Source organism: Flavobacterium granuli, assembly GCF_031456055.1.
Taxonomy (GTDB): Bacteria; Bacteroidota; Bacteroidia; order Flavobacteriales; family Flavobacteriaceae; genus Flavobacterium; species Flavobacterium granuli_A.
The window spans coordinates 115,343-346,028 of the sequence record NZ_JAVDTX010000004.1 but is presented as its reverse complement, the minus strand read 5'-3'; the positions used below and the strand labels follow the sequence as shown (position 1 = coordinate 346,028).

At 35.3% G+C, this 230,686-nt stretch carries 170 protein-coding genes, 2 tRNA genes and 1 pseudogene (1 of these 173 only partly in view); 94 read left to right on the top strand and 79 right to left on the bottom strand.

Annotated features, from left to right (window positions below; genetic code table 11):
* On the bottom strand, positions 1 to 2,249 hold the 5' portion of the coding sequence (gene leuS / locus J2W95_RS10400; RefSeq protein WP_310006660.1) for a leucine--tRNA ligase. Its footprint begins 616 nt before the window's first position; the window shows 2,249 of its 2,865 coding nt (coding positions 1-2,249); the start codon lies at positions 2,247 to 2,249; its stop codon lies beyond the left edge, outside the window.
* A gap of 469 nt (positions 2,250 to 2,718) precedes the next feature.
* On the opposite strand from leuS, the gene modA reads away from it, so the two are divergent.
* From modA to truB, 8 genes are all read left to right on the top strand, one after another.
* The gene (gene modA, locus J2W95_RS10395) at positions 2,719 to 3,447 is read left to right on the top strand and encodes a molybdate ABC transporter substrate-binding protein (protein WP_310006658.1); all 729 of its coding nucleotides are present in this window, start codon (positions 2,719 to 2,721) and stop codon (positions 3,445 to 3,447) included.
* The gene (locus J2W95_RS10390) at positions 3,447 to 3,851 is read left to right on the top strand and encodes a TOBE domain-containing protein (RefSeq protein ID WP_310006656.1); all 405 of its coding nucleotides are present in this window, start codon (positions 3,447 to 3,449) and stop codon (positions 3,849 to 3,851) included. The genes modA and J2W95_RS10390 overlap by 1 nt, the downstream gene beginning before the upstream one ends.
* Complete coding sequence (gene modB / locus J2W95_RS10385) at positions 3,844 to 4,518, top strand: molybdate ABC transporter permease subunit (protein ID WP_310006654.1); 675 nt, start codon at positions 3,844 to 3,846, stop codon at positions 4,516 to 4,518. Before J2W95_RS10390 ends, modB begins: the two co-directional genes overlap by 8 nt.
* 23 nt (positions 4,519 to 4,541) lie before the next feature.
* Positions 4,542 to 5,393: an ABC transporter ATP-binding protein gene (locus tag J2W95_RS10380; RefSeq protein WP_310006652.1), complete on the top strand. Its 852-nt coding sequence runs from the start codon at positions 4,542 to 4,544 to the stop codon at positions 5,391 to 5,393.
* Between the two features lie 139 nt (positions 5,394 to 5,532).
* Entirely contained in the window at positions 5,533 to 6,408 is an 876-nt protein-coding gene (locus J2W95_RS10375) for a cell division protein FtsX (RefSeq protein ID WP_310006649.1), read from the top strand.
* Positions 6,409 to 6,484: 76 nt separating this feature from the next.
* Positions 6,485 to 6,724 (top strand): DUF3098 domain-containing protein, encoded by a 240-nt coding sequence (locus tag J2W95_RS10370; RefSeq protein ID WP_310006647.1) that lies wholly within the window; start codon positions 6,485 to 6,487, stop codon positions 6,722 to 6,724.
* Between the two features lie 62 nt (positions 6,725 to 6,786).
* Positions 6,787 to 7,584 (top strand): undecaprenyl-diphosphate phosphatase, encoded by a 798-nt coding sequence (locus J2W95_RS10365; RefSeq protein WP_310006645.1) that lies wholly within the window; start codon positions 6,787 to 6,789, stop codon positions 7,582 to 7,584.
* Positions 7,584 to 8,276 carry a tRNA pseudouridine(55) synthase TruB gene (gene truB / locus J2W95_RS10360; RefSeq protein ID WP_310006643.1) on the top strand — a complete coding sequence of 231 codons (693 nt, stop codon included), beginning with the start codon at positions 7,584 to 7,586 and terminating at the stop codon, positions 8,274 to 8,276. Before J2W95_RS10365 ends, truB begins: the two co-directional genes overlap by 1 nt.
* A gap of 312 nt (positions 8,277 to 8,588) precedes the next feature.
* Here truB and J2W95_RS10355 read toward each other — a convergent pair whose 3' ends face one another.
* Positions 8,589 to 9,212 (bottom strand): thioredoxin family protein, encoded by a 624-nt coding sequence (locus tag J2W95_RS10355; protein ID WP_310006640.1) that lies wholly within the window; start codon positions 9,210 to 9,212, stop codon positions 8,589 to 8,591.
* A gap of 392 nt (positions 9,213 to 9,604) precedes the next feature.
* Between J2W95_RS10355 and pyrH the strand changes: the two genes are divergently transcribed.
* The 4 genes from pyrH (at position 9,605) to J2W95_RS10335 (ending at position 18,349) form a co-directional block, all read left to right on the top strand.
* Positions 9,605 to 10,312: a UMP kinase gene (pyrH, locus tag J2W95_RS10350; RefSeq protein WP_310006638.1), complete on the top strand. Its 708-nt coding sequence runs from the start codon at positions 9,605 to 9,607 to the stop codon at positions 10,310 to 10,312.
* 75 nt (positions 10,313 to 10,387) lie between these two features.
* The gene (frr, locus tag J2W95_RS10345) at positions 10,388 to 10,951 is read left to right on the top strand and encodes a ribosome recycling factor (protein WP_310006636.1); all 564 of its coding nucleotides are present in this window, start codon (positions 10,388 to 10,390) and stop codon (positions 10,949 to 10,951) included.
* Between the two features lie 589 nt (positions 10,952 to 11,540).
* Positions 11,541 to 17,867 (top strand): PAS domain S-box protein, encoded by a 6,327-nt coding sequence (locus J2W95_RS10340; protein ID WP_310006634.1) that lies wholly within the window; start codon positions 11,541 to 11,543, stop codon positions 17,865 to 17,867.
* Between the two features lie 26 nt (positions 17,868 to 17,893).
* On the top strand, positions 17,894 to 18,349 hold the full coding sequence (locus J2W95_RS10335; RefSeq protein ID WP_310006632.1) for a response regulator: 456 nt from the start codon (positions 17,894 to 17,896) through the stop codon (positions 18,347 to 18,349).
* Between the two features lie 63 nt (positions 18,350 to 18,412).
* Here J2W95_RS10335 and J2W95_RS10330 read toward each other — a convergent pair whose 3' ends face one another.
* From J2W95_RS10330 to J2W95_RS10310, 5 genes are all read right to left on the bottom strand, one after another.
* Positions 18,413 to 20,683 carry a cation:proton antiporter gene (locus tag J2W95_RS10330; protein WP_310006631.1) on the bottom strand — a complete coding sequence of 757 codons (2,271 nt, stop codon included), beginning with the start codon at positions 20,681 to 20,683 and terminating at the stop codon, positions 18,413 to 18,415.
* Positions 20,684 to 20,805: 122 nt separating this feature from the next.
* Complete coding sequence (locus J2W95_RS10325; protein WP_310006629.1) at positions 20,806 to 21,525, bottom strand: LytR/AlgR family response regulator transcription factor; 720 nt, start codon at positions 21,523 to 21,525, stop codon at positions 20,806 to 20,808.
* Positions 21,494 to 22,258: a sensor histidine kinase gene (locus tag J2W95_RS10320; protein ID WP_310006627.1), complete on the bottom strand. Its 765-nt coding sequence runs from the start codon at positions 22,256 to 22,258 to the stop codon at positions 21,494 to 21,496. Before J2W95_RS10320 ends, J2W95_RS10325 begins: the two co-directional genes overlap by 32 nt.
* A gap of 40 nt (positions 22,259 to 22,298) precedes the next feature.
* Complete coding sequence (locus J2W95_RS10315; protein WP_310006626.1) at positions 22,299 to 22,628, bottom strand: DMT family transporter; 330 nt, start codon at positions 22,626 to 22,628, stop codon at positions 22,299 to 22,301.
* 3 nt (positions 22,629 to 22,631) lie between these two features.
* Positions 22,632 to 24,902 carry a cation:proton antiporter gene (locus tag J2W95_RS10310; RefSeq protein WP_310006624.1) on the bottom strand — a complete coding sequence of 757 codons (2,271 nt, stop codon included), beginning with the start codon at positions 24,900 to 24,902 and terminating at the stop codon, positions 22,632 to 22,634.
* 197 nt (positions 24,903 to 25,099) lie between these two features.
* Between J2W95_RS10310 and J2W95_RS10305 the strand changes: the two genes are divergently transcribed.
* The 4 genes from J2W95_RS10305 to J2W95_RS10290 all read left to right on the top strand — a co-directional run bounded on the left by J2W95_RS10305 (position 25,100) and on the right by J2W95_RS10290 (position 31,478).
* Entirely contained in the window at positions 25,100 to 27,520 is a 2,421-nt protein-coding gene (locus J2W95_RS10305) for an efflux RND transporter permease subunit (RefSeq protein ID WP_310006622.1), read from the top strand.
* Between the two features lie 312 nt (positions 27,521 to 27,832).
* Positions 27,833 to 29,266: an asparagine--tRNA ligase gene (asnS, locus tag J2W95_RS10300; RefSeq protein WP_310006620.1), complete on the top strand. Its 1,434-nt coding sequence runs from the start codon at positions 27,833 to 27,835 to the stop codon at positions 29,264 to 29,266.
* A 99-nt stretch (positions 29,267 to 29,365) separates the two neighbouring features.
* Positions 29,366 to 30,829 (top strand): RNA polymerase factor sigma-54, encoded by a 1,464-nt coding sequence (gene rpoN / locus J2W95_RS10295; protein ID WP_310006618.1) that lies wholly within the window; start codon positions 29,366 to 29,368, stop codon positions 30,827 to 30,829.
* 43 nt (positions 30,830 to 30,872) lie between these two features.
* Entirely contained in the window at positions 30,873 to 31,478 is a 606-nt protein-coding gene (locus tag J2W95_RS10290; RefSeq protein ID WP_310006616.1) for a hypothetical protein, read from the top strand.
* Here the strand turns inward: J2W95_RS10290 and J2W95_RS10285 are convergent.
* Complete coding sequence (locus J2W95_RS10285; protein ID WP_310006614.1) at positions 31,473 to 32,180, bottom strand: porin family protein; 708 nt, start codon at positions 32,178 to 32,180, stop codon at positions 31,473 to 31,475. The genes J2W95_RS10290 and J2W95_RS10285 overlap by 6 nt on opposite strands.
* 261 nt (positions 32,181 to 32,441) lie before the next feature.
* On the opposite strand from J2W95_RS10285, the gene gnd reads away from it, so the two are divergent.
* Genes gnd through J2W95_RS10270 form a run of 3 tightly spaced genes read left to right on the top strand, consistent with a single transcriptional unit; the run spans position 32,442 to position 36,131 of the window.
* Positions 32,442 to 33,341, top strand: a complete 900-nt coding sequence (gnd, locus tag J2W95_RS10280; RefSeq protein ID WP_310006612.1) for a phosphogluconate dehydrogenase (NAD(+)-dependent, decarboxylating) — start codon at positions 32,442 to 32,444, stop codon at positions 33,339 to 33,341.
* Positions 33,342 to 33,386: 45 nt separating this feature from the next.
* A complete protein-coding gene (locus J2W95_RS10275) occupies positions 33,387 to 34,709 on the top strand; it encodes a gluconate:H+ symporter (RefSeq protein ID WP_310006610.1) in 1,323 nt (440 codons plus the stop codon).
* Between the two features lie 3 nt (positions 34,710 to 34,712).
* Positions 34,713 to 36,131 carry a gluconokinase gene (locus tag J2W95_RS10270; RefSeq protein ID WP_310006608.1) on the top strand — a complete coding sequence of 473 codons (1,419 nt, stop codon included), beginning with the start codon at positions 34,713 to 34,715 and terminating at the stop codon, positions 36,129 to 36,131.
* 69 nt (positions 36,132 to 36,200) lie between these two features.
* On the opposite strand, the gene J2W95_RS10265 is transcribed toward J2W95_RS10270, so the two are convergent.
* Both J2W95_RS10265 and J2W95_RS10260 read right to left on the bottom strand, forming a co-directional pair.
* Entirely contained in the window at positions 36,201 to 37,211 is a 1,011-nt protein-coding gene (locus J2W95_RS10265) for a LamG domain-containing protein (protein WP_310006606.1), read from the bottom strand.
* A 232-nt stretch (positions 37,212 to 37,443) separates the two neighbouring features.
* Positions 37,444 to 38,541, bottom strand: coding sequence for a helix-turn-helix domain-containing protein (locus tag J2W95_RS10260; protein ID WP_310006604.1), 1,098 nt, complete (start codon positions 38,539 to 38,541; stop codon positions 37,444 to 37,446).
* 1,109 nt (positions 38,542 to 39,650) lie between these two features.
* Between J2W95_RS10260 and J2W95_RS10255 the strand changes: the two genes are divergently transcribed.
* The 4 genes from J2W95_RS10255 to J2W95_RS10240 are packed head-to-tail and all read left to right on the top strand — an operon-like array spanning position 39,651 to position 41,280.
* Positions 39,651 to 40,406 (top strand): hypothetical protein, encoded by a 756-nt coding sequence (locus J2W95_RS10255; protein WP_310006602.1) that lies wholly within the window; start codon positions 39,651 to 39,653, stop codon positions 40,404 to 40,406.
* A 1-nt stretch (position 40,407) separates the two neighbouring features.
* Positions 40,408 to 40,857 carry a DUF5675 family protein gene (locus tag J2W95_RS10250; protein ID WP_310006600.1) on the top strand — a complete coding sequence of 150 codons (450 nt, stop codon included), beginning with the start codon at positions 40,408 to 40,410 and terminating at the stop codon, positions 40,855 to 40,857.
* The gene (locus J2W95_RS10245; protein ID WP_310006597.1) at positions 40,854 to 41,114 is read left to right on the top strand and encodes a hypothetical protein; all 261 of its coding nucleotides are present in this window, start codon (positions 40,854 to 40,856) and stop codon (positions 41,112 to 41,114) included. Before J2W95_RS10250 ends, J2W95_RS10245 begins: the two co-directional genes overlap by 4 nt.
* Positions 41,104 to 41,280 (top strand): hypothetical protein, encoded by a 177-nt coding sequence (locus tag J2W95_RS10240; RefSeq protein WP_310006595.1) that lies wholly within the window; start codon positions 41,104 to 41,106, stop codon positions 41,278 to 41,280. The genes J2W95_RS10245 and J2W95_RS10240 overlap by 11 nt, the downstream gene beginning before the upstream one ends.
* A gap of 214 nt (positions 41,281 to 41,494) precedes the next feature.
* Here the strand turns inward: J2W95_RS10240 and J2W95_RS10235 are convergent, their stop codons facing one another.
* Complete coding sequence (locus J2W95_RS10235; protein ID WP_310006594.1) at positions 41,495 to 43,627, bottom strand: magnesium transporter CorA family protein; 2,133 nt, start codon at positions 43,625 to 43,627, stop codon at positions 41,495 to 41,497.
* Between the two features lie 314 nt (positions 43,628 to 43,941).
* Positions 43,942 to 44,361, bottom strand: coding sequence for a DUF6943 family protein (locus tag J2W95_RS10230; protein ID WP_310006592.1), 420 nt, complete (start codon positions 44,359 to 44,361; stop codon positions 43,942 to 43,944).
* 190 nt (positions 44,362 to 44,551) lie between these two features.
* Between J2W95_RS10230 and J2W95_RS10225 the strand changes: the two genes are divergently transcribed.
* The gene (locus tag J2W95_RS10225; protein ID WP_310006590.1) at positions 44,552 to 44,833 is read left to right on the top strand and encodes a hypothetical protein; all 282 of its coding nucleotides are present in this window, start codon (positions 44,552 to 44,554) and stop codon (positions 44,831 to 44,833) included.
* A gap of 704 nt (positions 44,834 to 45,537) precedes the next feature.
* On the opposite strand, the gene J2W95_RS10220 is transcribed toward J2W95_RS10225, so the two are convergent.
* The 21 genes and pseudogenes from J2W95_RS10220 to J2W95_RS10120 all read right to left on the bottom strand — a co-directional run bounded on the left by J2W95_RS10220 (position 45,538) and on the right by J2W95_RS10120 (position 70,394).
* Positions 45,538 to 46,782, bottom strand: a complete 1,245-nt coding sequence (locus tag J2W95_RS10220; RefSeq protein WP_310006589.1) for a hypothetical protein — start codon at positions 46,780 to 46,782, stop codon at positions 45,538 to 45,540.
* Between the two features lie 25 nt (positions 46,783 to 46,807).
* Positions 46,808 to 49,345, bottom strand: coding sequence for a heavy metal translocating P-type ATPase (locus J2W95_RS10215; protein ID WP_310006587.1), 2,538 nt, complete (start codon positions 49,343 to 49,345; stop codon positions 46,808 to 46,810).
* Positions 49,346 to 49,464: 119 nt separating this feature from the next.
* On the bottom strand, positions 49,465 to 49,887 hold the full coding sequence (locus tag J2W95_RS10210) for a hypothetical protein (RefSeq protein WP_310006586.1): 423 nt from the start codon (positions 49,885 to 49,887) through the stop codon (positions 49,465 to 49,467).
* A gap of 77 nt (positions 49,888 to 49,964) precedes the next feature.
* Entirely contained in the window at positions 49,965 to 51,296 is a 1,332-nt protein-coding gene (locus J2W95_RS10205) for an efflux RND transporter periplasmic adaptor subunit (RefSeq protein WP_310006584.1), read from the bottom strand.
* A gap of 2 nt (positions 51,297 to 51,298) precedes the next feature.
* Complete coding sequence (locus tag J2W95_RS10200) at positions 51,299 to 52,546, bottom strand: heavy metal-binding domain-containing protein (protein ID WP_310006583.1); 1,248 nt, start codon at positions 52,544 to 52,546, stop codon at positions 51,299 to 51,301.
* 2 nt (positions 52,547 to 52,548) lie between these two features.
* The gene (locus J2W95_RS10195) at positions 52,549 to 53,802 is read right to left on the bottom strand and encodes a TolC family protein (protein ID WP_310006581.1); all 1,254 of its coding nucleotides are present in this window, start codon (positions 53,800 to 53,802) and stop codon (positions 52,549 to 52,551) included.
* Positions 53,789 to 55,726, bottom strand: coding sequence for an efflux RND transporter permease subunit (locus J2W95_RS10190; RefSeq protein ID WP_310006579.1), 1,938 nt, complete (start codon positions 55,724 to 55,726; stop codon positions 53,789 to 53,791). Before J2W95_RS10190 ends, J2W95_RS10195 begins: the two co-directional genes overlap by 14 nt.
* Position 55,727: 1 nt before the next feature.
* Positions 55,728 to 57,017 carry an efflux RND transporter permease subunit gene (locus J2W95_RS10185; protein ID WP_310006577.1) on the bottom strand — a complete coding sequence of 430 codons (1,290 nt, stop codon included), beginning with the start codon at positions 57,015 to 57,017 and terminating at the stop codon, positions 55,728 to 55,730.
* A gap of 12 nt (positions 57,018 to 57,029) precedes the next feature.
* Positions 57,030 to 57,230: a GDCCVxC domain-containing (seleno)protein gene (locus J2W95_RS10180; protein WP_310006866.1), complete on the bottom strand. Its 201-nt coding sequence runs from the start codon at positions 57,228 to 57,230 to the stop codon at positions 57,030 to 57,032.
* Positions 57,231 to 57,299: 69 nt separating this feature from the next.
* Positions 57,300 to 57,629: pseudogene (locus tag J2W95_RS10175) on the bottom strand (MerC domain-containing protein); the annotation flags it as partial.
* A 2-nt stretch (positions 57,630 to 57,631) separates the two neighbouring features.
* Entirely contained in the window at positions 57,632 to 58,120 is a 489-nt protein-coding gene (locus J2W95_RS10170) for a heme-binding domain-containing protein (RefSeq protein ID WP_310006575.1), read from the bottom strand.
* Position 58,121: 1 nt separating this feature from the next.
* Complete coding sequence (locus J2W95_RS10165) at positions 58,122 to 58,685, bottom strand: DUF3347 domain-containing protein (protein WP_310006574.1); 564 nt, start codon at positions 58,683 to 58,685, stop codon at positions 58,122 to 58,124.
* Positions 58,686 to 58,723: 38 nt separating this feature from the next.
* Positions 58,724 to 59,332 carry a heavy metal-binding domain-containing protein gene (locus tag J2W95_RS10160; RefSeq protein ID WP_310006572.1) on the bottom strand — a complete coding sequence of 203 codons (609 nt, stop codon included), beginning with the start codon at positions 59,330 to 59,332 and terminating at the stop codon, positions 58,724 to 58,726.
* 229 nt (positions 59,333 to 59,561) lie between these two features.
* Positions 59,562 to 59,942: a hypothetical protein gene (locus J2W95_RS10155; RefSeq protein ID WP_310006570.1), complete on the bottom strand. Its 381-nt coding sequence runs from the start codon at positions 59,940 to 59,942 to the stop codon at positions 59,562 to 59,564.
* A gap of 132 nt (positions 59,943 to 60,074) precedes the next feature.
* On the bottom strand, positions 60,075 to 62,096 hold the full coding sequence (locus J2W95_RS10150) for a heavy metal translocating P-type ATPase (protein WP_310006568.1): 2,022 nt from the start codon (positions 62,094 to 62,096) through the stop codon (positions 60,075 to 60,077).
* Positions 62,097 to 62,109: 13 nt separating this feature from the next.
* The gene (locus J2W95_RS10145) at positions 62,110 to 63,363 is read right to left on the bottom strand and encodes an efflux RND transporter periplasmic adaptor subunit (protein ID WP_310006566.1); all 1,254 of its coding nucleotides are present in this window, start codon (positions 63,361 to 63,363) and stop codon (positions 62,110 to 62,112) included.
* 11 nt (positions 63,364 to 63,374) lie between these two features.
* Positions 63,375 to 67,694 (bottom strand): CusA/CzcA family heavy metal efflux RND transporter, encoded by a 4,320-nt coding sequence (locus J2W95_RS10140; protein ID WP_310006564.1) that lies wholly within the window; start codon positions 67,692 to 67,694, stop codon positions 63,375 to 63,377.
* Positions 67,695 to 67,803: 109 nt separating this feature from the next.
* Positions 67,804 to 68,133, bottom strand: a complete 330-nt coding sequence (locus J2W95_RS10135; protein ID WP_310006562.1) for a DUF6660 family protein — start codon at positions 68,131 to 68,133, stop codon at positions 67,804 to 67,806.
* A gap of 406 nt (positions 68,134 to 68,539) precedes the next feature.
* Positions 68,540 to 69,196, bottom strand: a complete 657-nt coding sequence (locus J2W95_RS10130; RefSeq protein WP_310006560.1) for a P-loop NTPase family protein — start codon at positions 69,194 to 69,196, stop codon at positions 68,540 to 68,542.
* Complete coding sequence (locus J2W95_RS10125; protein WP_310006558.1) at positions 69,183 to 70,082, bottom strand: transcriptional regulator; 900 nt, start codon at positions 70,080 to 70,082, stop codon at positions 69,183 to 69,185. Before J2W95_RS10125 ends, J2W95_RS10130 begins: the two co-directional genes overlap by 14 nt.
* Before the next feature lie 24 nt (positions 70,083 to 70,106).
* A complete protein-coding gene (locus J2W95_RS10120) occupies positions 70,107 to 70,394 on the bottom strand; it encodes a helix-turn-helix domain-containing protein (RefSeq protein ID WP_310006556.1) in 288 nt (95 codons plus the stop codon).
* Positions 70,395 to 70,795: 401 nt separating this feature from the next.
* On the opposite strand from J2W95_RS10120, the gene J2W95_RS10115 reads away from it, so the two are divergent.
* Positions 70,796 to 70,966: a DNA-directed RNA polymerase subunit alpha C-terminal domain-containing protein gene (locus J2W95_RS10115; protein ID WP_310006553.1), complete on the top strand. Its 171-nt coding sequence runs from the start codon at positions 70,796 to 70,798 to the stop codon at positions 70,964 to 70,966.
* On the opposite strand, the gene J2W95_RS10110 is transcribed toward J2W95_RS10115, so the two are convergent.
* The 6 genes from J2W95_RS10110 to J2W95_RS10085 form a co-directional block, all read right to left on the bottom strand.
* Positions 70,946 to 72,439 carry a hypothetical protein gene (locus tag J2W95_RS10110; RefSeq protein ID WP_310006551.1) on the bottom strand — a complete coding sequence of 498 codons (1,494 nt, stop codon included), beginning with the start codon at positions 72,437 to 72,439 and terminating at the stop codon, positions 70,946 to 70,948. The two genes, J2W95_RS10115 and J2W95_RS10110, sit on opposite strands and share 21 nt — an antisense overlap.
* A gap of 177 nt (positions 72,440 to 72,616) precedes the next feature.
* Entirely contained in the window at positions 72,617 to 73,864 is a 1,248-nt protein-coding gene (locus J2W95_RS10105) for a site-specific integrase (RefSeq protein ID WP_310006549.1), read from the bottom strand.
* A 284-nt stretch (positions 73,865 to 74,148) separates the two neighbouring features.
* A tRNA-Ser gene (locus J2W95_RS10100) sits at positions 74,149 to 74,235 on the bottom strand.
* A 60-nt stretch (positions 74,236 to 74,295) separates the two neighbouring features.
* Positions 74,296 to 75,324, bottom strand: a complete 1,029-nt coding sequence (locus tag J2W95_RS10095) for an asparaginase (protein WP_310006547.1) — start codon at positions 75,322 to 75,324, stop codon at positions 74,296 to 74,298.
* A complete protein-coding gene (locus tag J2W95_RS10090) occupies positions 75,314 to 76,450 on the bottom strand; it encodes a 1-acyl-sn-glycerol-3-phosphate acyltransferase (RefSeq protein WP_310006545.1) in 1,137 nt (378 codons plus the stop codon). The genes J2W95_RS10095 and J2W95_RS10090 overlap by 11 nt, the downstream gene beginning before the upstream one ends.
* A 64-nt stretch (positions 76,451 to 76,514) precedes the next feature.
* On the bottom strand, positions 76,515 to 77,294 hold the full coding sequence (locus tag J2W95_RS10085) for a TatD family hydrolase (RefSeq protein WP_310006543.1): 780 nt from the start codon (positions 77,292 to 77,294) through the stop codon (positions 76,515 to 76,517).
* Between the two features lie 149 nt (positions 77,295 to 77,443).
* Between J2W95_RS10085 and J2W95_RS10080 the strand changes: the two genes are divergently transcribed.
* Complete coding sequence (locus J2W95_RS10080) at positions 77,444 to 77,881, top strand: retropepsin-like aspartic protease (protein ID WP_310006542.1); 438 nt, start codon at positions 77,444 to 77,446, stop codon at positions 77,879 to 77,881.
* Here J2W95_RS10080 and J2W95_RS10075 read toward each other — a convergent pair.
* The 3 genes from J2W95_RS10075 to J2W95_RS10065 all read right to left on the bottom strand — a co-directional run bounded on the left by J2W95_RS10075 (position 77,856) and on the right by J2W95_RS10065 (position 83,338).
* On the bottom strand, positions 77,856 to 79,091 hold the full coding sequence (locus tag J2W95_RS10075) for a TCR/Tet family MFS transporter (protein WP_310006540.1): 1,236 nt from the start codon (positions 79,089 to 79,091) through the stop codon (positions 77,856 to 77,858). The genes J2W95_RS10080 and J2W95_RS10075 overlap by 26 nt on opposite strands.
* Positions 79,092 to 79,177: 86 nt before the next feature.
* On the bottom strand, positions 79,178 to 80,407 hold the full coding sequence (gene odhB, locus J2W95_RS10070; protein WP_310006538.1) for a 2-oxoglutarate dehydrogenase complex dihydrolipoyllysine-residue succinyltransferase: 1,230 nt from the start codon (positions 80,405 to 80,407) through the stop codon (positions 79,178 to 79,180).
* A 159-nt stretch (positions 80,408 to 80,566) separates the two neighbouring features.
* On the bottom strand, positions 80,567 to 83,338 hold the full coding sequence (locus J2W95_RS10065) for a 2-oxoglutarate dehydrogenase E1 component (RefSeq protein ID WP_310006536.1): 2,772 nt from the start codon (positions 83,336 to 83,338) through the stop codon (positions 80,567 to 80,569).
* A 117-nt stretch (positions 83,339 to 83,455) separates the two neighbouring features.
* On the opposite strand from J2W95_RS10065, the gene J2W95_RS10060 reads away from it, so the two are divergent.
* On the top strand, positions 83,456 to 84,007 hold the full coding sequence (locus tag J2W95_RS10060; protein WP_310006534.1) for a hypothetical protein: 552 nt from the start codon (positions 83,456 to 83,458) through the stop codon (positions 84,005 to 84,007).
* Positions 84,008 to 84,101: 94 nt separating this feature from the next.
* On the opposite strand, the gene J2W95_RS10055 is transcribed toward J2W95_RS10060, so the two are convergent.
* A complete protein-coding gene (locus J2W95_RS10055) occupies positions 84,102 to 84,455 on the bottom strand; it encodes a hypothetical protein (RefSeq protein WP_310006532.1) in 354 nt (117 codons plus the stop codon).
* Between the two features lie 30 nt (positions 84,456 to 84,485).
* Entirely contained in the window at positions 84,486 to 85,460 is a 975-nt protein-coding gene (locus tag J2W95_RS10050; RefSeq protein WP_310006530.1) for a polyprenyl synthetase family protein, read from the bottom strand.
* 273 nt (positions 85,461 to 85,733) lie between these two features.
* Here J2W95_RS10050 and J2W95_RS10045 point away from each other — a divergent pair, with 273 nt between their 5' ends.
* From J2W95_RS10045 to J2W95_RS10025, 5 genes are all read left to right on the top strand, one after another.
* Complete coding sequence (locus J2W95_RS10045; protein WP_310006528.1) at positions 85,734 to 86,255, top strand: YceI family protein; 522 nt, start codon at positions 85,734 to 85,736, stop codon at positions 86,253 to 86,255.
* A gap of 102 nt (positions 86,256 to 86,357) precedes the next feature.
* The gene (locus J2W95_RS10040) at positions 86,358 to 86,954 is read left to right on the top strand and encodes a TetR/AcrR family transcriptional regulator (RefSeq protein WP_310006526.1); all 597 of its coding nucleotides are present in this window, start codon (positions 86,358 to 86,360) and stop codon (positions 86,952 to 86,954) included.
* Positions 86,955 to 86,961: 7 nt separating this feature from the next.
* Positions 86,962 to 88,296 (top strand): TolC family protein, encoded by a 1,335-nt coding sequence (locus J2W95_RS10035; RefSeq protein ID WP_310006524.1) that lies wholly within the window; start codon positions 86,962 to 86,964, stop codon positions 88,294 to 88,296.
* Between the two features lie 6 nt (positions 88,297 to 88,302).
* On the top strand, positions 88,303 to 89,367 hold the full coding sequence (locus J2W95_RS10030; RefSeq protein ID WP_310006522.1) for an efflux RND transporter periplasmic adaptor subunit: 1,065 nt from the start codon (positions 88,303 to 88,305) through the stop codon (positions 89,365 to 89,367).
* Positions 89,368 to 89,431: 64 nt separating this feature from the next.
* Positions 89,432 to 92,608 carry an efflux RND transporter permease subunit gene (locus J2W95_RS10025; RefSeq protein ID WP_310006520.1) on the top strand — a complete coding sequence of 1,059 codons (3,177 nt, stop codon included), beginning with the start codon at positions 89,432 to 89,434 and terminating at the stop codon, positions 92,606 to 92,608.
* Between the two features lie 126 nt (positions 92,609 to 92,734).
* Here the strand turns inward: J2W95_RS10025 and J2W95_RS10020 are convergent, their stop codons facing one another.
* The 6 genes from J2W95_RS10020 to J2W95_RS09995 form a co-directional block, all read right to left on the bottom strand.
* Positions 92,735 to 93,688 (bottom strand): CorA family divalent cation transporter, encoded by a 954-nt coding sequence (locus tag J2W95_RS10020; protein WP_310006518.1) that lies wholly within the window; start codon positions 93,686 to 93,688, stop codon positions 92,735 to 92,737.
* Between the two features lie 201 nt (positions 93,689 to 93,889).
* Positions 93,890 to 94,219: a putative quinol monooxygenase gene (locus J2W95_RS10015; RefSeq protein ID WP_310006516.1), complete on the bottom strand. Its 330-nt coding sequence runs from the start codon at positions 94,217 to 94,219 to the stop codon at positions 93,890 to 93,892.
* 63 nt (positions 94,220 to 94,282) lie between these two features.
* Positions 94,283 to 94,708, bottom strand: a complete 426-nt coding sequence (locus tag J2W95_RS10010; protein WP_310006514.1) for a VOC family protein — start codon at positions 94,706 to 94,708, stop codon at positions 94,283 to 94,285.
* A gap of 19 nt (positions 94,709 to 94,727) precedes the next feature.
* Complete coding sequence (locus J2W95_RS10005) at positions 94,728 to 95,207, bottom strand: DinB family protein (RefSeq protein WP_310006513.1); 480 nt, start codon at positions 95,205 to 95,207, stop codon at positions 94,728 to 94,730.
* A gap of 57 nt (positions 95,208 to 95,264) precedes the next feature.
* On the bottom strand, positions 95,265 to 95,861 hold the full coding sequence (locus J2W95_RS10000) for a dihydrofolate reductase family protein (RefSeq protein WP_310006511.1): 597 nt from the start codon (positions 95,859 to 95,861) through the stop codon (positions 95,265 to 95,267).
* Positions 95,862 to 96,016: 155 nt separating this feature from the next.
* A complete protein-coding gene (locus J2W95_RS09995) occupies positions 96,017 to 96,568 on the bottom strand; it encodes a dihydrofolate reductase family protein (RefSeq protein WP_310006509.1) in 552 nt (183 codons plus the stop codon).
* 306 nt (positions 96,569 to 96,874) lie between these two features.
* Here J2W95_RS09995 and J2W95_RS09990 point away from each other — a divergent pair, with 306 nt between their 5' ends.
* From J2W95_RS09990 to J2W95_RS09945, 10 genes are all read left to right on the top strand, one after another.
* Positions 96,875 to 97,384 (top strand): YceI family protein, encoded by a 510-nt coding sequence (locus J2W95_RS09990; protein WP_310006507.1) that lies wholly within the window; start codon positions 96,875 to 96,877, stop codon positions 97,382 to 97,384.
* A gap of 69 nt (positions 97,385 to 97,453) precedes the next feature.
* Positions 97,454 to 98,050 (top strand): TetR/AcrR family transcriptional regulator, encoded by a 597-nt coding sequence (locus J2W95_RS09985; protein WP_310006505.1) that lies wholly within the window; start codon positions 97,454 to 97,456, stop codon positions 98,048 to 98,050.
* Positions 98,050 to 99,387: a TolC family protein gene (locus J2W95_RS09980; protein WP_310006503.1), complete on the top strand. Its 1,338-nt coding sequence runs from the start codon at positions 98,050 to 98,052 to the stop codon at positions 99,385 to 99,387. Before J2W95_RS09985 ends, J2W95_RS09980 begins: the two co-directional genes overlap by 1 nt.
* Positions 99,388 to 99,411: 24 nt before the next feature.
* A complete protein-coding gene (locus J2W95_RS09975; protein WP_310006501.1) occupies positions 99,412 to 100,554 on the top strand; it encodes an efflux RND transporter periplasmic adaptor subunit in 1,143 nt (380 codons plus the stop codon).
* Positions 100,555 to 100,648: 94 nt separating this feature from the next.
* Positions 100,649 to 104,116 (top strand): efflux RND transporter permease subunit, encoded by a 3,468-nt coding sequence (locus J2W95_RS09970; RefSeq protein WP_310006499.1) that lies wholly within the window; start codon positions 100,649 to 100,651, stop codon positions 104,114 to 104,116.
* A gap of 320 nt (positions 104,117 to 104,436) precedes the next feature.
* The gene (locus J2W95_RS09965) at positions 104,437 to 105,531 is read left to right on the top strand and encodes a helix-turn-helix domain-containing protein (RefSeq protein WP_310006497.1); all 1,095 of its coding nucleotides are present in this window, start codon (positions 104,437 to 104,439) and stop codon (positions 105,529 to 105,531) included.
* Between the two features lie 394 nt (positions 105,532 to 105,925).
* On the top strand, positions 105,926 to 106,426 hold the full coding sequence (locus J2W95_RS09960; protein ID WP_310006495.1) for a T9SS type A sorting domain-containing protein: 501 nt from the start codon (positions 105,926 to 105,928) through the stop codon (positions 106,424 to 106,426).
* The gene (locus J2W95_RS09955) at positions 106,423 to 107,535 is read left to right on the top strand and encodes an OmpA family protein (protein WP_310006493.1); all 1,113 of its coding nucleotides are present in this window, start codon (positions 106,423 to 106,425) and stop codon (positions 107,533 to 107,535) included. The genes J2W95_RS09960 and J2W95_RS09955 overlap by 4 nt, the downstream gene beginning before the upstream one ends.
* Positions 107,536 to 107,670: 135 nt before the next feature.
* Complete coding sequence (locus J2W95_RS09950) at positions 107,671 to 114,054, top strand: tail fiber domain-containing protein (RefSeq protein ID WP_310006491.1); 6,384 nt, start codon at positions 107,671 to 107,673, stop codon at positions 114,052 to 114,054.
* 877 nt (positions 114,055 to 114,931) lie between these two features.
* Positions 114,932 to 116,170 (top strand): TMEM143 family protein, encoded by a 1,239-nt coding sequence (locus J2W95_RS09945; protein ID WP_310006489.1) that lies wholly within the window; start codon positions 114,932 to 114,934, stop codon positions 116,168 to 116,170.
* A 74-nt stretch (positions 116,171 to 116,244) separates the two neighbouring features.
* Here J2W95_RS09945 and J2W95_RS09940 read toward each other — a convergent pair whose 3' ends face one another.
* Together J2W95_RS09940 and J2W95_RS09935 are read right to left on the bottom strand one after the other, a co-directional pair.
* Positions 116,245 to 116,517 carry a DUF4242 domain-containing protein gene (locus tag J2W95_RS09940; protein ID WP_310006487.1) on the bottom strand — a complete coding sequence of 91 codons (273 nt, stop codon included), beginning with the start codon at positions 116,515 to 116,517 and terminating at the stop codon, positions 116,245 to 116,247.
* 410 nt (positions 116,518 to 116,927) lie between these two features.
* Positions 116,928 to 117,290, bottom strand: coding sequence for a toxin-antitoxin system YwqK family antitoxin (locus J2W95_RS09935; protein WP_310006485.1), 363 nt, complete (start codon positions 117,288 to 117,290; stop codon positions 116,928 to 116,930).
* A gap of 297 nt (positions 117,291 to 117,587) precedes the next feature.
* Between J2W95_RS09935 and aspS the strand changes: the two genes are divergently transcribed.
* The 16 genes from aspS (at position 117,588) to J2W95_RS09855 (ending at position 133,124) form a co-directional block, all read left to right on the top strand.
* Positions 117,588 to 119,342, top strand: a complete 1,755-nt coding sequence (gene aspS, locus J2W95_RS09930; protein ID WP_310006483.1) for an aspartate--tRNA ligase — start codon at positions 117,588 to 117,590, stop codon at positions 119,340 to 119,342.
* 109 nt (positions 119,343 to 119,451) lie between these two features.
* On the top strand, positions 119,452 to 119,646 hold the full coding sequence (locus tag J2W95_RS09925) for a cold-shock protein (protein WP_077378011.1): 195 nt from the start codon (positions 119,452 to 119,454) through the stop codon (positions 119,644 to 119,646).
* A gap of 235 nt (positions 119,647 to 119,881) precedes the next feature.
* Positions 119,882 to 120,247 carry an NADH-quinone oxidoreductase subunit A gene (locus J2W95_RS09920; RefSeq protein ID WP_310006476.1) on the top strand — a complete coding sequence of 122 codons (366 nt, stop codon included), beginning with the start codon at positions 119,882 to 119,884 and terminating at the stop codon, positions 120,245 to 120,247.
* A 164-nt stretch (positions 120,248 to 120,411) separates the two neighbouring features.
* Positions 120,412 to 120,960: an NADH-quinone oxidoreductase subunit B gene (locus J2W95_RS09915; RefSeq protein ID WP_310006474.1), complete on the top strand. Its 549-nt coding sequence runs from the start codon at positions 120,412 to 120,414 to the stop codon at positions 120,958 to 120,960.
* 5 nt (positions 120,961 to 120,965) lie between these two features.
* Complete coding sequence (locus J2W95_RS09910) at positions 120,966 to 121,487, top strand: NADH-quinone oxidoreductase subunit C (RefSeq protein ID WP_310006472.1); 522 nt, start codon at positions 120,966 to 120,968, stop codon at positions 121,485 to 121,487.
* A 32-nt stretch (positions 121,488 to 121,519) separates the two neighbouring features.
* Positions 121,520 to 122,758 carry an NADH-quinone oxidoreductase subunit D gene (locus J2W95_RS09905; RefSeq protein WP_310006470.1) on the top strand — a complete coding sequence of 413 codons (1,239 nt, stop codon included), beginning with the start codon at positions 121,520 to 121,522 and terminating at the stop codon, positions 122,756 to 122,758.
* A gap of 76 nt (positions 122,759 to 122,834) precedes the next feature.
* On the top strand, positions 122,835 to 123,365 hold the full coding sequence (locus J2W95_RS09900) for a complex I 24 kDa subunit family protein (protein ID WP_310006468.1): 531 nt from the start codon (positions 122,835 to 122,837) through the stop codon (positions 123,363 to 123,365).
* 1 nt (position 123,366) lies between these two features.
* Positions 123,367 to 124,734, top strand: coding sequence for an NADH-quinone oxidoreductase subunit NuoF (gene nuoF, locus J2W95_RS09895; protein ID WP_310006466.1), 1,368 nt, complete (start codon positions 123,367 to 123,369; stop codon positions 124,732 to 124,734).
* A gap of 72 nt (positions 124,735 to 124,806) precedes the next feature.
* Positions 124,807 to 125,838 carry an NADH-quinone oxidoreductase subunit G gene (locus J2W95_RS09890; RefSeq protein WP_310006464.1) on the top strand — a complete coding sequence of 344 codons (1,032 nt, stop codon included), beginning with the start codon at positions 124,807 to 124,809 and terminating at the stop codon, positions 125,836 to 125,838.
* Between the two features lie 3 nt (positions 125,839 to 125,841).
* Entirely contained in the window at positions 125,842 to 126,894 is a 1,053-nt protein-coding gene (gene nuoH / locus J2W95_RS09885; protein WP_310006462.1) for an NADH-quinone oxidoreductase subunit NuoH, read from the top strand.
* A gap of 124 nt (positions 126,895 to 127,018) precedes the next feature.
* Entirely contained in the window at positions 127,019 to 127,564 is a 546-nt protein-coding gene (locus J2W95_RS09880; RefSeq protein WP_310006460.1) for a NuoI/complex I 23 kDa subunit family protein, read from the top strand.
* A complete protein-coding gene (locus J2W95_RS09875; RefSeq protein ID WP_310006458.1) occupies positions 127,564 to 128,073 on the top strand; it encodes an NADH-quinone oxidoreductase subunit J family protein in 510 nt (169 codons plus the stop codon). Before J2W95_RS09880 ends, J2W95_RS09875 begins: the two co-directional genes overlap by 1 nt.
* A complete protein-coding gene (nuoK, locus tag J2W95_RS09870) occupies positions 128,073 to 128,393 on the top strand; it encodes an NADH-quinone oxidoreductase subunit NuoK (RefSeq protein ID WP_310006456.1) in 321 nt (106 codons plus the stop codon). The genes J2W95_RS09875 and nuoK overlap by 1 nt, the downstream gene beginning before the upstream one ends.
* Before the next feature lie 6 nt (positions 128,394 to 128,399).
* Positions 128,400 to 130,283, top strand: a complete 1,884-nt coding sequence (nuoL, locus tag J2W95_RS09865) for an NADH-quinone oxidoreductase subunit L (RefSeq protein WP_310006455.1) — start codon at positions 128,400 to 128,402, stop codon at positions 130,281 to 130,283.
* 9 nt (positions 130,284 to 130,292) lie between these two features.
* Positions 130,293 to 131,735, top strand: coding sequence for a complex I subunit 4 family protein (locus J2W95_RS09860; protein WP_310006452.1), 1,443 nt, complete (start codon positions 130,293 to 130,295; stop codon positions 131,733 to 131,735).
* An 18-nt stretch (positions 131,736 to 131,753) separates the two neighbouring features.
* Positions 131,754 to 133,124, top strand: a complete 1,371-nt coding sequence (locus J2W95_RS09855) for an NADH-quinone oxidoreductase subunit N (RefSeq protein WP_310006451.1) — start codon at positions 131,754 to 131,756, stop codon at positions 133,122 to 133,124.
* Positions 133,125 to 133,340: 216 nt separating this feature from the next.
* On the opposite strand, the gene J2W95_RS09850 is transcribed toward J2W95_RS09855, so the two are convergent.
* Positions 133,341 to 134,612 carry a tetratricopeptide repeat protein gene (locus J2W95_RS09850; RefSeq protein WP_310006449.1) on the bottom strand — a complete coding sequence of 424 codons (1,272 nt, stop codon included), beginning with the start codon at positions 134,610 to 134,612 and terminating at the stop codon, positions 133,341 to 133,343.
* A 304-nt stretch (positions 134,613 to 134,916) separates the two neighbouring features.
* Here J2W95_RS09850 and J2W95_RS09845 point away from each other — a divergent pair, with 304 nt between their 5' ends.
* The 3 genes from J2W95_RS09845 to J2W95_RS09835 all read left to right on the top strand — a co-directional run bounded on the left by J2W95_RS09845 (position 134,917) and on the right by J2W95_RS09835 (position 137,170).
* Complete coding sequence (locus tag J2W95_RS09845) at positions 134,917 to 135,360, top strand: ArsR/SmtB family transcription factor (protein ID WP_310006446.1); 444 nt, start codon at positions 134,917 to 134,919, stop codon at positions 135,358 to 135,360.
* Positions 135,361 to 135,456: 96 nt separating this feature from the next.
* Entirely contained in the window at positions 135,457 to 136,173 is a 717-nt protein-coding gene (locus J2W95_RS09840; protein ID WP_310006444.1) for a DsbA family oxidoreductase, read from the top strand.
* Positions 136,174 to 136,183: 10 nt separating this feature from the next.
* Positions 136,184 to 137,170 (top strand): Gfo/Idh/MocA family protein, encoded by a 987-nt coding sequence (locus J2W95_RS09835; protein ID WP_310006442.1) that lies wholly within the window; start codon positions 136,184 to 136,186, stop codon positions 137,168 to 137,170.
* 55 nt (positions 137,171 to 137,225) lie between these two features.
* Here the strand turns inward: J2W95_RS09835 and J2W95_RS09830 are convergent, their stop codons facing one another.
* The 10 genes from J2W95_RS09830 to J2W95_RS09785 form a co-directional block, all read right to left on the bottom strand.
* A complete protein-coding gene (locus J2W95_RS09830) occupies positions 137,226 to 139,634 on the bottom strand; it encodes a glycoside hydrolase family 95 protein (protein ID WP_310006440.1) in 2,409 nt (802 codons plus the stop codon).
* Positions 139,635 to 139,811: 177 nt separating this feature from the next.
* Positions 139,812 to 141,761, bottom strand: coding sequence for a sialate O-acetylesterase (locus tag J2W95_RS09825; RefSeq protein ID WP_310006437.1), 1,950 nt, complete (start codon positions 141,759 to 141,761; stop codon positions 139,812 to 139,814).
* A 93-nt stretch (positions 141,762 to 141,854) separates the two neighbouring features.
* On the bottom strand, positions 141,855 to 143,363 hold the full coding sequence (locus J2W95_RS09820) for a cellulase family glycosylhydrolase (RefSeq protein WP_310006435.1): 1,509 nt from the start codon (positions 143,361 to 143,363) through the stop codon (positions 141,855 to 141,857).
* Positions 143,364 to 143,460: 97 nt separating this feature from the next.
* Entirely contained in the window at positions 143,461 to 145,689 is a 2,229-nt protein-coding gene (locus tag J2W95_RS09815; protein WP_310006434.1) for a glycoside hydrolase family 3 C-terminal domain-containing protein, read from the bottom strand.
* Positions 145,690 to 145,734: 45 nt separating this feature from the next.
* Positions 145,735 to 147,324, bottom strand: coding sequence for a GH39 family glycosyl hydrolase (locus J2W95_RS09810; protein WP_310006432.1), 1,590 nt, complete (start codon positions 147,322 to 147,324; stop codon positions 145,735 to 145,737).
* A gap of 83 nt (positions 147,325 to 147,407) precedes the next feature.
* Positions 147,408 to 149,414, bottom strand: coding sequence for a glycoside hydrolase family 97 protein (locus J2W95_RS09805; protein ID WP_310006864.1), 2,007 nt, complete (start codon positions 149,412 to 149,414; stop codon positions 147,408 to 147,410).
* Positions 149,415 to 149,512: 98 nt separating this feature from the next.
* Entirely contained in the window at positions 149,513 to 151,912 is a 2,400-nt protein-coding gene (locus J2W95_RS09800) for a glycoside hydrolase family 31 protein (protein ID WP_310006430.1), read from the bottom strand.
* 30 nt (positions 151,913 to 151,942) lie between these two features.
* A complete protein-coding gene (locus J2W95_RS09795) occupies positions 151,943 to 154,426 on the bottom strand; it encodes a glycoside hydrolase family 2 TIM barrel-domain containing protein (RefSeq protein ID WP_310006428.1) in 2,484 nt (827 codons plus the stop codon).
* A gap of 196 nt (positions 154,427 to 154,622) precedes the next feature.
* On the bottom strand, positions 154,623 to 155,945 hold the full coding sequence (gene xylA / locus J2W95_RS09790; protein ID WP_310006426.1) for a xylose isomerase: 1,323 nt from the start codon (positions 155,943 to 155,945) through the stop codon (positions 154,623 to 154,625).
* A 2-nt stretch (positions 155,946 to 155,947) separates the two neighbouring features.
* Positions 155,948 to 157,441, bottom strand: coding sequence for a xylulokinase (locus J2W95_RS09785; protein ID WP_310006424.1), 1,494 nt, complete (start codon positions 157,439 to 157,441; stop codon positions 155,948 to 155,950).
* 331 nt (positions 157,442 to 157,772) lie between these two features.
* On the opposite strand from J2W95_RS09785, the gene J2W95_RS09780 reads away from it, so the two are divergent.
* The 4 genes from J2W95_RS09780 (at position 157,773) to J2W95_RS09765 (ending at position 161,337) form a co-directional block, all read left to right on the top strand.
* Positions 157,773 to 158,492 carry an NUDIX hydrolase gene (locus J2W95_RS09780; protein ID WP_310006422.1) on the top strand — a complete coding sequence of 240 codons (720 nt, stop codon included), beginning with the start codon at positions 157,773 to 157,775 and terminating at the stop codon, positions 158,490 to 158,492.
* Between the two features lie 151 nt (positions 158,493 to 158,643).
* A complete protein-coding gene (locus J2W95_RS09775) occupies positions 158,644 to 159,918 on the top strand; it encodes a Y-family DNA polymerase (RefSeq protein ID WP_310006420.1) in 1,275 nt (424 codons plus the stop codon).
* Positions 159,909 to 160,349: a LexA family protein gene (locus J2W95_RS09770; RefSeq protein ID WP_310006418.1), complete on the top strand. Its 441-nt coding sequence runs from the start codon at positions 159,909 to 159,911 to the stop codon at positions 160,347 to 160,349. The genes J2W95_RS09775 and J2W95_RS09770 overlap by 10 nt, the downstream gene beginning before the upstream one ends.
* 202 nt (positions 160,350 to 160,551) lie before the next feature.
* Positions 160,552 to 161,337 (top strand): polysaccharide deacetylase family protein, encoded by a 786-nt coding sequence (locus tag J2W95_RS09765; protein ID WP_310006415.1) that lies wholly within the window; start codon positions 160,552 to 160,554, stop codon positions 161,335 to 161,337.
* Between the two features lie 97 nt (positions 161,338 to 161,434).
* On the opposite strand, the gene J2W95_RS09760 is transcribed toward J2W95_RS09765, so the two are convergent.
* From J2W95_RS09760 to J2W95_RS09710, 11 genes are all read right to left on the bottom strand, one after another.
* Positions 161,435 to 163,120, bottom strand: a complete 1,686-nt coding sequence (locus J2W95_RS09760; protein ID WP_310006413.1) for a sodium/sugar symporter — start codon at positions 163,118 to 163,120, stop codon at positions 161,435 to 161,437.
* A 309-nt stretch (positions 163,121 to 163,429) separates the two neighbouring features.
* Positions 163,430 to 164,467 (bottom strand): UDP-glucose 4-epimerase GalE, encoded by a 1,038-nt coding sequence (galE, locus tag J2W95_RS09755; RefSeq protein ID WP_310006411.1) that lies wholly within the window; start codon positions 164,465 to 164,467, stop codon positions 163,430 to 163,432.
* Positions 164,460 to 165,518, bottom strand: coding sequence for a UDP-glucose--hexose-1-phosphate uridylyltransferase (locus J2W95_RS09750; protein WP_310006409.1), 1,059 nt, complete (start codon positions 165,516 to 165,518; stop codon positions 164,460 to 164,462). The genes galE and J2W95_RS09750 overlap by 8 nt, the downstream gene beginning before the upstream one ends.
* A gap of 1 nt (position 165,519) precedes the next feature.
* The gene (galK, locus tag J2W95_RS09745) at positions 165,520 to 166,689 is read right to left on the bottom strand and encodes a galactokinase (RefSeq protein ID WP_310006407.1); all 1,170 of its coding nucleotides are present in this window, start codon (positions 166,687 to 166,689) and stop codon (positions 165,520 to 165,522) included.
* Positions 166,690 to 166,776: 87 nt separating this feature from the next.
* Complete coding sequence (locus tag J2W95_RS09740; protein ID WP_310006405.1) at positions 166,777 to 169,203, bottom strand: DUF4982 domain-containing protein; 2,427 nt, start codon at positions 169,201 to 169,203, stop codon at positions 166,777 to 166,779.
* A 46-nt stretch (positions 169,204 to 169,249) separates the two neighbouring features.
* Positions 169,250 to 170,284 carry a glycoside hydrolase family 53 protein gene (locus tag J2W95_RS09735; RefSeq protein ID WP_310006403.1) on the bottom strand — a complete coding sequence of 345 codons (1,035 nt, stop codon included), beginning with the start codon at positions 170,282 to 170,284 and terminating at the stop codon, positions 169,250 to 169,252.
* 12 nt (positions 170,285 to 170,296) lie between these two features.
* A complete protein-coding gene (locus J2W95_RS09730) occupies positions 170,297 to 171,307 on the bottom strand; it encodes an aldose epimerase family protein (RefSeq protein ID WP_310006401.1) in 1,011 nt (336 codons plus the stop codon).
* 198 nt (positions 171,308 to 171,505) lie between these two features.
* On the bottom strand, positions 171,506 to 173,728 hold the full coding sequence (locus J2W95_RS09725) for an alpha-galactosidase (protein WP_310006400.1): 2,223 nt from the start codon (positions 173,726 to 173,728) through the stop codon (positions 171,506 to 171,508).
* An 89-nt stretch (positions 173,729 to 173,817) separates the two neighbouring features.
* Positions 173,818 to 176,952, bottom strand: a complete 3,135-nt coding sequence (gene lacZ / locus J2W95_RS09720) for a beta-galactosidase, LacZ type (RefSeq protein WP_310006398.1) — start codon at positions 176,950 to 176,952, stop codon at positions 173,818 to 173,820.
* A gap of 259 nt (positions 176,953 to 177,211) precedes the next feature.
* Entirely contained in the window at positions 177,212 to 178,729 is a 1,518-nt protein-coding gene (locus tag J2W95_RS09715) for a RagB/SusD family nutrient uptake outer membrane protein (RefSeq protein WP_310006396.1), read from the bottom strand.
* Between the two features lie 10 nt (positions 178,730 to 178,739).
* On the bottom strand, positions 178,740 to 181,814 hold the full coding sequence (locus J2W95_RS09710) for a SusC/RagA family TonB-linked outer membrane protein (protein WP_310006394.1): 3,075 nt from the start codon (positions 181,812 to 181,814) through the stop codon (positions 178,740 to 178,742).
* Positions 181,815 to 182,059: 245 nt separating this feature from the next.
* Here J2W95_RS09710 and J2W95_RS09705 point away from each other — a divergent pair, with 245 nt between their 5' ends.
* The 3 genes from J2W95_RS09705 (at position 182,060) to fsa (ending at position 186,719) form a co-directional block, all read left to right on the top strand.
* Positions 182,060 to 183,058, top strand: coding sequence for a GntR family transcriptional regulator (locus J2W95_RS09705; RefSeq protein ID WP_310006392.1), 999 nt, complete (start codon positions 182,060 to 182,062; stop codon positions 183,056 to 183,058).
* 862 nt (positions 183,059 to 183,920) lie between these two features.
* Entirely contained in the window at positions 183,921 to 185,984 is a 2,064-nt protein-coding gene (locus tag J2W95_RS09700; protein ID WP_310006390.1) for a transketolase family protein, read from the top strand.
* Between the two features lie 78 nt (positions 185,985 to 186,062).
* Positions 186,063 to 186,719, top strand: coding sequence for a fructose-6-phosphate aldolase (gene fsa / locus J2W95_RS09695; protein WP_310006388.1), 657 nt, complete (start codon positions 186,063 to 186,065; stop codon positions 186,717 to 186,719).
* 93 nt (positions 186,720 to 186,812) lie between these two features.
* Here the strand turns inward: fsa and J2W95_RS09690 are convergent, their stop codons facing one another.
* Positions 186,813 to 187,502, bottom strand: coding sequence for an NUDIX hydrolase (locus J2W95_RS09690; RefSeq protein ID WP_310006386.1), 690 nt, complete (start codon positions 187,500 to 187,502; stop codon positions 186,813 to 186,815).
* A gap of 629 nt (positions 187,503 to 188,131) precedes the next feature.
* On the opposite strand from J2W95_RS09690, the gene J2W95_RS09685 reads away from it, so the two are divergent.
* The 17 genes from J2W95_RS09685 to J2W95_RS09605 all read left to right on the top strand — a co-directional run bounded on the left by J2W95_RS09685 (position 188,132) and on the right by J2W95_RS09605 (position 214,682).
* On the top strand, positions 188,132 to 191,182 hold the full coding sequence (locus J2W95_RS09685; protein ID WP_310006384.1) for a SusC/RagA family TonB-linked outer membrane protein: 3,051 nt from the start codon (positions 188,132 to 188,134) through the stop codon (positions 191,180 to 191,182).
* Between the two features lie 30 nt (positions 191,183 to 191,212).
* A complete protein-coding gene (locus tag J2W95_RS09680; protein ID WP_310006382.1) occupies positions 191,213 to 192,775 on the top strand; it encodes a RagB/SusD family nutrient uptake outer membrane protein in 1,563 nt (520 codons plus the stop codon).
* Positions 192,776 to 193,089: 314 nt separating this feature from the next.
* A complete protein-coding gene (locus J2W95_RS09675; RefSeq protein WP_310006381.1) occupies positions 193,090 to 194,637 on the top strand; it encodes an alpha-N-arabinofuranosidase in 1,548 nt (515 codons plus the stop codon).
* A gap of 67 nt (positions 194,638 to 194,704) precedes the next feature.
* Positions 194,705 to 196,342 carry an arabinan endo-1,5-alpha-L-arabinosidase gene (locus J2W95_RS09670; RefSeq protein WP_310006379.1) on the top strand — a complete coding sequence of 546 codons (1,638 nt, stop codon included), beginning with the start codon at positions 194,705 to 194,707 and terminating at the stop codon, positions 196,340 to 196,342.
* Between the two features lie 78 nt (positions 196,343 to 196,420).
* Positions 196,421 to 197,404, top strand: coding sequence for a glycoside hydrolase family 43 protein (locus J2W95_RS09665; RefSeq protein WP_310006377.1), 984 nt, complete (start codon positions 196,421 to 196,423; stop codon positions 197,402 to 197,404).
* A gap of 114 nt (positions 197,405 to 197,518) precedes the next feature.
* The gene (locus J2W95_RS09660) at positions 197,519 to 198,499 is read left to right on the top strand and encodes an arabinan endo-1,5-alpha-L-arabinosidase (protein WP_310006375.1); all 981 of its coding nucleotides are present in this window, start codon (positions 197,519 to 197,521) and stop codon (positions 198,497 to 198,499) included.
* Positions 198,500 to 198,573: 74 nt separating this feature from the next.
* Positions 198,574 to 200,538 carry a glycoside hydrolase family 127 protein gene (locus J2W95_RS09655; RefSeq protein WP_310006372.1) on the top strand — a complete coding sequence of 655 codons (1,965 nt, stop codon included), beginning with the start codon at positions 198,574 to 198,576 and terminating at the stop codon, positions 200,536 to 200,538.
* 80 nt (positions 200,539 to 200,618) lie between these two features.
* Positions 200,619 to 201,737, top strand: coding sequence for a family 43 glycosylhydrolase (locus tag J2W95_RS09650; RefSeq protein WP_310006370.1), 1,119 nt, complete (start codon positions 200,619 to 200,621; stop codon positions 201,735 to 201,737).
* 197 nt (positions 201,738 to 201,934) lie between these two features.
* On the top strand, positions 201,935 to 203,626 hold the full coding sequence (locus J2W95_RS09645) for a ribulokinase (RefSeq protein ID WP_310006368.1): 1,692 nt from the start codon (positions 201,935 to 201,937) through the stop codon (positions 203,624 to 203,626).
* Complete coding sequence (locus J2W95_RS09640) at positions 203,610 to 204,311, top strand: L-ribulose-5-phosphate 4-epimerase (protein WP_310006366.1); 702 nt, start codon at positions 203,610 to 203,612, stop codon at positions 204,309 to 204,311. Before J2W95_RS09645 ends, J2W95_RS09640 begins: the two co-directional genes overlap by 17 nt.
* A gap of 93 nt (positions 204,312 to 204,404) precedes the next feature.
* Complete coding sequence (araA, locus tag J2W95_RS09635; RefSeq protein ID WP_310006364.1) at positions 204,405 to 205,913, top strand: L-arabinose isomerase; 1,509 nt, start codon at positions 204,405 to 204,407, stop codon at positions 205,911 to 205,913.
* Positions 205,914 to 206,030: 117 nt separating this feature from the next.
* Positions 206,031 to 207,218 carry an aldose epimerase family protein gene (locus tag J2W95_RS09630; RefSeq protein WP_310006363.1) on the top strand — a complete coding sequence of 396 codons (1,188 nt, stop codon included), beginning with the start codon at positions 206,031 to 206,033 and terminating at the stop codon, positions 207,216 to 207,218.
* A gap of 670 nt (positions 207,219 to 207,888) precedes the next feature.
* Entirely contained in the window at positions 207,889 to 210,639 is a 2,751-nt protein-coding gene (locus tag J2W95_RS09625) for a TonB-dependent receptor (protein ID WP_310006361.1), read from the top strand.
* A 25-nt stretch (positions 210,640 to 210,664) separates the two neighbouring features.
* Positions 210,665 to 211,942, top strand: coding sequence for a parallel beta-helix domain-containing protein (locus J2W95_RS09620; protein WP_310006359.1), 1,278 nt, complete (start codon positions 210,665 to 210,667; stop codon positions 211,940 to 211,942).
* A 6-nt stretch (positions 211,943 to 211,948) separates the two neighbouring features.
* Positions 211,949 to 213,016, top strand: coding sequence for an SO2930 family diheme c-type cytochrome (locus tag J2W95_RS09615; RefSeq protein WP_310006358.1), 1,068 nt, complete (start codon positions 211,949 to 211,951; stop codon positions 213,014 to 213,016).
* A gap of 245 nt (positions 213,017 to 213,261) precedes the next feature.
* Positions 213,262 to 214,140 carry an alpha/beta fold hydrolase gene (locus J2W95_RS09610; RefSeq protein ID WP_310006356.1) on the top strand — a complete coding sequence of 293 codons (879 nt, stop codon included), beginning with the start codon at positions 213,262 to 213,264 and terminating at the stop codon, positions 214,138 to 214,140.
* A 77-nt stretch (positions 214,141 to 214,217) separates the two neighbouring features.
* Positions 214,218 to 214,682, top strand: a complete 465-nt coding sequence (locus J2W95_RS09605) for an OsmC family protein (protein ID WP_310006354.1) — start codon at positions 214,218 to 214,220, stop codon at positions 214,680 to 214,682.
* Positions 214,683 to 214,738: 56 nt separating this feature from the next.
* Here J2W95_RS09605 and J2W95_RS09600 read toward each other — a convergent pair whose 3' ends face one another.
* Positions 214,739 to 216,658, bottom strand: coding sequence for a glycoside hydrolase family 97 protein (locus J2W95_RS09600; RefSeq protein WP_310006352.1), 1,920 nt, complete (start codon positions 216,656 to 216,658; stop codon positions 214,739 to 214,741).
* A gap of 356 nt (positions 216,659 to 217,014) precedes the next feature.
* Here J2W95_RS09600 and J2W95_RS09595 point away from each other — a divergent pair, with 356 nt between their 5' ends.
* The 3 genes from J2W95_RS09595 to J2W95_RS09585 all read left to right on the top strand — a co-directional run bounded on the left by J2W95_RS09595 (position 217,015) and on the right by J2W95_RS09585 (position 219,333).
* Positions 217,015 to 218,265, top strand: a complete 1,251-nt coding sequence (locus tag J2W95_RS09595) for a uracil-xanthine permease family protein (RefSeq protein WP_310006350.1) — start codon at positions 217,015 to 217,017, stop codon at positions 218,263 to 218,265.
* 392 nt (positions 218,266 to 218,657) lie between these two features.
* Complete coding sequence (locus J2W95_RS09590; RefSeq protein WP_310006346.1) at positions 218,658 to 219,113, top strand: hypothetical protein; 456 nt, start codon at positions 218,658 to 218,660, stop codon at positions 219,111 to 219,113.
* Between the two features lie 52 nt (positions 219,114 to 219,165).
* The gene (locus J2W95_RS09585; RefSeq protein ID WP_310006345.1) at positions 219,166 to 219,333 is read left to right on the top strand and encodes a hypothetical protein; all 168 of its coding nucleotides are present in this window, start codon (positions 219,166 to 219,168) and stop codon (positions 219,331 to 219,333) included.
* 415 nt (positions 219,334 to 219,748) lie between these two features.
* On the opposite strand, the gene J2W95_RS09580 is transcribed toward J2W95_RS09585, so the two are convergent.
* The gene (locus tag J2W95_RS09580) at positions 219,749 to 220,366 is read right to left on the bottom strand and encodes a recombinase family protein (RefSeq protein WP_310006343.1); all 618 of its coding nucleotides are present in this window, start codon (positions 220,364 to 220,366) and stop codon (positions 219,749 to 219,751) included.
* A gap of 313 nt (positions 220,367 to 220,679) precedes the next feature.
* Between J2W95_RS09580 and J2W95_RS09575 the strand changes: the two genes are divergently transcribed.
* Both J2W95_RS09575 and J2W95_RS17415 read left to right on the top strand, forming a co-directional pair.
* Positions 220,680 to 221,408 carry a hypothetical protein gene (locus J2W95_RS09575; RefSeq protein WP_310006341.1) on the top strand — a complete coding sequence of 243 codons (729 nt, stop codon included), beginning with the start codon at positions 220,680 to 220,682 and terminating at the stop codon, positions 221,406 to 221,408.
* Positions 221,409 to 222,065: 657 nt separating this feature from the next.
* Positions 222,066 to 223,628, top strand: a complete 1,563-nt coding sequence (locus tag J2W95_RS17415; protein ID WP_409025125.1) for a recombinase family protein — start codon at positions 222,066 to 222,068, stop codon at positions 223,626 to 223,628.
* Here the strand turns inward: J2W95_RS17415 and J2W95_RS09570 are convergent.
* Positions 223,582 to 223,661 (bottom strand) — tRNA-Leu (locus tag J2W95_RS09570). The two genes, J2W95_RS17415 and J2W95_RS09570, sit on opposite strands and share 47 nt — an antisense overlap.
* A gap of 218 nt (positions 223,662 to 223,879) precedes the next feature.
* On the opposite strand from J2W95_RS09570, the gene J2W95_RS09565 reads away from it, so the two are divergent.
* The 3 genes from J2W95_RS09565 (at position 223,880) to pth (ending at position 226,459) form a co-directional block, all read left to right on the top strand.
* Positions 223,880 to 224,821 carry a ribose-phosphate pyrophosphokinase gene (locus tag J2W95_RS09565; protein ID WP_111411609.1) on the top strand — a complete coding sequence of 314 codons (942 nt, stop codon included), beginning with the start codon at positions 223,880 to 223,882 and terminating at the stop codon, positions 224,819 to 224,821.
* A 67-nt stretch (positions 224,822 to 224,888) separates the two neighbouring features.
* Positions 224,889 to 225,497, top strand: a complete 609-nt coding sequence (locus tag J2W95_RS09560; protein ID WP_310006338.1) for a 50S ribosomal protein L25/general stress protein Ctc — start codon at positions 224,889 to 224,891, stop codon at positions 225,495 to 225,497.
* 335 nt (positions 225,498 to 225,832) lie between these two features.
* Positions 225,833 to 226,459, top strand: a complete 627-nt coding sequence (pth, locus tag J2W95_RS09555) for an aminoacyl-tRNA hydrolase (RefSeq protein WP_310006336.1) — start codon at positions 225,833 to 225,835, stop codon at positions 226,457 to 226,459.
* Positions 226,460 to 226,511: 52 nt separating this feature from the next.
* On the opposite strand, the gene J2W95_RS09550 is transcribed toward pth, so the two are convergent.
* A complete protein-coding gene (locus J2W95_RS09550) occupies positions 226,512 to 229,247 on the bottom strand; it encodes a zinc-dependent metalloprotease (RefSeq protein WP_310006334.1) in 2,736 nt (911 codons plus the stop codon).
* A 441-nt stretch (positions 229,248 to 229,688) separates the two neighbouring features.
* Between J2W95_RS09550 and J2W95_RS09545 the strand changes: the two genes are divergently transcribed.
* Positions 229,689 to 230,633 (top strand): bifunctional riboflavin kinase/FAD synthetase, encoded by a 945-nt coding sequence (locus J2W95_RS09545; protein WP_310006332.1) that lies wholly within the window; start codon positions 229,689 to 229,691, stop codon positions 230,631 to 230,633.
* Positions 230,634 to 230,686 lie beyond the last annotated feature (53 nt).

Sequence of the window (230,686 nt, the reverse complement as noted above, 5' to 3'; positions counted from 1 at the left end):
TCAGCTCCGTATTCGTTACAAATATCATCTGGAGTTACTACATTATATTTGGATTTCGACATCTTTTCGATTTCACGACCTACTATATATTTTCCGTTGTCTTCACAAATGAATTCAGCATCTTTATAATCTTCTCTAAACTGCTTGAATTTCTCAATATCCAATTCTTCCGAAGCGTTTACAAATGAAACATCAGTATGAATTGGCTGAACAGCTTGTCCGTTAATTTTATTTTTTGAAACAAAAGTATTTGTCCCTTCCAATCGATATACAAACGCACTCATTCCCAAAATCATTCCCTGATTAATCAGTTTCTTGAATGGTTCTTCCGTTGGCGCAAAACCTTTGTCTTTTAAGAATTTGTTCCAAAAACGGGAATACAACAGGTGACCAGTAGCATGTTCGCTCCCCCCAATGTATAAATCCACGCTTTCCCAATACGCCAAAGCTTCTTTGCTCGCAAATTCTCCCTCATTTTTAGCATCCATATAACGCATCCAATACCAAGAACTTCCCGCCCAACCCGGCATAGTATTTAATTCTAGAGGAAATATTTCGAAATTATCAACCAAATCAGTATTGACAACTTCATTGTTTTTTGTATCCCAAGCCCAGATTGTTGCATTTCCTAGAGGAGGCAATCCGTCTTCGGTTGGCAAATATTTCTCTACTTCTGGTAAGATGATAGGCAAATGCTGCGCATCGATCATTTGCGGTAAGCCATTCACATAATACACAGGGAAAGGCTCTCCCCAATAACGCTGACGGGAGAAAACTGCATCACGCAAACGGTAATTGATTTTCCCTTTTCCTTGACCTATTTTTTCTAACTCCTCAATTATCTTTTTGGTCGCTTCTTTGTAATTCAATCCATTTAGGAAATCCGAATTGGCAATCTCCACATTGTCTTTAGAACCAAAAGCTTCTTTGGAAATATCCACATTTGCAAAAATGTTTTTGATTTCCTGCATTCCTTTTTGACCTTTGAAGAAATTCGCAAAAGCATAATCCCTTTCGTCACCACAAGGAACCGCCATTACAGCACCAGTTCCATATCCAGCCAAAACATAATCCCCAATCCAAACCGGAATCGGCTCTTTGGTAAACGGATGCTCAGCAAAAGCTCCCGTGAATACTCCCGAAATAGTTTTCACATCTGCCATACGCTCTCTTTCGGAACGTTTGGCTGTTTTTTCGATATAAGTTTCTACTTCTGCTTTTTGCTCTGGAGTCGTGATTTGTGCAACCAATTCGTGTTCCGGCGCCAAAGTCATAAATGTAACTCCAAAAATAGTATCAGGTCTTGTAGTAAATACTGAAATACTGCTTTCTGAATTCTGTAATCTGAAATCTACCATCGCTCCAACCGATTTCCCAATCCAGTTTCTCTGACTTTCCTTAATGCTTTCACTCCAATCAATATCATTCAAACCTTGAAGTAAACGCTCAGCATAAGCCGAAATACGCATGCTCCATTGTGTCATTTTTTTACGAATCACAGGATAACCACCACGCTCCGAAACACCGTTCACGATTTCATCATTCGCCAAAACCGTTCCCAATCCTGGACACCAGTTCACTTCAGTCTCCGCCAAATACGTCAATCGGTATTGCAACAAAATTTTCTCCTGCTGTTCTTTTGCGAAAGCGTTCCATTCATCTTCCGAAAATAATTCAATATTATCGTCGCAAACAGCATTTACATTCCCATTTCCTTCCGCAGAAAAAACCGAAGTCAAAGTCGAAATATCTTCTGCTTTGTCTGTATTTTTATTGTACCACGAATTAAACAATTGGATAAAAATCCACTGTGTATGCTTGTAATAATCAGGATTCGAAGTACGAACTTCACGATCCCAATCAAATGAAAATCCTATTTTATCCAATTGCTTTCTGTATCCTGCAATCACTTTCCCTTCTTTGTCCACACCACCGTCAATATTCACCGAAGTCGTATCCTCAGGACGTTGCCCAGTCTGAATCGCATATTGCTCCGCCGGTAACCCAAAACTGTCATACCCCATTGGGTGCAAAACGTTAAAACCTTGATGCCTTTTGTATCTCGAATACACATCCGAAGCGATGTACCCTAGCGGATGCCCCACGTGCAATCCCGCTCCAGAAGGATAAGGAAACATATCCAATACATAATGTTTTGGTTTGTCTGAATCGTTTTTGGCTGCAAAAGTTTTATGCTCTGCCCAGTATTTTTGCCATTTGGCTTCTATTTCGTTCGGATTGTATTTCATTTTATCAAGTTGCTGAGTTACTTAGAAACTAAGTTGCTAAGATATATTCTCCTAATTTTCAGTTGGCAAATTTACGGTTATTGTCGCTTGTTACCAAAGCTATTTTTTATTTAAAAAAGGGTGCTCAATTAATTGATTTTGGAGCAGAAAGATTTGGCATTTTTAGGAGGCATTAGTCCCGCTATCCGTTGCAATCTTGCGAGCCGAACACCGGCTCACAAGGATTTCCACTGCTATCGGGGCTAAAGAGAATATTTTGTATTTTTGAATCCTCAGTTCTTTGCGCCTCTGCGCCTTTGCAAGCCCTATTTCACGCAAAGGCGCAGAGCCGCAAAGTATAACGCCAGTCATAAAAAATAAATCAAAAACGAATTACCCTAAGTAAGAATACTTACATTTGTTAATCAAAACAAGAAAGTGGCCAACAATGAACATTAGAAAATTGCTCTTCAATATAACAGTCCTGATAATGTTATCAGTATTTAGCGTTGCCAGAGCCCAACAAAAAATCACCATTGTCGCCGCAGCCAATCTAAAAGTCGCCTTAGATTCCATAACTACCGTTTTTAAAATCCAAAACCCAAATATTGATGCACAGGTAACCTATGGCGCTTCAGGGAAATTATTTGAGCAAATTTCAAATGGAGCTCCTTTCGACTTATTCTTTTCCGCCGATATGGATTATCCCAACAAACTCAAAGAAAAAAAACTGACAGCATCGGAGATTAAAATGTATGCCACCGGAAAACTGGCACTTTGGAGCAAAAAAACAGATCCCAACATCAAAAAAATGAACACTCTTTTGAATGTCAATATCGTTAAAATAGCAATAGCCAACCCCACAACAGCGCCTTATGGCGAAAAAGCCATAGAAAGTTTGAAGTTCTACAAAGTGTACGATAAGGTAAAAAGCAAATTGGTTTTTGGAGAAAACATTACGCAGACCGCCCAATTTGCCACAACCGGTGCCGCAGATATTGGAATCGTGGCTTTATCACTCGTTCTCACTCCAAACATGCAGAAAGAAGGCGGCAAATATTACATCATCCCCGAAAAAAGCCACGCTCCTCTGGAACAAGGTTGCGTAATCCTTAAGCACGGACAAGGAAATGCAGCTGCGACTAAATTTTACAATTTCATTTCTTCAAAAAAAGCGGCGGCTATTTTAAAATATTACGGTTATTCAACTAAGAAATAATGAACACACTAGACGGAAATATAACAGCAATCCAATCGTACGAAGGAATCTCATTGGTGAAAGTAAAATCAAATGACACTATTTTCACTTCAATTGTTCTGGACACACCCGAAACGGCCTCTTATCTCGAAATAGATCATTCCGTAAAAATCATTTTTAAGGAAACCGAAGTCATTATTTCCAAAGATTCCAATCCAAATATCAGCATTCAAAACCGATTGCAATGCACGATTGAATCGATAAAAAAAGGCGTTCTCCTCAGTCAAGTTAACCTAAACTTTGAAAAAACAATTATAGAATCCATTATAACGACAAATGCTTGCGAGCAACTGCAATTAGAAAAAAACGACACGGTAATTGCATTAATAAAAACGAACGAAATAAGCTTATCTCCCAATGATTGATTTTGACCCATTATGGCTCACCGCAAAATTGGCGTTTGTAACAACGCTTATTCTTTTGCTTTTGGCAATTCCACTATGTTATTGGCTAGCATATAGCCGTTTCCGATTCAAAGCGGTAATCGAAGCCATCATCAGTTTACCTTTAGTCCTGCCTCCGTCTGTTTTGGGATTTTATCTTCTAGTCGCTTTCAGTCCACAAAATGCTTTTGGCAAATTCCTATCCGATTACTTTGATTTACGATTGGTTTTTACTTTTCAAGGATTAATTCTAGCATCAGTTTTATACAGTTTGCCTTTCATGGTGAATCCAATTCTTTCGGGCTTAAAAAATCTTCCGGTTTCTTTACAGGAAGCTTCTTTTACGTTGGGAAAATCAAGGTTCTCAACCATCCTAAAAATCATCCTCCCGAATATTCGTCCTTCATTGCTCACCGGAATCATAATGACCTTTGCGCATACAGTAGGAGAATTTGGCGTTGTCTTAATGGTTGGAGGAAGTATTCCAAAAGAAACCAAGGTAGTTTCTATTGCCATTTACGAAGAAGTCGAATCGATGAATTACGATAATGCCAATGTTTATGCAGGAATATTGTTTGTGTTTTCATTTTCCATTTTGCTGACCGTACATTTAATTAATAACAAGTCCCGAAAAACAACTCTTTATTAATGATACAGTTTAATGCCTATAAAATGCTGCAAACAGCAGACGGAGAATTGCCTCTTAATGCTTCTTTCACTATCGAAGAAGGACAGTTTCTGGCTATTTATGGAAATTCGGGAGCTGGAAAAACAACGCTACTCAGAATATTGGCAGGGCTTACCCAAGCCGACAAAACACACATTGAAGTAGCGAATGAAATCTGGGATGACTCTCAAAACAAATTTCATTTGTCAGTCCAAAATCGTTCAATCGGATTTGTTTTTCAGGATTATGCATTGTTCCCGAATTTGACCGTAAAAGAAAATTTAGAATTTGCTTTGCAAAAAAACGACAACAGTAAAATCGTTTCCGAATTGATCGAACTTATGGAACTGCAGTCTTTGCAAAACTGCAAACCTCAAAATTTATCTGGCGGGCAAAAACAGCGTGTGGCTTTGGCAAGGGCGATTGTCCGTAAACCAAAAATCCTTTTGCTCGACGAACCGCTCTCAGCACTTGATGACGAAATGCGTTTTAAACTTCAGGATTATATCCTGAAAATCCATCAAAAGTATAAATTGACCACTTTAATGATAAGTCATTCAATTCCCGAAATATTCAAACTTTCGGACAAAGTCATTATTCTGGATAAAGGAAAAATCATCAAAGAAGAAACGCCCGGAAATGTGTTTTCGGAAGAAAAAATAAGCAGTAAATTCAAACTGACTGGAGAAATAATTAGCATCACCAAAAGCGATATTATTTATGTTGTCCAAGTACTTTCCGGAAACAACATCGTAAAAGTAATAGCCACCGAGGACGAAATACAAAACTTTAGAGTTGGGCAAAAAGTATTGGTTGCCTCAAAAGCGTTTAATCCAATCATTCAGGTTATTTCATGAATTGGCGGTAAAAACCAATCAACCTTCATTTATTCTACATCTAAAGCGAGTTATTTACACGAAAGTTAAAACTTTGGGACTTATTAACTTCAAATTAATGAATATGTTTATTATTTTTACCCCATAATTTAGACATACTATGAGTTCATCCTTTGAAAAGTTTCAAAAGCGCAGGTTAATTTCCTCTTATTTTTCGGTAGTGCTAAGTATATTCTTAGTGTTGTTTCTACTAGGCATACTGGGATTTTTTATTATTAATTCCAAAAAACTGGCCGATGACTTCAAAGAAAAAATAGCAATGACTGTTTTTTTCAAAAAAGAAGCCAATGACTCTATTCTTAAGGCTTTTGGCCAGGAACTAAAAACCACCAAGTTTTCTAAAACTTTTGTCTATGTTTCCAAAGAACAGGCAGCAAAAGAGCACACCGATATTATTGGCGAAGATTTCGTAACCTTCTTGGGCGAAAATCCTTTGCAAAACTCATATGACATCCACTTGAAAGCAGATTATGTTGAAAGAGACAGCATCAATAAAATAGAAGCACGTTTGCGCAAAAACGCTATGGTTTCGGATATTGTTTACGACAAGCAATTGGTTAACTTAGTAAATGACAATATTAAAAAAGTCAGTATGTGGATTTTGATTATTAGTGCTTTCTTAACTTTTATCGCGGTACTTTTAATCAATAGCTCATTACGACTGTCGATATATTCCAATCGTTTTATCATCAAAACTATGCAAATGGTAGGCGCAACAAAATCCTTTATCAGAAAACCATTTGTTATGCGCAGCATAAAATTGGGAATGATTGGAGCTGGCCTTGCAGTTCTAGCTTTAATAGGCCTTTTAATCTACTTGGAGAACAATTTCCCAGACCTTGGAATCCTGGACGACAAACTAATGATTGGAATTGTATTGGTTGCTGTATTTGGAATTGGAATTTTAATCACTTGGTTGAGTACTTATTTTGCAACACAACGTTTCTTGAATTTAAGAACAGACGACCTTTATTAATTTTAGATTGCAGTTTTAAGTTTGCAGACACGAGCCTGAAGAAGAACTCGCTAAGCATTAAAAAAATAAACAGATAATGAAAAACGAAGAACACAAACACGAATTTCTTTTTGAGAAAGTAAACTATAAAATTCTATTAATTGGAATTGGAGTAATTGCATTAGGTTTTATACTAATGTCCGGCGGAGGAAGCGATGACCCAAATGTTTTTAATGACGCAGTATTTGATTTCCGAAGAATTCGTTTGGCTCCAACTACCGTTTTAATTGGATTTGGAATTACCATTTATGCCATTCTTAAAAACCCCAAAAAATAGTTTGTAGCATTTGGCTTTCAGTTATCACTAGACTGAAATCTGCACACTAAATCTGAAATTAAATGAATACATTACAAGCTATCGTTCTTGCCATTATTGAAGGGATTACAGAGTTTTTACCTGTTTCTTCAACTGGACACATGATTATCGCCTCTTCTTTTTTTGGAATCGCTCACGATGATTTTACCAAACTTTTTACCATTGTGATTCAATTGGGAGCCATTTTATCTGTGGTTGTTTTGTATTTCAGACGCTTTTTTCAATCTTTTGATTTTTATTTCAAATTATTGGTAGCCTTTATTCCTGCAGTTGTTTTCGGATTGCTTTTCAGTAAAAAAATTGACGCTTTACTTGAAAATCCAGTAACCGTTGCCGTTTCTTTATTGATCGGTGGAATTATTTTATTGAAAGTAGATCAATGGTTCAACAACCCTGATGTATCCGAAAATGCAAAAGACATCACTTATCTACAAGCATTAAAAATAGGATTATTCCAATGTCTTGCCATGATTCCTGGAGTTTCCAGAAGTGGCGCTTCGATTGTTGGTGGAATGTCACAAAAACTATCTCGTACATCTGCTGCTGAGTTTTCATTTTTTCTTGCGGTTCCTACAATGTTAGGTGCAACAGTAAAAAAATGTTACGATTATTATAAAGATGGATTTGTATTGTCTGACGATCAAATCAATTTATTAGTTATAGGTAATGTAGTTGCTTTTATTGTTGCTCTTTTGGCAATTAAAAGCTTCATCGGATTTTTGACAAAAAACGGATTTAAAGTTTTTGGTTACTACCGAATTATTGCCGGAATCATATTATTGGCAATACATTTTTTCATTCATCCTTTGACCGTAATCTAATGACAACCGAAGATTTTTTAAACGGCCAGATTCTCTTAATTGACAAGCCTTTGCATTTTACTTCCTTTCAGGCGGTAAACAAACTTAAATATGCCTTAATCAATAAAGCAGGATTACCCAAAAAATTCAAGATTGGACATGCAGGCACTTTGGATCCTTTAGCTTCTGGGTTACTATTGGTTTGCACAGGAAAATTTACCAAAAGAATCACCGAATTACAAGGTCAGCTCAAAGAATATACCGGGACATTCTACATTGGAGCCACAACTCCATCCTATGATTTGGAAACCGAAATTGATCAAACTTTCCCAACAGATCATATCGATGAATCTCTTATACACGAAACCGTAAAACAGTTTTTGGGTGAAATTGACCAAAAACCACCCATTTTTTCAGCCATAAAAAAAGATGGTGTACGTTTATACGAACATGCCCGTGCTGGAGAAACAGTTGAAATTGCTTCGAGAAAAACTACAATCCACGAATTTGAAATTACAAGAATTGCACTTCCCGAAGTAGATTTTAGAGTGGTTTGCAGCAAAGGAACTTATATTCGTTCCTTGGCTTATGATTTTGGAAAAGCAATGAATTCAGGATCACATTTAACGGTTTTGCGTCGCACGAAAATTGGCGATTACAATGTGAATGATTCAATTGATGTAAATGATTTTGAACAAACTCTTAACCCCTAGAGTGTAAACAAAAAAAACACATAACCAAATCCAAAATTGAATTTGAGATGTGTTTTTTTGATAAATAAAGCACTTAATAAATACTTTATTTTTTAAACCTACCTATATCTATTCGCTAATAATGAGTAGCACTTTCGTCTCCAAATAGCAAATGAGATAAATAATCATAAAACTTTTCAAATAGCTTTTTCATAACGATGTTTTTTTAATTATTAAACAATATTTAAACACACCAATAAAAAAGTAAATCAGAATAATAGACCTGGTTAGCTGTCACTAATTTACAATTTTTTTGACATAAAAAAAAGAAAATTATAATTCCATACAAACACACTCTTTTATAGAACCCATTATCTCTAAAACTTCATTTTGCACAGACAATCCTTTATCGTGCAAATACCACAATTGCAATTGTCTTTTAGCCTCTTCATCTACAATGCTATACTCTTCCTTGTAGTTTTTAATTAAATCCGAAGCCCCTTTTGGTCTTGGCCCCCAATGGTTGCAAACTTCGCCCGATTCTTTATCAATAATAATTAGCTTTGGAATAGCTCTACTTCCATTAGTCAAAAATTGATTCATCAAATCATCATTCGAATCACGGAAAACAATTTTAAAATCAATATCCACTGATTCGGCAGCCATTTTATTTAGAATCGGCAAAATCTGTGCAGCATCGCCACACCAACCTTCTGCGATAACCAACCAAATGTATTCTTTATCTAGTGTTTTTAATTGATTACTAATTCCCTCAGGAACACTTATCGTTTTATCCAAACGTTTTAAACGAATTTCATTCAAAGTACTGTATTGCAATAAATCTTCGGATTGTTCATTTCCAGTTGACTTTCCTTCAGACAATAAATCAGATACAATTTTTTTATATTCTAAATACGTGTAACTATTAAACAACGCTTTTGTTACTGAACTTTCCATAAATAAATCTATTTCTCTATTGCTTTATGAAACAGCACACATCATTGGTTTATACGCCCAATGACGACATGCTTATTTCACAATATACAAGTTTGTTGCATACAAAATTATATATATATATTCTTTAAAAACGTGATAAAAATCATCTTTAAAGCAAACAAGATTAAAATTGATACAAAATGATTTCTAAAACGAATAATAAATGAAAAGCAATGAATGAACATTGAACCCTAAATTCTTTTTAAAAAACTTAATTTAAATATTTAAGGAGCACTATTTTCAAAAAAAACAGAATATGTCTATATTTGCACAAATTTGGCAACATTGAACCCAATCAATGATCCGATTTACTTTCGATAAACGAAGGGAGACCTTAAAACAAAAACTGACTAATGAAATACAAAAGAATCCTTCTGAAATTAAGTGGTGAAGCTTTAATGGGTGATTTACAATACGGAATTGACCCAAAACGATTGGCTGAATATGCAGATGAAATTAAGCAAATTCATGAGAAAGGAGTAGAAATCGCTATAGTAATTGGTGGAGGAAACATTTTTAGAGGTGTTGCAGGAGCCAGTTCTGGAATGGATAGAGTCCAGGGAGATTACATGGGAATGTTGGCAACAGTTATCAACGGAATGGCATTACAAGGTGCTCTTGAAGACAAAGGAATGAAAACCCGTTTGCAAACTGCCCTAAAAATGGAATCAATCGCAGAACCTTATATCAAACGAAGAGCGGATCGTCACTTAGAAAAAGGAAGAATCGTTATTTTTGGAGCAGGGACTGGAAATCCATATTTCACAACAGATACAGCAGCCGTTTTACGTGGTATTGAAATCAATGCCGATGTGATTCTAAAAGGAACTCGTGTAGATGGTGTTTATGACTGTGATCCAGAGAAAAATGCAGCTGCGGTAAAATTTGATTTCATATCTTTTGAAGATGTATTGAAAAAAGGATTAAATGTAATGGATACCACTGCATTTACTTTAAGCCAAGAAAATAAATTACCAATAGTAGTATTCGACATGAACAAAATAGGAAATCTATTGAAAATTTGTGAAGGAAAAAATATAGGAACCATAGTAAATATATAAAAAGCAGTAGGCAGTTTTCAGATGACAGTAAACAATCTGAAATCTGAAGTCTAAAACTCTGAAATCTTAAAAAAAATGACAGAAGAAATTGAATTTATATTAGATAGTACAGAAGAATCAATGACGGGTTCTATCGAGCACTTAGAAAAAGCATTTTTAAATATTCGTGCCGGAAAAGCATCACCAGCGATGTTGGGGAGTGTTTTTGTTGATTATTATGGATCGGCTTCTCCGTTATCTCAAGTATCAAAAATCAGTGTACCCGATGCTAGAACCATAACACTTCAACCTTTTGAAAAAAACATGTTGCATCCTATAGAAAAAGCAATTATGGTTGCCAACCTTGGATTCAACCCAATGAATAACGGTGATATGATCATCATTAGCGTCCCACCTCTTACTGAAGACCGTAGACGCGACTTGGCAAAACAAGCCAAAGTCGAAGCGGAAGACGCTAAAATTGGTGTTAGAAATGCTCGTAAAGATGCCAATACGGATATCAAAAAATTAGAAAAAGAAGGAACATCTGAAGACATTTGCAAAAGTGCTGAAGAAGAAGTTCAAAACTTAACTAATTCATTTATCAAAAAAATAGATGAACTTCTAGCGGTAAAAGAAGCCGAAATTATGAAAGTTTAATCTTTCGAATCATATAGTTTAAATCCGTCTTGTTCCAATAAACAAGACGGATTTTTTATTGCTTATCATTTTCTTAAAAAAAGACAAAACACATTCTGTTAGCTTTAACATCTGAAGCCAACAAAAGACAATATCTTCGTATAACTGAGTTTATTCTTGATTTGAGAATTTAACCCGGAACCTCCTCTTAATTCCTTTCAAACAAAGTAGAAACTCAATATTCAATTATTTTTTTTGAATATAAACCCATGTCTCATTATTACACCCAATACATAATAAACAAATCACTTATATAGCACAATATCAAATCCGTAACAATAATGCAGTTCGTAAAACAAAAGCTACTTAATTGTTAAAAAGCACATGATTTTGGACTAAAAAGAGACAAAACTATCAATTATTAAAAGTTAGGTATTAAATTTGTATCGTTAAAATGCTTTTTATATCGACAAAAAACATATTTACATTTAAAAAATAGTCTTTAAGCTACATATTTTACGTGTTTAAATTAAAACTAAAATCAAGGCCTAATAAAGCTACCGTATTCAACACTAGATTCCCATAATAGGAAATCTTCAAAATAAATAAAATGGACGAAAATAAAAATATCGGAGATTTCTATATTCCTGCATTTCTAAATTCGACGACCAGAATTATCATTGGTACGGCAATTATGTATTTTATATTTGCTCAATTATCCCTTTTGATAATTGTTCCTGAAACCAATATTCCGCCTTTTTTTCCTGCGATAGGCTTTGGGGTTGCGTTCGCATTGATTTTTGGACGCAAAGCAATTATAGGAGTAGCTATTGGCAGTTTTGCATACTCCATTAAATTATATCTTTCCAATTTTGATTATGGAACTACTATTGGAGAATTTGCAAATCCCCTAATGGTTTGTTTTATCAGGCCATTAATTGCCAGTGTAATTGTACTTATAGTTTCTTATTTAACACAATTGTGGTGCAAAAACAAATATCCATTTTCGAAAAAGACTGATGTTGTTTATTTCACTTTAGCCGCTTTAATTGGAAGTATTGTAAGTCTCGCGTTAGGTCTTTTTCCAGCCCTTCTTAACTCATCTAGCACTATTGACAAAATTTTATTGGTTTGGACCAATTGGTCACAATCAAATTTACTGGGTATTATTCTTGTTACTCCATTAGTACTTTCTTGGTTTTACAAAACAGAAGAAGTTTTCAGATGGACACCTTCAAAAAAAATAGAAAGCATTTTACTGATAATCGTAACATTAGGCATTACACTGTATGTTTTTAAGACACAAGAAAATAACGAATCTATTATCTTTTTTTTGCTAATATGGGCAGCTTCACGATTCGAAATGAGAATCATTACGTTAGTAACCTTTATTGTAACAGTCATTGCAGTAAAGTGTACGATACACGGTTTAGGAGGATTTGGTTGGAATGGTAACTTTTTAATGCTACAGTTGTTCCTATTTGTAAATATAACTTCTGTCTTGTTTTTAAAAGCAATCCTGAGAGAAAAAGAAAACGAAGAGAGCAAATTAAGAATAAGTGAAAAATCGTTCAATCTAAAGAACAATATCCTTCAGGCAACCATTGAAAACCCGAACGGAATAAGTATTTTCTCACTGGACACCAATTTAAACTATATAAGTTTCAATTCGGTTCATGCGCGTTATATGAAAGACGTAAAAGGAATCGAAATAAAAATTGGTGACAATCATCCTGAATTATTTTCAAACACTGTCCAAAAAGAAGAAACCACCTTAAGACTTCTAGAAGTGTTAAAAGGAAAAACGCTCTCTCTTGAGGAAAAACATTCAGAAGAAGAATATCTAAACATTTCAAAATCACCAATCAAAGACAATGAAGGCCAAATCATTGGAATTACCACCATTATCACCGATATTTCCGAATTAAAATTAAAAGAAATACAGCTAGAAAAAAACAACATTACACTTAATGAACGTATTAAAGAACTGTGTTGCCTTTATGACATTTCAGAAATCATCAACAACAAAGCACTTTCCATATCTGAAAAACTAGAAACCTGCGTTCAAATTATCCCAAAGGCGATGCAATTTCCCGAAATGGCCAATTGCCGAATCCAAATGGGCAAGGAAAACTTCATTTCTGTCAATTCCCAGGAAAACGATTGGTACCTCAAACAAAAGATAGCCGTAAATGGAGAGGAATGCGGTTACATAGAAATTGGATATTTTAATTCAAACGAACTTGAAAAGAAAGCCCTTCTTTTAGACGAAGAAGTTCAATTATTGGAAGCATTGGCTGGAATTTTTTCAAGATCTTTAGAAAGAAAACTCAGCGAAGAAAAACTCCTAAATAGTGAAGAGAAATTCCGTGCCATTTACGAAAATTCCTTAGATATCTATTTTAGAAAAGATTTAGACGGTATTCTTTTAGAAATAGGGCCTTCGGTAGAAAAACATTTGCATCGCACTCAGGAATTCATGATTGGTAAAAATGTCAAAGACTTCTATTGTAATCCTGCCGATGGAGATCTTTTTTATGAAATCATTTTAAAAGAACAACAAATCTACGATTACGAGGAACTGTTTCTTACACCTACAGGAGAATCAGTCTATTTCTCTGTGAATGCAAAACTCGTTTATGACTCCGATGGTAAACCTCAATTTGTGGAAGGAACCAAACGTAATATCAGCGAAAGAATCTACAATGAAAAACAATTACTGGAAGCTAATGAAAAAGTAAAAGAAAGCGAGGAGAAATTCCGCTCTATTTATGAATCATTAGAAGACATCTATTTTAAGAGAGATTTAGAGGGTGTACTGTTTGAGGTAAGTCCGTCGGTAGAGAAACATTTCAATATAAAGAGGGAAGCTATAATAGGACAAAATGCTTATGACTTTTTTGTAAATCGTGCCGAAGGAGATCGTTTCAACGAAACCATCCTTCAAAACAAACAAGTCAATGATTATGAAGAACGTTTTGTAACTGCCAATGGAGAAATTATCTATTTCTCTGTCAATGCAAAAGTAATTTACAATACCAATGGTGAACCTGTCTACTTTGAAGGAACCATGCGTAACGTAAACGAAAGAATCCAAAATAGAAAAAAATTACTTGAAGCAACTGAAAAAATAAAGGAAAGTGAAGAAAAATTCCGTTCCATTTATGAAAATTCCCTGGATATATATTTTAAGAAAGATTTAGTCGGTACAATTCTCGAAATTGGTCCATCCGTAGATAAGCACTTACATCAAAAACGGGAATCGATGATTGGCAAAAATATCAGAGATTACTATTATGACATTACCGATGTAGATCGTTTTTACGAAATCATATTAAAAGAAGAGCAAATCATTGACTATCAAGAAAGATTTATCACCGCTACGGGAGAATCTGTCTATTTATCGGTCAATGCAAAACTTGTTTATGACGCCAATGGCAAACCAATTTTTGTGGAGGGAACAAGACGTAATATAAGTGAAAGAATCCTCAATGAAAAGCATTTGCTGGAAGCTAACGACAAAATAAAGGATAGTGAAGAGAAATTCCGATCTATTTTTGAGAACATGCAAGACGTTTATTATCTGCATACTATTGATGGCATATTAGTAAATACAAGCCCATCTGTCGAAAAATATTTCGACGCAAAAAGGGAAGATCTTATTGGAGAGAATGTCCAAAAGTTATTCGTGAATCCTCTTTATTATGATGAACTCACCGAAATAACTCTACGCGAAGGTTTCATAAATGACCGAGAAGTAGAATTCGTGACGGCAGCAGGAGAAACAATGTATTTTTCGGTCAATTCAAAATTAATAAATGACAGTAATGACAACCCCACTCTAGTGGAAGGAACAATGCGTAATATCAGCGAAAGGATTAACAATCAAAAACAATTATTGGATGCCGCTGAAAAAACCAAGGAAAGTGAGGAGAAATTCAGATCCATTTTTGAGAATACTCAGGATGTCTATTATATGCATAATCTTGATGGAAGAATATTTGAAGTGAGCCCTTCTGTCGAAAAACATTTCAAGTACACGAGAGAAGAAATGATTGGCAAATATACCCGTGATCTTTATTACGACCAATCAAAGCAAAATAATTTTAGAGAAAAAATTACTAAAAATGGCTTTATAAACGATGAATATGTACAATTTGTTACAGGAACCGGAGAGCCAGTATATTTTTCAGTCACTTGCAAAATAATTTTTGATAAAGATGGTGAGCCTTCTCATATTGAGGGATCGATGCGAAATATCAATGATAGAATCATCAATCAAAACCAATTGATTGAAGCCGCCGAAAAAATCAAGGAGAGCGAGGAAAAATTCCGTTCTATATATGAGAACATGCAGGACATTTATTATTTGCTTAATATGGAAGGCGAAATAATAGACATAAGCCCTGCTGTCGAAAAACACTTTCAGGTGAAAAGAGAAAACGTATTTGGCATTAACGTAAAAAACTTCTATTATAATCCTATTAGATATGATGAGATCAACGAAATACTCCTAAAAGATGGTTTTACAAATGACCAGGAAGTACAATTCCTTACCACTTATGGAGAAACTATGTATTTTTCTATCAATTCAAAATTAATCAATAACGCCGATGGAAAACCTGCTTTCATAGAGGGAACGATGCGTAATATCAGCGAAAGGATTTCCAACCAAAAACAATTATTGGAGGCTTCCGGAAAAATAAAGGAGAGTGAAGAGAAATTCCGATCTATTTATGAAAACATGCAAGACGTGTATTATTTGCATGATCTAAATGGCACACTTTTAGACATCAGCCCATCAGTCGAAAAACAGTTAAAGTACAAAAGAGAAGAAATGATTGGCCGTAATACATCGGATTTCCATTATGACCTATCAAAACAAGCTAAATTTAGAGAAAAAATTTCCCGATACGGCTATATTTCCGATGAAAATATACAGTTTGTGACTGCAACTGGAGAACCCATATTTTTCTCGGTCAACTGCAAAATAATTTATGATGAAAATGGCACACCTTCGCATGTAGAAGGATCGATGCGTAACATCAACGAAAGAATTATTGATCAACAAAAATTGGTAGAAGCCACTGAGAAAATAAAAAAAAGCGAAGAAGAATTCCGTGCAATTTTTGAATCCTTTGAAGATTTATATTTCCGAGTTTCTTTGGATGGCACTATACAAAATGTGAGTCCATCTGTTGAAAAGATATTAAAATTTAAAAGAGACGAAATTATCAACACCAATACATCAAATTTATATTTATACTCTGAAGACCGTAACAAGGTACTCGAAGCCATAAGTAAAAATGGGCAAATCAATGATTTTGAGACTGTTTTTAAAGACAAAGACAACAATCCTGTTCATTTGTCTGTTAGCTCTCATATGATACATGATGCCGAAGGAAATGCAATATGTATTGAAGGTACAATGCGAGATATTAGTGAAAGAAAGAAAAATGAGCTCGAAATAGAAACGGCAAATGAGACAATCAGGGAAAGCGAGAAAAAATACCGAACCATTTTTGAGAGTGTTCGTGATGTGTTTTTTAGAGCCTCAGCCATAGACCATACCATTTTGGACATTAGTCCGTCTTGTGCTTATTTTAATGTGTCACCTGAGGATATAATAGGAAAACCAATAGAAGGGTTTTATCAAAATCCCAATGACAGACAAGCCGTTTTACATGAGCTACAACTAAATGGCGAGATAAAAGAGTATGATGCCAAATTTTTAATAAAAAATAAAACGTACACAGTTTCTATTAATTCTAAAATTGCATTTGATCAAAACAATGAACCGGAATTCATAATTGGATCTTTCAGGGATATCTCAGCCCGTATTCAAGCAGAAGAAAATCTAAAACTAAGCGAAGCAAAATTCCGATCCATCTATGAAAATTTCGAAGACGTCTATTATAAAACAGAACTAAACGGAACCGTAATCGACTTAAGCCCATCATTTGAAAAAAATTTCAAAATGAAACGCTCTGACGTCATCGGAAATGCAACTTCATTTAGATATGAAAATGCAGATGACCGCATAAGGTTACTTGATTTGCTGAATAAAAATGAACACGTTACCGATTTTGACACCCGATATATTGATGGCGAAGGCAACATAGTATCTTTCTCTATAAATGCTCGCATTTTGAAGGATTCTAATGGAACTCCAATTTATGTAGAGGGGACATTGAGAAACATTAATGAACGAAGCTTCATGCAGGAAGAAATGCTGAGAAAAAATCGAACACTAGAATTTCAAAACACCGAGTTGGAGCAGTTTGCCTATATCGCGTCTCATGATTTACAGGAACCTTTAATCACCGTAATTCATTGTATAGAGCTACTTCAGGAAGGATTATACGAGAATCTGGATGAAGACCAAAAACAGTATTTGCAATTCATTAACAGCTCCACATCCCGAATGCAATTATTAGTAAAAGGACTATTGGATTACTCCAGAATTGGTAAGGAAAGAAAGACCAGCAGCATTGACTGTAATGAAATTGTTGCCAATGTTATTGCAGATATGAATGTTAGTCTAAAAGAGAGCAATGCTGTTATTGAATACGAGAACCTGCCTGTTATAGAAGGTTATACTACCGAAATCAGACAACTTTTTCAAAATATAATAAGCAATGCCAATAAATATCGAAAAAAAGACCAGATGCCAAAAATAAAAATAGCGGCTGTAAAAGAGGAAAATAACTGGATTTTTTCAATTGAAGACAATGGAATCGGTATTAAAGAAGAAGACATGGACAAAGTATTTGTGATTTTTAAACGACTACACAATCGTAGTGAATACCAAGGAACTGGTATTGGATTATCACATTGCAAAAAAATAATAGAACATCACAATGGAGAGATTTGGGTCGAATCCAAATACGATGAAGGAAGCATATTCAAATGGACTTTCCCTATAGAACTAAACTAATAATACAAAATATTAAAAGTCACACAATGCAAGAAATGAACAAAAAACTAAATTGCGTCTTATTGATTGACGATGATTTTGCCACTAATTTCATTAACAAAAAAATCATACAAAAGACCAACATTACAGAACATATCCAAATAGCTTTAAATGGTAAAGAGGGCATTGACTATCTTTGTAAAAGAGGAAAGTTTGAATCCGTGGGTAATGAATTTCCACAGCCTCAATTGATTTTATTGGATATCAATATGCCCGTTATGGATGGCTGGGAATTTATCGAAGCCTATAAAAACTTGGATTTGGAAAACAAAGACGATATCGTTGTTGTGATGCTCAGCAGCTCTTTCAACCCTGCCGATAAATCTAAAGCCGAATCCATAGCTGAAATAGTCGCTTTTAAACAAAAGCCTATGAGCAGAGATGCTTTGTTTGAAATTATCGAAAAAGTTTTTCCAAACCTAATTGCTCAAAATGCACTCTAAAATAGTGTTACTTATTATATTATTAACCGCAAAGCACATAGAAACTTTGCGGTTAATTAATTTTTAGGGTTTAATAATTAGCACAGATGGCGTATTATTTAGCCAAGTGCTGTGGGAATCTATTAGTTTTTTCCAACTTTCAAGGCTAATAATCATTAAATCCTGTTGCTCCAGAAATTCTTTTTTGATTGTTCTTTCCTGCATCATCATGATATGATTCGGTGCTATTTGTTCTATCGAACGAACAGATTCTTGAATTTCCCTACTATTTCTGATTTGTCCATCAGCATCGAGAATCGTAATTTGGGAACCATTATTATGTATCAATTTTTGTGCATACTCCATCAAGAATCCATCTTCCTTTGTGAAAATTGGCATAAACACACGATTTATTTCTTCCAGCTCTTTATCTACAAGAATTCCAACGGGCATTTTGCTATTGGCTATAATTTGCCTTGTTCTTTCATCAAAAGGGGAGTTTTCAAATAATCCTTCTTTTCCAGTGATTTTATCAATCAAACGGTCGGGATTGATAATTCTCGTTGTAAAACCGAGTACTTTTCCAAGTAATGTTCCTTCAAAAATCGAGTGTCCCAAGCCAACTAATAACAAATCATATTCACCATGATTGGCAGTCTCTGCTATTTCAGAATCTATGTCATTGGACACTTTAAAAAGAGTGACAATTTTTTGATTCAGATTTTCCGATTCTGAAAGAACAGGCAAAAAGGTTTCCTTTTCATAATCCTTGACATCAAAGGAATGCAACTCGGAACTCAATGACAAATGCATTGCGGTAACAATCGTGTTTCCTCCTTGTTTCTTAACTAAACTGTTGGCTACTTTCAATAATGTTCTTCCTTTGTCGGGTGCCGCAAAAGAAATAAGAATTTTGTACTTGCCTTTGCTACTAATTTCTTCAGGGATAATCGTAGGTTTATCGCTAAAAATATACTTTATAAAATCCAAAGCCGGCCCTGTCATAAACGTTGTCACCAAAGCCATAATCACCATCATCGTAAAAATTTGTGTTGACAAAACACCCAAATCATACCCAATATTCAGTACGACTAATTCCATCAAACCTCTTGTATTCATTAATGTTCCTATAGACAAGCTATCCTTCCAACTATGACCTACAAACTTCGCGGCAAGTGCACTTCCAAAGAATTTACCCACGACAGCAACCAAAATAATAACTCCTGTAACTTTCCATAAATAAGGATCATCAATCAATCCAATTTGAGTTCTTAAACCTGTAAAAACAAAGAACAAAGGAAGTAAGACAACCACCGAAACATCTTCAATTTTTTCGATAAAAATAGAACGGAATTTATTGTTTTCCGGCATGATTGCCCCGGCCAAGAAGGCGCCAAACAAAGCATGAATCCCTATCAATTCAGAAACATAAGCAGAAAGCAATAAAGTCAAAAAGAAGATTGCTACAACTGGCTTACTTAGACTTTCTCTTGTTGAACTCAAATCACCAACTTTTTTCAGAAAAGGTCGAACCACTTTCAGCATCAGCAGTACATAGAATATAGCCAATACGATAACATATAAAGAACTAGTAAACGAACCAGCCTTTACAATAGCAATTACTGCCGCCAAAATGCACCATGCAGTAATATCATCTGCTGCTGCACAGGTAATAACAATTGCTCCCAATTTTGTCTTGTGAATTCCGCGTTCACGAACGATCCCTGCCAAAACAGGAAACGCAGTAATACTCATGGCAATTCCCAAAAACAATCCAAAAGAAATAAATTCAATTCCTTGGGGAGCAAAAGAATGATAAATAAAATATGCCAAGCTCACACCTAACGCAAAAGGAATAATAATACTAGCGTGGCTGATGACTACTGCATCATGAGCTTTGTTTCTAAGGGCTTTCAAATCGAGCTCCATACCAATGACATACATGAAAAGGATTAATCCGATTTGACTTAAAAACTGGAGATTTCCCAACGAATCCTTTGGAAACAGCGCCGCCGAAAATTCAGGAAAATACATCCCGATCAAAGAGGGGCCTAAAACAATACCAGCAATCATTTCACCCACTACAGTTGGCTGTCCAATTTTTCTGGAAACCCATCCAAAAAAACGAGCAACCAAAAGAATTGTTATAATTTGTGCCAAAAGAATAGCCAATGGATGTTGCAAATTGTGAATCATCGACGTTTTAAAATCATTCCAATATCCATTTTCTATATGATGAGGAACAATATTTCGTCCAGCTTCCAGCATTTTCCCTTTAAGAATAATCCAATAGATTAATCCGGAAAAACCACCTATAATAGTCAAATAAAAAAAAGAATTTTTGATACTCTTCATATAGCACTCTTTTAAATTAAGTTAAATTTTCATGCAAATATGAGAACTGATTTTTGAGGGATAAAACTTATTCGAGTCAAATTTTAAGCGAATGTAACAAGACAGCAAAACTTTGTAATAAGTTAGATTTTCACTTTTGCCAAAAAATCTTGACGGTAGATATCACTCAAAACCAACACGGTTTGTTTGCCGTTTTTTTCATGAAAAGAGAGTGTAATCTCATTGTGATTGAAATACTGCACCGCCTTTAATGCAATAATTTCTTTTTTATTAATTCTGCAAAAATCGGATTTACGAAGCTGATTTAATAACGATCCAAAATTGATGTTTTTAAGAATTAAAAGACTGCCGTCAGCCAAAAACACTTCCTTATCCCGGCTATCAACAGCTGCTGTTTTGATATATTGAATCTGGTCAAAATAAAGCAGTGCCTTTCCTTTATCGGTATTTAAATGAATGAATTTCTTAGAGTTGTCAAGCTTTTGAAATCGCTCCAAAGCTTTGGAAACAGCTTTTTCCAAACGCTCTTTGGTAACGGGTTTGGTGACATAATCCACAGCATTTATATCGAATGCTTCGGCGGCGTAATTTTTGTAGGCAGTGGTAAAAATCACTAATTTATCTTTTAACAAATTAGCTAAAGTCAACCCGTCGATCCCCGGCATTTCGATATCTGAAATACACAAATCAAAATCGAGATTGGGAACATCCTCTAGTAATTTCTGGGGATCATTAAATGCTTTTACGATTTCTAATTCTGGAATTTGCTCACAAAGCATTTTCAGGTAAGTCAAACCCGGCAATTCATCGTCAAGTAGTAAACATTTGATTTTTGTATTCAAGCAGATTGATTTTTAAATGCGCAACATAAATATCATTTTCGACAAATTTATCCAATTTGAACTGATTTTTGTATATAATTTTCAGTCGTTGTTCCAATGTAGATGCTCCAATTCCACTTCTTTCTTTTTTTAAGGCTTTTTTCTCCGAAATTTTATTGGAAACCGTCAAATAGAAACAATTGTCCTTAAATTCAAATAGTATAGAAATAAAGGCATCGGCACTTTGCAAATCGGCATGCTTAAAAGCATTTTCAATTAAATCAATCGAAATCAACGGTGCCAAAAGATTCTGTTCATATAGTTTTTCACCCTCTTTAATCTTCGTTTTTACTTTCAATTCAAAAAGAGGACTCACTTTAATTTTGTTAATTTCAACCAGATTTAATGCAAACTGAATTTCTTCTTTTGGGGAAACAAACTTTTTTTGGCTTTCATACAAAATATAATCCAAAACATTCGCCAATTTATCCAAAGCAAAATAGGTTTGGTACGCATGCGATTGAATCGAATTGAGAATATTCTTGAAAAGATGAGGATTTAGTTTGGATTCCAATGTTTCCAACTGCAGATTATTCACTTTCATTTCAAGTAAATCAAATTTCTCTTCAACACTTTTTTTGGCTTTCCCGGATTGAATCAATCGGTAAACAAGATAACTAAGCACCACGATAAATGCCAGAATAATTACCAGCAACGCATATATAATGCTATTGTTTTCTTGTGTATTACCCATTTTATATTTGATTTGAAATAATTTAAAAGCCTATTTACTTTTAATGAGCCGATACAAATTTCAACCCGATTATAGACGATATCAAAGTAAACAAGAAGAAGAGTCTCCAGAAAGTAGCAGGCTCTTTGAATACAAAAATACCAACCAAAACAGTTCCAACGGCTCCAACTCCTGTCCATACTGCATAAGCCGTACCAATTGGCAAGGTTTGGGTCGCTTTGTATAATAAAGCCATGCTAATTGAAAGAGCTACAAAAAAACCAACCATCCATAAAGTCGAGGTCATTCCCGAAGTCTCTTTGGCTTTGCCCAAACATGTTGCAAAACCTACTTCAAAAAAACCGGCTATAATAAGTAAAATCCAATTCATAATTTAAGGTTTAATAATTAATACCGATGGCACTCCGCTTAACCAAACTGGACGAGTATCCAATAAGTCTTTCCAGCTCTCCAAACTTACAATCATTAAATCCTGTTCGATTAAAAACTCGTTTTCAAGAAGAGATTCAGTATCCAGAATAACATTGTTTGGAAACTTTTGTTTTAAAGAACCGAGAGCACTTGCAATTACGAAATTCGATTGCATATGACCATTAATGTCCAAAAAGGAGACAATAGCATTATTATTAAAAATTATTTTTTGGGCATAATCAATCAAAAAAGAATCTTCGGATCCGTATATCGGAACAAAAACCTGATTCACTTCTTTCAAATCTTTGTCAATCAAAACCCCTAAAGGCATTTTGACTCTCAAAACAATTTGTCGTGTTCTTTCATCAAATGGTGAATTCACGAACAAGCCTTCTTTACCCGTAAATTTATCCAACAACCTTTCAGGATTAATGATTCGGGAAGTAAATCCAATTACTTTACCTAGTAAAGTACCTTCAAATATGGATTTCCCCAATCCAACCAATAACAAATCGTACTCTCCTTGATTGGCAATATCAATTATTTCTGTATCAATATCAATTGTCGCTTTGAAAATAGTAGTGATTTCTTGTTTCAAAACAACTGCTTCTTTCATTATCGGATTAAAGCTGCTTTTCTCTTTATCTTCCATGTTGAAAGTATGCATTTCATCACTCAAGGACAAATGCAATGCCGTAATAGAAGAGGTTTCTTTTTGTTTTTTTACCAAGCTATTTGCCAATCGCAACAACGATTTTCCTTTTTCATTATTCCCAAAAGAAATCAAAACTCTGTACTTGTTGTGATTTACTTCTTCATCATGATCAACAATATCACTGGTTTTAAAAATGTAATTGATTAAATCCAATGCTGGTCCTGTCATGAAAGTCGTCACCAAAGCCATGATTACCATCATCGTAAATACTTCGGAAGTAAGAACGCCAAGAGCGAGTCCAATATTCAGTACAATCAATTCCATCAAACCCCTTGTATTCATCAAAGCTCCAATGACAAGACTATTTCTCCAGCTTTGCCCAACGAATTTTGCTGCCAAAGCGCTTCCAAAAAACTTACCCACTACGGCTACAAGAATGATAAAACCTGTTACTTTCCATAAATAAGGCTCGTTTAACAAACCTATTTCGGTACGCAAACCTGTGAATACAAAGAACAAAGGCAATAACAATATTACGGATACATCTTCGACTTTTGAAATAAAAACAGTTCTGAATTTAGGGACATCAGGCATAATGGCACCCATCATAAAAGCGCCAAACAAAGCGTGAATCCCAACTAATTCTGTTGCATAGGAAGATATAATCAATATCAAAAAGAAAATAGCGACAACGGGTTTACTCAAACTGTCTTTGGATCCATACAAATCTCCGATTCGTTTCAAGAAGGGCTTTACCAGATAGATCATCACTACCACATAAAGTGCCGCCAATAAAATAATATACATCGAACTTTCAAAAGTTCCGGCTTTTACAATTGCAATTACTACAGCCAATAAACACCAAGCCGTAATATCATCGGCAGCGGCACAGGTGATTGCAATAGCACCTAATTTAGTTTTATGCATGCCTCTTTCCTGGACAATTCGTGCCAAAACCGGAAAGGCAGTTATACTCATTGCAATTCCCATAAACAAACTAAAGGAAAGAAATTTAACTCCCTCTGGAGCAAAACGATCGTAAACAAAATAGGCTAGTCCAATTCCTAATGCAAACGGAATAACAATACTCGCATGACTGATAACGATAGCTTCTTTAGCCCTGTTTTTTAACACCTTGATATCGAGTTCCATTCCAATTACGAACATAAAAAGTATCAACCCTATTTGACTCAAAAACTTTAAGTTTTCTAAGGAATTGGCAGGGAAAAGTGCATGGAAAAATTCAGGGAAATACAAACCTAATAAGGAGGGACCTAATGCAATTCCGGCAATAATCTCTCCAATTACAGAAGGTTGTCCAATTTTTTTGAAAAACCAACCAAAAAGGCGGGCAACAAGGATAATCATTATAATTTGTGCCAACAAAATCGCCAAAGGATCTTGCACGTTATGAATCATTGAAGTAAGAAAATCGTCCCAGGAACTGACACTTGACTCTTTATGAATTATAGTTTTATTCCCCTCAAGATGCTTGCCTTCTTTTATAATCCAATACATTAAAGCGGTAAAACCTCCTGTAACTCCTAAATAAAATATAGTATTCTTGTACTTTTTCATACCAATATCAATGCGCAAATTAATTTTATAAAACAAAGATGAGAAAAACTAACCTATTAATTATAAAACATAGAAAAATAGTAACTAAAATTTAATTCTGCCGATAACCTGCGCTCAAAAAAGAAAAAATAACTTTACCAATAAGGAAGGCTTTATTTCTAAAGGTTTACTAAATTTGCACCTTTAAAAATTTGAAGATGAAAAAATGGTTAAGCTTAGGATTTTGGGAATTAATTGCCAGAGTTGTAATCAGAAACAAGACACTAATGCTATCGTTAATTGCGTTAGTCACAGTGCTTTTGGCAATGCAATGGAAAAACATCCATTTCACCCATACAGAAGCTAATCTACTACCTGCCGACAATATTGTCAATATCGAATACAATGCTTTTTTGAATAAATTTGGTGAGGAAGGCAACTTGATTGTCATTGGCGTAAAAAACAACGCTATTTTCACTCCAAAAGTTTATGCGTCATGGGTAAAATTGATGAATACCATAAAATCAAACAAAGATGTTGATTTGGTTATTTCATTGAATGACATGAAAAAACTGCAAAAAAATGAAACCGAGGAAAAATTCGAATTGGTTCCGTTTATTGACCAAAGCAAAACCCAAGATAAAGAATATCTACAAAAAATTAAACACGACCTTTTTAACAACTTGCCTTTTTACGAAGGATTACTTTTCAATAAAAAATCTGGAAGCATCCGCTCTGCAATTTATCTCGACAAAAAAATTGTAAACACCATTGAGCGAAAAGATTATGTGCTATACAAACTGATTCCGGCAATAAAAGTATTCGAAAAAGAAACCAACATTAAACTTCGTGTTTCTGGAATGCCCTACATACGAACGCTGAATGCGCAAACCATCCTAAATGAAATTGGACTTTTCATTGGAGCTGCTTTATTCATAACCTCACTATTGTTCTTTTACTTTTTTAGAAGTTTTAGAGCCACGATGATTTCGCTTTTCATTGTAATCATTAGTGTAATGTGGTCTTTTGGGATTTTGGGATTATTAAATTATGAGATTACGGTACTAACCGCAATGGTACCAACGTTGATGATTGTAATTGGAATTCCAAACTGCATTTTCCTGACCAACAAATACCATCAAGAATACAAAATTCACGGAAACAAAGCCAAAGCCATACAGCGTGTAACCACCAAAGTAGGAATGGCGATGTTGATGACCAATGTCACAACTGCGATTGGATTTTTCACTTTCATCACTTCCAATAACAAACTGCTCATCGAGTTCGGGAATGTAACTTCCATCAACATTTTGATGCTGTTCATACTCTGCATTATTGCTATTCCAATTTTACACAGTTATATACCAGCTCCAAAAGAAAGACATTTAGAGCATTTGGATCGTAATTCCATCAAGCTTTTTATGGATTGGATTCTGAGAAACGTAAAATATAACCGTTTCTCTATTTATGCAGTAGCTATCAGTCTTTTGGTCATCAGCATCATAGGAATCTATAAACTGCGTATTTCTGGAAGTTTAATCGAAGACATGCCCAAGAAAGAAGAATTCTTCAAGGATATTATTTTTTTCGAAAAAGAGTTTGACGGAGTGATGCCATTAGAAATAATGATTGACACCAAACGCAAAAAAGGAATCATGAAATTATCTACTTTGAAGAAAATGGATGAACTTCAAAAAACAATTGAAGAAATTCCAGAACTTTCAAAACCGATTTCTATTGTCAATCTGGTTAAATATTCCAAACAGGCTTATTACAACGGTAATCCTGATTATTATGAGTTGCCTACTTCACAGGAGCAAGCCTTTATTTTGTCCTACGCCAAAAACGCTACAAAGAATTCCAAAGAGAATTTGATGAAGAGTTATGTTGACAATGAGGGACAAGTGGCTAGAATTACCACGTTTATGCGTGATGAAAGTGGTGGTAGAATCCCAATAATTGAAGCCGAAATACGCAGAAAAGCAGACATACTTTTTCCACCTGACAAATACAATGTCATTATTACGGGAAAAGCCTTAGTTTTCCAAAAAGGAACTGGATATTTACTTGACAATTTACTTTCTTCTTTGGTGTTTGCCTTTTTCTTGACAGCGCTTTTGATTGCATTTATGTTTCGCTCTTTCAAAATGGTGTTGGTTTCGATAATTCCAAACCTCTTGCCTTTGCTACTTACTGCAGGAATCATGGGCTTTCTGGACATTCCATTAAAACCATCAACAATTTTGGTTTTCGGTATCGCATTTGGTCTTTCGGTCGATGACACGGTTCGGTTCTTGGCTCAATACCGGGAAGAGTTAAAGAAAAACGACTGGAAAATAAAGAAATCCGTATATGCAACCTTCAGCGAATCAGGGCTGAGTATGTTTTACACTTCGATTGTTTTGTTCTTCGGATTCTCTGTATTTATGCTTTCAAGTTTTGGGGGAACTATTGCCCTTGGAGGATTGATTTCATTAACTTTATTATTCGGAATGTTATCCAATTTGATGTTACTTCCAGCATTGGTATTGACATTAAACAAAACAATTGCCAACGAACAGGAATTTATCGAACCTAAAATTGAAGTTCTTGAATTCACCGACGAAGAAATTGATAATTTTGAAAAAAAATCAGAGTAAACATATAGCTATAGAGCAATGTTCTTAAACTATCAAAGCTACATCCGTAAAAAGATGTAGCTTTTTATTTTAAACCAACTTTAATTCGCCAAATTCCTAAATCATCCCGAAATTCTAGTCCTGATAACCCAATTGCTCACGCAATTATCTTTTCCTTTTTTCTTCAAAAAGTAAAAGATATAGAGGATAGCAGGAAATTGCTCCTTAATACACTATATCTCACAATGACAATTTCAAACAAATCCTTTATATTTGCATCTAGATTAAAACACTGATTTTTGTTTTGATCTAAATTTAAAATCTAAAATTAAAATGAGACACACAAAAGTTAAAGACTTACTAAACAGTACAACGACGTTACAGGAAATTAATGCAAAAGGTTGGGTTAGAACTTTTAGGAATAATCAGTTTATTGCTTTAAATGATGGTTCTACCATTAATAATATACAATGTGTTGTCGATTTTGAGAACACTCCGGACGAAACTTTGAAGAGAATTACAACTGGAGCCGCAGTATCGGTAACCGGAAGTTTAGTGGAGAGCAAAGGTGCAGGACAAAAATATGAGATTCAGGTAAACAAACTGGAAATCCTTGGCGACTCGGATGCCGAGAAATTCCCAATGCAACCAAAGAAACATTCCTTGGAATTCTTGCGTGAAAATGCACATTTGCGTGTACGTACGAATGCTTTTGGAGCAATTATGCGTGTGCGTTCGGTTTTGTCATTTGCGGTACACAGCTATTTTCAACAAAAAGGTTTTGTTTACGTAAATACACCAATCATAACAGGAGCTGATGCAGAAGGTGCCGGTGAAATGTTCCAAGTGACTTCATTGCCATTGGACAATTTACCAAAAACAGAAGAAGGCAATATTGACTATAAAAAAGATTTCTTCGGGAAACATACGAACTTAACGGTTTCCGGACAATTGGAAGGAGAAACTTTCGCAATGGCTTTGGGACAGATTTATACTTTTGGACCAACATTTAGAGCTGAAAACTCCAATACTTCACGCCATTTGGCTGAATTTTGGATGATTGAACCAGAGGTGGCTTTCAATGATTTGAATGACAATATGGATCTTGCCGAAGATTTTATTAAATATGTAGTGAAATACGCGGTTGACAATTGCGGTGATGATTTAAAATTCTTGGAAGGTCGTTTGATCGAAGAAGAAAAATCAAAACCACAGGCTGACAGAAGCGAAATGCCTTTATTGGAAAAATTAGGTTTTGTTATGAATAACGATTTCAAACGTGTTTCATATACTGAAGCAGTTGATATCCTAAGAGATTCCACTCCAAACAAAAAGAAAAAATTTCAATATATCATTAACGAATGGGGAGCTGATTTACAATCAGAACACGAGCGTTATTTGGTGGAGAAACACTTTAAATGTCCGGTAATCTTGTTTGATTACCCAGCAAATATCAAAGCATTTTATATGCGTTTGAACGAAGATGGAAAAACAGTTCGCGCGATGGATATCCTTTTCCCTGGAATTGGAGAAATCGTGGGAGGTTCTCAAAGAGAAGAGCGTTTTGATGTTTTGGTAGAAAAAATGAAAGCCTTAGGAATTGACGAAGAAGAATTATGGTGGTACTTGGATACTAGAAGATTCGGTTCTGCAGTTCACTCTGGTTTTGGACTTGGATTCGAAAGATTGGTACTTTTTGTAACAGGAATGACAAACATACGTGACGTAATTCCCTTTCCAAGAACACCACAGAATGCTGAATTTTAAAAATTTGTTTCAAGTTTTAAGTTTCAGGTTTCAAGTTGATAGACGTTGTCAACTTGAAACCTGAAACCTGAAACCTTAAACTTTTTAAACAATAAATAAATGCTAAAGCAATTTTTAAATTTAAAAATATCACAGAAATTATCTCCACAACAAATCCAGTTGATGAAGTTAATTCAGTTGCCGACGCAAGCATTTGAGCAAAGATTGTTGGAAGAAATGAATGAGAATCCTGCTCTTGAATCTGGAAAAGAGGAGGACAATTATGAAAAAGACGAATACGACAACGAAGAATATGACGACTACGACGATTCGGAAGCAGACAGAGTAGAAGCCGAAGATATCAACATAGACGAATACCTAAACGACGAAACCCCCGATTACAAAACGCAGGCCAACAATTACAGCGATGACGATGAAACCAAAGAAACGCCATTTGCTGCAACGATAAGTTTTCATCAAGACCTCATCAATCAATTGAACACTTTCATTCTGAATGATGAAGAACGTGATATTGCAGAATTTTTGGTAGGGAGCATTGACGACATGGGATATATCCGAAGAAGCGTTGCTGACTTAGTCGACGACATGGCATTCACCCAAGGACTTTACACTACCGAAAAACAAGTTGAATCCATTTTGCATATCATTCACGAACTCGAGCCAACAGGCGTTGGAGCCAGAGATTTACAGGAATGTTTATTGTTACAGCTAAAGCATAAAACCCCAACTGAATCGGTTGAATTGGCAACAAACATCATCGAACAACAATTTGATTCTTTCGTGAGAAAGCATTATGACAAATTGATTCAGAAATTTAGCATTTCCAATGAACAGCTTAGAAATGCCATCCACGAAATTGAAAGACTAAATCCAAAACCTGGAGGGTCTTTTTCCGGAAACAACAAAATCACCGAAAACGTAGTTCCAGATTTCACCATTCGAATTGTTGATGGAGATTTAGAACTTACATTGAATGGCAGAAATGCCCCTTCCCTGCACGTTTCCAAAGATTATCAGGAAATGATGCAGACCTACAAAGAATCGAAGGACAAATCGCATTCGCAAAAAGATGCAGTACAGTTTATCAAACAAAAACTGGATTCGGCCAAATGGTTTATAGATGCAATCAAGCAGCGCCAAGACACTTTGTACGTGACGATGAACGCCATAATGCATTATCAAAAAGATTATCTGCTTGAGGGTGATGAAACGCGATTGAAACCGATGATCCTAAAAGACATTGCCGATATGGTCGGACTTGACATATCAACAGTTTCCAGAGTCGCAAACAGTAAATATGTAGAAACTCCTTATGGCACAAAGCTGATAAAAGAATTCTTTTCGGAAGCGATGAAAAATGATCAAGGAGAAGAAGTCTCAACAATTGAAATCAAAAGAATCCTGCAAAATACCATCGAAGAAGAAGATAAAAAAAATCCACTTCCCGATGATCTTTTGGCTGAAATTCTCAAAGAAAAAGGATATCCAATCGCACGAAGAACGATTGCAAAATACCGCGAACAATTGGAAATTCCTGTTGCCCGTATGAGAAAAAAATTATAAACACCGTTTTGATCTTTAACACCCCTCAAATCTCTTTTTGAAATTGAAAAAGATACTCTCCATATTTTCCTATATATTCCACCCGCTTTTCACACCGATACAAGCTTGTTTTTTCTATTTTTTATTCCATATTGCAGATTACACAGTAGAACAGATTAGCACGTTTTTTTTGCAAATTTCAATCATAACCATTGCTACTCCAATGGCGCTGTATTATTTATTACGTTATACAGGCAAAGTAGATTCCATAATGATTTCAGACATGGAACAACGCAAAATACCTTTAATCTTTCAAAGCTTTTTAATCATATTATTGCTAAGAAAAACCATCTCATTAGAATATTACCCTGAATTGCATTTTTTCTTCTTAGGCGCTCTATTTAGCACTTTGTTTGCACTTGGATTATTATACACTAAAACCAAAGCAAGTTTACACATGCTCGCAATTTCAGCATTGACGGTATTTGTTTTCGGATTGAATATTCATTTACAAATGGGTAATATATACATCGTCCCTTTTTTATTGCTAATGAATGGATTTGTAGCTTCTTCGCGTTTGGTAATGCAGGCGCATACTCCAAAGGAATTGATCATAGGATTATTGCTGGGCAGTATTCCACAGTTAGCTTTCCTTTTTCTCTGGTTATAAAATATAAAAGACAAGCCCTATACTCAACGCGTTCATTTTAATAGGCGAAGAATCGATTTGAGCAGACGATTTAAAAAAAGAATTTATGTTATAATATACTTGCAGATTAAAAGCACTGTAGCCAATTGAAAGGTATGCTCCGTAAAGAAAGTCTTCAAAATCTTTATTGTTTTTAATGACAATTTTTTCATTTCCATCCTCAAAAACCGATTTATCAAGCAACAAATAACTGACTTTAAAACCGCCATAAATCCTAAAAAACTGAAACTCCACAGGAGTTGAATTACGCCATCTAAACTCAATTGGAAGTTCAACTCGGAATTGTTCGAATCTACTTTTATCATATTTTACATTAGATGGTACCACTCCATAAATTGGATTTTGGCTAGTTCCTGTAATAGCCATATTTTGTAAATAGTTATTGAACGAAAGTCCAATTCCAGGCGCTATTGCAAAAGTCCTTTTTTCGTTTATTGGCATATCCCTAAGAAATCCCGCGGAAAAACCAAAAGATATTTTTTCCTGAGACACCCCTGATGGCTTTTCTATAAGCAAATTGTAGTTAATACCAGCATAAAACTGATCCTCTCTGTAAAGACTGTCAATTTTGACATGCAAAGTATCAATTGAAAACGTATCCTCTTGAGAATATCCTCTGAAAAATGATAAAAAAAGAAAAAAGCCAAGAAATAATCGCATCATTTTTTTGTGAGTTAAATTGAGAGTTACAGCACTTATAACTTGCTAAAACCTATTACTTACCAATTATTGTTACAAATATAAGATTTTGGTAGTTTGATAATACTTTAAATATAAATTAAACTTCGAAGCAGGCAATCAAATAAAAATCATTCAAAATATCAGAAAAAAGTATTACTTATTAATTAAAACATATATTTTTACTATTTACATACATAAACAATCCAAAACAAACATTTACAGTACTTTAAAAAATAGATAAAAATGCAAATAGGAATTATAGGACTTGGGAAAATGGGATTTAATTTGGCTTTAAATCTAAACCGAAATCAATACGAAGTTATTGCTCACGATGTGAATTCTTCTTTCGTCCAGAATATCGCAAAAGAAGGAATAAAAACAGCAACGACTGTCGAAGGATTATGCCAAAAGCTACAAAATCGAAAAGTAATCTGGCTAATGGTTCCCGCAGGAGAAATTGTCGATCAAGTAATAACTTCCCTACTTCCTTTTTTAAATAAAAATGACATTATCATTGATGGCGGAAACTCTAATTATAAAGATTCAAAAAGAAGATATATCCAACTAAAAGAACTTGGTTTTGACTTTCTGGATTGTGGTACTTCTGGCGGTACTTCTGGAGCTTTAAATGGCGCTTGCACAATGATTGGTGGAGATGCTCCTGTTTTTGAATATGTTTCGAATGTTTTTCAAGCAATTTCAGTTCCAAATGGTTGGCTCTATACTGGAGAGGCTGGTAGCGGTCATTTTACAAAAATGGTTCATAACGGAATAGAATACGGAATGATGCAATCCATAGCCGAAGGATTTGAAGTATTTGAACATTCCGAGTACGACATAAATTTCGAAAAAACAGCTAAACTTTTCAATCACGGTTCTGTGGTTCGCAGTTGGCTTATGGAACTTACCGAAAATGCTTTTTCTAAAGATCCTAAACTAGACAGTATAAAAGGCATTATGCATTCTTCTGGCGAAGGAAAATGGACATTAGAAACTGCATTGGACCTTGGCGTACCTACTCCGGTAATTGCTCTTTCGATAATGATGCGATACCGTTCTCAAATGCAAGATACTTTTTCCGGAAAAGTGGTGGCTGCACTTCGTAACGAGTTCGGAGGTCATGCTGTAGAGAAAAACGAGTAAATTGTATCGAATTATTCCATTTGAATTTTAATCTAAAAGAAACATATGTCAATATTGATTTTAATTATAAGCATTGTATTGTTACTGGTTCTAATTTCCGTAATCAAACTCAATGCTTTTATTGCATTAATCATTACCGCTCTTTTTGTTGGAATTACAAAAGGAATGCCTTTTCCCGAAATCATAAACTCATTGCAACAAGGCATTGGCAGCACACTCGGTTCTTTAATTTTAATTCTGGCCTTTGGAGTAATTCTGGGTAATTTATTATCAACTAGTGGAGCGGCACAGCGAATAAGTTCCGTAATGACTAAGTTATTTGGTGCAAAACACATTAAATGGGCGATGGCTATAACTGGTTTTGCCGTTGGTATTTCCATGTTTTACAATGCGGGTTTTATCATCTTGATTCCAATGGTGTTTGCTGTCAGCACTAATACTAAACAACCGCTTATCTATTTGGGTATTGCTATGGCATCGGCACTGTCGATTACACATGGATTTTTGCCTCCGCATCCTGGACCAACTGCCATTGCGGTAATTTTTAAAGCCAATATTGGTAAAACCTTACTTTATGGATTAATAGTAGCGATTCCTGCCTTACTCATTGCCGGAATCCTATTCCCAGAGTTTATTAAAAAAATCAGCGCAAATCCACCTAAGGGTTTATTCGAAAGTAAAACATTTCAAGAATCCGAACTTCCTTCTTTTACCATAAGTATCGTTTCCGCTTTGATTCCTATTTTGCTAATGGCTTTGGCAACCATAACCGAATTAACATTAGCCGAAAATAATTCTATCCGAATCATTCTTGGATATATCGGAAATCCAACAATAGCTCTGCTAATTGCCGTCCTGTTTGTCTTTGTGTTTTTAGGAATAAAGAGAGGTCAAAAAATGCAGGACATCATGGACAAATCAAGCACTGCACTTGCATCGGTAACTATGATTATTTTAATTATTGCGTCAGGAGGTGCTTTCAAACAAGTACTGATTGACAGTGGCATTGGAACTGATTTAGCTGTATTCTTCGAAAAATCTACACTTTCGCCTTTAGTATTAGGATGGCTAATTGCTACAATTATTCGAATAGCAATAGGCTCGGCAACAGTAGCAGGACTAACAGCTGCAGGAATAGTTCAACCTTTGGTAGCAAGTTCAGGCATCAGTCCAGAATTGATGGTGCTTTCTATCGGAGCAGGAAGTTTGATGTGTTCTCATGTAAACGACACAGGGTTTTGGATGTTCAAAGAATATTTTGGCATTAGCCTAAAAGATACTTTCAAAACATGGACAGTGATGGAAACAATAATAGGAATTATGGGATTGATTGGCGTTTTAATTCTAAATCAATTTGTAACTGCATAAAAGATGGAAAAAACACACATAGGAATCGATATTGGCACAACGGCTACAAAAGCAATTTGTTTCGACGCAAACGGAAACGTATTGCATCAAATCACCAAAGAATACCCAATGTACCATTCTGAAGAAAATTGGAGCACTCAAAAACCGAATGAAATTTTAGATTCTGTTTTAGCCTGTATTAAGGAAATAACAAAAGACACACAACCCGAATTCATTAGTTTTAGTGCTGCTATGCAAAGTATTCTTATCATAAATGAAGATGGTTTCCCCATAAGCGATGCATTACTTTGGGCTGACAACAGAGCTACTTCAATTGCCTCAGCGTTAAAAAATTCTGATTTTGGATCTATTTTTTATCAAAAAACAGGTATTCCTATTCATCCTTTTTCTCCAATGACGAAATTGATTTGGTTAAAAGAAAACGAACCTAGTTTATTCAACAATGCCTTTAAATTTATTAGCCTCAAAGAATATATTTGGCATAAACTCACTGGAGAATATGCCACAGATACCTCGATGGCATCTGGTACTGGAATAATGAACATCCACACTTTGAAATGGGACGAAACTATTCTTAATTATTTAAATATAAAGGAGAATCAACTTTCGAAAATTGTACCATCAACACATAAATCCAAAGGAATTAATGATGAATTCTTATACATACTTGGAGGCGGAGATGGTCCATTGGCTAATCTAGGAACTGGCTCAATGGAAAAAAATCGAATTGCTTTATCTATAGGAACTAGTGGAGCTGTTCGAATCCCCATAAACGAGCCTTACATTGATTCTGAAATGCGAACGCAATGTTATCATTTAATAGACAATCAATACTTAAAACTAGGTGCGGTAAATAATGGAGCTATTATTTTGCAATGGCTAAAAGAATCTCTTTTAAAAACAAATGAATCGTATGAAAGCCTTTTAGAACAAGCAAAAGAAATTCCAGCAGGTTCGGATGGTTTGCTTTTTGTTCCGTATTTACTTGGAGAGAGAGCTCCAATTTGGGACGCTGAGGCACAAGGAACCTTACTGGGAATTAAAATTACCCATCATAAAGCTCATTTTATCAGAGCGACTCTTGAAGGCATTCTTTTTGGATTGTTCAGTGTTGTCGAAATTTTACTTCCAGATCCCAAAATAAGAAAAGAAACTACTGTGATGGTTAGTGGTGGTTTTGGAAAAAGTGAATTATGGCTGCAAATGGTAGCCGACATTTTCCAAATGAAGGTAGTTGTTTCCGAAACCATTGAAGGAGCTGCTTGGGGAGCAGTTTTAATAGGTTTTAAAGCTATTGGAAATACAAATTCTTTCGAAAATAAAACAGAGGCAAGTTTTTACCCAAATCCAAATCACAGATTGATTTATGAAAAAGCCTTTGAGAAATTCAAAAAGGTCTATCCTTTATTAAAAGACATCTAAATATAATAGATCATTAACTAAAAAAGGTAAAATTTTAAGTTCTATCCACTTTTATTTTAAATCAAATAATTATTTAAGCGTTATCATATTTTCATTTGCACCCTGATCAGTTTTTTTTATTTTCAATAAATAGGTGCCTTCCTTAATCTCAGTAATATCAATATTATTTTTAGTTCCTGAAAAGACTTTTAGCCCCTGAGTAGAATAGATTTCTGAAGATTTAATTACAGTTGTCTCAACTGACTCAGACAATACCATTTTCTGTTTAACAGAATTATCTGTGTTAGCAGACTGTAGCGTTTTATTATCAACTGTCTTTTTAACTTTAGTCCCTACAAAAGCCCGATTATTAACTAAAGTAGTTTCCTTTTTAGCGACCTTTTTAATGGCTGAATCAGTAAAAACCAAATCATTTACCTTACCTAAATTTCTATTATACAATCCTGTAATCTCGACTTCTGACAAAGCAACATCATATATTTGCAAATCATCAATATCAGCATTAATACTAACAAACTTTCCCATTTTTCCTATTGAAAAAACGATTCCAGAAGTCAATTTTCTTGGGCTTTCTACTGATTTAATTAACAAACCATCTCTATAAATCTTTGAAATGAGCCCGTCATAAGTAACTATATAATTATACCATATATTCGGCGCAATTGTAGTAGTTGCAATGAGATCATTATTAGCCCCATACCCAGCAAGATTTATATCCGAATTTGCAGTTGTTGTACTTTGCTGCAACAAACCATAATATCGAGCATTATAAGAAGAACCATAGCCCCAAATATAATTTGTAGCAGTAACATCATTGTATTTAACCCAAATAGAAACTGTTCTTGACGAATTGCCTACAGGCAAATTAAGCGCAGTCATTTCAAAGGTGCTATTAACCACACGTATTGCACCATTTACAACACCTTTCCTATCATTTACAAATTTAGCATCTCCTGTAAATGAAATATCATTCTTAGTGTTTCTAAATGTTCCGTCAAAATTAAATTCCAAAATTGGTGCTTGAGCATTAGCTAAAAAAGAAAGCAACAAGACAACTGTAAAAAGTAATATTTTTTTCATAATAATTAATAATTCGACTGCAAAACTAAATGTTAAAAAACAAACTAAATAGCCCATTCGGACATATTGATTATTATTTATATACAATTATATTTGAGCGAATTAATCATAAACATCAGCCAATTGTGAAAAAAAATCAAATTGAAATTTGAGAAAATTGTAAAAACGAATGACTAAAAGTGCAGTGATAGCAATAGGATTTTTTACTTTTGTCTAGTACAATTGTCTAATACTATTCGAGTGTATTTGCAAACTCTGAATGTAGAATTCTAAATTCTGAAGGCATGATTTTGAAACGTTTTTTAAAACTGGCTGTAAACTTACTGGGACTTTCATAACCCGTTACCGCGGCAATGTCTTGTATTTGGATATCCGCCTTTTTAAGCAATTGGATGGCCAACATCAGATTTTTCTCTTTATGATATTGCAGCAGTGAAAACCCGAATACGCTTTTGAAATTTGATTTCAGCTTTGTCGGCGACATACTCACGTCTGCAGCAATGCTTTCAAGCCCTACAAAAGGAAGATGCAAATTATTCAAAATCATTTTCTCCGCTTTGGCTATCTTGCAATAATCGAAATTGGATAAACTGCTATTTCTTTTAAGCTGATTCTTATCAAAAGAATGTTTAAAAAAAGTAGTAATCAATTTCAAACTATGCTTTTTTACATCTGCCGTATTAAAAACACCACTGTTTTCCTTATCTATAATTTGAGAAATCTCCTTAGCCAAATCATGAGCTTTGGGCGCGATGTCAAGCCATGTAAAAAAACCTGTCTCTTTATTCAAAAAATCATCTATGATTCCTTTTTTCAACCCTTTGCCAGAGAATATGTTCTCATCAGCCCATTTTTTATTAAAAACAAAATTGTAAAATTTACCGGTAGTTCTTTTGTAAAAATAAGTAGCCACCTCGGTATTGGGTTTGTAAAAAGTCCAACAGGTGCTCAACAAAACCACATTTTTTTTTGAGTTGGGATTTTTAAAAGGGAATTCGTATTCAAAAACAGAGAATGTCAAAAAATAATAATCACTTGATAAATCCTCGTTATAAATTGCTTTGGCTACAACATTTCTCTCAATATTTATTTGGGTTGCCAAAAGCCAAAAACCTTCATCAAGCTGGCGGTAACGCATTATTCCACTGCAAAACCTATTATTAGTAGCAACCGCGTTCTGCAAAACCTTGTACTCGTTTACAGGAATATTCTTCAGACTTTCGACCATTGCCATGGGAGAGTTTGAGATATAAGGCAACTCAAAAAAACCGTCCGTGTATAAAAACAAATACTTCTGAACTAACTCTTTCCATTTTGAAGTTGATGGCATAAAAAAACAAATAAATTATTATTGTCTAACAGAAATAAAAAGTGATTTTAATATCAACTTTTATTTACGGAACGATTATTTAATCTAAATAATTCATTGTTGGACAATACGGGATAATAACTAAATTGATTGAAATTTGACTCACAAAACTAAACGTTAAAAGACAAACAAAATAGACTATTTTAACATATTTTATATTTATTTCTAAGTCGCTATTTCTAAACGATTTGGAACTGAATCACATTCTTTTTTAAAAAAATTTCACCCCTTGAGATAACGATTTACAAAAAAGTCGTTATCTCAAGGGGTGAAATTTTGGGTTTTACCTCATCTTATTTTGTAGCAATACCTATTTGAGTTTTTAATTTCAGAAGTCAATAAAACACAAAACCTCGAAAATACAATGATTTTCGAGGTTTTAATACCTTTTGACATTTAAATCAGCAGAGAGGAAGGGATTTGTTTCACTCTCATGAAGCCTATATTTAGTAGGGATTTAGCAAAATAACATTCTAGGGTCTCGATTTTGAACCTCAAAAAAGCACTCCTTTTTTGACAAATCTTATTATACAAATATATGAAGTTTAATTGATTAACTAGTTCAAAAAATGAATTAGTTATGTTAGCTTACCCAATAATTAAAGGCTCTACTAGTTCATATTTTAAACTAGTAAATTGACAAAACTCGTCTATACTTACTAACTCATTTTCTTGCTTGTTAAGGTCAGTTCTGATTTTCTGAAGTATTCTGATACTTTGGCGATAACTTTTGCCTGTTATGCGCTGGATGTCTTTTGGGTAGATACACACTCTCTTTGGTTCGATTTTCATACACTATCTATGCTTTTGATTAGGCTTTGAGTAACTGATGATAGTAACCTTCTACTTGTGTAAAAATAGTGAATATTCTTATTGTTTTTACACTGATATATCCGTGACAATCAAGTCTATTTCTGCCATTTATACCATTGCCTGACATGCGGAACTCCCTCACCTTTTTTATCTAGTTTAATTGGCTAAAATTTGTTTCATAATCAATCGAAAGTGTTGCAACAGGATGATGATTGAAAGAGTTTTAAGTGAAAAAATAATCTAAAATTTTAGAAATTATGGCAAGACAGAAAGGCATAATTAAATTGAAAGGGACTATCGGAGATATTACCTTTTACAAAACAAAGGACGGTCATTTGGCCAGGGAAAAAGGAGGTATCGACGCGAGCCGAATTGCGAGCGATCCGGCGTTTCAGAGAACGCGAGAGAACGGCTCCGAATTCGGCAGAGCGGGAAAAGCCGGAAAAATGTTGAGAACGGCATTAAGAACTTTGCTTGTCAATTCCGCGGATGGCAGAATGGTCAGCCGATTGACTCAGGCTATGATTAAAGTTATCCAAGCGGATGCGACCAACGACAGGGGATTGCGTAACGTGATTGACGGGGAAGCGGAATTGCTTGCCGGTTTTGAATTCAATATTGGCGGGAAATTAGGGACTACCTTGTTTGCCCCGTTTGTTGGAGGTATTGAACGAGTTTCGGGTGACATCACAGTAGACATCGCTCCATTTGTTCCGTTGAACATGATTTCCGCTCCGAGGGGAACCACGCATTTTAAGATTATTTCGGCCGGTGCCGAGATTGATTTTGAGGCGGAAACCTTTACGGTTGCCAATTCGGAAACGGCGATTCTTCCTTGGGATGCGACCCCGACGGTCGCCATCAATCAAGTGAATGCGGTAACGCCAAACAGCACAAAACCATTGTTTTTGGCTTTGGGAGTGGAGTTTTACCAAGAGGTAAACGGAAAAATGTATTCGTTGAAGAACGGAGCATACAACCCCTTGTCATTGGTTCAGGTTAGCGGAGCGTAGGATGGTTTTGGTGTTGAACAGAACTTATTTTCCCGAAGGGACACAGGGAATTTTAGAATGGAACGGCACTTTAGTTTGTCATGCCATCGAGTTGCCCTGGTTGGATAACCAGCAACGATTTTCCTGCATCCCCGAGGGAGAATATGTTTTACGGAGGCGGTTTAGCCCAAAGTTTCAATGGCATTTGCATTTGAGAAATGTTCCAGGAAGAGATTTGATTTTAATCCATCCCGCCAATGACGCCAAAAGGGAATTATTGGGTTGCATCGCTCCCGTAACAAAACATACTGGAATTGGCAAGGGAAGTCTTTCCCGAAAAGCGATGGAAAAGCTGAAAGCTTTGGTTTATCAAGCTTTGGATCGCAATGAAGAAGTAAAATTAATTGTCCAATCAAATCCTTTGACTCCGCTCAGGACGACAAAGGCACAAAAACAAGTAGAAAAATTATGAATATAGTTCAAAGAGCAAAAGCGCCCACCCCGAAGTTTTTTAGGGTTTTGAGAAGTATTGGATTGGCTATGTTGGCCGTAAGCGGAAGTGTTATTGCAACTCCCGTCGCTTTGCCACTTGCGATTGTTACTGTTGCAGGATATGTTGCGGTAGCGGGTGGAGTTATTTCGGCGGTTAGCCAAATCACCGTTGACAATTCGTCAAGCTCGGTGCAGGCCAATAAAGAAATCCAAAATAAGGCACGAGATGGAGACTAATATATCCCTCCGAATTGGAACCGCATCAGGGACTTTGTTGAGTATTGTACCCAACATCCTTTCTGAAGATATTCTAAAAACGATTATCTTAGCGGTTGTAGGAGCAACAGTGAGTTTTACGGTTTCGCTTCTTTTAAAGTGGTTAACGAAAATTAAAAATAAATAATCCGGTTTTGATTGGTAACCTTTTCCGGAATATTAAGTAAGCCTGGTCGCGAGACCAGGCTTTTTTTTTGTATTTAATGTATTGGCGCTTGGCGAGGTTGGGGAATAAAGAAGCGAGATTTTTCGGTTAAGCACAAATTTTCAAAATACAAAACCATCTTTAAATACAGCCTAAAACCCCAATCTTGCCAAACGGTCGTTAGCTGATCGCCCTTTTATCCTTGGTTAATGTCAGTTTTTGATAGTCCCAATTTATCAATAAATATTTTATTTCTTAATTTGGCTCTTTGTAAAAGAGTAGTAAACTTTATAACTTCGGTATATATGTTACCATCTTTTCTGTTATCATCATATGCTACAACAATTTCAGAGGGTCTAAACCAATATCCTAAATGATAAGAATGTTCAAAACGAGTTACTCTTCCTCTTACGTCTCTATCTTCTATTGATTCGCCGATAAGATAACCATAAAACGAGGTGATTTGTAGCTCGTCAATGGTGTAATTTCTAATTAAATTTGCATAAAAATCAATTTGAGTTAAATGTTCCGAAGCATTAACATCAGGTGCTTTAAATTCGATTATTATACATTTTCCTTCCTCTGGAAATAATAAAATATCAGGCCTTTTTGTTAACCTATCTTCTCCTAAAGATTTCAGATATCGTTCTTCTTCTTCTGTAAATTTATCTTTAAATATTTTTTTCCCGTTTAGTTTAATATTTTTTAATTTACTCTCGGAGAAACCTTTGAAATAAATAGATTCCTCTGCTATAAGCCACAAGTCACTATTTTCTGAATCAGTAGAACTCTGTTGAAATATGAGATTATGCATTATATCCTCATCAATTCGCCCTCCATTTTTTACCTTATCAAGTTCTTTGTCAAGTATTTTTTGAAAAAGTTCAAGTACCAATTTTCTTCTAGCAACATAATGCGAGAGTGCATTTTTATTCTGTAAAGGAATTTTTTTTATAAGTTCTTTAACTTGGTTATTTAATTTCTCTGAATAATCTGGAGAATTAGTGTTCAAGGAATTTAAATCATCAATTTTCTCTTTTATCGAAGCATCTAATTTTGCAGATTTTTTTGCTTCAGCTTCATAAAATTTTTCTAAAATTCTACTTTCATTATCATTTATGGAAATACTAATACTTTTGGCAGTTTCGTCATCAAGTAAAAACATTTCCTTTAGTTTTTCAAATTCTTCTTGATGCTTTTCTTTAACTTTTTCAATTTCAGGATAAAGTTCTTTTATTTTACCATTTACCTTTTCTTGAATGTCCTCTAAAAAAATTACTTCGTTATTTGAAAATATGTTTTTTGAAAAAGATTCTTTACTAGGAATATTCAATATTCCCCTAACGTGAGTATCATTAGAATCTATATAATTACTTGAAACTAGAAATAAGTATTTATTCCCTTTAATATTATCATTTTTGGAAAGGTTTTCAAGACTTAAATATGATTCCTCTACAACTTCTCCTTTAGATACTAATTTAAGTTCGTTTTGCTTTAATATATTTTTAGGAATCTTAAAAGCATCTATAAAGAAAATCTCATTTTTATCAGCTAGTTCCAATGTTCCTTTGCTTGATTTCTTAAAATAATCTAGATTAATTGAATCTTTCTTATCTGTATTCGGAATGTCAAGTTTAGAAATAGTTTCATTACCAATTAATGTTGATTGCACATAAAATTCTATTTTAATTTTAGGTAATTTATTTCTATTGTAACATAAGTAATGGAAATATCGCTCAATTAATTTTTCTTTTAAAATTTTTTCGTTTAGTTCATTATATACTGCTATATTCTCAAGTAATGTACTAAAAAGAACAGTTGTTCCTGATTTTTTAATTTTACTTTCTGTACAAACTATATGTTTTACAATTGCATTATTTTTAATAAAAGGTTCTTTTTTTGAAATAATAAATTCCCTTTCATAGAAATTATCATTTTCTTCAAAAATACTTTTTACTATTGTTGAATCGAAATAATGAACATATTGTATCCTGCCTGAACCAAGATTTTTATAACCCTTCCTAATATCTCTATAATTATTAAATCTATTAAATTGTTCGTCATTAAATCCAATTCCATTATCGATCACTGATAAACTAGAAAAAATGTATTGGTCGGCAATTGTACTTTCTGTCGAATTGATTTTTATTGTAATTTCTCCTAGATTTTTAGGATTTACCTTTTGAGCGTCTTTAATTGCTTCAAGTGAATTTGTAAATGCTTCATAAATTGGTTGCAATGGTTTACCTGATTTTGTAATATCTCTACGCAAAATATCTTCCCAAAAAAGAGATTCAGAATTAATAAACTGGTTTTCTGTGTATTTCATATTATCTTAAACCAAAGTATTTTATAAATATAATTTTTAAGTGCTAATGTACAAAAAAATGTTAGTTGTGATTTTTCTTAAGATTCATTTGAATAATCAACAACTTGGTTTTGTTGATTTTTATTACGCATTCGCAGGGTGTCGGCTAACTTATTTATATATGTGACAAATCACAGAAAGCCACCGCAACCGGGACAGATTTATCTGACTCCAATCAGGATTGGTTAATATATGTAAATTAAGAAGAAATCTACATTAAAATAGGAAATTGGAATATGATAAAGCCTGGTTATGATTATTAGGATTTTATGTTTTTACCTCAACTGATTTTGTAGTAATGCCCATTTCAGTTTTTCAATCTGTTCTATCGTTTTTGAATAGTGGTTTTGAAGCGCTTCCAGTTGCTGGATTCGTTTGACAAAATCCAGGTGTTTTTGATGTTGCTTATAAGCTTTGTGAACCTCATCACGAAAACAGCTTTTAAAAGTGGTAATTCGAATAAAGGGAATTACGGAACCTATTTGAAATTGATGCCAAAAGTTAGCTTTCCAAAGGAAATAAGCGATCCAATATAGGTTTTCAGTTTCTTCTTCGGTTTTTACGGTGATCAGAAAGCAATTTGGACAGCTTTCTTTTAGGGGTTTACCTGCGTTTTTTCCTTTGCTTAAAATAAAAAAGTGTGGTTGAGTAATTGGTCTTTGAGACTGGTGTGTCAATACATTGTGAAAAGTCATAATTATGGATTTAAAATTATGCTTTTACTCGCTTTTCAAGCTTCGCCTATACATTTGAAAAGAAAAAAAGAAAAAAAAGAAAGTCGAATATCTAGTGGAGGTTTCAAAAGAAGTCAAGTTTTTTTGAAAAAATACTACCCGACTCGAGTATGCAGTATTTCCTTTTTAGTGATCAATCACAATGAAGGTCTTGAGAAATACAAAACGAGGGTGGAGATTTTATCAAAAACCCGCAGGGCTTGAACTTTACTTTTTGAAACCGGAACTTAGCTTTACTTTCTTTTTATTATTTTTTTTTAGCAGAATAGTTCTTAGAATGGTTGCAAAAGTTCTTATGAAATCGGCAATTAACACCCCCAAGCACCGCAAGGAGCAAGAAAAAGTGGTCTCGCCTTTTGGGGGCGAGAAGGAACTTTTTCTTGCGGATGAGGAGCGCAGTGGCGGGGTTGCGGTAATCGAACTGCCACCATAGACGCGGGAGTACAGCGGAGGCACGGAGCGAAACGAAGCGGATATGAGCGTGAAACGGCGGGGTAACTAAAAAATCAGCCCCGCTTTTTCTGCGGGGCGTTCCTTAATTCAGGGCAAAGCGAGCTACGACTGCAAACGAAAACGGGATTGTATCCGAATCGGTTTTGTTTTTGCAATAATGTTCTGATGAATGAAAAAAGCAGTCGTAGGGAGTGGTGCCAACCCCGATGGCTGTGCGAAGGAGCAACCGCCGAAAAAACTAGGGGCGACAGACATGATACTGCTGAAGGAATGAAGCTGAATGGAGTGTGACTGCGTAGTTTACGAAGCGGGCACGCGAAGTGAAGCGCAATGAATGAAGCTGTATTGTGGATGTAATAGCCCCGCCGAACGCAGGAAGAGAGTGTGTGGAGATGAGGGCGAGGAAGCTTAGTGGTGGCCTGCCCTTTTTCGGGGCTGGCCAACGCTATGCTGACGAGTGGACTGTGGAATGGAGGAAGGAGGCTTTTTCTGCCGACGACCGACTGGAACAGCCGAACGGAACAAAGCGAACGACCGGAGAGAGACCTATTGTTTGCCCGTGATGTTTAACGAAAAATTGTTTTTATAGTAGAAAATGCAATAAGCAGAAGATAGCAAGATTAGAATAGTGTTATCAAAAACATGTTCTTTCTAAATTTGCCTAGGTTCTTTGCTAATTTCATTTTAAATTGATTTTGCTATTTTTTCCATTATTGAATAATCTGCCCCAAATTTGCAAATCGCATCACATTGGCTTCTTAACTCAGAAAATAATATGTATTTAATATTCATTTTTGAATTCTTTATAACTGGTCTGTTTAGTTGAAGTATGACATCTTTTTCCCGGCTATCTGGAATGATGATATAAAAGACTTCTTCTCCATTAGAAATACTAAAATATAAATCGGATAAACGCAAAATACCAGAATAAATACTGGTGCTTTTCTCTACTTCAAAGGCTCCAACAATCCTGTTTGTCCCCTTTTGAAACCAAAGAACATCGATTAATTTTATTGTATTTTGCGTGTCTTTGTCCGTTGGCAGTTCAGGAAATTTATTAATTGAAATAAAAGAGAATTTCTGTCCATCGAACTCTTTGCTTTTATCATTGCTTGCTGGCGTTACATCATACCCCAATGATGCTCCTATTTTTAATAAATGATATTGCATTTCGTTATGAAGATTCTCGGCTAATTTTTCTTCCTGGATCTCTTTTTGACGTTTTAGTATATTTTTTTCAAATTTTGTTCGCTCTTCTTCGCTCAAATATTCATCGTTGCCAATTAACATTTTTTGCGTTCCAATTTCAAAACACAATCCCGCAATAGCTCCTAAATCATTTGATAATTCTGCTTTGTACTTGGTATTAGTCTCGATTAAAGTTTCTCGAATTTTAAGATATTCAGTCCAGCTTCCCAATTTCTTTTTGTCTTTGAACAAAAAATTAAATCCATTGAGAATGGCAGTATTGAATGGAGGAAACCAAGTGGGATGCAAAAAATATAAAATACTTGCTACGGCAGGGCCTAGTCCCTTTATTTTTAATTCATCCAATTTTACGACTTCCTTCAAAACCTGTTCGCTACTTTTGGCATTGATACAATTTTCAAGAAACTGTCCAAAAGCAATTTTGTTATTCTGGTTTTCATAAATATCAGGAATACGCAATTTTGGCTTCCAATAAAAAGGATGTGCGACACCTACAAAAATTTGTTTCTGTTCTGCAATGCAACTTAAAACAAATTCCAAACTGCTTTCTTTGAAATCATTTGGGAAAGTTTTGTTTTTAATGTCTTCAATGACTTGCAAAACACCACGGCGAATAGTTCGGAATGCTTTTAATCTTTGATCATTATCAACAAACCACGTATTGTAAACACTTTCTGAATCGCTTTTGTATTGTTGTATGATTTGGGTAAGGTTGTTCATTTTAATTCAGCTATAATTTATTTTTTTACAATTTCAAACTTCTTAATCGCAACGCATTTACAATTACCGAAACCGAGCTAAAACTCATTGCTAAAGCTCCAATCATTGGCGATAATAAAATTCCAAAAAATGGATATAAAACTCCCGATGCAATTGGAACACCTAAAACATTATAGAAGAAAGCAAAGAACAAGTTTTGTTTGATGTTTCGCATTACAGCGTGGCTCAAATTCTTGGCTTTTACAATGCCTTGCAAATCACCTTTAACTAATGTTATTTTAGCAGATTCTATAGCTACATCAGTTCCGGTTCCCATAGCAATTCCAATGTCGGCTTGTGCTAGTGCGGGTGCATCATTGATACCATCGCCTGCCATTGCAACAATTTTTCCTTCGGATTGTAAACGTTTTATTTCGTTTAATTTGTCTTCGGGTAAACAACTTGCTTTGTAGGATGATAAGTTTAATTCATCGGCAACTGCTTTGGCTGTGTTTACATTGTCGCCAGTAAGCATAATGACTTCAACTCCTTGACGCATTAATTCTTTTATGGCTTCTTTACTGGATACTTTAATTGCATCAGTGATGGATACAAAACCAACTGCAACACCATCAACCGCAATATAGGAGACTGTTTTTCCTAGTTTCTGTTCGGCAATAATTTTATTTTCTAAATCATTAGAAACAGTGGCCTTGACTTGTTCCATTAATTTTTTATTGCCTAATGCTACTTTTTTATTGGTAACCGTTCCTGTAACTCCTTTTCCTGCAACGGCTTCAAAATCTTTCACTTCTGTTAATGAAATATTTTTTGTTTTTGCATAATTTACAACCGCTTGGGCTAATGGATGTTCGCTGTATTGATTTAAAGAAGCAATTCTTTGTAGCAAATCATTCTCATTATTGTTTGAAGCAAAAATCTTTTCTACCGATGGTTTCCCTTCTGTTATTGTTCCTGTTTTATCGGTTATTAAAACATTTACTTTGTTCATATTTTCTAATGCTTCGGCATTTTTTATCAAAACTCCCGATTGTGCGCCTTTGCCAACACCTACCATTACTGACATTGGTGTAGCCAATCCTAATGCACAAGGACAAGCGATAATTAAAACAGCAATAGCATTTACAAAACCATAAACCAAGGCAGGTTCTGGGCCAAATTTGGCCCAAACAAAAAATGTTATTACCGAAATAATGACTACAATTGGCACAAAATATTTAGCAATACTGTCGGCTAATTTCTGAATTGGCGCTCTTGAACGACTGGCATCATTTACCATTTGCACAATTTGTGAAAGCAAGGTTTCTGAACCCACTTTTTCAGCAATCATAACAAAGGATTTATTCCCGTTGATTGTTCCGGCAATTACATTGTCATCTTTCTTTTTGTCAACCGGAATAGGTTCGCCAGTAATCATTGCTTCATCAATACTACTCTCGCCATCGCTTATTTTTCCATCTACAGGAATTTTGTCTCCGGGTTTTACCCGCAATAGATCACCTTTTTTGATGTCGTGGATTGAAATTACTTTATCACTTCCATCAATTACCAAAGTTGCTTCTGTAGGAGCAAGCTTTAATAATTCTTTAATTGCACCGCTAGTTTGACTGTGCGCCCTTGCTTCTAATAATTGTCCCAACAAAACCAAAGTTAGAATAACTGTTGTAGCTTCAAAATAGAGTAATACTGTTCCGTGTTCGGTTTTAAATTCATTTGGGAAAACATCAGGAAAAAACATTCCAACTAAACTGAACAAAAAGGCAACTCCCGTTCCAATGCCAATAAGGGTAAACATATTCAAATTCCAAGTAATAATGGATTTAAAAGCACGAACAAAGAACATCCAACACGCATAAAAAACCACAGGGAGCGAAAGCAACAATTGCACCCAATTCCATTTTGAGGCATCCATTAGTTTTAATAAAGGATTGTCGTGTGCCATCTCTATCATTGCAATGGCGAAAATGGGAACTGTAAATACTACAGCTATTTTCATTTTCCTGACCAAATCCTTGTACGTCTTTTGGTCTTCGCTGTCACTGGGTTCCATAGGTACTAAGTCCATCCCGCAAATTGGACACGAGCCTGGAGCTTCTTGAATAACTTCAGGATGCATCGGACACGTGTATAACGTTTTGCTAACTGCTAACTCTGGTGCTTTGACTAAATCCATCCCACATACAGGACAGTCGCCTGCTTTGTCGTAGACTTTTTCGCCTTCACAATGCATTGGACAATAGTATTTGCCATTAGCATTAACAGGAACTTTAATTTCTTTTTTATCACTGTGGGAATGCGTGGAGGAATGGGATTTTGAAGTAGCTTCATTTGTTGAAGAATGCTCCTCGATTTTATCAGTACTCATTTCAATAGTGTATTTTCCAACAGTTGTCAAAGCGTCTTGCAATACAGATGTTGGAACGTGTTTATCCATAGTGATGGTTGCTATTGATGGAGTTAATGAAACTTTTGCTTCAATACCATCAATTGTATTCAATGTTTTTTCGACTTTAGAGCGACAACCATCGCAACTCATTCCGGTAACAGTATATGTATGTATCATAATTTTTACATTTTCATTCTTCCATTGGGTCACTCCCTTTTCGGAATTTATATTCGCTGTTTATAGTGCATCGTTTCTCCTTAATATGTTGAGAAAATTGATACTCTTTTCTGAATTTTTCATTTGTGAAATCGATAAAGCATTAATGCAATTAACCAAGGAAGCGTAAAAACCAACAATATCCATTTGAAATCTGAATTAATAATAAAATTTACAATGGTCATAAAACCAATTGAACTCATTCCTGCTATAGCGACTATGGGAAAAGCTCCTGGTGTGCGCTTTCGAAAGGATGTGAGTGCTATAAAAATTGTAAGCAATCCAGTTGTTAAAATGTAACTGCCCATTACCCAAAATACTTTTTGAAGCCAAACCGCTAAACCCGTTGCGGAATTATTAATAACCATTGAAGTTGTTTGCATATAGCGTAAATCTTCTGGCAATAAAGGTGGTCGGATAAAAACAAAATAGAGTCCCATTACAATAAGAATAAATCCTCCCAATGCAAGTATTAATGCTGAATATGGTTTTAGTTTTTCCATTTATTTAGAGAGTATTTTTTCAAGATTCAATTTTGATTTTTAAAGGGCTTGGTTATGTAGGATACCCAATACTATTTTTACATTTTCATTCCCTCCATTGGGTCGCTTCCTTTTCTAAATTTATATTCGCTGTTTATGGCATAAGCACCTGTAATTACCACTTTTTTTGAGGGATCAATTTCAGATTTGATTTCAATCATCCCATTTATTTCTGCTCCCGTTTTGACCATAACATTTTCAAACACGCCTGGGCTTTTTTCGATCCAGATATAGGTTGCATTTTGTTCCCAGATTACGGCATCAATCGGTATAAACAATCCTTTCGCATTCGATTGGGATATTTTTGCAATAGCCTGCATTCCGGGTTTTAATTGGAAATTTGGATTTGGTATTTCCAATCGAATTAACAGCAAACGGGTGTCAGGATTGATTTCAGGATTAATGAAAGAAACTTTTGCGTCTATTGTTTTATTTGGAAAATCCGTGAAGATGATTTTAGCCTTTTGCCCAAGATGCACATTTTTGGCATAGTTAACATTGACTTGCGTTTCGAGCCAAAGACTGTTCAAATCGGCTAATTTTATTACTGCCGAACCTTCCATTGCATAACTGCCTTCTGTTGCGACTATTTCCGAAACATAACCGCTTGATGTACTGTAAAACGTAGTGTTTGGAGAAGCATCCGATTTGGTTTTTATATTTTCAATTTGTGCATTGGTCAAACCAAAGAACGATAATTTTTGTTTGGAAGCCTTGAGCATATTTTGAGCATTTTTGCCAAAATCTCCAGGCATAGACAATTGCTTATAAGCCATTAAATAATCTTGTTTCGCAATGGCAATGTCCTCGCTGTACAAAGTATAAATAGGATCATTTTTTTTGACGTATTCGCCAACAGTCTTAAAATACAGCTTTTCAATTCGTCCCATCGCCCGAGCCGAAAGGGTATTTGCTTTCTCCTGATTGATAGTTAAAACTCCCGTATAATTTTGTTCCAAGTTATTTTGGGTTTCCGCAATCGATTGGGTGGAGATGTTGCCTAGTTTTATTTGCTGTTTACTCAAACTTATTTCGTTGGCTCCTGAAACGTTTTTTTTCATTGGAGTTAAATGCATATGGCAAATAGGGCATTTACCCGGTTTATCTTCCTTAACCTGAGGATCCATCGAACAAGTATAGAAAGTAGTTTCATTATCTCCAGTGCTTTCCATTTTCATAGGAGTTAAAGTCATATGACAAATAGGGCATTTACCCGGTTTATCTTCCTTAACCTGCGGATCCATTGAACAAGTGTAATATGTTGTTTCTTTACCCTTATTGTGTTTGCTATGGTCTTCTTTATTTTTAGTATTACAAGCTATTACGGTAAATAGTATTGCCAGTAAACTTATTGTTTTTATCGTCTTCATCATTATTCGGTTTTAATAAAGCTTTCGCTGTCAATTAAATATTGTCCGTTTTGAGCAATGGTATCTCCCACAGAAACACCATCTGCAATTTGAATAAAATCAGCCATTTCGATACCAGTATGTACTGCTGTTGCTTTAAAACCATTTTCCTTTTTTAGAAAAACTACTTTTGTTTCTCCCAAGCTGACCAAAGCCTGCTTATGCAACCAGATTCCCTTTGTTGATTTTAATTGCACAACGCCTTGCAGTCTTATGCCAATAGGTAATTTCAGCTTTTCATTATTCAGATAAACTCTAATTCTATTGGTTCTATCAGCTGGGTTTAATTGTGTTTCCACAAAATTTATTTTCCCGTAAATAGTGTTTTTTTCATCCAATTCAGAAGTAAAGTTTATAGGCTGATTGATTTTAACCAAGCCATTGTATCCTTCCAAAACATTGAAAACACCCCAAACTTTATCGGTATTCATCAACCTGAAAACACCTTCTCCTTTTTTAATATAATTACCTTCTTTTATGTTCAAAGTTTCTGTATTGTTGCTTGCGCTTGACATTGAAGAAGTGTTGGTACTGGCCATTTGTTCCGTTCCGATAATGATTCCGTCAGCCGGACTGTAAATCGTAATTATTGGATTTGTTTTTTTAGCGGAGGCCAATGCATTTATCTGAGTATTCGTCATTCCGTAAAGCAATAATTTCTGTTTAGCAGAATTAACAATCGATGTGTTTTGATTGTCATTGGTAATTAGATAGATAAAATTTTGCTGTTCGGTCAATAATTCCGGACTGTACAATTCAAATATTTTCTGTCCTTTGGCTACTCTTTGGTATTTATAATTGACGTACATTTTCTCGATTCGACCGCTAATTCTAGCTGATATATTTACAGATGAATTTGGGTCATAAATTACTGTTCCCGGCAAATTGACTTCACTGCTTATAGCCGTTTCTTTTACAGTCTCGGTTTGATAATTGCCTACGACAAAGTTATCTGTCGGCTTCAAAAGATGATCAATCGAATGACTGTCTCCCAAATGGTCTTCGGTAATTTTTTTCACCAATGTCATTCCGCAAATAGGACAACTGCCGGGTTTGTCTTTTATAATTTGTGGATGCATTGAACAAGTATAAACTTCGTTTTGATGCTCCGTTTCTGAATGACTTCCTGATTTTACGGCAAAGAAATAAATTGCAATTCCAATAAAAACAACTGCCAAAAATAGTATTGCAAATTTTAGATATCGGTTCATAATTATTTGGTTTCAAGTTGTTTTTCGATTTCTGCCTGTGTCGTTAGAATCGATTTTAATTTATCCAAAGCATCAATTTGAGTCATATTCATTGCTTCCCATGCATCTAAAGCCACGAACAATTCTCCGGTGTTGTTTTGCCAAGCCAAAATTGCGGTGTCATAGTTGCGTTTCAAAGCCGGAATAATGTTGTCTTGATTGATTTGATATTGTTTTTTTAAATTCAAAAACTCAGCATTCATCCCTTTTATCATTCCGCTTGCTTCATTGGCAATCATTTGTTTTTGCCAATCCAAACTTTCGTTTTTAATACGATAGCTTTCCATATTGGCTTTATTCATTTTGTTTGACCAAGGCATCGGAATAGTGACCATTCCCATCAATGAAAATTGCTGTGGCTGATTTCCAAAAGCAAACATATGATCGTATTTAACACCAAATTCAGGTCTGGTTGCCACTTTTTCCACCTCGATCTTCAGATTATTGATTTCTTTGGTTTTATCAATGGCTTTGATATCGCTTCGGTTGTTGATGTAGGAAGACAAATCGGTTTCAAAAAGATTGAAATCCTTAATTTCATAATTGGAATCAATTTCCAAATCCTCGTTTTTATCACGAGCCATTAGCGTATTGAGCATGTATTTTCGCTGTGACACATCATTTTCCAACATTACAATCATACTTTGTAAAGAGGAATATTGAGACTTGGCTTTGTAATAGGATGGTAATTTATCCATATTGTATTGATAGCGTATTTCCATACTCTTAATCATATACTCCAAAAGCAAAAGATTGTCTTGCGCAATTTTTATTTTTTTCTTGCTGATAATCCATTGGTAATAATTGGTTTTTGCCAATGCATTTAGTTGGTTCAGCGTGAAATTTTTATTTTCACTTTCAACAGAAGACATAGCTTTCATCAAATTTTCATTGGCATTAAGCTTAGAAGCATTTGGAATCATTTGGGTTACTCCCAACATATAACTTCCCATCCCTGGCCCCATTTCATCGGCTTTCCACAAATTGGAATTATAGGGTGTCATAAAGAAACCTGTTTCAACTTGTGGAGGCATCCAGCTTCTGGCGCCTTGGGCAGAAGCATCCATGCTTTGGATATCGGCATCATACATTTTTAATTGTGGATTGTTTGTTTTGATTGTGTCCAAGACATTATCCAATGTAAGTGTTTGCGCATTACTATTTGCAACGCTGAAAATCAAACAACTTAGAACGAAATAAAGTTTAATGTTTTGCATCTATAAGAGTTATTTTTCCTTTTGTTCTTAATTCGTGAAGTTTTACCATCTCAAAAACAACAGGGGTTACCAATAATACATAAATCGTTGAAGTAATTGTTCCTCCAATGAGCGGAACGGTAATTGGGAGCATCACATCGGCACCTGTTCCTGTTGCCCAAAGTATCGGAATCAAACCAAATAATGAAACGGAAACCGTCATCAGTTTGGGACGTAATCTCTTGGCTGAACCCTCAATAATATATTCTCTAATTATTTCTTCTGTCAATGTTTCCTTGCTGTTACCGTATTTTTCTACCATTTTATTCATGGCTTCATTCAAATAAATGGTTATGAGCATTGCCGTTTCCACAGCCAAACCAAATAAGGCAATAAAGCCTACTGCTACAGCAACAGATAAATTAATCCCATAAAAATAGACCATAAAAACACCGCCGATTAACGCAAACGGAACCGTTATCATCGTAATCAAGGCTTCTTTCATTGAATGATAAGTGAAATATAAAATCAGGAAAATAATCACAACAACAATTGGCAGAATTAAGCTCAACGTTTTGTTTGCCCTAATTTGGTTTTCCCATTGACCGCTCCATTCCACATAATAGCCTTTTGGCATTTTGGTCATCATTGAATTGAGTTTCTTCTGCGCTTCTTTGACAGTGCTCCCCAAATCGCGGTCACGGACATTGAACAAAACACTACCTCGGAGCATTGCATTTTCGCTGTTGATCATAGGCGGGCCATCACTGATAGTTACATCGGCAACGGTTTCCAACGGAATTGGGCCAAAATCCATTGTCTGCACCTGCAGTTTTTTCAGGGCGTCAATGCTATTTCTGTATTCTTGCGCATATCTTGCATTTACAGAGAATCGCTGTCTTCCCTCAATGGTTGTGGTGAGTTTCATTCCACCGATAGAAGCTTCAACCACATTATTTATGTCATCGATGCTTAGTCCATATCGACCAATAACTTCACGTTTGGCTTTAATATCTATGTATTTCCCTCCGGTAATAGGTTCTGCGTACAAATCTTTTACCCCCGAAGTTCCATCCAATGCCATTTTTATTTTTTGGGCTAAAGCATTAATGGTGTCCAGACTTTCGCCATATATTTTTATTCCCACATCGGTTCTGATTCCCGTTGAGAGCATATTGATACGGTTGATAATAGGTTGGGTAAAACCATTAGTCACGCCCGGTATCTGCAGTTTATTGTTTATTTCATTGACAATATCTTCTTTCTTCTTGCCTTCTCTCCATTCACTGCTCGGTTTTAGCAAAATAATTGTTTCGATCATACTGATTGGACTATTGTCGGTCGCAGTGTTGGCTCTTCCCGCTTTTCCCAAAACATGGGCAACTTCGGGAATTGATTTTATCAGCTTGTCCTGAACCTGCAAAATCCTTTTTACCTCAGAATTGGAAACATCGGGCAAGGTCACTGGCATAAACAAAACAGAGCCTTCATCTAAGGGGGGCATAAATTCAGATCCCAAACGGGTAAACATCAATACACCTACTAACAATGCCACAATATTAATTGCCAAGACCGTTTTTCTCCATCTTAAACAAAACTCCAAAATGGGTGTATAAATACTCTCTAATTTTCTGTTTATTGGATTTTTGTTTTCTGTGCGAAGTTTGCCTTTGAGTAAAAAGCTAATCAACACAGGAGTAAGTGTAATTGCAAAAAATGCATCCACAATAAGTATAAAAGATTTTGTCCAAGCCAATGGGCTAAACAGTTTGCCTTCCATTCCCGTCAGAAGAAATACGGGCAAAAATGAAGCAATTACTATAATTGTTGAATAAAAAACACCGGGCCCGACTAATTTGGAAGAAGCTTCAATTAATTTTAGTTTCTCTTCAGGGGATAACGGATCGTTTTCTTTTTTGAATATTTTTTTTATCTTATCTGTCATTTTAAGTAGCTTGTTGGTTATTATCCATTTCTTCCTGTTTCTCCGAAATTGTCCTATAAGCGTTTTCCACCATCACAATTCCGTCATCTACTAAAACTCCAATTGCCAAAGCTATTCCCGTAAGTGACATTATATTGGAAGATATCCCAAAAGCCTGCAGGAAGATAAAGGCAACAGCCACCGAAATTGGTATTTGTATCAGGATAATCAAAGCGCTTCTCCAATGAAAAAGGAATATTAACACAATTAGGGAAACCGCTATCATTTCTTCGAACAGAGTTCCTTTGACTGATTCGATTGCTTTTTCAATCAAATCGCTTCGGTCATAAGAGGTTTTGAAAGTGACGCCTTCTGGCAATCCTTTCTCCACTTCTTTCATTTTGGCTTTAACGGCTTTTATGACATTATCGGCATTTTCACCGTATCGCATCACCACAATACCACCAACTACTTCTCCTGTTCCGTTTTCATCAAAAATACCCAAGCGCAAATCACCTCCCATTTGAATGGATCCAATATCTTTAACCCGTACCGGAATAGAATTGTAATTTTTGATGGCAATATCCTCTACATCTTTAATGTTCTTGATATAACCCAAACCCCTAACGATGTATGACATATCACTCATTTCAAACTTCCGTCCTCCAACATCATTATTATTGGCCTTAACGGCGTTCATCACTTCCATCATACTGACTTTATAATATTGCATTTTTAAAGGGTCTAAAACCAACTGGTATTGCTTTTCAAAACCTCCAAACGAGGCAACTTCTGCAACCCCAGGTACAGTCTGGAGGGCAAACTTCACGTACCAATCCTGCAAAGCTCTTTGTTCTCCTAAATCCATTCCTTTGGCATCAAGATGATACCAAAAAACGTGTCCAACACCTGTTCCGTCAGGCCCAAGCGTAGGAACGACATTTTGAGGCAATAATCGTTGGGCATAATTTAGTCGTTCCAACACACGAGTTCTTGCCCAATAGGCATCGACGTTATCTTCAAAAATGATGTATACGAAGCTCATCCCAAACATAGAAGCACCACGAATATTTTTAACTTTTGGAATTCCCTGAAGATTCGAGACCAAAGGATAAGTCACCTGCGATTCTATAACCTGCGGGCTTCTGCCCATCCACTCCGTAAATACAATCACTTGGTTTTCGGACAAATCCGGTATGGCATCAATAGGATTTTGCTGTACGCTATAAATTCCCCAACCAAATAAGCAGACTGAAACCAGCAGGACAACTGCTCGATTTCGTAGTGAAAATGATATTAATTTTTCTACCATAATATTTTAATTTTAACAACATTTGTCTCCGGCTTGTATAGGAGGACATTTTACAGTTCCATAGCTACAAAAAACACAACAATCTCCTTGTTTGGGTCTTAAAACTGTTTTGCACTTTTCACATTCATAAAAAAATTGACAAGCATCTGTTGGCATCATTTCATCTTTTATATGTCCGCATTTTGGGCAAGTTAAAGTTGATTTTAGCTCCACTGATTTTCCGTTATATATGGTGCAGGTTTCACAATTACGCTCCACTTTATTACAGTAATAATTAATTCCAGTCGCGATTAGTAGTCCAAACATACCAATGTAAATATGGTGAAAATCACTACTGGAATAATATCCATATAAAATGACTGCTCCACTTGGGATGGCAAACAATAGAGGATAAAGTTTGTGATGCTTTCTGTAAGAAATAATCAAACCTGCAATTGATATTAAAATCATTACCTGAAATATCCACATTGTCCATCCACCAAATAATTCGAAACTCCCTAATCCGAAAGCAGAAGCTATGAATGCAAAAAGGGGAAAACAGCATGGAGAAAATAATGCCGTGAAGAAAAGTCCAAGTGTACCTAATTTATCTATGTTATTGTTTAACTTCATTTTTAATTTTGTAAGAATTGTTTATTATTAGGGTATTCGTTATTTTCAAGCGTATTTATCCAGTTGATTACTTCTTGTTTTTGATTATTGGAAAGTATTGCGTTTTTATGAATCAAAGTGTATGAAGCCAATGGCATATCATCTCCCTTGATTTCTTTACTAATAGCTTTCAATTTGCTGTTTTGTTTACGTTTTGAATAATTTCCAAATTCATTAAAGTTCAATTCCTCTTTGCCTTCATTTATATGGCTATCCATAAAAAATCGAACGGGCTGAATGTTTGAATACCAAGGATAATTGGTATTATTGCTGTGACAATCATAACAAGAGGTTCGTAATATTGATTCTACATTTTTAGGAACCGGATATATTTTTGAAAAATCAGCAGTATAATCCTGCTCTAACATAATGTTTTGAGCAGGTCGATAGAATTGCATCAGCAAAAAAATAATTAACCCGATAAAAAATATTTTTTTTAAGATTATTTTCATCTTAGAACTCATTTCTCACAGAACCGCAGGTAAGCATTTCTGAACCAAAATAGGGGTTTTTGATTTCCATTACTTCGCTTATCCAAATGGCTCCTTTACCTTCATCGGCCATTGGGCAGAAATCCTGATACAATTTTTGTTCTGTTCCAAAGGTTTTTATCAAATCGTTGATGTCTTTACTCAATAAAACGAAATGTTCTCTTTGATGCGCTATATTTCCGGCATTACCTCCAATATGCTCGGCGTGTTCTTTTACATCATCGGCAATATCCATATAAGTTTTCATCTGCTCGCCAGACAATTTTTTCATGTCAATTTTTCCCAAAGTCACCACCATTGCTTTTCCTGCATCAGCTGTAGCATTGGAATCGTCTTTAGTTAAAGCATTTTTCAAAGACAAATAATCCGTTACAATTTCTTTAATGGAAAAAGAATTTGAATTGACTTTTACAGTTGCAGTTTCAGGTGTATTTGTCGAAGTATTGACTGTTTCTACTTCTTTGTTTTGTTTACAAGAAACCAAGATGAATGATATTGCTATAGCAGAAAGAATTATATTTTTCATTTTATTAATTTTAAGTTGTTGAAATATTTAAAGTTGTCCTATTTTTTCGGCTCTTCTTTTTGGGTCATTGCCATACCGCATTTAGGGCATTTGCCTGGTTCATCAGATAAGCTTCCATCCATTGGGCAAACATATTTTGTCACAATTTTACTTGTGGGTTGACTTCCTTTTAAAGGATGTGTATCAACTTTTACTTTTACCGTCTCCATTCCACATTTAGCACATGGCCCAGGTTTATCAGAAGTTGTGCCGTCCTTTGAGCAAACATATTTTGTTACCATTTTGCTTGTAGGCTGGCTCCCTTTTTGCGGGTGCAAATCAACTTTTTCAGTGGTTTTTACCATTGCCATTGCACATTTAGAACATTTCCCAGGTTTGTCAGATGTTGTGCCATCCATAGGACAAACATATTTTGTCACAATTTTACTTTGAGGCTGACTTCCTTTTTGCGGGTGTAAATCAATTTTTTCGGTGGTTTTTACCAAATCCATTCCGCATGATGGACATTTACCAGAAGTTGAACTTACCTCTTGAGGATGCATAGGGCAAACGTAAATTGTTTTTTGCTCTTCCTTTTTTGTAGCGTCTTGTGCTGTTGCTACAGTAAATGCAAATAATGCACTTAATACGATAATTAAATTTTTCATTTTTTTTGATTTTGTAAACAAGGAATTTACTTCGTCGAAAGAAAAGATTCGATTTGGTGAATTTTCGTTTTGATTTAAGTTAAAATGATTTAAAAACTTAACATGTTGTTGAATATCAAATAAATAGCAATTAGCTATAAATTTAATCAAATTCAATTAACTGTTAAATAAATGATGTAAAGCAAGAATTGCTTTGAATTTGACACACCTTTGGCTGTCAAAATTGAAATTAGCCTATTTTAGGTATAAGCCATAATGAATTGAAACCTGAAGAAATGGTGGTTTCATAATCGTAAAATTTTGATTTTTTCTCTAAGAAAGAAAAATTACTGTTGTTGAATTTTATTTCGGAAAAAATTGCGCTAGATTGAGTTGAAGTAGTTACACAATTTGAATGGCCACATTTTCCATTGCAACCATCGTGGTTCTTATTTTTTGAATGACTGTCTTTTTTACAACAATCTTTATTGCAACAATCCTTATTACAGGTTTCAGATGTAATCTCTTTTTTGGAAGAATGCTTTGTTGAACTATTTTCACATGCCAAAGAAATACTGGGCATCAGTAAGAAGCCAAATAATATAATTAGGTATGTGAAAAATTTATTCATTTTTACTTTTCTTATTTCATACCAAATTTAATCAATTTATATCGGTTTGTTCCTAATAACGTGTTAAAAATGCAGAATAAACAAATCAAATAAGGATGTTTTTAATTATAAACATCCTTGTTTAAATCGGTTTTAAAACTTCATTCTTTGAATCCGAACTGCATTTAAAATTGCCAATAAGGCAACTCCAACATCTGCAAAGACGGCTTCCCACATTGTGGCTAATCCTCCAGCACCAAGAGTAAGTACAATTACTTTTACGGCAAAGGCCAAACCAATGTTTTGATAGACAATTTGTTTAGTTTTTTTACCGATGTTTATCGCTGTAAATATTTTATAAGGCTGGTCATTTTGTATTACAATATCAGCAGTCTCAATAGTGGCATCACTGCCTAAACCTCCCATTGCAATTCCTGCATCGGCAAGGGCAACTACTGGCGCATCGTTTACGCCATCGCCAACAAACGCAATTTTTAAGTTTTGAGATTTTAATTCCTCAACTTTTTCAACTTTGTTTTCAGGTAGCAAATCACCGAATGCTTGGTCGATATTCAATTCTTTGGCCACAGCATCAACAACAGCTTGTTTATCGCCTGAAAGCATCACTGTTTTTACATTTATTCTATGCAGACTTTCGATAGCTTGTTTGGCATCTTCTTTGATTTCATCGGCAATTAGAAAGTAACCTGCATATTTTTGATTGATGGCAATAACGATTATTGTAAATGGTGTATTGTCAATTTCTGCATCGTAACTGATGTTGAATTTCTTCATCAGTTTTACATTTCCTGCAAGGATTTCATTTCCATCTACTTTCCCTTTTAGTCCGTGTCCTGCGATTTCTTCCACATCGGTAACGGTTACATTTTTTTCAGCACCTTTGGCATATTCAATAATAGCAGTTCCCACGGGATGGGTTGATTTGGTTTCGAGAGCCGATGCATATTTTATTAGATCAGTTTCGGGAACATCAACGGCTACTACTTTTTGAACTTTGAAAACCCCTTTGGTCAGCGTTCCAGTTTTATCCATCACAACTACTTGAATGGAAGCCATTATATCCAGAAAACTTGAGCCCTTAAATAATATTCCGTTTTTACTGGCTGAACCAATTCCACCAAAATATCCTAAAGGAATTGAAATTACTAATGCACAAGGACAGGAAATAACCAAGAAAACTAATGCTCTGTATAACCAGTCTCTAAATACATAATTTTCGACAAATAGCATTGGAACTAAGCAAATTCCGATTGCCAAAAACACAACTATTGGCGTATATATTTTAGCAAATTTTCGAATGAATAGTTCTGTTGGTGCTTTTTTGGCAGTTGCGTCTTGAACCATTTCCAAGATTTTCGAGAGTTTACTATCAGAATAAGCAGTTGTAACCTCCACCTGAGTAACTGTATTTAGATTAATCATCCCGGCAAGAACAGTTTCCCCTTTTTGTTTTGTATCTGGTTTACTTTCACCTGTTAAAGCAGATGTGTTTAAGGAAGCATTGTCTGAAAGTAATTTTCCGTCAAGGGCTAATTTTTCCCCAGGTTTTAATTGGATGATTTCGCCAATAGTAATTTCGGATGCTTTTTTATCAATAGTATTTCCATCTTTGATTACTGTAGCGTTATCCGGTCTTTGATCCAATAATAATTTGATGTTGCTTTTTGCTCTTTGAACGGCTAGCATTTGGAATATTTCGCCAATAGCATAAAACAGCATTACAGCAACGCCTTCGGGATATTCTCCAATGGCAAATGCTCCAATAGTGGCAATTACCATTAATAAAAATTCTGAAAAGATTTCGCCTTTAAGTATGCTTTCAACCGCTTCCTTTATAACCGGAAAACCCACAGGTACATACGCTATTGCATACCAAGCAATACGAACCCATCCTGTGAACCAAGATTGAGGAAAATAGTTATCAAAACCAATGGCAATGACTAATAGTGCAAAACTTATTATTGCCGGCAGGAACATTTGAAAAGTAGACTTTCCTTCGGTTGAAGAATCGTGATCGTGTCCATCATCATCTGAATGATTTTCATTATCAGTACAACAGCAACCTGTTTGTTTGTCGGTTTTGTGATTTATTTTTTCTTCCAATGTGCAACAAAGCTGTTTGCCGTTTGCATCGTATGTGTGCTGGTGTTTCATATTGTTTCAATTATTATTCTTCGTGTTCTCCGCCACCTTTCATAGCTGACAGTAAATAAAACGAGCCTTTTACTACAATTTTTGCATCAGCAGGAATTGCTTCAACAAATTTCACTTCGGTATAACCTAAATCGGTTGTTCCTGGTATAACTTCTATCGCTTTGAAATGTACTTCGTTGTGTCCTTCTTCTTCAGAATGAGCTTCGCCTTCTTTATGTTCGTCTGCTTCTGTTTTTTTAGCTGTGTCTTTTTCTTCGTGATCCTCTTGAATATAGACAAAGTACTTATCTCCATTTTTTACTACTGCTTCTTTTGGCAGGGCAGGAACGGTTGAGTTTTTAATACTAATATTGGCAGAAACATACATTCCGGAAATTAAATCCTTAGAATCAGCTGGATTTATTTTGGCGTGAACGGCAACGGTTTTACTATCATTTGAAAATGATTTATTGATGCCGAATATTTTTCCTTTGATGGATTTGTTTCCTTGGTTTGTCAAAATAAAATCAATAGTCTGACCAACAGAAATAGATCCTAAATCTTTTTCATATACATCCAAATCCAAGTGCATCTGGGTGTTATCAACCACTTCAAAAAGAGTTACTCCTGTTTCTGCAAATGCTCCTTTGGCAATACTAATTTTCCCAACGTAACCTGATATTGGTGAAACTATCGGCACTAAACTTGAACCGCTAGTATTCATATTCAATGCCTGTAATTTGCTCTTTGATGCCTTGGCTCTTGCTCTTTCAACAGCAAGTTTTGCTTTTACTTCCTGTAGCACTTTTTTCGGATTTACATCTTCGTCGCTCAATGTTTTCTGGCGATTGTATTCTAATTGCAGGTATTCGATATTGGCAACAGCTGAATTATAATCTTCCTGCATTTCAACCACTTCCAAATTTTGAATGGTTGCCAATACTTTTCCTTTGTTTACAAAAGTGCCTTCCAAAACCAAAATATCTTTAACCGTTCCGCCAATTAAGGTTGAAATATTAGCCATATTTTGTGGTGGAACTGTTGTGTACCCGTTGGCTTTTATCACTAAATTAAGATTCCTGCTTTCTAAGGAACCCGTTTCAATACCAACTGTTTTAAATTGTACAGCGGTTAAGGCCACCTCATTTTCAGATTTTTCTTCTTCGTGATCCGCTTCTTCGGTTTTCTTTTCTCCACAAGAGGAAAGAAGTATGAGGCACGAAGCAAGGAGTAAGAGTGTGGTTTTAATCTTGATATTTGAAAATGTATTTATAATTAAATTCTTCATTTTAAGAAATTTTATTTGTTGGGAATAGATGGGAATTGCAATTGAATTGCACTTTGATTATAGGCATTTGTAGCTTCGGCATTTTGTTTTTTGATGTCAATAGCCTGATTCAAAAAACTGATATACGACCAATAGCTCATATCACCATTAGCGTAACTTTTTTGAGCCGTTGTAATAATTTGTTCGGCATATTGCAAACCTTCCTTCTGATAATAATCTAAAGCTTTTTGTTGCTTATCGAAATTATTTTTCAATTCCTGCATTTGCAATTTCAAAGCCATTTTATTTTTATCTAATTCTAATTGTGATTGCGAAATGCTGATGTCAGATGCTTTGGCTTTGGCCGAATTTACACCTCCAAATAAAGGGATTTGCAGACCTGCGGTAAATCCCTGAAAATAAGATTTGGTATCAATCGTTTGTCCAAAATATCCCAAACCTAATTTTGGTGTTCGCAATGCTTTATAAGTATTGGCTTCCTTTTCATAGACCGAAATTTGCTGTGTATAGTAATCGGTTACTAAAGCATCTACTTTTGCCTGGTTTTCATTCGATTGTATTGCAAACTGCATCGGTGTTGCACTGTCGGGCACAATATTTTCTTCGGTTTGAATAAAAAACTGCAATTGTTTTTGATAGATAGCCAAGTCATATTCCAGCTGTTCTTGCTGTGTTTCTATTTCTTTTGACTTTGCTTTGGCACTGATTACTTCAATTTTTCCACTTTCACCCGTTTCAAAACGAAGCTGGGCATTCTTTAGGAATTTTGAATAAATCCCTAACAAATCTGTATTTAGTTTTTGAATAGAAACACCATACAAATATTGGTAGTAGGCGATTGTTACTGCTTTTTCTATTTCATATTCTGACAATGCTTTTCGCTTTTCGGCTAGTTTTACCAATTCTTCCTGCAGTTGTCGGTTGGCTTTTGTAATTCTTCCAATGGGAAAATACTGTTGCACCGAAATATTATGATCATAGTCGACGCTATTGAATTGTCCGCCCTCGTATTGTACCTGCAAAGGATCGGCTTGAAATGCTGTCTTTTTCAGAACGGTTTGTTTCTCAATTTCCTTATCGGCAATTTTCAAATCGATGTTATTGGTTTTTGCCATTTCAATTGCTTTTTGCAAGGTAATAGGCTGGCTATTTTGAGCAAAAGAAAAACTGCTTATCAATAAAATAATTAGGGTAACGATTGGCGTTTTCATTTCTTTTCTTCCTTTAATTCCTTTTTCAAACAATAAATATAGAATCGGCAAAACGATTAACGTTAGTAATGTGGCTGATAATAATCCTCCAATAACAACCGTTGCCAATGGTTTTTGAACTTCGGCTCCACCGCTTGTTGACAATGCCATCGGCATAAATCCTAATGAGGCTACGGAAGCTGTCATTAAAACAGGTCGTAACCGTGTTTTCGTACCAATTAAAACTCTTTGCAACGGATCGGTTATTCCCTCTGCTTTAAGCTGATTGAAATATGAAATCAAAACAATTCCGTTCAATACTGCAATTCCAAATAAGGCTATGAATCCAATTCCTGCTGAAATACTAAACGGCATTCCCCGCATCCAGAGCGCAAAAACACCACCAATGGCCGATAGCGGAATGGCAGTAAATATTAATACTGCTTGTTTGATACTATTGAAAGTAAAAAACAATAAAACCATTATTAATCCTAATGCAATGGGTAACGCAACAGAAAGTCTTTTAGTAGCTTCAATTAAGTTTTCGAATTGTCCGCCATAGGTGACATAATAGCCCGCAGGAAGTTTGAAATCTTTATCAAGTTTAGCTTGAATTTCTTCCACAACACTTTTAATATCTCTACCGCGTACGTTTAACCCAACGGTAATTCTACGTCTACCATCCTCACGAGAAACCTGAACAGGGCCCTGCTCATAAGAAACTGTTGCTACTTGCGAAAGCGGTACTTGTTGTCCGTTTGGCAATGGAATAAATAGGTTACTCACATCGGTAATATCTGTTCGACTGGATGCATCCATTCGCACTACTACGTCAAATCGTTTGCTTTCTTCATAAATTTTACCGGCACTTTCTCCTGCAAATGAAGAACGGATGATTTGGTTAATGTCGGTAATGTTCAAGCCATACAAGGCAATCTTATTGTAATCGTATTTTACGGTAATCTGCGGTAACCCCGTTACTTTATCTGCTTTTAAATCACCAATGCCTTCAATGTTTTTTACTTTCGAAATCAATTCGTTTGCTTTAGCATCTAAAACTTCTAAATCATCCCCGAATATTTTAATAGCTATATCACTTCGGCTTCCTGATATTAATTCGTTGAAACGCATTTGAATTGGCTGTGAAATTTCGATATTTGCGCCTGGAATAGCTTCCATTTCTTCTTTCATTGCATTGGCTAAATCTTCCCAGTTGTCATAATTGCCAGTCCATTCGCTTTTGTCTTTTAACACAATGATTAAATCGGCACTTTCAATAGGCATTGGGTCGGTTGGAATTTCTCCACTTCCAATTTTGGCCACTATGGTTTTGATTTCGGGAAATTTCGCTTTTAGAATTTTTTCGTATTCTGTGGTTGTTTTTACCATTTGCGAAAGCGAACTTCCCGACATAATGGTAACATTAAGGGCTAAATCTCCTTCTTCAATTGTTGGAATGAATTCGCCACCCATATTTTGAAAAATTACTATTGCCAATACGAATAATCCAAGTGAAATTGCCAAAACAGCTTTCTTTAAACGCAACGTTTTCTCTAAAAAAGGAGTATATATTCCTTCGAACCAAGCCATCATTCTATCGCTAAAATTATCTTTGTGTTCTGTATTTTTTGATAAGAACATTGCGCTCATCATTGGCACATACGTTAGTGATAAAATAAATGCTCCAATTACTGCAAATCCTACTGTCATTGCCATTGGTTTGAACATTTTTCCTTCTGTCCCAACTAAAGCCAAGATTGGTAAATACACGATTAGGATAATGATTTCCCCAAAGGTTGCGCTATTTCTGATTTTTGAAGCTGATTTATATACTTCGCTATCCATTTCTTCTTGGGTTAAATCCTTTTGTCTTTTGAGTTTTTGTAAATGATGCATTGTGGCTTCAACAATAATTACTGCCCCATCGACAATAATTCCAAAATCGATTGCCCCTAAACTCATTAGATTTCCGCTTACTCCAAAATAATTCATTAGAATTACAGCAAAAAGCATCGCCAATGGAATTACAGAAGCAACAATTAAGCCCGCACGAAGATTTCCTAGAAATAAGATCAATACAAAAATTACAATTAATGCTCCTTCAAGTAAATTTCTAGTCACTGTACCAATAGCATTATCGACCAATTTACCTCTGTCAATAAAAGCTTCGGCAACAACACCTTCAGGTAAGGTTTTATTGATTTGTATCATTTTTTCTTTTACCCTTTCGTTTACGACTTTTGAATTTTCGCCTTTGAGCATAAGCGCCATTCCACAAACTATTTCGCCTTTACCGTCTTTAGTAGAAGCGCCGTAGCGTAAAGCCTCTCCTTCTCGAACTTCGGCTACATTTCGAATTAAAATAGGTGCGCCTTTTTTATTGGTAACAACTATGTTTTCTAAATCCTTGATGCCTGTTGCCATACCAACACCACGAATGAAGTAAGCATACTGGTCTTTTTCAATATAAGCACCACCTGTGTTTTGATTGTTTTTTTCGAGTGCATCAAAAATATCAGTAATGGTTATTCCTAAACTGTTCAGCCTATTAGGATTAATAGCCACTTCATATTGTTTTAATTTTCCTCCCCAAGAACTGATATCCGCGACACCTTCAACGCCTTGTAACTGTGGAATGATAATCCAATCTTGAATCGTTCGTAATTTTACGGCATCGTATTTATCTTCATAGCCTTTTTTAGCATATACATCATATTGGTATATTTCCCCAAGACCAGTTGAAATTGGTGCCAATTCTGGTGAACCTGCATATTTAGGTATGTTTTCTTCAGCTTGCTTTAAGCGTTGAAAAATTTGCTCTCTTGCCCAATATATATCGACATCGTCTTTAAAGACAACAGTAACCACAGACAATCCGAAACGAGAGATACTTCTCAATTCAATTACTTTTGGAATCGTTTTTACTGCTTGTTCGAGTGGATAGGTAATTAATTGTTCTACTTCCTGACTTGCCAATGTAGGTGCAGTAGTAATAATTTGCACTTGATTATTAGTGATATCCGGCAAGGCATCCAGTGGTAAATTTTTAATAGAATAACTTCCCCAAGCGATTAACACAAGGGTAAATAAAAGTATAATGAACTTGTTCTTTATACTAAATTGTATGATTTTGTCTAACATCGAAATATTATAATGAATTTAGAAATTAGCAAATAGAATATTTGCCATTATTTGTGATAAGGTCACAATTTTCTAACCCGAATCCCGATAGCCATCGGGACGGGCATCATTATGCTATTTGAGGCGGTTGCCAAATACTTCCGTAGAAATTGGAAGAAAAAATTGACTTATAGGTAGTTGGCAAAGATATTTTGATCACATTAGTAACTATTGGCAAATCAGTTGCGATTATAGGAAAATAGGTTACCACATGTGTGCTACAGCAATTACACGCACAAAAAGGGGAACATAAATCGATTTGCCCATTATGTGGATGACTGTCATTATTCGAAGCAATTTCGGCTGACAAATGAGAAACGCGACTTCCTTCCATATCAGTACAGGGCATACAGGAAAGTGCCAAAATGATAACTGATAAAATGGTGTTTAGAAGTTTCACGACTGTAAAAATAGAATATTTATAATTATAATTAAAAAATTATTTATAATGGTTATTAATTATTTGTGATATAATTGAAGTGGTGGTTTTTATTTTCATGGATCCGTTGTGTGATTTGGGTTTTGAGTTTTCGTATTTCAACTATCCTTAGGAATGAAAAATGGGTTGTGAGTTGGGTAATTTCTCAAACTTATATGGGTTTATTAATTTTAATTTAGCGTTTATCACTTGCTACTTTATCAAATGCAATTAAATTGAATATTTATTCAAGCTTTCATATTGTTTTTTAGGAGTTCATGAATGTTCAACCTCATCGCTTATCTTTGTTTTTCAATCAAAAGCGATGAAGTTAAACATGTATTCACTTTTTTATATTGTTTTTTTTTGAGTTCATGAATATTTAACCTTATCTCTTGTCTTTTGTTTCTCTATCAAATGCGATGAGGTTGAACATTTGCCTCATTCGGGATCGTACTCGGTCACCATAACAAGCTTCGAGTTCTGAAGCCGAAAGATTGGTGGTTACGTGGGTTAGGGATTTTTCGTGGATAAACGAATCATAACGGCTGAGGATTATTTCGGCCATTACATTACACTCGTTTCCGAAATGTTTGATTTGCTTTTCGGTGCCCAGGTCATCAAAACAGAAAGTATTGAGTTTGATTTGTTTGTATTCTTTTTTGGTGAAGGGAAATAAAGCATCATATCCATTTGTAGCAAATTCAAATGCTATGTCTCTACACGGTTTTATTTTGTAACTGTAGCTTGAAGAACAGAAATAATTAAGCAGGAACATCAATGAGGTTTTGCCACATCCAACGGGGCCCGACAATATGATTCCTTTGTTTGGATTTAGATTCAATTTTATAGTTGAAGCATGGTCTCGAATGGCATAAGTAATTAGCTTGTGTATAACCGGTAAGTCCTCATCGTAAATTTTGAATTGGGTGCCAAAGTGGTAATGCCCAATGTTTTGTAAAGCCACTAAGCATTTGTCGAAGTCGTACATTTTGACACCATTTTTTACCGCAAATGTTTTTTGAATTTCACTATAAGGGTTCATCGTATTTCTTTTGGTTGGACGTCTTTAAATTCCCTGGTACTGGATTTGATATTGCCATTTTACGTGGCTGAAAAGTTTGCAGGTTTAAAATCCAATTATTGGCCGAAGCTTGCCAATCGTACATTTTGGATTTTCCTCCCACTAACCAACCATTGCTTTGGAAGTGATTGAAAAAACGCTCTGCTTCGATTTCTTCGGTTTGTTGCGAAATGAAATATAATTTTACATCCTCCAGTTTTGGAGGAATGCTTTGCGTTATTTCTTTTTGCCACCCTTTTTTAATTTGATTTTTATCGGATTCGGCGAATGTTGAAAACATTTCTTTTTTTTCGCGCAACTTTTTTTTCTCCTTTTCGAATGGTATAAATTTTTCAAATTCTAAAATATCACTATTTGAATTTTTTTCTTGCACGTTCCCGTTTTCAATGTTTAAATCGTTTGTATTGTTTGTATTGTTTATATAAGATACCAGTGCTTGTCTAGGAGTTGGCAATGTACTTGTCTTGCGCTTGTTCACTACTTGTTCAATAAGATGTTCAGTGGGTGGTTCATTTTTTGATCTTCTTTGTTCTTTCTTACTTGGTAGCTCCGGGCTAATTTCTAGGTTGTTGACATAGACTAAACTTCCTCTGAATGGATTGTTTGAAGGCTCATATTTTATGTATCCTTTTGCGTTTAATTCGTTAATGCATTTATGGTATGTCCCTTTTGCATATATTTTACTAATCCGCATCATTTCATTTCTGGTAATGCTAATTGGATTTTGAAAACGGTTGACATTCCATGTTTGAAATAATGCCATATACAAACTAACATGAGAAGGATTAAATTCGGTATCGTAGATTATTTTTTGAAAAAATCCAGATAGGTGTTTGATATAGTTCATATTAATTATTTGAAAAGTTATAAATTATTTGAAAAGTGTCAATTTCGACGATTTTTTATTTCGCTCCAGCATTTTATTGATATCGTCTTGGTCATAATAGATAGTTCCACCAATTTTGGTAAAGGTTAATGTTCCATTTATTCTCAGGTTTTGTAAGGTGCCAGGTGACATGGTCAACAGTTCAAGGACTTCTTTGGATTTGAGCCATTTCTGTTTGTTTTGTGGATTTGCAATTACCAGTTGTGAAATTGCAGATAGTAATTCAGTTTTGAATTGATTTAAGTCTTCTTTTGTAAGTACTTCGATTGCCATAGTTTTAATGTTTAGTAATTAATAATGGCAAATAGAATTAATTTTGATACACCAAAACAGTTGCAAAAGGGTTGCAACCCCCAACAAAGTACAGTAAACACTAAAAAAAATAATTAGTATTTTATTTATATTCTGCTAAAATGGCTTGGAATAGGGGTATTTGTTTAAATTTGTGCGACAATAAAATAATTGAGTGTTTACTCAATACATATAGCGAAAGTTAAGTAGAGCCACAGAAAACCGCCAAAAGATTCTAAATCAGCTCACGAATTAACTGTTCGCCTACGCAATGCGTGGGCTCTGTTAATCGTGTGCTGTGGGTGCTTGGCGGTACCTCTGTGGCTGATGATAGATGTCCCACGCAGGTTGTTTTTGCAACTTTGTACTGCCGAATTATTTTTATGATAACAAGTTTAGAATTTACTCCAAGCACCGAATTATTGACTTTTATGAAGCTAAATAATCTTAAGACTTTAGCGGAATTATTAACTATTTCGGATGAAGACTTACTTAAAATGCATGGTTTTGGATACCGTATTTTAAAGGAAATATTACAGCTTCGCAAAATTTAAAAGGTTTTCAATTTTTTTATTTACAGCTTCAGTTGTACTTGTCTCTGCATCATAAAATTTATTTCGCAAACTGTCATATGAGATTGCTTCTATTGCGTCTGTTTTAATAATCTGTATTGCTATCTGGAGGACGTCTTTGATTTTTTTATTTTTTATTAAGCCTGATTTAATCATTAAACTAATAGCATAGCCTAATTGTTCTACAGAAAGGTCAAGATGTATTTTTGTTTGATTTCCATTACACTCATTATGAAGTTCTATCTTTTTTGTGAGTTCCCTTTTTCTTGATAAGAACTCAATTTCCTCTTCGAGCCAGGTATAAATTTGAAATTTTATTTCGGGAAGATTTTCTTTGTATGAAACTCCATGCTTGTTTTTAGATTGGTTATAAAATTTTAAATAATGAAACATCAATTCTAATCTCTCAATTTCGGTATCGCAATTATTAAACTCATTTTTTAAAATAGAAGTCATATAATCGAAAAAGGTAAACATATTGACTTCCATTTCTATCAACCAAGTGCACCATTCCAATTGCGCTATTCCGTTTGGATTTTGGTATATAAATTTTGCAATATCAGTTACATATTTTTTGGAGTAATTGTATTTGTAATAGCTGATTTTTTCATGGGCATGTAAATTAGTTAGCTTTAATAATGGTTCGAAGATTATTTGCAGTAATTTTTTTTCGACAACCATTGATAGCAATGAATTACGGACGTAATCTAATTTAGAAGCTATTTCGACTTCATCTATTAAAACAGTTCTATAAGGAACCATAGATTTGTCATTTAAATATTCCATGTATTCCCTTTCCAGGAATACAAGCAGTTTTTCCAAATGGGAAAATTGACATTTTAAACAATCTATTTTATCGAAATTGTTGGAGTATTGATAAAGCTCTTTTTTGGTTTTAGGTTCTATATGCTTTATCAATAAATGCAATTGACATTCCAAAGCCAATTGAATTTTATTGATAAAGTGTTCAATTTTTACGTTTGACTTATACTTAAATACTTGTTCTTTTATTGCCCGTTTTATGTTGAGGTTTTCATTTTTTAAAACTTGATGAATATAGTATAAGTGACGTTCTATGACTGGTATTTCGCTTATAGAGCATTTTTCATAAACATAAAATTTATTTGGACATTCAAGATGCTTTGCAATGGAGATACTTTCACCAGTAAATTTGATTATTGATTTTAATACTGGAATATAGTCCACAAATTCATTGAAATGAAAAATACATTTCAATTCTAATTCTTGAACTTGTGGATGCAAGGAATGAAACGTTTGACAAATTTTTAAATTGTCAGTGCTTTTATTTTTATTAATTTCAATTTCAAAAATACGGTATGATTTTTTTTCATTGACACTAAGTTCTTCAAAAATGGTTTTATTTGAATTGGTAATTGGAGAAATTGTTTGACGAAAGACTACATCATAACATTCAAGTAAATAGGATATTTTCATAAAGGGGCACTAAAAATTCTATAGTTTAAATACTAATTCTCGTTTTGTAGAATGTAAATTTGTATTTGGAATTTTTAGTCATTTAATATCAATTGTGGTTAATTGATGTTAAATTTTTGCGCAAGGTATAATTTAATTTGTAATTATCTTACAAATAATTTAACATTTTAATAATCATTAGTTAACAGATTTTAAATTTTCACCTATTGTAATATTTGAAAATTTATCTTTTAGAATTTTCATATCCTCACCGACTTTTTTATCCAAGACTTTTGCATAATGTTGAGTAGTACGCAAATTTTTATGGCCAAGCATTTTGCTAACAGATTCAATAGGCACTCCGTTTGTCAATGTAATTGTTGTAGCAAAAGTGTGTCTGGCGATATGGAAAGTTAGTTCTTTGTTGATTTTACAAACTGTAGCAATCTCTTTTAAATAGGCATTCATTTTTTGATTGCTTAATATAGGAAGTAATCGATCTTCATTAATTGACTGCGGATGATTTTCATATTTTTCAATGATCATTTGTGTTACCGGAAGTATTGGGATTTTTGAAGCTGATTCTGTTTTTTGTCTGTGTGTAAATATCCACTTTTCACCGTCTATTCCATGGCTAATATGTGATTTGGTAAGATTCTTTACATCAATGTAAGCAAGTCCGGTAAAACAGCTAAAAAGGAAGATATCACGAACTAATGAAAGCCTGTCGATTCCAAAATCTTTATTGATTATTTCTTGGATTTCATCATCTGAAAGGTATACTCTTTCCACTTCTTTTACTTTTGATTTATAGTTCGCAAAAGGATTTCTCTCAATCCAGTGATTAGCCAGACAGATTTTAATAATCTTATTGAAGTTCTTGATGTATTTTACTGCTGTGTTGTTGGCGCAATTGCGAACGCTTCTTAAATAGAATTCAAAATCTGTAATAAAGGCATGATCAATTTTTATGATATCGACATCCGATACATTGTATTTCCACAACAGAAAGTCTTTAGTATGCTTTAACGAAGTTTCATAGCGTTCGAATGTTCCTGAAGCGTATTCCTTTCCGATCAGTGCTTTAATTTTATTATTGTGATCCTGGAAGATTGGGATGAGCGTTCGGGTTCTTTCTTTTGTACCAAGTAATCTATTTTTAAATTCTTCGATAGTAAATGAAGCTCCATCTTTTAAAAGTTCGTATTGAATTTCATTTATTTTGTTTTTTATAAAATCGAGTAGACTATTTATTGAACGAGCTTCTTCCGAATTACCTTTCATTCTGCTCGTGTTTGATGACCATTTGGCTGGATCAATAAATTTTTTAGTGCTGTACTCTAATCTTTTTCCGTCTACAGTCAACCTAACATAAATTGGAAATAAGCCTAATGAATTGCTCTTTGTTGATTTAGCATAAAAATGCAGGGTGGTTTTTGTTTTCATTTGGTAACCTTTAAATTATACAATTAAGTTATAATAAGGTTTGTCTATTTACAAGATGTTCAAAAAATGATAGTGCTTACAACGGGGTTGCAACCCCCTGCTAAATCAGGTGATTCAGTTTTACAGCTAATCAATTTGCGAGACCCAATATTTTGATTTTTTAGGGTCTCGATTTTGCTCCTTGAAATTTGATAAAGAATGTATAATTTGAAAGTTCATTAAAAGAAAAAACCCCGAAAATCATAAGATTTTGGGGGTTTTGATACCTTTTGAAAGTAATTCTGCAGAGAGGAAGGGATTCGAACCCTCGATACAGTTACCCATATACTAGCTTTCCAGGCTAGCTCCTTCAACCACTCGGACACCTCTCTATTATTTTGGTGTGCAAAGAACATTAAAAAAAATGAATTTCGGAAATAAAAAAATCAATATTATTGCATTTCTCCCCTTAAAGAAGTTTCGAATACATTTTTGAAGTCTGATGTAGCTATATTTTGCCCCAATAAATACATTAATTTGGTAATTGCGGCTTCCGTAGTAATATCTTTCCCTGAAATAATTCCCAGTTTTTTCATGGTTGTACTTGTTTCATAATGTCCCATGCTCACACTGCCTATCGAACATTGCGTAACATTTACAATATGTAAACCTCTATTTATTGCATTTTGCAAAAGTGCCAAAAACCAATCTTCCGTGGGTGCATTTCCTGCGCCATAAGTTTCGAGCACAATCCCTTTTAAACTATCAATATTCAAAATGGCAGAGAGTACTGTTTCACTTATTCCCGGAAACATTTTGATGATCGCTACATTATTATCCAAATGCATGTGAACCTTTAAAGAAGCTCCATCATTTGAAGGCAAAAACAATTCCGAATTTATTTTTAAATGCACTCCAGACTCTACCAAGAAAGGATAATTAGGAGAAATAAATGCCCTGAAATGTTCAGCATTTATTTTGACTGTTCTATTGCCACGGTATAATTTGTATTCAAAATAGAGACAAACCTCTTTAATTAACGGTTGGTCATTTTCTTGTAAAGAAGCAATTTGAATCGCTGTAATTAAATTTTCTTTAGCATCGGTTCTCAAATCCCCAATAGGTAATTGGGAGCCCGTAAAAATGATAGGTTTTGAAAGATTTTCGAGCATAAAACTCAATGCCGAAGCTGAATACGACATGGTATCAGACCCATGAAGCACTACAAAACCATCAAAATTTGCGTAATTATTTTCGATAGTACGAGCGATTTCGGCCCAATGCTCAGGGTTCATATTCGACGAATCAATAGGATTTTCAAATGAAAAAGTATCTATTTCGCAATCCAGTAATTTTAACTCGGGAATATTATGGAGGAGTTTGCTAAAATTAAAAGCCTTAAGCGCTCCCGTTTCAAAATCCTTTCTCATACCAATTGTTCCACCGGTATAAATCAAAAGAATTTTGGATTTAGAGTTCATCGACATATTTCAATTTATTGACAACTGGATTCGCATACATATCCAAAAACCCTTGTTTGGCAACTGGATGTTCATGATCAATTCTCATCTCCAAACGTCGCTCAAAAAGCAATTTTTCATTTTCGGTATACAAATGAGAAAATCGATTCGAACAGTTCAAAATATCGTAAGCAATAAAGTTAGTTGTCCACAATTTGTAATTACTCAAAATGGAGTCGTCTATTACTTGTGCCAATGCTTGTACTTGCTTATTAGTAGTATCTACATTTTTAATAATCTCATCGATTTCGGTATCGATAACATCGCCTATATGTATATGAATTCTTTTCTTTTGACCAATGATTCCACTCAACAATGTTTTGAAATCTTCATTTTTTTCTTTGATGTAAATTTCATTATTTGCTTCAGCCAATAACTGTGGCATTTTCAAAGCATCAGTCGGGTCATATTCGTATGAAATAGAAACTGGAACAATTTTAATTTTCTTAAAGTAGTCCATTATATTAGGCTCATCAGATCCCATGGCAATCATTTTCAAAACCCCAGGATTTGTTTCGTCATTTCCGTCTTTGGTTCTTCCCTCGCGTTGCGCAATCCAAACTGAACGATTTTCGTGCAACAATAACTGGGCCATATACTCAGAAAGTAATTTGGAACTTACCAATAATTCTCTTGGTGATAATCCACGCAGAACCAAAAAGTTTCTGTTTAGTTTCGCTAGTATTTTTAAAAATGATTTTTTGACCAAATTGTCTCCGATAGCCGATGAAGTCATATCCAATCCATGCTCGAACAGACAAGAATTCAACAATGTTGTATCTAAAACTATATCTCTATGATTGGAAACAAAAAGGTAAGAAGTATTTTGTTCTAATTTTTCAAAACCCGATGTGGTTAAGCCTTCCGAGCTTTTCTCCAACACCTGTTGCACTCCATAATAAATAAAGTTGCATTGAAAATCACGAATAGAATGAGTTTTGCGAAGTTGCTCTTTCCAAATTTCATCTTCTGTCCCAGGAAAACAAAAGTTCATTAAAGCTTTCATCATCGGATGATCAATAACTTTTATTATTCCTTCGTTTATTTCGGAATCATAAAAAGACCGAATCGCATCAAATTTATTCATTGTTGGTTTTCAATTTAGTTGGACAAAAGAACAAAAAAAATATTAAAGTTACAGAAAATCGACATTAAATACCGAATATTTCTGCAGAATTATCGGTCGTTACAGCTGCTATCTCATTTGCCGAAAGGCCATAAATCTGAGCTAATTTATCCACAACATTTATTAAATAGCTGCTTTCGTTGCGTTTGCCACGATAAGGAATTGGAGCCAAATAAGGAGAATCCGTTTCCAAAACAATATGCTTTAAATCGATTTTATTCAAAAATTGATCTATTTTTCCGTTTTTAAAAGTAACCACTCCTCCTATTCCCAATTTCATATTATAGGATATCGCTTGTAAAGCCTGCTCATAAGTTCCAGAGAAACAGTGAAAAATTCCAAATAATTCTGGTGATTTCTCTTCTTCCAGAATTTCGAATATTTCATCAAAAGCCTCACGACAATGAATGACTATCGGAAGTTTATATCTTTTGGCTAACTGGATTTGTTTTCTAAATGCGATTTGTTGTTCGGGTAAATGCGTTTTATCCCAATATAAATCAATCCCTATTTCACCAATAGCAACAAACTTTCTTTTGGCCAATTCGGTTTCAACATGCTGCAATTCCTCCAAATAATTATCCTTTACATAAGTAGGATGCAACCCCATCATCAAGAATACATTATCAGGATAATTACGCTCCAAATCATACATACTTTGTGTACAAGTCGAATCTATCGCTGGAACAAAAAAGCGTGTAACGCCATTATCAATTGCTCGTTGCATCATTTCGCTTCTGTCCAAATCAAATTCTTCTGAATATAAATGGGTGTGGGTATCGGTAAGTATTGCCTTTGTTTCCAAGTGTAAAATTTAATGTTGCAAAATTACTCTAAAAAGCGGGCTTTCCAAAAAAATGGGGTTTCATAAAGCTCTATCAGAATTTTTACAGACCAAATAATGAAACATAACTGGTATAACACTATTTTTACTTTACAATAGCAATCCTCGATATGAAAAATTTACACGCAAAACTAAAGAAGGTTGATTACAAAAAAGTAAAATTTAAAGTTACTAAAACACAGCACCTTTTGATTAAAGCAAAAATCAATGACGTAAAAGGAAATTTTATACTGGATACAGGTGCCTCGAATAGCTGTGTGGGATTTGAAAGCATCGAATATTTTGCTTTGGAAGCCAAAAATTCCAAAACCAAAGCTTCAGGTGCCGGAGCAACGGGAATGTTGACACAAGTATCCTCCAACAATAAACTTCAATTAAACAACTGGAAACAGAATAAATTTGATTTGGTGATCTTCGATTTGTCACATGTAAATGAGGCCTTAAGCCATTATAAAGTAAAACCTGTTCATGGCATCATTGGTGCCGATGTTTTAATGAAAGGGAAGGGAATCATTGATTACTTTAATCATTGTTTATATTTGAAGTAGTATACTTTTTCAATGAAAAATAAGACACAATCCCACTAACCATCATCAATAAACCACCCAGAACAAATGGCATTCCTGCAAATTCAAATGGTGAGTCTTTATGTGTGAAATAATAAAAAAGGCTCGACATTACTGGGGGGCCAATAATGGTTGCAGCACTCATTAAACTCGCAATTGTTCCTTGAATTTCTCCTTGCTCTGATGGCAAAACATGATTCGAAATTATAGCCCTCAATGCGGGACCAGCAATCCCCGCAAGACAATACGGAATCAGAAAGAGAAACATCATCCAACTTTCTGAAGCAAAAGCAAACAAAAACATTCCAATAGTATATAATGTCATTCCAATGTAAATACTTTTTTCATTTCCTAATTTTCGGCTAGTCCATCGTATCAATCCTCCTTGAACAAGACTTACTAAAACACCAACAACACCGAGTGAAATTCCGACCATTTTTTCGTCCCAATTAAATTTGTACATGGTAAAATAACTCCAATTGCTTTCTACAGCATGTGATGCAACATAGATCAAAAACAGAGCAAACAATAACCCATATAGAGAAGGGTATTTTTTTAAATTCAAAAAGGCTCCAATTGGATTGGCTCTTTTCAAATTTACTGGTCTTCTGTTTTCTTTTGACAATGATTCTGGCAAAATAAAATAACCGTACAAGAAATTCAGCATGCACAAAACTGCTGCTGCGTAAAAAGGGATTCTAGAACCGTAATGCCCCAAAACGCCCCCAATCACTGGCCCAATTATAAACCCCAAACCAAAAGCCACACCAATCATCCCAAAATTCTTGGCTCTATTCTCTGGTGTACTCACATCGGCTATATATGCCGAAGCTGTTGAGATACTTGCTCCTGTTAATCCCGCAATTATTCTTCCTACAAACAGCCATGTAATCGTTGGAGCAAATGCTAACAATATATAATCTAATGAAAAAGCAAAAAGCGAAATTAGAATTATAGGTCTTCTCCCAAATTTATCACTCAAGTTTCCAATTAGAGGCGCAAACATAAATTGGGTTATTGCATACGCAAAAGTTAACCAACCACCGTATTTTGCTGCTTCACTGACATCTCCATGTATTAATTCTTTAATCAATTTTGGAATAACAGGAATGATAATTCCCCAGCCCGTAATATCGATTAACATTGTAATGAAGATAAAGCTGATAGCGGCTTGTTTTTTGCTTGATGCCATAAATATTTTTTAGTGAGGCAAATAAACAAAAAATCCGTTTAGAGATGTTTCTAAACGGATTTTTTTATTTTAAGAAATATACTTAATTACAATTCCAATGCTTTTTTAGCGTTACCACCCATCAACAATTCTAATGGGTTTTCTAAAGCTTCTTTTACAGCAACCAAGAAACCAACAGACTCACGACCATCAATGATTCTGTGGTCATAAGAAAGTGCTACATACATCATTGGGTGAATTTCCACTTTACCATTTACAGCAATCGGACGCTCGATAATGTTGTGCATTCCTAAAATTCCAGATTGAGGAGGATTGATGATTGGAGTAGACAACATAGATCCAAATACACCACCGTTAGTGATTGTAAAAGTACCACCTGTCATATCGTCAACTGTAATTTGTCCATCACGAGCTCTAAGTGCTAATCTTTTAATTTCTGCTTCAACTCCACGGAAAGTCAAGTTTTCAGCATTACGAACTACAGGAACCATAAGTCCTTTTGGTCCAGAAACAGCGATAGAGATATCTGCAAAATCAAAAGCGATTTTGTGATCACCATCCATCATTGAGTTTACGTCTGGATACAATTCTAAAGCTCTAGTAACGGCTTTAGTAAAGAAAGACATATATCCTAAACCAAGTCCACCATGTTTTGCTTTGAATGCATCTTTGTATTCGTTACGAATCAAGTTGATTGGCGTCATGTTCACTTCATTGAAAGTAGTCAACATTGCAGTTTCGTTTTTAGCTGCAACTAATCTTTCAGCTACTTTACGACGCAACATAGATAATTTCGTTCTTTCAGTACCCCGAGAACCACCTGTTGGAGTTCCCATTGAAGGCACAGCATTTACAGCATCATCCTTTGTGATTCTTCCAGCTTTTCCAGTTCCTGTTACAGAAGATGGAGCTATGTTTTTCTCATCCAATATTTTTTTCGCCGCTGGAGATGGTGTTCCTGCAGCATAAGATGCAACTGGTGCAGGCGCTGCTGCTACTGGAGTCGGAGCCACTGGTGCAGGTGCAGGTGCTGCTTTTGGAGCTTCAGCTGCCGCAGGTGCAGAACCTGATGGTTTTGCTCCATCAGTATCAATAAGACAAACTACTGCCCCAACTGCTACTGTGTCACCTTCTTCTGCTTTTAACGTGATAATTCCGCTCAATTCAGCTGGTAATTCAAGTGTTGCTTTATCAGAATCAACCTCAGCAATCGCTTGGTCTTTTTCTACATAATCTCCATCCTTTACTAACCAAGTTGCAATTTCTACTTCTTTAATTGATTCCCCTGGTGATGGGACTTTCATTTCTAAAATCATGTCTTATTATTTTAAATTATGAATTTTAAATTTTAAATTGTTCTAAAAACAACTTCTGTTTATTCTTATTGTTCTTTCTAGCCCTGATGGAAACGGCATCCTTTTTCTTTTTTCTTTAAAAAGAAAAAGATATAGTGTACAGCAGGAAATAGCTCCTAATTATCTAAATAAATTTTTATCAAACACCATTCTGATAGCATCTGCATGACGACGTTTTGCTCTTGTGTAACTTCCTGATGCCGGTGCTGCATATGCTTTTAATGAAGCCAATCTCCATTTGATAAAATCGAAATTCATCAACATAAAGCTGTAAGCTCCCATGTTTTTAGGCTCTTCTTGTGCCCAAACATAATCATCAGCGTTTGGATATTTAGCGATAATTGCTTTGATTTGTTCTGCTGGGAAAGGGAATAATTGCTCGATACGAACAACTGCAACATCTTTTCTTCCGTTGTTTTCTCTTTCGGCAGTAATATCATAATAGAATTTACCTGTAACGAAAACCAATGTTTTCACATCTTTTTTGTTTACTGTTTCGTCATCGATAGTTTCTTGGAAGCTTCCTTTTGCTAATTCTTCTACAGTTGAAACGCATCTTGGATCACGCAATAAACTCTTTGGAGAGAATACAACTAGTGGCTTACGGAAAGTCGTTTTCATTTGTCTTCTCAACAAGTGGAAGAAGTTGGCTGGCGTAGTACAATCGGCAACATACATATTATGTCTGGCGCAAAGCTGTAAGTAACGCTCCATTCTTGCAGAAGAGTGTTCTGCTCCTTGTCCTTCGTATCCGTGTGGCAATAATAAAACAATTCCGTTTTGATTGTTCCATTTGTCTTCTCCACAAGAAATATATTGGTCAATCATAATTTGGGCTCCGTTGCTGAAATCTCCAAATTGTGCTTCCCAAATAGTCAATGCATTTGGATTTGCCAAAGCGTAACCATAATCAAAACCAAGAACTCCGTATTCAGACAAGTGTGAATTGAAAATATTGAAGTTTCCTTTTTTGTTTTCGATAGCGTTCAATAAAATCACTTCTTCTTCAGAATCTTCTACTTTAACTACGGCGTGACGGTGAGAGAATGTACCGCGCTCAACGTCTTGACCTGAAATACGAATATCAAATCCTTCACTCAAAAGAGAACCATAAGCTAGTGTTTCAGCAGTTCCCCAATCTACAGTATTGTTGTCGTATCCTGCTTTTCTATCAGAAACAATTTTGCTTATTTTGTTAATGAATTTCTTGTCAGATGGCAAAGTCGATACCGTTTTGATAATAGAATCTAATGATTTTTTAGCATAAGCAGTATCTACTTTTTGCAACATCACAACATCAGAAACTTGCTTGAATCCTTTCCATTCATTTTGCATAAATGGTGTAATGATTGTCAAGTCTTTTTTGCGTGAAGCTTCTAAATTTTCTTCAAGATCTGCTTTATATTCTTTTTCCAAAGCATTTACAAAAGAAGCATCAATAACACCTTCCGTTAATAATTTCTCTGCATAAATATCTCTCGGATTTTGATGTTTTGCAATGATTTTATATAAAACAGGTTGTGTAAAACGAGGTTCATCACCTTCGTTATGACCGTATTTTCTGTATCCCAATAAATCTATAAATACATCACGACCATACTTCATTCTGTAATCCAAAGCAAAAGACACAGCATGCACAACAGCTTCAGCATCATCAGCATTAACGTGCAATACTGGTGAAAGTGTTACTTTGGCAACATCTGTACAATAAGTGGATGAACGAGCATCTAGATAATTAGTTGTAAAACCAACTTGGTTATTGATTACAATATGAATTGTACCGCCTGTTTTGTATCCATCAAGCAAAGACATTTGAATGATTTCATACAAAATCCCCTGACCTGCAATTGCAGCATCACCGTGAACGGCGATTGGCAAGACTTTAGAGAAATCATCTGGGAAATATTTATCTTGTTTTGCTCTTGTAATTCCTTCGATTACTGCACCTACTGTTTCAAGATGCGAAGGGTTTGGAGCTAAATTGATGTTGATTTTTTTACCAGATTTAGTTACTTTATCGGCAGTAAGACCTAAGTGGTATTTAACGTCACCGTCAAAGTATTCTTGGTCGTAATCTTTTCCGTCAAATTCACCGAAGATATCTTGAGTTGATTTTCCGAAAATGTTAGCCAAAACGTTCAAACGTCCACGGTGAGCCATTCCCATTACAAACTGCTCAACTCCTTGTTCGGCTGCTTTTTCAATCAAAGCGTCAAGAGCTGGAATTACAGATTCTCCTCCTTCTAATGAGAAACGTTTTTGTCCTACATATTTAGTATGCAAAAAGTTCTCGAAAGAAACTGCTTGATTTAGTTTATTTAAGATTGTTTTCTTTTCCTCAACAGAGAAATTAGGCTGATTATTGTTTACGCCTAGTTTGTCCTGAATCCATTTTACAACACCAGGATTTCTGATATACATATACTCAACACCAATGTATTGACAGTAAATAGCTTGAAGGCGCGTTACAATATCCTGCAAAGAACATGGTGGAACACCAATTACTTGAGCAGCATCAAAAACTGTTGAAAGATCAGCAGTTGTTAATCCAAAGTTTTCAATATCCAAAGTAGGTGTATATGTTCTACGATCACGAACCGGATTTGTTTTTGTGAATAAATGTCCACGAGTGCGGTATCCATCAATTAATTTTAAAACATTGAATTCCTTTTGCAACTTGTCTGAAACTAAACTGCAGTCAGCATTGCTCTCCACATATTCAACAATTCGCTGAACAGGATTTTCATCATTATATGTGGTCATTCCAAAGTCAAAACCTTGAAAAAAACTTCTCCAACTTGGCTCTACGCTATCTGGACTTTCTAAATATTGATCGTATAATTGTGCGAAAAATTCTGTATGTGCTGCGTTTAAAAATGAAAACCTATCCATAATCTTATTGAATATACTTTTTGTTAAATAGTTCGGCAAAAATACAATAAACCAATTTATTTAAATCTTTTTTTTACGTACTTTTACGTAAAATTATGTTAAAAAAAACAGCCTAACATGAAAAAATACACCTTTTCTTCCCTAACAAAGACTCTTTTGATGGTTATGGCCTTATTCTTTTACGAAAACGTAATAGCTCAATACCAACAACCTCCGCAGTCGAGAAGTCCCTTTTGGGAAAATGTACAATTTGGGGGTGGATTAGGATTGAGTTTCGGCAGCGGATACACTGATATCTCAATTGCACCGAGTGCAATTTATAACGTGAATCCTTATTTGGCGGTTGGTTTAGGTCTTCAGGGAAGTTACGTTTCTTCCAAAGGATATTACGATTCCGGAATTTACGGCGTAAGTTTTTTGACATATATCAATCCAATTCCTCAAATTCAGCTTTCGATAAATTTGAATGAATCCTATGTTAATAACCATTACGATGCCTATTATGATCAAAGAGCCTACACTGACAGTTTTTGGAATACTGCTTTGTTCCTTGGAGCAGGTTATCGCACTGGAAATGTAACGGTAGGACTAGCCTATAATGTATTATTTGACGAAAATGACAATGTGTATGGAGATGCACTTACTCCGTTTGTGAGGGCTTATTTTTAGCATTGAAGTCGCTAAGTTACTGAGACACTAAGCTTCTAAGGCAAAAAGACTCTTTCAAACTCATAGCATCTCAGAAACTTAGATTCTTAGAGACTTACTTATACTTATTTCTAAACCAAACCTTTTGCCATTCTCTTTTTAAAATCAAAAAAGCGACTTGTTCTGCAAGAATCACTAAATCGGAGCCATCTAGTTTTTTGATTTCCTCTTCAGAAACATCAATGATGTATAGTAAATTGAGATACTCGGCAAATTTGTACTGAATGAGTCTATAGATTTTCTCGTGCAGTTGAATTTTTAATTCCTCTGGAGTAATACTTTTTGGAAAATCAATTGCTTCATTAGCCAAATTAAAATCCTTATTCAATTGAACAATCAAATTATCATAAAGCGTTTCATTATTAGCTTCCTGAAGTAGTAAATCGGTATTTGCGGGTGCTATAAACATATTTTCAATTTCAAAATTCCATGACAATTATTATACATTTCTCCCCATCAGGTTTTCACCAAAAGTCCTTAGCATTTCTTTTTTAGAGAATTCGATATCCATCTTTTCTAAGGTTTCAAATGCCTTAAATGTATATTCTTTAATCGCTTCTTGAGTTGCTTTTGACGCTCCCGATTCGTTAAAAATTGCTTTTACCGTTTCTATTTTCTCTGTATTTTCATCTAATTGCAAGGTGAATAATTCCTCTATTTCTAAAACTTTTTCAGGAGTTGAAAATTCTAATGTTTTTAAATACAAATAGGTTTTTTTATTTTCGATAATGTCCCCTCCTACTTGTTTCCCAAAAGTTTCCGGATCACCAAAAGCGTCTAAATAATCATCTTGCAATTGAAAAGCCAACCCTAAATTGAGTCCGAAATCATAAATTAAATTGGCATTTTCTTCGGATGTATTAGCAATAATAGCACCCATTTTCATCGCAGCAGCCACCAAAACAGCTGTTTTGTATTCAATCATTTTGAGATATTCCGGAATGGTAACGTCTTTTCGGGTTTCAAAATCAACATCCCATTGCTGGCCTTCACAAACTTCGAGGGCAGTTTTGCTAAATAATTTAGCCAAATCTCTGAAAACAACTGGTTCGTATTGTTCAAAATATTGATAAGCCAAAATCAGCATGGCATCACCCGATAAGATTCCGGTATTGATGTCCCATTTTTCATGAACAGTTGACGAACCTCTTCTTAAAGGCGCATCATCCATAATATCGTCATGAACCAGCGAAAAATTATGAAAAACCTCAACCGCCATAGCCGCTGGAAGTGCTTCTTTATAATCAGCATCAAAAATTTCTGAGGTCATTAAAGTCAGAACCGGGCGCATTCTTTTGCCACCAAGTTCTAAAATGTATTCAATAGGTTCATATAAGTTTTTAGGCTCTTTGTTTACGCTTTGTTTTTTTAAATAACTAACAAAAAAATCTTGGTACTGACTGATATCGTGCATAAAATGAAAATCTGATTTGCGAGGCTCAAAGATACAATTCAAATATGAATTATTGCTTTGCAAATATCAGTAAAATAGAGTCATAGTTTTTGCTTATAAAATTATTTAAAAAAAACACAGGAAACTTTATTGGTATTTAAAGTTTCCTGTTTACATTTGCAAAATCAAAAACATTAGAAACTTAATTGGTGTTCAAAGTTTCCTAAATACATTTGCAAAATCAAAATATCACAAAACCAAACACAAGTAAGAACATTACTAAAAAGAAGAATCATGGAAAATGAATGGGAAATTGATTCAAACGAATCAGATGTGTTAATAAAATCTAGACGTTCTCTTATTGGCTATATGCCCGGAAACAAAAACAATTTCAAAGGACACGTTGCCATAGAAAACGACCAAGTTGAAGACGCTTCAATAGAATTTTCACTAAATATGAATGACAAAGAATTGAATTCCAACCAAACAAATAAGGATTTAAAATTCATTGATCTTTTTGAAGAAGACGAAGCTCCGCTTATACAATTCAAATCGACATCATTTCAGAAGATCAATAAAAACATAAACTTTTTGAAAGGCTTTTTGACAATCAAAAACATTACCAAAGTGGTTGAATTGGATACCGAATTTATCGGCTTCAACAACTACAATGGCGTTCAAAAAGCTTCTTTTGAAATTACGGGAAACATCAACCGTAAAGAATTTGGACTGAATTACAATATCCTTTCGCCAAATGGGGGCTACCCTATCAGCAAAGACATTAAACTTATTGCCAACTTAGAATTTACACATTAGGAAAAAAAATACTCAAAAAAACATATTAAACAGCCCAAAATCTTTTAACAACTAACTTTTACTGTATTATTTAATTTAAGTTACAATAAGTTACTCATAAAAATGAAAGATAAAATTATTTCAAAAGCAACGGAACTCTTCTTAAAAATCGGTTTTAAGAGCGTAACCATGGATGATATTGCAAACGAAATGTGCATATCAAAAAAAACGATCTACAAGTTTTTCTGCAATAAAGAAATCCTTATCGCGGAAAGCACTGAGATGGTTCATAAAACCATTCATGAAAGCATTGATACAATCGCTGCAAAAAACTATAATGCTATCAAAGAAAATTTTGAAATCAAAAAGATGTTCAAAGAAATGTTTAAATCTGGGGAAACTTCACCAGCTCATCAATTGAAAAAGCATTACCCTGAAATCTATGACAAAGTAATGTCTAGGGAAATAAACGAATGCAACACCGTCTTTAAACAAAATATTGAAAAAGGGATTGAACAGGGTTTGTACCGAGAAAATTTGGACATCGACATCTATGTTAAATTTTATTACAACCTTATTTTCAGTATTCACGGAATGACGAGTTCTGAAAAAGAATCACAGGAATTAGAACTTGAAGCTTTAGAGTATCATACTAGAGCCATGGCAACACCAGCAGGAATCATCGAATTAGAAAAACAAATGCAAAACGCTAATATATAAACAATCAATGAAAAAAATAACCCTATTACTTCTGTGCTCAATTGGACTCACAGCCAATGCACAGGTACAAACTTTAACCTTAAAGGACGCTGTAAATTACGCGTTGGTAAATAAGGCGGATGCTAAAAAAGCAAAATTAGATATTGAAAATAACAATTACCAAATAGAAGAAATACGTTCCAGAGCTTTGCCACAAATCTCGGCAAACGGAAGTTTAATTTACAATCCAGTGTTACAAACTAATGTACTAGACGGTGCAATGTTTGGACAGCCTGGACAATCGATTCAAGTTGCTTTTGGACAAAAATGGACTTCGGGAGCTGGAGTTTCACTCTCACAAACGCTTTTTGACCAATCTGTTTTCACAGGTTTGAGAGCAGCTCAAACGACTCGTGAGTTTTATCAATTAAATAATCAATTAACAGAAGAACAAGTAATTGAAAGAGTTGCCACTAGTTATTACAATGTCTATGTATTAAGAGAAAGATTGACTTTAATAGATAGTAATTATGCAAATACTGCAAAAGTTCGCAACATCGTAAAAGGGCAATTTGACAATGGTTTAGCCAAAAAAATTGATCTAGATCGTATCGTTGTAAAAATGTACAATATAGATACTGATCGCGAGCAAGTAAGAAACCAGGTTCAGCTACAAGAAAACGCATTGAAATTTTATATGGGAATGCCAATTGAAACAAAAATTGAAATCCCAAGAACCCAATTTGAAGTTTCTCCACAAGTCTTGGCAGAAGCACCAAATACTGCAAACAGATCTGAATACTTACTCATGAAAAAACAAGAGGAGTTATTGGAGTTCCAAAAAACTGCAGTTGAAGCGGAATATTACCCAACACTTTCATTAGTAGCTGGATATAATTTCTTAGGTCAAGGTCCAGAAGTACCCCTTTTTGCAAAACCTGCAGATGGCGTCTATTGGTCGGATTACTCTTCGGTTGGATTAAATTTAAAAGTTCCAATTTTTACTGGATTTGGAACACGCGCTAGAGTAAGACAAGCTGACGTAGACATCAGAAGACAACAAGAAGACATCAAAGACACGCAACTTTCCCTTGATTTAGAATACATAAATGCCAAAACTCAAATTGAGAATAACATTATAACCATTAAAAATCAAAAAGAAAATATGATTTTGGCTGAAAATATATTGAAAAACACCAAAAACAATTATTTACAAGGGCTTGCCTCTTTGACTGATTTATTGGACGCACAAACTGCCAATATAGAAGCAGAAAACAATTATACAAGAGCAATATTAGCTTATAAAATTGCAGAAATAACATTAATCAAAACTAAAGGAGAACTTAAAACCCTAACAAACTAAAACAAAATGAAAAAAAATATAATAATAGTAGTCGTTATTTTAGGAGCATTAGCACTTATTGCTGTTAAATTGAATAAGAATAAAGCAGAAAACATAGCTAAAACTGATATTGTTGCTGAAAAAAATGCATCTGTATCCGTAAAAACGGCTCAAGTAAAAACTGAAGATCTTTCATTGGATTTCTTAGCCAACGGAAATTTTCAGCCAATCCAAGAATTGACTTTTTCTGCTGAAAAATCAGGTAAAGTAATCAGTGTTTTGGTAAAAGAAGGTGATTATGTAAATGTTGGACAAGCAATGCTAATCGTTAGAAGTGATGTTATAAACGTTAATGCCCAAACAGCAAAAGCAGCTTATGACAATGCAAAATCTGATTATGACCGTTATCAAAATGCTTATAATTCGGGTGGAGTTACCAAACAACAATTAGATCAGGCAAAATTGGCTTTGACCAACGCTACTAACAGCTTGAAACAAGCAAACATCAACGTTGGAGATACCAAAGTAAAAGCTCCTATTAGCGGATTTATTAATAAAAAATTCATTGAGCCAGGTTCTATTTTAGCGGGAATGCCAGCAACTGCAATGTTTGAAATCGTGAACGTTTCTAAATTAAAACTTACTGTTAGTGTAAACGAAAGCCAAGTAGCAAGCTTGAAATTAGGAAACACGATAAATGTAACTTCAAGCGTATTTCCAGATAAAACATTTGCAGGAAAAATTACTTTTATTGCTGCAAAAGCAGATGAAAGCTTGAATTTCCCAATTGAAATTGAAATCTCAAACAATGCTGATAAAAGCTTAAAAGCGGGTATGTACGGGACTGCTAATTTTGGTTCTAAACAAAAACAACATTTAAAAGTAGTTCCTAGAAACGCTTTCGTAGGAAGTGTGAGCAGTAACGAAGTTTTTGTTGTAGAAAACGGAATCGCTAAATTGAAAAAAGTTACTTCTGGAAGAATTATAGGAGAACAAGTAGAAATAGTTGACGGATTATCTGATGGAGAAACTGTAATTATTACAGGACAAATTAACCTGCAAGACGGTAATGCAGTAGAAGTTATTAAGTAATCAAAAGCACTAAGCTATAAGCCATAAGCATTAAGCTTATTGCCTAAAGCCAAAAACCAAAAATATGAAATTAGCAGAAATATCCATAAAACGTCCGTCGATAATAATTGTATTATTTACGATTCTTACCCTTGGGGGACTGTTCAGCTATAGCCAATTGGGCTATGAATTGATTCCTAAATTCGAACAAAACGTAATCGCCATTTCAACCGTTTATCCTGGAGCTTCTCCAAGTGAGGTAGAAAACACAGTTACGAAAAAAGTGGAGGATGCCATCGCATCTTTGGAAAATATCAAAAAGATTGATTCTAAATCTTACGAAAGTTTGTCTGTAGTTACCGTTACGTTGACATCACAAGCAAAAATTGATATTTCGATGAACGATGCGCAACGAAAAATCAATTCCATCATCAGTGATTTACCCGATGATGCCAAAACACCATCTTTATCTAAATTCTCGTTGAGCGACTTACCAATTATGACCATTGGTGCCAACGGAAAAATGGACGAAGCAGCTTTTTATGATTTGATTGATAAAAAAATTGCTCCCGTTTTATCTCGTGTAACGGGTGTGGCGCAGGTAAATATTATTGGTGGTCAAGAACGTGAAATTCAAGTAAATCTTGATGCTGTAAAAATGCAAGGTTACGGACTTTCTGTACCGCAAGTACAGCAAATTATTTTGTCATCCAACTTGGATTTCCCAACAGGAAACATTCAAACTCGTGACCAAAAAATATTAATTCGTCTTGCCGGAAAATACAAGAATGTTGACGAATTAAGAAACTTAGTTGTTTCTTCTAAAGGCGGAATTGAAATCCGTTTGCAAGACATTGCCGATGTACAGGATGCTCAAAAAATTGCCGAGAAAATCTCTCGTGTCGATCAAAAAAGCGCCATTATTTTAACGGTAATCAAACAATCTGATGCGAATGCCGTTGCGGTAAGTGAGCAATTGAAACAAACGGTTAGTAAACTGGAAGCGGATTATAAAATCAATGAATTAAAATTAGAAATAGCAAAAGATAGTGCGATTTATACTCTTGAAGCAGCAGATTCTGTACTTCACGATTTAATGATTGCGGTAGTTTTGGTTGCCTTTGTAATGTTGTTCTTCCTTCACAGTATTCGTAACTCGTTAATCGTAATGGTTTCGATTCCTGCTTCGTTAATTGCAACTTTTATCGGAATCTATCTTTTAGGATACACATTGAACTTGATGAGTTTATTAGGACTTTCTCTTGTAGTTGGTATTCTGGTCGATGATGCAATTGTGGTATTGGAAAATATCTACAGGCACATGGAAATGGGTAAAAGTCGTATTCGTGCATCCTATGACGGTACTGCCGAAATTGGTGGAACTGTAACTTCGATTACATTGGTAATTGTGGTGGTGTTTTTACCAATCGCGATGAGTTCAGGATTGGTTTCTAATATCATTACGCAGTTTTGTGTTACTGTAATTATATCCACATTATTTTCATTGTTGGCTTCGTTTACTATCATTCCGTGGTTGTCTTCTCGTTTTGGAAAACTAGAACATATTGAAGGGAAAAACTTGTTCGGAAAAACTATTCTTGGATTCGAAAGTTTATTAACTCGTTTTACAGACTGGGTTTCCAATTTATTGAACTGGTGTTTGGATCATTATATCAAAACAATTGGAGTAGTTTTAATTTTGTTTTTCGGAACCATATTCAGTTTATTTGGTGGTGGATTTATTGGAGGTGAATTCTTTGCCTCATCCGATAGTGGTGAATTCTTAGTTCAAATCGAAATGCCAAAAGATGCTTCATTGGAACAAACCAACTTCATGACGCAAAAAGCAGAAGCTTATTTGAAAAATCAAGAGTACGTTCATAGTCAAATTACGACTGTAGGACAAACGAGTGAAGGTATGGGAGGCGCGCAAGCTACCGCATACAAAGCGGAGATTGACGTAAAAATGATTGAGAAATCAGAACGTTCAGATGATGCAGCTGTTTACGCAGCAAAAATCAAACGTAAATTAGAAAAAGTGTTAGTCGGTGCCAAAGTAAAAACAGTTCCGGTTGGTATTTTAGGTACTGCCGAAAATGCAAAACTTGGATTGATTGTAACAGGACCTTCTACCGAAGTTGCCATGGCTTTTGCCAAATTAGCCGAAGCTGAATTGCGTAGCATTCCAGGAGCAACCGAAATTAAATTGACCGTTGAAGATGGAAATCCAGAAATCGACGTACATGTGGATCGTGATAAAATGGCTGCATTGGGACTAACGCTACAAACAGTAGGTATGACGATGCAAACAGCTTATAGCGGAAACACAGACGGTAAATTTAGAGCTGGTGAATACGAATATGACATCAACATTAAATACAATGCTTTTGACAGAAAAAATATTACTGATGTTAGTAATCTAATTTTCATCAATAATGCTGGTCAACAAATTAAATTGTCTCAATTTGCTGCTATTACTGAAGGTTCAGGACCGAGCCAATTGGAGCGTCGCGACAAATCGGCTTCGGTAACGGTGCAAGGTCAAAATGTTGGGGTTCCAACTGGAACAATCGTAACGCAATGGCAAGCTAAATTAGACAAGCTTAAAAAGCCGGTTGGTGTAGATTACATCTGGGGTGGAGACCAAGAAAACCAAAGCGAAGGTTTTGGTACTTTGGGAATCGCTTTATTGGCCGCTATCATCTTGGTTTACCTTGTAATGGTTGGTTTGTATGACAGTTTTATGCACCCATTTGTAGTATTGTTTGCTATTCCACTTTCGTTTATTGGGGCTTTATTAGCATTGGCTTTAACCAATAAAACACTGAATATTTTCACCATTTTGGGTATCATTATGTTGATTGGTCTGGTGTGTAAAAATGCGATTATGCTTGTGGATTACACCAACCAAAGAAGAGCTGCTGGAGAAAGCATCAGAAGGGCATTGATTCAAGCTAATCACGCTCGTCTTCGTCCAATTTTGATGACGACAATTGCGATGGTTTTCGGTATGTTCCCAATTGCATTGGCTTCTGGAGCGGGTGCGGAATGGAAAACTGGTTTGGCTTGGGTAATTATTGGTGGATTGATTTCATCTTTATTCCTAACCTTGATTATCGTTCCTGTGATTTATGAAATCATGGAGAAAATCAAAGCTAGATTATCTAAAGGAGAAAAAGTGGATTATGAGGCAGAAATGGTTGCCGATTATGATCACAAAGAACTAAGCGAGGATGGTTTCAATCCAAAGCATACGGTTTAAAAATAGGTTGCTTACTAATTCAAAAAGGGCTTTCAATATATTTGAAAGTCCTTTTTTATTGTCAGTATTCACGAGCGAAAAACCAGAAACCCTTGTTCGGCGCTCATTTTTTCGATTCAAAATAATCTACAACCATTTTTTTCTCTTAAAATAGATATAAGGCAAGACAGCCGCAAATACCATTGCAATTACTGCCAAAGGATATCCAAAATGCGCTCGAAGTTCAGGCATATTCTCAAAATTCATCCCATAAAGTCCCGCAATAAATGTTGGCAGAGAGATACAAACCGTAACCACGGTAAGCGTTTTGAAAATATGATTTTGTTCCAAATCAATTTTATTCGACACATTTTCCTTTAGGTCATCTAAGCGGTCAAAATTAAATTGGATGTAATCCGAAACTACAGATAAATCATTGAGTTCCGATTCAATGGTTTCTTTTATATCATTTTTTTGCTGCCAAGAACTTTTCTTATACAAGTTGAAGACTCGCGTAGTTTCAAGTAAACATTCTTTCAAGAGCAAATTGTTGAAATTATATCTTGTGATAAGATCCATAACTTCTGCAGAGAATTTTTTCTCCAATAAGATGGTACTCGCGAGAGCCTTTACCTTTTTGGTTTCGCTCTCAGTAATATCGGCGAAATAGTCGGAGATGAATTCAATCTGGAATTTTAAAATAGTCTTTGTATCTATTAATTGTTGTAATTGTAAAAATTTATATGAATACGTTTTATTGAAAAAAAGATCCACTCCCGAGTTGGAGAAGAAAAAAAGACCTTTGGAAGAAATTATAAAGAAAACAGGCGATTCAATCAGCTTTTTATCCTCGTCGTAATAAGGAATTGAAATATGAAAAGACACTTCATTATCATTTGACAAAAAGTGAGAACTGATCTCGATGTCCTCATAATGTTTCATTACCGAAAAATCGACTCCAAACTTTTCTTCAACCCAGTTTATTTCTTCATCTGTGTAATCAATAAATTGCATTACATGAAAATCCAAATTCTGATCCAGAATTTCACTAGGCCTATTTACTTTGATAAATTCTTTGTTCTTCAATAGAATTTCTATCATAATTTACTTTTATTAAAATGTTCTAATAATTAGGTTAGCGTGGATTTGTAATCCGTGCCCATTCCAATTATCAAGTTCAACTTGTTTTTATCATTGTTATTTTTATCACGCTCACTTTATCGATATACTTTGTGGCACGGATTGCAAATCCACGCTATCGGACATCAGAGTTTCAAACCTTAGCTGTTAACTCCTGAAACATTATTTAGATTTAAACTCTTTTTCAATTTTCCATTGTGAAATTTCTGGTGGGCCTGCTAAAAATGTTCTTGAATCTCCTATGAATTTTTGTAGATGTGGCGTTGTCATATGAGTAGTATTATAATAAGTTTCATCGCCCCATTCTTCATAAAGTAAAATCTTAGATTCATCTTTTGAATCAACATGCAGTTTGATATTTACAAAATGTGGTTCAAGTTTCACATTTTCTATTAGTTCAGTTAAGCCAGCGATAACTTCTCCCCTCTTTAATGGTAGTGCTTTGTATTGAACAAGAACAATTAGATTTTTTTGATTGTTGTCTTTTATCATAATTTCCTTTTTATTAAGATTACCCGATAATGCGTATTCAAATCGTTTGTACGATGCTGGCGGTTATGTTTTGGAAACAAAATCCACCATCCATTCAATACCGTATTTATCTCTAAACATTCCAAAATAAGAACCCCAAGGGCTGTCACCAATAGGGTATTCAACATTTCCGCCTGCCGAAAGTCCGTTAAACAGCTTGTCGGCTTCTTCACGACTTCCTGCACTAATAGATATTTTAGATCTGTTTTCATTTTCATTTACTGGCCCCATACTTTCTGGAACATCATTGCCCATTAAAAAATTTTGACCAATAGATAAAGCAATGTGCATTATTTTATTTGCTTCCTTTTCTGGTATTGGATATTCATCGTTCGACATCTCTTTGAAACGAACAATTCTTTCGAACTCTCCACCAAATACTGATTTGTAAAAATTAAATGCTTCTTCGGCATTTCCGTTGAAGTTAACGTGAGGATTGATAAGTGCCATAATTTCTATTTTTTTAAATTTATTTAAGCAATACTAGCTGACCTGAATGGTATTGCAAATGGGATGTTCTGGTGATAATGATATTTAACTTATTGCGATGCGGTTCATTGACAAAATCTTCGGCAGATACTGCGGTATGTTTTTCAAACCATTCTTCCGGTTTCAAACTGTCAAATTTTTGCTTTAACACTTCACATTGTTTAGTCCAAAAACTTCTCAATTCTGCTGCCGTTGGAATTTGCGTTACTACTTTGTCAGGCGATTTAATAAACGGCTCATACAATTCGGGATAAAGCTTTTCGCCCAAATCTAATAGTTTCAGCATTTCGTCGTGCACTGCAATTAAATGTCCCAATAAATAAACTCCTCTGTTTTTGCCCGGTGCAATTTCTTTTTGCAAAGTTTCGTCAGTTAAGTTACTAAGAATTGCATTCAAATTCGTAATGGATCCATACCATCTGTCGAATGTCATTTTTAGAAATAATTCTGTTGTTGCCATCTTATTAATTTTATTTTTTGAGTTGTTATAAATAGTTCTTTTAAATTTCATCTCTCCTTAAGCTCCCATCGTACCTGTCTCAACTTCTCCAGCACGCTTGTAATTGGCTAAGATCACTCCGGTCGGCGTAACCAAACTCTTTGTTAAAGTATAGGCTGCCGGAATTGAACCATCATCAAACAACTTTTTTCCTACGCCAAGAATCAATGGGTGAATTTTGAGGCTAAGTTCGTCCACCAAATCATTCTTAAGTAACAGTTGAATAAGTTTACTGCTACCCCAAACTTGAATATCAAAACCCTTTGAATTTTTGAGCTTTTTTATATCTTCCAAACTTTCGATAAACACAGTGTTCTTCCAGTCTGATGTTGTAACGGTATTGGACAGCACGTATTTTGTGCCATCATTGATACCAGGCCAATATTCCGCGTGTTCAGGCCAGTAGGCTTCCCAAATCTCAAATGTTTTCCTTCCTAAAAGATAATCTACAGGTTGTTCCAGTTCTTTTTGCACCACCTTGCCCCCAACTTCATCATCATACGGCGCACTCCAACCGCCATATTTAAAGCCTTTTGATGGATCTTCCTCAGGTCCACCGGGTGCTTGCATTACTCCATCTAATGAAATAAAAGACAAAACAATTATTTTTCTCATGATTATTATAATTTGAGTTCTAAACAAAAAACACAATGTCAATGTATACGAATGTGACAATCATAGAGGCTGCAGATTTATTGTTGTCCTAAACAATTTTAATAGTAGCACATCATCTGCCTTTACTCCAAAACCCTGTTAGCGGTTCATTGTTTTTATTCACTTTTCGGTTCGTAGTAAAGTATTACTGCACCACCACTAAAGGTTTTAGTCTTTACGAGTTTAAAAACAGTCCTATCGTTTACATTTTCAAATAACGGTAAACCTGCACCCGCTATAACAGGGTAAACACAAAATTGATATTCATCAATCAAATTAAGTTTCATTAGCTGGATAATTAAACTCCGACTGCCGACAAAAATGGGTGCACCAGATTGTTGTTTGAGTTCTAAAACTTCTTTTTCAATCGGTTGATTTGACAATTTTGCACTGTCCCAATCTGTATTTTTCAGCGTATGCGAAAAGACAATTTTTGGAATTTTGTCAATAGCTATAGCAAAGTCGTCCATTGATTTTTCACCTGAAGGATTTTTAATCAGAGTTTGCCAATATTGCATAAGTTGATAGGTTATTCTGCCGTATAGAATCGCATCCCCTTCTCTTAATAGTTCAGTATAATGCTGATGTATTTCTTCATCTGGCTGGCCTGCCGTATGATCGAAAACCCCGTCAAGTGTCATATTGATTGCAGCAATTATCTTTCTCATATCTTGTCCTTAATTGTCATTTGTTGTTGGTTATTTGCGAATATCTTACAATGACCGCAAACTCGTTTATAGCTCTTATAAAATCACTACTGCCCCTATTTTGGGTAGTTTAGTCTGACAAACAATTAGTTGTGTTTTAAATCTAAAATTAGGAAATAAAGTTACAAATAAGTTTTAGTGCTGTAACAATCAAAAGCTAATTACTTAATTTTTAACACTATCCGTAAAAAAAATAATGGAAACTTATTTTGTTTTTAAAGTTTCCAATCTATATTTGTATTGCAAAATTATTACAAAACAGAAAACATGAAAAACGAATGGGAAATTGATTCCAACGAATCAGACGTGTTGATAAAGACGAGATATTCATTGATTGACTACATGTCTGGATCCAAAAATAATTTTAAAGGACACGTTGCTATACAAAACAACGAAGTCGAAGATGCCTTTATTGAATTTTCTTTGAAAGCGAACGACAAGAGCAAAAACTCAGACTTGAAATTAATAGACTTTTTTGACTATGATGAAACTCCCGTTATTCAATTCAAATCGACTTCTTTTCAAAAAATAAATAAAAATATCAATTTTCTAAAAGGACATTTGACTATCAAAAACATTACAAAAGAAGTAGAATTGGACACAGAATTCATTGGTTACAACAACTATAATGGAGTTGAAAAAGCATCATTTGAAATCACAGGAAATATCAACCGAAAAGACTTTGGACTTAACTATAATGCCTATTTCAATCATGGTGGATACCCAGTTGGTTCCGACATTAAACTTATAGCCAATTTAGAATTCGTTCATCAATAAAATAAATAGAAACCATATTAATAATTTTCCAATAAAAAACTAACCTACAGCAAAATACCACATAATTAAATGAAAGATAAAATCATATCCAAAGCAAGTGATTTATTTTTAAAACTTGGTTTTAAAAGTGTCACTATGGATGATATTGCAGGTGAAATGTGCATTTCCAAAAAAACGATTTACAAATATTTTTGCAACAAAGAAATATTGATCGAAGAAAGCACGGAAATGGTTCACAAAACCGTACATGAAGTCATAAATACAATTGTTGCCAAAGATCACAATGCAATTGAAGAGAATTTTGAGATTCGGAAAATGTTCAAGGAAATGTTCAAAGTTGCAGACACTTCACCTTTGTATCAATTAAAAAAACATTATCCTGAAATCTACCAAAAAGTAATGAGTAGAGAATTGGATCAATGTAATATGTGTTTTACACAAAACATACAAAAAGGAATTCAACAGGATTTATATCGAAAAGACCTTAATGTCGAAACTTATGTAAAATTTTATTACTCCTTAATTTTTAGCATCAAGGAGAATACAATTTCTGAAAGAGATGCGACAAAACTGGAACTTCAGGCACTGGAATACCACACCAGAGCTATGGCTACACTAAAAGGAATCGCCGAACTTGAAAAACAACTACTTAAAACCAACACATAATGAAGAATATTTTCATTTTAACCCTCACCTTTTTTGCCCTGTGTGTCAATGGCCAAGACTCGAAGAAGAGTTACTCCTTCACGTTACAGCAAGCCATAGACCACGCGCTTGAATACAATTACTCGGCCATCAATTCTGGTCGGGATATTGAAGCTGCCAAAGAAAAAAAATGGGAAACTACTGCTATGGGATTACCACAGATTAATGCCGGAGCAGATTTTACCAATAATTTTGTGCTGCAAAAATCAGTAGTGCCAGCCGAATTCTTTGGTGGAGAACCCGGAACTTATGCCGAAGTAGCTTTTGGAACTAAATACAACATGGTTGCCCGCTCTACATTGAGCCAGCTTATTTTTGACGGTTCTTATATAGTAGCACTTCAAGCTTCCAAAACCTATTTGGCCTACTATGAAAATGCCAAAAAAAGATCGGATATCGACATCAAGGAAATGATAATCAATTCTTATGGCAACGTTCTATTGGCGCAAGAAAACATAGCTATCCTTGAAAAGAATATTTCTTCACTACAAAAAACGCTAAACGACACTAGAGCAACTTATAAAAATGGTTTAATCGAAGAAGAAAGCGTTGAACAGCTGGAAATAAATCTAGCCTCATTAGAAAGCACCTTAAACTACAACAAGCGTTTGCTAGACATTACATATAAAATGCTTAAAATCAATTTGGGTATTGACATTAATGACCAAATCACATTGACTGATAAATTAGATATTTTGACTGTTCAAAATATGGATCTTTCTTTTTCTAATACAGAATTTGATGTGAACAGCAATATCGATTATAGAATAGCCACCAATTTTGAAGAACAAAGGACATTAGAATATAAACTTGAAAGAAGCAAAGCCTTGCCTTCATTAGCCGCCAATGTCAATTTTGGATACACCGCTTTTAAAGATGAGTTTGATTTTTTTAGTAAAAATCAAAACTGGTTTAACTATTCGAATCTAGGACTTAGTTTGAATATTCCAATATTCAGCAGTTTGGCTAGAAGTTCTAGAACACAGCAGGCAAAAATTGCTTTGGATCAGGCAAAAACCACATTAAGCGAAACGGAGCAAAAACTGAAATTGCAATATGCTACCGCAAAAACAGAATATGAATACAGCATAGCCGATTATGAAACTGCGAAAAGCAATTTGAATTTGGCTGAAAGAATTGAGAGAAAACAGCAAATCAAATTCACAGAGGGACTTTCCACCAGTTTTGATTTCAATGATGCGCAACGTCAATTGTACACCGCCCAACAAAAATACCTGCAGACAATGGTAGATATCATCAACAAAAGAGCCAGTTTAGAAAAAATAACAACCAAATAACAACTTCCATTAAATTCTACATATATGAAAAAGATACTAATACTAACCACCCTTTCCATTGTATTGATTGCTTGTAATTCCTCCGAAAAAAACCAATCATTCGAAGCCATTATTGCTTCTAAAGATGTGAAAGCAATAACCGCAAAAAAAGCCGAACTCCAATTACAGCTTACGCAAATCGATGAAGCATTAGCTACTTTGGATGTAAACAAAGAAGTAGAAGCATTGGTTACTGCCGTAAAATTGAAAGACACCACTTTCAACCACTATCTTGAGATACAAGGGAATATCAACACCAATGAAAATGTATTGATACAACCCGAATTTCCAGGAAACTTAGTGGAATTAAATGTAAAAGCAGGTCAAAAAGTAAGCAAAGGACAAGTTTTGGGACGCACCGATGATGGAGGTATGAGTCAACAATTGGCCAGTGCCGAAAACCAATATGCATTGGCAAAAACCACTTTTGAACGCCAAAAAAACCTGTGGAATCAAAAAATTGGTTCTGAAATTCAATATCTACAGGCACAAACCCAAATGATTTCAGCTCAAAAAGCAGTGGCGCAAATCAAAGCACAAATTGCAAAAACAGTAATTAAAGCACCATTTTCTGGAACTATTGACGAACTTTTTGTTGAAAAAGGAGAAGTCGTTTCTGCCAGCCCGCAAGGATTAATGCGAATTGTGAATCTTGGAAATATGTATGTTTCAACTTCTATTCCAGAAACGTATATCGGAAAACTAAAAATTGGTACTGAAGTAGATGTGTACTTATCTTCATTGGGTAAAACCTACAAAGGAAAAGTACGTCAAATAGGGAATTTCATCAATCCCAACAATAGAAGTTTCGGAATCGAAGTTAGTGTTCCCAATCCCGATAATTTATTACGCCCGAACCAGGTTGCTAAACTGAAAGTGATTGATTATGTGAGCAAAAATGCAGTAGTTGTCCCCACCAATGTGATTCAGCAGGATGCCACGAAAAACAGTTTTGTGTATACTGTAGATAACTCAACCGGAAAAACAGGTATTGCAAAAAAAGTGATTGTTAAAACTGGTCAGTCTTCAGACAATGTAACCGAGATTTTAAGCGGTTTAGATGCTGATGCCATAATAGTTACCGAAGGCATGAATACCATTTCGGATGGAATGAAATTGAATTTTTAAAAAAAGTTTAGGGAGGTTTATGAGTTTAAAAAGGTTTAGAAAAGAGACCTGTAAACTCATTAAGCAACTTTAAACTAAATTAAACCAAAAACATATGAGTCATCAAAGTAAAGAATTCGGAATATCAAGTTGGGCTGTCGAAAATCGCGTGACAGTATATATCTTGACTTTATTGATTGTAATCACTGGAGTCATTGCCTACGTTACGATGCCTAGAGAGGATTTTCCGGAAATTATAGAAAACAAAATTTACATCTCCTCAGTTTTCCCTGGAAACTCAGCCGAGGACGTAGAGAAATTAATTGTTAAACCACTTGAGAAGGAAATCAAAAATATCAGCGGCGTAGATAAAATTACGTCCAGTTCCTTTCAAGATTATGGAATGATAATCGTTGAGTTTGAAGACAAAATCACCATAGAAATTGCCAAATCACGAATTAAGGATAAAGTAGATATCGTAAAAGCAGATACTGATTGGCCTAATCTTGACAATGGAAGTAAAGTGGAGCCGAGTGTATTTGATTTGAACATTTCGGAGGAAGTGCCAATTCTAAACATTAATTTACAAGGAAACTACACCACTCAACAACTTAAAAAATATGGAGAATTGCTTCAAGACGATATTGAGGAAGTTCCTGAAGTAAAAAAAGTAGATATTTTGGGTGTTGATGACAAAGAAGTGGAAATTGCCGTTGACATTTTCAAAATGACGGCTGCCCAAGTATCTTTTGATGACATTCAAAATGCGGTGAAATATGAAAATATGACGCTTTCTGGAGGGAATTTAATTTCTCAAGGATCCAGAAACAACATCCGAATTGTGGGTGAAATCAAAGACCCAAAAGAATTGGAAGACATCATCGTAAAACACAATGGAGGAACGGTTTACCTGAAAGACATTGCAGTAGTGAGTTTCAAAGAAAAAGAAAAAACCACTTATGCCCGTGAGAAAGGAACCGAAGTTGTCATGTTGAGCGTAAAGAAACGTTCCAACCAAAACATGATTTCGGCTATTGAACAAGTAAAAGAGAGAATAGAAAAAGCCAAAGAATCGTATTTGCCATCCAATCTAAAAATTGAATTAACAAACGATCAATCATCTCGTGTAGAACACCAAGTTGACGAATTGTCCAACCACATCATCTTCGGGATTGTTCTGGTAATGATCGTGTTGATGTTTACCATGGGACTTAGAAACTCTTTGTTTGTGGGAGCTGCTATTCCATTATCTATGCTAATGGCATTTAGTATATTATCGGCATTTGGATTAACACTAAACACTATGGTGCTTTTCGGTTTGGTTATGGGACTGGGAATGCTGGTGGACGACGGTATTGTGGTGGTCGATAACGTATTTGCTAACATGAAAAAAGGGCTGCCTCGAGTCGAAGCTTCCAAAATAGGAATTGGTGAAATTGCTTGGCCGGTAATCTCTTCTACTGCTACGACCTTGATGGCGTTCTTGCCTTTTGCCTTATGGCCTGGAACAATGGGTAAATTCATGAAATATTTCCCAATGACCTTGACTGTTACACTTACTGCTTCTTTATTTGTAGCTATGGTTGTCAATGCGGCTATGACAGGAGGATCTATGGATATTGAGGACAAAAATGTGACCAAAAAATCAGCAAAAACATACTCAATCATTTTTACAATTATAGCGGTTATTTTTGTTCTTCTAGGTAATATTTATGATTCTAAATTGGCAAAAGCAATTGGTCATTTGGCTATCATTTCCCTTGGTTTGATGTGGTTGTACAAATTAAAATTGTACCAATGGACACAAGATTTCCAGCACAGCTTTTTCCCGAGAATGGAAGACAAATACAAAACCTTTTTGGCCAAAATTTTAACCAAAAAAAGAGCTTGGTATGCTCTGATCGGAATTATCGGAATGCTATTTTTCTCTTTCATCCTTTTGGGAATATTCCCTAGAAAAGTATTGTTTTTCCCAGACAATATCCCGAATCAGGTAATCGCCTACATCGAATACCCACAAGGAACCGATATTGAAAAAACCAATAAGGCTACCCTATTTGTTGAAAAACAGATTATTTCTATTTTGAACAAATACGTAGATCCAAAAACAAACAAAAACTTTTTGGCCGAATCAATCGTGTCGCAAGTCGGTGTTGGTGCCGGAAATCCAAACGTAGATGCGGGATCGGCTTCCGAAACTCCTTTCAAAGGGAAAGTGACAGTGAATTTCTCCGAATTTAAATTCAGAAGAGGAATCAACACCGCCGATATCCTTGAAGAAATCAGAGGCAAAGTAAAAGCAATCGCCGGAGCTACAGTAACGGTTGAAAAAGATGCCAATGGACCACCAGCAGGTTACCCAATCAGTATTCAGCTGACAGGTATTGACTATGAGGAAATGCTGAAAGAAGCAGACAAGATGATCACTTTTATCAATACTAAAAATATTCCTGGAATCGAAAGATTGAGCATTGATGTCAACAAAGAAAGTCCGGAACTTGAGGTAAAAGTGGATCGTGTAAGCGCAGGAAGTCTAGGTGTTTCAACAGGGCAATTGGGGTTCAATTTGCGTCGTTCCGTATATGGACAGGAAATTTCGACCTACAAAGAAGGTGATGATGATTACAACATCACTATGCGTATGCAGGATGACCAACGCAAGAACGAAAACGTATTGTTCAATCAATCCCTAACATTCCGAAACCAGAACAATGGGCAAATGATGCAAGTGCCTATTTCTGCGGTTTCCGAAACAGAAAAAACGACCACGTACAACCAAATCAAAAGGAAAAACCAAAAACGTATCATGACGGTTTATTCCAACGTCCTGACTGGTTACAATGCTGATGAAATCACCAAACAAATTGCAGCTGATTTAAAAGGATACGAATTACCAAAAACAGTTACCTATTCCTTCTCGGGGGTACAGGAAGAGCAAGACAAAAACCAAAGTTTCTTGATGTATGCGCTGTTTTTAGCCATGGCTGGAATCACCATTATTATCGTGCTTCAATTCAACTCGGTTTCAAAAACAATTGTAATCCTGTTCACGGTAATCCTGAGTTTCAGTGGGGTGTTTTACGGTTATGTGATTGCGAATATGGATTTTGTGATCTTGATGACCATGATGGGAATCATTTCGCTGGCAGGTATTGTGGTGAAAAATGGAATTGTATTAATGGACTTTTTTGTTTTATTATTGGACAAAAAAGTGGCCGATAATAATCTCGGAAGTCACGATGATCTGACTATCGAAGAAATCAAAGAAGTAATTATCGAATCTGGTAAATCAAGGCTGCGTCCTGTATTGCTAACCGCTTTGACGGCAGTATTGGGATTAATCCCACTGGCTATTGGACTGAATTTTGACTTCTTCTCTTTGATAACCGACTTGAATCCACACATCTTTATGGGAGGAGACAACGTTGTTTTCTGGGGCCCATTGGCTTGGACGATCATCTTTGGATTGACTTATGCCACAGTTTTGACTTTGGTAATGGTTCCTGTAATGTTCTATTTGGTGAAAAGAACTAAATATTGGTTACGAGATCGAAGAAAAGCTCAAACCGCAACGGAAGAATAAATTAATATAACTCAATATAAAAAACCATACCGCTCTATAATACGAGAACGGTATGGTTTTTTTGCTTTAAAAAGCAGTTAAAATTTTGTAATATTCTATGAATTATAGGAAATAGAGTCATTCACGAGGGCTTAAAAAGATTAAAAAAACTAAAATGTATTTTTTTAGGGTCTTTTATTGCACCTTTACCTCGTTTTACTTAATAATTTACAAAAAAGTCGTTAGTTCAGCGCTGATATCCAAATAGCCTATCTTGTTTGTTTTCTTTGCAAATCAAATTTAGAGGTTTTAATCAATCCTCACTACATTAATGTTTTCTTATGACATCAAGTTCAAAATGGAAAGAGCTAGTTCAAAAGTATTTATTCCTTTATAAAGACGGTTTTTTTGAGTTGCCTTATATTTCAAATTCACCCATGGCAATGGTTGAAAGTCTTAAAAATACACCTGTAAACGGACACAAAATTTTACAGAATGCTGTTGCTACTAATAATAGGTTTTGTAGTGGGATAATGCGTTACCGAGAGCTTGACGAAGGTCTTTGGCTTTTGGCAACCAATATCAAGGTTGAGAGAAATATTATTGCCAAAGCAATTTATAACGAAGATGTAGCAAGCGATTATTATTTTTTGACATTTTCTATCTTCGAATATGAATTCCCTTTTAAAAATCCCAACTCAGAAAAAAATGTGGCTTTGTTAAGTACCTGCTGGACTTTTTACAAACCCAATACCGAGGTGGCTACTTATTTTTACAAAGGAACCACTGGTAAATTCTATAATTTTGTTTTTAATAAAAAATGGGCTGATGAAAACATATTCTCAGGCAAAGGTTTGAAAAAAGGAATTATAGATGATTTTCTGTCAACTGAGACAGGATTTTTTACATGGCTTGATATTGCACCCAAAGCACATGGTTTAGCCAAGGAAATTTCTCAAATTATAGAAAACGAAAATAGTGGCCTTTTTAACACAACAGATGTGAAAAAGCACAGTTTGAAATTAATTAATACATTTTTCAAACATTCTTTTGATAAGGATCAGATTAAAAAAAATAACAGTTTATCCAATTCCGATTATTATAAGATTGCCAAAGCTGAGAAGATAATTTTGAGCAATTTACATCTTCCATTTGTGGGACTAGAAAGTATTGCAATAGAAGTTGGTATGTCATCAACAAAGTTAAAATCTGATTTCAAAAGTGTATTCGGGTTTTCACTTCTGCAATATCATAAAGAAAAAAATCTGCTGTTAGCCATGCAGCTACTCCAGAAAACAGATATCCAAATACAAGTCATTGCCGCGGTAACAGGTTTTGAAAGTCCCAGTAGGTTTACTGCCAGCTTTAAAAAACGCTTCAAAGCCATGCCTTCGGAATTTAAGGTTCAGCATTCCGATTTTTTACGTAATCATTAGATTATTGCTATTGAACATTAGCCAAAAATGAAAACCCCGATCACACAGTAGAGCAATCGGGGTTTTTTTATTTTTTATGGTTGTCCCTTCAATTTTATCTTTTTTTTAAATTAAAAAGAGAAGCATATTGTTTAAAAAAGGCAAGTATTTACAGTCAATACAGTTATTTTCAATTGCATGCAAACAAAAATAAAAATGTCCGAATTGACTATTTTGTTGATTTTTTAACATTTATGTTTGTCCCAACCTACTAATGATCTAAAAAAAATTCTGCAATACTATTGGATAATTTTCAATATCCAATAAAGTCCCTGTCCTGGGTCAATCATTGCCGCACTTAAACAACTTGATTTTAGTTAGGGAAATTATATTTTTTTAACCTAAAAAAGTGCGTATGAAACATCCTTTACTTTTATTTTCACTTCTACTATTTCAGTTTTGTACTTACGGGCAGAATCTCCATCATCAAATGCTATCCATTCAAGGCACAAGTGTAACCTTGCCAAACGGAATGTATGTAAGTCAAACTGTTGGTCAACAAAGTCCCATAGGAACTTATTCTAAAGACGGGACAGTTTATGGCCAAGGTTTCCAGCAAGGTTTGTGGGGAAAGTACATTAGCAGCAATAACATCAATTCCACGAATCAAATTACGACCCTAACTTATCCAAATCCATTTGTTTCCACGATAAACTTTCAATTTTCGGAACCAATCACGGATCTTATATCGATTAGAGTTTTTGACATCAGTGGTAGATTGATTCTTAATCAAACACAAAGAACTGACTCCAACCTTCTTACGGTCGACATGTCCCGATTGGCAGAAAGCAATTATCTGGTGCAATTATCGGCACCTAATTTTACCTATTATACCCAAATCCTTAGAAAAAAATGAGAAAACTAATACTCTTATTTGTGCTTGCGTGTTCTTTCCAGAAAATGCATTCACAGCAAATTTATTTGAAGACCGGAAGAAATTACACCGATTTCAATTACAAAAGTGACGCAGGTTCCAATACCAATTTGCAGGCCGGAACTGGTTCTTTTTATGAAGTGGGATATTCAATCCTATTAAAACAGGGATCTCTTAAATACAACATAGGTTTAAGCCTTAATCAATATAACGCCATTGAAAGCACTTCGTCCAATTCGTATTCCTGGAATACCGAATATGCCGGAATTGAAAATTCATTAACCTACTCTTTTGTGAAAACAAAAGGTTTTGAATTAGGGGTTAATGGAGGTTTGGGCATTGCCACCATTGTTTATGGCAAACAGCAAATCAATGGCGCTTATCTTGATTTAATGTCACAAAAGGAATTTTCCGGGCTGCTTTTGAGTCCAAAAGCGGGATTGCAGGCTTCCTATAATGTCAATAAGGATGTGTTTTTTAGCTTGGGCTACTACTTTTCAAAAGGGTTTAATGTTACCAATTCAACAGATGAAAAATTATCATTCAATACGCACCAAATACAATTGGGCATCCATATCCAAATGAATCAAAGTGGCGGCGCGCACACTAAGACAGTGGTGGCGGCTCCAGAACCAGTTGCAGTTGTTCCGGCAGAAACTCCTGCTCCTGCTCCAGTTGCAGTTGTTGCTCCCGAAGTTATCGATGTTGAGGGAACAAACAAAAAAGTGAATGAAATGCTGAACAAATATGCAGTTAATTTTGATCTTAATAAAGATGTATTGTCTAAGGAAGCTCAAGAAAATATTGACAAAAACATCTCTACAATGAATCAATTTCAAGTAGTTAAGATAACCATTACCGGATATTGTGATGATAGCGGACCGGCTGAATTCAACAATATGCTTTCTAAAAAAAGAGCTGAGTCAGTGAAAAATTATTTAGTTTCAAAAGGATTGCCTGCTGAAAGATTTGAAGCAATTGGTTTAGGGATTATCCCAAACACTACACCTTGGAGTAGAGCTCAAAACAGAAGAGTTGTTTTCTCTGTGCTTTTGACGGAAGAAGCCATTGGGGAAGTAAAAAACCAATAAACTTTAAGTACCATTCTTAGTATAGGATCAAAACAATTAACTTTTTACATGATGTAATCGCCATGATTCCAAATCATAAATAATTATGAAAAATGGCGATACCATATACCACTAAAAAACAATAAATACCTCCATATGAAAAAAATATACTCCTTTTTTCTGGTACTCTTAAGTACTTTTATTTATTCCCAGACCAACGGCATAACTTATCAGGCTATCATTCTTAATCCGAACGGTGAAAAAATCCCTGGATACAACAATCAAAGAGCTCCTTTGGCCAACAAAAAAATCTGTCTTCAATTTAGCATAATTGATGCTTCTGAGAATACTATTTACCAAGAAACCGTCAATTCAACTACAGATGAATTCGGAATGGTAAATACCTTAATTGGAAGAGGAACCAAAATAGGTGGTTATGCCGCCAATTTCAATGAGACTTTACTGGTTGTGGACAACAAACATTTGAAGGTTGGTTTAAATACGGATGGTTCTTGTTCTAATTTTACAGAAATAAGCAACCAGGAACTCGGATCAGTTCCTTTTGCAATCTCTGCTGTAAATGCTGAAAATGTTACTGGCGTAGTAGACATACTAAATGGAGGAACTAATGCTACTACAGTTGTTGGAGCCAAGACAAATTTAGGTTTAGAAAAGGTGGACAACACCAGTGATGCAGACAAACAAATTAGTACGTTAACTCAGTCTGCTTTAAATGCAATCACTACTAACCTAACCACAGAAACAAATGACAGAACGACTGCCTTAAATGCAATCGCTACTAACCTGACCACAGAAACAAACGACAGAACGACTGCTTTAAATGCAATCGCTGCTGTCCTGACCACAGAAACAAACAACAGAGCGACTGCTGTTGGTACTTTGACCACCAATTTGAATGCAGAAACCACTCGTGCCACTACTGCTGAAAATGCAATCGCAGCTGGCCTGACTGCAGAAACCAGCAACAGAACGACTGCTGATGGTACTTTGACTAGTAATTTGGCTGCAGAAGTTACTCGTGCTACGGCTGCTGAAACAACAAAAGAAGATGTAGCTAATAAAAGCACTGATACAACTTTTACTACTGCAACAGACACCAATTACCCTTCACAGTTAGCTGTAAAAACCTATGTGGATGCAACCGCTACTACAGCCGTCGCTGCCTTGACCGCAGAAACCACTCGCGCTACGGCTGCCGAAAGTGCAATCGCTGCTAACTTGACCACAGAAACAAACAATAGAACGGCTGCTGATGCTATTTTGACTACCAATTTGACTGCAGAAACCACTCGTGCCACAGCTGCCGAAAGTGCAATTGCTGCTAACTTGACCACAGAAAGAAATGACAGAACGACTGCTGATGCTACTTTGACTACCAATTTGACCGCAGAAGCCACTCGCGCTACGACTGCCGAAAGTGCAATCGCTGCTAACCTGACAACAGAAACCAACAACAGAACGACTGCAGATGCTACTTTGACTAGTAATTTGGCTACAGAAGTTACTCGTGCTACGGCTGCTGAAGCAACAAAAGAAGATGTAGCTAATAAAAGCACTGATGCAACTTTTACTTCTGCAACAGATACCAAATATCCTTCTCAGTTGGCTGTAAAAACCTATGTAAATAGTCTAAATACTGTAAATGCCAATTTAACAGGAGACGTTACTTCCATTGGCAATGCAACTACAATTGGAGCGGGAATTATAACAACTCCGAAGATTGCAGACTCAAACGTTACAACGAACAAGATTGCGGATGCAAACGTAACTACAGTTAAAATCGCAGATGCGAATGTAACTACAGCAAAAATTGCCGATGCAAACGTAACCACTGCTAAAATCGCAGATGCGAGTGTTACTGATGCGAAAATAGTAACCATCAGTACAGCCGGAAAAGTATTGAATACAGCTACAACTGCAACTGCTGCCAACACAGCAAGCGCTATTGTTGCAAGAGACGGAAGCGGTAATTTTACTGCAGGAACCATTACGGCAAACTTAACTGGTAATGCAACCACAGTAACCACCAATGCCAATCTTACTGGACCTGTAACAAGTACTGGTAATGCGACAGCTATAGCAAACGGAGCGATCACTAATGCGATGTTAGCAAATACTGCAGTAGCCAATTTGTCGGGTACGAATACTGGTGATAATGCAGCAAACTCATCAACTACCTATATTGGAACAACCGCTCTAGCCTTAAACCGCGCATCAGCAGCACAGGTATTAACGGGAATAACAAGTATTGATGGCACTGCAGCTAACGTAACCGGAGTAGTTTTAGGTGCCAATGGAGGAACAGGAATTGCCAATACTGGAAAAACTATCACTTTAGGGGGTAACCTTGTAACTGTCGGTAATTATGCCACTACGCTAACATCAACTGCTGCTACAACTGTTACTTTGCCTACGACAGGAACATTGGCTACTTTGGATGGCGTTGAAACGTTAACCAATAAAACATTAACAGCGCCGAATTTAGGAACTCCTACTACGCTGATAGGAACTAATATAACTGGAACTGCAGCAGGTTTAACAGCAGGGAAAGTAACTACCAATGCCAATCTTACCGGACCTGTAACAAGTACTGGTAATGCGACAGCTATAGCAAACGGAGCGATCACTAATGCGATGTTAGCAAATACTGCAGTAGCCAATTTGTCGGGTACAAATACTGGTGATAATGCAGCAAACTCATCAACTACCTATATTGGAACAACCGCTCTAGCCTTAAACCGCGCATCAGCAGCACAGGCATTAACCGGAATATCGAGTATTGATGGAACTGCAACTAACGTAACCGGAATAGTAGCTATTGAAAATGGAGGTACGGGATCGGATACACAAAATTTTGTCGATTTGACAACTGACCAACCTATTATTGCTGGGGCTAAAAAATTTAGTTCTGATTTAACTGTAAATTCAGTGAACGTAGGACTTGGCAAGGGTAACATTCCAACTAATACCGCAGTAGGAAAAGATGCTCTTATTACAAACACCACGGGTTTTAGTAATACAGCCAATGGAATGGAGGCTCTTAATAAAAACAGTCAAGGTTCTAATAATACAGCCAATGGATCTGCCGCCCTTTATAGAAACACTTCTGGTAATGGTAATACAGCCATTGGATATGGTGCTCTTTTTGGAAACACCCTCGGTAATGGTAATACAGCCATTGGATTGTATACTCTTATGAATAACATTAACGGTAATAATAACACCACTATGGGTTACCAAGCCAATGTTTATGCAAGCTATCAAGTTAATTCTACCGCCATTGGTGCTAATGCCATTGTCGCTGCATCAAACACAATTCAATTAGGGGATACTGCAGTTACCGATGTAAAGACCAGTGGAACAGTAACAGCCAATGCTTATAAAACTCCTACTGGTACAGCAGCGCAAATATTAGCGGCTAATGGCTCTGTTATCACAGCGGGTAGCAATATTACTATAGCGGGAGGTGTAATTTCTACAACTGCAACCCCTGCCAATACAGCAAGCACTATTGTTGCAAGAGATGCAAGCGGTAATTTTTCTGCAGGTACCATTACGGCAGCCTTAGCAGGAAATGTAACAGGTACTGCAACTAACGTAACAGGAATAGTTTTAGGTGCCAATGGAGGAACAGGGGTTGCCAATACCGGAAAAACAATCACTTTAGGGGGTAACCTTGCAACTGTAGGTAATTTTGGCACTACGCTAAGATCAACCGCTGTTACAGATGTTACTTTGCCAGCAACAGGTACATTGGCTACATTAGCTGGTACTGAAACGTTTTTCAAAAAAACAATTGCGGTTGATGGGCCAAATCCAAATATCATAACGGGATTGACAAATGCAAATCTTTCCGGTACTGCTGGAATAACAGATGCGAATCTGGCAACCATTAGTACAGCCGGAAAAGTATTAAATTCAGCTACAACTGCAACCGCTGCCAATACAGCAAGCGCTATTGTCGCAAGAGACGGAAGCGGTAATTTTACTGCAGGAACCATTACGGCAAACTTAACTGGTAATGCAACCACAGTAACCACCAATGCCAATCTTACAGGAGCAATAACAAGTTCTGGCAACACGACATCAGTAGCTTCACAAACAGGGACGGGCACTAAGTTTGTCATGGATACTTCACCAACCTTGGTAACACCGGTTTTGGGTGCAGCAACCGCAACTACTGTGAACGGAACAGTGATACCTTCCTCTAAAACATTGGTGGTCACCACGGATAAATTAAATGTATTGGCGTCGACAACATCAACAGAATTAGCGGGTGTTATTTCAGATGAAACAGGAAGCGGTGCAGTTGTTTTTGCCTCTTCTCCAACATTTACCGGAACAGTTTCAGGAATCAATGCAACGATGGTAGGTTTAAGCAATGTAGACAATACCAGCGATCTCAATAAACCAGTTTCAACAGCTACTCAAACAGCGTTAGATTTAAAAGCAAACTTGGCTTCTCCAACATTTACCGGAACAGTTTCATTTAATGCCGATATAACTGTAAATACAGTGACTGTAGGGCTTGGCAACGGAATCGACAATTCAGATAATACCGCGGTAGGAAACGCTGCTCTTATTGCAAACACCACAGGTTCGTATAATACAGCCATTGGAGCGAAGACTCTTAGTGCAATCAACCAAGGTTCGTGGAATACAGCCATTGGAGCGAAGGCTCTTAGTGCAAACGACGAAGGTTATGATAATGTAGCCAATGGATATTACGCTCTTGGTACAAACACTAAAGGCTGGGAAAATACAGCCAATGGAGCGAGGGCTCTTAGTCTAAACAACAGAGGTAATCAAAATACAGCCAATGGAGCGGGAGCTCTACAAACAAATGGTAGTGGTAATAATAATACAGCCAATGGATATCGTGCTCTTTACGCAAACTCGGATGGTTATAACAACACTGCTATTGGCCACCAAGCCGATGTTGCTATAAGCTATTTACACAATGCTACCGCAATTGGTGCCAATGCCATTGTCGATGCAGATAACACAATTCAATTAGGGGATACTGCTATTACTGATGTAAAAACCAGCGGAACAGTAACCGCAGGAGACGTTACCTACCCGAAAACTACAGGTACTTCAGGCCAAGTACTTACTTCAAATGGAACTGACGGAATTTTATCCTGGACTACACCTTCTAGTAGCGGCTTAACTGTTGGGGCTATTGGAGCGCCAAGTTCCAATGGAGCGACCATTATTACGGGAGTTTTGAGCTTGACACCGGCGGATGCTTCTAATGGAGGTATCGTTACCACAGGAGTTCAAATCTTTGAGGGAGCAAAAACATTTAATAAGGATTTAATTGTGAATACAGTTACTGTAGGACGTGGCAATGGAACCAACAATTCTAAAAATACCGCGGTAGGAAACGGTGCTCTTGGAGCAAACACCACAGGTTCGGAGAATACAGCCACTGGATATAACACTCTTAAGGCAAACACCGCAGGTTCTCGTAATACAGCTAATGGGTACTCGGCTCTTTATTCAAACACCACAGGTAATAATAATACAGTCAATGGAGTGCAGGTTCTTTATTCAAACACCACAGGTGCAGACAATACAGCCAATGGAGGGCAGGCTCTCTATTCAAACACCTCAGGTTCGGGGAATACAGCCAATGGTTCGCAGGATCTCTATTCAAACACCATAGGTAATAATAATACAGCTAATGGAACGCAGGCTCTTTTATCAAACACCACAGGTTCGGGGAATACAGCCAATGGAATGCAGGCTCTTTTATCAAACACCATAGGTTGGGAAAATACAGCCAATGGTATGTCGGCTCTATATTCAAACACTACTGGTGGTCATAATACAGCCAATGGAAATTTCGCTCTTTTTACAAACACCACAGGTTATGGTAATACAGCCAATGGAGTATATACTCTTAATGCAAACGCCACAGGTAGTAATAATACAGCCAATGGATGGGGGGCTCTTCAATATAACGTCTCTGGTAGTAATAATACAGCTATTGGCTTCCAAGCCGATGTTGCCTCAGGCGACCTAGAAAATGCTACCGCAATTGGTGCTAATGCCCGTGTCTATGATTCAAACACAATTCAATTAGGGGATACTTTTATTACAACTTTATTTTGTAGTGTACCATTAATTAGCACTTCGGATAGAAGATTAAAATCGAACATTGTTAATTCTGAATTGGGTTTAAATTTCATCAAAACACTACGTCCTGTTTCTTACTTCCGTAACAATGATGCTTCAAAGAAAACGGAATATGGCTTTATCGCTCAGGAGTTGGAAGAATCGCTTAACAAAGCGGGAGCAGTCAATAACGGGATCATCCACATAGATGATAAAGGAATGTACAGTGTACGTTACAACGACTTGTTTTCGCCAATAGTAAAAGCGATGCAGGAACAGCAAACGCTTATTGAAAACCAAGCCAGTACTATTGAAAAGCTGGAAAAAGAATCACAATCTCAAAACGAATTAATTAAAAACTTAAGCGAGAGATTGAATAAGCTTGAGGCGAAACAATAAAACCCAATACGTTTTTATATCGAATTTAAGCTTTTACCACTGTTGTAAAGCAGTCGTTTTCTAAAGGCGTTCGCAAAGCCAAACTTATTTGAGCTTTGCCTTGCCAAACAAAAAACACGAAAGTAATTTATGAATGCCTTCAGAGTTGTCTCTGAAGGCATTTTGTGTTTATGCGATTAACGAATATAAAATAGCTAATCTATCTCGCTACTTCGGTAGCTTGCTCTTATTCCTTACCCTCACTGCAACAACCCGATGGTGTGGATATGTCTCTACGCACGATAACGCCGTTTTCAATCCGTCCCCATCCCAATTATCAAGACCAATCTATTTTTGATTTTTTTCTTTCTTTGTCGATGTGCTGTGTGGTCAAGGATTGTAAATCTGCGCTATCGCATTTTGAGAATGGGGTGCCATAATAATATTAAGGCGTGCCTAGCGATTTTGTAGGCGTCACCTTCTTTTTCGATAGGCGCGCCTATAATTTTGGTAGGCGTGCCTATCGATTTTATAGGCAGCACCTTTGATTTTGATAGGCGAGCCTATCAATTTTGCAGGCATCGCCTTTGGTTTTAATAGGTGTGCCTATTGAATTGTTTAGGCGTGCCTATGGTTTTGGTAGGCAAGCTACCAAAACCCCCTAGCGCGCTGATTTACATTCCTCACAGTTTTCCCAAAAAATCACCTTTGCCAGCTCTTTAGCCCTGATGGAAGCGGCATCCCGAGCTTTTTCTGCGAGGAATACAGCGGACAGCAGGAACCCATATGTCCCGATAAAGCCCATTCTTTCGCTCCTGATTATTATTTTTAATTTTCGGGTTTTGTGCTTTACCTTTGCAGGACTTTTAAAAAATCACATTAAAGTCCCGAATTCAATATGAAAAGAGAACATTATATCCCATTTGATAAGGAATTCTTGCTCGAAGAACAACTGGCTGAATATGCAGGAGATGAAAAACAGATCGAGGATTTCAAAAAGCTTTTCGATATCATTGAACATTATTTCCACTACGAAGCTTTTAACCTAATCCGTAATTTAAAGCAAAACTATGCCTTGTTCGATCCGGACATTCATCCAAAAGAACGAGAAGCATTTGTTGGTAAAAGTGACTTTTCGCTTTTCAAAGAAACACTGTTTAAAGTACTGGATAGAGGTAATTATAAACGTGTAAATCAGGAAACTTTGGACGATGCTTTTCAAGATTCGGATTTAATAGGTTTGAAACTTGCCATTGACTTGGATGCGTATAAAGAATATGGAATATTTGTTCGTGGCCAGCATACAGCAAAAGAAAAAGTCTCCAAATTCTTTTTTTGGAAGAAGGAAATAGAGATCGAATACTATGACCGGGTGATGATTTACCTCAATTATCACGATGCCGATTACTATAAGGAAAAGAAAAGCCGTTCGAACAAAATGCCGATTGATCCTAGCGCTATCGTATTGAAAATCTTCAAACGCGTTCCCAAAAACGACCTAGAAACAATTTTCCCGAATGCGATCCCGATGATGTCCACAACCGATAAGCTATTGTTATGGGTTCCGGGTCTTGTGGGTGGAATTTCACTATTGAGTGCCAAAGTAATTCCGGCACTAATTAAAATGCAATCGGCCGTTGAATCTGGCGAAACAATAGATTTGCTAAACAGCAAAACATCTCTAAATCAAGGTTTAATAGCCCTTGGAATATTGGGTGCTTACTTGTTCCGTCAATACAACAACTTTGTAAACAAGAAAATTAAATATTCAAAAATGCTTTCGGATAGTCTTTATTTCAAAAATCTGGGGAATAATAGCGGTGCTTTTTATTCTTTGTTAAACTCTTCGGAAGAAGAAGTGCTTAAGGAAACCATCTTGGCGTACTCCTTTTTGAATAGAAGCGAAACTCCTTTGACCGAAGAAGAACTAGACCACCAGATTGAATCCTGGTTTAAAACAAAACACAATACAGACCTTGATTTTGACGTGAAAGATGCTTTACAGAAATTGAAAAACTCAGGGCTTGCCTCAGAAACTAATGGCAAATGGGAAGTTATTCCGCTAGATAAAGCGCTCATCAGAATAGACGAGATATGGGATGGGGTTTTTGATTATAATCAATTGGTTACGGATTAGGCAATCTATTTGAAAAACATAAAAAAAGGAGAAAATCGAACGAATTTCTCCTTTTCTAAAATAAGCATAACTTGCTACTCCGCAGTAACCGGGTCGATAATTTCCGAAACAAGACTTATTTTATTGGCTGGAAACCCACCTTTATCGGCGTGTTCCCTAATCATTTCTGCATTTGGGGCAATATAAACACAATAAATTTTGTCATCAGTCACATAACTGTGTTTCCATTGTATTTCTGGCCCCATTTGTCTTAAGACATCACAAGATGTGTTTGCAACTTCCTTCAATTGTTCTGGGGTCAAATTCCCTGCGTTCGGAATTTCCCTTTCAATAACATACTTAGGCATACTAATTGGATTAAAACATTCGAATAAATAACCATAGAAAATCTCTATATGGTTCCACCGTGCAAATAATTAAAGAAAACAAAAGAGATTTATGAAGAAAGGGGCAGTAAATTCAATTGCTTTTTAGATTCAAAAGCACTAAAACAATCAAAATCGGCTAATACAGTAATCCATAAAAGCCGATTTTTTTGGCAAACACAAACTTTATAATTTAAAGCGTTCGCAAATAGATATTTAAACTAACTGATTCTCTATTTTGCCCTAAACCACAAGCTGTGTTTTCACAATAAAGATAAAACAAATCATTGTAAATCAATACATTATTAACAAAGTTATAACACCAAAAAGCGCAATAAAAAAGGAGAAAATCAATAATGACTTTCTCCTTTTTTTTAAATTAACTATTAGGCCTACTCGTTTGAATTCGCTAGACCATCTAGTCTCCAGTTTTTGACTTTTTCAATTTTATTATTGGAGAAATCTACTTCGCTAAGACTATTTTTTCCATCTATTTGAGACCAGAAAAACCACTTGCCTGTTTTAACTCCTTCAACATATTCTCCAGATGCAATTTTATCTCCCGATTCATTATAGGAAACCCAGATTCCTTCCAATTTTCCATTTTCAAAATAGCCTTCTTGTTGCACTTGCCCATTTTCATAAAAATAGGTTGCTCTGATTTTTTTGCCAAATGGCTCCAAAACAGGTTTAGCATCTTGTGCAAAAATAACCCCTGAGAATAATACTGCTACTAAAATGACAAGATTTTTCATATCGTTAGTTTTTAATTGTTTACATCTTTATACATCAAAATTAGAAACAAAATTTACATTAAAAAAACATTTTGGTAACAATTTCGTAACATAGACGAAAGCTTAACATTGGAAATCAAAAACAAGGAAATTTCTTTCCATAAAGAGGCTATTTGAACAAATTGAAGGTAAATAATCACTTTTGATAAAAAATAAAAAAAGTGAAAATGCAAAAAATTGACTTTCACAATCTAATATTCATAAGTTAGTCCTAAATTTGCACTCGCGCTAAAAAGAGCAAAAACTAAAATTTATATCATGTACAGAAGTCATAATTGTGGCGAATTAAACGCCTCTCATATCAATACAGAAGTTACACTTGCCGGTTGGGTTCAAAAATCTAGAGATAAAGGATTTATGAATTGGGTAGATTTACGCGACCGTTATGGAATTACACAATTGATTTTTGACGAAAGTCGTTCTATAAAAGAAGTTTTTGAAGCTGCCAAAACATTGGGTCGCGAATATGTTATCCAAGTAAAAGGAACTGTGATTGAGCGTGAAGCCAAAAACAAAAACATTCCTACCGGTGAAATTGAGATTTTAGTAACTGAATTAAACATATTAAATGCTGCTTTAACTCCTCCGTTTACTATCGAAGATGAAACTGATGGTGGTGAAGACATCCGAATGAAATACCGTTATCTGGACATTCGTAGAAATCCGGTAAAAAACAGTTTGCTTTTCCGTCACAAAGTGGCAATGGAAGTGCGTAAATACCTTTCGGATTTAGATTTCTGTGAAGTAGAAACTCCATATTTAATCAAATCAACTCCAGAAGGAGCTAGAGATTTTGTTGTTCCTTCTAGAATGAACGAAGGACAATTCTATGCTTTGCCACAATCTCCACAAACTTTCAAACAATTATTGATGGTGGGTGGAATGGACAAATATTTCCAAATCGTGAAATGTTTCCGTGACGAAGATTTACGTGCAGACAGACAACCTGAGTTTACTCAAATCGATTGCGAAATGGCTTTCGTTGAACAAGAAGACATATTGAATGTATTTGAAGGTTTGACTCGTCATTTGCTAAAAGAAATAAAAGGCATCGACGTGGATAAATTCCCAAGAATCACCTATGATTATGCCATGAAAACATACGGAAATGACAAACCGGACATCCGTTTTGGAATGGAATTTGGTGAATTGAACGAATTTGCACAGCATAAAGATTTCCCAGTTTTCAATGCAGCTGAATTAGTTGTTGGGATCGCGGTTCCTGGAGCTGGAAATTACACTCGTAAAGAAATTGATGCATTAATTGACTGGGTAAAACGTCCACAAGTTGGCGCCAGCGGAATGGTATATGCAAAATGTAACGATGATGGAACTTTTAAATCATCTGTAGATAAATTCTACGATCAAGAAGACTTGACCAATTGGGCAAAAACAACTGGAGCAAAACCCGGTGATATGATTTTTGTTCTTTCAGGACCAGCAGATAAAACAAGAGGACAATTAAGTGCCTTGCGTATGGAATTGGCAACTCGTTTGGGATTAAGAAACCCAGCTGAATTTGCACCTCTTTGGGTTGTAGATTTCCCATTATTGGAATTTGACGAAGAAAGCGGACGTTACCATGCAATGCACCACCCATTTACTTCTCCAAAACCAGAAGACATGCACTTATTGGAAACCAATCCAGGAAAAGTTCGTGCTAATGCCTACGACATGGTTTTGAACGGAAATGAAATTGGCGGAGGTTCTATTCGTATTCACGACAAGGCGACACAACAATTAATGTTTAAATATTTAGGCTTTACAGAAGAAGAAGCAAAAGCGCAATTTGGCTTCTTAATGGATGCTTTCCAATTTGGAGCACCTCCTCATGGTGGTTTAGCTTTTGGATTGGATCGTCTAGTCGCAATTTTAGGAGGACAAGAGACAATTCGCGATTTTATTGCTTTCCCAAAAAACAATTCAGGTAGAGACGTTATGATTGATGCACCGTCAATTATTGATGAATCCCAATTAAAGGAATTACATATTAAATTAAATTTAACAAATTAGGTGAAAACATTGAATATCAATAATTTTAGAAAAAAAATATTGTGAGAATGATTTTCGTATTATATTAAAGATTACATTTGCCTCATTATAAATTATTATTACTATTACAATGCGTACAGGTACAGTTAAATTTTTCAATGAATCTAAAGGTTACGGATTCATTACAGACGAAGAAACAGGAAAAGACATTTTTGTTCATGCATCAGGAATCAACGCGGAAGAATTACGCGAAGGTGACAGAGTAAGCTATGAAGAAGAAGAAGGAAGAAAAGGTAAAGTTGCTGCTAAAGTTGCAGTTCTTTAAGCAAAAACAGGTAACCCCTTTTTTTGCAAAACGTCTAAAAAACGTCCCGTATATCGGGACGTTTTTTTTTTGCATTATTCTCATCAAAACATTAACCAGTTGTAATATTATTTATAATCAATAAAAATTATCTGATTTTCTATTTTATTCGTAAACTAATTTTGGCTTTGCACTTGTGATTTCCACTCACTAAAGCTATCTTTGTAGCTTATTTCAAAGCAAAATAAATATAATTATGCAATCCGAACAATTAAACTATATCCCAGTCTTTATGCAGCTTGTTTTGGCTGTAGGATTTGTCATAGCAGTGATTATAATTTCTGGCAAACTTGGCCCGAAAAGATCTTCAGAAAATAAAGACAAAAATTTCGAATGCGGAATTGAATCAGTTGGTAATGCAAGAATCCCCTTTTCGGTAAAATATTTCTTAGTTGCCATTTTGTTTGTTCTTTTCGATGTCGAGGTAATATTTCTATACCCTTGGGCAGTGAATTTCAAAGAGTTAGGTATTGAAGGGATGATAAAAATGATTATCTTTATGATGCTTCTTTTAGTTGGTTTTTTCTATATCATCAAAAAGAAAGCTTTAGAGTGGGAATAAGAAGAGGTTTTAATTATAAAATTTCAGATTTTGGCTCAATATTTGAGAATAAAATTTGAAACTTAAAATTTCTCCAATTAAGATATTGATTTTGTTTAAAACATTGATTTATTTATTTAAGATTTTTAAAATCTAAAATCTAAAATCAGCAATCTAAAATTAAAATGAGCGATTCAAAAATAAATATGGTAGCCCCTCCAGAAGGTGTTGTTGGTGAAGGTTTCTTCGCTACAAAACTGAATGACGTTGTAGGATTAGCTCGTGCCAATTCGCTTTGGCCTTTACCTTTTGCAACCTCTTGTTGCGGAATCGAGTTTATGGCCACAATGGCTTCACATTATGATTTGGCACGTTTTGGTTCAGAAAGGGTAAGTTTCTCTCCTCGTCAAGCCGACATGCTATTAGTAATGGGAACAATTTCCAAAAAAATGGCACCAATTTTACGTCAAGTGTATGAACAAATGGCAGAGCCTAGATGGGTAATCTCAGTAGGAGCTTGCGCTTGTTCAGGAGGAATTTTCGACACTTATTCTGTTTTACAAGGAATTGACAAGGTAATTCCAGTTGACGTATATGTTCCAGGTTGCCCACCGCGTCCGGAACAAATCGTAGATGGGGTTATGAGGTTACAAGAATTAGTAAAAAGCGAATCTGTAAGAAGAAGAAGTTCCCCAGAGTACCAAGAATTATTGGCATCTTATAACATTCAATAAGTAAAATGGCTTTAGAAACAACAGAAATTCAAGAGAAGTTAACAGAAACTTTTGGTTCAAAAGTTTTAGGTTTCAATCAAGATAGAGACATTTTTGCATTTGAAGCGGATTCAGACATCATTACTGCTGTGGTTCTTTATTTGAAAAATGATCCTACTTTGCGTTTTCACTTTTTGACTGATTTATGTGCGGTACATTACCCAGATAATGAAGAAAACAGACAATTTGCAGTAGTATATCATTTGCACAATTGGTATGAGAACAAACGCATTAGAATTAGAGCATACCTAAACGGATCAAATCCAGAAATTAAAAGTATTTCAAATATCTTTTTGTGTTCTAATTGGATGGAAAGAGAAACCTACGATTTCTTCGGAATCAATTTCATCGGACATCCACAATTGAAACGTATTTTGAATATGGACGAGATGATTTCTTTCCCTATGCGTAAAGAATTTCCAATGGAAGACAGCGGAAGAACAGATAAAGACGACAGGTATTTTGGACGTACAACGACAAATTGCTAAAAAAAATAAATATAATTTTTCACATTAAATAAATGTCAGAACTATTATTACCACCAGAGCATCGCTATGCTAAAATAATCAAGGAGAGACACAATGAAGACGGAAGCGAGCTTTCTGTTCTGAATTTAGGTCCTACACATCCTGCTACGCACGGTATTTTTCAAAATATTTTGTTGATGGATGGTGAAAAAATTCTGGAAGCTGAGCCAACAATCGGTTACATTCACAGAGCTTTCGAAAAAATTGCAGAAAATCGTCCTTTTTATCAAATCACTCCACTTACAGACAGGATGAACTATTGTTCTTCACCTATCAACAATATGGGATGGTGGATGACACTTGAAAAACTTTTGGATATCAAAGTTCCTAAAAGAGTTGATTATTTAAGGGTTATCGTTATGGAATTGGCACGTATTACAGATCACTTAATCTGTAATTCAATTCTAGGTGTAGACACAGGAGCTTATACTGGTTTCCTATATGTATTCCAATTCAGAGAAAAAGTTTACGAAATATACGAAGAAATTTGCGGAGCACGTCTTACAACTAATATGGGAAGAATCGGTGGTTTCGAAAGAGACTGGTCACCAGAAGCCTTTAGAAAACTAGATGACTTTTTAAGAGATTTCCCAGTTGCTTGGAAAGAATTTGAAAATCTATTCGAAAGAAATAGAATTTTTATTGATCGTACCGTAAACGTAGGAGCCATAACTGCAGAAAAAGCAATGGCTTACGGACTTACAGGTCCAAATTTACGTGCTGCCGGAATTGATTACGATGTTCGTGTGGCACACCCTTACAGCTCTTATGAAGATTTTGACTTCATAGTTCCAGTAGGAAAATCAGGAGACACTTACGACCGTTTCTGCGTTAGAAATGCAGAGGTATGGGAAAGTTTAAGCATTATCCGTCAAGCATTGGACAAAATGCCGGAAGGAAATGAATACCATGCCGAAGTTCCTGAATACTACCTTCCTCCAAAAGAAGATGTTTACACCAATATGGAATCTTTGATATACCATTTCAAAATTGTAATGGGAGAAGTTCCTGTTCCAGTTGCTCAAATCTACCATGCAGTAGAAGGAGCTAATGGTGAACTAGGATTTTACCTTGAAACAGATGGAAGCAGAACTCCATATAGATTACACTTCAGAAGACCTTGTTTTATCTATTATCAAGCCTATCCAGACATGATCAAAGGTTCAATGTTATCTGATGCCATTGTTATTTTATCAAGTTTAAATGTTATTGCTGGAGAATTAGACGCATAAAAAAGATTGCAGAATACAGATTTCAGAAGTCGGATTGAAAAATCAAAATCTAAAATCTAAAATCTAAAATATTAGGATGGAAAGAACACATTACAAACAAGAAATAAATATGACTGAAGCATTGATGTCCCGCATCAATGAATTAATCAGCCATTATCCTGAAGATAAAAGAAAATCAGCTTTACTTCCCGTTTTACACGAAGCTCAAGACGCTCACGACAATTGGTTGAGCATTGAATTACAAGATAAAGTTGCCGAAATTTTACAAATCAAACCTATCGAAGTGTATGAAGTAGTTACTTTTTACACGATGTTTAATCAAAGACCTATTGGCAAATACATGTTTGAATTTTGCCAAACTTCACCTTGTTGTTTAAACGGTGTTGAGGACTTGATGGATTATACCTGTGAAAAATTAGGTGTTCCCGTGGGAGAACCAACGGCTGACGGTCTTTTTGAAGTAAGAGGAGTTGAATGTTTGGGTGCTTGTGGTTATGCTCCAATGATGCAATTGGGAGATTTTTACAAAGAACATTTGAACAAAGAAAAAATCGACCAGTTAATTGCAGATTGTAAAGACGATAAAATAATATTACACGATAAATAAGATGTCACAAAAAATATTATTAGATAAAATCAATATTCCTGGGATTAAAACTTATGAAGTTTATCGCCAAAACGGTGGTTATGCTTCTGTAGAAAAAGCTTTAAAAGCCTTAACCCCTGACGAAGTAGTCGAAGAAGTAAAAACTTCTGGATTACGTGGTCGTGGTGGTGCTGGTTTCCCAGCTGGAATGAAATGGAGTTTTATTGATAAAAAATCAGGAAAACCAAGACATTTGGTTTGCAATGCCGATGAATCAGAACCAGGAACTTTCAAAGACCGTTATTTGATGGAATATATCCCTCACCTATTGATTGAGGGAATGATCACTTCCAGTTATGCTTTAGGCGCTAACCTTTCTTATATCTATATTCGTGGAGAATATATGTGGGTTTATAAAATTTTGGAACGTGCTATCGCCGAAGCAAAAGCAGCAGGTTGGTTAGGAAAAAATATATTAGGAACTGGTTATGATTTGGATTTGTATGTACAAATCGGTGGTGGAGCTTACATTTGTGGAGAAGAAACCGCACTAATCGAATCATTGGAAGGAAAAAGAGGAAACCCTCGTATTAAACCACCATTCCCAGCAGTTTCAGGACTTTGGGCTAATCCAACCGTAGTAAATAACGTAGAAACTATTGCAACTGTGCCATGGATTGTAAACAATTCAGGAGCAGATTATGCTAAAATTGGTATTGGAAGATCTACGGGAACCAAATTAATCTCTGCTTCAGGGCACATCAAAAACCCTGGTGTTTATGAAATTGAATTGGGATTAAGTGTTTATGAATTCATGAATTCTGATGAATATCTTGGAGGAATGAGTTCTGACCGACCATTAAAAGCATTCGTGCCTGGAGGAAGTTCTGTTCCTGTTTTGCCTGCACATTTAATTTATAAAACAGCAGCAGGCGAAGATCGTTTGATGTCATACGAATCCTTAAGTGATGGTGGTTTTGCCACTGGATCTATGTTGGGTTCAGGAGGATTTATTGTTTATAATGATACCTCTTGCATTGTTCGCAATACTTGGAATTTCTCTCGTTTTTATCACCATGAAAGTTGTGGCCAATGTACTCCATGTAGAGAAGGTACAGGTTGGATGGAAAAAGTATTGCACAGAATTGAAAACGGACACGGACGCGAAGAAGATATCGAATTATTATTGAGTATTCAAAGTAAAATTGAAGGAAACACGATCTGTCCTCTTGGAGATGCAGCAGCTTGGCCAGTAGCGGCGGCTATTCGCCACTTTAGAGACGAGTTTGAATACCATATTCGTTTCCCTGAAAAAATAAAAAACAGAGACCATTTTGTTGCTGAACCTTTTGAAAAAGTTAAGCACCTAGTTTCTAAAGCAACAGTATAAAGGAAGTTAAAAAGTCGAAAGTTAGAAAATCAACGTTTTTGATTTAAGCTTTAGACATTAAGACCTAAATAAATGAAAGTAACCATAGACGGTCAAGAAATTGAAGTAGAAGCAGGAACAACGATCTTGCAAGCTGCGCGCATGATTGGTGGAGAAGTTGTTCCGCCAGCAATGTGCTATTATTCTAAATTAAAAGGAAGTGGAGGAAAATGCCGTTGTTGTTTGGTTGATGTAACCAAAGGTAGTGATGCTGACCCAAGACCTATGCCAAAATTAATGGCATCTTGCGTAACAGGTTGTCAAGACGGAATGGAAATCGCCAGTAAAGCATCTCCTAGAGTTCAGGAAGCAAGAAAATCGGTGACGGAATTTTTGTTAATCAATCACCCACTTGATTGTCCAATTTGTGACCAAGCTGGAGAATGTGATTTGCAAAATTTAAGCTTCGAACACGGAAAATCAGCATCTCGTTTTATTGAAGAAAAAAGAACTTTTGAACCAGAAGATATTGGTCCAAACATTCAATTACACATGAATCGTTGTATTTTATGTCAAAGATGCGTGCAAGTTGCGGATCAATTGACAGACGATCGTGTTCATGGAGTAATGGATCGTGGTGATCATGCTAATATCTCGACTTGTATTTCAAAAGCTATAACTAATGAGTTCTCTGGAAACATGATTGATGTTTGTCCAGTTGGTGCCTTGACTGATAAAACTTTTAGATTCAAATCAAGAGTTTGGTTTAACAAGCCTTATAACGCGCATAGAGAATGTACTACACCTGGATGTTGTGGAAAAACAACGGTTTGGATGTTTGGAAACGAAATCCAACGTGTTACTGGCCGCAAAGATGAGTTCCATGAAGTAGAAGAATTCATTTGCAATACTTGTCGTTTTGACAAAAAAGAAGTTTCTGATTGGGTTATTGAAGGACCACGTGAATTTGAAAAAGATTCAGTTATCAATCAAAACAACTATACTCAAAAATTAGAAAAAGTAGAAATTGCTACTGAGAAAAATATTCTTTTGGGTAGAGACCAAGACAGAAAAAAAATAAGTATGGCTGCCAATCCATTGGACACTAATACTCAAAAATCTTAAGAAATGGAAAGTACATTTATTATAGAAAAGAGTGTTGTGATTGTAGTGGTTTTTGCACTTACAATGTTGATGGCTATGTATTCCACATGGGCAGAACGTAAAGTAGCTGCTTGGCTGCAAGACAGAGTCGGACCAAACAGAGCAGGACCATTGGGTTTATTTCAACCGCTTGCCGATGGTTTGAAATTATTTTCAAAAGAAGAATTTGAACCAAACACACCTAACAAGTTTTTATTTTTTGTCGGTCCAGGAATTGCAATGGCTACGGCCTTAATGACTAGTGCCGTTATTCCGTGGGGAGACAAATTACACTTGTTTGGAAGAGATATTTTATTACAGGCAACTGATGTAAATGTTGCCATATTATATGTTTTTGGAGTTGTTTCGCTAGGAGTATATGGAATTATGATTGGTGGATGGGCTTCTAACAATAAGTTCTCTTTGATGAGTGCTATTAGAGCTGCTTCCCAAATGGTTTCTTATGAAGTAGCGATGGGATTGTCCATAATCGCTTTGATTATGATGACGGGAACTTTAAGCTTAAGAGAAATTTCATTACAACAATCAGAATGGCATTGGAATGTACTTTATCAACCTTTAACCTTTTTGATTTTCCTTATTTGTTCTTTTGCAGAATTAAACAGAACGCCTTTTGATTTGGCAGAATGTGAATCGGAATTAATTGGTGGTTACCACACAGAATATTCCTCTATGAAAATGGGTTTCTACTTATTTGCTGAATATGCAAATATGTTTATTTCCTCTACCATTTTGGCTGTATTATTTTTTGGTGGATACAATTATCCTGGAATGGGATGGGTATTGGAAAACTGGGGAGTAAATATTGCCAACGTGTTAGGAATGGCTGCGCTGTTCATTAAATTATGTGGTTTTATTTTCTTCATCATGTGGGTTCGTTGGACTATACCAAGATTTAGATACGACCAATTGATGCATTTGGGATGGAGAATTTTGATTCCGCTTGCAATTGTAAATATTATGATTACTGGAGTTGTGCTTTTGAGAAGTGAAATTGCCGCTTATTTCGGATTTTAAGAACCAAATCACAATGTTAACGGGGACTAGCCCTGATAGAAGTGAAAATCCTTTTATGTTTTTCCTTTAAAAACATAAAAGATTGCAACGGATAGCAGGATTAGCTACAAATAAAAAATATAAAATGTCAATAGAAACTATATCCTTATCGGGAAGAAAAAAAATGGTCTCCAACAAGGAGATGACTTTTTTGGAACGCATGTATCTGATTGCGATTGTAAAAGGTTTGATCATTACGCTGAAGCATTTATTCAGAAAAAAAGCAACGATTCAATATCCTGAGCAAGTTCGTGAGATGAGTCCTGTTTACCGTGGACAACATATGTTAAAACGTGATGAACAAGGTAGAGAAAACTGTACTGCGTGCGGATTATGCGCTTTGTCTTGTCCTGCTGAAGCCATTACAATGAAAGCGGGTGAGCGTAAAGCGAATGAAATGCATTTATACAGAGAGGAAAAATATGCTGAGATATATGAAATTAATATGTTGAGATGTATTTTTTGCGGACTTTGTGAAGAAGCCTGTCCAAAAGATGCTATTTATTTGACTATCTCTAAAGAATTGGTTCCTTCTAATTATGACAGAGAAGATTTCATTTTCGGAAAAGACAAACTAGTTATGCCACTAGAAATGGCTATGAAAAATACACAACTTAAAAACGCTAACTAATGTCAACAGTACTTATTCTATTTTGCGTATTGTCTGCAATCACATTGCTAACAGCTTTTTTAACTATTTTTAGCAGAAATCCAATACACAGTGCTATTTACTTAGTAATTTGTTTTTTCTCTATAGCAGGACATTATTTATTATTAAACGCTCAATTTTTGGCCATTGTACATATCATTGTCTATTCTGGGGCTATCATGATTTTATTACTGTTTACAATCATGTTAATGAACCTTAACCAAGAAGATGAAGTGCATAAACCAAGGTTCACTAGATTGGGTGCGATCGTTTCCTTCTGTTTGGTTTGTTTGGTTTTGATAAAAATCTTTATTGACTCTAAGCCTATCGTTGAATACGACTATACAGGCGAAGATTACCAATCAATAAAAGTGCTAGGAAAAGCATTATTGAACGAATATATGGTGCCTTTTGAATTTGCTTCTATTTTGTTATTGGTTGCAATGATTGGATCGGTATTATTGTCTAAAAAAGAAAAATTAGAAAAATAATGAACAATATTTTAACTCAGATTGGTATAGAAAACTATATCTTCTTAAGTGTCGTACTTTTTTGTATTGGAATTTTTGGGGTTTTATATAGACGAAATGCAATCATTGTATTTATGTCTATTGAAATTATGTTGAATGCTGTAAACTTATTGTTTGTGGCTTTCTCTACTTACCACCAAGACGCACAAGGGCAAGTATTCGTATTTTTCTCCATGGCAGTAGCGGCAGCTGAAGTTGCAGTGGGACTGGCCATATTAGTTTCGATATTTAGAAATATTGGATCAATTAGCATCGATAATTTAAAAAACTTAAAAGGATAAATGGCAATGGATACCAATTTAGCTTTAGTCTTACTATTAACTCCTTTTTTAGGATTTTTAATTAATGTTTTCTTCGGGAAAAGTTTAGGAAAATCTGTTTCAGGAATCATCGGAACACTTTCTGTGGTTGTTTCGTTTATTGTTACGATTTCCTTTTTTCTACAAATCAATCAAACGAAACAAGCGATATCAATCGAATTATTTGATTGGATTCAAATCAGCAACTTCAATGTGAGTTTTGGTTTTTTACTGGATCAATTATCTGTTTTATGGTTATTGTTTGTAACCGGTATTGGTTCATTGATTCATATTTACTCCATCAGCTATATGCATGATGATGAAAAAATGCATTCGTTCTTTGCATATTTGAATTTGTTCATCTTCTTTATGATCACACTAGTAGTTGGAAGCAACTTATTGGTAATGTTCATTGGTTGGGAAGGAGTTGGACTTTGTTCATACTTATTAATTGGTTTTTGGTATAAAAATCAAGCTTTTAATGATGCTGCGAAAAAAGCATTCATTATGAATAGAATTGGAGATTTAGGTTTGCTAATCGGAATCTTTATATTAGGAAGCTTATTCTCAACATTGGATTTTGCTACTTTGAAAACTGCAATTGCAGCAGCAAGTAATGTAGATACACTTTGGTTAAGCATTGCCGCTTTGGCTTTGTTTATTGGAGCTTGTGGAAAATCGGCACAAATTCCATTATACACTTGGTTACCTGATGCGATGGCAGGACCGACTCCCGTTTCGGCATTAATACACGCTGCTACGATGGTAACTGCAGGTATTTTTATGGTAACTAGAATGCATTTCTTATTTGACTTAACACCAGAAGTACAAACAATAATTGCCGTAGTAGGAGGTGTAACTTCATTGGTTGCTGCGACTATTGGTTTAGTTCAAACTGACATTAAAAAAGTACTGGCCTACTCTACTGTTTCCCAATTGGGTTTAATGTTTTTGGCTTTAGGATTTGGTGCTTATGAAGTAGCCGTATTTCATGTAATCACTCACGCTTTCTTCAAAGCTTGTTTATTCCTAGGATCAGGATCTGTAATTCACGGTTTGCATGGAGAACAAGATATGCGTAAAATGGGTGGATTAAAAAAATACATGCCAATTACTTTTTGGACAATGCTTATTTCATCATTAGCAATTTCTGGTGTACCGTTGTTTTCAGGTTTCTTCTCTAAAGATGAAATTTTGATGACAGCTTTCCATCATAACATTCCGCTTTGGGTTGTTGGATCTGTAGCATCTATAATGACTGCTTTCTATATGTTTAGATTGATGTTCCTAACTTTCTTTAATGATTTTAGAGGAACTGAAGAACAAAAACACCATTTACACGAAAGTCCTGCTTTAATTACTTTTCCTTTGATTGTATTGGCTATTTTGGCTACTATTGGAGGAGCAATTAGTTTACCTGGTAATAGTTGGTTGAATGAATATTTAGCTCCACTTTTTGCGAAAGCGACATCAGAAGAACATGGATTAGGAACAACTGAATATATTTTAATGGCAATTGCCGTTGTTGGTGGATTAGTTGGAATTGGGATTGCTTATGCAAAATACTTCAAACAAAATGAAGTACCAAGCGAAGATGCTAAAATTACTGGTCTTACAAAAGTACTTTACAACAAATACTACGTTGATGAAATATATGATTCAGTGTTTGTAGCACCTTTAAATAGTTTATCAAAATTCTTTAGGGATTATGTTGAAACAGGAATCTCTTCACTAGTTTTTGGATTAGGAAAAGTTGCCAGCGAACTTAGTTACCAAGGTAAAAGATTCCAGAATGGAAGTGTTGGTCTCTATCTATTTGCTTTTGTTTTAGGCATGTGTGCCATTGTTTCATTTTTATTTCTAGCTCAATAATTATATACTATGAATGTATCTCTGATATTAATCATCCTTTTAGTTGGCGCATTTGCAACTTATTTAGCTGGTGACAAACTCGCTTCAAAAGTGGCATTGTTTTTCGGATTAGCGGCTGCAGGTTGCTCAATAGTTTTGTTAAATCATTTTAATTTAGGCGAAAACATAAGCTACATCAGCGAATGGATAACATTACCTAAAGTTTCATTTGCATTACAAGCGGATGGATTGTCGTTAGCCATGGTTTTATTGACAACTGCCTTGACTGCCATTATAATCTTATCTTCTTTTGGCAATGAATTCAAAAATTCAAAAGCGATTTATGCTCTAATATTGTTTATGTCGTTTGCAATGACAGGAACTTTCTTGGCAAGCGACGGACTATTATACTATATCTTTTGGGAATTATCATTGATTCCAATTTACTTTATCGCGTTGATTTGGGGTAATGGAGATGCTGAAGAACGTAAAAAAGCGGTAGTTAAATTCTTTATCTACACTCTTGCAGGATCTTTATTTATGCTTGTAGCATTTGTTTATATGTACCTTAAAGCGGGAAGCTTCCTAATCGAAGATTTATACAAATTAGACTTAACCGTAATTGAACAAAAATGGATTTTTACTGCTTTCTTCTTGGCGTATGCCATTAAGATTCCTTTAATTCCTTTTCATACTTGGCAGGCGAATGTTTACCAAAAAGCTCCAACTCTTGGAACTATGCTTTTATCTGGTATTATGCTAAAAATGGGATTGTACAGCCTTATCCGTTGGCAATTGCCTTTGACTCCTTTAGCAGCCAAAGACTATATGTTTATATTCATCGGTGTTGGTATTGCAGGAGTTATTTATGGTTCTATTGTTGCATTGAGACAAAAAGATTTGAAAAAACTGTTGGCTTATTCTTCCCTTGCCCACGTTGGATTAATAGCAGCCGGAACTTATACTTTAACCCTTGATGGTTTTAGAGGAGCCGTTTTACAAATGATTGCCCACGGTTTTGTGGTAGTTGGATTGTTCTTCGCAGCTGAAATCATTTTCAGAAGATACGAAACAAGACAAATATCTGAATTGGGTGGTATTCGTTACCAATCTCCAAAATTCACTTCTATGTTTTTAATTTTGGTATTAGCTTCAGTGGCTTTGCCAACAACTTTTAACTTTATTGGAGAATTTACAGTACTGTACAGTCTTTCTCAAATAAATATTTGGTTTGCAATTTTGGGTGGAACAACAATTATTTTGGGAGCTTATTATATGTTGAAAATGTTCCAACACGTAATGCTTGGAGAAACTAACACTAAAGTTTTTGCCGATATCACTTTCTCTGAAGGTTTAACACTGGTAATTATTATTGCAGTTTTATTTTTCTTTGGACTTTATCCAAAACCAATCAACGATTTGATAACACCAAGTCTAGAGGCTATTTTAAACACTATTAATAAATACAATTAAGTAAAAAGCATAATATAAATGACAACATTAATAGCTATAATAGGATTAGGTGTTTTGTGCCTTATATTAGAAATATTCGATTTTAGAAAAGCGATTATTCCAATAACAATTATTGGATTATTAGCAATTCTAGGGCTTACTGTTTCTGAATTTAATTCTCCTGCGACTTACTATAACAATATGATTACAGTAAGTAACTTTTCAGTTTCTTTCTCAAGTTTATTTATAGTTCTGACAATATTTTTGGTGGCATTGAGCCATAATTTCTATGATAATCATCAAAGTAAACTTTCTGATTATATCGCCATTAAAATATTCTTATTGTCTGGAGCTGTTGCCATGGTTTCTTTTGGAAATCTAGCTATGTTCTTTTTAGGGATAGAAATATTATCGATATCGCTTTATATTCTTGCTGCTAGCAATAGAATAAATGTAAAAAGTAACGAAGCAGGTATGAAATATTTCTTGATGGGTTCTTTTGCATCAGGGATTATTTTATTTGGAATCTGCATGATTTATGGAGCAATGGGGTCATTCGACATCATTGAAATTAGCGATATGTCTCAATCGGCAGAACTTCCAATTTGGTTCCCAATCGGAATTGTTTTAGTGACTATCGGAATGTTATTCAAAATCGCAGCAGTTCCATTCCATTTTTGGGCTCCTGACGTTTACGAAGGTTCTCCAACTTTGACAACAGCTTTGATGAGTACTTTGGCAAAAGTTGTAGCAATCGCGACACTTTATAAATTATTGTCAAGCATGCATGCTGATATTAATTATTCTTTCCAAATTGTAGTGGTAGTCGTTTCTATTGCATCTATGACTGTTGGTAATATCATGGCTTTGAGGCAGGTCAATGTAAAACGTATGCTTGCTTTTTCAGGAATTTCACATGCTGGATTTATGTTGATGACATTATTAAGTTTATCTACTTCAGCAGGAAGTTTATTGTATTACACATCTGCTTATGCATTGTCTGGTATTGCTGCTTTTAGTGTTATATTATACGTTTGCAAAAACAGAGAAAATGAAGATGTTGTAAACTTTCACGGTTTAGGAAAAACAAATCCTTTGTTGGCTGCTATTTTAACCGGATCATTACTTTCTATGGCCGGTATTCCAATATTTGCAGGTTTCTTTGCTAAATTGGTTTTGTTTAGCCAAACGATTCAAGCGGGTTATTTAGTGGTGGTTATATTTGCAGTTATCAACTCAATTATAAGCGTTGGTTACTACTTTAAATTGATTTTGGCAATGTATACCAAAGAACCAAACGAAGTCCGCAGTGGAAAGCCATTCTTGATTTATGCAGTTGCCGTTGTTGCAATTCTTTTAAATATCATTATAGGATTGTTCCCTTCGCTAGTTTTAGATCTATTAGCATAAGATTTTACAAAAAATATATTTTAGTCACTAATGAGAAATTGTTAGTGACTTTTTTTTCATAAAAAAAACCACCAATTGCAATAATTGATGGTTTTTTACCCTAATCTAATTCAACTCAAAACTTAACATTATATTATTGCTAGCTATGCATGTTAGCTATTATTTTGATATAATCCAGTTGACTATTATACCCTTTTTTCAATAGTATAAATCCTTTTATTCACCTGATACCAAAGCGACTCTAGATGAATCATAATTAATACTTGGCGTATTCATACTATTCATTAATTGTTTTACACTACTATTGAAAGGATCAATACTAACAACTTTTTGAAGATTTGTAAATACACTTTTTACAATTTGTTCCTTCTCAATTTTCAATACACCAAAAGCTTTTTTATCAGAATCAGAAGACCCTAAATATTCATTCATTTTGTTTCTTATTTTAATACTTTTCTCGACCAATAATGCTGAAAGATTCACATATGCTTCTGCATATTTAGGATTCATTTCAATAGCTTTTTTATAATAGTATTCCGCTCCATCATAATACTGTTCGTTTTGGCAATTAACGCCAAAGTTGGTCAGTAATTCAGCATTATTGGGATTGGATTCTATAATAACAGAAACAAGGTTGTCGTAATAATCATAATCCTTTGTTTCTAAATACAAATTGGCTTCAACCAAGGCCAATTGCAAATCTTGACTATCCAGATTTCTAGCCTGAGAAATTGCTTTCATTGCTTTTTCCTTATAGCCACTTTGCACATAAATCATTGCAATGCTTTTATATATTTCAGCTTTTTTGGTTTGAATTTCTTGTCTTGGTCTAAAATGAGTTCCGTTTTGAATTTGTGTATTTCTTTCTTTAATTGTTCCAAAGTATTCATCCTGCAATTTACTTTTGCTGTAAGCGATATAAACCTCAATATTTCCAGAATAATTAATTGCTTTTAATTCTTCATAACATTTTAATGCCATTTCATTTTCATTCGCTTTTTTATAACAAACTGCAGCATTATATAGCTGGAGAGTATCCTTTCTGTCTATTAAATAAGCTTGATAAAATTTATTGGAAGATTCTGGAAAATTTTCGACTTCCAAATTCTCATTGGCCCTATTTACAAGCTCTTCTTTAATTTTACTTAGTGATTCGATTGCCTCTGAAGTAAATTTATATTGGTTTGATTCTTTTTCAACATCTATCAAATCATTAAATGCAGTAACAGCTTGTGAAAGATTTTTGGAAGTATTAATGTTTTGGTTAGCTAAATCAACTAAAGCAGTTCCTTTTATATAATAGAAATGAATTCTATCCTCATCAGAAGCATTGCTAATCAAATATTCAACTGGAGACAAAATTGCAATTACTTGTTCCGAATTACCAGCTTTTAATTCCTTTTGCGCAGCTTTAATTTGATTTTTTTGAGCGTAAGTCAAAGGAATAAACAACAACAAACTAAAAAGGGTTTTAAAAATACTTTTCATAAATGGCAGTTTAAATTAATAAAAAAGGTAAATGTTGGGACATTATACTAATCCAAAAAAAGAGTCAAAATCTTCAAAATAAAAATAATTTCACCTTGACAAAATCATAATACTTTTTTGATATTTTCAAAGCTATAGATTAAAAAACTTCCCTTTACACGTATTTATACGTGAATTTACATTTCAAAAATCACAATAGAGTTACGCCAAATACAGAATACAGATTATTTAAAAAAAATAACCACACAACGTACTGCATATCAAATATAATCGCTAAATTACGATATGATTTAATTTGCAAATTATGGGCACGACTAAAAGACAAGATTTCGATCAAGAAACAAACGCAATCGCAGAAATTTGCAAAGCTTTGGGACACCCAACACGAATGCAAATAATGACACTATTATGGAACAAAAACAATAGGACCTGTGGCGAAATTGTCTCTCTAATCCCATTAGCACAATCAACTATATCAAAACATTTATTAGAATTAAAAAAAGCTGATTTATTAAATGTAAAGCATGTTGGAAAGAAAACCATTTATTCAATTGAAGTAGAAAAAATTCAAATTCTAAAAAAATATTTAACCCATTATTTGTCTAACAAATTACTTTCAAAAGAAGCAGAAATTCCGGTACTTCCGCCAACTCCCAAAATCAAGAAAAGAGACAAATTGTATTTAAAAGAGTTAAACTATAAATTTCCGGATAAAAAAAGGAAGACTGACCAAGGCAATATTGAGTAGTATTATAATAAAAACTTAAAAAACAAAAGTTCGAAATTCAATTTCTTTAATTTTGTACTTTAAAAATTATTTGGCACAGTCAAGAAATATATCACAATGAAAAATCTATTAAAAATACAAATCTGGTCGGATATAATGTGTCCGTTTTGCTATATAGGAAAAAGAAAAATTGAAGAAGCACTTTCGCAATTTAAAAATAAAGATTCTGTTACCATCGAATGGAAAAGTTTTCAGTTAGACCCAAGTTTCTTTGCAACTCCGAATGAAAGCATCATAGACCATCTGGCAGAAAAATATAGAAAAACCACCGATTGGGCACAAACCATGATCGAAAACATGACCGAAAATGCTAAAAGTTCCGGATTGGATTTTCATTTTGAGAAAGCAATCTTGGCCAATTCTTTAAATGCACATCGATTATTGCATTTGGCAAAAAAACACAATCTGTCTAACGAATTAAAAGAACTGCTTTTCAGAGCGTACCTGACCGAAGGTAAAGATGTCAATGACTGGAATACACTACAAGAAACTGGTCAAAAAGCAGGATTACATATTGACGAAATCAAACAGCTCGCAGATACTGATATTTTTACAAAAGAAGTTAGACAGGACCAGCAGCAAGCACAAAATCTTGGAGTTACAGGAGTTCCATTCTTTGTATTCGATAATAAATACGCAGTATCTGGAGCGCAACCTACCGATGTCTTTTTGAAAACTCTTGAGAAAACATGGGAAGAAGGCAACTTTAACACTTCACTACAATTACAAAATCCTTCCGATGCCAATAGCTGCGGAATTGACGGTTGTGAATAAAACTAAAAACATGAACGAAATAACAAAGACCCTTCGATGGGGAATAATTGGCTGTGGCAATGTAACAGAGCTTAAAAGTGGTCCAGCCTACCAAAAAACAGCAGGTTTCACTATTGAAGCGGTAATGCGCAGAGATCCACAAAAAGTGGCAGATTACGCAAAAAGGCATAGTATTCCTAAATATTATACAGATGCCGATACCTTAATAAATGACCCCGAAATTGATGCTGTATATATTGCAACACCGCCAGACACACATAAATATTACGGATTAAAAGTAGCCGAGGCAGGAAAACCATGTTGTATTGAAAAACCATTGGCTCCAAACTATCAAGATTGCTTAGCGATTGCAGAAGCTTTTGAAACAAAAAACATCCCCGTATTTGTTGCTTATTACAGACGAACCCTCCCAAGATTTGAACAAATAAAAAAATGGATTGATTCAAAAGCCATTGGTGACGTTAGACATATAAGATGGCACTTGAGCAAGCCTACAAGCGATCAAGATCGTTCAGGCGAATACAATTGGAGAACCGATATAAAAATCGCAACAGGAGGCTATTTTGACGATTTGGCCAGTCATGGACTGGACTTGTTCATTCATTACCTCGGTCCAATAAAAGAAGTTTCCGGAGTTAGCTTAAATCAGCAAGGATTATACTCTTCAAAAGATGCTTGTGCCGCACACTGGATACATGAATCTGGTGTAACAGGAAGCGGAAGTTGGAATTTTGGTTCTTTCGAACGCGAAGATATTGTTGAGATTTACGGCAGTAAAGGAAAAATCAAGTTCTCTGTATTTGAAAATGATCCTTTAATCCTAAGAAATGCTACAGGAGAATCTGCCCATAACATAACTCATCCTGAAAATATTCAGCTACACCATGTGGAGCAAATGCGGGAACATTTGCTTGGAAACTCCAAACATCCTTCAAATGCATTTACAGCGGCTCACACTAGCTGGGTGATGGATCAGATTATTGGGAACCCACTTTAGAATAATCATAGTAAAAAAAACGGAGATACTGATTTGTTAGCATCTCCGTTTTCTTTTACCAGTTTATTTTTAGTTTCTGACCTTTCTTAACAGTTATAATTTGTTTCTTATCTCCGTTAATGAGTTCCGTCTTCCCTCCATTTTTAGAAAAGACCGAAACCGTTTTAAGCTTTTTGCCCTCCCATTCCATCGAAATTTCAAAACCACCTCTGGCACAGATTCCTTTTACAGATCCACTTTCCCAAGCATCGGGTAAAGCAGGCAATAAACGGATTTCATTTTCATTGGATTGTACTAACATTTCGGCAACTGCTGCCGCTCCACCAAAATTTCCGTCTATTTGAAACGGTGGGTGCGCATCGAATAAATTTGGGTACGTCCCTCCTCCTCTTCTTGGCTTCTCAGTTTTCTTTCCATCAGGATCTACGTATCGAAGTAGTTCACGGAACATTTTATAGGCACGATTTCCGTCCCAAAGTCTTGCCCAAAGATTGATTCGCCAACCTTTTGACCAGCCAGTCGTTTCATCGCCTTTTATTTCCAGTGTTTTTTTGGCAGCGTTTGCTAATTCCGGCGTTTTCAATGGGGTAATATGGTCGCCTGGAAAAAGTCCAAACAATTGCGACTGATGACGGTGTCTTGGATCTTTATCATCCCAATCAAAATACCATTCCTGCAAATTACCTTTTTTTCCAATTTGGTAAGGATATAATTTAACTAAAGCCTCTTCTAGTTTTCCTCTAAAATCGGTATCAATATCTAAAACTTTTGAAGCTTTTATTGTTTTATCAAAACATTCTCTAATCATAGCTAAATCGGCAGTTCCACCATACATTGTGGCGCCGACAAAACCATCGGGTGCTAAGTATTGATTTTCGGGTGAAGTAGATGGTGAAGTGATTAGATTTCCGTTTTTATCAACTACCAACCAATCCAAACAGAATTCAGCTGCTCCTTTCATTAATGGATAGCCTTCATTTTTTAAGTAGTTTTTATCACCTGTAAAAACATAATGTTCCCAAATGTGTGTACTTAGCCAAGCGCCAGCAATTGGCCAACAAGCCCACATTGGGTCTTCCTTGCCAAATTGTCCAACTGGATTAGTCATTGCCCAAATATCTGAATTGTGTGCTGCTGCCCAACCTTTATCAACTCCATAAAAAGTCTTCGCCGTTACTTTACCCGTTACTGAAAGATTTTTAATAAAACTCAAAAGTGGCAAATGCATTTCGGAAAGATTGGTGTTTTCGGCCAGCCAATAATTCTCTTCCAGATTGATATTCATTGTGTAATTACTGCTCCAAGGCGCATGCAAATGCGGATTCCAAAGTCCTTGGAGATTGGCTGGAACCCCAAGAGTTCTAGAACTGCTGATCAACAAATAACGACCGTATTGAAAATACAGAATTTCTAGATTTTTATCTTCGTTACCGTCAGCATATCGCAATAAGCGTTCGTCTGTAGGCAAATCAGGAGCTGTAGTTTTTCCTAGATTTAAACTTACTCTGTTGTAGAATTTTTGATAATCGGCAATGTGTGATTGTTTTAATTTATCGAATGATTTTGCAAAAGCTTTGTCCAAATTGGTTGATGCTGTCACTTTATCATTGACTCCTTCGGTAGCAGGATTTTTGTCGAAACCATTAAAGCTGGTTGCAACGGACACGTAAATCAAGGCTTCGGTTCCGTCTTTTAAACCCAAACTATTGGCGGAACTTACAATTACCCCATCAGTGTTTTTAATTTTTATCAAATTAGTAAATCGTGTTCCTCTTTCTTTTTGCGCAAGAAAAAGAAGCGGAACTGAATATCCTGCGTTTTCATGAATCGGTGCAAAACCTGTCATTGTAAGCTGATTATTTTTTACTTCAGAATTTGAAGTTAGCAGACTACTTGAATGGATATCAAAATTCAAAGTTCCTTTTTTGCTACTGGTCAATTTGATAACCATAATTTGGTCTGGAGCCGAAACAAAATATTCACGGGTATATTTTACACCTTCAATTTCATAACTGACTTTAGAAATTGCATTCGAAATATCCAATTCCCTGTGATAATTGGAAGCTTTTCCTGTGTGGAAATTATTAATTTCCATCGTTCCTAGTGGCTGATAAGACTCGGAATTCTTGCCTTGAACTTTTTTATTCAATTCTTCAGCCAGTTTATAGCTTTCGTTTTTTAACGCTTCGCGAATTGCTGGTATATTTTTATAAGCTTCCGGACTCATATTTGCATTTACCGGTTCTCCAGACCAAAGCGTAATATCATTCAGATAAATTTTATCTGATTCTACACCGCCAAAAACTGTTGCACCCATTTTTCCGTTTCCTAAAACTAGGCTCTCTTCAAAAAATTCTGCGGGTTGTTTGTACCAAAGAACATTGGTGGATTGCGCTACTGCTTCCTTGCAAAAGAGGGAAAAGATGAAAACTAAAAGTAGCTTGTGAAAAGAATTTGACTGCATAATTATATGTTTTTAATTTACTTTGTTTTTAACGCAAACCTTTACGCAATCTTGGTTTGCGTGAGGGATAAAAGCAAGTTACCGAAGTAACGCGGATAGCCCGACCGCATTTACAAAAGGCGCGCAATAAGCGGCTTGATGAATAGCGCCTTTTATAAATGTGGTCACGCCCAACAATTACTTGCTGACACTATATTTCTCATTAGCAGTAATCATTTCCCAATTATCGGTTCTAAAAGGGGATGCCGGGAAATTTTCTTTATTGAAAAGATTGATTTCTGTATCGTCATCTGCCCAACCGTAATGAACAGCAACTGGATTTGCTACGCTTTCGCTGGAAACGATTACTTTGTTGTCTTTAATGATTGCTTTGGCAGGATAAAAAACTTTATCAGCTCCTGCAACTTCAAAACCTTTTAGATTTCCAGTTGTATCAGTTGTCGACAATCCGCTACCAATGGATGCAAAGCTTACTGTAATTTGATTTCCTTTAATTTCCATTGCTTTGTACATTGGACCACTGTTAACTTGTTTTTTTCCATAAACATCATTTAAGGCGATAGCCGCTAAACGTTTTGCAACATCTTGCTTGTTTGTTGGGTGAATGTCTTTTGCATTTCCAATATCAGTTGTTACTGCCATTCCTGTTTTTGGCACTTTCAATGTTTCGGTTTGTGCTTCACGAAGTTCTGCCCAACGACTGCCTTTTTTACTGTTTCCGCCAAACTCATCAAAGGTTGACAACTGCACAAAATAGAAAGGAAAATTGCCTTGATTCCATTTGGTTCTCCAATCGGTAATCATTAAAGGAAATGCTTTCTTATATTGATTGGCTCTCCAAACATTGGCTTCGCCCTGATACCACAAAACACCTTCAAAAGCATACGGAATTAACGGGTTTACCATCGCATTATACAATAACGAAGGATAACTGTTTGGCGAAACGGAAATTTTAACATTTACCACATTAAATTTCCAAAGTCCGTCAAGGGTTACAACGGCATCTTTGAAATCAATTTTCAAATCGGCTGGATCACCATAAATACCTCCACCTCCACTATAATCCGTAATTTTAACGGCAATTACATTTGATCCTTCTTTTAAAACACCAGCAGGAATTTTATAAACTCTTTTTGAATCCCAAATATTGTTGGTTCCAACTTGAACTCCATTAACATAGGTCTGGTCTTCATCATCAACTTTGGACAAATACAAAACGGCTTCTTTTTTAACTTGCTCTGCAGATAAAACAATAGTTTTTCGCATCCAAACTACGCCGTCAATATTTCCAATCTGCTGGTTTTCCCAAAGTGAAGGCACTTTTATTTCTGGCCAGTTGGCATCTTTAAAATCTGGATTTTTAAATTGATCTTGATTGGCATCAGTTACTTCAAAACCTTGAATTTTTTTGATATTGTCTAAAAGTGATTTTTTGTATGTTTCAAAAATTGCATCCATATCTACCGAAGGAACACCGGCTATCATATCTTTGAATTCATCACTTTTTTGAAAAGCTTCACGGCTTGTCCAAGTTTCTACATTGGTTCCGCCCCATGAGGTATTGATAATTCCGATTGGGATTTTTAATTCGGCATATAATTTTTTAGCAAAATAAAAACCAATAGCGGTAAAATTGCCAACAGTTTCTTTGCTGCTCACTTCCCATTTTCCAGCTTTTAAATCTTCTTTTGGAGTACCACTTAAATCTTGAGCTACTCCAAAATGACGAATCATAGGATAATTTGAATCGTTGATTTCGGTTTGAGCATTCATGGTTTTATACACCTGAAATTCCATATTGGATTGTCCCGAACAAATCCAGACTTCGCCAACCAAAACATCTTTGATGACAATTTTGTTTTTTCCTGTAATGGTTAATTCAAAAGGGCCACCCGCTTTTTCGGCGTTTAAGCCAATCGTCCACTTACCATCTTTATCGGCTTGAACAGTTTTTATTTGCTTATTAAAGCGAACTTCAATTTTTTCATTAGCGTCAGCCCAACCCCAAACTGGAATTGTTTTGTTGCGCTGCAACACCATTCCGTCAGAAAACAGCAAAGGCATTCGGACATTGGCATTTGCCAACATTCCTAACATCAAAAAAAGAAATACAATACTTTTATTCATTTTTTTTATTTTTTTATTTTTAAAAGACTCTATGATTCTAAATCTTAACAAAACTTAGAATCATAGAGTCTCAACAACTTAGTAACTCTGAAGTTACTTCAATCCATCTTGCAAAGCAGTCAAAGCTTGAGTATCAAATACTGTATTATCGCTTCTTTTAAAGATTCCAAAACCTTTATCATCCAAACTTCCTTCATCCCAATAAAAAGGTAATAATCCATTAGCTTTAGCTTGTTTTACAACTGTTTTCAAATAATAAGCTCTTGAAGTCAGATGTAAAGTTAGAGCATCATCTTTTAAAGTAGTACGACGAATTGCGCCAAACTCTCCTAACACAACCGGAATTCCTTTATCTACAAATTGAGTTTTCATTAATTTGAAGTTTTTCTCCAAATCAGCTTCTTCACCCCAAGTTGCATTCCGTTCCTTATCACTTGTTGAATGATAATCAGCTCCCCAATAATAGAACATTTTCCCCCAGGTTTCATCTTTAGTTAGACCCGCAAAATTCCATGGTGTGTAATAATGTACCTCAACCATCATACGGTTAACAACATTATCAGTAGGCAAAGTCAACATCAATTTATTTGTTTTTTCAATATCTGTTGCTGGACCCTGAACAATTAATGTACGATTCGCATTTTTTCCTCCTGTAGCACGAACCGCATCGATAAACGTTTGGTGATAGGATGTTAAAACTGTCATCTGAGTTGCATTGTCAACATTCGGTTCATTGGCACTTGCAAAAAGCAAATGTTCATCAAAACCTCGTAAATGAGTAGCGATTTGTTCCCAAAAGGCTTTTTGTTTGGCATTGTTTTCTTTTTTCTTAGCATCAGTCACATTATTCTCTAGCCATCCACCGTCCCAATGAATATTAACGATAACATACATATCGTTGTCAACACAATACTGAACCACTTCTTTTACTCTATTGAGCCATTCCGTTTTGATTTGTCCCGTAGTTGAACTCACTTGATTTTGATCCCAAGAACAAGGAATTCTAATAGCATTAAATCCATTTGTTTTAACCAAATCAATCAATGATTTGGTCACTTTTGGATTTCCCCAAGCGATTTCCCCGCCTGTAGCTTCAAGTGTATTTCCAATATTCCAACCCAATTTTATTTTGGCTGCAAGCTCTACTGCATTACTCGTCATTCCTGTTGCATCAGCTGGCAGTGGATTTGTATTATAACTTGGATAAAGACTCACAATTGGAGTAACCCCAACTTGTGAAACCGAAATTTGAACGGATGCAACTTGGTTTGTACTAACTGTAATTACAGCAGTTCTTGTTGCAGCAGTCGTATTCTCTGAAGCTGTTATATTTAATGTCGTTGTCCCTGTTCCGCCTGAAAGCTGACTCAACTGAATCCAACTAGCATCCGAGGTGGTTACCGTCCAAGCAGTTGCATTTGTGGTGACTTTTACAGCTACTGCGTTCCCTTTTGTCTGAAAATCAATTTTACTAGCATCTGCTGAAATCGTAATTGTTTCTGGTTTTTTATCCGTTCCTGAATCGGGACTACAAGCCCAAAGCCCTAAAAAAGTAAAACATAAAAAGACGCTAAATAGTCGATTGATTACTATTTTTTTCATTTTCGCAAATTTTGGTTTTATGGTTAGTTATTTAATCCAGAATCCACACTGAAAGTCTTGTGCAGATTCTGGGTTTAAATTATAAGGAATGCGAATGCTATTTAATGATTACGTTTACTTCTTTTTTAATATCACGAGAAGAACTTCCTAATTTCAAAGTGTAATTTCCAGTTTCAACTACCCAGCTTTTGGTGTCTATGTTGTAATATGCTAATTCTTTTACAGGAACTTTAATCGTTACTGTTTCAGAACCTCCAGCTTTAACTAATACTTTTTGGAATCCTTTCAATTCTTGGGCAGCACGGGTAATTTTGGAATCTGATTTAGAAGAATACAATTGAACAACTTCTTTACCATCAACTTTTCCAGTGTTTTTAACCGTTACAGTAACTGAAATCGTTTCACTATTTGCATATTCTTTTTTATCTGCTTTAGCATTGTCGAAAGCAAAAGTGGTGTATGACAATCCGTATCCAAAAGGGTAAAGTGGTTCAATTTTTTTGGCATCAAACCATCTGTAACCTACCAATATTCCCTCTTTATATTCAACTGTTTTATCTCCAGGAAAACTATTTGTAGCATGTGCAGGCGAATCCATAATAGTTTTAGGCATTGTCCAAGGCAATTTTCCAGATGGATTTACTTTTCCCAACAATACATCAGCCAAAGCATTACCTCCTTCAGATCCATTGAACCAGCTCCAAACTAAGGCATTTGTTTTTTTGCTTACATCATCAATTTCAAAAGGCGCTCCAGCGATTAATATCACTATCGTTCTTGGATTCACTTCCAACACTTTTTGAATCAATTCTTCTTGTCCGAATGGCAATTTTAAGTCTCTACGATCTGAAGCTTCTGTTTCATAATCACGATTTGAACCTGCAAAAACAATCGCAACATCCGAGTTTTTAGCGGCTTCTATTGCTTCCTGCAATTTGGCTGGATCCAATTGATCAATAGTAACTGGTCCGTTAGAAGTTATATTTCCTAAGTTCCCTTTATTTTTTTCTTCATAACGCTCTAAATATCCTTCAGCATAATTGATTTTGATGGAGCTTGGTAATCTGTTTTTTAACCCATCCAAAGGAGTAACCTCTCTTTTAGTTTTTACACCAGCACCAAATCCGCCCAAAGCATTTTTCTTAGTCGCATTATTTCCAATAACAGCAATTGATTTTACGCCATCTAGTTTTAGAGGCAATGCGTTATTTTCATTTTTCAAAAGCACTATCGCTTCTGAGGCAATTTTGTAGGCATCTTGATAATGTGCTTCGGTAGCAATACTTCCTGTTGCACGTGTTTTACCGCCCATTGCTTTCACTTGGTATAAAGTATGCAGAATTCTTCTCACATGCTTATCAATTTCTTTTTCAGAAATTTCTCCATTTTTGGCAGCAGCAATTAATTTATCCGCTAAGAAAAATTCATTGAACTTTTTTGGAGTTCCCATTTCGATATCCAATCCGCTCTCTAAAGATTTTACAGTAGAATGAACTGCAGCCCAATCCGACACAACAATACCTTTAAAATTCCATTCGTCTCGTAAAATTTTATTTAGCATAAAATCATTCTCACATAAGTATTCCCCTCTGAATTTATTGTAAGCTCCCATGATACTATACGCTTTTGCCTCTCTAACAGATGCTTCAAAAGCAGGTAAATAAATTTCACGAAGGGTACGCTCATCAATTTGAACATCAACAAAATCACGATTCGTTTCTTGATTATTGGCAGCAAAATGTTTTACGCAAGCCATAACATCATTATCCTGCAAACCAACAATTAAAGGCACAGCAATTTTTTTGTTCAAAAAAGGATCTTCACTCATGTATTCATAAGTTCTCCCTCCAAGTGGAGTTCTCACAATATTAATAGCTGGCGAAAGCAACATGTCTTTATCTCTGGCACGCATTTCTTGTCCTAAACTATTTCCAAAAGTATAGCCCATTTCTGCATTCCATGTAGCCGATAATGCTCCACCCGCAGGATAGTAAGTAGCAAAATCATTTGTTAACCCCGCTGGAGACCAATTATCACGAGAAATTTCTTCACGAACTCCAAGTGGTCCATCTGCCATTTTTAATTCTGGAATACCTAAACGTTTTACACCTCCAGATGTAAACATACTGTTACCATGCAACATTCCAATTTTCTCATCAAGAGTCATTTGAGCTATTAATTTCTCAATAGCAGCATCGTTCTCATTTGTAATCTCTTTACCAACATAAGTGTTTTGTTGTTTATTAGATTTTGCTGCTTGTGCATTGCCATCAGCAAATGCAAGGATAGACACAGCCATTGCAACGTATTTGATTGTATTTTTCATTATTTTCGGAATTATTATAATTATTATCGATCGAAATATTAAAACCTATTGTTTTACAAAACTGAAAAAGACAACATCATTCTCATTTATCTTGTAACTTCTACTGTACTTTCCTGTAGCATCGATGTTTACTTTCTCAGTTGCAATTGGTAAGCCATTGTTATTTTTCTTAAGAGCATTTACTTGTTGAAGACTAAGCTGATTCGGTTTATTCATTCCTAAATAATCGGTGTAAGCATCATTTACTTTATAGCCCACTTTGTAAATCTCCAAATTGTATTTTCCTTTCTGCAAACCTTCTACTTCAATTTTTACCTCCCCTTTTGATTTAGACGGCAAATCTTTTATATAGTATGCTTGATTATTAACATCTTTTTCAGGCAGTGTATATGTGAAATTCCAAAATAACAACTGAACATCTCCCTTAGCATTTTTAGTTGCCCAAGATGAAGTATCAGTGTTCTTAAGTTCGGTTTCTCCTAATTTATTCATTAGGGCATAAGAGAAATAGGCTGGCTTTTTAATTCCTTGCGTATTCAACAATCCGAAACCACCGTGAAAAGGCGTAAATCTAGGTCCCGGTTCTTCGAAAATATCTGTGAAAACCCAATATGACATTGAGTTTGGAGCATTTCCTACCTGCTTTAATTTTTGAAGAATATAAGCAGCCGAATGATAACTGTCATGAATTGGATCTGCAGGAGTGTAAGATGAACTCCACTCTGTATAATGCAATTCTAAATTTGGTTTAACTGAAGCTGAGATTTGTTTTCTAGAATTGAGAACATCCCCGCTAATACTTGAATCGTCTTTACTTAAAACCGTCCCTGTAGAACCATATTCATCTAAATATCCTTGATTAACACCGTAAGTATGTGTCGAAATAAAGTCTATTGGCACATTGTTTTTAGCACAAAAATCAATTGTTTCTGGAACCCAAGCAGCACCTGCAGTAGCAGGACCACCAACTTTATAAGCTGGATTTACACTTTTGACCGCTTTTGCAGCAAATTCATATAATTTAAAATATTCGGCTTGTGTACCAGTCCAAAACCCAGGCGTCAGGTTGGGTTCATTCCAAACTTCAAAATACCAGGTTTTTACTTCTTCTGCTCCATAACGCTCTGTAAAATGCTGCGTTAAATTTTTAATTAAATCTCCCCATTTATTATAGTCTTTTGGAGGGGTTACATTTCCTTTCCACCAAAAAATAGTTTGACTGCCACTCGCTAATGCTGATGGCATAAAACCTAACTCCACAAAAGGTTTCATCTTGATACTTATAAGAAAATCGAACAAAGCATCAATATACTGGTAATTATATTCAGGATTTCCTTTATTGTCCTCACGGTAAACCGCCATATCATCGGTCAATAAACCATGCATACGGATGTATTTGAAATCACATTCCTTTTTGGCCATTGCCAATTGTTGCTGCCAATCGGCACGTAATCCTTCATTAGCACGTCCAGCACCAATACATTCTTTGAACATGGTGTTCATTTTTCCAGTCGTTTTAGTAAAATCTACTTTTATAATTCTAGTATCAGATTTTACCGTGTTCGAATTTTGTCCAAACAAATTGACATTGTTTAGAATAATTAAAATAAAAACTATTGCTAAGTTATTTTTCATTAGAAAATTATATTTATTTTAAATCGTTATAGAAAATAACCCAATAGAATTTCAATCCTATTGGGTTTAAAAATAACTGTGTTTTATAGTTTTTTAAATCGGATAGCTGTTCCGCCAGCGCCACCTAAATGCAATTTCAATACATCTGAAGCTTTTACTGTTTTCTTAGAAATCGCTACAGCAGATGGATTGTGTGTTTCATCTGTACCTTCGGCATCAGCATAAATCTGAGCTTCGTAACTAGCATTTTTATCTAAGAAAGACAATGAAACTTCTACATCACGTGCTTTTTCGTTTGTGATAGTTCCCAAATACCAATCGGCACTGTTTCTGTCTTTACGAACTGTTGTGATGTATTCTCCAATTTTCCCTTCCAATACTTTGGTGTCTTCCCAATCTGTAGGAACGTCTTTTAGGAATTGTAAAGCAGGTTTCCCTTCGTAATTTTCTGGAAGATCGGCCATCATTTGAATTGGAGCATAAATAGTTACATATAATGCCAATTGCTGTGCCGTTGTTCCATGAACTCTTTTCCCTGGATAACCTTGTTTTACCTCAACATCAAAAATCCCAGGTGTGAAATCCATTGGTCCAGAAAGCAATCTAGTAAAAGGAATAATAGTCAAATGGTTTGGCGGATTTCCTTCGCTCCAAGCATTGTATTCTTGCCCTCTTGCAGCTTCTCTTGAAACCATATTTGGAAAAGTGCGGCGTTCTCCTGTATCTTTTATAGACTCATGGTACAATACAGCCAAATCATATTGAGCCGCTTTTTCTAAAATATATCTGAAATAATTCACTCCAAATTGTCCAAAGTGATTTTCTTTCATGTTTAATTTAGAACCCACGTGTCCAATTTTAACCGAATGCATTCCTAACTTTTTGTACAAAGCAAAAGCATCGTCAACTTCTTTTAAGTAATTAATCAAGTTTGAACCTGTTTCGTGATACCCAATTAGCGCAACCCCTTTTTTATTTCCGTACTCGACTACTTTTTCTAAATCAAAATTGTCTGCACTTTTTGTGAAACTAAACATGTGCATTTTGTTTTCATACCAAGCTGGTGTCCACCCTTTGTTCCAGCCTTCGATCAATAAATGATGAAAACCTTGTTTGGCAGTAAAATCCATATATTCTTCTGCACGTTTCGTTGTTGCTCCTTGAATTGGGCTTTCCCAAAATGAATATTTCCCGATATGCATTCCCCACCAAATTCCGAAATATTTATAAGGCTTAAAATAACTTGTATTAGCTAATTTATTTGGTTCGTTCAAATTTAAAATCAAATAAGACGTAATTAAATCCCCAGGTTTTTCTCCAATTTGAAGCGTTCTCCAAGAAGAAGTAAACATATCCTTTACACGAACTTTTACACCATCAGACCAAGGCACCAAATCAGATTTAAGTTGTGTACCAGTAGTATTTACCAAAGTCATACTCGCAAAATCAGTCAAGTTTGCTTCGTGAAAACTCAATGCCAATCCACTTTTACTTTCAATAGTAAGAGGCGTTAAAACCGTATCAAGAGTACTTACGGGTGCGTCTTTAAAAAGATACTCATCGCGGTTTTCTCTATTTGCTGGAATCCACCACGCTTTACCATCTTCCTTCAGGTTGAAAGTCGTTTTTTCATCCATGATGAAAATACTGTCTTTCGTTCCTTGCTTTGGATACACATATCTAAAGGCAATACCGTCATCATAAGCACGGAACTGAATTTCCAATTTGCGTTTCTCATTGCTTTTTTGTTGCAATTTCACTACCATTTGGTTATAGTGGTTTCTGATTTTTTTCTTTTCTCCCCAAACCTGTTCCCACGTTTCGTCAAAAGTGGAATTTTCGACTTTTATAATGTCAAATTTTTTGCTAAAATCTTCATTGTTTTTCAGCGTAAATCCCATGTCAGATGGTGTAATTAGCTGCGTTTTTCCGTGGGAAACCGCATACTTTGGTGCGCTGTCCACCAACTGGAATTGAATTTTGTTTTTCCCTGTTGGAGAAGCCAATTCATAGGATTTTGTTTTTGTGCCTTGAGCATTACCTATACTTATGGATAGTAATAGAGCGGGAAGTATCAGTTTCTTAATCATTATCATTGTCTTATATTTTTATGGTCTTTCATTATAATTAATCGGGGGCTAGACTTTTCCAGAACCCCGATTAAAAAACTAAACTAACTCAACATAATTTATTTTATCCACTCGGTTTTCAAAGTGGTTTTTCCGCTTAATGGATTTGATGTTGGTTCAAAATTGCTTCCTTTTTTGGAAACTGTAATCGTTTGTACTGCGTCAGTTCCTGGTAAGAACACTTTAGCGGTCGCTGTATTTGTAGCATCAGTAGCATAAACCTTTAAAGTTAATTTGCTCCAATCCATATCTTTTGTTGATTGTGCCAATCCAATATGAGGAATCGCAGAACCGTCTCTAACCAAAACTATGATTGGTATATCGCCTGCTTTGATTTTGTGCCATCCACCTTGATATACTTTCTTAGTTTGGTAATCAATCCAAGTTCCTGTCGGAAGATAAACATCTCTTTCGGTTACTTCTTCAAATAAAGGAGCTACCAACATATTAGATCCAAATAAGTATTCATTGTCAATTAACCAAGAACCTGGATCATTTGGATATTCAAGAAATAAAGCACGCATCATTGGCAATCCTTTTTGAGAACTTTCTTTAGCTTGTGCATAGATATAAGGCATTAACTCATAACGCATATTATCGGCGTTTCTAAATCCTTCCAAAAAGTCTTTGCTGTACAACCAAGGCTCGCGCGGAGGTTCACCATGACTTCTTACGTGAGAAGTAAGCATCCCGAAAGGAGCCCATCTTCTGTATAAATTCTCAGGTGCTTTGGTTGCAAATCCTCCTACGTCATGACTCCAAAAACTGAAACCACTTAATCCTAATGAAAGTCCACCTCTTAATTCGGAAGACATTGCTCCATTACTTGTTTCAGAATCTCCACCCCAATGTAATGGATAACGTTGGCTTCCTGCCCAAGTACTTCTAGCCCAGATTAAAGTATAACCTTTTTCTTTTTGAGTAATTTCGGCAACCGCTTTGTTGTAACGCAATGGGTATAAATTATGTTCGTAGAAACCAGTACGTCCTGAATGATAAATTCCGTCTGGTGGTGCAGCTTCTCCAAAATCTACTTTGAAAACAGAAACTCCTTGATCAAATAATTTTTTCAATTTTCCTTGGTACCAAGTCACAGTTGCAGGGTTCGAAAAGTCTAAAACAGCATCTTCATACGGCAAGTTCCCTTTACGGTCTTTTACAGCAAGATCTTTGTCCATTATTTCATTGAACAAGGTGTTTTTTGGAGAGAAATAAGGTAATTGCCATAGACAAACTTGGAAACCGTCTTCTTTCATATCCGACATCATTTTCACAGCATCTGGAAAACGCTCTTTCGAAAATTCGTAATTGTTTCTCCAGTCTACATCAAACCAACCTGTATCAAAGTGAATTACATCGGTTGGGATTTTATAAGCACGTAAATCTTTGGCAACTTGACGACCTTCTTTTTCAGAGAAATAAGTGATACGGCTCATCCAAAAACCAAATGACCAAAGTGGTGGCATTGCTGCTTTTCCAGTAAGGTTGGTATATTCATCCAATATTTCTTTTGGCTCTCCGATGAAGAAAAACAAATCGGCTTCATCATCTCCAATGTACATTTCATTGGCACTGCCAAAATATTTACCAAAATCAACTGTGATAGGTGTTGAATGGTGCATGAAAACTCCGTAACCACGGCTGCTCATGTAAAACGGAACTGGCTTGTACATGGTTTCGTTTTGAATACCATTGGCATCATCTGTCCATAAAACCACTTTTTGTCCACGTTTGTTGAATTGGGTAAAAGACTCTCCACAACCAAATATTTTTTCGTCTGGTTCTAAACTAAAAGCTGCTCCCATACTTCTAGAATAATCGCTATTTCTACGTACAAACGAGAACGGAAGTGATGGTGTATATCCGTTTGCAAAATCAGAATTATGAAGCGTACTCGTTAATAGCTTTCCTTTTTCATCATAAATTTTTACGTGCCATGGTTTTGACAAAATCTCAACAGAACCATGTTTGCTCGTGTATTTATAACCGCCTTCTATTTTAGAAGATTTCCATAATTCCGGGTGGTTTGGAGCTACTCCGTCAACGAGCATCAAAGATTCTTTTTCAGGATGGAATTGTGGTCCAGAAGTTGTTTTGATACGAATAGAACGATCTGATACAAACTGAATTTGGAAAGGCAATTCAGGAGAAACCGCATACTCCGTGGTTGGAAATTCATTCGAAGGAACAACACTTGGCTTCATCATCATATTGTTGAAAGCCTGACGCGTTTGATAATTGTAACGCAAATATTTTATAGTTCCTTTTCCTGTTGCAGGATCAAAACTAGCTAACTCATCAGCAAAATAAAAGGTATTCAAATAATTCTCAAAATCCTTACTGATATCTATTGGTGCGTTTAACACATCTGCATTTTGAATTTGTGCCGAAGCTTTTGGCGAAAGCAACAATCCAAAACCCATAAAAAGCGATAAGGAAGCTAACTGTATTTTCTTCATTTTGGTTATTTTTGGTTATTTAGTTAATATCTATTTTGCTGTAATTACAATTGTCTTTTGTTTTAGTCCGTTTGCCTGCGCTGTTAATTCTATTTTGCCTCCTTTGGTGCCAGACTGAACAACAACTAAACATTTTCCGTTAAGCGCAGTATGTTTTGAACCTTTGTACGATTCATGACTTACTGGATCTCCGCTACAAACCCCTACGATTGTTCCATTTCCTTTCAATGAAAATTGAATTTCGTTGTTAGCTTTTGGCGAAAGCACACCATTTGCATCAGTGATATCTACAGTTACGAAAGATAAATCATTCCCATCAGCTCTGATAATTGGTCTGTCTGCAGACAATTTAAAAGTCGCAGGTGCTTCAGCGGTTTTTATTTCGGATTCTAAAACTGTCTTTCCATTTTTACGGGAAACCGCTTTTAATGTTCCCGGCTGAAAAGGAATTCTCCACATTACATGCAAATCGTCTCCTTTTTTACTTTGGACGCCAACTGATTTTCCATTTAAGAAAAGTTCAACTTCATCAGCATTATTGTAGTATGCCCAAACATCCACGTTCTGTCCTGCTGTCCAATTCCAATGTGGAAAAATATGCAAGACCGTTTTGTTTGTCCATTCACTTTGGTACATATAATACACATCTTTTGGGAAACCTGCCAAATCCACAATTCCAAAATAGGAACTGATAGACGGCCATTCATAAGGAGTTGGTTCACCAATATAATCGAAACCAGTCCATATGTACATTCCCGCAAGGAAATCGTATTTTTTCATCACTTTCCAAGTCGCTTCGTGAGTAGAACCCCAAGGTGCCTGAACCTGATCGTAAGCAGATACTGTATTACCTGGGTTTCCATCGGTAAATTTAAGATCCCATCTTACCGGCCATTTCTTAATCTGATCTGAAACCGCATCGTAATAACCGCGAGTTTCTAGAGCTGAAGTCGTTTCCGTTGCAATGAAAGGGGTGTTTGGAAAGTTTTTTTGATGGTGCTCAAAAGTTTGATGTGCATAATTGTATCCTATAATATCCAAAGCTCCCGAAGTTGCTAATTTATTGAAATAAGTTTTAGAATTTTCAAATTGCAGTGTTACCGCATCAATATCCATATTAACAGCTGGATTCATTCCGGCAGTCACTAATCGCGTGGTGTCTAATTTTTTCACGATTTCGGATAATTCTTTGGCAATTATTGGACCTTCATCACTCCATTGTTCTGGAATTTCGTTTCCGATACTCCACATAAAAATACTTGGATGGTTACGGTCTCTAAGAATTTGATCCTGCAAATCTCTAACGTGCCATTGATCCCAGTCAAGACTGTAATCGTATTTGGTTTTGGCTTTTTTCCACATGTCAAATGCTTCGTCCATAACTATGAAACCCATTTTGTCGCAAAGATCTAAAAGCTCAGGTGCTGGTGGATTATGAGAAGTTCTAATTCCGTTTACCCCCATTCCTTTGAGAATTTCCAACTGGCGCTCAATAGCTCTAGTGTTGATGGCTGAACCCAATGGCCCTAAATCATGGTGCATACAAACACCTTTGATTTTGACTTGTTTTCCGTTTAAAAGAAAACCTTTGTTTAGGTCAAATTTGAAATATCTTATTCCGAAGTCGGTCTTGTATTCGTCAACAATCTTGCTGTCTACGCTAATTGTTGTAACCGCAGTGTATTGTTCTGGTTTTTCATCAGACCATAAAACTGGATTATTAACCAAAACATTTTGATTAAGAACCTGATTTGAGTTTGCAGCAATGGTTATATTTTGGGTAACCGAAGTTACTTTAGTGTCATTTTTAAAAATAGTAGTAGTTACTATTGCATTTTTAGAAACTGAATTTTGATTTTTAATCGTAGTTTCAAGATTTACTGAAGCTTTATCAGCAGTAACTTTTGGAGTAGTAATATAAGTTCCCCATTGTTCAACATGTAATTTATATGTTGTTTCCAACCATACGTTTCTAAATATCCCTGAACCGGAATACCAACGTGAATTTGGTTGTTTTGAATTGTCAACCTTAACAATTATTTCATTGTTTTTATCTCCGTAATTCAAGTAAGGAGAAAGGTCATATTGAAAACCAAGATACCCGTTTGGGCGTTTGCCAAGATAATGTCCGTTGATCCAAACTTGGCTATTTCTATAAACTCCGTCAAAAAGGATTGACGTTATTTTTTCTTTATTCTCAAGAGCAATCTTAAATGTTTTTTTGTACCATCCCAAACCTCCGTTAAGAGCTCCTCCGCCATAACCAGCTGGGCTTTTTTCGTCAAATTTACCTTCAACACCCCAATCGTGCGGTAGGCTTAATGTTCTCCAACTTGTCGCACTGTTGATCGTATCTTTATCTTTTATACTATCATTCAAATGAAAACTCCAACCTGAATTAAAGGAAACTTTTCGATCATTAAATTTTTCATTATTTGATGTTTTGAACGCTGTCAAAAGAAGAAAGCATACAAACAGTAATCCTATTTTTTGATATGAAGTCATCTGAAACATAATGCTATCAATTTTAAAATAACCTGGAAATAATTTTAAATACTTCCAGGTTATTGGTTTTTGTTGTACAAAACCTGACTACAGCATAAACACACTGAACAGGAGTGACATATAAAAAGAAAGCATTGTCGATGTACAATATTTACTTTTCATAATAACAATTGGTTAATTTAAATTGGTATTGATTGTATTGGTTCTAAAAAGCATTTGCAATAATTTGTTCAAATAGTTCTTGTTTTCCACTTATTGCCTGAGGCTCACCTTTTGCACGAGCAATGGCACTTAGGTCCTCTAAAGAAAGCTCTCCTCTTTCAAACTTGGCTCCGTTATCACCGTCAAATGATCCGTAACGTTTTTGACGCAATTCTTTATAGTTGGTATTTTTTAAAATATGATCTGCACAGATAAGTCCTCTGGCAAAAACATCCATTCCTGCGATATGCGCAATGAATTTATCTTCGATATCAATTGAATTTCTTCTCACTTTTGCATCAAAGTTGATTCCTCCGCCTTGAATTCCACCGCCTTCTAAGATTACCAACATAGATTGAGTAATTTCAAAAACATCAATAGGGAATTGATCCGTATCCCATCCGTTTTGATAATCTCCACGATTAGCATCGATACTTCCCAACATTCCAGCATCTACAGCCACTTGTAATTCATGCTCGAAAGAATGTCCTGCAAGAGTTGCATGGTTCACTTCCAAATTCAGTTTGAAATCGTTTTGAAGACCATGTTTGTGAAGAAAACCTAAGGTTGTAGCCGCATCAAAATCATATTGATGTTTCATCGGTTCCATTGGTTTTGGTTCAATAAGGAAAGTTCCTTTAAACCCTTGTTTGCGAGCATAGTCTCTACATATAGTCAAGAAACGTCCCATGTGTTCTAATTCTCTTTTCATGTCGGTGTTCAAAAGACTCATATATCCTTCTCTACCACCCCAGAAAACATAATTTTCTCCACCTAAAGCAATCGTAGCATCAATAGCAATTTTGGCTTGAGCTGCAGCATATGCCACTACATCAAAATTTGGATTAGTTGAAGCTCCATTCATATAGCGAGGATTGCTAAATAAGTTTGAAGTTCCCCATAACAATTTGATTCCAGTTTCTTCTTGTTTGATTTTAGCATAAGCCACCAAAGCTTTTACACGAGTTTCAAATTCTTCCAAAGTAGGCGCATCGTCTACCATGTCAACATCATGAAAACAGTAATAAGGTATTCCTAGTTTGCTCATGAATTCAAAAGCAGCATCCATTTTATCTTTGGCACGTTGAATAACATCTTCGCTTTTATTCCATTCAAATGTTTCGGTTCCTGGACCAAAAGGATCTCCTCCTGTATTACATAAGGTATGCCAGTAAGCCATAGAAAAACGCAAGTGTTCTTTTAAAGTTTTACCTGCCACTACGCGATTTTCATCATACCATTTGAAAGCTAACGGATTATTACTTTCTCTACCTTCAAATTTTATCGTATCGATATTTTTAAAATAAGTTTGTTTTGTTGTAGCCATAATTATGATTCTAGTTTAATATGATTTTTCCATTCTTGGTATATTTCCTGATATTGTGCCGTCAATATTGGATTTGGTTCTATTCTTTCTATGCATTTTAAACCATCAAAAGCTTGATCCAAAGAAGCGTAATAGCCAAAACCGTAAGCAGCTCCTCGTGCAGCACCTTCCGATCCTGAGGTATTATATAATTCTAAAGTTGTTTGTGTTGTATTGGTGAAGATTTCTCTAAAAACAGGGCTTAAAAAAAGGTTGGCATTTCCGGCACGCACAATTTCTCCAGAAGCTCCAACCGATTTCATAACATCAAAACCATAATTCATCGCAAATACAATTCCTTCACAAGCCGAACGAATCAAATGACCTGACTGATGAATATTGAAATTCAAGTTTTGAATTCCGGAATTGGCATTTTTATTATTAAAAATACGCTCAACTCCATTTCCAAAAGGATAAAAACGTAAGCCTTCACTTCCAGCAGCTACTTTCGCAGCTTCGGCGTTAAGAGCTTCATAAGCGATTAAACCAGTTCTGTCTGTCGACATGATTTTACGCAACCATTGGTACAAAATTCCAGAACCGTTGATACACAACATTACTCCGTTATTTTTTTGAGCCTTGGTATTGTTGACATGCAAAAAGGTATTGATACGGTTTTCCTTGTCATAAACATCTTGGTCACTTACAGCATAAACCACTGCCGAAGTCCCTGCAGTTGTTGCAATTTCTCCTGGTTTTAAAACATTCAATGACATGGCATTATTTGGTTGATCACCACCTCGGTAAGTGATTTTCACATCTGTATTCAATCCTAATTCTGATGCAACATCTGGGTGTACAGTTGCTTGAAACCCAAAGTTGGGAACAATTTCAGGAATCTTATCTACGGGAAGTCCCATAGCTTGCAGCACTTCTGTTGCTAGAGTTCCCTTGGAGAAATTCCACAAAGCGGCTTCCGATAAGCCCGAAGTACTTATTTGTGCTTTTCCAGAAAGTCTTGCAGCTATGAAATCGCCCGGAAGCATCATGTAAACTGCTTTTTGAAAAATCTCTGGTTCATTTTGCTGAACCCATTTTAATTTGGAAGCCGTAAAATTTCCAGGACTTCCAAGTATTTGTTGCTGACAGGATTCATGTCCGATTCTGTCATAAACTTCATTTCCTATGATTGCGGCTCTACTATCACACCAAATGATAGAAGAACGAACTGGGTTCATATTTTCATCGGTCAATACCAAACCATGCATTTGATAGGCAATCCCAATTCCAGCAATCTTTTTTAAATCGATATGTTGTTTTGAACCTAGAGATTGAATACCATTTTTCACGTATTCCCACCACTTATTAGGGTCTTGTTCTGCCCAGCCAAATTTAGGCGCTATAATATCCATCTCAAATTCAGGAACAGTTACTGCCGCAACAGTAATTCCTTTATCGGCATCAAATACCGATAGTTTTATGGATGAACTTCCTAAATCGATTCCTAAAAAATACATATTCTTATTATTATATGATTGACTTATTACTGTTTTTTGTACTTTTGGTCAAATAAACCATAACGTTATGGTTAATTTGACTACAAGTATAGGGCTTATTTTTCATATTAACAAAAATATGTATCGAAATATTTGTAATTAACAATAAAAGGGGGCTGTTTTTACTGATATCTTATATGAAAAACTGATTTTGATCTGGTTTTTATCATTCACACTGTTAAATTACTGATTATCAAATGAATTAAACACAATTAATTTACAAAATTTATTTTTTTGTGCACAACCCAACTCGTTAAAAAAATATTAATTTAGTGCTAAACTTTATAAGGCAATGAGCGGAAAAAATACTGATAAAGATCTAATACAAACTGTGGAACAATCTGCCATGAATGCCATTACCATTGACTGTGTTATATTTGGTTTCGACAACGGTATTCTGGAAGTCCTTTTGGTACAACATGCCGAAGGTATCAGTAAAGGAAAATGGGGATTGCCAGGTGGTTGGATAAATAAAAAAGAAAGCACAGATGATGCCGCTCACCGTTTGTTAGCCGAACTTACCGGTATGGACAATATTTACCTTGAACAGCTAAAAGCTTTTGGAGAACCCGACCGTTTCCCGTTGAGAAGGGTAATTACCATTGGCTATTATGCTTTGGTAAAAAGAGAAGACTACAATATTAAAGCAGGTTTTACGGCTTCGGATGCCAAATGGTATAAGATTAACGAAATACCAGATTTAATTTATGACCATAATGAAATACTAGCCTACAGCATAAAAAACTTACGCCACAGAGTGCGTCAAGCTCCAGTGGGCTTTAATCTATTACCAGAAAAATTCACCTTATTGCAACTCATGCATTTATACGAAGAAATTTTAGGTGTAGAAATGGACAAATCCAATTTCCGCAGAAAAATTCTACACATGAAATTACTGGTTCCATTGGATGAAAAACAACAAGATGTTTCCCATCGAGCGGCACAATTATATAAGTTTGACCCAGAAATTTACGAAAAACTTACTCAAAAGGGTTTCAACTTTGAGTTTTAGTTTAGACTAATATACTATCATTTCAAAGTACTATCCATACAATAGGTAAAATGAAATAGATAAATTACAATCTGCTTTTTACTTATCAACAGTTCCAAAAATTAACTCCCAATACCCAAGAGCATACCCCACTATTCCGTAATTTTGCGGTATGTATGCTTTAGTCGATTGTAATAATTTCTATGCTTCCTGCGAACGTGTTTTTCAACCGAAATTCAACGGAAAACCTGTTGCGATATTATCCAACAACGACGGCTGCGTGATTTCCAGAAGTAATGAAGCCAAGGCTGTGGGAGTTCCTATGGGAGCACCTGCATTTCAGATTAAGGAATTGGTCAAAGAGAAAAATATTCAAATATTTTCTTCCAATTATCCTCTATATGGTGATCTGAGTAATCGAGTGATGGCTATTTTGGCACAGTTCACTCCCAACGTAGAAATTTATAGTATTGATGAAGCCTTTCTGAATTTTAACGGTTTGAATGTTTTGGATTATCACGATTATGGACTTCAAATGAAAAATCGTATCCAAAAATGGGTCGGCATTCCAACTTGTATTGGCTTTGCCGAAACCAAAGCACTCTCAAAAGTCGCCAACAAAATTGCCAAAAAATTTCAGGACAGAACCAAAGGCGTTTATGTCATTGACAGCGAGGAAAAACGAATCAAAGCTTTGAAATGGACAAAAATTGAAGATGTTTGGGGCATTGGTTACCGAACTATAAAGAAAGTCAAACTACGCAATATCAATACCGCGCTCGATTTTATCCAACCACAGCACGAAGCTTGGATTAAAAAAGAAATGGGGGTTGTTGGCCTTCGCCTAAAATATGAATTAGAAGGCAAATCTGTTCTCGACCTAGAGCCCATTGTCGAACAAAAAAAGAGCATTACTACCACCCGAAGTTTTCCGAAACAAATTGCCGATTTTGATTTACTTCGAGAACGAATAACCACTTTCGCCGCCGTTTGTGCCGAAAAACTACGCAAGCAACATTCCTGTTGTCACACCATTATTGTAATGTTGGTAGTCGATAAACATTCGGTTAAAACGTCCCAATATTATTTTAATATGGCGGTAACATTACCCTATGCGAGCAATTCGACTTTAACCATAACCAATGCTGCTGTCGAAATATTGAAGAAACTGCACGAAGGCAACGAAGGAATCAGGTTCAAAAAAGCGGGAGTTATACTCACGGAATTAATTGATGAAAACCAAAAACAATTCCATTTATTCGAAGAAGAAAACCCCAAACATTTGGCTTTAATGAAAGTGATGGATCGACTGAACCACAAAATTGGCGATACCAAAATAAAATTGGCCTCCCAAAATTTAAGCCTAACTTGGAATATGAACCAAAATCATCTTTCGCCCAGATATACCACTAATTTCAAAGATATTCTCGAGATACAATGTCTATAAAAAAAGAACAAAAGCTTACCTTTTTCCGTCCCGACTTTGAAAGCGACAGGCAAATTCCGTATATAAATGAAGGCGTTTCGGCCGGTTTCCCCTCGCCTGCTGCCGATTTTATGGAAACCAATATCGATTTAAATAAAGAACTAAGCGAAAATCCTTTGGCTACTTTTTATATCAAAGTCAAAGGCAACTCGATGATTGATGCCGGCATCAACGACAAAGATGTATTGGTTGTGGACCGAAGTCTGGAACCGCAAAACAACAAAATTGCGATTTGCTGTATCGATGGCGAGTTCACCGTAAAACGCATTCAGGTCGAAAAGGACTGTTTGTACCTCATGCCCGAAAACTCCAATTACGAACCCATAAAAGTCACCGAAGAAAATCAACTCATCATTTGGGGCATGGTGACCTACGTGATAAAGAAAGTGTGATTTTTTAGTTTCTTAAAAACCATATAAAGTCGTAAGTTCATTTAAAAAAGATTTTATCTAAATAAATAGGACACTTATCCAACTCTTTGATTTATAAAAAATAGTGGGTATGTTTACAAAATAAAGCCTTCATAAAATCGACAAAACGATTATTTTAAGCGTGTCTTTAAATATTAATTAAACCTATCAACGACATATTTCCATGAAATTAAAAAGCGTCCTTATTCTGTCCCTACTGTCGATAGCACATAACTTATGCCTTGCCCAAAACTGGAATGGTAAAAAATGTGCTGTAGTATTAACTTATGATGATGCACTAAATGTACACCTTGACAAAGTAATTCCTGCACTTAATTCATTCAACTTCAAAGGCACTTTTTATCTCATCGCCTCATCGCCTGTAGTTACAAACAGAATTGAGGAATGGAAAACTGCTTCTGAAAAAGGCCATGAATTGGGAAATCACACATTATATCATCCTTGCGATGGCAGTTTGCCAGGCCGTGACTTTGTGGGCAAAGACAATGACCTATCCAGCTATACACTTGACAGAGCCGTAAAAGAAATACGAACAGCAAACCAACTTCTAAAAGATATTGATGGCAAATCAGAACGTACTTTTGCCTATCCCTGCGGAGATTTAAAGATTAGAGACACACTTTACTATGATTATTTGAAAAATGATTTTGTAGCCGCAAGAGGAGTTGAGTCAGGATTCCTTCAAGCAAGAAAAGTAGATTTAGCCAATGTCAATTCGTTTGTAGAAAATGGAACGACCGCAACACAAATGATAGCTCAAATTGAAGAAGCTGAGAAATCTGGGTCATTTATCGTTTTCTTATTTCATGGCGTTGGTGGTGAACATCCCATGAATATTCATTTGGAAGAACATCAAAAATTACTACTCTACTTAAAAGAAAAAGAAAAGGATATTTGGGTTACCTCCATGGTTGATTTGGGTAAATACATTCAAAAAAAACAGTCCTAGTAAAATTTTATTTAAACAAAGATTTAGCATATCCAAAAAAAAAGTGTGAAACCGAACGAATTCAGTTTCACACTTTTTAAATAAGTAACTAACTTTTTTACCAGAACTTCACGTATAATGAAGCAATAATCAATAGTGTTATTACAATCAACACTGTTGTTTGTGGTTTTACTTTGAACATTTCAGTATCCAATTCGAATGCTTTTGGATTCACTTTTGGCCCAGCAAAACTAATACCAATCATAAGAAGCATTGTAAATGCAAATGACAATCCCATACAGATATGGAATGGAATTTCGAAACCACCTTTTCCATTAGGCCAAGCCGTATATAACAAAGTTTCATTTCCAAGTAATGCAGGTGCAAACTCATTGAAAAATACCGATAATAAGAAACCGGAAATTACACCTACAATTGCAGCCGTACCAGTTGTTCTTTTCCAGAACATACCTAGGAAGAACATCGCAAATACCCCTGGGCTAATAAATCCTGTATACTTTTGGATGTAAGTGAATCCACCCACACCACCAATTCCTAACAAGTCATTCCAAGTAAATATAACAGCAAGAAGCATCGCTGCAAAAACAGCGTATCTTCCGATATTTACCTGAGTTCTGTCTGAAGCTCCTTTTTGAATGTATTTTTTGTGTACGTCCAAAGTATAAATAGTAGAAATACTGTTTACTTTACCAGCCAAAGAGGCTACAATTGCTGCTGTCAAAGCCGCCACAGATAATCCTTTCAAACCTGTAGGAAGGAACGTCAACATTGCAGAATATGCTCCGTCTTTTCCACCAACCAATTGAGGTAAATGTCCGTTTTCGTATAAAACATAAGCAGCGATACCTGGTAACATTACGATAAGAGGCATTACTAATTTCAACAATCCTGCGAACAAAATACCTGTACGAGCCGTTTGCAAATCAGCACCCAAAGCTCTTTGAGTGATGTATTGATTACAACCCCAATAGTTAAGGTTGATAATCCAAATACCCGCCAAATAAGACATTAATCCTGGAAAAGTAAGATACTTGTCTATTTCCAATTGAGAAGAAGTAGCTGTCGGTCTTGGAATAATCATTTTGAAATGCTCTGGAGCTTTTTCCATCAATACTTTGAAACCAGCAATTGCATCTTGACCAAAACCAAAATAATGTCCTACCGTAGTCAAAGCAATATAAGAAGTAACCAATCCTCCAATAATCAAAACTGCTACCTGAATTACGTCAGTATAAGCTACCACTTTCATACCTCCCAAAGAGATAAGTAAAGCAAAAACTGCCAGACCTACCATAATTACATGCAGATACTCTCCGCCTGCAAGTCCGTTAATTGCAACAGCCCCTAAGTATAAAATAGAAGTCAAGTTTACAAATACATATAAAAACAACCAAAAAACAGCCATAATCAAAGCTGTTGATTCGTTATATCTTGTTTTCAAAAATTGAGGCATTGTATAAATCTTGTTTTTCAAATAAACAGGAATAAACCAAACGGCAACAATAATCAAAGCAACAGCAGCAAGCCACTCATATGCAGCAACAGCGATTCCTAAAAAGAATCCTTCACCACTCATCCCTATAAATTGTTCAGCCGAAATATTTGAAGCGATTAATGAAGCTCCGATAGCCCACCAAGTTAATGTTCCTTCTGCAAGAAAGTAAGCTTTCGCATCGTGCTCGTTTTTTTCACGCTTGCGATAAATCATGTATCCATAAGCGGATACAAGGACAAAATAAATAATAAATACTGCGTAATCCGCAAAAGCAAGGTTTTGGCTCATGAGTAAATAGTTGTTTTAAAATTAATATTAATAAATGTGGTATTCTTTTGTTCTTTTATTTTCAATCTGAAATCTACTGTTTTATTTGTTATTAAAACACATCTTTTTAGAAAAAACTTTGCAATTCAGCAATGTAATCATATCTAAAATATCATATGCATTTTAATTCCATTCTTTTTTTATGAATTATTAAAGCCAAATGTAAAATAAAAATATTTATTTTTAATACTTATAAATGTGTTTTTTACATTTATTTTAGATTTAACACTTAACAACCCTAAACAGTACGATTATCCTGTTTAATTCTAATTATTTCGATGCAAATTCAGGACTGGTTCGAATCTTTTGTTCCCATTTCCAGGCACTGGCCATAGCTTCTTCCAGAGTCGAAACGGTTTTCCATCCCAAAACGTTATTCGCTTTATCGGTATTGGCGTAAGCCGAAGTCACATCTCCTTCTCTTCTTTCCACAATTTTGAACTGCAATTTTTTCCCACTCACTTTTTCAAAAGCGGCAATCACTTCCAATACAGAACTTCCTGTTCCTGTTCCCAAATTAAAGATTTCCAATTGCTCAGCATTCTTTTTGCTCAATAATCTTTGCAAAGCAATAACATGAGCTTTCGCTAAATCGACTACATGAATATAATCACGAACGCAAGTTCCGTCAACTGTTGGATAATCATTTCCATAAACCGATAATTCGGCACGCAAGCCCATTCCAGCTTGAGTGATAAATGGAACTAAATTTTGAGGTACACCAATAGGCAATTCTCCAATTTCGGCTGAGGGATGCGCACCGATAGGATTGAAATAACGAAGCAAAATAGCATTAATACTACTCACTTTCACTACATCGGAAATAATTTCCTCACCTATCTGTTTTGTATTTCCGTAAGGAGACAAAGCCGGTTGAATCGGAGTTGATTCAGCAATTGGCATCACTTCGGCTTGACCATAAACCGTACAGGACGAACTGAAGATAAAATGTGCTTCTTCCTTTTTTTCTAATTCCTGCAAAATATAAACCAAGGACCCCAAGTTGTTTTCATAATACAACAATGGATTTTGAACGCTTTCGCCGACTGCTTTTGAAGCTGCAAAATGAATTACTCCCGTAACATCATCATGTTCCTTAAAAAAATCTTGAACGGCAGTTTTCTCTCTTAAATCGATTGCGGAAAAAATCGGTTTTTTACCAGTAATACGTTCAATACCATTCATAACTTCAACAGAAGAATTCGAAAGATTATCTATCACGACTACTTCAAAACCTTGATTTTGCAATTCGACAACGGTATGAGATCCTATGAAACCCAAACCGCCAGTAACTACTATCTTACTCATTTTGATTATTTTTATAATGCACCTCTGGTAATGCTTTCAATACTGCAGCACTTTTTTCTGGAGTAATATCTCTTTGCGCTTCTCCCATCATTTCGTAACCAACCATAAATTTCTTTACAGAAGCCGAACGCAACAACGGTGGATAAAAATGCATGTGAAATTGCCACTCTGGGTGTGATTCCCCATCAGTTGGTGCTTGATGAATCCCTGAAGAATACGGAAAAGAGGTCTCAAAAAGATTATCGTATTTTATCGTTAATGTCTTTAAAATAGAAGCATAAGCCGAAACTTCTTCTGATGTGAACTCGGTAATTTTTGTAATATGTCTTTTGCTAATAATCATTGTTTCAAATGGCCAAATTGCCCAAAAAGGAACCAATGCAACGAAGTGTTCGTTCTCAATTACGATACGTTCCTTCAGTTTTAATTCTTCTTTCAAATAATCCAGCAAAAGATTACTTCCATTTTTCTCAAAATAGTCTTTCAAACTATTTTGCGTTTTTTCAACTTGGGTAGGCAAAGAAGACTGCGCCCAAATTTGCCCATGTGGATGTGGGTTACTACATCCCATAACACTTCCTTTATTTTCAAAAATCTGAACGTGATTAATGTAATCAACATTACCTAAATCTGTGTATTCTTTTTGCCAAGTTCTAATAATTGTCTCTATTCCTGAAAGTTCCATTTCAGGCAAAGTCAAATCGTGTCTTGGTGAGAAACAAACCACTTTAGCTATACCACGTTCAGGTACTGCTTTAAAGAAAGTTGGTTTCAACTCATCTTCAAACAAAATTGGCTCTTGTTTTACAGCAGCAAAGTCATTCTCAAAAACAAAACTTGATTCATACTTCGGATTGTTTTCTCCATTGGCACGCACATTTCCTGGGCACAAATAACAAGTTGCGTCGTATTCAGGAAGCGTATCCGTATGAATTTTTTCGTTTTGTCCTTGCCAAGGTCTTTTTGCTCTATGCGGAGATACTAAAACCCATTCATTAATTAATGGATTGAACCGTCTGTGAGGATCTTCGTTTATATCAAAATTTCTCATCTTAATTTCTATTATATAATGATGTACCGTTTCCGATTTTTACATCATAAATTTTCAATTCTATATCAAAAGCCTCTTTATACAATTTAGTAAGTTTTGATTTAATGGCTTCTTCTTCTCCTTTTTTAATCAAATTGATGGTACAGCCACCGAAACCACCTCCCATTAATCGAGATCCAATTACTGCTTTTTCTTGTTTTAAAGTATCTACAATAAAATCTAATTCATCACAACTTACCAAATACTCTTTGGATAAACCTTCGTGAGTTTCGAAAAGCAATTTACCTAATTCTTCGATGTTTCCATTATCCAAAGCTTCGCAGGCAAGTGCTACACGCTTAATTTCTTTAACCACAAAATGACATCTGACAAATACATTTGGTGTCATTTTATCTCTCAGACTAATCACATGGTTTTCGTTACAATCTCTGAAACTAGTAATTTCCTGAAAGTTACTTTTTATAATCGAAAGTCCTTCTTCACACTCTTCTCTTCTGGTATTATAAGCCGAAGAAAACAGAGAATGCTTTACATTACTATCGAATAAAATAAGGGAATAATCATTGAAATCGGCATTGTGATATTCGTATTCCAATGTTTTGCAATCAATTTTTATGACTTTATTTTCCTGCCCCATCACACTAGAAAACTGATCCATAATCCCGCAGTTAATTCCAACCCAGTGTTCCGCTTTTTGTCCCATTAGAGCAATGTTCACTTTAGGAATTGTCAAATTGAAAAGCTCTTTGATTCCAAAAATTGTCCCGCACTCTAAAGCTGCCGAAGAAGACAATCCCGAACCGACCGGAATGTTACTGCTAAAAACACAGTTGAAACCATCGAACGAAAAGCCATTATCCTGCAATTGTTTAATGACACCTAAAATATAATTCGTCCAAACGACTTTGCTCAATACAATCTCTTGCGTTAAATCAACTTCAAATTCTTCATTTAAATCGATAGCAACAATTTTAGATTGCTTCGAATTGTTTTTTGCAAAAGCGAAACAAATAATCTTGTCGATGGCAGCCGGCAAAACATACCCGTCATTATAATCGATATGTTCTCCAATGATGTTAATTCTTCCCGGAGAAAGGACTGTTTTTTCGGGAGCGATGCCAAATTTATCCTGAAAAAAAGCAGTCGTTTTGTTAATTAATAAATCGTTCATTTTCTTTAAATTACTATTATTTTAAAATTGTTCAAGTATTCGATTTTAAAGTCACGCTTGAACAACAATTTTCTTTTTTAGATCTTTTTATTTAGTAGATGTCAACGTTAATTTACCACTCTTAAGCCCTGCACCATTTACTTCTAGTTTTACCTCACCAGCAGTTGTAGTCGATTTTACAAGCACTACCAATTTTCCGCTGAAAAGTTTCATCGTGTCTTTATGAAACATTTCTAGTGAAGTAGCATCGCCATTACAGGCAGCTCTGTAAGTACCTGCTCCTGTAACTTTAAATTTTAACTGGTTTGTTGCCGTAGGACATGGAATTCCATTTTTATCAACTACAGATACTGTTACGAAGGATATATCTTCTCCATCGGCTGTGATGGTTTTCCTGTCTGCGTCCAAAACAATTTGATAAGGTTTGCCGGCAGTTTGCACTTTTTCTTCAGCTACAGCTTTACCATTGTCATCATAAGCTACAACTTTTACCGTTCCCGGCTCATACTTCACATCCATCCACATCAGACGGTAGCGGTTTTGAGGTGTGTTTTTGTTTTTTTTCTGCACTCCCATGCTTTTGCCATTTATAAAAAGCTCAGCACTGTTGTAGTTCGTATAAACAAAAACAGGAGTTGTCTCTCCTTCACGGCCTTCCCAGTTCCAATGTGGCAGGATATGAAGAGTTGGTTTCTCTGTATTCCAACGGCTTCTGTATAAATAATAGCGATCTTTTGGCAAACCAGCTAAATCGCTAATTCCAAAATAAGAACTTCGAGACGGCCACATTTCATCGTAAGGAGTTGGTTCCCCTAAATAATCAAAACCTGTCCAAACGAATTCTCCGATTACCCAAGGTTTATCATCCTGAAGCACGAAATCTTCATCAGGCACATTAGACCAACTGCAGGCTTCCAAATCATAAGATGAAGATTGAAAATCAGGGTATTGCTTATCTTTTTCTTGAACAATAGGAAATTTATAAATCCCTCTAGAGCTAACAGTTGAAGCTGTTTCTGAACCTAAAATAAATCCTTGCGGGAATTTTTTAAATGCCTCATCATATAAATGCACGCGATAATTTAATCCTGGAATATCCAACAAAGCTCCAAAACCAGACTCCATAGTCGCTTTTACCTGATCCATACCAACAGTTACCGGACGTGTCGGGTCTTCTCTATGAAATATTTCCTGTAACCATTTGGCACGTTTCACCCCTTCTTCTCCCCATTGATCCGGCACTTCATTTCCAGAACTCCACATCACAATAGAAGGGTGATTTCTTGTTGCCTGCACTAAATTCACGACATCTTTTTCAGCATATTCCTCAAAAAAGCGATGATAGCCATTATCTACTTTTGCCTTTGCCCATTCATCAAAACTTTCTGCTAGAAACATGAAACCCATTTCATCTGCCAACTCAAGCTGCTCGAAAGAGGGCATATTGTGTGAACTGCGTATTGCATTACAACCAAGATCTTTCAAAATCTCCATTTGTCTGCGCAACGCGGCTTTATTAACTGCAGCTCCTAGGGGACCAAGATCGTGGTGAAGACAAACCCCTTTAAATTTGGTTATCTTTCCATTAAGGCTAAAACCTTTATTCGCCTCATATTTTATTTCTCGAATTCCAAAACGTGTTGAAACCTCATCTTTCAGTTCATTTCCAACGTACAATTGGGAAACTGCTTTATACAAATAAGGGGTTTCAGGACTCCATAATTTTGGCTTTTCGACTTTTAAATTTTGATCGAACTCTCTTCCGAATTTTAAAGTCGATTCCTCTGAGCTTAGTTTCTTTCCTTCGGCATCAAAAATAGTGGTGACTAAACGACTGTTTTCTCCAGAAGTTTTTGTCTTAATATTGACTTTTGCAATTGCTGCACTTATAAAAGGAGTCGTTACAAACTGTCCCCATTGGTCAATACTTTCGTTATTTTTTACAATAAGACTTACTTTTCGATACAAACCGGCACCTGGATACCAGCGCGAAGCAAATTCTTTATTGGTTAGTTTTACAGATAATGTGTTTTCTCCTTCTTGTATGAATTGGGAAACATCAAAATAAAAATAACTATAACCATACGCCCATTCTCCAATTTTTTTCCCATTTAAATACACTTGAGGTTCACTCATTGCACCTTCAAAAAGCAGAATTATTTTTTTTCCTTTTGAATCTTTTGGCAATGTAAATTTATTGCGGTACCACGCTGTCCCGATATGTGGTAAAGCTCCAGTACGTCCTGTTTTTTCGGTAGCAACTTTTTCTCCATTTTGAACAATGGCAACTTTCTGTATATCTACATTTTTATCAAAAGGTCCGTAAATTGCCCAATCATGAGGAACAGTTACGGATTCCCATTTCGAATCATTAAAATTTACTTTAGTTACCTCTTCAAAATCACCTTTTTGAAATTTCCAATTGGCATCTAACACTTTAACCACTCGTGTTTGAGACAAAGCTATTTGCGTAAATACTAAAAATACAACAAGAATAATTATCAATTTCTTCATTTTCAAACTTATATAATTATAAATCATTTCCCCTTTTATTGCTTTACTATTCTTTAAACGCATCCAAAGCCATTGACGGTTTTCCATCTGATCTCCAAGCACTCAATTCATAATGGCTCCATGATTTTGCTCCTTGAGGTTCCCAATAAATTACGCCTAGCCCTTTATTATTTGGCACTGCTTTTACCGCTTTTATAACAGCTACTAACATGTCATGTGTATTTTGTTCCTGTGTATCAATGCCGCCAACCTCAACAACCATTACTTCTTTGTCATATCTGGATGCCATGTCATTTAGGTTATTAGCCAAATCGGCAATGTTTTCTTTGTAATCAGTTTTAATCCAAAATGGATAATATGACAATCCGATCACATCATACTTCACATTATTGGCTTTCGCATTATCAAAAAACCATCTGAACTTTTTACTGTTATTTCCTTCGTCCAAGTGAACAATCACTTTGATTTTAGGATCTATAGCTTTAGTCGCTTCGTATCCTTTGTTCAGTAGTTGTGCCAATTGACCGAAGTTATCTGTACTTCCTTCAGGCCATAACATACCACCTGGAATTTCATTCCCCACCTGTACCCATTCCGGTGTAATCCCTACTGATTTCAAAGCTTTCAGAACATCTGTTGTGTGGGAATAAACATCATTCAGCAACTCTGAAAAAGTATGATTCTTCCATGCCGCAGGCTTATTTTGCTTGCCAGGATCAGCCCAAGAATCACTGTAATGAAAGTTAATCATGATTCGCATTCCCATTTTTTGTGCGCGAATTGCCATAGCTACTGTCTCTTCCTTACTGCAATGTCCACTTGCTTTATCATCCGAAGGATTTACCCAAACGCGTAGTCTAATAGTATTCATCCCTCTGTCTTTCAACAATTGCAGACAATCTTTTTTGCTACCGTCCGCATCATAGAATTGATATCCGGTGACTTCCATTTGTGGTAACCAACCCACATCAGCCCCTTTGGCAAAAGAATTTTCTTTGGCTACCTCTGTTGACTTATTGGTAGTACAACATGAAAAAACCAATACCACAATAATTACCAATGAACAAAATACTTTTTTCATTATGGTTTTATTTTAAAATGATTGAAATTTATAAATTGTATTATGAGAATACTTTTCACCTTTTTTTAGAGTAGCATTAGGAAAATGTTCGTGATTAGGTGCGTCAGGAAAGTTTTGTGTTTCAAAACAAATACCACTTAACGGATGATAATCTGCATTTTCTTTTCCTTTTACTGTATTAAAACAATTTCCTCCAACATAGATATGAACTCCAGGCTGGTCGGTATACACTGTCATTTTTAAATTATTGTTCTTATTAAAAAGGGAAGCGGCAAATTCGTCCTTTCTATCCAAAACAAAAGTGTTATCTATTTTGGAAGGACATTTTTTTGGTGTAAAAAAATCAAAGTCGGTATTTTCTAATTCTAAAAACCTACCAGTTGGAATACTGTCAGGAGAAACTTCTAATATTCTGTGAGTATTTACTATTAATTCCTGATTTGAAATATTGGATAAATGACCGTCCAGATTAAAATAACTGTGGTGAGTCAAATTTACAACAGTATCTTCTGTAGTCTTGGCAGAATATTTAATAAGCAATTCGTTCTCTTCAGTTAGGACATATGTAAGTTCCACTGTTAATTCCCCAGGATAATTACTTTCATTAGCGGGACTCAAATAAACAAAAGTAATAGATGGACTGTTACCTTCTTTCACCTCCTTAACCTCCCAAACTTTTTTGCTGAAATTATCATTTCCTCCGTGTAAGGAATTCTCGTTATTATTTTTGTCTAAATGGATGCTTTGTCCATTTATATTAAAAGTAGCTTTACCAATTCGTCCAGCATAACGGCCAACAGTAGTACCAAGATAAGGTGCGCTTTCTAAATCAAAAGATTTTATATAATCATCCAATGTGTCAAAACCTAGAACTACATCAATCGTCCCCCCTTTTTTCAATGGTATTTTTAGTGATGTAACTGTAGCTCCATAATTGATTACTTTCAAAGTCGCTCCCCTTTTGTTTGTTAACTCATAAGAATTCACAACTTTTCCTTCAGGTGTTATTCCAAATAATTTCATTCCAGAATCAATTTTAATTTATGAATTGTGTTTTATTTCCATTGTTTTATTATGAAATTTTAAATCCAAATGTAGAATAAAATTCAAGGTATACATACCAGTACCTACCAGTTTTGAATATTAAAAAAAACCTCGAATGTTTATCATTCGAGGTTTTCTTACTTTTCAAAATATATGCTTGTTTTTTATGATCCGAAGTTATTTCACTTCCGTTATCTCAAGTACGACACTGGTTCTGTACAAATTTACATTCGGATTAATTCCTACTTTCATAAGAAAATCACCAGAAAAAATATTTTCAGAAGGCATTTTCGAACTGGCTCCTGGATATATATTTAGTTCTTTTACCGCATATTTTTTATTTGGATCTAATCCTTTCAAAACTACTGGTAGTGCAGTTGCCGTCATCATAAATCGATTATTCACTAAATAATTAAAAACGACTGCTTTGCCCTTGTCTTTATCAACATACATTAATGACGCAATATCATTTTCATGCGGATTCACCAAACGATACAAATCACCATGCCAAACAACATCTTTGAATGAGTCATAGTTTTTTATCGCTTCTTTGCAAAATAACTTATCCTTATCATTTAAATGACTAACCACAATATCAAACCCTAATTTACCCATACTCGCTACATCAACTCTGAATTTCAATGGTTGTTTTCCCCAGTCAGTAACGTGATTATCTGTTGTAATGGAAGGGAAGAAATAAGAATAATCCCATTGCATAAATATTCTTTCAATAGGCTCGGTATCATCACTTGGCCAGAATTCCGTAAAGTATTTTAACATTTCATAATCCCCGCGCCCGCCGCCGCCGGAGCATAACATCATAGGAACTTTAGGATATTTAGCACGGATTCTCTCTAGCACTTTATACAAACCTCTTATGTAATCAACATATAAATTAGATTGAGGAATTCCTTTTTTGTTAAGATAAGCTGAATAAGCGTTGTAAATAACAGCGTTGCAATCCCATTTTATAAATGCCAATTCTGGATTTTTTACGAAAAGGTCGTCTACAATTCCAAACACAAAATCCTGCACTTCGGGATTTGATAAATCAAGTACTAATTGGTTTCTATAATATACTTCTGGTCTTTCCGGTTGGCGAATTACCCAGTCTAAGTGCTTTTCATACAACTCGCTTTTAGGATTTACCATTTCAGGTTCAATCCAAATTCCAAATTTAATCCCTTCTTTTTTTGCTTCTTTTACTAAATAGCCTAATCCATGAGGTAATTTTTTTGCATTCTCTTTCCAGTCACCAAGGCCTGCTTTATCATCATTCCTAGGATATTTATTTCCAAACCATCCATCATCCAACAAAAACATATCTACTCCAATATCTTTAGCATCTTTGAATAAAGAAGATATTTTGTTTTCATCAAAATCAAAATAGGTTGCTTCCCAGTTATTTAACAATGTAAGACGTTCTCCTTCACCATCTAACACTCTATATTTTCTTGCCCAGTCATGAAGATTTCTACTTGCCTCGCCAGTACCATTATTAGATAAAGCATATATCAGAGAAGGTGTTTTAAAAACTTGGTTCGCAGGCAAAAGATATTCTGAAGCATATGGATTAACCCCAGCAATAAGACGAAGATTTTTTGACGAATCAATTTCAAAATCTAATTTAAAATTACTGCTCCAAGCCAATTGCCCTAGCATAACTGTACCATCAGTATCTGAAGCAGGCTTCCCAAAAGATAAAATAAAATTAGGATTTTGAAGCAACATTGCTCTTGTTCCCAGTTTAGAATCTACAGTTCTAATTCCCTGTAAAAGTTTTGACTCAATAGGCTGCATTTCTTTTAAATACTGTCCTTGAAAACTGGTCAAATAAAAATCTTTATTGGTGAAATATAAATTGGCTGAAGCAAATTTCTGCAACAAAACTGCCTTCTTTTCATTATGTTTTATTTCCGTCCATTGTTCAATTACATTCTCCTTTGCCCAAATTTTATAAAACAAAGTTACCTCAAATGGATAAACAGGATCTTTCAAAACGATACTTGTAATGGAAGAATTAGCGTCAAACTTTTCTGTTTTATGACTTACATATTTAAGTTCCAAAGACGGATTCCCATCTGCATGTTTTACTTGAATAGCTGGTTCCGAAAGATTCCAAGTTCCTGCAGGAGTATAGGTTCCATTGTAAATTCCTGCATTTTCATCTTTGAAATTATAAGCTCCAGAAACTGCTAGATATTCACCAGTATTTGCCAGAGGTTTCCCAAAATAGACTGTCATCAAACGATTATTGTCATCTGTTTGCAACAAGATCATATTGCTATTGGTGGCGATAGGTATTGTAACTTTTTGCGCCCATAAACTGATGACACCAAACATAAAAAACAATGTAAAAACCCGTTTTTTATTTAAACAGAATTCTAGTTTTTCTTTCATAATAATTAATTTTAACGACATCCTTTCTATCACCCAATTTATTTCACTCCTATTTTAGAAATTATAAATAGGAGTGAAATTTTATTTTTTTACTTCTTTTTAGGTTTGATAACAAACCCATAACTGTATTCTTTATTTTTCAATAGATATTGTTCGTGCGGTAAAGCTCCCCAACTATTATCTCCACCTACACCTCTTTGCGCTAAATCTACACATACTACCACTTCTGGACGTGGTGTAATATCATTAAGGTGTCTGTATTTTTTGGTCAGTCCTGGATCAAAATCTTCTGGATAATTATTTAGTGCACTTACTCCTAGCGGTTGTAAACCTTCAATTTCAATTCCTTTTCCAGAACTATTGGTAAGTGTTAGCCAACGAACATCCGTTTTGTACCCATTCTCTTGAGGACGAGTATAAGGAACATATTGATCTGCTACTTTACTCTCATAAATCCCTTTCAAAGAGGAAGTATTCCTATCTTGATAGTTTTCCCAAGGTCCTCTTCCATAATAATTAAAATTATCCAACTCTTTTTTGAGTGAGAATATCATCCCAAAACGAGGCATTTCAGCCAAGGGATTATCTCCAGCTTTAAAGGAATTTAACAACATTAAGCTTCCGTCAGAATTCATAGTATAGGTAATCGTATAAGTCGACGCAACATCCTTTAGAGAAAGAGTAGCCACAACGATTGTTTTTTCATTCTCTTGTTTAACCTCAATGTTTTTCAAACTACTGAATCTTCCAACAGTTCTCCATACATTACTAGAAACTTGCATGTAATTCCCAAAATCATTATCCGTTGGAGCACGCCAAAAATTTGGAACTGGTGTTTGATTGAAATAGTTTTCTCCACCAGATTTATATTCTCTCATCAAACCTGACCTTTTACTTATTGTCACTTCAACTCCTGCAGCTGTCAAAACAATAGCATCTTTGGTTTCATTTACTTTTGGTTTTGAACCTGAATCAGCTGCTTTAACAAAATATTTAGGCTCTCCAATTGAGAATTGCTCACGAGCTACTTCATAATTTTGAGGTAAAACTTCACTACCATCTTTTGTATAAGCAAAAATATTCAGAAGATATTCTACTCCGTCTTCCGTAGTTAGTTTAGGCAATTCAAGCTGAATCTGTTTCTTAGATTGTGGCGCAAGATTAATATCAATAGTTCCCGTTTTGATAACCAATCCATTTTTTAGGACTTCATATTTAAAAAGATATTTGTCAAGATTGGTATAACCAAATCCATTTTTTACTTCAATAAGTCCATTTTTCAAATCAACTCCAGAAAATAAAATATCCTGATATACTTTTTTTACTTCAAAAGCACCTGGATGAGGCTTACGATCTGGCCAAACCAATCCATTATGACAAAAATTTTCATCATTGGTATAATTTTGACTTCCCATATCACCACCATAAGCCCAATATTTACGTCCTACTTCATCTGTCATTTCAAATCCTTGATCTACCCAATCCCAGATAAATCCACCCTGCATATTATTACTACTGTGAATAATATCCCAATATTCTTGAAAGTTACCACTACTATTACCCATCGCATGAGAGTACTCACACATGATAAAAGGACGTTTTACATCTTTACGGCCAGCATACTCTTTCATGTAGTCCATACTTGGATACATCGGGCAAACCACATCTGTATTATCTTGTTCTCCAGCTTGTTCAAATTGAACCAATCTTGTATTGTCTCTCTTTTTAATCCAATTATAAGCCTCTTGAAAAACAGGTCCATTTCCACATTCATTCCCCAAAGACCAAAGAATAACAGAAGGTTGATTTTTGTCACGTTCCACTAAACTATAGATACGATCCATGTGTGCAGCTTTCCACTCAGGCAGATAAGCAGGGTGTTTTGTTTTGTCGAAGGAACCTTGTAATTCGGCTCCCATACCATGAGTTTCGATATTAGCTTCGTCTACGAGAAATAAACCATACTTATTACATAGTTTAACCCACAGTAAATTATTTGGATAATGGCTACAACGCACTGAATTAATGTTTAGTTGCTTCATCATCTTGATATCCTTCATCATGGTTTCTTTATCCTGATAATGCCCCGTTTTAGGATTATGCTCATGAATATTGACTCCGTGAACCATAATTCTAACACCATTAACCAATAATTGCCCATTTTTTAATTCTACTTTTCTAAACCCGACTGCAGTCGAAACTGTTTCAATAAGCTTTCCGTTTTCATCCTTTAAAGTAAGTAGTAGCGTATATAAATTTGGCGTTTCATTGCTCCATAATTTAGGCGTTGAAACATTTTCTATGAATGTTGCTGATTCAGCTGAATTAGCACCTAAATTTATTTTTATTTCTTTTCTAAAAACTTCCTTCCCGTTCTCATCTACCAATTTAGCCTCAACAATTTGATTCTTTTTTGCAACCGAATTCATATTTTTGAGCTTAACATCAACGGACAAACTTCCATTTTTATAGGAAGCGTCAAGATCAGGACTTGCGAAAAAGTCAGCAATACGAGTATTAGCTGTACTATATAGATATACATCGCGGTCGATTCCTGACAAACGCCAAAAATCTTGATCCTCTAAATAAGAACCATCACTCCAACGATATACCTCAACAGCAACTTGGTTTTTACCTTCTTTTACATATTTAGTTATATCAAATTCAGTTGGACTTTTAGTATTTTCACTATAACCAACTTTTTCTCCATTTACCCAAATATACATTGCCGAAGTTCCTGCTTCAAAATGAAGGTAAACACGACGTCCGTTCCAGTTTTCTGGCAACTCGAAAGCACGGCGGTATGACCCAACAGGATTGTCTGCATGATCAATGAATGGTGGATTTTTGACATATGGATAAATAATATTAGTATAAATAGGAATTCCATATCCCTCTAATTCCCAGTTTGAAGGAACTGAAATTTCTTTCCAATTGGTAGTATTAAAATCTTTTTTGAAGAAATCTTTTGGTCTTTCATCCGGAGTAGGCGACCAATTAAATTTCCATTTTCCGTCTAAAGTTAAAAACCAAGGCGAACGAGTATAGTCATCTGCAATCGCCGATGCATCATCTGCATATGGCAAAAATGCCGCTCTGGCCGGTTCTCTATTAATCTGAAATACTGCTGGATTTTCCCAATCATTATTTGCAGTCTTCTCTTGTGCATTGACAACCAATGATGAGAACGCAAAAATATAGGCTAAAATTTTATTTTTTTTCATTTAAAATGTATTATGTATAACAAAATTCATTACTAGCAAACCAATTATAAAACCATTATAATTTTGTGTTCTTGCAAAAACATTTCGCTAAAAATTATGCTTTATGATTAAACCTTACTTCTTCTTTAAATTTATTTATATCCGAAAACAATTCAACTATCAATAAACAATCATAAGAGTGACAAATGATCGATTTACATTAAATCAATCATTTGCCAAACACTTATGAATAACTAACTATTTAAACAAATAAAGAAACTTACCAAGGTGAGTTTTGGGTCATATTCGGATTATTATTCAATTCACTTTGTGGAATTGGATAGTAAGAGAATTTAGGGGTAAAAAGTTCGTAACCACCTGCTGGCCTAGTTTTAATTACAGACTCCAAGGTTCCCCATCTTCTTAAATCGAAGAAGTGTAGTCCTTCACGAGCAAATTCTACATTTCTTTGGTGCATGATCTCAGTCATCATTTGATCTTTAGTCCATGCAGTCATTGAAATATCTGTTAACTTTGCTCTATCTCTAATTCTTTTAACCAACGGTATTGCTTCAGCTACCTTACCTTGCATAGTTTTTGCTTCAGCAAGCATTAAAATAACATCTGCATAACGCATTGCAAATTCATTCAATTCAGACTTCCAATCACCTTCGTCATTATTCCACCAGTTTTGATTTTTTCTAATCCATATTGCATTTGCTCCAAACTTTGTTGCAAAATCTGAATTATAGTAAGTTGAACCAGGATAATTCCATGCCAAAGTAGCCAAGGCTCTAGGATCAAATTCACCACCAACAGTCTTCTCTTTTGTCATTGCGTTTAATAATACTGTCGTAGGCAATAGTTCATTCCATCCACCTACTTCACCAGGTGCACATTCTTGAGCCATTGTTGTTGCTCTTGTTCTTTCAGCTGGGCTTCCTCCCCAAATAGTGGAACCCCCAACTTTACTAAACTGAATTTCAAAAACAGACTCTTTACTATTTTCATGTTTACCATCAAACAATTCAGAATAATTATCCAGAAGTCCATATCCATTTGTAGCCTCGTTATTTACTAACTTGTTAAATTGCTCTTCGGCTTTTGCCCAATCTTTCATATACAAATATGTCTTTCCTAAAAATGCAATTGCTGCATTCTTTGTCACTCTTCCTTTAAGAGCAGTTGGATAGTTTTCAGGCAAAGCACTATTGGCCGCAAATTGAAAGTCAGATATAACTTGAGCCCAAACTTCTGCTTCAGTAGCTTTTGATTTAAAATAATCCGATTTAGTTTCTATTAATGCTGTAGTAATAGGCACAGCCCCATACTCGTTAACCAAATTGAAATAATTCAATCCTCTTAAGAAGGTAGCTTCAGCTAATAATTGCTCTCTTTTTGTTTCGTCTATGTCTTGAATTTGTGGAGCATAAGTAATCACTTGATTGGCACGGAAAATACCAATATACAATGCTTTAAATATTTCTCTTGGCACGCCCGTACCGGCATCATTCTTAAAATAAGAAACAGCGTAACGATCTGGAACGTCATTTCTTGCAACAAAATTTTCTGTTCTATTTTCTTTAAGCTGCATTGCCTGAATTTCCCAGTACCCTGCATTATTATTGTCCACAAGAGTATTATAAATAGTTGCTACTCCAGATTCAAGATCATCAGAAGATTTCCAAAAAGAAGATGTTGTTTTTTGATTTGGATTCTCTAATTCAAGATTATCATCACATGAACTTAAAAATACAAGCCCTGTCATTAAATATAATATAATTGATTTCTTTTTCATTTTTATCGATTTAAAAGTTAAGTTGCAAACCAAAAAGTATTGTTTTGCTTAATGGATATGATTTATAATCAATACCTCTTCCTCCCAATGCATTTGCAGACACATCTGGGTTATAACCCGTATAGTTAGTAAAAGTATAAAGGTTATCTCCTGCAAAATAAATTCTACATTTATCGATAGAAATTTGACTTGTTATGCTGTTTGGAATTGTATAACCAACTTGAATGGTTTTGATTCTAAGATAAGAACCATCCTCAAGAAAACGATCAGAATAATCTGCTCCATTATTATTTTTATCGTCAATATCTAACCTCGGGAAATTTGAATTTGGATTAAAAGTATATGAATCTAATGTTGCAGTAGAATAGTTAATATTAGATCTTACAGTTGCAATATCTTGGTTATTCCCATTATAAATCTTATTTCCTTCTACTCCTTGCAAAGCAATAGTACAATCAATTCCTTTCCAATCACCTTGGAATCTCAACCCATATTCAAACTTAGGAAAGGCACTTCCTTTATATTGTCTATCTTCTCCATTAATTTCTCCATCTCCATTATAATCAACATATCTAACATCTCCTACTTGTGCATTTGGCTGAATCAAGGTTCCATTTTTAGTGTGTGCATCAATCTCAGCTTGAGATCTAAACAATCCATTTGTATCAACTAAGAAAAATGAATAAATTGGGTAACCCACTTTACTGTATGTTATTGGAGCACCGTGAAATGAACCAGTAGATCCTTCTAATACCTGACTTCCTGTACTAAGTTCGTCAACATTGTTTTTGATACTTGAAAAATTACCCGTTACATTGAAATTAAAATCTCCAATTTTCTCATTGTAAGTTAAGCTCATTTCATATCCTTTATTGGTTACATTTCCAGCATTTGTATAAGGATTATCGCTTGATCCAACTGACAATGGAATTGGCACTCTTAAAAGTAAATCTGAGGTTTGTTTATTAAAATAGTCAAAAGTGTATTGCAGTTTTCCATTCCATAAATCTAGATCCAAACCAAAATCGGCAGTTTCAGTCGACTCCCATTTTAAACCAACTCCTGGAGAATTTGTTTGTATATTTCCACTCCATAAAGTATTTGGCTCTCCTACTCCATAACTAATTCCAGACGTAATTAATCCTAAATATTGGTAATCACCTATTTCTTGATTTCCTAATACACCGTAGCTAGCACGTAATTTCAAATCTGTAATTGGTGTGTTAAGGTTCGTAAAAAATGTTTCTTTACCTAAACCCCAAGCTGCAGAAACAGAAGGAAAATTACCCCATTTGTTTTCTGGACTAAATCGAGATGATCCATCACGTCTTATAGTAGCTGACAAAGTATATTTATTATCATAAGAATATATTGCACGTCCTAGATAAGAAACCAAATTGTTCTCTAAATTATAACCCGTTACAGCTGGTTGAACTGCTCCTGCAAGTACATAGATATCATCAGGAATTCCACTTACAGAACTTACTACTGATTTGAAACCATTATTATATACAGTATATCCAGCCAAAGCATTCACATAGTGTTTGCCAAAAGATTTTGTATAATTCAATGTGTTCTCTACTTGAGTATATAAATTAAACTCATCTGTATGAACTAAATCATTATCTAAATTTTTAAAGAACCCACCCACCTCATAACGTGGAGTATAATTATCTCTTTTGAATTCTGATACAGTTGCCCCAACATTTAATTTATATTTAAAATCTTTGAGAAAAGTAGCTTCAACATATGTGTTTATTAACGCTTGATAAGTATCACTTGTTACGTCAAAAAGATTTAATGCTGCCACTGGGTTAAAGATATCAGTTACAGAACCAGAAGCTCCACCGTATCCACCAATGGCATTTTCATCATAAATAGCAAAACCAGGTATCATTGTAATCGCTGCTCCAAGAACATTACTTCCTTGTCCAGGAATACCAGGCAATTCTTTTCTTTTTTCTTTAGTCAACAAAATTGTCTCCCCAATTTTAAATATCCCTTTTTTATAATCAGATTTCACTCTCATGTTGAAACGGTCGTAATTAGTTTCTTTAATTACACCCTCTTGATTAAAATAGTTCAAAGACATACTGTATTTTAAATTATCCGATCCTCCTAGAAAACCTAAAGAGTAGTTTTGAGTTGGCGCAGTTCTAAAAATTTCATCTTGATAGTTAACTCCTACTCCTCCCACTTCAGGATTAAGAGCAATATCCAATGGTGCTTTTCCAGCTGCTGCATAAGCTGCATTACTAACCATTGCCCATTGTTCCTGATTCAATAAATCCAATTGTTTAGTTACACTAGCAACACCACCAAATACATCCAAAGTAACCTTTATGTCTCCTTTTTTACCGTTCTTAGTTGTAATAATAATTACACCATTTGCTGCTCTAGAACCATAAATTGCGGCTGCGGCTGCATCTTTCAAGACTTCAATGGATTCAATGTCATTTGGGCTCAAACTGTTCATAGATGCAACTTGAATATCATCTACCAAAATCAAAGGTGTGTTATTATTTAATGAGCCTGCTCCTCTTATCTGAATTCTAGTCCCAGAACCTGGGCTACCTCCAGCAGATTCAACAGAAACCCCGGCAACCTTACCTTGAATTGCACTACCTAAGTTGGTATTACTTTGAGCATCCAATTGCTTGGCTTTCAAACTAGCTATAGCACCAGTAGCACCACTTTTTTTAACGCTACCATAACCGATAACAACTACTTCATTCAAAGCATTGCTTTCTTCTTTTAGGGAAGCATTAATAACATCTCTACCATTTATTGCTTCTTCAATTGTAGTATATCCAACGTATGAAAAAACTAATATATCCTTTGGATTCGTAACTGTAAGTTTATAAGCTCCATTAAAATCTGTATTGGTACCATTTGTAGTTCCCTTTACAGAAACAGTGGCACCTATAATTGCTTGATCAGTTTTGCTATCGCGAAGTGTTCCCGTAATAGTATTCTGCCCTTGCATGCTAATGCACGATGTCAAAATAATAATTGACAGTGCGAGTTTAGATGTAATGAAAGACATTAAGCTTTTCATTGGATTAACATTCTTTTTCTTTTTCATAAATTCATAGTTTTAAAATAAATTGGTTATTAAATTGAGTTTAATTATAAAATTTCAACCATATTAAATAGACGCTTATGATGATTAAAATCTAATTATTTAATATTAATAATTAATTAAAATTGCGATATTGATTTTTTTATCTTAATTAATTGACATTAAAGCAAACTTACGCTTACAAAAACAATCTTACAGACCAGTACCTACCAGTTTTTTATATATTTGACAAAAAAACATCTTTTGCTATGAAAATAATTTCCATCCAAAACAACCTTGGCATTCCAAAATACAAACAAATCATCCAGTCAATCGAAAAAGCAATTGAGGAGGAAAAACTTACAAAAGGAGACAGGCTCCCATCGGTAAATAAAGTGTGTTTGGCCTTTTCATTATCACGGGATACCGTCTTATTAGGATATGATGATCTCAAAAAAAGAGGAATTATTTTTGCCATTCCCGGCAAAGGATATTACGTGAAAAGCGTTGAAATCACTATAAAACAGAAAATATTTTTACTTTTCGACGAGCTTAATATTTTTAAAGAAGATATCTATAATTCATTTTTAAAAAATATTGGAAAAAATGTACAAGTAGAAATTTTCTTCCACCATTTTAATGTTCAGGTTTTTAAAAAATTGATAAATGACAGTAATGGAAATTATACCAAATACATCATTATGCCAACCAACTTAATCGATGTAGTTGCAACTATAAAAACCCTACCAGTAAATGACGTAATCATACTCGATCAAACTAATGACGATCTAAAAATATTCCCTGCTATTTACCAAAACCACAAAAAAGACATCTTTGAAGGGCTGTATAAAGGAAAAACAAGACTAAACAAGTATAAAAAATTCATTATGATTTTCCCTGGTTTTAGAGAACCTCTGGGAATGAAGATTGGATTTGAAAACTATTGCTCAGAATATAATATTGATTATGAGGTAATTAATGAATTCTCAGACAACGAAATAACTATTGGAGGCGTTTACATCATTCCGAATGACAGAGATTTGGTTCGGGTAATTGAGAAAGCCCGACAACAAAACTTAAAATTAGGAACCGATTTTGGAATCATTTCCTACAACGAAACTCCACTGAAAAAAGTAGTTTCTAATGGAATTACAACTATTTCCACCGATTTTACCACCATGGGAAAACTATTGGCGCAAATGGTTCTTACCGGAAAAAAAGAACAAATTGAAAATAAAAGTGCTTTGATTATTAGAAATTCATTGTAGTTCAATTACTTTATTTTCTCAAAACTAAAAAAAGGTCACACTGATAACACAAATTGAACAGATCTCAGATATTTAACATTCATTAATTTATGATTTAAAGCAAAAAAGACAGTCACCCCCATGACTGTCTTTTTTAATAAAGATAACTTTAAGTATACTAGATGTAATTCGATCTAATTATCTAACCTACTAAATAAATATTAGAAATTACAATCCTTAAAATCTATCTTTTTGAATAGATAGGTCAAAGATAATAACAAAAACCTATTAAATACAAATATAATCGTTGAAATACATATATTTAGTATATTTATACGATTTAACTTTCATTTATGAATTAAATGAATTTTATTTTTAAACAGATTTGACTTGATTTATGAAACCTCTGACTGATTCATAGAATTTTTTTTAAAAAAACACATTTCTTTCACATAGAGAATTATCAGTTTTTTTAAATAAAAGAAACATCAACTTTTGAGTTTACATTTTTTTACAACGCGATAACTAGCTATTAAGAATTTGTTCTTCCATCTATTCAAAATTTTGAATTCCTTATTGATTTTAACCACACCTAACTTATGCTGAAGAAAATGATATTTTCTTTTTTGTTTTTGTAAAACAAATTTAGTTATATTTGCAAATGTATTTTTTACACTTATTATTTTATTCTCCCTTACAGTCTTAAAAAGAGTCTCTTATTTAATGAGATAATCCAACACCAGAACAAAATAGTAAACCTCAATTACTCGATTTAAAATTACAAACGGATAAAACCAATCTAACTTTAAATCAAAAAAAGTTTCTATGTTCATTTGAATAAATAGAAACATCAATAACACTATTACAACCAAATTTTAAAATTATGAACCAAAAAATTGACAATTTAGCCGCAGACAACATAAGAGCACTGGCTATTTCAATGGTAGAAAAAGCCAATTCAGGACACCCGGGAGGTGCAATGGGAGGAGCTGATTTTATGCATATTTTATACACTGAGTATTTAGATTTTGACCCAACTCAAATGGATTGGCCCTTTAGAGATCGCTTTTTTATGGATGCGGGACATTTATCGGCTTTGATGTATGCACAATACTATTTGTTAGGAAACTATAAAAAAGAGGATATACAACAATTTAGACAATGGGGCTCTGTAACTCCAGGCCATCCTGAAGTTGATGTACTAAGAGGAATCGAAAATACCTCGGGACCATTAGGACAAGGACATGCAATGGGTGTTGGAGCAGCAATCGCTGCCAAGTTTCTTGATGCAAGGTTCAAAGGACTTTTTGACCACAAAATATATGGTTTCATTACTGATGGTGGTGTTCAAGAAGAGATTTCTCAAGGAGCGGGAAGAATCGCAGGACATTTGGGATTGAACAATTTTATTATGTTCTATGATTCTAATGATGTACAACTTTCTTCGATGACCGATGAAGTTACTTCTGAAGATACAGCCATGAAATACAAGGCATGGGGATGGAACGTAATTACAATTGACGGACACGATCATTCGGAAATCCGAAAAGCATTGGATACCGCAAATAATGAAACCGAAAGGCCAACCTTGATCATCGGAAAAACAATCATGGGGAAAGGTTGTGTTACTGAAGATGGTTCTATGTATGAAGGTGAATGTGAACTGCACGGGAAGCCTATTGGTGATACCAAAGCCGATTACATTAAAACACTGTTGAATCTTAAAGCTAATCCAGAAGATCCTTTCGCTATTTTTGAAGAAGTAGCTTCACATTACTCCGATATTTTATCCAAAAAAGCAGAAAAAGCTTCATTAAGAAAACAACAAATCACTAAATGGGAAAATGAAAACCCAGCATTGGCACAAAAAATGCAGTTGTTCTTATCCGGCAAATTACCCGAATTGGATTTAAGCAAAGTGGCTCAAAAACCAAATGCTGCAACAAGAGACGCATCATCTGCAGTATTAGCTTATTTGGCAGAAAACGTAGAAAACATCATTGTTTCTTCAGCCGATTTATCCAATAGTGATAAAACTGATGGTTTCTTGAAAAAATCATCCGTATTGCAAAAAAATAATTTCGAAGGAGCCTTTTTACAAGCTGGAGTTGCGGAATTGACTATGACTTCTATCGCAAACGGTATTGCTTTACATGGTGGTGTGGTTCCAGTAGTGGCAACGTTCTTTGTATTCTCAGATTACATGAAACCTGCTATACGATTGGCAGCAATCCAGGAACTTCCGGTAAAATATGTCCTTACACATGACTCTTTCAGAGTAGGTGAAGACGGGCCAACACACCAGCCTATCGAACAAGAAGCACAAATGCGTTTATTGGAAAAAGTTAAAAACCACTCAGGACATCAAAGTCTTTTGGCACTTCGCCCTGCTGATGCTATCGAAACTTCCGTAGCTTGGGATATGGCTTTGAAAAACATCAAAACTCCAACGGCTTTAATCCTTTCAAGACAAGGTATAAAGGATATTCCAGCTGCATATACTACAAGATATGAAGAAGCAACAGAAGCCAAGAAAGGTGGTTATTTGGTGAAAAAGACACAAAATCCAGACATTACTTTGATCGCAAACGGATCTGAAGTTTCAACGCTTATCGATGCTGCCCTGATTTTAGAAAAAGAACATAATCTAAAAATAAATATCGCTTCCATTATTTCCGAAGGCTTGTTTAAATCACAATCCAAATCATATCAAGAAAGTATTATTCCAAAAGGAAAACTTGTGTTCGGACTTACTGCAGGTCTTCCCGTAAACCTTGAAGGTTTAATAGGCGACAGCGGAAAAATAGTAGGATTGGATCATTTTGGCTATTCAGCTCCAGCAGGCGTATTGGATGAAAAATTTGGATTTACAAGCCAACATGTTTCTGCTGAAATATTAAAATATATTGAGGAGAGTAAAACAGAGGCTAAAACGCAAAGTTTCTAAGAAACTAAGACAAAAACATTAAAAAAAACTCAGATTCTTAGTAACTCAGAAACTTAGAATCTCCAAAAAAACATACTTATGAAATTTTTTATTGACACAGCAAATTTAAATGAAATTGCAGAGGCTCAGGCCCTAGGAGTATTAGATGGTGTAACTACCAATCCATCATTAATGGCCAAAGAAGGAATAACCGGCGCAGACAATATTTTGAAGCACTATGTTGCTATCTGTGAAATTGTTGACGGAGATGTTTCGGCAGAGGTGATTGCGACAGATTATGAAGGAATGGTTCGTGAAGGCGAAATATTGGCTGCTTTGCATCCTCAGATTGTGGTAAAACTGCCTATGATTGCTGCTGGAGTTAAAGCTTGTAAATATTTTTCGGATAAAGGAATCAGAACTAATGTAACCTTAGTATTTTCAGTAGGACAGGCATTACTTGCTGCCAAAGCTGGAGCTACTTATGTGTCTCCGTTTCTAGGTAGACTAGATGATATTTGTACTGACGGTATGGGATTGATTGCCGATATCAGACAGATATATGACAATTATGATTTTCAAACTCAAATTTTATCAGCTTCCGTTCGTAATACAATGCATGTTATAAATTGTGCAAAACTAGGATCTGATGTAATGACTGGTCCATTATCTTCAATCACTGGGTTATTAAAACATCCTTTGACCGATAGCGGATTGGCGCAATTTCTGGCTGATTATCAAAAAGGAAACAGCTAGAAATTAAGTATATAAAGTTCATTTTAGTTCAACAAAAAAGGAAGCTTCATTTGGAGCTTCCTTTTTTTATTTACCTAAAAATCAAATTCTACTTTAAAAATTCAGTGCAAAATTATTCAAGAGTTTTGCATCGTATTTTTCTTTGTCAAAAGTATAGAGATAGGAACCTTTTCTAGAAGAAGTCATGTCTTTCTCATCTAATTTTATCAAAATATCCAATGAGTTTATTTTGCTAATAAAATTTCTTTTGTCAATTTGTTTATCCAAAATAGACTCGTACAGTTTAAGCAACTGACTCATTTTGAATTTTTCTGGTAAAAGTTCGAATCCAACTGGTCGCATAGAAGTTCTGTAACGCAATCTTCTTATGGCATGTGACAACATATTGTCGTGGTCAAAAATCAATTTTGGCACTTCAGAAACACTAAACCATTTCGCATGGTAATTCTGAATCAATTCGGCATTATGATTTTCAATATTAATCAGTGCATAATACGCTACCGATATGGTTCTTTCCACTGGGTCACGATCAATTTCACTATAGGTATAAAGTTGTTCCATATAGATATCCTGTAAGCCGGTATAAGTATTCAAGACTCTTATGGCTGCATCATCCAATACTTCCTCTTTTCTAAGAAATCCTCCCATTAAAGACCATTTCCCTTTTTCTGGCTCGAAATCCCTTTTAATCAAAAGAATTTTCAATCCATCTTCATCAAAGCCGAAAATGATACAATCTACCGCTAGAAGAACTTTGTCAGCTGTACTATAACTATTTAGCATTTTCTATATATTTTGTGGTAAATATAAGAACTTCCTTAAAACTACCAAATTTAATTAATGTTGTTTTTACACTAATAAAAAATAATCTACAATTAAACATTAAGTGCCTGATTTACTAAATGATATACTTTTTTCATCATTCCTTGCCTTTTGTTCTGTCCTTACTAAAATCTAAAAATAAAGATTTAAAGTCAATTTTTCAACTTATTTTTCAATACCTACACCACAATTAAGTGTTAAAATAACATTTAAAGACGTTTTTTTTGCATTTTAGAAGTTCATAAAAGATACAAAAAGCTAAAATAATAGACTTTCATAGGTATATTTTATAATCTAAATCGTTCTTTTTTTGACAAAAAACGAACTGAATTAAAAAATATTAAAAAAATATTAAAATCGATTCAGAAACAAACTTAAAATACAAGTAATTGATTTTTAAATCATTACAATTAACGAAAACGTTTTTTAATACTATAAATTACACAAATCACTGCACATATCAGTATATTTTAGGATATCCGTTTTTTTTCGCGACTTTTTTTATCAGATTAATTTGTTTTTATGCTTTTTTTTTATTTAAATTTACAAATGTAAAAACTACACTTATAATTAACCAAAATGCAATCAATATGACAACAAACCACAGATTATTTTTTTATTGCAATTTTTTATTGCCAAAAAAAGAATGGCTATTAGCAATATTAGTTATACTCTTCAGTACTTATAATGCATCGGCGCAACAGCCTAATGTTGTTTCAGGAAAAGTTACTTCTTCAAGTGATAGTATGCCGTTACCTGGAGTAAATATATTAGTGAAAGGAACTAGCACAGCAATTTCTACAGGATTTGATGGTGAATATTCTATCAATGCCAACCCAACTGATGTTTTAGTTTTCTCATACATTGGATATGAAACTAAAGAAATTACAATTGCTAACAGTACTCAAATCAATATTGCATTAAAAGAAGATAACAACAAACTGAATGAAGTAGTAGTTATTGGATACGCAACACAAAAGAAAGCAGACTTATCTGGAGCGGTGAGTGTAGTAAACTTAAAAGAAGCAAAAACCATTGTTACTTATGATCCTGCAAAAATGTTACAAGGGCAAGTAGCAGGAGTATCAGTACAATCATCTGGAGAACCAGGAGGTTTTGTTAATATCAAAATTAGAGGTATATCTACTTTTTCTGCTACCAAAAGTAATCCTCTTTTCATTATTGATGGAATGATTGTTGAAAATCCATACGATTTCGCTCCAGGCGATATCGAATCGATGCAAGTATTAAAAGACGGAGCTTCTGCGGCTATTTATGGTGTACGTGGAGCAAACGGGGTAGTAATCATTACTACGAAAAAAGGAAAACAAGGAAAAATGAGTGTTGGATTTAAATCCATTACTGGATTCCAAATGGTACCAAAACAATGGTCAGTTACAGATAGAGTTGGATACCAAACTATCACTAGTGCAGCTGAACAAAATGCAGGATTGTCAATTGCTCCAGGAAACGACCCAACTAATCCTCAATACATAAATGATGTAGACACAAAATGGCAAGATGAGGCTTTTGGGACTGGTGTAATACAAAATCAAGCTATATCTCTAAGTGGTGGATCTGAAGGATTATCCTATAATGTGAATTTAGATTATTTTAAAAATAGTAGTTATGTTGAATCTCCTCAAGATTATGAAAGATACACTATGAATCTAAATTTATCAGGAAAGAAAGGAAGATTTACTTATGGTACTAAATTAGCCTATACTGAGTCTGGTAAAGAAAAATTCAACAGTTATGTTGGAGAGTCTGCTATTTCTAGTTTATTAACAGCTATCCCAACAATGCCTGTTTATGACGAAAACAGATTAGGCGGATACGGTGGAACTGATAATGCAACGCAAAGAGCGATTTCGATGAACGTAATCGGTTTCAATAATTTACTTGAGAATAGAGACAGAAGAAATCGTTTCATTGGAGACCTTTGGGGACAACTTGAAATCGTTAAGGGATTAAAATACAAACTTGACGTAAGTTATGACAGAACAGATACTCAAAATAGATTATTTATACCACCAAGTGACTTAGGATGGTATTACATTACAACTAATGACGAGTCTTCACTTGATATCTCAAACGCTAACCAAACAAACACATTCATCAATAATATTTTGACGTATGAAAATACTTTTGGCAAGCATAAATTTGATGTTATGGGTGGATGGATTCAAGAAAAAAGAGACTTTTACAACCACTGGTCAAAAGGTGTTGGTTATACTCCTGGAGAAATTACTGAACTTCAATATGCTAACAGTATTAGTGGTGGAGAATTCAAAAACACAATTACAGGTATATCATACATCAGCAGAATCAATTATTCTTTTGACGACCGTTATTTGTTTCAAGCAAACTACAGACAAGATAAATCATCTCTTTTCGGAGAAAAAAACAACAAAGTTGATGCCTACTCATTTTCTGGAGCTTGGAAAATTAGCAACGAAAAATTCATTCACTTACCTGAATACATTAGCAACATTAAGTTGAGAGGAAGCTGGGGACGCTTAGGAAACAATCCTATTGAACCTTATTCATTTGCTACAACAGTGAATCGTTTTGCTGGTTATGACTTTAATAATGCATTGGCAAATGGTACTACAGTAATAAGTTCTATAGATCCAGATTTACGTTGGGAAACATCAGAAAGTAGCGATGTTGCTCTTGAACTTGGTTTCTTTAACAATGATTTACAATTTACAGCAGAATATTTTAATAAAAAATCAGACGATCTTTTAGTTAGAGTTCCATTACCATTTTCAACTGGTGCATTCCCTGCTGATGTTTTAACAAATGGTGGTGCTATAAACAATAGTGGTTTTGAATTCTCTGTAGCTTACAATAACAACGATCATGAGTTCAAATATAACATTGGTGCTAACGTAGGAACTTTAAAAAATGAAGTAACAAAAATTGGTGTTAATGGAAACCCAATCTATGGTTCAGCTTCTAAAACAGAAGTAGGAAGATCTGCTGGTGAACTTTATGCCTACCAAACTGATGGAATTTTCCAAAATGCTGCTGAAATAGCTGCAGGTCCAACTCAAACAAATGCAGGTATTGGAGATATTCGTTTCAAAGATATTGACGGAGATGGTGCCATTACTGATGAAGACAGAACTTTCCAAGGATCTTCTATCCCAACTTATACTTTTGGTGCTAATTTTGGTGCTTCTTATAAAGGCTTTGATTTCACAATGCTATGGCAAGGTTCAGGAGGAAATAAAGTATTTAATGCGATGTACCGTGATTTGATGGTAGGACAATACATTAATCATAGTACAGATGAACTTAATTTTTGGACACCAACAAATACAGATACTAATGTTCCTCGTCCAATTATTGGAGATCCAAATGCCAACAGCAGAGACTCTAATCGTTTCATCGAAAATGGAGATTATGTAAGATTGCAAACTATGGAAATTGGATATCAAATCCCTACTCCTAAAAACTTTTTTATTGAAAAAGCAAGAATTTATGTAAATGGACAAAATCTTTGGACTATAACAGATTACAAAGGCTACGACCCAGATTTCAACAGCAATGACGGACTATTCTCAAGAGGATACGATGCAGGTTCTTTCCCAAATCCTAGAACAATTTTATTAGGACTTGACGTGAAATTTTAAAATTAGCTAAACAATTAAAAACGAATCAAAATGAAACATAAAATATTTAATTATGCAGCTGGTTTCTTAACGCTTGCATTAATAACAACAAGTTGCGTTACTGATGACGATTTAACCCAACTAGACCCAAATAATGATTCTGTAGATAAATTCTGGAAAACAGATCAAGACGCTCTTGAAGGAATCAATGCTACCTATTCAAGTTTATTGACTGATGGTACATACATGAGAAGTACTCCGCTATTATTAGATGTAAAAGCAGATGATTCCCGTACTAACAGCCCTTGGGGATCAATGTACAATGTCGGCCACTTCAACACAAATGTTGCTGATCCCGCCATTTATGGATGGGCATACGAGACTTATTATCAAGGTATTTTTAGAGCCAATCAGGTTTTGACCAATGTGCCAAAAATTGCTTTTACAGATGCAGCACTAAAAAACAGAATTCTTGGTCAAGCTTATTTTTTAAGAGGTTTATACTTATTTCATGCTGTAAACATGTTTAAGAACGTACCATTACCTACAGAAATAGCAGTATACTACCCACAAAAAACTCAAGAAGAAGGTTGGGCTCAAGTAATTGCAGACTTCAAAGCTGCTGCTGATTTATTACCTACATCTTATGCAGGAATTTCTGGAATAGATGCTGGAGAAAAAGGGCGTGCTACCAAAGGAGCTGCACTAGGATACTTAGGAAAAGCATACTTGTTTACAAAAGATTTTACAAATGCAAAAACTACTTTCAAACAAGTAATCGATCTAGGAGTTTATTCATTAGTAGCAAACTATCGCGATAACTTTACAGATACAAATGAGAACAATTCAGAATCGTTATTTGAAGTTCAATTCAGTAGAGCAGCTGGTGGAGTGGAATTAGGATGGGGTGGAATTCCAGCTTCAAACTGGGGAAAAACTTCTGCAAGAGCAATTACTTATGCTCCAAGAGCTTTCGGATGGACAGATGTGCAACCATCTTGGGCATTGTTTAATGAATTCCATGATGAAGCAACAACTACAGGAGCTGTAGACCCTCGTTTGGACGCTACTATGTTCTATAACAAACCAGGCGGAATGCAATTGTACGGACAAGATTTTGCTACAAAATATGCTGGCAATCAAGCAGATTTAAATGATTTATTTTGCGCAAAATATCAAAACTCTGACGGAAATTATGCCGATGAATATGACTGGCGTTCAGGAATTAACGAACGTTTGTTACGTTATGCTGATATCTTATTAATGTATGCTGAAAGTTTAAATGAAACTGGAGATACTCCGGGAGCGTATACTTACATTCAAATGGTAAGATCTCGTGTTGGTTTACCAAATTTAGCGACAGCTAAACCGGGATTGTCACAAGCTGCTATGAGAGAACAAATTGGACACGAAAGATTCTTAGAATTCGCTCTTGAAGGCCACCGTTTTGATGACATCCGTCGTTGGGGATGGTTGGAAGATGGCGCTAAACTAGCATGGTTGAAATCAAGAGATAATGAGTTTAATTCGTATGCTCCAGGAAGAGAGTTTTTCCCTATTCCGCAATTAGATATGGACAACAATCCAGGAATGGTTCAGAATCCAAGTTATTAATATTTATTTGAGTTAGTTGAGTTATTAAAATCATGTGGTACTTCCTGAACGGGTTACCACGTGATTTTATAACTTAAAATAGAATCGCAGATGGCATAGCAAAAGTTTGACAAAACAAATAGTTAAATAGACCCATCACATATTTCTATAATTTATAGAAACACAAAACGGACTATTCACTATTATCACTTTGCCGACAGTTATAATCCTAAACTAGAAATAGTTACTTTTATATGGTCAGGAGGCTGACCAACTATTAAAAAAATAAAATTTAGATGGAAAATAAAATTTCCCTCTTTATAAATTAAACCATCATGAAAAAAGTCTTATTCATCTTATCCATTATTGCCTTTTGTGGTCAAACTAGTTTTGCACAAAAAGAAACCACAGTAGTAACCATAAAAAATACTGCAACTGCTCCAACAATTGACAAAAACATTTACGGCCATTTTGCTGAGCATTTAGGAAGATGCATCTATGGCGGATTTTTTGTGGGTGATACTTCTAAAATACCAAATACAGCCGGCGTACGTAATGACATTATCGATGCCTTAAAAAAATTAAAAATACCTAATCTTCGTTGGCCAGGTGGATGTTTTGCCGACACTTATCACTGGAAAGACGGTATTGGTCCAAAAGAAAACAGACCTACAATCGTAAACAGATGGTGGGGTGGAACTACTGAAGACAATAGTTTTGGAACTCATGATTTCTTGAATCTATGCGAAACTTTGGGCGCAGAACCATACCTTTCTGGAAACGTAGGTAGCGGAACTGTTCAAGAACTAGCAGACTGGGTACAATATGCCAATTTTGGAGGTAAAAGCCCAATGAGTGATTTGCGTATAAAAAACGGAAGAAAAGAACCTTGGAAAGTAAAATTCTGGGGAATTGGAAATGAAGCTTGGGGATGTGGAGGAAACATGACTGCCAATTATTATGCAGGAGAATATCGCAAATATGCAACGTTCATGTCTGATTGGGAAAATACTGGTGGAATTACCCGTATCGCATCAGGATCAAACAGCGCCGATTATAATTGGACCGAAGTTTTGATGAAAGATATTCCATTAAACATGTTAGGAGGAGTTGGAGTTCACCATTATGCCGTAATCGATTGGGCAAAAAAAGGAGATGGAACAGATTTTACAGAATTTGAATATTTCCAAACTATGAAGTCTGCGTTAAAAATGGAAGAATTGGTTACAAAGCATTCTGCCATTATGGACAAATATGATCCAGAGAAAAAAGTAGCTATGATCGTAGACGAATGGGGAGCTTGGTATGAAGTAGAAAAAGGAACAAACCCTGGATTCTTATACCAACAAAATACAATGAGGGATGCGGTTTTGGCTGGATCAACCCTTAACATTTTCAATAATCATGCAGACAGGGTGCGTATGGCTAATTTAGCTCAATGCGTGAATGTTTTGCAAGCGGTTATCCTTACTGATGAAGCCAGAATGATTTTGACACCAACTTATTATGTAATGCAGTTGTACAGTGTGCACCAAGACGCACAACAATTACCTATTACGATAAAATCTCCACTATATACTTATAAAGAAGAATCACTTCCTGCCCTATCCGTTTCGGCATCGAAAGACAAAAAAGGATTGGTTCATATTTCATTAGTGAATGTGGACTCTAAAAAAGAAAACACCGTGGAGATTGATCTGAATGAGCTTGGAATTAAAACTGCAACGGGTATGATTATTGGCTCACCGAAATTGCAAGATTTCAATTCATTCGACAATCCAACAAAAATACAACCTGTTGCTTTCAAAGGCTTTGAAATAAAAAAAGGAAAACTGACGGTAAAACTTCCTCCTTTTTCTGTAATAATGCTTGAAGGAAAGTAAGAAATGGAACTGTCATTTATTACACTAAAAAATTAGTGTCTAATTCGTGACAAATAAAATGTTCATCATGAAAAAATCAAATTCCATACTAAGAGTAGTAATCTCTTTTGTACTTATTATAATTGTAGCTGTTTGTTTGGGTAGCTGTTCCAAAAGTGAGGATCCTACACCGGAACCAACACCGACTCCAACGCCAACACCTACTCCAACGCCAACGCCAACACCAACACCTTCTTTCGATGGACCTACGTATGCAGATAATTATACATCAATTGCATCTTGGGGAAATAATTCGAAATGGAACTTGGCCAATGTTCACGACCCGTCGGTAGTAAAATGTGGCGACTATTATTATATGTACCAAACTGATGCTTCTTATGGAAATGCAACAGATGGACACGGACATTTTTTCTACAGACGCTCCAAAGATCTTATTACTTGGGAATTCATGGGTTCTTCGATGGTTACTGCTCCTGCTTGGGTAAAAGAAACGTTAAACAATAAAAGAGCCGAAATGGTTCCTGCATTACCGCCAATTGAAAATCCTAATTATGGTTACTGGGCTCCATGTGTTCGCAAAGTGGGTAACAAATACCGTATGTATTATAGTATTGTAGTTGATAATCCAATAGTAGGTGCCAATTTTGACAACTCTTGGTCGGAAAGAGCCTTTATTGGTTTGGCAGAATCCGATGATTTAGCTACAAATGTATGGGTAGACAAAGGAATGGTAATTTGCTCAGAACCTGATGGTGTAAAACCATATTCATTTACAGGTGCAAGAAATTGGGAGAATGCTTATTTTAAATTTAATGCAATTGACCCTAGTTTTATCGAAACCAAAGAAGGAGACCAATACCTGATTTACGGTTCTTGGCATTCTGGAATAGCAGCCGTAAAACTAGATCCGACTACAGGAAAACCATTTCAACTGAAAACCTTGGCCGATTATGGAACTCGAATCGCTACACGTAGCGCAACCAGTCGTTGGCAAGCATCAGAAGGACCTGAGATTATTTACAATCCTGATACCGATTATTATTATTTGTTCTTGGCTTATGATGGTTTGGATGTTCCTTACAACACCAGAGTTTGTCGCTCCAAAAATATTATGGGGCCTTACCTTGGGATAGATGGTGCGAATGTAACTAACGGCGCCGATTGTTGGCCTATGCTTACACATCCTTATAGTTTTAACAATCATACAGGTTGGGTTGGATTTGCACATTGTGCTGTTTTCCAAAATCCTGAAACCAAACAATGGTTCTATTCTTCACAAGCCCGCTTACCAAAAGATGTTCCGGGAATCAATGCTTCAAATGCTATAATGATGGGACATGTTCGCGAAATTCAATGGACTGAAGATGGATGGCCTGTAGTTGCTCCTGAGCGTTATGCTGGAGTGCCTGCTACTACCATTAGCGAAACTTCTTTCATTGGAACATGGGAACAAATCACGATGAATTACCAATATGCTGTGATTCAAAAATCGGCTACTGTTTATTTAACTGCAGATAAAAAAGTAAGCGGAGGCGTTTCTGGAACATGGTCTTATGACAGTGCTGCCAAAACATTAACCGTAAATGGCGTAAAATGCAAAGTAAGTGATGCTTGGGATTGGGAAAGCGCTACACGCAAAGTGACTCTTACTTATTCTGGGCTTACAGCAGCCGGCGTACCAGTGTGGGGCAAGAAAATAAATTAATCTATTACTGAACAAATGCCTTTTTTAGATTATTAAAAAAGGCATTTGTTTTAACCAACATATTCTTTTTACTGAAAAATGAAAAATGCAATCATAACCCTATCGCTTTTGGCAATTGTTTCGTCGTGGAAAACAATGGCACAAGACAATATTTCGGCTTCCTCCAATGGAGGAAAAATAACCAGCAACAACCCAATTATAAAAGACAAATACACTGGAGATCCAGCGGCTTTGGTTTACAAAGACAAAGTATATCTTTATGCTGGTCATGATGAAGCACCAAACGATTTTAATTTTTATAAAATGAACGAATGGCTGGTGTATTCTTCTTCGGATATGGTGAATTGGCAGGAACATCCCGTTCCGCTGAAAGTAACCGATTTTACATGGGCAAAATCAGATGCTTGGGCAGCTCAAGTTATTGAGCGCAACGGAAAATTTTACTGGTATGTTACTGTTGAACACGGAACCACCAAAGGAAAATCGATTGGAGTAGCCGTTTCTGACAGTCCGACTGGGCCATTCAAAGATGCTTTGGGAAAAGCGCTTATTACCAATGACATGACTACTCAAACTAATATTGATTGGGATGATATCGATCCATCGGTAATAATTGATGATGATGGACAAGCTTACCTATTCTGGGGAAATACCGTTTGTCACTACGCCAAATTAAAAGCCAACATGACTGAACTTGATGGCCCAATCCAAACCATTACTTTACCAAACTTCACCGAAGCACCTTGGATTCATAAACATAACAACTGGTATTACTTATCATATGCATATCAGTTTCCTGAAAAAATTGCTTACGCAATGAGCAAATCAATAAATGGCCCCTGGGAATACAAAGGAATTTTAAATGAACTCGCTGGCAATTCAAATACCAATCACCAAGCCATCATTGATTTTAAAGGAAAATCGTATTTCATTTACCACAATGGAAGCATTCAGCCAAATGGAGGCAGTTTTAGAAGATCAGTTTGTGTCGATCGTTTGTATTACAACAAAGACGGTTCTATGAAACGAGTTATTATGACAACGGAAGGGATAACTAAGTAGGCAGTTCTCAGATTGCAGTAAGCAATTCCAAAATTGAATTTGCTATTAACCATTTACAAACCAATCAAACTTATATTTTCTTAAATGACTTATATGTTTAAAAAAGCAACCAAAATGAAATTACGCAAACACATACAACTCCTTTACTCCCTCTTAATTCTATTAATTGGCACCTCAACATTTGCCCAAGACATTACCGTTCACGATCCGGTGATGATCAAGCAAAAAGACACCTACTATTTGTATTGCACTGGAAAAGGAATCAGCGTTTTCAGTTCTAAGGAATTAAAAAACTGGACTAAACAACCTCAAATATTCACAGAAAAACCTCTATGGGTGGATGCTGTGGTTCCTGGTTTTGATAACCACATTTGGGCACCGGACATCACTTTTCACAACAATATCTATTATTTATATTATTCGGTTTCCGCTTTCGCAAAAAATACTTCGGCGATTGGGGTAACAACCAACACTACTTTAGATCCAAAAGACCCCGCTTACAAATGGGTTGATCAAGGAATTGTCATTCAGTCCATACCTAACCGAGATCTTTGGAATGCCATCGACCCTAATTTGACTTTCGACGAAAACAAGACTCCTTGGCTCGCTTTTGGTTCTTTCTGGGAAGGATTGAAAATGGTCAAATTGAATCCAGATTTAAAATCAATCGCACAACCACAGGAATGGCATACGATTGCTAAACGAAAAAGAACATTCGAACTAGCCGATAGTGATCCCGGAGACGGCGCACTCGAAGCTCCTTTTATTTTCAAAAAGAACGGTTATTATTACCAATTTCTTTCTTGGGATTTATGTTGTCGAGGTGAAAAAAGCACTTATAAAGTAGTTGTTGGAAGATCCAAAACCATCACTGGACCTTATCTTGATAAAGAAGGAAAATCATTGACCGAAGGTGGAGGAACTTTACTTATTCAAGGTGACAAAAACTGGTTTGGAGCAGGACACAACAGTACTTATACTTTTGATGGAAAAGATTATATCATTTATCATGCTTATGATGCTAAGCAAAATGGAAGACCATTGCTTCAAATAAAACAATTGCAATGGGACGCTGATTTATGGCCAAAGCTATAAAATACAATTTATTTTAAAAATGTAATTTATACACTTATTTTATTTATCTTGCCGCTTGCTAATAAAAACCGTTTATGAAAATTTTTAATTTAAAAAACCACACACTGCTTCTTTTAGCTTCATTATCGCTCTCGAGCACTATGAATGCTCAAAACACTGTATCCAAAAACTCTGAATATGTCATAACGCCAGTTAACATTCAGAACGTAAAACTAACAGATGCTTTTTGGTTGCCGATTATCAAAAGAGTTCAAGAAAAAACCATCGAATACGCCATTCACAAATGTGAGGAAGAGGGACGTCTTGACAATTTCTTGATTGCAGGTGGAAAGATGAAAGGAGAAGTAAAAGGACAAATGCCTTTTGACGATACCGATGTATACAAAATAATCGAAGGCGCTTCAAATACTTTGATAAGCGAACCGAATCCTAAGCTGGAAAAATTATTAGATTCCCTTATTGGAATTATCAAAGTGGGACAGGAAAAAGATGGGTACATAACCACATGGAGAACTATCAATCCAGCAAAACCGCCAGCTCCTTGGGTACCAGTTATTGAAGGAAAACGTTGGGAATCCCTGCAAATCAGCCATGAGTTGTACAACCCTGGACATATGATAGAAGCCGCGGTAGTACATTATGAAGCAACCGGAAAAAGAAACTTTTTGGACATAGCCATCAAAACTGCCGATATGTTAGTGCGCACTTTTGGCGACAATCCTGATCAGATTCACGGCGTTCCAGGTCATCAAATTGTTGAAACCGGCTTGGTAAATCTTTATAGAATTACCAACAATAAATCCTATTTGAAATTAGCCAAATACTATCTGGATAATAGAGGAAATCCAAAAAACCATAAACTATACGGTGCTTATGCACAAGATGACATCCCGGTAATCCAACAAAAAGAAGCGGTGGGGCACGCCGTGAGAGCTGTGTACATGTATGCTGGAATGACTGATATTGCCGCGATATACAACGACAAGGACTATCTAAATGCAGTGAATGCTTTATGGTCCAATATGGTCAACAAAAAAATGTACATCACTGGCGGTATTGGTGCGATACATGACGGAGAAGCCTTTGGAGCAAATTATGAATTACCAAATTTAACCGCTTACAACGAAACTTGTGCAGCGATTGGCGATGTGTATTGGAACCACAGACTCCACAACATGACGGGAAACTCAGATTATTTTAATGTAATCGAACGTTCTTTATACAACGGATTAATCTCGGGAATTTCATTGGACGGAAAACAATTTTTCTATCCTAATGCTCTGGAATCTGATGGAGTTCACAAAAACAATAGAGGTTCATGCACCCGCCAATCTTGGTTTGACTGTTCCTGCTGTCCAACAAATTTGATCCGTTTTATTCCTTCCATTCCGGGGTTGATTTATTCTACAAGCAAAAACGAACTTTACGTGAATTTATACGCTTCTAATACAGCAAAAATCACATTAGACAAAACCGAACTGGAAATCTCGCAAAAAACGAATTACCCATGGGACGGTAAAGTTGCAATAACTGTTTCTCCTAAAAAAGAAAGTGAATTCACGGTAAAACTAAGAATCCCTGGCTGGGCCAGAAACCAAGTTCTGCCAGGAGATTTATACACTTACAAAAGTGCTGCTTCCGCAAAAACTACGCTTACGATAGATGGAAAACCTGCCGAATACAAAGATGATAATGGATACATTACCATTACAAGAAAATGGAAAAAAGGCGAAATCATAACACTTGATTTCCCAATGGAAGTAAAAGAAGTGGTTACAAGTGAAAAAGTGGAAGGCAACATTGGGAAAGTAGCTTTGGAATACGGCCCGATTGTATATGCTATCGAAGAAATAGACAATCCCGCCAATTTTGACAAAATTACTATTGATGCCAATGACACTTTCAAAGTTGTTAAAGAAAATAATCTTTTAGAAGGAGTAAATACCATTCAAACAGACAAACTGAAAGCAATTCCGTATTACTCTTGGTCGAACAGAGGGGTCGGAAAAATGAAAGTTTGGATTGATTTGAAAGACTGAACCTTTAAATTCGAAAATAGAATAAAATAATTAAAATCTGATTTTCACGCTAAAATTAAATTCATACAAACAAGTATAACATGCAAACAAACATATTAAAAAACCTAGCACTTTCAGCAGTAGTTTTGGTAAGTATTGCTTCTTGTACAGATAAAAAAGTACAAAAAGATATGTCTAAAGAAGAAGTAACTACTGTTACAAAAACAACCTCATCTAACAAACCTATTGTATTACAAAGGGCAGATCCGTTTATCTACAAGCATACAGATGGTTATTACTATTTTACAGGGTCGGTGCCAACCTATGACGCTATAGAGTTAAGACGTGCAAAATCTATTGATGAACTTCAAAATGCCGAAACTTTTAAGGTATGGGAAAAACATAAAAGCGGAACAATGAGCCGTCACGTTTGGGCTCCGGAAATTCATTATTTAGATGGAAAATGGTACGTGTATTTTGCAGCTAGCGAAGAAACAGATATTTGGAAACTAAGACCTTATGTTTTGGAGTGTACAGGTCAAGATCCTTTACATGACAAGTGGACTGAACTTGGGCAAATGCAAGCAGCTGATGCAGATCCAAAAAGCTTTACCGACTTTTCTCTAGACGGTACTGTATTTGAGCATAAAAATAAACGTTATTTCTGCTGGGCAGAAAAAACAGGCGGACAGTTCGCAGCTTCTAATTTGTATTTAGCCGAAATGGAATCACCCATAAAACTAAAAACAGTTCAATTCATGCTAACGACTCCAGATTATGATTGGGAACGAATAGGCTTTTGGGTGAATGAAGGTCCAGCAGTTATTAAAAACAAAGGAAAAATCTACATTACTTTTTCGGCAAGCGCTACAGGTGCTTGTTACGCTATGGGTATGATGGAAGCAGACGAAAATGCTGATTTACTAGACAGAAATTCTTGGAAAAAATCTAGATATCCAGTATTAAAAACCGATGAAGCAAAAAATATTTATGGGCCAGGGCATAACTCCTTCACAGTTGATGAAAACGGAGAACCTTTAGTAATATATCATGCAAGGGATTACGATAAAGCTGTTGGTGATCCAAAAGTAGTGCCAGCCACAGATAAAAGACCGTTGAAAGAAATTATTGCAGACCCTTTATATGATCCTAATCGTCATGCGAGAATGATGAAACTAAAATTTGATAAAAACGGTACACCGATATTCGAATTTAATTAAAAGGCCTAAAAAAATAAGCCCTAAAGAAAGCGAATATACCTTAAAAACTGAGAAAGCACAATTGAGCGTACCTGCCTATTCTGTTACTGTTTTAAAGTTAAAAATGAAATAATTTTAGTATAAAATAAATTAAGTGTTTTTTATACACTTATTAAATAATAATATATATATTTGTGCATCTTAAAAAAAGATTTGTGATGAAAAATTATGTAATAGGATTAGATTACGGCTCAGATTCTGTACGTGCAGTATTGATAGACACTGATAATGGACAGGAATTAGCATCAAGCGTTTGTGACTACAAGCGTTGGAAAAATAAAGAATATTGTAATGCCACAATAAATCAGTTTCGTCAACATCCCTTAGATCATATCGAAGGATTGGAAACCACCATAAAATATATTGTTGAAAACAATAAAATAGATCCTTCATTAATACGAAGCATTTGTATTGACACAACAGGATCTTCTCCAGTGCCAGTTGCCGAAGATGGAACTCCATTGGCTCTGACCAAAGGTTTTGAACATAATCCAAATGCCATGATGGTTTTATGGAAAGACCACACAGCTATAAATGAAGCGAATGAAATCAATGAATTGGCGGCCAACTGGGGCGGAGAAAATTTTACCAAATACGAAGGAGGAATCTATTCATCAGAATGGTTTTGGGCTAAAATTCTACACGTTGCGAGACAAGACGAAGCTGTAAAAAAAGCAGCTTATACTTGGATGGAACACTGCGATTTAATGACGTATTTGCTTATTGATAATAAAGATTTAAAATCGTTCAAAAGAAGCCGTTGCGCGGCAGGTCACAAAGCAATGTGGCACGAAGACTGGAACGGTTTGCCACCAGAGGAATTTTTAGAAAAACTAGATCCTTATTTGGCATCCCTTCGTGGAAGATTATACGATGAAACTTATACTTCAGATTTGATTGCAGGTAATCTAAACCAAGAATGGGCAACTAGATTGGGACTTTCAACCGATACCGTTATTGCAGTGGGTACTTTCGATGCACATTCGGGTGCGGTGGGAGCCAAAATAGACGAACACACTTTGGTTCGTGTTATGGGAACCTCAACTTGTGATATTATTGTTGACACCAAAGAATCTATTGGAACAAAAACAGTTCGCGGTATCTGTGGACAAGTGGATGGATCGGTAATTCCAGGTTATATCGGACTTGAAGCAGGACAATCTGCTTTTGGAGATTTATTGGCTTGGTACAAAGAATTGTTATTATGGCCAACAGAAAATTTATTGTCCACTTCTACCCTCTTGACCGCTGAACAAAAAGAACAATTGAAAGCTGAAATCAGCGACAATCTAATCAAAGAATTAACAGCCGAAGCAGAAAAAATACCTTTATCCGAAAGCGTTCCAATCGCATTAGACTGGATCAACGGAAGAAGAACTCCAGATGCAAATCAAGAACTTAAAAGCGCCATTGCAAATTTATCTTTGGGAACAAAAGCACCGCATGTATTCAAATCATTGGTAAATGCCATTTGTTTTGGTTCTAAAAAAATCGTGGATCGTTTTGAAGAAGAAGGCGTTCGTATCGACACCGTAATTGGTATTGGCGGTGTAGCCCGTAAATCTCCATTCATCATGCAGACTTTGGCCAATGTATTGAACAAACCAATCAAAGTTGCTTTATCTGATCAGGCACCTGCATTGGGAGCTGCTATTTATGCTGCCGTTGCCGCTGGAATTTATCCAAACGTAATTGAAGCTAGTCAAAAAATGGGAAGCCCTTTTGAAAGTGAATATGCTCCACAACTTGACAAAGTAGCTGCTTACAATAAATTGCTTTGTGCTTACGACCAATTAAGCGCGTATGCTGATCCATCTATTAAAAAAAGACACAATGAGTTCACAGTATAAAGATTTAAAACAAGAATGCTACGAAGCAAACATGCAGTTGAATGCATTGAATTTGGTAGTTTATACTTTTGGAAACGTTAGCGCAGTCGACAGAAAAAATGGCGTTTTTGCCATCAAACCTAGCGGTGTTCCTTACGAAGACTTAAAACCAGAAGACATCGTGATTGTCGATTTTGACAATAACATTATCGAAGGAAGTATGCGTCCGTCTTCGGATACCAAAACACATGCTTATTTATACAAAAACTGGCCAAACATTGGCGGTGTAGCACATACACATGCAACCTATTCTGTAGCTTGGGCACAATCACAACGTGATATTCCAATTTTTGGTACCACTCATGCCGACCATTTGACTTCAGATATTCCGTGCGCGACTCCAATGGCCGACTCGCTTATCGAAGGGAACTACGAACACAATACGGGAATTCAAATCTTGGACTGTTTCAAAGAGAAAAACCTTTCATACGAAGAGACAGAAATGATCCTGATAGGAAACCATGGTCCATTTGCTTGGGGAAAAAACGCAGCCAAAGCAGTTTACAATAGTAAAGTATTGGAAGTCGTTGCCGAAATGGCCTATCTGACTTTACAAATAAACCCTAATGCTCCTCGATTGAAAGATTCTTTAATCAAAAAGCATTACGAACGCAAGCACGGAAAAGATTCGTATTACGGACAATAACCGTTTATTCGGTGAATCGGTAAATCGTTTAATCGATTCGGCCGTTCTACGATTAAACAATTCAACAAATAAACGATTTAAACGATATAAAAAATGATAGATATCTCTCAAAAAGAAATTTGGTTTGTAGTAGGAAGCCAAGAATTATACGGTGAAGAAACATTAAGAAAAGTAGCCGAACATTCTCAAATAATTGCAAAAGGATTGGACGCATCCTCAAAATTACCAGTAAAATTGGTATACAAAGATGTAGTAAAATCACCTGCACAAATCTTGAATGTATGTTTGGAAGCAAATTCCAACAAAAACTGTATTGGTATCGTGGCTTGGATGCATACTTTTTCACCAGCCAAAATGTGGATTGGTGGTTTAAGCATTTTGAATAAACCATTATGTCATTTACATACACAATTCAACGCAGAAATTCCTTGGGCTAGTATTGACATGGACTTCATGAACTTGAACCAATCCGCTCACGGAGACAGAGAATTTGGTTTTATCATGTCCAGAATGCGCAAAAAACGTAAAGTGATTGTAGGTCACTGGGAAGACGAACGCGTTCAAACCAAAATAGGAAACTGGACAAGAGTTGCACTAGGTTGGAACGAACTTCAAAACCTAAAAGTAGCTCGTATTGGTGACAATATGCGTGAAGTTGCCGTTACTGAAGGAGATAAAGTAGAGGCTCAATTACGTTTCGGAATGTCTGTAAATGGATATGATTCATCTGATGTGACCAAACACATGGAAAAAGTAACCGACAAACAATTGAACGATTTATTGGCTGTTTACGAAGCTTCTTATAATTTAACTCCATCCCTTTTAGAAGGCGGAGCGCAAAGACAATCTTTGGCAGATGCTGCAAAAATAGAATTGGGATTGAGAGCTTTCTTGGAAGAAGGTGGTTTCGGAGCATTTACAGATACTTTTGAAAACTTAGGAGTTTGGAAACAACTTCCTGGAATTGCAACTCAACGCTTAATGGCAGATGGTTACGGTTTTGGTGGTGAAGGCGACTGGAAAACTGCTGCAATGGTTAGAGCATTGAAAGTAATGAATGTAGGACTTGAAGGAGGAACTTCGTTCATGGAAGATTACACTTACCACTTTACACCTCAAAAATCATACGTTTTGGGATCGCACATGTTAGAAATCTGTCCATCTATCGCTGACGGAAAACCAAATTGTGAAGTTCACCCATTAGGAATTGGAGGAAAAGAAGATCCAGCACGTTTGGTATTCAATTCACCAGCTGGAGATGCAATCAACGTATCACTTGTAGATATGGGAACTCGTTTTAGATTAATTGTAAACGAAGTGACTGCCGTAAAACCAATGGCCGATTTACCAAAACTTCCGGTTGCGCGAGTATTATGGGATTGCAAACCAAACCTTGATATTGCAGCAACAGCTTGGATTCTTGCAGGTGGAGCTCATCACACAGTGTATAGTCAAGCGGTAACTACTGAATTTATGGAAGATTTTGCAGATATTGCTGGTATCGAATTATTGGTAATCGATGCAAATACCACTATTCGTAATTTCAAAGATACGATCAATGCCAATGAAGCTTATTTCCATTTGTTTCAACACGGTCTATAATAATTTAGGTTAATACAATAGAGTCTTAAAGTCGGAAGAAATAGAATTAAATTTTTATACTTTTGGCTTTAAGGCTTTAGCCTTTTAAATAACTAAAAAACCAAAAAAATAAAATATATGAATCTAGTAAGACGTTGTATTTATGGAATTTCCATTTTAAGTTTAGCAAGTATGAATGTACAGTGTAAAGGAGAGAAAAAAGAAGGCGCAGCAGAAACTGCTCTAGAAACTAATGCTACAGATTCTGTATCAATAACAAAATCAGTATATGGCAAAACCGACAAAGGAGTGCAAATTGACCAATATACTTTGAAAAACCATAAAGGAATGGAAGTAAATATCATCACTTATGGTGGTATTATTTCTTCTCTAAAAGTACCCAACAAAGCGGGTAAATCAGAGGAAGTGGTGATTGGTTTCAATTCACTAGAACAATACCAGAAAGCCAATCCATATTTTGGTGCCCTTATCGGAAGATACGGAAACCGTATTGCTAAAGGAAAATTCACTTTGGACGGAAAAGAATATTCTTTGGCAATCAACAATGAACCAAATGCTTTACACGGAGGGCCAGAAGGTTTCCATAGAGTGGTTTGGACTGCTGAGGAAGCTAAAGGAGGAGATTCTGCATCTCTAAAATTAAAGTATGTAGCCAAAGACATGGAAGAAGGGTATCCTGGAAACTTAACGGTTTTTGTTACTTATACTTTGAACAAAGACAATGCTTTGGACGTGCAGTATGAAGCAACTACCGATAAGAAAACGGTTGTGAACTTAACACAACATTCATATTTCAATTTGTCATCTGATTTCTCTAAACCAATTTTGGATCACGAAATCACTATTGATGCAGACAAATTAGTCCCTGTAGATGCAACGCTTATCCCAACAGGTCAATTGACGGATGTAACCAATACTCCATTCGATTTCAGAAAACCGAAATTGGCAGGAAAAGAAATTGGAGCCAATGACGATCAATTGAAAAAAGGATTGGGTTACGACCACTGCTGGGTATTAAACAACCAAGACAAAGGAGATCGTTTAGTAGCTTCTGCTTACCATGCTGGAAGCGGAAGACTATTGGAAGTATATACTGACCAACCTGGAATCCAATTCTACTCCGGTAACTTCTTAGATGGAACTTTACCAATGAGAAACGGCGGAACATACGCCCACAGAACTGGTTTTTGCTTGGAAACACAACATTATCCAGATTCACCAAATCAAAAAGATTTCCCAACGACTGTCTTAAGTCCTGGAGAAAATTATAAAACAAAAACTACTTTCAAATTTTCTGTGAAGTAATTTAAAATACTAGTACCATATAATTTGGTTATTTGTTGGATATCTAGTTTATAAACTGACACTTGTTGGTTTAAAGTTCCTCGGGAGGTTATACTTCCGAGGTTTTTTTTTGTTTATAAAATGAAATTACAAAATTGATTTGCTATTGAAATTATGTACCTATCTGTTTCATTTTTGTTTAAACAGAATTACATCCACTAGGGGGAAATTTTGATACTGCTAAAACTCTTAATTGGAGTACTTAAAAATCGTTTTAGTCGACTACATAAATTGGAATTGATTTTAAAATCAATTCCAATTTATGTAGTTCTTTACGTATTTTTTTTATATGCTAGCATATAATTTAGCTGATTTTGATTAAATATTATTTATTTAACATTTTATTTTGTATAGTTGTAATATATTGTGATATAAAAAACACTTTTGTAAATTAATTCCAAATTTTATGTAAGAAAAAGATTTTAAAAACATGTAATTACTAATGAGTTTAAAAACAGAGCTTTATAGTTTTATATCTTTTTTTACAGTTTATAAATTAATAATTCCTTTTTCAAGAAAATATTGGTTTTTATAAATTAGACAAATAAGATAAATTTTATTTATTCTTGCTCATAGTACTGTTTGTAATTCAATCCCTAATAATCCAACAACTTAACCAAATTTACCACCTATGAAGAAACATTATTTAATTTTAAATTTTATTTTATTTTTTAGTATTACAGTAATAAATGCACAAAATACAATCAGTGGAAAAATTATTAACAGTACAACAAAAGAAAAAGTATCGGCAGTTTTAGTTAAAATTAAGAACGCAAAGGAAAGTACTTATTCTGATGAATATGGTAGATTTCAGTTGTCAGGTAAAGAATTCCCTTTGACAGTAGTAGTTTCAAGTTTAGGGTTTCAATCAAAAGAAGTCGAAGTAAAAGAGTCTTCCTCTTCATTAGTTATAGAAATGGATCCTGGAATGGCATTAGATGAGATTATAGTTACTTCTGCAAGCCGCGTAGCGCAAAGAAAATTAAGTTCACCGGTAACCATTGAGCAAGTAAGTTTGAAAGAAATTAAAAACTCACCACAACTGAATTATATTGATATGGTCCAGGGGCTAAAAGGAGTTGATGTAACAGTATCAAGTATTGGTTTCACCAGTATTACCACAAGAGGATTTAACACGAGTGGAAATACCAATTTTACTCAAATTGTGGATGGTATGGATAACCAGGCACCAGGACTAAATTTTCCTTTGGGAAGTGCATTAGGTCCAAATCAATTGGATGTTGATAATATCGAGGTCCTTTCGGGTGCATCATCTGCATTATATGGTTCCAGAGGTTTAAATGGTACAATGGTAACAACAAGTAAAAATCCGTTTAAATACCAAGGATTAAGTGTTCAGGTTACTCAAGGAATAAATCATGTTGGGAACAATGGCAATGACCCGGTATCTCCGTCGTTGTACAGTGATTATTCGTTTAGATGGGCAAAAAAAATTAATGAGAGACTGGCATTTAAAGTAAGTGCACAATATACCGATGCTAATGATTGGGTTGCTACCAACGCAGACGATAAAAATGGCATGGGGCCAATTGAAGTGAATCCAAATTATAATGGAATTAATTACTATGGCTCGAACACTTCCGTTAATATCAATCCGTTTTTAGAAGGAGCTAAGGCAGCCAATCCAGACCTTGCACCACTTATAGATCCGCTTTTGACTAAAGAAAACAATGTAGCCCGAACTGGCTATCCCGAATACAATTATTTGGATAATAATGCCAAACTTTTTAAAGCTAATGCCGAATTGCGTTATAAAATTTCACCAAATTTAGAAGCCATTGGTTCTGTTAATTTGGGACAAGGAACAGTAGTTTATACCAATGATACTCGTTATCAAATTAAAGACTTTAAGGTAGCTCAGTACAAAGCGGAATTGAAAAGTGACGATTGGTTTTTTCGTACCTATGCCACAACCGAAGATTCTGGAAATACTTTAATTGCCGGGCCTACAGCTCAATTAATAAATGAAGCCTGGAAACCAAGTTATGATCCAAATACAGGGGATGGATGGTACCCTCAATATACTATGGGATTACTAACTGCTTTGGCTGGTGGAGCTTCAGTAGACCAAGCTAATTTAGATGCGAGAAGCTTTGCCGATATTGGCAGACCTGCACTTGGCAGCACTGAATTTAACTCGTTAAAAGATCAAATTAGCTCAACTCCAACTTCACAAGGAGGTACACTTTTTACAGACAAAAGTAAATTGTACAATTCTGAATTTCAGTATAATTTTTCTAAATTAATCACCTTTGCGGATATAATTGCGGGTGCGAATTGGAGATTATATAATTTAAACAGTCAAAACACCTTGTTCCCGGATGAAGATAAACCTATCAATGTAAATGAGTATAGCGGTTATATTTCGGGAACCAAAAAAGTACTTGATGATAAATTAAATATTGGAATTTCATTCAGAGTAGATAAAAATTCATTGTTTGAAGATGCTAAAACGACCTCAAGAGCTTCGCTGGTTTATGAAGTAGCCCATGAAAACTTTTTGCGCTTTTCGTTTCAAAATGCCTATAGTTTCCCTTCCAATATACAAGCATTGCAGAGTACTTTAATCGGCATGAATCAATATGCTTCTGGAGGTTCTAAACTTTTATTGGTTGATACATATCATTTTGATCAATATAAACCTTATACTGCAGAAAGTGTTCAAGATTATCAAAATTCGGGAGATGCCTCTCAATTGAAAATATATAATTATAAGGACATTAGACCACAATCCGTTAATTCGTTTGAAGTTGGTTATGCTGCTTTGATCAATAAAATATTTTTAGTAGATGTTTTAGCGTATTATTCAAAATGGGAAAATTTTATTGGTTATGTGGATGTAGCGAACACCCCAGGATCAACAGATCCAACAGCATTCCAGGATCCATCAAAATATGTGAGTTACAATATTGCTGTAAATGGAGCAGAAACCGTAAGCAGTTTCGGTTATGCAGCCAGTGTATCTGTTGATTTTGGAAAAAACTTCATTGGAAAAGTGAATTACTACTCCGATCATTTAACCAATAATAATGATGATCAGGTTAAAAATTTTAATACGCCAAACTATCATATAAATGTGGATTTGACGAATACAGGATTTGGAAAAAAACAACTTTTTGCCTTTGGTACATCATTTAGATACAAACCAAGCTATGAATATGCAGTAACTGGTAATATGGCTACTGGTGAAGTTCCATCATCGGCTGTTATAGACGCCCAACTAAGTTATAAATTGGTAAAAGCAAATTCCGCAATCAGAATAGGAGGAACTAATATTACCAATCAATATTATTATACTGGAACAGCAAACCCAGGTATTGGCGCCGTTTATTATGTTTCTTTATCATATAATGTCCTTTAAATTAATTATAACTAAAATTGAAAAAATGAAAAAAAATGCCTCAATTCGGATGATTACTTTTTTAAGCGTAATCACTGTGTTATTTTCTTGCAAGTCAAATGAAGACAATTATAAAATTAATTTGAGTTTTAATCCCGGTGATGAAAGTAAAATTATAGATGCATGTTTATCGCTAAAAGACAGCACTAGTATTTTACTTAAAGCAGGTACTTATAAATTTGAGAATTTAAGTATGGCTTTGACAAAGCACATTTCATTTAAAGGAGAAGGTCATGATAAGACAATTTTGGATTTTTCCAGTCAAACTCAAGGAGGAGAAGGAATTCGTGTAACCAATGTAAATGATTTTGTATTTGAAAACATTAGTATTCGCGACTCTAAAGGGGATTTGATTAAAATTAACGGAAGTACCAATGTGGTGGTAAGAGATGTTCATGCCACTTGGAAAGTAGCTGATTCTACTAGTGGAGGCTATGCCATTTATCCAGTTTTATGCAAAAATGTATTAATAGAGAATTGTTACGCATCGGGATCATCTGATGCCGGAATCTATGTAGGTCAATCCGATAAAGTGATAGTAAGAAATTGTAAAGCAGTCAAAAATGTAGCAGGTTGCGAAATCGAAAACACTTCACATGCTGATGTGTATGATAATGAATTTTACGACAATACAGCAGGATTTTTGATTTTTGATTTACCGGGTCTTTCAAAACGAGGCGGATTTGTTAAAGCCTACAATAACAATATACATGATAATAATTTGCGTAATTTTGCAAAATCAGGAAGTTTTGGCACCTCATGGGGTGTAGGAAATGCGGCTCCGGGAAGCGGTGTGATCATTTTAGCGGCTTCCAATATTGAATTGTATAATAATAAAATAGTCAACAATAATACGTCAGCAATAACCATCGCTTCCGGATTTGCAGTTGATGAAAAAGCAGGTGAAAAAATTAATGATAAATACTTTCCAATCTCTCAAAATATTTCAATTCATGATAACGAATTGAAAATGGGTGGTGCTTTTCCAAAACCTGCATACGAACACCATATTGGTAAAATTTTGGTCGCTGTAGAGCAACAATTAAATGCTAAGGATCCTAAACGAACTAATAAACGCATTCCATTAATTACGTACGATGGTATAAGTACCAATATTCTGAAAAATGAAAACAAAGAAAATCCGGATAAAATTTGTATCAATGAAACGGAAGAAAATATTTTTGTATTTGCTGATTTTTTAAATATTACTAAACCTGAAATGTGGAATCCATCAACAAATGTTGCTGCTTACAATTGTAAATAATAAAAAATGAAAAAAGTTATCAAAAGAGTATCGGTTTTATTTTTGGTTATTGGTACTCTTTACTGTGTTCAAAGTTGTAAAAATAAAAATGAAAACTCAAATTCCGATTATCAATCCGTTGCTGACTTTGCTTTCAAAGAAAAACTGTCTGATTATGGTTTTTTTATTGGAAAATTAAAAGATTTAAAAAGTAACGAAGGAATTTTAAGTTATAAATTGAATTCAGCTTTGTTTACGGACTATGCCCTTAAAGATCGATTTATCGTTGTACCAAAAGGAACTAAAATGAAATATACTTCTTCCGGAGTACTTGACTTTCCTAATGGGACTATTTTGATTAAAAACTTTGCCTACACCAATACCGATCATCAAAAAATAATGATTGAAACTCGATTATTGGCCAAAAATCCAAAGGATAAGAAATGGTATGTGATGAATTACTTATGGAATAAAGAACAGACTGATGCTGTAAAACATATCTCTGGGGCTAATATTCCAATTACTTTATTAGATGAGGAAAATAATATAGTTTCAACAACGTATAAAGTTCCGAATACAAATGATTGCAAAAGATGTCACGTCAATCAAGCGGTTTTAACTCCAATTGGACCCAAAGCAATGAACTTGAATAACGTTGTTTCAGGCGAAAACCAATTGGGAAAATGGGCTGATTCTGGGTATTTACAAGGCTTACCTGAAATCACAAAAGTACCTGTTCTACCAAATTGGGAAGATGAAGACACATATGATTTAAATCAAAGAGCCAGGGCTTATTTGGATATCAACTGTGCGCACTGTCATACCAAAGGAGGAGACGCTTTTAATACAGGCCTTTTCTTAGAATATGGACAAAACGAAAAAAGTGTTGTTGGAATTATGAAAGAGCCTGTTTCTGCCGGAGGCGGCGCCAATGGACTTAATTTTGATATTGTTCCTGGAAATGCTTCCGAATCCATTTTGTATAACAGGATGGACAGTACCGTGCCTGGTACCGCCATGCCTGAACTTGGCAGAAGTGTGAAGCACAAAGAAGGAATAAAATTAATACATGATTGGATTCAAAGTATGAAATAGCAAGTGTCTTGCATGAATTTTATTGAAAAAGGCTGATTCAAAATAAATTTGAGTCAGCCTTTTTTGCGTATTGAAATTTTAGACACAGATTACACAATTTTTCGTAGAACAGCTCCTCGGGAGATTTTACTTCAGAGGTTTTTTTATTTGTAAATATTAAAACACATTACAATTTGTAATGATTTTGTTAATTTAATCAATTCTTTCTTATATTTGAGAGATAACTATTATAAAAATATTTACAAATGAAAAAATCAATCAAAGTATTACTTCTGTTATTAATATCTTCAATATTTGGAATGGCAAATGCTCAGGTTCAGATGAATTTTAAATTTGACACACCTTATGGTAAAAATACCGCAGTTGGAAAATTTGCTGAAATCAATGGAGCTAAAATCTACTATGAAGAATATGGAAAAGGAGAACCTTTGTTATTGATTCACGGAAATGGAGGAAGTATTGAATCAATGGGAAATCAAATCGATTATTTTAAAAGTAAATACAGAGTTATTGTTGCTGATAATAGAGGGCAAGGTAAATCGGAGTTGAAAACGGATTCTTTGACATACGTTCAGATTACAAAAGATACAGAGGAATTAGTTAATAAGTTAAAACTAGATTCAATAAGTATTATTGGATGGAGTGATGGTGGAATTGTTGGTTTGCAAATGGGTATTTCAGGTAAGTCAAAAATAAAGAAAATTGTGACGATGGGAGCAAATTTAAGACCTGATTCTACAGCTGTTAATTCGTGGGCTATAAAAGATGTTCAGAACATGAAGAAAATGGTTGCATCAAAAATTAAAGAGAAGGACACTAGTGAGAATTGGAATCTACTAAAACAACTTGCCGGACTTTTGGTAGATCAACCTAATATTGCTACTAAAGATTTGTCAAAAATCAAAGCAAAAGTGCTGATAATGGCAGGAGATAAAGACATTATTAAAAATGAACATTCAGTAGAAATTTTTGAAAACACACCTAAGGCTCAGTTATGTATTATGCCTGGAGAAACCCATTTTGCACCGGCTTCAAGTCCGGAAGTATTTAATGCATTAGCCAATAAGTTTTTATCAGAACCGTTTAAAAGACCAAATTCAGATTTGTCTAAAGGCGGTAAATAAAATTGAATCAAAAGAATTATATCATTTTAGCCATGAATTTCAAGTTCATTTAATTCGTGGCTAAAAAAACCAAAAAAATGACTTTCAAACACATATTCAAAGCGGAAGCAAAATGGACTTCAAATCAAGAAGATTCAACAAAGAGATTTTACAGCAAAAGTCACCAGATTTTAATTGAAGGAAAACCGATTTTAAATGTTTCGGCTGCTAAAGCTTTCAAAGGTGATCCGGAATTATACAATCCCGAGGATTTACTTTTAAGTAGTTTGGTTTCCTGCCACATGATGTCCTATTTATATGTCTGCTCTCAAAACGGAATAGAAGTTTTGGAGTATTCAGATAATGCCGAAGCAACACTTGAGGTTTCTCCTGATGGAAGCGGACGTTTTATTGAGGTAAAGTTAAATCCGAAAGTAACTATTGCCAATCCTGATAAAATTCAACTGGCTTTGGATTTACATCAAAAAGCAAATCAATTATGTTTTATTGCTAATTCTTGCAATTTTCCTGTTTTGCATAATGCAACTTGTGAAGTAAAATAAATAAGCCACATAAGTTTACTAACATGAACTTATATGGCTTATATGGTTATAAAAAATTACATCTTCACCACAAAACCACCATTGGGTTTCATTATAACTTTTAGTTTTGTTCTTTTTGATATTGGAAGTTGTTGGAATCCTTTCTCGTTTTCCAAAATAATATAACCAGAATCATTGGTTACAAATGACAAATCTATTTCTATTTCTTTGGCTTTATTTTCTCCATTAATTCCAACAATGTGCCAAACATTATCTTTTTTTCTGGCCATAACAATATACTTTCCTGGGTATCCATCTATAAATTTGGAATCATCCCAATTCGTTGGAATGTCTTTTAGATAATCCACCACATATTTTGGCATTTTTACCATTCCCACAGGAGTTTCGGCAATGTGTTGAATCCCAGACAAGAATAAAACAGGCAAAGCCAACTCAAATGCAGGTGTTGTTTTACGTTTGATATTCGGAATAGAATCCAATACCATAGGTGTGAAGTCCATTGGATCAAAAGCATTTCTGGCAAAAGGAAGCATAGCGCAATGGCTAGCTTGTAAATCGGCAATGTCTTGAAAAAAAGTGATATATTCTTGCCCTTTCACAGCCTCGGTAGTCAATAAATTAGGATAGGTACGTTGCAAACCTCTAGGCAAAGTAGCTCCGTGAAAATTGACCAATAATTGATGTGCTGCAGCGTCTTTCAACATGGCGTGATAATACGCAATCATCGATTGTCCATCACCTCCAAAAAAATCAACTTTGACTCCAGCAATTCCCATTTCTTGTAATCTTGAAAATTCTTTATCTCTATCGGCGTGGCTTAGCAATTTACTTTTCGGATGGTATTCTGTACTATTCCAAGATCCTGATGAATTATACCAAACCAATAGTTTTACGTTTTTTTCTTTGGCATGAGCCACCAACTCCTTCATTTTAGCATCGCCAATACGAGTATCCCAGTCTGCATCAATTAAACAATATGGCCAATTCATGCTGGAAGCATAATCGATAAATTGTAAAGTAGTTTCAAAATTAACTGAATCATCCTTCAGCAAAACCCAACTCCAAGAAGACAATCCACTTTTGATAAAAGAAGTATCCATAGGGATGGCTGGATCTGCCAAATCAGTTCCTAGTGTACTTTCAGTAATAGTTTTTAATGACCCAATTGTTATAATTCGCCAAGGCGTGTACCAAGGCAATTGCGATTCTGGGTTAAGAGCACCGTTTGGAAAAATCTCTTCTTTTTGCGGAAAGGTTACCTGCAATGCTTTTGAGGAATCATTATAAACCAATCGGCTGCCACAGTAGTTCTCTTGCAATCCAGTTTCGGCAATCAAAACCCAAGCATCATTAGCGTTAAACAATGCTGGATACACCCAACCTTCACCAATTACTGGTTTCGTATTTACCGGAACACCCATCGAGTAATGCTCTTCGTATGACGGATTAGTTTCTTTCCATCCCGTTTTAGCTTTAGACATTGGCTGTAACCATGCTTTTGCGGCAGCGTCAAAATTATAGGTAGTTTTCTCTTCCGTTATTTTTTTGATATCGCTTGAAGTTTTAGGAAAATGGTAACGCAAAGCAACTCCATCATGTGAAATCTGAAAAATGATTTCCATCACCTCACCTGTACTGTTTTGCAAACTCACTGTATATTGATTGGCAGCATAGTTGATCTTTTTTCTTTTCCCTTGCAACATATTATATGAAGACTGAACAGCTTTCGCTTCAGATACTTTTACAATCTTCATGTTATTATAAAAATTGCCATCTTCCCGAACAATTCCAAGCTCAGAAGTATTAATGACCAATTTATTTTTAAAGAAAACTTTGTAATAAGGTGTTTTCTTTGGAGTCAGATTAAATTCAACTTTTATTGTTTTATCGGAGTTGAAAAACGAATAATCGGCGGGGTTTTCAGCAAAGGAGAATACTGAAAAAGCCAATAAAATGATACTGCATATTTTTTTCATAATTATAAGTGTTTATTTTACACTTACAAGTTTACAACAAAAATTCTTCATAATAATGATTCAGACAAAAAAATACGGCTCTGATTGTAAAACACTTAAAATTTGCAAAAAAGTAGAATTTTTGAAGACAAAAAATCCATAAAACCAAAACCACCTTAATAAGAACCTTTATTACAAACTGAAAATCAAGAATGATTAAAAAACACAAAACATTGACAATCAATGCATTTTTACAATAAATGATCTTAAATTGTAAATTTTTTAAGCAAATTTGTAGACAAGACTTAAATGGCATTCTAATTTCAGTAAAACAAAATCCGTCTCTCAGTTTAAAATCATTTTTAAAACTAAAATAAATGAAAACAGTTAGCACACAGACAAAATTAATATTAGGACTTCAGCACGTTTTGGCGATGTTTGGAGCAACCGTATTAGTGCCCTTTCTAACAGGACTCAATCCGTCAATTGCTCTTCTTACAGCAGGAATTGGAACACTTTTGTTTCACCTATGTACCAAGCGAATCGTTCCTGTATTTTTGGGGTCTTCATTTGCATTTATAGGAGCATTAACATTGGTTCTAAAAGAAGACGGAATTGCTCATGTAAAAGGAGGAGTTATCGCGGCTGGATTTGTCTATATAATTATGGCCACGATGGTAAAGACGTTTGGCGTAGAAAAAATAAAATCCTATTTCCCTCCTGTGGTTGTAGGTCCAATAATAATGGTTATCGGATTGCGACTAAGCCCGGTTGCGTTATCGATGGCTGGTTATAAAAACAATACTTTTGACACAAACAGTCTTATAGTAGCTTCGGTTGTAATTATTTCCATGATCAGTATATCAATTTTAGAAAAATCTTTTTTTCGCTTAGTTCCGATTTTGATTTCCGTTTTTTTAGGATACATCACAGCTGTTATGTTAGGAATGGTTGATTTTTCAGGTTTCGAAAAATCAAGTTGGATTGGTTTCTCAGACGTAGCCATGAAAGATTTATTGACAATTCCAGTTTTTTCATTTACTTCCGTAATCGCCATTGCTCCTATTGCCTTGGTGGTTTTTATCGAGCATATTGGTGATATTTCAACAAATGGTGCAGTTGTTGGGAAAGATTTTTTTGAAAACCCAGGAATTCCAAGAACGTTATTAGGAGATGGAGTCGCAACAATAGTCGCTGGACTATTAGGTGGGCCTGCAAACACAACTTATGGAGAAAATACAGGAGTATTGGCGGTTACAAAAGTTTACGATCCCGCTATTCTGAGAATTGCAGCTGTTTATGCAATACTACTGGGGATTATTGGCAAATTCGGGATGGTTTTACAAAGTATCCCAACCCCTGTTATGGGAGGAATTTCTATAATATTATTTGGAATGATTGCTTCGGTTGGTGTCAGAACTGTTGTAAATGCTGATATTGATTTTTCACATTCCAGAAATCTGATTATTGCCTCATTGATTTTTGTACTGGGAATTGCTATAGACAACGTAATTGTTTCCGGTAGCGTTTCACTTTCAGGACTTACCATTGCCGCTATTATTGGGGTTGTTTTAAATAGAATCTTACCATCGGACAGATTAGATTCAGCTACCGAAACAGAAAAATAGAAAGATTTTAAAACCAAAAAAACCTCTTCTTTCGAAGAGGTTTTTGTACCCCCTACCATTGAATTGTCGAATCTTTTCATTGAAGATTTGAAGAAATTGTCCTATGCTTATATGTTGCTGACTAGGGATAAAACCCCGTAGAACACAACGGTCATTCTGACCAATTAAAAACAATCACCAAAACTATTTACAATTTATTGCAATCAATTATGATTGTGAATAAATATTTTATGTCCGAAGGAACTTTTCCAACTTTCCGACATATTTATTATAAAATAACATATCAAAAGGGAATTAAGCCGTTCCCCTAATAGATATGATGCGTTTAACAAGAAACAAAAATGCAACAAAATGAATACGTAACAGTAAAAGAAATTAGTACAAAATATGAAATGTGTACTCGAAATGTTAGAAGAATAATCAGTAGCCTAACAGACAATTGTAGCGAAGCTATGCTATACAAGAATAAAAATGGTGAATGGATGGTTCACCATTTATTGGTGCCGAAGTTCAAACCTCAACGAACTAGAAAGAACAAATACTATGCTCTCAGCATCGACCCGTGTACAGATTATAGTAAATCTGACATCGATGTGGTGATGAAATTTGCTTATGAACAAATGGGTGATGACGTACTAGAGATTAATTATGTGGTAGAGCAAAAGAAGAGCAACAACCGAAACCATTTACATTGCTATGTCAAATGCTCGAATAAAAAGAAACTAATCAATTGTTTCAAATTAGGTTTCAGTCAAATAAGTTATCGTGAGAGTGTCATCTTCGACTTAAATGGTTGGAAGGACTACATAAAAAAGGACGGTAGCCAGATAATAACATTAAAAAATTAAACTAAATATGATAGAAATTAAAGACTTTAAGTACAATCCAAAGCTTCGTAAGATGTTGGTTAATTACTGCATTAGAACTTATGAAGAAGATGCAATTTTAGATGATTGGCATTTGATTCAAGAGTATAATCTTTTGAAAAAGAATAACGAACTCCATTTCCTTTTTGAAGAGGAGTATTTGATAAATTACCTAAAGGATGGAAACGATAGCAACGGATGATAAAATCAGGTTAAAGCAAATGCAAATCTCTATTGAGAAAGAACCTCATCGAAAACAAGAGTTGCAAAAACAGTTACAGAAGTTACAACTGGAGAAGGAAATCGAGCAGATAAAGAAGAGAATAGAACAGTTGGGATGATGCACCCCTGCCCTGCTATCTAGTAACAAGTTGCTCGTTACCTCCCAGCAATTTTTGCTTTTTTGGTTGGAAATAGTATGGGTTCGATGAGGTGCTCGAATTTTTTTTTTCAGGTCTAATGTTCCTAAATATACCATGATTATCCTGTCTTTGCTCTATAGACCTATATGAAAAAACTGGTTTTAGGGCTTAGAAAAAGGTATTACAATCATGTGATGCGTTCACTGTTTTACAAAATTGGAATCCTCACAGATTATGTGAGGATTTCTTTTTTTACTATGCTACCATTTTTTTAATTTTTTGGACAGTACCACTGCTTTTTCCCGTTAGTTTCATGATATTGCGGACTGATTGACCTTGCTTTAGAAATTTTACAATATCTGCATGCTCGGCAATAAGTTGTTTCGGCTCTTTTTCTGAGCCAACTTTACGTCCTAGCTTTCCTCCATCACGAATAAACTTCTCACGGCCAGAGTTCAGGCGCTCTTTAATCATGGACAATTCTAAGCTTGCAAAGGTTGATGCAATGCTAAGCATCGTTTGAACCATGCCGTTAATTTCACCTGATGGTAGAAGAGTATGCAGTTTGAAGTTATCAATAATGATATTGATTCTGTTTTCATTGCATTTTTCCAAGAAAAGAGCGAATGATGAGATTTTACGAGAGATACGTGAAATTTCGATGGCAATAATATGTTGGATGCCATTTTTGATGGCATAATCCAAAATCTCTGCGTTAACTTCATCATTTTTAGTTCCAGACTTATAGTAAGTAAACTCTTTGACGATTTTATACTGATTTCCATAATTAGAAATTAGTTCCTGAGACTGACGTGTAACGTCCTGACGATTCTCATTTGTTGAACAGCGGGATATGATGATTGCTTTTTCCATATTCCAAAAGTCCAGGTATTTCGGCACATGACAAAACAAATCAAAGAATATTTTCGATACAGATAACCGTATCGTTTTGTGTTTACAATAGATATAAAATGATACAGTTGAGGTTTTGATACGATGTAGTACTGATGCGTTATAATTATGGACTAATGAATCTTTGTAAATAATTTCCATTAATGATTTATAAGGATTCTTTTTTTTATATTTGGTCAATTGCAAGACTTAACATGCTCTGACTGTAAATCTATGATTGGTTAGAATGGAAAAGTTTTGTTTTGGTTGTGTTAGGTGAAATTTTAATTAAACAATGAAAATGCAAGATTCTCCAAGTTTTTTATCCGACCCCAAAGTTGTAATTTCGATTTTGGCTTTAATAATCTCTCTAGTAAGTCTTGGTTGGACTTTATGTAATCAATATGAACAAAACAGAAGATGGGAAAAGATTAATAATGCTAATCCTGAATTAAAGGAAGTGAGATTGATTAATTGGAAAGAAATCACAGCTACTGAGGCAAGTACTGTGCCATGGGGTTACAAACCTGATATTTATGGCAAAGGGGAAGCTTCAGATAATTATGTTTTGCCATATCGCTTAATTGCAAATGATTCGTCTGGCAATAAGATAGAAGGTTTAAATACTGTTTTTACTCTTGGAGAAGTTGAAAAAGAATTGCATAGGATTCAGTATAAGGGTGATGTGACTGTGAGTAAATATTTTCGGCCGAATTTCATATTTGAGAATATGGGCAAAACTGAAGCTAAAGAATTGTCAATTATTATTGATGCAAAACTACCTGACACAGACTGGCGAAATGCATTTACTTCAAGTGCTTCATCTAATTTGGCAGGTGGACAGTCGACTACTGTTTATTTTGATTTTGGGTTGCCAATAAATTTAGAAGTACCTCCTCAGATTTCTTTTAGAATTTTGCTAAAATTTAAGGATGTCAATAATAATACTGTCGAAAAAAATATAAGTGTTAAGTGGACAACAAAGGACAATTTTTGGTCTTATGATGAAGTTCAGAAAGAATAAATACTCTTAATGATTATTAACAGTTTCTCTTAATATTTGAATTTTAGCAATAATGGTAATAGTTTTACAAACTCGACAGAAATCCTTTAGTTAAAACCATATAATTGTGGTTTTACTATTTTATTGACGTTTTGGCACAACTTTCAGTTGCATTATTCGGAATAAATTAGTACTTTTGTATATAATTCTTAAAAGGCCACAAACTGACTCTTAAATCAGCTCTTTTTAAAAATTTACTCAAAATCTCAGAGAGCAGTTCAAACTGTAGAAGTATAAAATAATTGCCACTTTGTTTTCCAAAAAGTGGTTTCAGCAAAACACAAAATTTTTCACCAGGCATATCATGTCTGTTTCGCTATTGGTCTTATTTCGTCCGAAATCAAGATTCTATGCGTAAAATTTATCTAAATCAGTTTATGAGGCTAGTTTGGACGTGTCATGCTATGACCATAATAAAGAGAATTCCACCGTCAAAGTAAAAAATTGGAAAATGACGACCGAGAAACAAAGTGTTAAGTTTAACTGAATGCAAAAAAATATTAAATAAAAAAGGAATACAATATAGTGATGCCGAAATAGAAATCTTAAGAAACACACTATACAAATTGGCAGAAGTATGCCACAACCAAATAAGCAATAAAAATATAGAAAAATAAAATGGAAAAAATAAACGTAATAACTTATAGTCGCGTAAGCACAGACGAGCAAGCACAAAAAGGATTTAGTCTTGACTACCAAGAACAAACATTGATGGGCCATTGCGAAAGAATGGGATACAATCTAGTTAAGTCATACAGAGAAGACCACTCAGCCAAAAACTTCAAAAGACCCGAATGGACAAACTTGAAAGCATACGCAAAAGCTAACAAGAAAGCAATTCACAAAGTATTATTTGTCAAATGGGATAGATTCTCACGAAATACGGAGCAAGCTTTAACAGTCTTACGAGAGTTCGATACGATGGGGATTGAATTGAATGCCACGGAGCAGTATTTAGACATGTCTAATTCAGACAACAAAATGGTGCTCTCAATTTATCTTACAGCTGGCGAGGTCGAAAGAGATAAAATTTCAAGCAGAACAATTAGTGGAACGTACCAAGCAAAAAAGGAAGGTTATTTCACAGGAAAAGCACCGTACGGTTATGATAATTTTCGAGACGAATTCAAAAAATCAACATTGAGGCCGAACCAATTTTCTTTTTTCGTGAAAAAAGCATTCGCTGAGGTAGCAATGAATATTGAATCAGTTGAAACGATTCGCAAGAAGCTTAAACAAGAAGGAATGAAACTTGAAAAAAGTGCATTTAGTGAGTTACTTAAAAACATCGTATATATAGGTAAGATTAAAGTTCCTGAGTTCAAAAAAGAATCCGCATTGGAGGTAAAAGGCAAACATGAAGCACTGATAGACATCGAAACATTCAACAAAGTACAAGCTGTCTTCAAAAGCAAAAGATGGCACGGAACAAAACCATCAGAGAAAAACTTAGACTTTCCCTTACGTGATTTTCTAATATGTGAGCTATGTGGGAACCAAATTACAGGCAGTTTCTCAAAGGGTAGAGACAAAAAATATCCATATTACCATTGTAGAAACAAGTGTAAAACCAGAGTTCCAGTCAATGATGCTCATGTCAGAATCGGAAGCATTCTCTTTAACTTACAAATAAATGAGAATATCAAAGATTTGTTCTCAGAAGTCTTAAAGGATTCTGAATCTCAAATAAACGGAGATAGAACCATCCAACTTCAAAACAAAATTGAACTCCAAAAGGTTTTAAAATCCAAAATTGAAGATGCAGAAGACTTACTTTTAAGCAAGGACATCAATAAAGAAAGATTCAACAGCATCATCGAACGCATCAACGGACAGCTTAATGAAGTTAATAATGAAATCGAAGCACTCAACAAGAGAACGGATTCAATCAAGACTTACGTTGATTCAGGATTAAAGCTACTCTCAAACTTAGATATTATGTTTGCTAATGGTGATTACGATGGAAAAAGAATAGTGGCGGGTTCAATATTTACGCAAAAGCTAATTTTCGGAAATGGAGATTGTCGAACCGCTAAAGTGAATGAGGTGGTTGAGGTTTTGACTAGGAATAGCAAGGGTTCGGAAGGGTATAAAAAAAGAAAGACCGTCAAAAATGACAGTCTTTCCGTTAATGTACCCGGAGCCGGAGTCGAACCGGCACGGTTTCCCACAGGTGTTTGAGACCAGCGCGTCTACCAATTCCGCCATCCGGGCTTAGCTAGACATGAAATAATAAACAATTATTTCAACGCAATAAAGAGATAATCAACATTAACAATTATCTTTTCCTTTAACACGGTGCAAATGTAAAAAATATTTTTAAACATTCTAATAAAAATACTTAAATTTTTCCTTTCAGAGTTGATTTTATTTTCTAAATTTGCACCTCGTTAAAAACGATACACACAACTAACTACAAAACAACAAATTAAATGTCACACCTAGAACCAGAAGCTAAAATTTTTGCTTGTTCAAAAAGTGAATATCTTGCAGAGAAAATTGCAAAGGAATACGGAATCCCAATGGGGAAAGTTACCATGTCTACTTATAGTGACGGTGAGTTTCAACCTTCTTACGAAGAATCAATTAGAGGGTTACGCGTTTTCATCGTTTGCTCAACGTTTCCATCTGCAGATAATTTAATGGAATTATTGTTGATGATTGACGCTGCAAAACGCGCATCAGCAAGACACATTACAGCTGTAATACCTTACTTCGGTTGGGCAAGACAAGACAGAAAAGACAAACCAAGAGTGCCGATAGGAGCTAAACTAGTAGCTAATTTACTAGATGCTGCGGGAGCAACAAGAATAATGACCATGGATTTGCATGCTGATCAAATACAAGGATTCTTTGAGAAACCAGTAGATCACCTTTTTGCATCCACAATCTTTTTACCATACGTAGAAAGTTTAGGTCTAGACAATTTAATGATTGCTTCACCAGACATGGGAGGATCGAAAAGAGCATACGCTTATTCTAAATTCTTAAATTCTGAAGTAGTTATCTGTTACAAGCAAAGAAAAGCAGCCAACGTTATCGAAACAATGGAGCTTATCGGAGAAGTAAAAGGCAAAAATGTAATCCTAGTTGATGACATGATTGACACAGGAGGAACTTTGGCAAAAGCTGCCGATTTGATGATCGAAAAAGGAGCCTTAAGCGTAAGAGCAATTTGTACACACGCCATTTTATCGGGTGGAGCTTACGAAAAAATAGAAAATTCTAAATTGTTGGAACTAATCGTAACCGATTCTATTCCGTTAAAAAAGCAATCCAACAAAATAAGAGTAGTGAGTTGTGCACCTCTTTTTGCTGAAGTAATGCACATGGTACACCACAACAATTCCATTAGCGGGAAGTTTTTAATGTAATTCATTACAGCAAAAACAAAAGCTATTATAATAAGAGTTTAATTAATAACTATAATAAATATTTACAATGAAATCGATTACAATTAAAGGATCAGAAAGAGAAAGCGTGGGCAAAGTAGCTACTAAAGCCTTACGTAATGCTGGATTGGTTCCTTGCGTATTATACGGAGGAAGTCAAGCAGTTCATTTTTCAGCGGAAGTTATAGCTTTCAAGAACTTGGTTTACACTCCAAACGCGCACACAGTTGTGATTGAACTTGGAAACGGTAAATCATTCAACGCTGTTTTACAAGATATTCAAGTTCACCCGGTATCTGACAAAATTTTACATATTGACTTCTTTCAAATCTTTGATGACAAAGAAATCACTATTGAAGTTCCAGTAAAAATCATTGGTAACTCAAAAGGAGTTATGGCAGGTGGAGATTTACGTTTAAACAACCGTAAATTAAAAGTTAAAGCTTTACCTAAAGATCTTCCAGATTTCGTTGAAGCTGATATCACTCCTCTTGACATGGGTAACAAATTATACGTTACTAAAGTGCCAACTCCAAACTTCAAGATCATGCACCCAGAAAACACAGTAATCTGTCAAGTGAAGATCTCTCGTGCTGCTATGAAAGCTGCGCAAGAAGCTGCAAAAGCTGCAAAAGCTCCAGCAAAAAAGAAAAAATAATACTTTTTCAATCTATATCAAAAGCATCAGTTTCACAACTGGTGCTTTTTTTTTGACTTGAAGCGAAAGATCAGGCATTTCAGGAAGCATGGATTCCCGCTGTCCTTCCAAATCTTTTATTTTTTAAAGAAAAAAAATAAAAGGATTTTCCCTCCCATCGGGGCTAAAGAGAAACATAGTACATTTTTGGAAATAAAAAATCAAAGCTCAATTCCAAAATTTAGAATTTTGAATTTAAACAATTTTATTCTTTACTCTTAGACTCTCTTCTCTTTGTTCTTTACTCTTTTCTCTCGTCTCTTTCCTCTTTATACTTTTTACACTATTTTTGCACCATGATAAAATGGATGCAAAACCTGTTTTCATCACCAAAAACAGAAGAGAACACAGACATTATGAAGAAATTTTTAATCGTTGGCCTTGGTAACATCGGCTCCGAATACGTAAACACCCGACACAACATTGGTTTCAAAGTAGTGGATTTCCTAGCCAAAAAAGAAGGAATATCATTCGAAACCGTGAAACTCGGTTCGCTGGCCGAATACAAATTCAAAGGAAGAACCTTTTTACTTCTAAAACCCAACACCTACATGAATTTAAGTGGGAAAGCCGTAAAATATTGGATGGACAAGGAAAATATTCCACTGGAAAATATTTTTGTCATTACCGATGATTTAAATCTTTCCTTTGGAACCATTCGCATCCGCAAAAAAGGAAGCGATGGAGGTCACAACGGACTTAAAAACATCAATCTCGTTCTGAACACCCAAGAATACACTCGATTCCGATTTGGTATCAGCGACGAATTCAAAAAAGGACAACAAGTCGATTATGTATTGGGAGATTGGGATGATAACGAAAAAGCCAAACTTACCGAAAGACTAGAAGTTGCTTCCGAAATCATTAAATCTTTTGGAACAGCAGGACTGGAAAACACCATGACCACCTTTAACGGAAAATAAAAAAAGGGAGACATTCAAATGTCTCCCTTTTTTTTTTATAAGTCCAGAAAACCTATTCCACTATAATCTTAGAAACACCTTTTCTATCACCATCTACGACAGTGATAATATAAGTTCCAGCCGACGCATTCTTCAATTGAATATTCTCATTGAAATCTCCAGTGTTTTCAAACTCCTTCTGATATATTTTTCTTCCTAGCATATCAGTTACAGAAACCCGAATATCTGTTGTATTGGAACTTGAGAAACGAATATTAAAATCTCCTTTATTTGGATTCGGGTACAACACAAAATCATTTATTTCAAAACTTGACGTTGCCAGAGTAGTATAAGTACTTGAACAAATTTTTATAGATGCCGAATTAATTACCCCTATATCACCAACCCCAGTATCTTTAAATCGCAAAGTCCAGGTTCCTTGAGGATTTTCACCATTAAATGCCGACAATACTCCTGCAGGAACAATAGTTTGACTCGCAGTCGAACCACAATTCAACGCACCACCCATGTCGTCATATGTCAAAATCAAAGTAGTATCATTGGCTCCACAAGACTTATCAAATAATTTCACAACAGTCCCTTTTGGGCTTACCACTTCCATTTGAACATCGGATATATAAGTGTGGGTAAAATTGACACTAAAATCGACATCGGTAATTTCCGAAGTGGATGCAGGCACCACAACGGCTATCTCTGCAAATGTTTGTGATTCTGGAATTGAAACTGGAAAAGTTCCAGCGAATGGATAAGAACTACAAGAAGTTGCAATACTATATCCTAGAGCAAAAGGCTTGCTATTTACTGCGTAAAAGACATTAGCTGTAGGCTCTATCAAAATTCTGCAATTTTTGGCTGCCGTCATGGGTGCTGCAATCACTTCAGAACCATCGTTTGGCGTATTGGCTACTAAAACTGTTGGAAAAGTCAACCCACCATCAGTAGACAACTTAATATTCACATTGGCTGATCCCGATAATAAATTAGAACTATTTACGCTCCAAGTTATCGTTTGTGATGAACCCAAAACCCAACTTAAATCAGAGGTGTTTTGTGAAGTTAACGCAAAAGGCCCTTTATTTCCATCAACAGTAACTACCATCCCATCCGAATTGGTTTGTCCAAAACCCAAACTTGCATTATCACGTGCTGTAAATACAAAACTCAAATTTCTAGCCACAGATGGAAGTGCTTCCCAAGTAGTGACCAATTGTCCAGACAGTACTTTATTAAGAGTTGGAAAATAACGATTGGTTACACTACTAGGCAAAAATGATCTAAAATTCGGGCCATTGGTTTTGGCTGCATAAGCAATACTATTTGCCTCACTTTCACTGTTGGTAGCTGAATCATTTTGTTCCCAACAATATGTCATTGTGTTCCCGTTAGGATCTGAAGCAGTACCATTCAAAACAAAAGGAGTACTTTTTGGAATAGTATAGTCAAACCCAGCATCGGCAGTTGGCGTTTGACTGCTCAATATCGTATCAATTGGGCATGATTTGGATGCCAAATTGCTCTGAATTTGAGAAATACTGGTATAAGCAAAATAATCATCCGATTGATTTTGAACGTCATAATTTGTAATTCCAGCATAACCCATTATTGTCGAACCACTCCCAGGTTCCACGCTCGTTCCAGTTCCTTCAACAGTTGAAGAAAAAGTATGCGTCGCCCCTATTTGATGCCCCATTTCGTGAGCTACAAAATCAATATCAAAAGATTCACCTTCTGGTCTACTATCCGACGGCGAAGTAAAGGCACTTCCTTTCCCCGAAGTATAAACCGGCGTTGAATCTGTATTTGTTAATGCATCGCAAACACAACCTATACAACCTGCATCACCACCTCCACCAGAAGCTCCAAATAAATGACCAATATCATAATTAGCTTCACCTATTACACTAGTAATTGTTTTTTGTACTTCTGAATTCCAGGCCCCCGGACAATCATTTCCAGTACAATCAGCAATTACTTCAATACCTACATCCGCATCTGAATACGGATCTGTAGCCGCATTGGTATACACAATCAAATCATTATTGCCTATAATTATCAATTTCACAGCTAAGTCCCTATTAAAAATTCCATTTACCCTTGCCATTGTAGCATTCATTCCATCCAATGCACTAACAACTGTACCACCAAAATATTGGGCATATTCCCCTGTACAAGAAAGCGCCAATCGCATGGTTTTAAAAACACCATTACTTGATTTCACTTGACTTGCTTTCTTCGTCAAATCCTTACTCAGTTCAACATCGGCAGTTTTACAAGTTAAAGGCAAAACACCTTTACTCCTGCTTTTTGAAGTAGAAACAGCATATACCGATTTATTTTTGGTCAATGGCTCTATAAATTCTGAACCGCTGTCTCCTCTTAAAATCATAGTTTGAACACCACTTGGAGAAACACTGAAACTAATAGAAGCCTTTGGATCAGTTATTCCTGTTCCAGAATAGGCACGGATTTCTGGATATTTCGCTTGCAATTCTGGAGCAAAATTGGAAGATTCCACAACATTAAATTGCTCAATTTTACCTCTACTATTTGGAATTGCAACAGCTATACTTTTTGCAGAAGAGACACCTGAATGAAGTGTTTCTAACGATTGTTTGAATTCAGTTTCGTTCAAGGAGTATAAAAGTTGATGTTCCAATCCCAAATCACCTTTCTCTTTTTGTAAAATCCTTTTCTGGGAAGAACTTACTATTGCCCAAGAGGATTTGGCTTGAGAAAACCCAACAAAACTTGCGGCTAAAAAACCTAAACAAAATAGAAATCTATTCATATGAAAACATTTATTGTTTTTTATTGGTCATATGTAATTCGCATATCTTCATTGGTGTTTGCGACCAATTTAGAATCATGCTCATTTCATATGCTGATAGTGTGTTTATTGAAATATCATATCTAATTTATATTTATCTCATCTGTCTCTATTTTTCTTTGCAAATCGATAACTCGTGTCTATAAAAAAAAGAAGCATTTCCAATTAAGATCAATATTGATTATAAAAATTAAAATTGACACACAAATTTAATTCATTTACAATGGAATACACAATGATTTGAAAAACGATTTAAAAAAGACAACAACTACATTCGTTTTCAATGGGTAATTTGAAGATTTATTAGCTTAACTGATATTACAATTAATAAAAATAGAAACTTCTTATTCTTCTTTTTAAAATAGATAGTATAAATTTGCAAAATATTTAAAAATAGGTACTTTGAAAATTTTTCATTCTATACACGATTTCCAAGTTGCATCTGGAGGAAATGCAAAAAAAACAATTCTTACTTTAGGAACCTTTGATGGCGTTCATTTTGGACATAAAAAAATACTGGAAAAAGTCACTCAAAACACAGAAAACGAAAAATACGAAAGCCTGGTACTTACTTTTTTTCCTCATCCTCGCATGGTCTTACAAGAGGATTCGGATTTAAAAATGCTCAATACCATAGACGAAAAAATCGAGCTATTGGACAAAATTGGGATTCAAAACTTAGTTATCCATCCCTTTGACGAAAGCTTCTCTAGATTGACTGCGGAGGAATTTGTAAAAAACATCCTTGTAGACCAATTTCACATTCATAAAATAATAATTGGTCATGACCATCGATTTGGGCGTAATCGAACTGCCAACATTGATGATTTAAAAACTTTTGGAGAACAATATGATTTTGAAGTAGAAGAAATTTCAGCTCAAGAAATCAAGGAAGTATCCGTAAGCTCAACAAAAATACGACAAGCCTTAATCGACGGTAATGTTGCTTTGGCCAATGAATACTTAGGCTACAATTATTCTTTAACCGGCATAATAGCCAAAGGAAAACAGCTGGGAAGAACTATTGGATTTCCTACTGCCAATTTAAAATTAGAAGAAAACTTCAAGCTCATTCCAAAAAACGGAGTTTACATTGTAAAAAGCATTATCAACTCAAAAACTGTTTTGGGAATGATGAATATCGGTTTCAATCCTACTGTTGATGGTAAGAATCAAACAATCGAAATTAATTATTTCGATTTTGATGAAGATTTATACGATCAAAAAATTACTGTTTCTGTATTGGAAAGAATCCGCTCCGAAGTGAAATTTGATTCGGTTACGCTATTAAAAGAGCAATTGGAAAAAGACAAAAATACAGCTTTGGCTTATTTTGAAAATCTATAAAAAACTTCCATTTATTATTAATAATAAACGTCTTGGTCTCAAGTTAGGGATTA

Bases quoted from the DNA above. Each gene is read 5' to 3' on its own strand.
- modA (WP_310006658.1), top strand. From the start codon at position 2,719: ATGTTATCAGTATTTAGCGTTGCCAGAGCCCAACAAAAAATCACCATT.
- J2W95_RS10390 (WP_310006656.1), top strand. From the start codon at position 3,447: ATGAACACACTAGACGGAAATATAACAGCAATCCAATCGTACGAAGGA.
- modB (WP_310006654.1), top strand. From the start codon at position 3,844: ATGATTGATTTTGACCCATTATGGCTCACCGCAAAATTGGCGTTTGTA.
- J2W95_RS10380 (WP_310006652.1), top strand. From the start codon at position 4,542: ATGCTGCAAACAGCAGACGGAGAATTGCCTCTTAATGCTTCTTTCACT.
- J2W95_RS10375 (WP_310006649.1), top strand. From the start codon at position 5,533: ATGAGTTCATCCTTTGAAAAGTTTCAAAAGCGCAGGTTAATTTCCTCT.
- J2W95_RS10370 (WP_310006647.1), top strand. From the start codon at position 6,485: ATGAAAAACGAAGAACACAAACACGAATTTCTTTTTGAGAAAGTAAAC.
- J2W95_RS10365 (WP_310006645.1), top strand. From the start codon at position 6,787: ATGAATACATTACAAGCTATCGTTCTTGCCATTATTGAAGGGATTACA.
- truB (WP_310006643.1), top strand. From the start codon at position 7,584: ATGACAACCGAAGATTTTTTAAACGGCCAGATTCTCTTAATTGACAAG.
- J2W95_RS10355 (WP_310006640.1), bottom strand. From the start codon at position 9,212: ATGGAAAGTTCAGTAACAAAAGCGTTGTTTAATAGTTACACGTATTTA.
- pyrH (WP_310006638.1), top strand. From the start codon at position 9,605: ATGAAATACAAAAGAATCCTTCTGAAATTAAGTGGTGAAGCTTTAATG.
- frr (WP_310006636.1), top strand. From the start codon at position 10,388: ATGACAGAAGAAATTGAATTTATATTAGATAGTACAGAAGAATCAATG.
- J2W95_RS10340 (WP_310006634.1), top strand. From the start codon at position 11,541: ATGGACGAAAATAAAAATATCGGAGATTTCTATATTCCTGCATTTCTA.
- J2W95_RS10335 (WP_310006632.1), top strand. From the start codon at position 17,894: ATGCAAGAAATGAACAAAAAACTAAATTGCGTCTTATTGATTGACGAT.
- J2W95_RS10330 (WP_310006631.1), bottom strand. From the start codon at position 20,683: ATGAAGAGTATCAAAAATTCTTTTTTTTATTTGACTATTATAGGTGGT.
- J2W95_RS10320 (WP_310006627.1), bottom strand. From the start codon at position 22,258: ATGGGTAATACACAAGAAAACAATAGCATTATATATGCGTTGCTGGTA.
- J2W95_RS10315 (WP_310006626.1), bottom strand. From the start codon at position 22,628: ATGAATTGGATTTTACTTATTATAGCCGGTTTTTTTGAAGTAGGTTTT.
- J2W95_RS10310 (WP_310006624.1), bottom strand. From the start codon at position 24,902: ATGAAAAAGTACAAGAATACTATATTTTATTTAGGAGTTACAGGAGGT.
- J2W95_RS10305 (WP_310006622.1), top strand. From the start codon at position 25,100: ATGAAAAAATGGTTAAGCTTAGGATTTTGGGAATTAATTGCCAGAGTT.
- asnS (WP_310006620.1), top strand. From the start codon at position 27,833: ATGAGACACACAAAAGTTAAAGACTTACTAAACAGTACAACGACGTTA.
- rpoN (WP_310006618.1), top strand. From the start codon at position 29,366: ATGCTAAAGCAATTTTTAAATTTAAAAATATCACAGAAATTATCTCCA.
- J2W95_RS10285 (WP_310006614.1), bottom strand. From the start codon at position 32,180: ATGATGCGATTATTTCTTGGCTTTTTTCTTTTTTTATCATTTTTCAGA.
- gnd (WP_310006612.1), top strand. From the start codon at position 32,442: ATGCAAATAGGAATTATAGGACTTGGGAAAATGGGATTTAATTTGGCT.
- J2W95_RS10275 (WP_310006610.1), top strand. From the start codon at position 33,387: ATGTCAATATTGATTTTAATTATAAGCATTGTATTGTTACTGGTTCTA.
- J2W95_RS10270 (WP_310006608.1), top strand. From the start codon at position 34,713: ATGGAAAAAACACACATAGGAATCGATATTGGCACAACGGCTACAAAA.
- J2W95_RS10265 (WP_310006606.1), bottom strand. From the start codon at position 37,211: ATGAAAAAAATATTACTTTTTACAGTTGTCTTGTTGCTTTCTTTTTTA.
- J2W95_RS10260 (WP_310006604.1), bottom strand. From the start codon at position 38,541: ATGCCATCAACTTCAAAATGGAAAGAGTTAGTTCAGAAGTATTTGTTT.
- J2W95_RS10255 (WP_310006602.1), top strand. From the start codon at position 39,651: ATGGCAAGACAGAAAGGCATAATTAAATTGAAAGGGACTATCGGAGAT.
- J2W95_RS10250 (WP_310006600.1), top strand. From the start codon at position 40,408: ATGGTTTTGGTGTTGAACAGAACTTATTTTCCCGAAGGGACACAGGGA.
- J2W95_RS10245 (WP_310006597.1), top strand. From the start codon at position 40,854: ATGAATATAGTTCAAAGAGCAAAAGCGCCCACCCCGAAGTTTTTTAGG.
- J2W95_RS10240 (WP_310006595.1), top strand. From the start codon at position 41,104: ATGGAGACTAATATATCCCTCCGAATTGGAACCGCATCAGGGACTTTG.
- J2W95_RS10235 (WP_310006594.1), bottom strand. From the start codon at position 43,627: ATGAAATACACAGAAAACCAGTTTATTAATTCTGAATCTCTTTTTTGG.
- J2W95_RS10230 (WP_310006592.1), bottom strand. From the start codon at position 44,361: ATGACTTTTCACAATGTATTGACACACCAGTCTCAAAGACCAATTACT.
- J2W95_RS10220 (WP_310006589.1), bottom strand. From the start codon at position 46,782: ATGAACAACCTTACCCAAATCATACAACAATACAAAAGCGATTCAGAA.
- J2W95_RS10215 (WP_310006587.1), bottom strand. From the start codon at position 49,345: ATGATACATACATATACTGTTACCGGAATGAGTTGCGATGGTTGTCGC.
- J2W95_RS10210 (WP_310006586.1), bottom strand. From the start codon at position 49,887: ATGGAAAAACTAAAACCATATTCAGCATTAATACTTGCATTGGGAGGA.
- J2W95_RS10205 (WP_310006584.1), bottom strand. From the start codon at position 51,296: ATGAAGACGATAAAAACAATAAGTTTACTGGCAATACTATTTACCGTA.
- J2W95_RS10200 (WP_310006583.1), bottom strand. From the start codon at position 52,546: ATGAACCGATATCTAAAATTTGCAATACTATTTTTGGCAGTTGTTTTT.
- J2W95_RS10195 (WP_310006581.1), bottom strand. From the start codon at position 53,802: ATGCAAAACATTAAACTTTATTTCGTTCTAAGTTGTTTGATTTTCAGC.
- J2W95_RS10190 (WP_310006579.1), bottom strand. From the start codon at position 55,726: ATGACAGATAAGATAAAAAAAATATTCAAAAAAGAAAACGATCCGTTA.
- J2W95_RS10185 (WP_310006577.1), bottom strand. From the start codon at position 57,017: ATGGTAGAAAAATTAATATCATTTTCACTACGAAATCGAGCAGTTGTC.
- J2W95_RS10170 (WP_310006575.1), bottom strand. From the start codon at position 58,120: ATGAAAATAATCTTAAAAAAAATATTTTTTATCGGGTTAATTATTTTT.
- J2W95_RS10165 (WP_310006574.1), bottom strand. From the start codon at position 58,685: ATGAAAAATATAATTCTTTCTGCTATAGCAATATCATTCATCTTGGTT.
- J2W95_RS10160 (WP_310006572.1), bottom strand. From the start codon at position 59,332: ATGAAAAATTTAATTATCGTATTAAGTGCATTATTTGCATTTACTGTA.
- J2W95_RS10155 (WP_310006570.1), bottom strand. From the start codon at position 59,942: ATGAATAAATTTTTCACATACCTAATTATATTATTTGGCTTCTTACTG.
- J2W95_RS10150 (WP_310006568.1), bottom strand. From the start codon at position 62,096: ATGAAACACCAGCACACATACGATGCAAACGGCAAACAGCTTTGTTGC.
- J2W95_RS10145 (WP_310006566.1), bottom strand. From the start codon at position 63,363: ATGAAGAATTTAATTATAAATACATTTTCAAATATCAAGATTAAAACC.
- J2W95_RS10140 (WP_310006564.1), bottom strand. From the start codon at position 67,694: ATGTTAGACAAAATCATACAATTTAGTATAAAGAACAAGTTCATTATA.
- J2W95_RS10130 (WP_310006560.1), bottom strand. From the start codon at position 69,196: ATGAACCCTTATAGTGAAATTCAAAAAACATTTGCGGTAAAAAATGGT.
- J2W95_RS10125 (WP_310006558.1), bottom strand. From the start codon at position 70,082: ATGAACTATATCAAACACCTATCTGGATTTTTTCAAAAAATAATCTAC.
- J2W95_RS10120 (WP_310006556.1), bottom strand. From the start codon at position 70,394: ATGGCAATCGAAGTACTTACAAAAGAAGACTTAAATCAATTCAAAACT.
- J2W95_RS10115 (WP_310006553.1), top strand. From the start codon at position 70,796: ATGATAACAAGTTTAGAATTTACTCCAAGCACCGAATTATTGACTTTT.
- J2W95_RS10110 (WP_310006551.1), bottom strand. From the start codon at position 72,439: ATGAAAATATCCTATTTACTTGAATGTTATGATGTAGTCTTTCGTCAA.
- J2W95_RS10105 (WP_310006549.1), bottom strand. From the start codon at position 73,864: ATGAAAACAAAAACCACCCTGCATTTTTATGCTAAATCAACAAAGAGC.
- J2W95_RS10095 (WP_310006547.1), bottom strand. From the start codon at position 75,324: ATGAACTCTAAATCCAAAATTCTTTTGATTTATACCGGTGGAACAATT.
- J2W95_RS10090 (WP_310006545.1), bottom strand. From the start codon at position 76,450: ATGAATAAATTTGATGCGATTCGGTCTTTTTATGATTCCGAAATAAAC.
- J2W95_RS10080 (WP_310006542.1), top strand. From the start codon at position 77,444: ATGAAAAATTTACACGCAAAACTAAAGAAGGTTGATTACAAAAAAGTA.
- J2W95_RS10075 (WP_310006540.1), bottom strand. From the start codon at position 79,091: ATGGCATCAAGCAAAAAACAAGCCGCTATCAGCTTTATCTTCATTACA.
- odhB (WP_310006538.1), bottom strand. From the start codon at position 80,407: ATGATTTTAGAAATGAAAGTCCCATCACCAGGGGAATCAATTAAAGAA.
- J2W95_RS10065 (WP_310006536.1), bottom strand. From the start codon at position 83,338: ATGGATAGGTTTTCATTTTTAAACGCAGCACATACAGAATTTTTCGCA.
- J2W95_RS10060 (WP_310006534.1), top strand. From the start codon at position 83,456: ATGAAAAAATACACCTTTTCTTCCCTAACAAAGACTCTTTTGATGGTT.
- J2W95_RS10055 (WP_310006532.1), bottom strand. From the start codon at position 84,455: ATGTTTATAGCACCCGCAAATACCGATTTACTACTTCAGGAAGCTAAT.
- J2W95_RS10050 (WP_310006530.1), bottom strand. From the start codon at position 85,460: ATGCACGATATCAGTCAGTACCAAGATTTTTTTGTTAGTTATTTAAAA.
- J2W95_RS10045 (WP_310006528.1), top strand. From the start codon at position 85,734: ATGGAAAATGAATGGGAAATTGATTCAAACGAATCAGATGTGTTAATA.
- J2W95_RS10040 (WP_310006526.1), top strand. From the start codon at position 86,358: ATGAAAGATAAAATTATTTCAAAAGCAACGGAACTCTTCTTAAAAATC.
- J2W95_RS10035 (WP_310006524.1), top strand. From the start codon at position 86,962: ATGAAAAAAATAACCCTATTACTTCTGTGCTCAATTGGACTCACAGCC.
- J2W95_RS10030 (WP_310006522.1), top strand. From the start codon at position 88,303: ATGAAAAAAAATATAATAATAGTAGTCGTTATTTTAGGAGCATTAGCA.
- J2W95_RS10025 (WP_310006520.1), top strand. From the start codon at position 89,432: ATGAAATTAGCAGAAATATCCATAAAACGTCCGTCGATAATAATTGTA.
- J2W95_RS10020 (WP_310006518.1), bottom strand. From the start codon at position 93,688: ATGATAGAAATTCTATTGAAGAACAAAGAATTTATCAAAGTAAATAGG.
- J2W95_RS10015 (WP_310006516.1), bottom strand. From the start codon at position 94,219: ATGATAAAAGACAACAATCAAAAAAATCTAATTGTTCTTGTTCAATAC.
- J2W95_RS10010 (WP_310006514.1), bottom strand. From the start codon at position 94,708: ATGGCACTTATCAATCCTCACGTTAACTTCAACGGAAATGCCGAAGAA.
- J2W95_RS10005 (WP_310006513.1), bottom strand. From the start codon at position 95,207: ATGGCAACAACAGAATTATTTCTAAAAATGACATTCGACAGATGGTAT.
- J2W95_RS10000 (WP_310006511.1), bottom strand. From the start codon at position 95,861: ATGAGAAAAATAATTGTTTTGTCTTTTATTTCATTAGATGGAGTAATG.
- J2W95_RS09995 (WP_310006509.1), bottom strand. From the start codon at position 96,568: ATGAGAAAGATAATTGCTGCAATCAATATGACACTTGACGGGGTTTTC.
- J2W95_RS09990 (WP_310006507.1), top strand. From the start codon at position 96,875: ATGAAAAACGAATGGGAAATTGATTCCAACGAATCAGACGTGTTGATA.
- J2W95_RS09985 (WP_310006505.1), top strand. From the start codon at position 97,454: ATGAAAGATAAAATCATATCCAAAGCAAGTGATTTATTTTTAAAACTT.
- J2W95_RS09980 (WP_310006503.1), top strand. From the start codon at position 98,050: ATGAAGAATATTTTCATTTTAACCCTCACCTTTTTTGCCCTGTGTGTC.
- J2W95_RS09975 (WP_310006501.1), top strand. From the start codon at position 99,412: ATGAAAAAGATACTAATACTAACCACCCTTTCCATTGTATTGATTGCT.
- J2W95_RS09970 (WP_310006499.1), top strand. From the start codon at position 100,649: ATGAGTCATCAAAGTAAAGAATTCGGAATATCAAGTTGGGCTGTCGAA.
- J2W95_RS09965 (WP_310006497.1), top strand. From the start codon at position 104,437: ATGACATCAAGTTCAAAATGGAAAGAGCTAGTTCAAAAGTATTTATTC.
- J2W95_RS09960 (WP_310006495.1), top strand. From the start codon at position 105,926: ATGAAACATCCTTTACTTTTATTTTCACTTCTACTATTTCAGTTTTGT.
- J2W95_RS09955 (WP_310006493.1), top strand. From the start codon at position 106,423: ATGAGAAAACTAATACTCTTATTTGTGCTTGCGTGTTCTTTCCAGAAA.
- J2W95_RS09950 (WP_310006491.1), top strand. From the start codon at position 107,671: ATGAAAAAAATATACTCCTTTTTTCTGGTACTCTTAAGTACTTTTATT.
- J2W95_RS09945 (WP_310006489.1), top strand. From the start codon at position 114,932: ATGAAAAGAGAACATTATATCCCATTTGATAAGGAATTCTTGCTCGAA.
- J2W95_RS09940 (WP_310006487.1), bottom strand. From the start codon at position 116,517: ATGCCTAAGTATGTTATTGAAAGGGAAATTCCGAACGCAGGGAATTTG.
- J2W95_RS09935 (WP_310006485.1), bottom strand. From the start codon at position 117,290: ATGAAAAATCTTGTCATTTTAGTAGCAGTATTATTCTCAGGGGTTATT.
- aspS (WP_310006483.1), top strand. From the start codon at position 117,588: ATGTACAGAAGTCATAATTGTGGCGAATTAAACGCCTCTCATATCAAT.
- J2W95_RS09925 (WP_077378011.1), top strand. From the start codon at position 119,452: ATGCGTACAGGTACAGTTAAATTTTTCAATGAATCTAAAGGTTACGGA.
- J2W95_RS09920 (WP_310006476.1), top strand. From the start codon at position 119,882: ATGCAATCCGAACAATTAAACTATATCCCAGTCTTTATGCAGCTTGTT.
- J2W95_RS09915 (WP_310006474.1), top strand. From the start codon at position 120,412: ATGAGCGATTCAAAAATAAATATGGTAGCCCCTCCAGAAGGTGTTGTT.
- J2W95_RS09910 (WP_310006472.1), top strand. From the start codon at position 120,966: ATGGCTTTAGAAACAACAGAAATTCAAGAGAAGTTAACAGAAACTTTT.
- J2W95_RS09905 (WP_310006470.1), top strand. From the start codon at position 121,520: ATGTCAGAACTATTATTACCACCAGAGCATCGCTATGCTAAAATAATC.
- J2W95_RS09900 (WP_310006468.1), top strand. From the start codon at position 122,835: ATGGAAAGAACACATTACAAACAAGAAATAAATATGACTGAAGCATTG.
- nuoF (WP_310006466.1), top strand. From the start codon at position 123,367: ATGTCACAAAAAATATTATTAGATAAAATCAATATTCCTGGGATTAAA.
- J2W95_RS09890 (WP_310006464.1), top strand. From the start codon at position 124,807: ATGAAAGTAACCATAGACGGTCAAGAAATTGAAGTAGAAGCAGGAACA.
- nuoH (WP_310006462.1), top strand. From the start codon at position 125,842: ATGGAAAGTACATTTATTATAGAAAAGAGTGTTGTGATTGTAGTGGTT.
- J2W95_RS09880 (WP_310006460.1), top strand. From the start codon at position 127,019: ATGTCAATAGAAACTATATCCTTATCGGGAAGAAAAAAAATGGTCTCC.
- J2W95_RS09875 (WP_310006458.1), top strand. From the start codon at position 127,564: ATGTCAACAGTACTTATTCTATTTTGCGTATTGTCTGCAATCACATTG.
- nuoK (WP_310006456.1), top strand. From the start codon at position 128,073: ATGAACAATATTTTAACTCAGATTGGTATAGAAAACTATATCTTCTTA.
- nuoL (WP_310006455.1), top strand. From the start codon at position 128,400: ATGGATACCAATTTAGCTTTAGTCTTACTATTAACTCCTTTTTTAGGA.
- J2W95_RS09860 (WP_310006452.1), top strand. From the start codon at position 130,293: ATGAATGTATCTCTGATATTAATCATCCTTTTAGTTGGCGCATTTGCA.
- J2W95_RS09855 (WP_310006451.1), top strand. From the start codon at position 131,754: ATGACAACATTAATAGCTATAATAGGATTAGGTGTTTTGTGCCTTATA.
- J2W95_RS09850 (WP_310006449.1), bottom strand. From the start codon at position 134,612: ATGAAAAGTATTTTTAAAACCCTTTTTAGTTTGTTGTTGTTTATTCCT.
- J2W95_RS09845 (WP_310006446.1), top strand. From the start codon at position 134,917: ATGGGCACGACTAAAAGACAAGATTTCGATCAAGAAACAAACGCAATC.
- J2W95_RS09840 (WP_310006444.1), top strand. From the start codon at position 135,457: ATGAAAAATCTATTAAAAATACAAATCTGGTCGGATATAATGTGTCCG.
- J2W95_RS09835 (WP_310006442.1), top strand. From the start codon at position 136,184: ATGAACGAAATAACAAAGACCCTTCGATGGGGAATAATTGGCTGTGGC.
- J2W95_RS09830 (WP_310006440.1), bottom strand. From the start codon at position 139,634: ATGCAGTCAAATTCTTTTCACAAGCTACTTTTAGTTTTCATCTTTTCC.
- J2W95_RS09825 (WP_310006437.1), bottom strand. From the start codon at position 141,761: ATGAATAAAAGTATTGTATTTCTTTTTTTGATGTTAGGAATGTTGGCA.
- J2W95_RS09820 (WP_310006435.1), bottom strand. From the start codon at position 143,363: ATGAAAAAAATAGTAATCAATCGACTATTTAGCGTCTTTTTATGTTTT.
- J2W95_RS09815 (WP_310006434.1), bottom strand. From the start codon at position 145,689: ATGAAAAATACAATCAAATACGTTGCAATGGCTGTGTCTATCCTTGCA.
- J2W95_RS09810 (WP_310006432.1), bottom strand. From the start codon at position 147,324: ATGAAAAATAACTTAGCAATAGTTTTTATTTTAATTATTCTAAACAAT.
- J2W95_RS09805 (WP_310006864.1), bottom strand. From the start codon at position 149,414: ATGATTAAGAAACTGATACTTCCCGCTCTATTACTATCCATAAGTATA.
- J2W95_RS09800 (WP_310006430.1), bottom strand. From the start codon at position 151,912: ATGAAGAAAATACAGTTAGCTTCCTTATCGCTTTTTATGGGTTTTGGA.
- J2W95_RS09795 (WP_310006428.1), bottom strand. From the start codon at position 154,426: ATGTTTCAGATGACTTCATATCAAAAAATAGGATTACTGTTTGTATGC.
- xylA (WP_310006426.1), bottom strand. From the start codon at position 155,945: ATGGCTACAACAAAACAAACTTATTTTAAAAATATCGATACGATAAAA.
- J2W95_RS09785 (WP_310006424.1), bottom strand. From the start codon at position 157,441: ATGTATTTTTTAGGAATCGATTTAGGAAGTTCATCCATAAAACTATCG.
- J2W95_RS09780 (WP_310006422.1), top strand. From the start codon at position 157,773: ATGAGCGGAAAAAATACTGATAAAGATCTAATACAAACTGTGGAACAA.
- J2W95_RS09775 (WP_310006420.1), top strand. From the start codon at position 158,644: ATGTATGCTTTAGTCGATTGTAATAATTTCTATGCTTCCTGCGAACGT.
- J2W95_RS09770 (WP_310006418.1), top strand. From the start codon at position 159,909: ATGTCTATAAAAAAAGAACAAAAGCTTACCTTTTTCCGTCCCGACTTT.
- J2W95_RS09765 (WP_310006415.1), top strand. From the start codon at position 160,552: ATGAAATTAAAAAGCGTCCTTATTCTGTCCCTACTGTCGATAGCACAT.
- J2W95_RS09760 (WP_310006413.1), bottom strand. From the start codon at position 163,120: ATGAGCCAAAACCTTGCTTTTGCGGATTACGCAGTATTTATTATTTAT.
- galE (WP_310006411.1), bottom strand. From the start codon at position 164,467: ATGAGTAAGATAGTAGTTACTGGCGGTTTGGGTTTCATAGGATCTCAT.
- J2W95_RS09750 (WP_310006409.1), bottom strand. From the start codon at position 165,518: ATGAGAAATTTTGATATAAACGAAGATCCTCACAGACGGTTCAATCCA.
- galK (WP_310006407.1), bottom strand. From the start codon at position 166,689: ATGAACGATTTATTAATTAACAAAACGACTGCTTTTTTTCAGGATAAA.
- J2W95_RS09740 (WP_310006405.1), bottom strand. From the start codon at position 169,203: ATGAAGAAATTGATAATTATTCTTGTTGTATTTTTAGTATTTACGCAA.
- J2W95_RS09735 (WP_310006403.1), bottom strand. From the start codon at position 170,284: ATGAAAAAAGTATTTTGTTCATTGGTAATTATTGTGGTATTGGTTTTT.
- J2W95_RS09730 (WP_310006401.1), bottom strand. From the start codon at position 171,307: ATGAAATTATTTGGAATAACACCTGAAGGAAAAGTTGTGAATTCTTAT.
- J2W95_RS09725 (WP_310006400.1), bottom strand. From the start codon at position 173,728: ATGAAAGAAAAACTAGAATTCTGTTTAAATAAAAAACGGGTTTTTACA.
- lacZ (WP_310006398.1), bottom strand. From the start codon at position 176,952: ATGAAAAAAAATAAAATTTTAGCCTATATTTTTGCGTTCTCATCATTG.
- J2W95_RS09715 (WP_310006396.1), bottom strand. From the start codon at position 178,729: ATGAAAAAGAAATCAATTATATTATATTTAATGACAGGGCTTGTATTT.
- J2W95_RS09710 (WP_310006394.1), bottom strand. From the start codon at position 181,814: ATGAAAAAGAAAAAGAATGTTAATCCAATGAAAAGCTTAATGTCTTTC.
- J2W95_RS09705 (WP_310006392.1), top strand. From the start codon at position 182,060: ATGAAAATAATTTCCATCCAAAACAACCTTGGCATTCCAAAATACAAA.
- J2W95_RS09700 (WP_310006390.1), top strand. From the start codon at position 183,921: ATGAACCAAAAAATTGACAATTTAGCCGCAGACAACATAAGAGCACTG.
- fsa (WP_310006388.1), top strand. From the start codon at position 186,063: ATGAAATTTTTTATTGACACAGCAAATTTAAATGAAATTGCAGAGGCT.
- J2W95_RS09690 (WP_310006386.1), bottom strand. From the start codon at position 187,502: ATGCTAAATAGTTATAGTACAGCTGACAAAGTTCTTCTAGCGGTAGAT.
- J2W95_RS09685 (WP_310006384.1), top strand. From the start codon at position 188,132: ATGACAACAAACCACAGATTATTTTTTTATTGCAATTTTTTATTGCCA.
- J2W95_RS09680 (WP_310006382.1), top strand. From the start codon at position 191,213: ATGAAACATAAAATATTTAATTATGCAGCTGGTTTCTTAACGCTTGCA.
- J2W95_RS09675 (WP_310006381.1), top strand. From the start codon at position 193,090: ATGAAAAAAGTCTTATTCATCTTATCCATTATTGCCTTTTGTGGTCAA.
- J2W95_RS09670 (WP_310006379.1), top strand. From the start codon at position 194,705: ATGAAAAAATCAAATTCCATACTAAGAGTAGTAATCTCTTTTGTACTT.
- J2W95_RS09665 (WP_310006377.1), top strand. From the start codon at position 196,421: ATGAAAAATGCAATCATAACCCTATCGCTTTTGGCAATTGTTTCGTCG.
- J2W95_RS09660 (WP_310006375.1), top strand. From the start codon at position 197,519: ATGAAATTACGCAAACACATACAACTCCTTTACTCCCTCTTAATTCTA.
- J2W95_RS09655 (WP_310006372.1), top strand. From the start codon at position 198,574: ATGAAAATTTTTAATTTAAAAAACCACACACTGCTTCTTTTAGCTTCA.
- J2W95_RS09650 (WP_310006370.1), top strand. From the start codon at position 200,619: ATGCAAACAAACATATTAAAAAACCTAGCACTTTCAGCAGTAGTTTTG.
- J2W95_RS09645 (WP_310006368.1), top strand. From the start codon at position 201,935: ATGAAAAATTATGTAATAGGATTAGATTACGGCTCAGATTCTGTACGT.
- J2W95_RS09640 (WP_310006366.1), top strand. From the start codon at position 203,610: ATGAGTTCACAGTATAAAGATTTAAAACAAGAATGCTACGAAGCAAAC.
- araA (WP_310006364.1), top strand. From the start codon at position 204,405: ATGATAGATATCTCTCAAAAAGAAATTTGGTTTGTAGTAGGAAGCCAA.
- J2W95_RS09630 (WP_310006363.1), top strand. From the start codon at position 206,031: ATGAATCTAGTAAGACGTTGTATTTATGGAATTTCCATTTTAAGTTTA.
- J2W95_RS09625 (WP_310006361.1), top strand. From the start codon at position 207,889: ATGAAGAAACATTATTTAATTTTAAATTTTATTTTATTTTTTAGTATT.
- J2W95_RS09620 (WP_310006359.1), top strand. From the start codon at position 210,665: ATGAAAAAAAATGCCTCAATTCGGATGATTACTTTTTTAAGCGTAATC.
- J2W95_RS09615 (WP_310006358.1), top strand. From the start codon at position 211,949: ATGAAAAAAGTTATCAAAAGAGTATCGGTTTTATTTTTGGTTATTGGT.
- J2W95_RS09610 (WP_310006356.1), top strand. From the start codon at position 213,262: ATGAAAAAATCAATCAAAGTATTACTTCTGTTATTAATATCTTCAATA.
- J2W95_RS09605 (WP_310006354.1), top strand. From the start codon at position 214,218: ATGACTTTCAAACACATATTCAAAGCGGAAGCAAAATGGACTTCAAAT.
- J2W95_RS09600 (WP_310006352.1), bottom strand. From the start codon at position 216,658: ATGAAAAAAATATGCAGTATCATTTTATTGGCTTTTTCAGTATTCTCC.
- J2W95_RS09595 (WP_310006350.1), top strand. From the start codon at position 217,015: ATGAAAACAGTTAGCACACAGACAAAATTAATATTAGGACTTCAGCAC.
- J2W95_RS09590 (WP_310006346.1), top strand. From the start codon at position 218,658: ATGTGTACTCGAAATGTTAGAAGAATAATCAGTAGCCTAACAGACAAT.
- J2W95_RS09585 (WP_310006345.1), top strand. From the start codon at position 219,166: ATGTTGGTTAATTACTGCATTAGAACTTATGAAGAAGATGCAATTTTA.
- J2W95_RS09580 (WP_310006343.1), bottom strand. From the start codon at position 220,366: ATGGAAAAAGCAATCATCATATCCCGCTGTTCAACAAATGAGAATCGT.
- J2W95_RS09575 (WP_310006341.1), top strand. From the start codon at position 220,680: ATGAAAATGCAAGATTCTCCAAGTTTTTTATCCGACCCCAAAGTTGTA.
- J2W95_RS17415 (WP_409025125.1), top strand. From the start codon at position 222,066: ATGGAAAAAATAAACGTAATAACTTATAGTCGCGTAAGCACAGACGAG.
- J2W95_RS09565 (WP_111411609.1), top strand. From the start codon at position 223,880: ATGTCACACCTAGAACCAGAAGCTAAAATTTTTGCTTGTTCAAAAAGT.
- J2W95_RS09560 (WP_310006338.1), top strand. From the start codon at position 224,889: ATGAAATCGATTACAATTAAAGGATCAGAAAGAGAAAGCGTGGGCAAA.
- pth (WP_310006336.1), top strand. From the start codon at position 225,833: ATGATAAAATGGATGCAAAACCTGTTTTCATCACCAAAAACAGAAGAG.
- J2W95_RS09550 (WP_310006334.1), bottom strand. From the start codon at position 229,247: ATGAATAGATTTCTATTTTGTTTAGGTTTTTTAGCCGCAAGTTTTGTT.